This is a genomic window from Pseudomonas ogarae (assembly GCF_014268695.2).
Taxonomy (GTDB): Bacteria; Pseudomonadota; Gammaproteobacteria; order Pseudomonadales; family Pseudomonadaceae; genus Aquipseudomonas; species Aquipseudomonas kilonensis.
Window position 1 is genome coordinate 4,155,787 of the sequence record NZ_CP077086.1, and the last position, 227,448, is coordinate 4,383,234.

Sequence of the window (227,448 nt, forward strand, 5' to 3'; positions counted from 1 at the left end):
GTTTACCTGTCGAATCGGGGTGGCTGACTTGGGACTGCTTCGCAGTCCAGCGGGAGCAAGCTCCCTCGCCACAAAAGCCCTGTACATCAAGCACGGGCACTGCGCCACGCCTCGATCAATTCCACAAACCTGCCCTGCACCTGCCGGATCAGCGTTTCATCATCGATTTCCCCGGCCAGCCAGGCCCGGCTCGGTTCCTGGAAGATCGTGCGGCCCACGGCGAACCCTCGGCAGGTGGTGCTCTGGCTGGCCTGGCGGAAGCCTTCGGCCAGGGCGGCGGCCGGGGCGTTGAGGCCCAGCAGGACCACGCCGCGGCAATACGGGTCGCGTTGCTGGATCAGCTCATCGAGCTGTTTCCACTCCTCCGCGCTCTGGGCTTCGATCTTCCACCACGCCGGGAAAATACCCAGGTTGTAGAGGCGCTTGAGGGCGCGATAGAGCACGTCCGGGTGGGGTGACGGATGATCCTTGGGCGGAATGACTTCCAGCAGCAATTCATGGCCACTGACCTGGGACGCCTTGTACAAGCCCATCAGTTGCGCTTCCTGCTCCAGGCGCAGCAGTGGCTCATCATCAGGGTGAAATTGCACCAGGCACTTGATGATCTGTTCCTGCGGCCAGGCGATCAGGTTGCTGCCAATGGAGCGCCCATGCTCGAACGCCAGCGGCCGCGAATTCTGTACCTCCACTGGCCGCGCCACCCACCAGCCACGTCCGGTGGCAGCGTTCAGCGAGTCCTGGCCGAAGCGTTGGTCGGCCAGCAGACCGACGTCGGCCTCGATGCCTTGGCGTTGCAGGTCGGCTTCGACCCGCTCCACCGCCTGGATGAACAATTGCTTGAGTTCGCTGATGCTGCTCAGGTCGCGGCCGCCTTTCTGGGCCAGCTCCACCAGTTGCCAGCGATGGTCGAACGCAAAGATGAACAGCTGTTTCCAGGCCTTGCGGGGCACGCTGACCTGATGCAGTCGTTGCAGCACGGCATCCTGGTCCGGACGGGTAATCGGCACCGGGCTCTTGAATAAATAGTCGAGCTCGGCCCGGGTTGGCATCGCCGGGGCACAAGCATGGCGCGACACCACCAGGCCGCCGCAGGCATTGGCCAACTGACAGCAGCGCTCATCGCTGGCGTCCTCCAGCCAACCGGCGAGGAAGCCCGACATGAATGCATCACCGGCGCCCAGTACATTCAAGACCTCGACCCGAACACCTGGGTAGAGGGCGCCGTCTTCAAGGCGGGCCGGAATGGCGCCATGAATCACCGTGCAACCTTGCGGGCCAAGCTTGACCACCAGGGTCGCCGCCGTCAGCGAGCGCACGGTGCGTAGCGCGGTCAGCAGGTCTTCGCTGCCGCCCGCGATGAGGAATTCTTCTTCGGTGCCAACGATCAGGTCGAAACGCGGCAGGATGCCTTGCACATGCTGGCTGACCTTCTGGTCGGCCACAAAACGGGTTTCCCCATCGGCCTTGCCCGCCAGGCCCCAGAGCACTGGTCGATAATCGATGTCCAACACGCATTTGACGTTGTGCTTCTCAGCGTAATCCAGGGCCTGGGTACTGGCCTTGTAGACGCCATCGGTAGAGAAATGCGTGCCGGTGATCAGCAGCGCCTTGCTGGAGGCAATGAAGGCTTCGTCGATGTCTTCGGCGCGCAACGCCATGTCGGCGCAGTTTTCCCGGTAGAACACCAGGGGAAAGGTTTCCCGGTCCTTGATCCCCAGCAGGACCATGGCCGTCAGGCGTTCGGAATCGACCTTGATGCCACTGACATCGCAGCCTTCACGTGCCAGGGACTCCACCAGGAAGCGGCCCATGTGGTCGTCCCCTACCCGGCTCAGCATCGCCGACCGGAGCCCCAGGCGTGCCGTGCCGAAAGCGATGTTGGCCGACGAACCGCCCAGGTACTTGGCGAAGCTTGCGACATCTTCCAGGCGCGCGCCGACTTGCTGCGCGTAAAGGTCGACGCCCAGGCGTCCCAGGCAGATCACATCCAATTGACGCCCACTGGCAAAACGAGTCTGGCCCATGCTGGCTCCTGTTATTTTTATCAGCCTGCGCTTGTCGCCGAAACCGGCGCCAACGCTGTTGGTGAATGCAGACTAAAACGAGCGGCGCGCAATAATCAATAATTATTCTATAAATTTTTTACGTGGAATATTTTTTCCAATACACTATGAGCGAAGCGAGCCAACCGCAGTGCATCGTTTCAGCCACTACTGCAACATTTGTCCGCCCATGATTTTCCCTGCGCCTACGCTGTAGACTGCGACCAGCCAACCTATTGTCGAGGGCCGGCCTTTTTTCGGGCCGCCCAATAAGAACAAGCCAGAAGGATTTTCTATGACCCGCCCCGATGATCTGCCGGCGCCGTCCGAGAGCGCGTCCGAACCCGCGCTCTCGAGCCCACCGATCAATGCCGAGCGCCTGCTGCAACTGATCACCGATGAATACGAAAGCCTGCCGCGCCAGCTCAAACGCATCGCCAGCTACATGAGCCAGCAGAGCGACCGGATCATGGTCGACCGCATCAGCGACATCGCCCGGGAATGCGAAGTGCACCCCTCGGCCATCGTCAGGTTTTCCCAGCGTTTCGGTTTCAGCGGGTTCAGCGAAATGCAGGCACTGTTCCGTGAGGCCTACACCCACAAGACCACCCCGGTGCAGAACTACCAGCAGCGCATCCGCAGCATGATCGCCAACAAGTCGCAGAAGGCCAGCGGCGGCGACCTGGCCCGCGAGTGCGTCAACGCCACCCTGTCGGGCATCGAGCGCCTGGGGTTGGAGCTGGACGACCAGGCGTTCGAAAAGGCCGTGGACCTGGTGGTCAACGCCGACAACATCTACGTGGTGGGTGTACGCCGCTCGTTCGCGGTCGCCGATTACCTGGTCTACAACCTGCAACACACCAATAAACGCATTCACCTGGTGTCCGGTCTGGGGGGCAGTTACCGCGAGCAGATGCGCAGCGTGCGCGCCAACGACCTGGTCATCGCCATCAGCTTCACGCCCTATGGCAAGGAAACCCAGCACTGCCTGCGCATTGCCCAGCACCACCAGGCCAAGACCCTGATCATCACCGACAGCAACCTCTCGCCCCTGGCCAAACGGGCCAACGCGGTGCTGCTGGTCAACGAAGGCAGTTCCTTCGCCTTCCGTTCCTTGAGTGCCACGTTGTGCCTGTGCCAGGCGTTGTTCATCGCCGTGGCTTACCGACTGGAACTCAAGGTCGATGAAATCCATGAACAGGTCGGGTTCGAGGATTAACGCCCGCAAAGGATTACTCAAGGAGAAGTCATGAAACTGATCGGCATGCTGGACTCGCCCTATGTAAGACGCGTCGCCATTTCCGCCAAGTGCCTGGGGGTTGCCCTGGAGCACGAGTCCGTTTCGGTGTTCAGGCATTTCGAACAGTTCCAGCGCATCAACCCGGTGGTCAAGGCCCCGACCCTGGTACTGGACGACGGCGACGTGCTGATGGATTCCACGTTGATCATCGATTACCTGGAGGCCTTGGCCGCCCCGGGGAAAAGCTTGATGCCGGCCGACATTGGCCGACGGCTGCGCGCACTGCGCCTGATTGGCTTGGCCCTGGCGGCGTGCGAGAAGTCGGTGCAGATCTACTACGAACGCAACCTGCGACCGACAGAGATCCAGCACGCCCCCTGGGTTGAACGCGTAGAAGGCCAACTGGCTGCGGCTTATGGAATGCTGGAGCACGAACTGGAGAAGCAGCCGCTGGGCACTGATGGCAAACTCGATCAGGCCGGCATTACCGTGGCAGTGGCCTGGAGCTTCACCAACCTGGTGGTGCCGGACCAGGTGCAAGGCAAGGCTTTCCCGTTGATCAGCGCGTTCACCGCCTATGCCGAAGGGTTGGAGGCGTTTGTCAGTACGCCGATGGAATAATCGGCCGTGAACAAAAAAACCTGGGGGTAACCAGAGTACCTGTGGGAGCAAAGCTTGCTCGCGATAGCGCTGGATCATCCAGCAACAATGTTGACTGGCATACCGCTATCGCGAGCAAGCTTTGCTCCCACAGGCTCGCACAGTTTGTTTTCGGGTGACTGTGGGATATGTGTTCCCCACAGAGTTTCTTCAGGCCAGTTCCATTTCCTGGGGCTTTACTGTCGACGCCACCTCGAAGCGATCTTCCAGGAACGGGGTGATGTCCAGCGGCAACGGTTCGTTGTTCACCAGCTTGTCCAGCAGTACCCCGGTGATGGCCGAGGTCAGGATGCCGGTGCGAAAATGCCCGCAGGCATTGAGATAACCCTCCACCCCGCGCATCGGCCCCAGGATTGGCAGTTCATCAGGTGACCCCGGGCGCAGGCCGGCCCAGGTCCGTTTCAGGTTGATGTCGGCCAGTTGTGGAATACAGCGCACCGCGCCTTGCACCAACCCTTCAATCTCTGGATAGGTCGTGGTCACGTCGAAGCCTTTGTCTTCGGTGGTGCTGCCAATGAGGATTTCACCGTTGTCTTTCTGCGCCACGTAGCAGTCGCTGGTGGTCAGGCAGCCGTTGAGGATTTTCGGCATGCGCTCGGTCAACAGGATCTGCCCCTTGACCGGTTTGACCGGAATCCGCACGCCAGTGGCCTGCTCACTCAGGTCCGCCGCCCAGGCACCGGCCGCGTTGATCAGGGTCCGGCAGTTGAACGTCCCCGCCTCCGCGGTTTTCACGCCTGTCACCCGCGTGCCGCTGCGCAGCACCTCGGTCACGCTGGTGTTGAAGAACAGGTCGACGCCGTTCTGCCGGGCGCCTTCGGTGTAGGCGTCGGCCAGACGGAACGGGCTGACCTGGTGATCGCAGAGAAACTCCAGCGCCCCCAGGGCTTCATGGCTGACATTCGGCTCTGCCTCACGCAGGGCAACCTGGTCAAGCCAGCGCACCTGGTCTGCCAGGTGGGGAATGCAGGCGACGATGTGCTCGGCGTACAAACGGTCTTCGTCGTCGTAGATCACGAACTTGAGCCCGGTCTCCTCGAACTTGAAATCCATGCCGTGGTTGTCGATCAACTCGCGGTGCAGCTGCGGATACATCGCGTTGGACTGCAAGGCGAAATCAAAGAACGACTCGGGCAGGATGTGCGGCGTGCTGGCATCTACCGCCACCGCCGCACCCTGGGTCTGGCGCTTGCGGTTGGCCGACATCATGCGAAAGAAAATCACCCCGCAGCCCAGGCCCACCGACTCGCCAATGGCCCACAGGCCACCGGCCGACGCACGAGTCGCGTTGCCGGGGCGCTTGGCGTCGATCAGGGCGACTTTCAGGTGTTTGCGCTTGGACAGTTGATAGGCACAGGAGGCCCCGATCACACCGCCACCGGCGATGACCACGTCATAATCCTTAATCATGGGAAACGGCCTCCATGCCGACGTTCTGGAACGCTGAAAAGGGAATCGGATCGATGGGGAAACGCGGCCGCAGCCAGCCCACGTCGGCACGCCCGGTGGCCTCGCGCAAGCGGTCGCTGCAGTAGCCGACGCACATCCGCCCCTGGCAGTCGCCCATGCTCACGCGGGTGCGCATCTTCAGGCTGGCCATGTCTTGCACGCCTTGCTCCAGCGCCCGGTCGATGTCGGCGCGGGTGGCGTGCTCGCAGCGGCAGATCACCGTATCGGCGGCCGGCAATGCGGTTTGCCCGGCGCCACGTTGGGTGTAGCGATCCACGGCGGCGCGAAAGCGAATGATCCGCTCCAGTTGCGCCTGGTAGCGTTCGCGGTGCGCCAGGGCCGTGGATGGATCGAGCACGTTACGTTGCATCAGGATCGACAGCGCCGCGATGCGTCCGCTCAGCATGGCGGCTTCACCGCCGCGAATCCCGCCCATGTCGCCCGCCAGGTGAATGTGCGCTTCGCTGCTTTGTTGCCAGGCATCGGACACGGCCCGCAAATAGCCGTCGTCGCTGAAACCGTGCTCCAGGCCCATCTGCTGGCTCAATTGAGTCCGCGGGATAAACCCGTAGCCGACCGCCAGCGTCTGGGCCGGTACCTGTTCAGCACGCTTGAGGTCGGGTTCCCAGGTCGTGGAGTAAGGCGCGACGGTAACGACGCTCAACTCACCCTCGCCGTCAGCCTGCACCACGCCCCAGCCATAGCGCACGGGAATGCGATTGAGCTTGAGGTAGGCCAGCATGCTCAGGCCGTCGAGGAACAGTTGCGGCTTGTTCAGCAACGCCAGGCTTTCCTTGGCGATCCGGCCGAACGCACAGGCCTCATACACCCCCGCCACCGCCACGCCCGATGCGTGCAGTTGGCAAGCCACCAGTGGCAACAACGGGCCAGTGCCAGCGATCACCACCGGGCTCGGCGGCTTGACCACACCGCTCTTGATCTGCAATTGCAGGCCGCCAAGCATCATCACGCCCGGCAGGGTCCAGCCAGGAAACGGCACGCTGCGTTCGTGACAACCGGCCGCCAGGACCAGATGGGAATAGGCGACCTCGCCCAGGCGCTCGTCGGCATCGAGCAGCATCAGCGCCCGGAAGCCTTCGGCACCGATGACCCGGCTGCTCAATCGCACGTCGATCAGGCCGGCGTGTTGCTGGAATTCACCGTGGAGTTTCTCCAGGGCTTCGCTGTAGCGCGGGCCCAGGTAGTCCAGACTGACACCGTCGCGCAGCGGCCCACGGTAGACGACGCCACCCAGGCGCGGCGCCTCTTCGAGCAAGGTGCAACGCACCCCGTGCGTGGCCAGCTCGATGGCGGCGGCCATGCCCGCCGGCCCACCGCCGACAATCACCGGATCGAGGCTCATGGTGCCTCCGTTTCGGCGATGCGGTTGACCCGGGTTTCAATCTGCATGCCGGGGCGTACCAGGGTCTGGCAGGCGCGGCGCTTGTGGCGACCGTCGATCCTGACCAGGCAGCATTGGCACACGCCCATGCCGCAGTAGGCGCCGCTGATCTGGTCGTGGTCATTGCGGGCCACCTGGCGTTGCCCCAAGGACTGGATGACGGTGAGGACGGTTTCACCGTGGGCAGCACTGACAGCCTGCCCGTCCAGGCGCACTGTCATGTCGGCCTGTACCAGCGGCTGGATATCGAATTTTCGGCGTAGAAGGTCTGAAGGTTGCATCATACTGCTCTTCCTTGAAGATTCTGTGGGGGCGCGGCTCCTTGCGGCACACCATCACCGGTTCGCATCAGTGCCCGGCAGCGGCAATGCGCCAAAGCAGGGCGACAGACGCCACATGATAGTGCGCGCGAAATTTATGTTAGGGATTATTTGTGACCAAGTGTTGATCCAGGCCAGCGAATCGGCTCGTCGGCTCATGAACTTTTTTTCAGAAAGCCGACAGGTATTCTTTGGCAGAATGCTGCGCAATAGCACCAACTTCCCAACACGGTACCGCCCATGAACCGCATCCTGACCATCGAAGACGACGCCGTGACCGCCCGTGAAATCGTTGCCGAGCTGACCCGCAACGGCCTGGACGTCGATTGGGTCGACAACGGCCGCGAAGGCCTGGAACGGGCGGTAAGCGGCGACTACGACCTGATCACTCTTGACCGCATGCTGCCCGAGCTCGACGGCCTGGTGATCGTCACCACGCTGCGCACCATGGGCGTGGCCACGCCGATCCTGATGATCAGCGCCCTCTCCGACGTGGATGAACGGGTCCGTGGCCTGCGGGCCGGCGGCGACGACTACCTGACCAAGCCGTTCGCCACCGACGAAATGGCCGCCCGGGTTGAAGTGCTGCTGCGGCGCAACAATGGCGCCCGCGAGCCGGAAACCGTGCTGCGGGTGGCCGACCTGGAGCTGAACCTGATCAGCCGCGAAGCCAGCCGCAACGGGCAACTGCTCAGCCTGCTGCCCACCGAGTACAAGCTGCTGGAATTCCTGATGCGCAACAGTGGGCAGATCCTCTCGCGCATGATGATTTTCGAAGAAGTCTGGGGCTATCACTTCGACCCAGGCACCAACCTGATCGATGTCCACATCGGCCGCCTGCGCAAGAAAATCGACCCGCCGGGCCTGGAACCGCTGATTCGCACGGTACGGGGCTCCGGCTATGTCATTGCTGAACCCCGCTAAGGGCTGGCGCTCCTCCAGCAGCCGTCTGCTGGCGCTGTACAGTTCGCTGTTCGTGATTTGGAGCGCGATTCTGATGGGGGTCATGTATTACGAAGTGTTTGGCTACCTCGACAGCCTGGCCAAGCACTCCTTGATGCAGCGCCAGCACCTGTTCGCCCGCATCCATGGCGATCAACTGGAAGACGCGCTCATGGCCAGCCTGACGCTGGACGAGCGCGGCGTCGATGCCTACGGCCTGTTCGATCCGCAATTGCGCCATTTGAGCGGGCCGATCCAGCGCGTTCCTGCCGACCTGCCGCTGGACGGCAAGATCCACATGCTCGGCGGCTGCGTCGATTCCGATGAACCGGGCGTGCCTTCCGACAGCTGCGACGCGGTGGCGACCCGAACCCAGGACGGCCGCTGGTTGGTCCTGGCCCGGGACAACGGCTCGCTGTTCGCCGTGACGCGGATCATCTTGCACGCGCTGTTCTGGGGAGTATCGCTGACGATCCTGCCGGGCATCGCTGGCTGGCATCTGCTGCGCCGGCGACCGTTGCGGCGGATTCGCAAACTGCAGGCCAGTGCCGAAGCCATCGTTGCCGGCGACCTGACCCATCGCCTGCCGCTGTCGAGCCGGCGTGATGAATTGGACATGCTGGCGGCGATCGTCAATGCCATGCTCGACCGCATCGAACGCTTGATGAATGAGGTCAAGGGCGTGTGCGATAACATAGCCCATGACCTGCGCACCCCATTGACGCGCCTGCGTGCCCAACTTTATCGCATCCAGCAGCAAGCGCCGGACGGCTCGCCCGAGGCCTTGCAAATGGACCAGGTGATCGCCGAGACCGACACCCTGATGGCGCGCTTTCGTGGCTTGTTGCGGATTTCCGAGCTGGAAGACCAGCAGCGGCGCTCAGGCTTCGTGCGCCTCGACCCGTTGCAGTTACTGCAGGAGCTGCATGACTTTTACCTGCCGCTGGCCGAGGAAGGCGAGCTGACCTTCATCCTGGAGGCGCCCGACGCCCTGCCGCTGCTCAACGGCGACCGGGCATTATTGTTCGAGGCCGTGTCGAACCTGCTGAGCAACTCCATCAAGTTCACCCCACCGGGAGGCACAGTGATCCTGCGTGGGGTCGATCAGGGCGACAGCACGCGCATCGAAGTGCTCGATTCGGGCCCGGGCATTCCCGAGGCGGAGCGCAAGGCCGTGTTTCGCCGCTTCTACCGTGCCGAGGGCAGCAGCCAGCACGGCGGATTCGGCCTGGGCCTGTCGATCGTCGCGGCGATCGTCAATCTGCATGGGTTCACGCTGGAGGTGGCCAGCAGCGAACACGGCGGCGCGCGGCTGGTGCTCGATTGCCGGGGGACGTTGTTGTAGCCATAGGGCGGGAGCAGCACCTGTGGCGAGGGAGCTTGCTCCCGCTCGGCTGCGAAGCAGTCGTAAACCGGCAGATACGGTTTGGCAGGTTTTTTGGGGGGTCGCTGCGCGCCCCAGCGGGAGCAAGCTCCCTCGCCACAAGGTGTGCGGTGCCCGATCTCTGGTGATCAGGCTGTCCTGATCATTTATACCGGGTCACTGCGATGCAGCGGGATGTTTTCCAGCTCATAGCGCAGTTCGTCGATCAACTTGGCGATGCTCTCTTCCGAGCGGACGCTGTCGACACTCATGCCGCTCACCACCAGGTCCACCTCACCGCTTTCACGGTGATACAGACGTACGGTGAGGGTGCCGTCGCCATTGAGGCTGCATTCGCAGGCCAGCGGCGTAAAGCTTTCTTCCAGGCGGGTGCGCAAGGGGGCCAGATGGGTCATGCGATGCACCTCAGCCCCGGGGGCGCAAATGAACGATAGACAGCTCCAACCTCCGGGTCCGCGTAGACATCCTGTCGCTCTCATACTGGTTTCGTTCGCTGCACATTGTGGCGTATTCCTTGACTGTTTCGTGGGGACGCGACATCACAGACGATGTCGCACACTGACAGCCTAAGGAACCGAACCCCCATGCAAAACCTGAATTTGCACCAGCATGCCCGGTGCATTTGCACTGGCTATCATGGTGCCTTCATTCGCCATTCATTGGCGAATAAACCCCGCTCCCGCGCCCAGACAATCGCCTCGCTGCGGCTATGGACATCCAGTTTCGAATACAGCGTCGCCACGTGATTGCGCACGGTGTTGGGCGCCAGCTTCAGGCGCGCGGCGATTTCCTTGTCTGCCAGGCCTTCGCAAATCAGCCCCAGCACGTCGCGCTCCCGGGCCGTCAGCTCGGTGAATGACACACTGGGCACCTGGGCGTTGATACTCTTCACGTTAGCCAATTTTTCAATCAGGGTCCGACTGAACCAGGACGCGTCTTTCATCACCTCCTCGATCGCCGCCACCAGCTCCAGCTCCGAGCGTTTGCGCTCGGTGATGTTCATCAGCACCAGCAGATAGCAAGGCTTGTCCTGGATCAGCACCGTATCGGCGGCCACCTCACAGTCGATGAGTTCGCCGCCCTTCTTGTGCACCTTGACGTCGATACTTGAAACAGCGGCAGCCTTTTCCAACCGGGCAAACAGCGCGGCGCTGGCGTCCTTGGCGAGAAAGCCGATTTCCTCCACGGTTTTGCCCAACAGTTCTTCGCTGGCGTAACCTGTGGTCTGCAGAAACGCCTCGTTGATTTCCAGCAACTGCTGTTCGGCGCTGCACACCAGGGTCGGTACGGGCGACAGGCGGAACGACTTGGCAAAGCGTTCCTCACTCTGGCGCAGCGCCGTTTCTGCCTTGCGTCGCGGCTCCATGTCCATGAAGGAAAACAGCATGCAGTCTTCGTCGTGCAAGTCCAGCGGCTGGCCGGCAACAATCACCTGCTTGCTGGTGCCGTCGGGCAATTTCAACTCGGCCTGCATTTGCGGAATGGTCGCGCCCTGCCCCAGGCGTTCGATGGCCAGGTCGCGCCTTTCGGCGGCTTCAAGCACATCAAGCTCATACACCGAACGCCCGATCACCTGCTCGCGGCTGTAGCCGGTCATCTCCAGGAACCCCGGATTGACCTTGATGTACCGCAGGTCACTGAGGCGGCAGATCACCGCCGGTGCCGGGTTGGCCCCAAAGGTTTTCTCGAAGCGCTGCTCGGCGCTGGCCCATTCGGTGGCATCGCTGAGGATCAGCACGAGCAGTTCCGGCTCGCCGTTGCGGTCGGCCAGCACCATGCTGCGGATGCGATGGACCCAGGTGCGATCCGGGTCGGCCTGGGGCGTGACTTCCACCAGTACATCGCTGAACTCATCGCCACGGGCAACCCGGGCGATGGGGTAGTTGTCGTCGGACAGTGGGTGGTTGTTGCGATAACGCAGATTGAAACGCCGGGCGTATTGCCTCCCCGTGGTGCCCAGCTCACTGAGGTCCTCGACCCCGTGCATCGCCAAGGCCGCCGCGTTGGCCCAGGCAATGGTCTGGTCGACCTCGATCAACATCACCCCGTCGGACAGCCCGGCAATGATCTGCAGCAATTGACGACGGTTGGTATCGGTGGTCGGGACTTGCTGATTCATTGGGTCTCCATGTGGTCAGTAGGTTTCAAGCATGGATGCGTTGAAGGTTACGACCACATGGGTTTGCAATAGTGCATCGATTCCTTCAAGCCGCCATGCGCCCCTCGGCAATCGCCTGGGAGGCGGCCAGCATCGCTCGCAGCAGCACCGCGCAGCCGGCGGCGAGGTCGTCCGGGGCGGCGTTTTCGATTTCGTTGTGGCTGATGCCGCCTTCGCAGGGCACGAAGATCATCCCGGCCGGGCCTAGTTCGGCGAGGAAAATCGCGTCATGGCCGGCCCCGCTGACGATGTCCAGGTGGGACAGGCCCAGCCCTTGGGCAGCGCCGCGTACGGCGTCGACGCAGCCCTTGTCGAAATACAGCGGCGGGAAGTCGGCCGTGGGTTTCAAATCGAAGCTCAGGCCGTGTTGCTGGCAGGTGTCTTCGATCACCTGCTTGACCTCGGCGATCATCGAATCCAGCCGCGCCGGTTCCAGGTGACGAAAGTCCAGGGTCATGCGCACTTCACCAGGGATGACATTGCGCGATCCCGGATAGGCTTGCAGGCAACCGACCGTGCCGCAGGCATGGGGTTGATGACCCAAGGCGGCGCGGTTGACGGCGCCGACGATGATCGAGGCGCCCACCAGGGCGTCCTTGCGTAGGTGCATCGGGGTCGGGCCGGCGTGGGCTTCAACGCCGCGCAAGGTCAGGTCGAACCACTTCTGCCCCAGGGCGCCCATTACTACACCAATGGTCGTGCCCTCGTCTTCGAGGATCGGCCCCTGTTCGATGTGCGCCTCGAAATACGCCCCCACCGGATGCCCACTGACCGGGCGCGAACCCGCATAACCGATGGCATTGAGCGCCTGGCCCACGGTGATGCCTTCGGCGTCGACCTTGGCGAGGGTTTCTTCGAGGGTGAATTTTTCCGCGAACACCCCGGAGCCCATCATGCACGGAGCGAAACGCGAGCCTTCTTCGTTGGTCCACACCACCACTTCCAGCGGTGCTTCGGTTTCGATGTCCAGGTCATTGAGGGTGCGCAGCACTTCCAGCCCGGACAGTACGCCAAAGCAGCCGTCGAACTTGCCACCGGTGGGCTGGGTGTCGATGTGGCTGCCGGTCATTACCGGCGGCAGGTTTGGATTGCGCCCCGGGCGACGGGCGAAGATATTGCCCACCGCATCGATGCTGACGGTGCAGCCCGCCGCCTGGGTCCATTGCACGAACAGGTCGCGGGCCTGGCGGTCGAGGTCGGTCAGGGCCAGCCGGCACACTCCGCCCTTGACCGTGGCACCGAGCTGGGCCAGGTCCATGAGCGATTGCCACAGGCGATCGCGGTTGATGTGCTGATGGGTGGATTGCAGAACGTCGATGGCTGCGTTCATAGGAATCTCCTTCGGGCAGTTCTCTCAATGTCAACGCGGTCCAGTGTGGGAGCGGGCTTGCTCGCGAAGGCGGTGTATCAGCCAGCAATGATGTTGATTGACCCACCGCATTCGCGAGCAAGCCCGCTCCCACAGGAACCGCATTCATCTGTTATTGCAGCGGTGACTTGGCGACAGCCGGGCTGGCCCCCTGCATACTGCACAACCCGTAATAAATCACCCCGCCCAGCGCCGAGCCGGTGAACCAGCCGTAGCTGTAGAACCAGCTGAACGCATCGCTGCCCAGGGACAGCAGCGTCAGCACCACCGGCACGCCAAAGGCGATGAAGCCATTCCAGTTCCACGCCGGGTAAACGTCGTCACGGTACAGCCCGGCCAGGTCCAGTTGCTGTTTCTTGATCAGGAAATAATCCACCACCATGATCCCGGCAATCGGCCCCAACAGGCTCGAATAACCCAGCAGCCAATTGGAATAGACCGACTCCAGGCTGACCTCGGACACGATCAGGCCGAGTTTCTTCAGCAGTTCGTGGGCCATCAGCGCCAACCCCACCAGCCCGGTGAACATCACCGCCTTGGTGCGGCCGATCAGTTTCGGCGCCAGGTTCTGGAAGTCGTTGGTGGGCGAGACGATGTTGGCGGCGGTGTTGGTCGAGAGCGTGGCGACAATGATCAGCACCATCGCCAGCGCCACCCACACTGGGCTCTGGATGTGCCCGATCAAGGTCACCGGGTCGGAGACGGTCACCCCCACCAGTTTTTCCGAGGCCGCGGTCATGACCACGCCGAGGGAAGCGAACAGGAACATGGTCAATGGCAGGCCGATGATCTGCCCCACGATCTGGTCTTTCTGGCTCTTGGCGTAACGGCTGAAGTCCGGAATGTTCAACGACAGTGTGGCCCAGAAACCGACCATCGCCGTCAGGCCGGCAAGGAAGTAGCTGGTCACCCCGGCGCCTTCTGGTCGTTTGGCCGGGACCGCCATCAGTTCAGTCAACGAGACATTGGGTAACGCCCACACCAACAGCCCGGCCCCCACCAGCACCAGTAGCGGTGCAGACAAGGTTTCCAGCCACTTGATCGACTCGGCACCGCGCAGCACCACCCACAGGTTGATGACCCAGAACACCATGAAGCCGATCACTTCGCCGGTGCCACCCAGGCTCTTCCAGCCGTCGAACACCGAGCCGAGAAACAGGTGGATCGCCAGCCCGCCGAACATGGTCTGGATGCCGAACCAGCCACACGCCACCAGCGCGCGAATCAGGCACGGCACGTTGGAGCCAATCACGCCGAAGGACGAGCGCAACAGCACCGGAAACGGAATGCCGTACTTGGTCCCGGCAAAGGCGTTCAGGGTCAGGGGGATCAGCACGATGATGTTGGCAAACAGAATCGCCAGCAGCGCCTCGCCCACCGTCAGGCCGAAATAGGCGGTGAGCACGCCGCCGAGGGTGTAGGTCGGCACGCAGATCGCCATGCCCACCCACAATGCGGTGATGTGCCATTTGTTCCAGGTTCGCTCGTGCACCTTGGTCGGCGCGATATCGTGGTTATAACGGGGGCTGTCGAGGACGTCGCTGCCGGCTTCAAGCTCGAACAACCCGTCGCGCTCAGTCACTGTTGATCTGGTCATGTCCGCTCCACTGTTTTCATTATTTTTGCTCATCGACTGGCGATGGCCGGAGTACTTGCACGCGTGCTACCGACCACCCCGCCAGCCCACGATGGTACTCAATAACCGTGCCGAATAACGCGCCGAGCTGACCGGGTGATCGATATAACCTTCTCAAACATTTGATATCTAAAGATTTAAAGCCAATTAACCGCCCTGCTTCACTTCGTGCTCATCGACTTGAGGCTAGATGACCTGTACGTCCTGTCGAGTTCGAGATTCAAAGTGGTGCACCCCGAATCAAGGCGAGGTGTCTGGACCGCACTTCAAGCGCTTTCAAGCCGCTGATTTACCATGATAAATCTCGCTCAAATAACGATCCTGTCAAGTGCGTCAAAATGGTGAGCACGCTCACCAATTTGGTGATTTTATAATTTAATCCTTTAATTTCAATTACTTAACAATTGAATAAGCTTATAAAAAATAATCTTGCTCATTTCAATAACTCCAGCTAGCGTCTAATCCTGACAGTCGTGACAAGAATGAAAATCTGCACGACGTCGTCACTCAATAACCGTGATCGATAAACATAAAGAACCGGCAACAGTCGGTCATGCCTGCGAGGAACTCGGAATGTCTCTGTTGATCCGTGGTGCCACCGTTATTACCCATGATGAAAGTTATCGCGCCGATGTGTTGTGTGCCGACGGCGTGATCAAGGCCATTGGTGAAAACCTGGATGTTCCAGCCGGCGTCGAAGTGCTCGATGGCAGCGGCCAATACCTGATGCCCGGCGGCATCGACCCTCATACGCACATGCAGTTGCCGTTCATGGGCACGGTCGCCAGTGAAGACTTCTTCAGCGGCACGGCGGCAGGCCTCGCCGGCGGCACCACCTCGATCATCGACTTCGTGATTCCCAACCCCCAGCAATCGCTGATGGAAGCCTTTCATCAATGGCGTGGCTGGGCCGAGAAAAGCGCCAGCGACTACGGTTTTCACGTGGCAATCACCTGGTGGAGCGAGCAGGTTCGTGAAGAAATGGCCGAACTGGTCAGCCATCACGGCGTGAACAGCTTCAAGCATTTCATGGCTTACAAGAATGCGATCATGGCCGCCGACGACACCTTGGTGGCGAGCTTCGAGCGCTGCCTGGAATTGGGCGCTGTGCCCACCGTGCACGCCGAGAACGGTGAACTGGTCTATCACCTGCAACGCAAGCTGCTGGCCCAGGGCATCACCGGTCCCGAAGCCCATCCGCTGTCGCGGCCCTCGCAAGTGGAAGGCGAAGCCGCGAGCCGCGCCATCCGCATCGCCGAAACCTTGGGCACGCCGCTGTACCTGGTGCACGTGTCCACCAAGGAAGCACTGGACGAAATCACCTACGCCCGCAGCAAGGGCCAACCGGTCTACGGTGAAGTACTCGCCGGGCACCTGTTGCTGGACGACAGCGTCTATCGCGACCCGGACTGGCAGACCGCCGCCGGCTATGTGATGAGCCCGCCCTTCCGTCCGCGCGGGCATCAAGAGGCACTCTGGCACGGCTTGCAGTCCGGCAACCTGCACACCACCGCCACCGACCACTGCTGCTTCTGTGCCGAACAGAAAGCCGCCGGCCGTGACGACTTCAGCAAGATCCCCAACGGCACCGCCGGTATCGAAGACCGCATGGCGGTGCTCTGGGACGAAGGGGTCAACAGCGGCAAATTGTCGATGCAGGACTTCGTCGCCCTCACCTCCACCAACACCGCGAAGATCTTCAACCTCTACCCACGCAAAGGGGCGATCCGCGTCGGCGCCGATGCCGACCTGGTGCTCTGGGACCCGCAAGGCAGTCGCACGATTTCCGCCAAGACCCACCATCAGCAAGTGGACTTCAACATCTTCGAAGGCAAGACCGTACGCGGCGTGCCCAGCCACACCATCAGCCAGGGTCGGCTGGTCTGGGCCGATGGCGACCTGCGGGCCGAACGCGGCGCCGGGCGCTACATCGAACGGCCGGCGTATCCGGCGGTGTTCGATTTGCTGAGCAAGCGGGCGGAGTTGAATAAGCCAACCGCCGTGAAACGCTGAAATCGAGGCCTTCGGCCTTCGCGAGCAAGCCCGCTCCCACACTGAATCTCGGGCAGGCACAGAATCTGTGTACACAACAGATTCCATGTGGGAGCGGGCTTGCTCGCGAAGGCGTCAGTCCAGACAACGAAAAAAACCACTGCCCACCAGAGGCAGCACCTCAAACACCGTGAGGCCCATTCCATGATCCAGCCCTTGAGTCACCTCCCCCATTCCCAGGAAGACCCGGCCACCCTCGCCGCTCGCTTCAGCGACCTGGCTCCGCCACTCAACGCGCGCCAGGCCCACCTGGAAGCGTCCCGGTGCCTGTACTGCTACGACGCGCCGTGTGTGAATGCTTGCCCAAGCGAGATCGACATTCCCTCGTTCATCCGCAACATCCACCAGGACAACGTCCAAGGCGCGGCGCAGAAGATTCTGTCGGCCAACATCCTCGGCGGCAGTTGCGCCCGGGTCTGCCCCACCGAGGTCCTGTGCCAGCAAGCCTGCGTGCGCAACAACGCCCATGAATGCGCGCCGGTGTTGATCGGCTCGCTACAACGCTACGCGGTGGACAACGCCCACTTCAGCGAACACCCGTTCCAGCGAGCCGCCGCCACCGGCAAGCGCATCGCCGTGGTCGGGGCTGGGCCGGCGGGGTTGTCGTGTGCGCATCGCAGCGCAATGCACGGCCATGAGGTGGTGATGTTCGAAGCCCGGGACAAAGCCGGTGGCCTCAACGAATACGGGATCGCCAAGTACAAACTGGTGGACGATTACGCCCAACGTGAACTGGACTTCCTGCTGGAGATCGGCGGCATCGAAATCCGCCACGGTCAGAAACTCGGCGAGAACCTGAGCCTGAGCGACCTGCACCAACAGTTCGACGCAGTGTTCCTCGGCCTCGGCCTGGCCGCCAGCAAACAACTGGGCCTGAGCGATGAACAGGCTCCGGGGCTGCTGGCCGCCACCGAGTACATCCGCGAACTGCGCCAGGCCGACGACCTCAGCCAGTTGCCCCTGGCCGACCGTTGCATCGTCCTCGGCGCCGGTAACACCGCCATCGACATGGCCGTGCAAATGGCTCGGCTCGGCGCCCGGGACGTCAACCTGGTCTACCGTCGCGGCCTTGAAGACATGGGCGCCACCTTGCACGAGCAAGACATCGCCAAGGCCAATCAGGTACGCCTGCTGACCTGGGCCCAACCGCAACAGGTGTTGCTCGACGACACCGGGCATGTGTGCGGCATGCGCTTCTCTCGCACGCATCTGGAGAACGGTCGGCTGGTCATCGGCACCGACACCTTCGACCTGCCCGCCGACGCCATTTTCAAAGCCATCGGCCAAGCCTTCGACGACAACGCGCTGGTGGATCCGCTGGCCCGGGAACTCAAGCGCCAGGACGGGCGGATTTTGGTGGACGAACACCTGCGCACCAGCATTCCCGGTGTCTACGCCGGCGGCGACTGCACCAGCCTGGATCAAGACCTCACCGTGCAGGCCGTGCAGCACGGCAAGCTCGCCGCCGAGGCGATCAACGCTCAATTGATGCTCAACGTGGAGGCTGCGTAAATGGCCGATCTATCGATTGTCTTCGCCGGCATCAAAGCCCCCAATCCGTTCTGGCTGGCCTCCGCGCCCCCCACCGACAAGGCCTACAACGTCGTGCGTGCCTTCGAGGCCGGCTGGGGTGGAGTGGTCTGGAAAACCCTCGGGGAGGATCCGGCAGCGGTGAACGTGTCCTCGCGCTATTCGGCCCACTACGGTGCCAATCGCGAGGTATTGGGCATCAATAACATCGAGCTGATCACCGACCGTTCGCTGGAGATCAACCTGCGGGAAATCACCCAGGTGAAGAAGGACTGGCCGGACCGGGCGTTGATCGTGTCGCTGATGGTGCCCTGCGTCGAAGAGTCCTGGAAACGCATCCTGCCTTTGGTGGAAGCCACCGGCGCCGACGGCATCGAGCTGAACTTCGGTTGCCCCCACGGCATGCCGGAACGGGGCATGGGCGCGGCGGTCGGCCAGGTGCCGGAATACGTCGAGCAGGTGACCCGCTGGTGCAAGACCTATTGTTCGCTGCCGGTGATCGTCAAGCTCACGCCGAACATCACCGACATCCGCGTCGCCGCCCGCGCGGCCCATCGCGGCGGTGCGGATGCGGTGTCATTGATCAACACCATCAACTCCATCACCAGCGTCGATTTGGACCGCATGGTCGCCCTGCCCAGCGTCGGCAGCCAGAGCACCCATGGCGGTTATTGCGGTTCGGCGGTCAAGCCGATCGCGCTGAACATGGTCGCCGAAATCGCCCGTGACCCACAGACCCAAGGTTTGCCGATTTGCGGCATCGGCGGCATCGGCAGTTGGCGCGACGCCGCCGAATTCATCGCCCTGGGCAGCGGCGCGGTGCAGGTTTGCACGGCGGCGATGCTGCATGGTTTTCGCATCGTCGAAGAGATGAAGGACGGCCTGTCGCGCTGGATGGACGATCACGGGCACGCCAACCTCCAGGCGTTTTCCGGTCGCGCGGTGGGCAACACCACCGATTGGAAGTACTTGGACATCAACTACCAGGTCATCGCCAAGATCGATCAACAAGCCTGCATCGGATGCGGCCGCTGCCACATCGCCTGCGAGGACACCTCACACCAGGCCATCGCCAGTCTCAAGCAGGCTGACGGCACCCATAAATATGAAGTGATCGATGACGAATGCGTGGGCTGCAACCTGTGCCAAATCACCTGCCCGGTGCAGGACTGCATCGAGATGGTGACGGTGGACACCGGCAAGCCGTTCCTGGATTGGAATCATGATCCGCGTAATCCCTATCATGTCACCGCTTGAAATTTGAGGTGCCTGGGCTGGCCTCTTCGCGAGCAAGCCCGCTCCCACAGTGGATTGCGGTCGTTCACAAATATTGTGCTCACTGCAGATCAAGTGTGGGAGCGGGCTTGCTCGCGAAAGGGCCATCAGCCACACCACAAATCTCAAGGCGCCCCCCTCTTGACTAACAGTTCTGCTAGTAGACGCCACTGAAAAATTCCCTGAGCCTGACACTGCCGAATCCATCCGCAAGAGCCAAGCCCATGTCGACGTCATCGATGAAGATACTGTGCCGCTACCAATACGACCCACTGGACCGCCTGACCGGCTTGAGGCCTGCGGAGCACGTGGGCACGCAACGTTTTTATCAAACCGATGATTTGGTCAATGAGATCGAGGGCCAGATACAACTCACGATCCTTCGCCATGAAGCCCAGCCGCTGGCGCAAAGACTGAACATCGCCAACGTCGCCGAGACGACGCTGTTGGCAACGGATCAACAACGTTCGGTGCTGCAAACCCTGACGGCCACAGACACCCGACACCTGGTCTATACCGCATACGGGCACCAGCCTGCTGAAAGTGGCTTGAGCAGCTTGCTCGGGTTCAACGGTGAACGGCCTGATCCAATAACCGGACACTATTTGCTGGGACAGGGTAATCGGGCTTTTAATCCGGTGTTGATGCGGTTTAATAGCCCGGATGAGTTGAGTCCGTTTGGGGATGGGGGGATTAATCCGTATGCTTATTGTGGAGGGGATCCGGTTAATCGGTATGATCCGAGTGGGAATATTTTTCATGTAATAAACCCACGGAGCCTCCCACCAAGAACTCCAACATTAATGCAGACATTCCCAAACCGAATACTGAGACCTACTGCCCAGACGATCCAAAAAACAAGAGCAGCCCCGAAAAAAATATGGCTCGATCAGTACTCCCAAACCCAGTCAGCTACTATTTCCGAGGAACCATCTGCACTGCCTGCCGAGCTACCGTTTACGCCACTTACACCTATGAATGCCCCAGAAACCCCACCCCACACAAGAAACATGATAAACCGACTAGCCCATGAAGGAAGAGAGTACGACAAAGCGATAGAAACACACCCAGCCATGCGTACATGGACAGATACTCCAACGCGAAATGAATACAATTTAGCCAAAGAACGCCTCAGAAGACTTATCGCTGAACGTGCATCAGAGAAAAAAATTAAACTAGCAGAAGCGGAGCTTACGCTCGCTCAATGGAAGGCAAAAAGCAGTGACCTTTATAAATTTCTGAAAACTCACAACTCGGAAATTCGCAGGCGATAAAGGCGAAGGCAACTCATTTTCAACTTTATACACTGCCGCGCACCAACTTGATGAGTTAGTTATGGCTCCAACCCAATCCCCCGCAAAATCACACTGGTCACCGTCTGCACCGCCCGTTCGAATTGCATGTCCGACAGCGGCTGATGATCATTGAGGATGTTGATCTGGTGGTCGAAGTCGGCGTAGTGCTGGGTCGAGGCCCAGATCATGTAGAGCAGGCTTGAAGGCTCCACCGGGAGGATGCGTTTGTCCTCCACCCATTGGCGGATTTTCGCTTCCTTCATCTTCGCCCAGTCATAGAGGCTGGCGTCCAGCGCCTGGCCCAGCGTCGGGGCGCCGTGGATGATTTCGTTGGCCCAGACCTTGGAGCCGTAGGGTCGGCTGCGGGAGTGGTTCATCTTGGCGCGGATGTAGCTGCTGAGCACCACCCGGGGGTCGTCGAACATTTCGAAACACAAGGCGTCCTGCTTCCAGACTTCCAGCAGATCGAACAGCACGGCGCTGTACAGCTCGCTCTTGGTGCTGAAGTAGTAATGCAGGTTGGAACGGGGCAATTGCACTTCGGCGGCGATGTCGGCCATGGCGGTACTGCCGAAGCCTTTCTCGGCAAAGACCTTCTCGGCGGCCAACAGGATTTTCTCGACGTTACTGCGACGAATCTCGATCTTGTGATTGCCCATGAGGGCTCCCTGGCAACAGCGTTGGTCAAGACTAGCATTCACCCAACTTTGAAAACACTGGGGATCCCTGTGGGGCAGCTTTTGTGGCGAGGGAGCTTGCTCCCGCTCGGCTGCGCAGCAGTCGTAAACCGGCTGGCGCGGTGTTCCTGGAAAACCGCGCCAGTCCATTTTGGGGCTGCTGCGCAGCCCAGCGGGAGCAAGCTCCCTCGCCACTAAAGCGGGTTTTGCGCTATGTCGACGGGCGCGCTTCGACGTTATCCAGCGCACGATTCGCCAGCATTGCGCTCAGTTCAATCAGTTGCTGGATGCCCAGGGCAATGTGGCGCCTGGGCCCTTCCAGGTCGAAGGCCAGGTCACTGACCATGGCGTTGGCCGAGGCCAGGTTTTCGCTGAGGTTGGCGAGCAGGGTTTCGGTGTCGACACCTTTGACGACGGTGAAGAGCTGGCCGGCCGCAGCATCGGCTTCGGGTTTGTCCGGTTTGGGGTTCAGGTAATAGTCGAGGGCGCGCTCGGCGGCTTCGTCGAGTTTTTGGGTATTGGTTTTTTTGCGCGGTGAAGTCGGATCGGTGTCCGGTGGGTTGGGGGTTGCTTTGAACATAAATGGAATCTCATGTGGAATTGGAGGAACCATCACCCTCGCTACCAAACGAAGGGTGGCGGCCATACGAAGGTTGGTAGACCGGTCCACATGAACACCGGCGCGCTCGAGAGCGCCCTACGCATGGCCACCATTGATACAAATGCTGAGATGCACCTGTAAAAAGTGAAGCTGTGCGTCATGTAGAGAGTCCGGGCTACCAAACCCGATCGCTGATTCAATCAGCGACCCGGAAACGATAAAGCCCTGCCCCCAGGGCGCACAAGCCGGCGGATTCTGGCGCAGTTGTAGGCAACGGCGCAAGACAACGTAGCCCGATCCCGAACGATCCTACATCTGGATAAACACGCCCCCCTGTTGCACTGGAAGCCTGGGTTAACAAAACACCTGTGGCGAGGGAGCTTGCTCCCGCTGGGTGGCGAAGCCGCCCCAAAAAACTCTGCGTTGACAAAAAAACTGGGGCCTGCTGCGCAGTCCAGCGGGAGCAAGCTCCCTCGCCACAAGAGCCCGCTTAAGCCTTCCGATCACCAACATTCGACTAATGTCTTAGACCAGTCATCGCACAACCAAGCACCCTCCCCGCTATTCTCAAACCTCGAATTTGCCCCGGCACCACGGCCTGCGATCTTGAACTCGATCGGTGACAACCACTGAAATGCCTCATTTTGAAGCACCCTCAAGTTGGATATTTCCGATAATGGCCAGTTGACAACGAGGAGCGGCTTCCAAATAATCCTCGTCATGTTGTACGACGACGTATGACAAATAAAAACAACAAAAAAGTAGGGAGCGTCATAGTGAGCACACGTGTCCGTTTTTCGCCCGACAACCGTCCAAACCGCCGTACCCTTCTCAACGCCAGCCCCACGCTGCTACTACTCGGCTGCAGCAGCCTTGCCGCGTTTCTGCCCACCACCGCCAACGCCGAAGGCTTCGTCGATGATGCCAAGGCCACGCTGAACTTGCGCAACGCCTATTTCAACCGCAACTTCGTCAACGACAATGCCGCTCAAGGCAAAGCCGAGGAATGGACTCAGAGTTTTATCCTCGACGCCAAGTCCGGCTTCACCCAGGGCACGGTCGGTTTCGGCGTGGATGTGCTGGGCATGTACTCGGTCAAGCTCGACGGCGGCCGTGGCACGGCCGGTACGCAATTGCTGCCTGTGCATGATGATGGTCGCCCCGCCGACGACTTCGGTCGCCTGGGCGTGGCCCTCAAGGGCAAGGTGTCGAAGACCGAACTGAAGGTCGGTGAATGGATGCCGGTGCTGCCGATCCTGCGTTCCGACGATGGCCGCTCCCTGCCGCAAACCTTCCGCGGCGGCCAGGTGACCTCCACCGAAATCAACGGCCTGAGTCTCTACGGCGGCCAGTTCCGCGCCAACAGCCCGCGCAACGACGCGAGCATGGAAGACATGTCGATGAACGGCCGCGGCGCGTTCACCTCCGACCGTTTCAACTTCGGCGGCGGTGAGTACGCCTTCAACGAAAAACGCACCCAGGTCGGCGTCTGGTACTCGGAACTGTCCGACATCTACCAGCAAAAATATTTCAACCTGACCCACAGCCAGCCTATCGGCGACTGGACCCTGGGCGCCAACCTCGGCTACTTCATCGGCAAGGAAGACGGCAGCGCCCTGGCCGGCGACCTGGACAACAAAACCGCGTTCGCCATGCTCTCGGCCAAATACGGTGGCAACACCTTCTACGTCGGTCTGCAAAAACTCAGCGGCGATGACGCCTGGATGCGCGTCAACGGCACCAGCGGCGGCACCCTGGCCAACGACAGCTACAACTCCAGCTACGACAACGCCCAGGAAAAATCCTGGCAAGTGCGCCACGACTTCAACTTCGCCGCCGTCGGCGTGCCGGGCCTGACCCTGATGAACCGCTACATCAGCGGCGACAACGTGCACACCGCCACGGTCGACGATGGCAAGGAATGGGGCCGTGAAACCGAACTGGCCTACACCGTGCAGAGCGGCGCGCTCAAGAGCCTCAATGTGAAATGGCGTAACGCATCGATTCGTCGCGACTTCAGCACCAACGAATTCGACGAGAACCGTATCTTCATCAGCTACCCGCTTTCGCTCCTGTAATACCAGGACCCATTGCCATGAGCACATCCCATGGCAACCTGCGGCAAGGACGCCGATCCAGAGCGGTTCGTCGATCAAACGTTGACAAGGTAGCGGAAGGATAAGGATATTCCCTCTCGGTCGTACGACAACTTATAACAACTGTACCTCTCATTGTTTGCTCAGGTAATGCCATGACCACGACACAGATTCGCCACCCCTTCAATCGCCTCCTATTGACCGGTGCCGCTGGCGGCCTTGGCAAAGTCTTGCGCGAACGCCTCAAGCCTTACGCCCGCCAGATTCGCCTGTCGGACATCGCCAACATGGCCCCGGCCATCGACGAAAGCGAAGAAGTGGTGCCGTGCGACCTGTCGGACAAGCAGGCCGTGCACCAACTGGTCGAAGGCGTCGACGCCATCCTGCACTTCGGTGGTGTTTCGGTGGAGCGTCCGTTCGAAGAGATCCTCGGCGCCAACATCAGCGGCGTGTTCCACATTTATGAAGCCGCCCGCAAACACGGCGTCAAGCGGGTGATTTTCGCCAGCTCCAACCACGTCATCGGCTTCTACAAACAAGACCAGACCATCGACGCCCTCTGCCCTCGACGCCCGGATGGCTACTACGGCCTGTCCAAGTCCTACGGCGAAGACGTCGCCAACTTCTACTTCGATCGCTACGGCATCGAGACCGTCAGCATCCGCATCGGTTCGTCGTTCCCCGAACCGCAGAACCGCCGGATGATGAGCACTTGGCTGAGCTTCGACGACCTCACCCAACTGATCGAATGCTCGCTCTACACGCCGAAAGTCGGTCACACCGTGGTCTACGGCATGTCCGCCAACCGCGACGTCTGGTGGGACAACAGCCACGCCGCGCACTTGGGCTACCAGCCCAAGGACACCTCGGAAATCTTCCGCGCCAAGGTCGAAGCGCAGCCGATGCCGGCCGCCGATGACCCAGCCATGGTTTACCAGGGTGGCGCCTTTGTGGCGGCCGGCCCATTCGACAACTGATTCGCTGTTTTTCATGGGATACGCACGCACAAAGGAATCACCATGCAAGCCGAACTGATTGTCGATGCACGCAACGCCGTCGGGGAGAGCCCGGTGTGGGTCCCCGAGGAAAACGCCCTGTATTGGGTGGACATCCCCAGCGGTGGCCTGCAACGCTGGAGTGCCAGCAGCGGAAAAATCCAGGGCTGGGAAACCCCTGAAATGCTCGCCTGCATTGCCCGTCACCAGGACGGCGGTTGGGTAGCGGGCATGGAGAGCGGCTTCTTTCGCCTGCACCCCCATGATGACGGCAGCCTGGACAGCGAACTGTGCGCAAGCGTGGAACACAGCCGCGCCGACATGCGCCTCAACGATGGCCGTTGCGACCGCCAGGGCCGCTTCTGGGCCGGCAGCATGGTGTTGAACATGGGCGCCAACGCGGACGCAGGCCAGATGTATCGCTACGAGGCAGGCCAGCGCAGCCCGGTCGAGGCGCAACTGAGCGGTTTCATAGTGCCCAATGGCCTGGGCTTCAGCCCGGACGGACGCACGATGTACCTCTCCGATTCACACCCGCTGGTTCAGCAGATCTGGGCTTTCGACTACGACATTGACAGCGGCACGCCGTCCAACCGGCGGCTGTTCGTCGACATGATGCCGTTGGCCGGGCGCCCGGATGGCGCGGCGGTGGATGCCGACGGTTGCTATTGGATCTGCGCCAACGATGCCGGGCTGATTCACCGTTTCACCCCGGACGGACGCCTAGACCGTTCACTGGAGGTGCCGGTGAAGAAGCCGACCATGTGCGCCTTTGGCGGCAGTCGCCTGGACACCCTCTTCGTCACCTCGATCCGCCCGGGTGACGACACCGACCCGCAATCGCTGGCCGGCGGCGTGTTCGCCCTTAACCCAGGGATCAAGGGCCTGGCTGAACCCGCTTTCGGAGGACGGAAACACTCCGCGAACTGATCTGCTTTGCTGCTTCACATCGATAGACATAAAAACAACAACACTGGAGATTGACCATGAATTTCAAACGCACGCTTCTGATCGCAGCCCTGCCCCTGGCCTTCCTGGCCCAGGCGGCACACGCCCTGGACATCAAGATCGCCGACATCCACCCCAAGGGCTACCCGACCGTGGTCGCCGAGGAATCCATGGGTAAAACCCTGGAAAAGGAGAGCAACGGCGAGCTGAAATTCAAGTATTTCCCAGGCGGCGTGCTGGGCTCTGAAAAAGAAGTCATCGAGCAGATGCAAGCCGGCGCGATCCAGATGTCCCGGGTGAGCCTGGGCATCGTTGGCCCTGTGGTGCCGGACGTGAACGTCTTCAACATGCCGTTCATCTTCCGCGACCAGGCCCACATGCGCGCCGTCATCGACGGTGACGTTGGCGATGCGATTCTCGACCGGATCACCAATTCCGAGTTCGGCCTGGTGGCCCTGGCCTGGATGGACGGCGGCACCCGCAACGTCTACAGCAAGAAACCGGTGCGCACGCTCGAAGACATGAAAGGCATGAAACTTCGCGTAATGGGCAACCCGATGTTCATCGAGACCTTCAACGCCATGGGCGCCAACGGCATCGCCATGGACACCGGCGAAATCTTCAGTGCCTTGCAGACCGGCGTGATCGACGGCGCGGAAAACAACCCACCGACCATGCTCGAACACAACCACTACCAGAACGCCAAGTACTACAGCCTGACCGGTCACCTGATCCTGCCCGAGCCGATCGTGATGTCGAAAATCACCTGGGAAAAACTGACTCCTGATCAACAGGTGATGGTCAAGAAAGCCGCCAAGGCTGCCCAGGCAGAAGAGCGCGAGCTGTGGGACAAGAAGTCCGCCGCCAGTGAAGAAAAACTCAAGGCCGCCGGCGTCGAGTTCATCACCGTGGACAAAAAACCTTTCTACGACGCCACCGCACCGATCCGGGCCAAATACGGCGCGCCGTATGCCGACCTGATCAAGCGTATCGAAGCCGTCCAGTAAAGCCTCTCAATCTGTACTCATGAATAGGCTGGGCGCGCCTGCGGTTAAACGGCTAAACGGCGCGCCCGGTTACGGTGGAACCCGATGAAGAATTTGCTGCTGCGTATCAACGATAAGATCTACATGACTTGCATCTGGGTGGCCGGCCTCTCTGTCCTCGCCGTTGCGCTGATGATTCCCTGGGGTGTATTCGCCCGTTATGTGCTGGGCTCAGGTTCCAGTTGGCCAGAGCCCACCGCCATCTTGCTGATGATCGTGTTCACCTTCATTGGCGCCGCCGCCAGTTACCGCTCCGGCTCACACATGGCCGTGGACATGGTCACCAGCCGCCTGCCCTCACCATGGCGAAACGCAGCGTCGATTTTCACTCAGTTACTAATGGCCGCGGTCTGCATTTTCATGACTATCTGGGGCACCAAGCTGTGCATGACCACCTGGAATCAATTCATGAGCGCCATCCCTACCCTGCGCGTTGGCATCACCTACATGCCGATCCCGGTGGGTGGCTTCCTGACGTTGATTTTTGTCCTGGAAAAACTCTTGCTGGGTGATCAAAGCCAGCGTCGGGTCGTGCAGTTCGACTTGGTTGAAGAAAGCGAAGGTGCCGCTTAATGGACGCTCTGATTCTGCTGGGCAGTTTTTTGCTGTTGATCCTGATCGGTATGCCGGTCGCCTATGCGCTGGGCGCCGCCGCCCTGATCGGGGCGTGGTGGATCGATATTCCGTTCCAGGCCATGATGATCCAGGTCGCGGGAGGGGTGAACAAATTCTCGTTGCTGGCCATTCCGTTCTTCGTGTTGGCCGGTGCGATCATGGCCGAGGGCGGCATGTCCCGCCGACTGGTGGCCTTCGCCAGTGTGCTGGTAGGCTTCGTGCGCGGTGGCCTGTCCTTGGTCAACCTCGTGGCTTCGAGTTTCTTTGGCGCGATCTCCGGTTCCTCGGTGGCCGATACGGCCTCGGTCGGCTCGGTGCTGATCCCGGAAATGACACGCCGGGGCTATCCGCGTGATTACGCCACGGCCGTCACCGTCAGTGGTTCGGTGCAAGCGTTGCTGACACCGCCGAGCCACAACGCGGTGCTGTATTCGCTCGCCGCTGGCGGCACCGTCTCCATCGGTTCGCTGTTCATGGCCGGCATCGTCCCCGGCATCATGATGAACCTGTGCCTGATGGCGCTGTGCCTGGTCTTCGCGAAAAAGCGCAATTACCCCAAGGGCGAAGTAATTCCCCTCAAGCAAGCGTTGAAGATCTGCCGGGAAGCCATGTGGGGCATGATGACCTTGTTCATCATCCTTGGCGGCATTCTCTCGGGTGTTTTCACCGCCACCGAATCGGCCGCCATTGCCGTGGTGTGGGCATTCTTCGTCACCATGTGCATCTATCGCGACTACAAGTGGAGCGAGTTGCCGAAACTGATGCACCGCACGGTACGCACCATCTCCATCGTGATGATCCTGATCGGCTTCGCCGCCAGCTTCGGCTACATCATGACGCTGATGGAAATTCCGGCGAAGATCACCACCGCATTCCTGACACTGTCGGACAACCGTTACGTGATCCTGATGTGCATCAACGTGATGTTGCTGCTGTTGGGCACCGTGATGGACATGGCGCCACTGATCCTGATCCTGACGCCAATCCTGATGCCGGTGATCGTGGGCATCGGCGTGGACCCGGTACAGTTCGGCATGATCATGCTGGTGAACCTGGGTATCGGGCTGATCACGCCACCGGTGGGCGCGGTGTTGTTTGTCGGTTCCGCCATCGGCAAGGTCAGCATCGAGAGCACCGTCAAGGCGCTGCTGCCGTTCTACGCCATGCTGTTCTTCGTACTGCTGCTCGTGACCTACATCCCCGCCATTTCGCTGTGGTTGCCGAACCTGGTGTTGTAACGAACAAACGACAACATCCCCTTGTGGGAGCAAGGCTTGCCCGCGATGAAGATGATGCAGTCTCCCTGGGAACCGAGGAGTCTGCATCGCGAGCAAGCTTTGCTCCCACAGTGCGGTGCGACGTTTCTCTATATCCCCTCGCCACAACAGGGTTCGCACACAAGAATCCGGCGTTTCCCACATCAGTTTTTTCAACCTTGCAGAACAAGGCCAACATGACGCCGCCTCTTCTCCAACTCGAAGACGAACTCACCCGCCTCACCCTCGCCCCGCACCTGGGCGCCAGCCTCGTCGATTGGACCCTGCGCGGCAGCGGTGCGCCCTTGTTGCGCCCGCCTGCTGCGCAAGCCGTGGAAAACGGCCTGCCGGGCAAACTCGGCTGCTTCCCGTTGATTCCGTGGTCGAACCGGATCGCCCAGGGCGGTTTCGATTGCCCCGGCGGCTGGCTGGCCCTGGAAGCCAACAGCCCCAACGACCCGTTCCCGATCCATGGCAGTGCCTGGCAACAGCCGTGGCAGGTGGTCGAACAGAGTGCCCAGCAAGCCTTGCTGCAACTCGACAGCCAATATCCGTTCGCCTATTGCGCCAGCCTGCGGATCCGCTTGAGCGGTGGTCAGCTACAAATCGCCATCCACGTCACCCACATGGCCGAACAGGCCGCGTGGCACGGGCTGGGTTTGCATCCGTATTTTCCGCGCACCGCCAGTACTCGCTTGCAAACCCGCGCCAGCGAAGTCTGGCTGTGCGATGCATCGAAACTGCCAACGGAACTGAGGGACATCCCCGCAGAGTGGGATTTCCAGCACGCCCGTTTACTGCCAGACACGCTGGTCGACAACGGCTTCGGTGGTTGGGACGGGCACTGTCTGGTCCAGCAACCGGACCTGGGTTATGAGCTGGAATGCCGCGCCAGTGGCAGCGACTATTTCCTGCTGTACTGCCCCGTGGGCCTGGATTTCTTCTGCATCGAACCGGTCAGCCACCCGGTCAACGCCCATCACCTGCCGGGGCGGCCAGGGTTGCGTTTGCTGGAGCAAGGGCAGTCGGTGGCGCTGGGGTTTTCGATGCAGTGCCGACTCCTGTAATCCATCCAAACAGGTTCCTGTGGCGAGGGAGCTTGCTCCCGCTCGGCTGCGCAGCAGACGCCCTGCGTCATAAAGGATGGGCCTGCTGCGCAGTCCAGCGGGAGCAAGCTCCCTCGCCACAGTGTCCGGTGTTAACCCTGAGCCTCAGGTGCCCAGGGTCAACCCATTGGCCGGCAACGGTAGCGCGGTCTTGTAGCGCACTTGCTTGAGGGCAAAGCTGGAGCGGATGTTCGCCACGCCCGGGACCTTGGTCAGAAAGTCCATCATGAACCGCTCCAGCGACTGGATGGTCGGCACCAGCACGCGGATCAGGTAATCCGGATCGCCGGCCATCAGGTAGCACTCCATCACCTCCGGCCGATCGGAGATCGCCTCCTCGAAGTGCTGCAGCGCCTCTTCCACCTGCTTCTCCAGGCTGACATGGATGAACACGTTGACGTGCAGCCCCAGCAGGTCGGCATCCAACAGCGTGACCTGCTCGCGGATCACTCCCAGCTCCTCCATGGCCCGGACACGGTTGAAACACGGGGTCGGCGACAGGTTGACCGAACGGGCGAGATCGGCGTTGGTGATGCGGGCGTTTTCCTGAAGGCTGTTCAGAATGCCGATGTCGGTGCGATCCAATTTACGCATGAGACAAATAATCCTGTTTTTTATCGTTGTGCAGATTTTTTATCTGCAAATGATCTGAACAGCAAGCCAACAGAGAAAAATATTCTTCTTCGTCGAGCCTATGATTGTTGTAGGACAATTTCCCGTACCCGGGGAAATTCGTCAGCTAGCGCGCCCACTACAAGAAATTCACAAGATCGAGCGTAGAAAGCCATGAACCCAGCGTATGAACCACTGCGCCTGCACGTTCCCGAACCCTCGGGCCGTCCCGGCTGCAAGACCGACTTCTCCTACCTGCATCTGTCCGATGCCGGCACGGTGCGCAAACCTTCCATCGACGTCGAACCGTCCGACACCGCCGACCTGGCTCGGAGCCTGATCCGCGTGCTTGATGACCAGGGCAATGCCCACGGTCCATGGGCCGAAGACGTTCCGCTCGAGATCCTGCGCAAAGGCATGCGCGCCATGCTCAAGACGCGCATCTACGACAACCGCATGGTCGTCGCCCAGCGGCAGAAAAAAATGTCGTTCTACATGCAAAGCCTCGGCGAAGAAGCCATCGGCAGCGGCCAGGCCCTGGCGTTGAACATCGACGACATGTGCTTCCCCACCTATCGCCAGCAAAGCATCCTGATGGCCCGCGACGTGCCGTTGGTGGGCATGATCTGCCAATTGCTGTCCAACGAGCGCGATCCGCTCAAAGGCCGCCAGTTGCCGATCATGTACTCGGTCAAGGACGCTGGTTTCTTCACCATTTCCGGCAACCTCGCCACGCAGTTCGTCCAGGGCGTGGGCTGGGGCATGGCCTCGGCGATCAAGGGCGATACCAAGATCGCCTCGGCCTGGATCGGTGACGGCGCCACCGCCGAATCGGACTTCCACACTGCCCTCACCTTTGCCCACGTCTACCGGGCGCCGGTGATCCTCAACGTGGTCAACAACCAGTGGGCAATCTCCACCTTCCAGGCCATTGCCGGCGGTGAGGCCACGACCTTCGCCGGACGCGGCGTCGGTTGCGGCATCGCCTCCCTGCGCGTGGATGGCAACGATTTCATGGCGGTCTACGCCGCCTCGCGCTGGGCCGCCGAACGTGCCCGCCGCAACCTCGGCCCGGCGCTGATCGAATGGGTCACCTACCGCGCCGGCCCGCACTCCACTTCCGACGACCCTTCGAAATACCGTCCCGCCGACGACTGGAGCCACTTCCCGCTGGGCGATCCGATTGCGCGCCTCAAGCAGCACATGGTGAAGATCGGCCAGTGGTCCGAAGAGGAACATGCGGCAGTTACCGCCGAACTCGAAGCCGAGGTGATCGCCGCGCAGAAGGAAGCCGAGCAGTACGGCACCCTCGCCGGCGGGCAGATTCCGAGCGCCGCGACAATGTTCGAAGACGTCTACAAAGAGATGCCGGAGCACTTGAAGCGCCAGCGTCAGCAGTTGGGGATCTGACATGAACGATCACAACAACAATATTGCGTTGGACACCGCCATGACCACTACCACCATGACCATGATCCAGGCCCTGCGCTCGGCCATGGACGTGATGCTCGAGCGCGACGACAACGTCGTGGTGTTCGGCCAGGACGTGGGTTACTTCGGCGGCGTGTTCCGCTGCACCGAAGGCCTGCAGAACAAGTACGGCACCTCGCGAGTGTTCGACGCACCGATTTCCGAAAGCGGCATCGTTGGCGTGGCAGTGGGCATGGGCGCCTACGGCCTGCGGCCGGTGGCCGAGATCCAGTTCGCCGACTACGTCTACCCGGCGTCGGACCAGATCATTTCCGAAGCCGCGCGCCTGCGCTATCGCTCGGCCGGCGAGTTCACCGCACCGATGACCCTGCGCATGCCCTGCGGCGGTGGTATCTATGGCGGCCAGACCCACAGCCAGAGCATCGAAGCGATGTTCACCCAGGTCTGCGGCCTGCGCACCGTCATGCCATCCAACCCCTACGACGCCAAGGGCTTGCTGATCGCCTCCATCGAAAACGATGACCCGGTGATCTTCCTCGAACCCAAGCGCCTGTATAACGGCCCGTTCGACGGCCACCACGACCGCCCGGTAACGCCGTGGTCGAAACACCCCTCGGCGCAGGTGCCGGACGGTTACTACACCGTGCCGCTGGACGTCGCCGCCATTACCCGTCCGGGCAAGGACGTGACCGTTCTCACCTACGGCACCACGGTCTATGTCTCCCAAGTGGCTGCCGAAGAGACCGGTGTCGACGCCGAAGTCATCGACCTGCGCAGCCTCTGGCCGCTGGACCTTGAGACCATCGTCAAATCCGTGAAGAAGACCGGCCGCTGTGTGGTCGTCCACGAAGCCACCCGCACCTGCGGTTTCGGCGCCGAGCTGGTGGCGTTGGTGCAAGAACACTGCTTCCACCACCTGGAAGCGCCCATCGAGCGTGTCACCGGTTGGGACACCCCCTACCCGCACGCGCAGGAGTGGGCGTATTTCCCAGGGCCGTCCCGTGTGGGCGCGGCGTTGAAACGGGTCATGGAGGTCTGAATGGGCACGCACGTTATCAAGATGCCGGACATCGGCGAAGGCATCGCGGAAGTTGAACTGTCGGTGTGGCACGTCAAGGTCGGCGACATGGTGGTCGAAGACCAGGTGCTGGCCGATGTCATGACCGACAAGGCCATGGTCGACATCCCCTCGCCAGTGCATGGCCGGGTCATCGCCCTGGGTGGCGAGCCCGGTGAAGTCATGGCAGTAGGCAGCGAACTGATCCGCATTGAAGTCGAAGGTGCGGGTAACCTGAAAGAATCGGCCCAACAGGCGCCAACGCCAGCGCCGGCTGCGCAAGCGCCGAAGCCGGCACCCGTGGCAACACCTGAGCCGATGCCGGAAAAAACCGCCGCGCCACGCTGCGCCCCGCAAGCGCCTGTGGCCCGCGACCCCGACGAGCGTCCACTGGCGTCGCCGGCCGTGCGCAAACACGCACTGGACCTGGGCATTCAATTGCGCCTGGTCCAGGGCAGCGGCCCCGCCGGACGGGTCCTGCACGAAGACCTTGAGGCTTATCTGGCCCAAGGTCCGTCGACCCAGGCCAAGGGCGGTTCGGGTTATGCCGAACGCCACGACGAGCAACAGATCCCGGTGATCGGCATGCGTCGCAAGATCGCCCAGCGCATGCAGGAAGCGACCCAACGCGCCGCCCACTTCAGCTACGTCGAGGAAATCGACGTCACCGCCCTGGAGGAGCTGCGGGTTCACTTGAATGAAAAACACGGCGCCAGCCGCGGCAAGCTGACTTTGCTGCCGTTCCTGGTCCGCGCGTTGGTCGTGGCCCTGCGCGATTTCCCGCAGATGAACGCGCGCTACGACGACGAAGCCCAGGTCATTCACCGCTCAGGTGCGGTGCATGTGGGCGTCGCCACCCAGAGCGATGTTGGCCTGACGGTGCCGGTGGTGCGTCACGCCGAAGCCCGTAGCCTGTGGGACAGCGCGACGGAAATCTCCCGCTTGGCCACGGCAGCCCGCACGGGCAAGGCCAGTCGCGATGAGCTGTCCGGTTCGACTATCACCCTGACCAGCCTCGGTGCCCTTGGCGGCATCGTCAGCACGCCAGTGCTGAACCTGCCGGAAGTGGCGATTGTCGGCGTGAACAAAATCGTCGAGCGGCCGGTGGTGATCAAGGGCCAGATCGTGATCCGCAAGATGATGAACCTCTCCAGCTCCTTCGATCACCGGGTGGTCGACGGCATGGACGCGGCGCAATTCATCCAGGCACTGCGTGGCTTGCTCGAACAACCCGCCACCTTGTTTGTGGACTAATCATCAGTGGAGCAGGCAATGCAAACTCTGAATACCAAGCTGCTGATCATTGGCGGCGGCCCTGGCGGCTACGTGGCAGCGATTCGCGCCGGCCAACTGGGCATTGAAACGATCCTGGTGGAAGGCCAGGCGCTGGGCGGTACCTGCCTGAACATCGGTTGTATCCCGTCCAAGGCGTTGATCCATGTGGCCGAGCAGTTCCACCAGACCCGGCATCACAGCCAGGGTTCGGCCTTGGGCATCACGGTAGCGGCGCCAACGCTGGACATCGGCAAGAGCGTGGAATGGAAGGACGGCATCGTCGATCGCCTGACCACCGGCGTCGCGGCATTGCTGAAAAAGCACAAGGTCCAGGTCATTCACGGCTGGGCCAAGGTGATCGATGGCAAGACGGTCGAGGTCGGTGACACGCGCATCCAGTGCGAACACCTGCTGCTGGCCACCGGCTCGAAAAGCGTCGACCTGCCTATGCTGCCGATTGGCGGGCCGATCATTTCCTCCACCGAAGCCCTCGCCCCCACCTCGGTGCCCAAGCACCTGGTGGTGGTCGGCGGTGGCTACATCGGCCTGGAGCTGGGCATTGCCTACCGCAAGCTCGGCGCCGAGGTCAGCGTGGTCGAGGCCCAGGAACGGATCCTGCCAGCCTACGACGGCGAGCTGACCCAACCAGTGCACGAGGCGCTCAAGCAGTTGGGCGTGAAGCTGTACCTCAAGCACAGCGTCGAAGGTTTCGATGCCCAGGCCAGCACCTTGCAAGTGCGTGATCCCAATGGCGAGACGCTGAACCTGGACACCGACCGGGTGCTGGTGGCCGTTGGGCGCAAACCCAACACCCAGGGCTGGAACCTCGAAGCGCTGGACTTGGCGATGAACGGTTCGGCGCTGAAAATCGACAGCCGTTGCCAGACCAGCATGCGCAACGTCTGGGCCATCGGCGACCTGAGCGGTGAACCGATGCTCGCGCACCGGGCCATGGCCCAGGGTGAAATGGTCGCCGAGCTGATCGCCGGCCAGCATCGCGAGTTCAACCCAACCGCCATCGCCGCGGTGTGCTTCACCGACCCGGAACTGGTGGTGGTCGGCAAGACGCCGGACGAGGCCAAGGCGGCCGGGCTCGATTGCATGGTGTCGAGCTTCCCGTTCGCCGCCAACGGCCGGGCCATGACCCTGGAATCGAAAAGCGGTTTCGTCCGGGTCGTGGCGCGACGGGACAATCACCTGATCGTCGGTTGGCAAGCGGTTGGCGTGGGCGTGTCGGAGCTGTCCACCGCGTTCGGCCAATCCCTGGAAATGGGCGCGCGCCTGGAGGACATCGCCGGCACCATCCACGCTCACCCGACGCTGGGCGAGGCCGTGCAGGAAGCGGCGTTGCGGGCGTTGGGGCATGCGTTGCATCTGTAAACGTGTAGCGCCTCTGTAGGCATGAGTTTCACCTGTGGCGAGGGAGCTTGCTCCCGCTGGGCTGCGAAGCGGCCCCAATTCAGGCACCAGGCTCATTCAGTCACACCGCGTTGACCGGGTTACGACTGCTTCGCAGCCGAGCGGGAGCAAGCTCCCTCGCCACGGGGACGGCAGAAAATCTGCCAGTCGCCTATCGAGCAGGCTGCGAAACAGCCCCGGAATGAAGTATTGTTGTCCCCATCCAAAAAACGTCAGAAGCCTTGAACCGTTTCGACGGTTGTTAAGAAATAGAGGGTGTCATGGGTAACGAGAGCATCAATTGGGACAAACTGGGCTTTGACTACATCAAGACCGACAAGCGCTACCTGTCGCACTGGCGCGATGGCGCCTGGGACGCGGGCACCCTGACCGAAGACAATGTGCTGCACATCAGCGAGGGCTCCACCGCCCTGCACTACGGTCAGCAGTGCTTCGAAGGCCTGAAGGCCTATCGCTGCAAGGACGGCTCCATCAACCTGTTCCGCCCGGACCAGAACGCCGCCCGCATGCAGCGCAGTTGCGCCCGCCTGCTGATGCCGCACGTCGAGACCGAGCAGTTCGTCGAAGCCTGCAAGCAAGTGGTCCGCGCCAACGAGCGCTTCATCCCGCCTTACGGCACCGGCGGCGCGCTGTACCTGCGCCCGTTCGTGATCGGCGTGGGTGACAACATCGGTGTGCGCACCGCACCCGAGTTCATCTTCTCGATTTTCTGCATCCCGGTCGGCGCCTACTTCAAGGGCGGCCTGACCCCGCACAACTTCCTGATCTCCAGCTTCGACCGCGCCGCCCCACAAGGCACCGGCGCGGCAAAGGTCGGTGGCAACTACGCCGCCAGCCTGATGCCCGGTTCCCAGGCCAAGAAGGCCAGTTTCGCCGACTGCATCTACCTGGACCCGATGACCCACTCGAAAATCGAGGAAGTCGGCTCGGCCAACTTCTTCGGCATCACCCACGACAACAAATTCGTCACCCCGAAATCCCCTTCGGTCCTGCCGGGCATCACTCGCCTGTCGCTGATCGAACTGGCCAAATCGCGCCTGGGCCTGGAAGTGATCGAAGGCGACGTGTTCATCGACAAGCTATCGGACTTCAAGGAAGCCGGCGCCTGCGGTACTGCGGCGGTGATCACCCCGATTGGCGGCATCAGCTACAAGGACAAGCTGCACGTGTTCCACAGCGAAACCGAAGTCGGCCCGATCACCCAGAAGCTCTACAAAGAGCTGACCGGCGTGCAGACCGGCGACGTGGAAGCGCCAGCGGGTTGGATCGTCAAGGTTTGATCCAAGCCCACCGGTAGCACTAAGGGTCTTTTGTGGCGAGGGAGCAAGCTCCCTCGCCACATGGATCTGCCCCCACTACTCTCGACGCAAAACCGGCCACCGCCCCCAACGCTGGCGAAACCATCCGTAACCGCTGACCAGCAGGATCCCGCCCAGCACCAGAACCGCGCCAACGATGAAGTTCGGCTCCAGCGGCTCATCCAGCAACCAGACGCCAAAACCGATGCCAAACAGCGGCGTCATGAACGACAGCACCCCCAGTTGCGAAGCGAGGTAGTGGCGCAGCAGGGAGAACCAGATCAGGAAGCTGGCAAAAGACACCAGCAACACCTGGAACGCCATGCTGGCAATGAGTTGTGGCGTGGGGTTGATCGTCGTTTGCCCCAGCGCTATCGACATTCCGATCAGCAGCACCCCGGCGCCAACCAGTTGATAAAGCAGCGTCTGGCTGGCCGGCAGATTCGTCAACCGCGAACAGCGTACCGTCACCGTGGTTGCGCCCCACAGCGCACCGGCCAGCAAGCCCATGCCGTCACCGAGCAACGAACTGCCGTTCGCCGCGCCCGAGCCCCCGCTGAAAGCCACCACGATCCCGCCGAATGCAACGGCGATGCCCAGCCATTGCGCCGGCTTGAGGCGTTCGCTCGGCAGTTTCCAGTGCAAGCCAAGGGCGGCGAACATCGGCGCGGTGTAGAGGAAAATCACCATGTGCGAAGCCGTCGTATGCCGCAGGCCTTCGCCCACCATCACGAACTCCAAGGCAAACAACAACCCCACCAGCAGGCCCGGGCGCCAACTGCCATCGGCCAGGGACAGGCGTTCACCGCGCACCAGCACCAACAACCAGACCAGTACCGCAGCGATGGCCGAGCGCACGCCCAGTTGCAGCATCGGCGCCATGTCGGCGGCGCCGGCCTTGATCGCGACTTGCTGGAAACCCCAAATGGCACAGAGGCCGGTCATCAGGGCGCAGACCTGGCCATCCAGGGCGCGGCGGGTGGTCATGGGAACGGTCCTTGGGCAGAAAGAGATGAAAGGATTGTCTGCCTGACACCTTTGCTGGATATAGTGATTACCCGACAAGCCATCCCGGTAATCCGCCATTGCGGTCGATATGCAGCCTCCAGCCCAACATCTGAAGATTCCTCCGTTCGAAGCGGCCCTGCCCTCGCCGATTTTCTTTCGCAGCGCCTGCATGCCGGCCCATGCCACTTACCCCCGGCACCGGCATGCCTGGGGTGAGTTCGTCTACTCCTACAGTGGCGTGATGGAAATCGAGATCGCCCAGCACCATTACCTGGCGCCACCGCAGTACGGCATCTGGCTGCCACCAGACATGGAACACGTTGGCTTCAATCGCCATGAGGCCTGCCATTGTTCGTTGTACCTGGCCGCCGAACTGTGTAGTGCGCTGCCAGCCGTACCCTGTGCGCTGACCTTGAGCCCGCTGATCCGCGCCCTGCTGGAAGAGCTGCGCAGCGACCCGCCGAGCCAACCGCAGACGCCCGAGCAGCAGCGCTTGCTGCAGGTGTTGGTGGACAAGCTGGCGCAGGCACCCCATGTCGGCAGCTACCTGCCCTCCTCGGATGATCCCCTGCTGGGCCCCGTGCTGCGGGCCTTGGAGGCAAACCCCAGCGACCCACGCTCCTTGCCGCAACTGGCCCGCGCCGCCAACACCACCGAGCGCACACTGATGCGCCGGGCCCAGCGGGACCTGGGCATGTCATTGGTGGAATGGCGCCAGCGCCTGAAAGTCATCGAGGCCCTGGCCCTGCTCGAACGCGGCCAGAGCGTGGAAACCATCGGCCTGGACCTGGGCTACAGCAGCGCCTCGGCATTCATCAGCATGTTTCGCAAAATGATGGGCACCACGCCGGATGAGTATCGGCGCAGGCACATGGCTGGATGATGAGGCGATGCTGGAATCGTCATCGCGAGCAGGCTCGCTCCCACAGGAGGTCGTGGTATTCATCAATCTCGTGTTCAACGCAGGGCCCATTGTGGGAGCGGGCTTGCTCGCGAAGGCGGTGGGTCAGCTTGCATGGATGCTGGATGTGAAGGCCCCTTCGCGAGCAACCCCGCTCCCACAGGTGATCTGGGGTGTTCTGGGTTTTGTGTTCAGCGCAGGCCCACTGTGGGAGCGAGCTTGCTCGCGATAGCGCCAACGGGTTTGACATCGATTTCGGCACTCACGCCAAACCGCGCCGCCATCTCCCTGCGGCCACTGGCCGTCACCCCCAGCGCCCGGCTGTCCAGGTCCTGGATCACCCATTTGCGCCTGATCGCCACTTGCAGCAACGCCGCGCCCAAGGCACCGCCCAGGTGGGGGCGGCGCATGCTCCAGTCCAGGCACGGACAGGCGAATCGGCGGCGTTGCGTGGCGAGTTGCTGGACGTCGATGCCCAATCCTTCGAACACCGCCGCGCCGGATTCACTCAGCCGATAGCCATCGCCCTCCCGCTCCACCAGCCACCCGGCCTCGATCATGCGGTCATGCAGGCGCACCGCCAGAGTGCCGGCCATGTGGTCGTAACAAGTGCGGGCAAATTGCAAGCGATCCGGTGTGCGCGGGGTGAAGGTCGGCGCGGCGCTCTGGCCGATCACCATCAGCGCCTCCAGTGCCTGCGCAACGCGCGGGTCGGCCAGGCTGTAATAACGATGACGGCCCTGGACATGCAGGCGCACCAGGGCCATTTGCTTGAGTTTCGCCAGATGGGCGCTGGCGGTCGAGGCGCTGACCTCGGCGATGCTCGCCAATTCGGTGCTGGTGCGGGCATGGCCGTCCATCAACGCGCACAGCATCCGGGTGCGCGCCGGTTCGGCAATGGCCGCGGCCACTTGGGACACGCCCAGGTCATGGTGCTCTGCGTTCATATTTCGCTCCCCGACGAATCAAGCCATGCATCGACTGGAGAGAGTAGCAACACTTTCTCCATCACGAACAAAGCAGCGCGTCAGGGATCCGATCACCGCCGCGATGTATTCCGCTGTTCAGCGAACACTCATGTGCCGGCACGCCATGAGCCGCTCCAGCCACATCAATCGTCCCGGGTCAGGACTTCCAGCAACTCGATTTCAAAGATCAGGTTGGCGTTGGGCTTGATGTGGGCACCCATGGACCGCTCACCGTAGGCCAGGTGGGCCGGCACCCACAACTTGCGCTTGCCACCGACTTGCATGCCCATCAAGCCCAGATCCCAGCCCTTGATGACGCGACCGGTGCCGATCACGCATTGAAAGGGTTTGCCGCGACTGTAGGACGAATCGAATTCGGTGCCGTCTTCGAGGGTGCCGCGGTATTGGGTGGTGATCAGCGCACCTTTGACTACGCTTTTGCCGTCGCCCTGTTCCAGGTCGATGATTTGCAGCTCTTCATTCATGGCGGTATCCCTCGTGTGATCCAGGCGCGGGGTTTTCGCAGAAATCCGGGCGTATGGCAAACGTTGTATGCCATGCGCCAGGGAACCGCGACGACCTCTTCGGTTCACATGGGTATCGACCCTGCATTTCAGATAAGGATTTTCTGATGTTCGACTCTCGTCCGCTCCACGGTTTCATTCCGCCGTACATCCTCAATCGCATCATTGCCCACGGCTCCGAACAGCAACGCTCCAGGGCCCTTGGCACCTTGACCCACGTGCGCAGCCTGCGACACAACCCCGGCCCGCCCGGCAACCTTCCCGCCGCCGCGAAGTTGCCCACGCCCGGCAAGGCCGGACAGCCGCAACGCAGCGTGCATGACGCCCAGAACACCATGGAACTGCCCGGCCAGCCGGTCCGCCTGGAAGGCCAGCGGGCCAGTGGCGACCCAGCCGTGGACGAAGCCTACGACGCCCTCGGCGCCACCTATGATTTTTTCTGGAAGGTCCTGGGGCGCGACTCCATCGACAACAAAGGCTTCGCCCTGGTGGGCAGCGTGCATTATGGCCAGGGCTATGAAAACGCCTTCTGGAACGGCGCGCAGATGGTGTTCGGCGACGGCGATGGCGAAATCTTCCAGCGCTTCACCCGCTCCCTGGACGTGGTGGCCCACGAGCTGGCCCATGGCGTCACCGAAAGCGAGGCTGGGTTGATCTACGCCAATCAATCCGGTGCGCTGAACGAGTCCATCTCTGATGTGTTCGGTGTACTGGTCAAGCAGTTCGTGCTCGAACAGACCGCCGACCAGGCCGACTGGCTGATCGGCGCCGACCTGCTCACCGACAAGATCAACGGCGACGGCCTGCGCAGCATGTCCAACCCCGGCAGCGCCTACGATGACCCGTTACTGGGCAAGGACCCGCAACCTTCGCACATGCGCGAATTCGTCATTACCCGTGAAGACAACGGCGGCGTGCACATCAACTCCGGCATCCCCAACCGGGCCTTTTATCTGGTGGCGACCACGCTGGGCGGATTTGCCTGGGAAAAGGCCGGCCGGATCTGGTATGAAACCTTGTGCGACCGACGATTGGCCAATGACGCGTCCTTCAGCGCCTTCGCCCGCCTGACCGTCGAGCACGCCCGCCAGCGCTTCGGCACGCGGGAAGTGCAAGCGGTGCAGAACGGCTGGGCCCAGGTCGGCGTCGACCTGACACAGGAGAGCTGATGAAAACCCTTCCAGACCTAGACGACAAAGCGGTGATACGGCTGTCGCGCCAGGGCGGCGTGGCCGCCATCCATGCGCTGACCCGACCACGGGAAATCGAATTCGCCCAGTGCGACCTCGACCAGCGCACGCGCATCAGTTCGGTCCTGGAGGGATGCCTGCCACTGACGTCCTCCACGCCCGGGCGCGGCGACCAGCGGTTTTTCCAGATCGAGGTGCACTATCGCGCCAACGACCAGGACGACGAGATGGTGCTGCAGGTGCCCGAGGACAAGGCACCCGGCGAGCTGGTTCACCTGTGGGACAAAGGCGAAGTGCTCTGACCTAACGCGTGGCCGGCACGATCTTGACGATGGCGCCGGACACGGTTTCGATCAGCAAGTACTTGTCGTCGATCTGCACCCATTGCTGCTCGTTTGTCGGTTGCTCGAGCTGCTTCTGTTTCCAGTCTTTCATGGCCCTGTCCGCGCGCTGGTAGTCCGCCGGTACCCGGTCGTTCTCCACCAGCCTGCGGCCATTGCTCGGAGAATGCTCCAAGGCGTCTCCGGTTTTCTCGACCGCTTGCGCAACAGGCCCAAGGGCGGCGAGGCCGGCGATCAGGACCAGGCTGGCGATCAGGGAGGGTTTGCGCATAGAAAAAAACTCCAGTTATTCGAGGGACTGAATCTGGGACTTCGCGGGCAGTGAATCATTCCCTTTACTGTAGCGACTGGAAGCTGGGAGCCCCCCATACCCCTGTGGCGAGGGAGCTTGCTCCCGCTGGGCTGCACAGCAGCCCCAATCCAGGCAACGCGGTAATCCAGTGATACGGCATTCACCGGGTTTACGACTGCTGCGCAGCCGAGCGGGAGCAAGCTCCCTCGCCACGGGTTGTGCCTGGCATGGCATAGTGGCAAGCCTTGGCCCAACACCCGCCGGACGGACCCATCATGAGCACCACCGCCTCTTCCCCTGCCCTCAAGGAAATCTTCAACAACGCCCGCCTGGAGCACATCGCCGGCGAAATGCGCGCGGTGTACCCGGCATTCGACGCCAAAGCGTTTTTGCACACGGCCAACGACGGGCTGGCCGAGTTGTCGGTGATGCAGCGCATGGCCCGGGTCAGTGAGTGCCTGCATGCGGTGCTGCCCCTCGATTACGAAGCGTCGCTGGAAGTGCTGCGGGCCCTGGCCCCGCGCCTGAACAGCATGTTCGTCAGCATGTTCCTGCCACACTACGTGGCGTCGTATGGCCGACATCGTTTCGACGTGTCGCTGGACGCGCTCAAGTATTTCACCCGGTTCGGCTCCTCGGAGTTCGCCGTGCGGCACTTCCTGCGCGATGACCTGGAACGCACCCTCAAGGTCATGCACGACTGGGCGCTGGACGCCAACGAGCACGTACGCCGCCTGGCCAGCGAAGGCAGCCGGCCGCGCTTGCCGTGGTCGTTTCACCTGGAGCCGATCCAGGCCAACCCCGACCTCGCCGCCGCGATCCTCGACACCCTCAAGGCCGACGATAGCCTGTATGTGCGCAAATCCGTGGCCAACCACCTCAACGACGTCACCAAGCAGCATCCCGACTGGGTGCTGGACCAGATCGAAGGTTGGCCGCTGCAAGACCGTCACACGGCGTGGATCGCCCGGCATGCGCTGCGTAGCCTGATCAAACAAGGCAACCCCAGGGCACTGGGCGTCATCGGGGTCGGCGGCAAGGCACAGGTCCAGGTGCTGGATTTGCAGGTGACGCCTGCGGTGATTCGCCTGGGGGAACAGGTCACCCTGTCTTTCACGGTGCAATCAACCCTGGAGCAGAGCCAACGCCTGGTGATCGACTATGCCGTCGACTACGTGAAAGCTTCGGGCGGCACCTCGGCCAAAGTCTTCAAGCTCAAGACCTTCGACCTGCCCGCCCAGGGTTGCGTCAACCTCAGCCGCTCCCAGCACATTCGCGAGTTGACCACCCGCAAACATTACGCGGGCCGGCATGCCGTGCACCTGCTGATCAACGGCGAGCGACTGGGTAGCACGGCGTTCGATATCGTTCCCTGAGGGCGTCTCAGACCACCGCCAGGCGTTTGGCCTGGCGAATCTGCTGCAGGAAACGCTCGGCCGGCAGCGGATGCCCCAGCAGATAGCCCTGCAGCGAATCGCAGCCCAACTGGGTCAGGAAGTCTTGTTGCACGTCGGTCTCCACGCCTTCGGCGACGATCCGCAGGCCCAGGGCCTGGCCGAGGGCGACGATGGCCGAGACGATCGCCGCATCATCGCTGTCGTGCTCCAGGTCACGCACGAAACCGCGATCGATCTTCAGCTCGTTGGCCGGCAGGCGCTTGAGGTACATCAGGCTCGAATAGCCGGTGCCAAAGTCGTCGATGGACAGGTCCACACCCATGTCCGAGAGCTGTTGCAGCACCGTCATGCTCGCGTCCGCATCGCTCATGGCGGTGGTTTCGGTGATTTCCAGGGTCAGGCTGTTGGCCGGCAGCTGATGCGTCTCCAAGGCCTTGGCCACGCTCTGCACCAAACCGGTATGGCAGAACTGCAAGGCCGACAGGTTCACCGCAATGCGCCAATCGGTGTAACCGAGCACGTACCATTCGCGCATCTGCCGACAGGCCTCGTTCAGCACCCATTCGCCGATGGGAATGATCAACCCGGTCTTTTCCGCCAGGTCGATGAAGGTGTCGGGCATCAACAGGCCCTGGGTCGGGTGGGTCCAGCGCAACAAGGCCTCGGCACCGACCGGACGGCCGTTGGCCGCGTCGAACTTGGGCTGGTAGTACAGGCTGAATTGCCGCTGTTCGACGGCGATGCGCAAGTCTTGCAGCAACTGCAATTGCTTGCGGGCGTTGCTGTTCATCGAGGCGTCGAAAAAGCTGTAGCCGTTCTTGCCGGCGCCCTTGGCGTGGTACATCGCCGCGTCGGCGTTCATCAATAGTTCGTCGGCGCTCTGGCCGTTGCCAGGGTAAACGGCGATGCCGACGCTGGCGGAGATCTGCAAGTCATGGTCTGCCACCCGGAACGTGCGGCCGATCAAACCGACCTGACGTGCCGCCAATCGCAAGGCGTCGTCGGGTTCGGCCAGTTGCACCAACAGCACGAACTCATCACCGCCGATCCGCGCCAGGGTGTCCTGGCTGCGCAGGTCTTCACGCAGGCGCAGGGCCACGTCCCGCAGCAACAAATCGCCCATGTGGTGACCGAAGGCGTCGTTGACCGGCTTGAAACCATCCAGGTCGATGAACATCAGGGCGAAGCAGCCACCCTGCTCTTGCACACGGTGCATGGCCTGGTCGATACGATCAGCCAGCAATACCCGGTTGGGCAGTCCGGTGAGGGGGTCGTGCAGGGCCAACTGGGTCAGTTCCCGGTTGGCCAGGGTCAGCGATTGCGCCAACTCGGCGGTGCGGGCTTCCAGGCGCGCATCGAGAATCGACGTCAGCAAGGCAATGGCCAGCACCGCCAGGGTGGTGATCAACACCAGATTGTCCAGGCCCTTGCCGCTCAAGCCGTCCAGGGAGCCACAAAAGCTGCCGTCGCTGAACCGCGCGCCGGCCATGCCGGTGTAGTGCATACCGACGATGGCGATGCCCATGACCACCGCGGCCCCTGCGCGAGCCAGACGCACATGGGGAGTGTTCTGGCGCAGGCGAAAGGCAATCCACAGCGCCGCCGCCGAAGCGCCGACGGCAATCACCAGCGAAGCCCCGAACAGCGTCGGATCATAGTCGATGCCCGGCTGCATTCGCAGCGCAGCCATGCCGGTGTAATGCATGGTGCTGATCCCGGCACCCATGATCAGCGCACCGAAGGCCAGTTGCCACGCCGGCAATCGTGGCTGGCTGACCAGCCACAGGGCAAAACCGCTGGATAGAATCGCGACCAGCAGCGACAGCGCGGTGATCGATATGTCGTAGCCAAGCTCCACCGGCAAGCTGAACGCGAGCATGCCGATGAAGTGCATGGACCAGATGCCCACCCCCATCGCCAGCGCGCCCCCGGTCATCCACAAATGCGCGGCGCGCCCCTGAGCGGTCGCGATCCGCCCGGCCAGGTCCAGGGCGGTGTAGGAAGCAAGCACAGCAACAAACAAGGAAATCGAAACAAGGGCGGGGGAATAACTGCCGATGAGCATGGTTTTTTCTCGTAACTGGAGACCGGACTGCTTCCATGCCCGGTTGAAGGCCGGCGATTGTACTTAATCGTGACAGGGACGCACGAACCAAATGTCAAAAAGCCATCAAAGCTGGGATATTTTCGACGAAAGACACCACCCCTCGCAGGGCGAATATTTTTTGTGGGAGCGAGCCTGCTCGCGATGCGGTGTGTCAGCTTGCCTGGGCATTGGATGTGCCCAAGCCATCGCGAGCAAGCTCGCTCCCACAGAGGGCCTCAGGGTTCATGGCTTTTGTGTTCACCGCAAGTCCATTGTGGGAGCGAGCTTGCTCGCGATGGCGGTGTGTCAGTCTACGCACCTGGCCCAAGCCATTCAGCTACTATCGAAGAACCACTTCAAGGAGGATTCATTCATGGGCGTTCCCGCCAACCGGGCTTTGACTACCGCGCTGGTAGTAATCGATGTACAGAACGACTTCATCCCCGGCGGCCAACTGGCGGTGCCGGGGGGCAATGAGATCGTGCCGCTGATCAACCAGCTCGGCCATTCATTCAGGCACGTCGTCCTTGCGCAGGACTGGCACCCGGCCGGGCACGCCTCGTTTGCGTCCAGCCACCCGGGCAAGCAACCTTTCGACACCATCCAATTGCCCTACGGCGAGCAGAAACTCTGGCCCGACCACTGCATACAGGGCAGCAACGGCGCCGCGCTGCACCCGGCACTTGGGCTTGAGCATGCCAAGCTGATCATTCGCAAGGGCTGCAACCCGGACATCGACAGTTACTCCGCCTTCATGGAAGCGGATCACCAGACCCCCACCGGTTTGACCGGCTACCTCAAGGAACGCGGCATCGATACGGTGTACCTGGTGGGGCTCGCCCTGGATTTTTGCGTGATGTTCTCGGCGCTGGATGCCCGGTTGGCCGGATTCAACGCGTTTGTGGTACTGGACGCCTGCCGGGGTATTGATAGCGAGGGTTCGATGGAAGCGGCGATCCGGCGGATGCAGGAAGCGGGCGTGCAATTGATCGAGTCCAGCGCGATAGACGGTCGCCCCTTCGCTTGATCGCTCATACTAGCCACCTCCCCCTCCGGACAGTGAGTCTCCATGCCCTTCCTCGCCCGCACCCACCCGCGTCTGTCCAGCGCCACGGTCCTTGGCCTGGCGGTGGGTATCCTGGTTCCCGTGGACTCGATCATCAGCAAAATCCTGATCGGCTGGAACGCCGGCGTCTGGACCTACCTGGTGCTGATGGCCTGGCTGACCGTGCGGGCCAAGGCGCCCGATGTGAGGCGCATCGCCGAAATCGAAGATGAAAATGCCGGGCTGGTCCTGCTGGTGGTCTGCATCGCGGCATTGGCCAGCCTGGCGACGATCACCCTCGAACTGGCCGGCAGCCGCGACCTGAATGCCGCCAGCAAGCTGTTGCATTACGGTTTCACGGCAATGACCGTGATCGGTTCATGGTTGCTGATCGGGGTGATCTTCAGCGTGCACTACGCGCGCTTGTATTACACCTGGGAAGGCAAGGAGCCGGCGTTGCGGTTTGCCGAAGGGCTGACCACGCCCAACTATTGGGATTTCCTGTATTTCTCTTTCACCATCGGCGTGGCGGTGCAGACCTCGGACGTGGGCGTCGCCACGCGGCAACTGCGCAAGATCGTCCTGGCGCAATCGTTGATCGGGTTTGTGTTCAACACGGCGATCCTGGGGTTTTCGATCAATATTGCGGCGGGGTTGTTTGGGTGAGGCGTATGGGGGCCGCTTCGCGGCCCAGCGGGAGCAAGCTCCCTCGCCACAGGGACGGTGTTAGCTATCAGGTGTTGGCAGCCACAGCCTGAAGCGCGCGCCACCCAGTGGCGAGGCTTCGACGGTCAGCGTGCCGCCCTGAGCTTCCAGGGCCCGGCGGCTGATGGCCAGGCCAAGACCGAAGCCGCCGGTGGCGCGGTCGCGGCTGCGATCCAGACGGTAGAACGGCTCGAACACGCGCTCGCGCTCACTGTCGGGAATGCCGATGCCGTCGTCGTCGACCCAGATCTCACAGCCTTGATCACCCACCAGCACACCGACCTGGATGCGCTTTTCGCAATAACGCATGGCATTGCGCAGCAGGTTCTGCAAGGCCCGGGCGGTCAGGCGTGGGTCCAGCACGAAACGCTCCAGCGCCCCATGCAACAGCACGTCGATCACCACGTCTGGCGCCGCCAGGTCTTCGTCGACGCTACCCAGGATACTGTCGATGAACTCGTCCAACGCCACTTCAACCCGATCGGGCAAGTGTTGCGGGTTCTGCAGACGGCTGTAGGACAGCAGTTCCAGCACCAACTCATCCAGCTCGCGAATGTGCGCCACCAACCCTTGCAGGCGTTCGCGACTGGCCGCCGGCAGGTCATCGGACAGCGCCAGGGCCAGGCCGAAGTCGAGCCGCGTCAGTGGCGTGCGCAGTTCGTGGGACACGGCGTTGAGCAGGTCCCGTTGTTGGTTGAGCAGGTTCTCGATGTCACCCGCCATCGTGTCGAACACGTGGGCCAGGCTGCCGATGTTCGAACTGGAGGCAATATGCGTACGCTCGCCCAGATGACCTTTGCCGAAGCGTTCGGCGGTGCGCCTGAGGCGTTCCAGGTCGCGCCAGTGAGGCCGCAACCAGAGCAACAGGCAGGCGAGCATGGTCGCGCCGATCAACACGTTGATGCTCCAGTACAACCAGCTGACGTCGGCCGGGTCCGGCGGCACGACCATCTTCACCGCCGTGCGCCCATCCAGCGGCGCCGCCGCCAAGGTGCGCCAGGCCCAGTCGCCAATACGCACCACGTTCTCGCCGCGCTTGAGACGCGCCTGCTCATCGGCACTGAAGCCGCCGTCATCGACCGCCGCCAGCTCGATGCGCAGCGGCTCGAACTCCTTGTCCATCTGCGCCGCCAGCGCCGGCCACTGCTCGCTGGGCACGGCGCGGAACTGCTTGACCATCAAGGTTTGCAGGCCACGGGAATAATCGAGGTTGTAGGTCATGAAACGGTCTTGGAACAGGCGGATCACCAGTTCCGGCATCAGGTAGATCGCCGCGCTGTAGGACACGATGGTGACCAGGTAAAGGCGAATCAGCAGCTTCCACATCGGCTCAGCATTCCCACTCGGAACGACTGAACAGATAACCCTTGCCCCACACGGTCTTGATCTTGCGGGCTTCGTCGGCGTTGTCGTCGAACTTGCGCCGCAACTTGGAAATCGCCACGTCCACCGAACGGTCGGTACCGTTGAACTCGATGCCGCGCAGGCGCTGCAGGATCTGGTCGCGGCTCAGCACTTCGCCGGAATGACGGGCCAGCACCACCAGCAGGTTGTATTCGCCGCTGGACAACTCCACCGCTTGTCCGCGCCAGGTTACGGTGCGCTCGGACAGGTCGATGCACAGGTTGCCCATGAGGATGCGGTCGTTGACCGTCTGCGGCTCGGTGAAGCTGCTGCGGCGCAACAAGGTACGCACCCGTGCCAGCAATACCCGGGGTTCGCAAGGTTTGGTGACGTAGTCATCAGCGCCCATCTCCAGGCCCAGGACCTGGTCGTGGCTGTCGTCCCGGGCGGTGAGCATCAGGATCGGCAAGGTCGCCGAATCGGCCCGCAGCAAGCGGCAGACCTGCAAGCCGTCCAGCCCCGGCAGCATCAAGTCGAGAATCACCAGGTCCGGCGGATCGACACGCGCCCGTTCACGCACATGATCGCCACGGCTGAGCACGCTGACCTGATAGCCGTTGCGCTCCAGGTAACTGGCGATCAGTTCGGAGAGTGCGGTGTCGTCTTCGACCAGGAGGATGTTGGGCATGGGTGTTTCCAGAAAGTGCTGTGGCGCCGGAAATGACGCTATCGCGAGCAGGCTCGCTCCCACAGGGGCCTGAGTCGCACTAAAGACTCAATGTGGGAGCGAGCCTGCTCGCGATGAGGGCCTGCCAGGCGCAGAAAATCTCAAGCTGCCAAGGATATACGCCCTCGCTCATCGACGAGCAAAACCCTTACACAATTTCACACAGCCACTACAAAACGTTACCGCTGGGCCCGCAGCAGCTGCGCCGCAAACGAGGCGATCCGTTGGCACGCATCCGCCAGCTTCACCTGATCGACCACCAGCCCGAGACGGATATGCCCTGCCGCACTGGGCCCGAACGCCTCGCCGGCCAACACTGACACGCCGTAGTCGTCCAGTAGTCGCTCGGCAAATGCCTGGGCATCGAGGCCGGTCCGGCGCACGTCGACCATCACGAACATGCCGCCATCGGGTCGCACCGGCTTGAGGCCTGGGCAGTCGTCGAGCATGGCGCAGACCAGGTCCCGGCGCTGGCGATACTCCTCGTGCATCTGCGCCACTTCCGGCAACTCCTGCTCCAGCGCAACCTGGGCGGCCCGTTGCACGAAATCCGGCAGGCCAAACAACATGCACAGGGACAGGTTTGCCAGATGGTCGGCCAGGGATTCAGGGCCGATGACCCAGCCGATGCGCCAGCCGGTCATGGCGTGGGATTTGGACAGGCTGTTGATCGTCGCGGTGCGCTCGGCCATGCCCGGCAGGCTGGCCGGGCTGATGTGTTCGCCGTCGTAGAGCAAGTCGCTGTAGACCTCATCACTGATCAGCCACAGGTCATGTTCGATGCACAACCGGGCCAATGCCTGCCAGGTGGACATCGGCAGGCTGGCGCCGGACGGGTTGTTCGGGCTGTTGAGCAGCATCGCCCGGGTACGCGGGGTCACAAGACGGGCAACGTCCGCCGGCTCGACCCGAAAACCGTTCTCCGGGCGGACCGCCGCCGGTACAACTTTCGCCCCGCAGGCGCCGAACACCGCCTCATAGGTGACATACATCGGCTCGGCGACGATGACTTCGTCGCCAGGGTTGAGCAGGCATTGCGCGACCGCATACACCGCGCACTGCGCCCCCGGCAGTACGACAACCTGTTCGGCCCCCACAGGCTGGCCGCAACGCTGGCGATGACGCAGGGCAATGCTGGTGCGCAAGGTGTGCAAGCCGCGGATGTCCGAATAATGGGTCTCACCGGCCCGCAGGCTGCCCACGGCGGCGTCGACAATGGCGCGCGGGGTGTCGAAGTCCGGATCGCCCACTGACAGCAACAACACATCCATGCCCTGTTCGCGCATGGCCAGCGCCCGGTCGTGAATCTGCCAGGCGGCGGCACCATCGCCGGTGATGCGTTGGGTCAAAGCTGAGAAGCGCATGTATCTCTCCTGATTGCGCGATATCCAGCCTCAACCCTATCTCAAATTCAATCCTGTGGGAGCAAAGCTTGCTCCCACAGGTGCTATCGGGCCGCCACCCGCCAAAGCCGTGCAATGTCCCGGGCGCGCTCGCTCAGCAGGCGCGGGGCGTCGGCGCAGGCTTGCTGCAAGGTCATCGGTCCGTTGGCCAGGGCGAAGGCGGCGTCGATGCCGTGCTCATACAACGCCTGGTAGCCCTCCCCCAGCGTGCCGGCAATGACCACCACCGGTACGCCATGCTGGCGGGCGATGCGGGCCACGCCGAAGGGGGTTTTGCCGCGCAGGGTCTGGGCATCGAAACGGCCTTCGCCGGTAATCACCAGGTCGGCGCCGCTGACCGCTTCGGCCAGCCCGGTCAACTGGGCGACGACGTCCACGCCGGTACGAAACTGCGCCCCCAGGAACGCCTTGGCCGCGAACCCCAGGCCACCGGCAGCGCCGCTGCCCGGCTCGTCGCGCACATCCTTGGTCAACGCCCGGGCGCAATGTTCGGCGAAATGCCCAAGGGCCCGGTCCAGCGCCTGCACTTGCTGGGCAGTGGCGCCCTTCTGCGGACCGAAAACCACGGACGCGCCATGGGGGCCGCACAGCGGGTTATCGACATCGGCAGCGATCTCGAAGCTGACCCGGGCCAGGCGCGGGTCGAGGTCGCGCAGGTCGATGCGCGACAGGTTCGCCAAGGCCAGGCCTCCGGGCGGAAGAGGCTGGCCCTGGTCATCCAGCAAAACCACGCCCAGGGCCTGCATCGCACCGGCACCGGCGTCGTTGGTGGCACTGCCGCCGATCGCCAGGATCACCCGCCCGGCGCCTTCATCAAGGGCGGCGCGAATCAGCTCGCCAGTGCCGTAGGTACTGCTGGAACAGGCATCGCGCTGCCCCGGTGGCACCAGTTGCAAGCCACTGGCCTCGGCCATTTCGATGATCGCGGTGCGGCTCTCGGCCAACCAACCCCAGCGCGCCTCGACGGCGACACCCAACGGACCGCGGACCCGGGTGCGGCGCCACTCACCGTGACAGGCCGCCAACACCGACTCCACCGTCCCCTCCCCGCCGTCCGCCATCGGACATTTGATCAACTGCGCATCCGGCCAGACCTCGGCCAGCCCCTGGGCGATGGCATCGGCGACGCCCTGGGCGCTGAGGCTGTCCTTGAACGAGTCGGGGGCGATGATTATTTTCATATTACTCTCCGGTTCCGACGCACAGCATGCTGCCAGTTGACCACAGCCGTGACGCCGGTCCACCGCACAAAAGACACTGGGCATTATTGTTCAAATTCACAAATATCGGTTTAGGAAACTGTTGTCGGCAGTGAGCGCCTCATCGCGAGCAAGCTCGCTCACACAGAGGTAGTTCCGCAGTTGATTTGGCGTGTTTGAGAATTCTGTTTGATCCGTGCGATGGTTCTGGGGTTTGATTGAGCCTTTCCCATGGATAAAAGGATCTTGTCATGAGCTACCGCACGCTAGGCCATTCCGGGTTGCAAGTCTCGACGCTGACCCTGGGCACCATGATGTTCGGCGAACAGACCAGCACCGAGGATTCGCTGCGGATCATCGACAAGGCCTGGGACCAGGGCATCAATTTCATCGACACCGCGGATGTCTACACCAACGGCCGTTCCGAAGAGATCGTCGGCGAGGCGATCGCCAGTCGTCGCCAGGAATGGGTGCTGGCCACCAAGGTCGGCTTCGGCCCTGCGGACGGCGTGCCCAACCGCAGCGGCCTGAGCCGCAAGCACCTGTTCAACGGTATCGAGGCCAGCCTGACGCGCCTGGGCACCGATTACCTGGACATCTATTACCTGCACCGTGAAGACCACAACACCCCGCTGCACGTTACTGTGTCGGCCATCGGTGATTTGATTCGCCAGGGCAAGATCCGCTACTGGGGCCTGTCGAACTACCGTGGCTGGCGCATCGCCGAGGTGATTCGCATCGCCGACAGCCTGGGCATCGACCGGCCAGTGATCAGCCAACCGCTGTACAACATCGTCAACCGCCAGGCGGAAACCGAGCAGATCACGGCCGCGCAGAACTACGGCCTCGGCGTGGTGCCGTTCAGCCCCCTGGCCCGAGGCGTGCTCAGCGGCAAGTACGCGCCAGACGTGGCGCCGGATGCCAACAGCCGTGCCGGACGCCAGGACAAACGCATCCTGGAAACCGAATGGCGGGTCGAGTCCCTGCGCATTGCCCAGCAGATCCTGCAATACACCCAGGGCCGCGGCGTGGGCATCGTCGAGTTCGCCATCGCCTGGGTGCTGAACAACAGCGCCGTGACCTCGGCCATCGTCGGGCCGCGCACCGAGGAGCAGTGGGATTCGTACACCAAGGCGCAATCGGTGAAGATCAGTGCGGAAGATGAAGCGTTCATCGATTCGCTGGTGACGCCGGGGCATGCTTCGACGCCGGGGTTCAATGATGTGGGGCATTTCGTGTCGGGGCGGGTGCCGCGTACGTCTTAACATTCACAAACATCGTGGCGAGGGAGCTTGCTCCCGCTGGGTCGCGCAGCGGCCCCCAGAAAGAGCGGCCGCTGCGCAGCCGAGCGGGAGCAAGCTCCCTCGCCACAGGTGTACAACTTTCCCGCACCTGTGTTGCAGTCCCAATCAATAAGAGGCCTCTGTGTCCAAAGGCATCGTTCTATCGGTCTCGGCCTCCGCGCTGTTCGCCGTCATGTACTACTACACCTCGTTGCTCTCACCGCTGACCGGCGTGGAGATCTTCGGTTGGCGCATGCTGCTGACGATGCCGTGCATGACCGCCTTCTTGCTGGTGACGCGGGACTGGCATCTGGTCACGGCGCTGATCCAACGCCTGATCGCCACGCCACGGCTGTTGATCGCGGCGATAGCCTCGTCGGCACTGATGGGCGCGCAACTGTGGCTGTTCATGTGGGCACCGCTCAATGGCTACAGCCTGGATGTGTCGCTGGGGTACTTCCTGTTGCCGCTGTCGATGGTCCTGACCGGGCGCATCGTCTATGGCGAACGCCTTTCCTACCTGCAGAAAGTCGCCGTGTTCTTCGCCACCCTTGGCGTGTTCAACGAGTTGTACCAGGTGGGTGGTTTTTCCTGGGCAACCTTGCTGGTGGTGATCGGCTACCCGATCTATTTCATCCTGCGCAAACGCATCAAGACCGACAACCTTGGCGGCCTCTGGCTGGACATGACCCTGATGCTCCCCGTTGCACTGTGGTTCGTGCAAAGCGGCGAACAGGGCCTCGACGTTTTCGATCAATACCCGTGGCTGTCGCTGCTGATCCCGGTGCTCGGGGTGATCAGCGCCAGCGCGCTGGTGTCCTACATCGTCGCCAGTCGATTGCTGCCGTTCAGCCTGTTCGGGCTGTTGAGTTACGTCGAACCGGTGTTGCTGCTGGGCGTTGCGCTGCTGTTGGGCGAAAGCATCAAGGCCGGTGAATGGCTGACCTACATCCCCATCTGGATGGCGGTGGCGGTGCTGGTGTTCGAAGGGTTCAAGCACTTGGTGCGGCAGCAGCGCCGGACTTGAGCCTACACCGCTCCCACAGGGGCTGTGTATTGGCAATAAAAAGCCCGCCCGGCATCACTGCCGGGCGGGCTTTTTCATGACTCAGGCCTTACTCGGTCGCCAGCACACCACGACGCACCTGGTCGCGTTCGATGGACTCGAACAGCGCCTTGAAGTTGCCTTCGCCGAAACCATCGTCGCCCTTGCGCTGGATGAATTCGAAGAACACCGGCCCCATCAGGGTTTCCGAGAAGATCTGCAGCAGCAGGCGCTTGTCGCCCTGCTCGGAAGCACCGTCCAGCAGAATGCCCCGCGATTGCAGTTCATCCACCGGTTCGCCGTGGTTCGGCAGGCGGCCTTCGAGCATTTCGTAGTAGGTGTCCGGCGGCGCGGTCATGAAGCGCATGCCGATACTTTTCAAGTGATCCCAGGTCTTGATCAGGTCATCGGTGAGGAAGGCCACGTGCTGGATGCCTTCGCCGTTGAACTGCATCAGGAACTCTTCGATCTGCCCGGCGCCCTTGGACGACTCTTCATTCAACGGGATACGGATCATGCCGTCCGGGGCGGTCATGGCCTTGGAGGTCAGGCCGGTGTATTCGCCCTTGATGTCGAAGTAACGGATCTCGCGGAAGTTGAACAGTTTCTCGTAGAAGCCGGCCCAGTAGGCCATGCGCCCGCGATAGACGTTGTGGGTCAGGTGGTCGATGATTTTCAGGCCCGCGCCCACCGGGTTGCGGTCAACGCCCTCGAGGAACACAAAGTCGATGTCATAGATCGAGCTGCCTTCGCCAAAACGGTCGATCAGGTACAGCGGCGCACCGCCGATGCCTTTGATCGCCGGCAGGTTCAGCTCCATCGGGCCGGTCTCGATGTGGATCGGCTGGGCACCGAGTTCCAGGGCACGCTTGTAGGCCTGTTGCGAATCCTTGACCCGGAACGCCATGCCGCACACCGACGGACCGTGCTCGGCGGCAAAGTACGATGCCACGCTGTGGGGTTCGTTGTTGAGGATCAGATTGATCGCACCCTGGCGATACAGGTGTACGTTTTTGGAGCGGTGGGTGGCCACTTTGGTGAAGCCCATGATCTCGAAGATCGGCTCCAGGGTGTTGGGGGTCGGGGATGCGAATTCGATGAATTCGAAGCCCATCAGGCCCATGGGGTTTTCGTATAGATCTGCCATGTCGGCGCCTCATCAGTCGGGTCAATTAACAAAAAACGTTAGTTGCTGGCGATGCTGAGGACACGGGGCGGCGCGCAGGAAATGCCACGAACGCTGCGGGCGAGAAAATCGCCATAGATCAGTTGAAACCCAAGTATCTTCATTGTCGACCCAAGGCTCTTGCGGGCGAGGCTTCTGCTGCCAGAAGACGTTATTCTTATATGCGTAACTCGATTCTACACAGCGTAACCTGGTTTGTCCGCCTTCTGTATCAAATCGCCTTTTCCTTCGACCGCGCAAGGGGTTTGTTGCACAGGAAAATGCCCACCAGGATCACGCCCCCGCCGACACACATCAAGGCCGTGAGCCGTTCGTCCAGCAGCAGCGCCCCCAGCAGTACCGCCGTCAGCGGGTTGAGCGCGATGAATACGCCGGAGCGGGTCGCGCCAATCCGACGAATACCGTCGTACCAGGCGATATAGGCCAGGGCCGAGCCCAGCACGCCGAGGTACAACAGGCTCAGCCATTGCTCCACTTCCAAGTCGCGCAGGGCTTCAACGCGGACTTCTCCCGCAGCCGCGCAGGCCAGCCACAACATCAGCGTGCCCAGCAGAATCGACCAGGTCACAGTCTGCAAGGGGCCGAGGCTGTCGTTGAGTTTTTTCGAAAACAGCGAATAGATGCCCCAGCCCAGTACGCAGCCAAAAATCAGCAGATCGCCGACCCAGCCCTGCGCTGCGCCTTGCAACAAGGACGGATCACGACTGACGATCACCAGCCCCGCCCCACCGATGCACAGCACGATGCCCGCCACTTTCAAGCGGCTCAGCCGCTCCTTGAACAACCACCAGGACGCCAGCCCGATCACCGCCGGGTTCAAGGCCACGATCAGCGAAGCCCGCGACGCATTGATGTACTGCAAGCCATAGAAGAAACACAGGTTGTAGAAAAAGATGCCGAAGAACCCCAGCGCCGCCAATTGCAGACCCTGCTTCACACTGGGCCTGACCAGCGGGATCCCGGCCAGGGCGAGAAACGCCAGCAGCGCGATACTGGCCAGCAGGAACCGCAGGCTGGCGGCAAACATCGGCGCCAGGGCATCGGCAAGGATCCGGCCGGCCACGAAGGTCCCGCCCCAGATCATGGTGACCATGGCGAGCTTCAAGTAGACCGGCAGGTCTGAAGGGGTTGGGAGGGTTTGTTCGAGGGTTTTCATGGTTCACCACCGCACGCTAATGAGAACAACACAAAACCTGTGGCGAGGGGGATTAATTGTGGGAGCAAAGCTTGCTCGCGATGAAGGCGGCGCGATTCAGCAGGCAAACCGAGTCATCGTTCATCGCGAGCAAGCTTTGCTCCCACAAGGTGCGACCTCGCCACAAGGTGTAGTGCTGCTTCCTGATTCAGGTCAGATACCTCATTATCTGGCTCATGCTTTGTCATCGTAAAATGAGCAATCCCTCATGACCCTCACCCAACTCGAAATCTTCTCCCTGGTCGCCGAGCTGCGGGGTTTCACCGCAGCGGCCACACGATTGGGCATCGGCCAGTCAGCGGTATCCCACGCCATCAAGTCCCTGGAACAAGAATTGGGCGTGGAATTGCTCAGGCGTCATCAGTCCCAGGTGGAACTCAGCGACATTGGTCAGCAATTGCTGCTGCGGGCCCGGGCCATGCTCGGGTTGGCCAATACCTTGCGCCAGGAAGCCGCCGATGCCCGGGGTATGCGCCGAGGCACCTTGCGCATCGGCTCGTTCGGGCCAACGTCATCGATGAAACTGTTGCCCGGTATCCTGCGGCGCTATCGAGCCTTGCATCCCGGGATCGAAGTGCACATCGACGAAGGGCCCGACAGGCAGGTCCTCCAGTGGCTGGACGAACGGCGGATCGACGTCGGCTTCGTGGTGCTGCCCGAGGACCGTTTCGATACGTTCATGCTGATGGAAGATCAGATGGTCGCCCTGCTGCCCACTCACCATCCCCTCGCCGCCCAGGCCAGCCTGAGCCTCAAGGACCTGTGCAACGACCCCTTCGTGCACACCGAGGCGGGATCGTCGGAGCTGGTTTCGCGCCTGTTCAATGCCGCCCGACTGACCCCGAATGTGCGTTTCCGTTGTTCGCAACTGCTCAGCACCCTGGATATCGTCAGGCGCGGTGAGGCGGTGAGCGTGGTGTCCGAAGGTTCGTTGCCGGAGGGCGAAAGCCTGGGCTTCGTCGCCCGCCCCTTGTCACCGCGGGTGCCGCGCCAGATTGGCCTGGCGGTGCTGGACAGCCGCCAAGCCTCACCCGCCACCCTGGCGTTTATCGAACTGGCCCGGCAGTCATGAGCCCGGCATCAAACCTGGGGGAGCCTGGCATTGAACCTGTGGGAGCAAAGCTTGCTCGCGATGAAGGCACCTCGGTTCTCCAGGTGGACCGCATGATCGTTCATCGCGGGCAAGCCTTGCTCCCACAGACCTCGCTCCCACAGTCACCCTGCGGTCAGCAAGCACCCGGCAAGCCATCTATCATGGTCGACATCCGACGATTCCCCCTCCCCCCCTTTTTTCTCAGGTTGTGCCGATGCCCTTGACCGCCACCCGCTCGCACACCCAGCCCCGTCGCTATCTCGTCACCCTGCTTTGCGGCCTGGTGCCGATGCTGTCAGGGCTGGTCATTTTGTACATGCAGGCCGAACGGACGCTGGCGCAACACACCCGACAGACCGCCGAAGAACTGGTCAGGCAGGTCGAGCTGATGCTCGACAACACCGCCTTGGCGGCCCGTGAACTATTACCCCTGGCCGGCCAGCCCTGCGAAGCGGTGAAGCTGGCCTTGCGCGATCAAGTGACGCGCCGGCCCTTTGTCCGTTCGACCAACCTTATCTGGGACGACAACCTGTACTGCAGCTCGCTGTTCGGTGCCTTCGAGGAACGCGTCAACCCGAGCGACTACCATCAAGGCAGCTTGTGGCTCATGAACGGCAACCCGGTCACGCCGGACACCGCGCTGCTGATTTACCGGCTCAACGAGGGCCATCAAGGCGCCTTGGCCACGCTTGACGGGTACCACCTGACGAACGTCTTGCGCTTGATCGGCCGCCAAACCCGGCTACGGCTGCAAGTCGGGCCGAACTGGCTGGCAGCGGACGGCAAGGTCCTGTCTGCGCCCTTGCCCGGGCTGCCGGTCGCCCAGCATGAGCTGGGGTCATCGCGCTACGCCTTCAATGTCGAAGCCGGCTTCGACGAGGGGGAAACCTGGCGCTACATGGCCAGGGAATACCCGCCGCTGTTCAGCCTGCTGATCTTCTTCGGCGTCGTGGCCGGGACCCTCGGGCACTGGCTGCAAAAACGCGCCTCCTCGCCCAGTCGTGAACTGCAACGGGCCCTGGAAGCCGGCGAGTTCGTGCCTTATCTGCAACCGGTCGTGCACAGCGACAGCAAACGCTGGGCCGGCGTCGAAGTGCTGATGCGCTGGAACCACCCCAAGGAAGGCCTCGTTCGCCCCGACCTGTTCATTCCATTCGCCGAACACAGCGGCCTGATCGTACCGATGACCCGGGCGCTGATGCAGCAAACCATGCACCTGCTGGCACCGCTTGCGCCTCACCTCGAAGCGCCGTTTCATGTCGGCATCAACATCACCGCCCGCCATTGCCAGGATCTGGCGCTGGTGGACGATTGTCGCGAATTTCTCGGCGCCTTCGCGCCGGGTACGATTGCCCTGGTACTGGAGTTGACCGAGCGCGAATTGATCGAACCTACGCCTGTTACCCGGCAATTGTTCGAGCAACTGCGGGAATTGGGCGTCAAGATCGCCCTCGACGATTTCGGCACGGGTCATTCCAGCCTGGCGTACTTGCGCCAGTTCAACGTGGACTTCTTGAAGATCGACCAGAGTTTTGTCGCGATGATCGGTGCCGATACGCTGTCACGGCACCTGCTCGACAGCATCATCGAACTGTCGGGCAAGCTGGGCCTGGACATGGTGGCCGAGGGCGTCGAAACCGTCGAGCAAAGCGACTACCTGAGCACCCATGGGGTGAACTTTCTACAGGGTTATCTATTTGGTCGACCGATTAGCGGGCAGGCGTTCATTGAGACCTTGACCGGCCTTAATGGCAGTTAACCGCCGCCGTTCTATTGACGACGATGCCCCAACAGATAAAAGCTTTTGCTGTTGTTACATAACGAAAAAGCTACGATTTACACTTTCCCGATTAACTACTACAATTTTTCTACCTGTGCCAGATAGCAGGAGAGTCATTAACACCAAGGCGCTTGGCTTATAGCTTTGTTTGCGGTTGGTATCAGCCAAATATTTTGATTGGAGTAACGATTTTGTCCAGACTCGCTGAATTTCGTGCAGCCGAAAAGGCCCTTCAAGAACAGCTCAAGCAGTTGGAATCGCTGAAGAACGATGCCGGGCTCAAGAAGGAAATCGAATTCGAGGAAAAGCTCCAGGGACTGATGAAAACCTACGGCAAGAGCCTGCGCGACATCGTCGCGATCCTCGACCCGAACCCGTCCAAGGCGAGCCTGCAATCGACCAAACCCATCAAGACCCGCCGTGCGCGAGTGGTAAAGGTTTACCAGAACCCGCACACCGGCGAGTTGATCGAGACCAAGGGCGGCAATCACCGCGGCCTCAAAGCCTGGAAAGAACAGTACGGTGCAGCAACCGTCGATTCCTGGTTGCGTGGTTGACAGTGCGTGGTTGACAGCCCCGATGATGCAAAAAAGCCCTGAATACACTCAGGGCTTTTTTATGGGCTAAACTTTTGGATTAAGCTCCGGGCGTATTACGCTGACGACGTTATAGTTTCAAACTGTTTCGCACCGACTGTATTTCATCCTGGCTTTCAACAAACACCTGCGCCTGCCCTGCATAGGACAGCACATAAGCCTTGCCCTCATTTAGTGCCGCGACGAGCGCCTGAGACAATACATGTCGTCCGTTTTGCGTGATCGTACAAGTGGTCTCCAATGCAGTTACGCCGCCCAACATGGAAGCATGAATCTTAGTGCACACACTTTGGTAACCACCCTGGAAAAAATCCTTCTGAATTGATTTGCGCATTTCCAGCAACACGCCTTGCAAGTTGACCTGGTGATCGGGCTCGACGGTGGTCGTGGTCAGTTCCATGACCATCACCGCATTGCCTGCCGAATCGCTCTTGGTCGCACGTTGTCGCAGGGGGGCCAACGCCGCCGGGGCCGATGCATCGGCGGGCAGCGATTCGACAACCCAGCCCTGGGGCCAGGCGATCTGCGGTTCGGCCGCCTGGACGCCGCCAACACTCGCAACCCAGGCAAACAGCAGGACAAACAGCGAAAGGAACGGTCGAATCATTGCGTTGGCACTCAAGGACGAATCGTAAAGTCTGAAGCCCGAAGCAGAACCAGGCAATAGCCACACGCGGTTTGGCGATGCCGCGCCCCTTGCGTATCATGGGCGCACCTGCAAGGAAGCCGTCTGACGCAAGCCCAGGAACCGTCGCGACCACGCTGCGACGCCGTTTGCCCCACTTATTTTCCGGAGGGCCCATGAGCCTGCACGAACTCAATACTTTCCCCGGCGTCACCGCACAACCTGATGCCGCCACGGCCCAGTTCGTCTTCAACCACACCATGCTGCGGGTCAAGGACATCACCCGGTCCCTGGACTTCTACACCCGCGTGCTGGGTTTCTCGCTGGTGGAGAAACGCGACTTCCCGGAAGCCGAGTTCAGCCTGTATTTCCTGGCCCTGGTGGACAAGAACCAGATCCCGGCGGACGCAGCGGCGCGGACCGAATGGATGAAGTCGATCCCTGGCATCCTGGAACTGACCCACAACCATGGCACCGAAAGCGATCCGGCCTTCGCCTACCATAACGGCAACACCGACCCACGCGGCTTCGGCCATATCTGCATCTCGGTACCGGACGTCGTCGCCGCCTGCGAGCGCTTCGAAGCACTGGGCTGCGATTTCCAGAAACGCCTGAGCGACGGCCGCATGAAAAGCCTGGCCTTCATCAAGGACCCGGATGGCTACTGGGTTGAAATCATCCAGCCTGCGCCGCTGTAAACCTCACCACCGCTCCCACATTTGATTGTCAGTGACGTGGATTTTTCGCCCCGCACAAATCCCCTGTGGGAGCGAGCCTGCTCGCGATGACGGCGGCACATTCAGCATTGATGCAGGCTGATCCACCACTATCGCGAGCAGGCTCGCTCCCACATTGGTTAGTGGTGAGTGCGTGAAATAGCCAATAAAAAACCCCATGAGCCAGGCTCATGGGGTTCTGTTTTTGCCGCTATCGCCAGCTTATGCCGGCGCAGAGGTACGGATCAGGTGGTCGAAGGCACTCAGCGAGGCCTTGGCGCCCTCGCCGACGGCAATCACGATCTGCTTGTACGGCACGGTGGTCACGTCACCGGCGGCGAACACCCCAGGGATCGAGGTTTCACCTCGGGCATCGACGATAATCTCACCCCGCGGCGACAGCTCGACGGTGCCTTTGAGCCAATCGGTGTTGGGCAACAGGCCGATCTGCACGAAGATCCCCTCCAACTCCACATCCCGCACGTCACCGCTCGGACGGTCCTTGTAGCGCAAGCCATTGACCTTCTGACCGTCTCCAGTCACTTCGGTGGTCTGGGCGTTGGTAATCACCGTCACGTTCGGCAGGCTGTGCAGTTTGCGCTGCAATACCGCGTCGGCACGCAATTGCACATCGAACTCCAGCAACGTGACGTGGGCGACGATACCGGCCAGGTCGATGGCCGCCTCGACGCCGGAGTTACCACCGCCGATCACCGCCACGCGCTTGCCTTTGAACAGCGGACCGTCGCAGTGCGGGCAGTACGCCACGCCCTTGTTGCGATACTGCTGCTCGCCCGGCACGTTCATCTCGCGCCAGCGGGCACCGGTCGCCAGGATCACGGTCTTGGCCTTGAGGCTCGCACCGCTGGCGAACTTGACTTCATGCAACCCGCCGTCATTGCCTGGCACCAGGCCGTCGGCACGTTGCAGGTTCATGATGTCCACGTCGTACTGCTTGACATGTTCTTCCAGGGCGACGGCCAGTTTCGGCCCTTCGGTTTCCTGGACCGAGATGAAGTTCTCGATGGCCATGGTGTCGAGCACCTGGCCGCCGAAACGTTCGGCCGCCACGCCCGTGCGGATGCCTTTACGGGCCGCGTAGATCGCCGCCGAAGCGCCAGCCGGGCCACCGCCGACCACCAGCACATCAAAGGCGTCCTTGGCGCTGATTTTCTCGGCCTGGCGTTCGATACCACTGGTGTCGATCTTGGCGAGAATCTCTTCCAGGCCCATGCGGCCCTGGCCGAAGTTCACACCGTTGAGGTACACACTCGGCACGGCCATGATCTGGCGTTCATCGACTTCGGCCTGGAACAGCGCACCGTCGATGGCGACGTGGCGAATGTTCGGGTTCAGCACCGCCATCAGGTTCAGCGCCTGGACCACGTCCGGGCAGTTCTGGCACGACAGCGAGAAATAGGTCTCGAAGTTGAACTCGCCCTTGAGGGCGCGGACCTGCTCGATGACATCGACACTGGCCTTCGAAGGGTGACCGCCAACTTGCAGCAAGGCCAACACCAGCGAAGTGAATTCGTGGCCCATGGGAATGCCGGCAAAACGCAGGCTGATATCGGCTCCCGGGCGATTCAACGAAAACGAAGGCTTGCGCGCATCGCTGCCGTTGTCGAGCAAAGTAATCTGGTGGGAAAGACTGGCAACGTCTTGGAGTAACGCGAGCATTTCCTGGGATTTCGCACCGTCGTCGAGGGAGGCGACGATCTCGATCGGCTGGGTGACCCGTTCCAGGTATGACTTCAACTGAGCTTTAAGATTGGCGTCCAACATACGGGCGATTTCCATTTTTTGAATTCAGAAAAAACAACGCCCGAGCGAATCTCGCCCGGGCGTTTTTTGGGGCGAAGCGGCTTACTTGATTAAGAGCGGATCGCCCTCGGATGACTCACAGACTTAGATCTTGCCGACCAGGTCCAGGGACGGAGCCAGGGTGGCCTCGCCTTCTTTCCACTTGGCTGGGCAGACTTCGCCCGGGTGAGCGGCAACGTACTGAGCGGCCTTGATCTTGCGCAGCAGCTCGGAAGCGTCACGGCCTACACCGCCGTCGTTGATTTCAACGATCTTGATCTGGCCTTGTGGGTTGATCACGAAAGTACCGCGGTCAGCCAGGCCGACTTCTTCGATCAGCACGTCGAAGTTGCGCGAGATGACGTGGGTCGGGTCGCCGATCATGGTGTATTGGATCTTGCCGATGGCTGGCGAAGTGTTGTGCCAGGCAGCATGGGCGAAGTGAGTGTCGGTGGAGACGCTGTAGATCTCGACGCCCAGCTTCTGGAACTCGGCGTAGTTGTCGGCCAGGTCTTCCAGCTCGGTTGGGCAAACGAAGGTGAAGTCAGCCGGGTAGAAGAACACGACGGACCATTTGCCTTTCAGGTTGGCGTCCGATACTTCGACGAATTCGCCGTTTTTGAAGGCGGTAGCGTTGAACGGTTTAACTTGGCTGTTGATGATAGGCATTGATGTTTCTCCGTCAGGGTTGAAAGTTGATGGAGAGGATCTTAACCACTCATCCCCAGGCTGGCTCATTGGCAAACCTGATGTGAATGATTGGTTTTGGCTATCAGCAGCTAAATAGATAGAAGAAAACTTAATATGGCGAGCAGGCCCGCTCGCCATATGTTCATCGGGTGATCAGGAGGCGACGGGCGTACGCATCGTCACGAACTCTTCGGCTGCCGTCGGGTGCACGCCGATGGTTTCGTCGAAGTCGCGCTTGGTGGCGCCGGCCTTGAGGGCAATGGCCAGCCCCTGGACGATTTCACCGGCATCCGGCCCGACCATGTGGCAACCCAGCACCTTGTCGGTCCGGGCATCCACCACCAGTTTCATCAGGGTGCGCTCCTGGCATTCGGTCAAGCTCAGTTTCATCGGCCGGAAGCGGCTTTCGAAAATCTCCACCTCATGCCCCTCCTCCCTGGCCTGCTCTTCGGTCAAGCCCACCGTGCCGATGTTCGGCAGGCTGAACACGGCGGTGGGAATCATCCGGTAATCCACCAGGCGATACTGCTCGGGCTTGAACAGACGTCGCGCCACCGCCATGCCTTCGGCCAGGGCAACGGGGGTGAGCTGGACACGACCGATCACGTCGCCAATGGCCAGGATCGACGGTTCAGCGGTCTCGTATTTTTCGTTGACCTGGACAAAGCCCTTCTCATCCAGCGTGACGCCGGTGGTTTCCAGGCCCAGGTTGTCGAGCATCGGCCGCCGACCGGTGGCGTAGAACACGCAATCGGTGAGCAACGTCTTGCCATCCTTGAGCTCGACCCTGAGGCTGCCATCGTCCAGTTTTTCGATGGACTTGATGTCAGCGTTGAATTGCAGGTCCAGGCCACGGCGGGTCAGTTCTTCTGCCAGGTGCTTGCGCACCGCACCGTCAAAGCCGCGCAGGAACAGCTCACCGCGATAGAGCAAGGACGTCTGCGCACCCATGCCGTGGAAGATCCCGGCGAACTCCACCGCAATATAGCCACCGCCCACCACGATGACGCGCTTGGGCAGTTCCTTGAGAAAGAACGCCTCGTTGGAGCTGATGGCGTGCTCGCGCCCCGGAATGTCCGGGATCACCGGCCAACCGCCCGTGGCGATCAGGATGTGCCTGGCGGTATAGCGCTGGCCGTTGATCTCGACCTCATTGGGCCCGGTCAGCCTGGCGTGACCTTCGTGCAACTCAACGCCGCTGTTGACCAGCAGGTTGCGGTAGATGCCGTTGAGGCGATTGATCTCCTGGTCCTTGTTGGCGATCAACGTGGCCCAGTCGAAACTCGCCTCGCCCGCCGTCCAGCCATAGGCCGACGCCTGCTCGAAGTCCTCGGCGTAATGCGCGCCGTAGACCAGCAGTTTTTTCGGCACGCAGCCCACGTTCACGCAGGTCCCGCCCAGGTAACGGCTTTCCGCCACGGCCACCTTGGCCCCGAAACCGGCGGCAAACCGCGCAGCCCGCACACCACCGGAACCGGCGCCAACCACATACAAGTCAAAATCGTAGGCCATTCTCTATCTCCTTCGGCAGGTCATCAGCATACCTGCTGTTTTCACCTGAGGCAGCGTTGCGATGGTTATGGGGGTGGAAAACGGAAAAGCCAGCTGGGCCGCTCAAGTTACGCCGATCCATGTGGGAGCGAGCTTGCTCGCGATGGCGGCGGCACATTCAACATGGGTGTAGGCTGGCCCACCGCTATCGCGAGCAAGCTCGCTCCCACAGTTGTTTTGGGGTGGTCTCAGGATTTTCATATCCCACAGGGTTGGCTTGTGTGATTGATGATTTGCGAGACCTTTCCCCGCGCAAAAAAAACGCCCCGAACCAGTCGGGGCGTTTTTCAAGGCGTGGCGCAGGCTATCAGTAAGCCTTGCCCGTCTTGTAGAAGTTCTCGAAGCAGAAGTTGGTCGCGTCGATGTAGCCTTCGGCGCCACCGCAGTCGAAACGCTTGCCCTTGAACTTGTAGGCCATGACGCAGCCGTTCTGGGCCTGTTTCATCAGGGCGTCGGTGATCTGGATTTCGCCGCCCTTGCCTGGCTCGGTCTGTTCGATCAGGTCGAAGATGTCCGGGGTCAGGATGTAGCGACCGATGATCGCCAGGTTCGACGGCGCGTCTTCAGGTTTTGGTTTTTCAACCATGCTGTGAACGCGGTAGATGTCGTCGCGGATCATTTCACCAGCAATCACGCCGTACTTGTTGGTTTCCTGCGGATCGACTTCCTGGATCGCCACGATGGAGCAGCGGAACTGCTTGTACAGCTTGACCATCTGGGTCAGGACGCCGTCGCCTTCGAGGTTGACGCACAAGTCGTCCGCCAGGACCACGGCGAACGGTTCGTCACCGATCAGTGGGCGACCGGTCAGGATCGCGTGGCCCAGGCCTTTCATTTCGGTCTGGCGGGTGTAGGAGAACGAGCACTCATCCAGCAGTTTGCGGATGCCGACCAGGTATTTTTCCTTGTCGGTGCCCTTGATCTGGTTTTCCAGCTCGTAGCTGATGTCGAAATGGTCTTCCAGCGCGCGTTTGCCACGGCCAGTCACGATGGAGATTTCAGTCAGGCCTGCATCGAGGGCTTCTTCAACGCCGTACTGGATCAGTGGCTTGTTCACCACCGGCAGCATTTCTTTGGGCATGGCTTTAGTCGCTGGCAGGAAGCGAGTACCGTAACCGGCTGCTGGGAACAAGCATTTCTTGATCATATAAGTCCTTGAAAAGGCGGTGTGTACGAGTTTCGGCGCAGTCTAATCAGGCGATGGGCACCTTACAATGCCCGCACTGGCCAACCGATGCCATCATAGAGAAATAAAAAACGGCGGATAGTTCAATCGCCTTTCGTTTCGATGGCTGCAGCGGACCCACTGTACGCCAGTAGGCGCTGTTTGCGAGCATTTGACGTATCATGGCGCCCTTGATCACGCCAATGAGGCAGCTAGATGTCGGCAACAAGAAACGCAAACGGTTATTCGGTCAGCCAGGGCAAGGACGGCCAGTGGTGGATTATCAACTACCACGGCGAGCAGGTCGCCGGTCCCTTGCCTAGCAAGGCCATGGCAGTGGAAGTGGCTGCGGTATTCCAGGACGAACGCGCAGCTCCGGCGGCGAAAGAACGCGACACCGCCCCCGCCCGCAGCCCCCGCCGCAAGAAATAAACCCCACGGGCCTCTAGTAAATGCCACCCGGGCATTGAACGAGGCTTGTTTAGCTGTACCGCAATGGCCATTCGCTATAACCTCGCCGTTGCCCTTCCCTTCTCGATGACGATCCCATGAAGACACTTCTGGCGCTGTTTACAGTCCTGGCCCTGGCGGGCTGTGCCTCGGCCGAAAAAACCTACCTGAACAACGGCGAGCAAGGCCTGGCCATCGACTGCTCGGGCGAGGCCAACTCCTGGGCGACGTGCTACGAAAAGGCTGACGCGTCCTGTGCCGGCACCGGCTACCGCATCGTCGGCACCGACGGCACGCCCCAGGCCAAGGAAAGCGAGAAGACCCTGGGCGTCGACGTCGGCAACTTCACCAGCCGCAGTGTCGTGGTGGTGTGCAAGTAGTCAAATGTGGATCTCGGCGAACTTGATGCCCAGCCCGCGCAAGGTTTCGATCAGTTCGTCGAGACGGGCGAAGGACTCGACTTCGTCCAGGTCATCCACCAGGAAAAAACTGCGCCCGGCGCTTTTCTTGAAGAAAACGATCCATTCGCCCGGGCTCGCCGGGTTCTGAATCACATGGGTGGCAGATATAAGACCTTCTGCATGGCGCTCGCGCACCTGCTCGCGTTTCATCAACTGACTCCATAAATGACAATGCCGCCAACGTGAACCGTGGCGGCATTTTTTGTCGAGGGGCGGCAGTTTATCCGATGCCCGGCCCGCTCGTCAGGCGCTGAGTGTGATCAACCGGAAATGCAGGCGTTGGCCGCATCCTGCACATCGCCCGGACGCACCGGTACGTTGGACAGGCTTTCGTGCAGCTTGATGCTGCTGCCACTGGAGCGCTCGTCAATGTCGAACACCGCCGCCGGCAGGGTCGACAGCTTGCCCGGGACGATCAGTCGTACGCCGTTCTTGTGCGGCTCCATTTGCAGCGAGCCACGGCTGCTGGCCAGCTTGTCGGAAACACACTTGGCATATTCGTGAGGCTTCTTTCCGGAGATGACGCTCATGGTGGGGGGCGTCTGGTTGATGTCCGATACCGATGCACATCCACTCATGGCCAATGCCAACACCCACACGCTGCGCTTCATATGATTCCTCCAATAAAGATCCTCCGACAGTGCAAACACCGTTTTGCTCCGATGCCGCACCGTTTTTTTTTCCCGCTTCCTGCGATAAATGAACAAAGCCTGGAGCGCGGGCCGGATATTAACACTCGGGGCTGATAAACTGCGCATCATTGCCCCTTGCTATCGTTTTGATTTTGTAGAAAAAGCCCTTCTGGAGGCGCCCATGAAATTCATTCACCAGCGCGAGCACCTGAACGAAGACGACATCGTCGTCATCGAATGCTCCCAAATGTGTAACATCCGTTTGATGAACGACGCCAACTTCCGCAGCTTCAAGAACGGCGGCCGGCACACGTATCACGGCGGCGCGTTCGACACCTTCCCGGCCCGGATCACTGCCCCTAGCACCGGTTTCTGGAACATCACCATCGACACCGTCAGCCACCGTGCAATCAGCGTCACGCGCAAGCCGACCCTGACCCACAAGATCAAAATCATCCGGCGCTCCAGCTCGAAACTGAGCTGAATCGCCCCTTATTCAAGACAGGCAAAACCGTGGCCCAGACGACCAAATACGTCATCAAGTACAAGCTCAACGACGAACGCCGCTTCGAATTCGCGCAACTGGAAACCGGCACAGAGGAAGAAGCCAGGGCCGCATTGCAAAAGCTGCACGGCGAAACCGACGACGTGATCAGCGACGTCAAGGTCAGCAAAGCGCTGTAACAGCTCATCAAACTGTTTTTGTGTGAGGGTCATCCCCATTGTGGGAGCAGATAATCCTCTCGCCACAGGGTGACGGGTGTGTCAGCTCAGGATAGGTGAGCGCTCGGCCGTTGACACACCGCAAGATCCGGAGTGCCAGCCGTCAAAGCACTCCCCAGACTGACCAGTCCTTTCTACCAAGGATTGTCATCATGTCCCTACCCTCGCTAATCCAATGCATACACGACCTGGACTGGCCCACCTTGGAGAACAGTCTCGACCAGGACGGCTGTGCAATCATTCGCAACCTGCTGCCGGCAACGCAATGCCGGCTGCTGAGTGGTCTGTACGCCGAGCCCGGGCTTTTTCGTTCGCGGGTGATCATGGCCCGCCATGGGTTCGGGCGCGGCGAGTATCAGTATTTTCGCTATCCGTTACCGGAGCTCATCCAACAGTTGCGTCAGTCGTTGTACCCAATGCTAGTGCCGCTGGCGAACCGCTGGAATGAATGCATGGGCCTGGAGGTACGCTACCCCCCCACACACGCCGATTTCATCCATCGCTGCCACGCCGCCGGGCAACAGCGGCCTACGCCGTTGTTGCTGCAATACGGTCCGCAGGACTACAACTGTCTGCACCAGGATCTGTATGGCGAGCAGGTGTTCCCGTTGCAGGTCGCCATCCTGCTGTCGGAGCCGGGCCGGGATTTTACCGGCGGCGAGTTTGTCCTCACCGAACAGCGCCCACGTATGCAATCGCGGCCCCAGGTCATCGATCTGAAACAGGGCGATGCCGTGGTGTTTGCCGTGCACCAGCGGCCCGTCAAAGGCGTTCGCGGGTATTATCGGGTGAACATGCGCCATGGCGTCAGCTGCGTGCACAGCGGCAGGCGGCACACCTTGGGAATCATTTTTCATGATGCGCAGTAATGACACACCGCTCACATTGGACCTGTTCGCCGACCAGGCGCCCACCCCGCCAGGCCAGGTCGAGCAGATCGGCGAGCAAGCGTACGTGCTGCGCGGGTTCGCCCTGCCCTGGCTCGAGCGCTTGCTACCGGCGCTGGACAGCGTCTTGCAGGCGGCGCCGTTCCGGCAGATGGTCACGCCCGGTGGTTTTACCATGTCGGTGGCCTTGAGCAGTTGCGGTGCGCTGGGCTGGACCACCGACCGCAGCGGCTATCGCTACACCGCCCATGACCCGCAGACCGGCCACCCCTGGCCCGACATGCCGGCGGTGTTTCGCGAACTGGCCCAGGCCGCCGCCCAACAGGCGCACTTCGAGCATTTCGAGCCCGACGCCTGCCTGATCAACCGCTATGTGTCCGGCGCGCGGATGTCGCTGCACCAGGACAAGAACGAGCGCTCCTTCGCCGCGCCCATCGTCTCGATGTCCTTGGGCCTGCCGGCGGTGTTCCAATTCGGCGGCTTCGAGCGCAGCGACAAAAGCCTGCGCATTCCGTTGTTCCATGGCGACATCGTGGTCTGGGGTGGCGTGGACCGCTTGCGTTACCACGGCGTATTGCCGCTCAAGGAAGGCCAGCACCCGCGCCTTGGCGCCCAGCGGATCAACCTGACGTTTCGCACCGCCGGATGAAGGTGCAGAATTCAACCGCAAGACCCGGAGTGTCGTCACCTCGCAGGCTCACTACTGTAGGCAAAACGGGCCAATGGAATAACGACCATGAACAGCACTTCGAACAATCTCGCCCCTGAACTGGATCCTCGCTGGGCCGCCGTGCTCGCCCGCGATCCACGCGCCGACGGCACCTTCGTCTATGGCGTGAAAACCACCGGCATCTATTGCCACCCCAGCAGCCTGTCGCGCTTGCCCAACCCGCGCAACGTCGAATTCTTCGACACGCCGGAACAGGCCCAGGCAGCCGGTTATCGGCCCAGCAAGCGCGTGGCCCGGGACCAGACCCAGATCGCCGCCCAACAAGCGGCACGGGTTGCCGCCGCCTGCCGGCAGATCGAAGCGGCCGAGGAACTGCCAGGCCTGAATGAGCTGGCAGAAAGCGCGGGCTTGAGCCCCTTCCATTTTCATCGGGTCTTCAAGGCGGTCACCGGCCTGACCCCCAAGGGTTATGCCGCCGCCCACCGCTCACGCAAGGTACGCGAACGCCTGGCCGATGGCGGCACGATCACCGAGGCGCTGTACGACGCCGGTTTCAACTCCAACAGCCGCTTTTATGAAGCTGCCGACAAGGTGTTGGGCATGAAACCCGCCGACTACCGCGCCGCCGGACAGAACACCGACATCCGTTTCGCCGTCGGCCAATGCTCCCTCGGGGCTATCCTGGTGGCGCAAAGCGAGCGTGGCGTGTGCGCGATCCTGCTGGGGGACGACCCGGAGGCGTTGGTGCGCGACCTGCAAGACAAATTCCGCCGGGCCAATCTCATTGGTGCTGACCGCGAGTTCGAACAGTTGATCGCCCAAGTGGTTGGCTTCATCGAAGCACCGGCCCTGGGTCTGGACCTGCCCCTGGACCTGCGCGGCACCGCCTTCCAGGAACGGGTCTGGCAAGCCCTGCGGGACATTCCCGCAGGCAGCACCGCCAGCTACGCCGAGATCGCCCAGCGCATCGGCATGCCCAAGGCCGTGCGCGCCGTGGCCCAGGCCTGCGGCGCCAACAGCCTGGCGGTGGCGATTCCTTGCCACCGGGTGGTACGCAGCGACGGCAACCTCTCGGGCTATCGCTGGGGCGTGGAGCGCAAGCGTCAGTTGCTGGCGCTGGAACGCTCGTCCGGGGATTGAACGCCGATGTAGATCGCTACGGAATCGGGGCTGCTGTAGACCTCGAAATCGGTGGTGAAACGGCGCACGGCTTGCGGGTTGTCGGCGAAGTAGGCCCAGATCAGGCCCCAAGTCTGGATCACGCAGTCGGGCATCGGCCCCTTGGCCGCAAACACCAGGTAATCCCCGCCCTCGATGTCCACGGCGGGATAGCCGGCGCTGGTCGCATCCACCTGTACGCCAGCGGTCACATCGAAGTGGCCGGTGGCGTCGGACTCGTAATTGGAATACACCCCGTAGACGAACGACTCCGACTGCCGGGCCGGAATCGTGTCGAACAGCCCTTCGTTGAAGAACTGCTGCCACATCGGGCCGATCCTCGCCGTGTCGGGCTGCTGCTCGTCGGTGTTACGGGTACGCACCTGCAAACCGGCCACGGTGAAGGGTTCGACGGTCTTGAGTTTCACGTCCATGGGTTGGGCTCCTTGATGTATGAAGCCCGCATGGTAACCCTCACGGCGTCGGGATCAAGCGGCGAGCGCGGGATTGAAAAACTCGACTGGCCCTCGCCGGCCCACACCTGCTAAAAACGCTGTTTCCTTCTGCCCTCGGAGACCCCGCACATGAGCCAGTGGCCAGACACCCGCATTCTTGACCTGCTCGGTATCGAGCTGCCCATCATCCAGGGGCCACTGGCCGGGGTGACCGGGCCGGCCATGGTGGTCGCGACGTGCAATGCCGGCGGGCTGGGTTCGATGCCGGCGGCGATGCTCGATGTCGAGCAACTGCGCCAGGCGCTGACGACCATCGGCGAACAGACCGACAAGCCATTCAATGTGAATTTTTTCTGTCACCAGCCACCGGCCTTCGACGAACAGCGGGCCGCGGCCTGGAAGCAACGGCTCAAGCCGTATTACCAGGAACTGGGCGTCGACTTCGACGCGCCAACCCCGGTGTCCAACCGCACGCCGTTCGATGATGCCGCCTGCCGGGTGCTGGAAGAGATGCGTCCGAAAGTGGTCAGCTTCCATTTCGGCCTGCCGGAAAAATCCTTGCTCGATCGAGTGAAGGCCACTGGCGCGAAAATCCTTTCCTCGGCCACCACCGTCGAGGAAGCCATCTGGCTGGAACAGCACGGGTGCGACGCGATCATTGCCATGGGCTATGAAGCCGGAGGTCATCGCGGGATGTTCCTCAGCGACGACCTCGACACCCAAGTCGGGCTGTTTGCCTTGCTGCCGCAGGTAGTGGATGCGGTGAAGGTGCCGGTGATCGCTGCTGGCGGCATTGGCGATGCGCGGGGGATCGTCGCGGCATTCGCCCTGGGTGCTTCGGCGGTGCAATTGGGCAGCGCCTACCTGTTCACGCCCGAGGCGAAGATCAGCGCTTCCCATCACCGCGCCTTGCGCACGGCCAAGGAAAGCCAGACCGCTGTCACCAACCTGTTCACCGGTCGCCCGGCCCGAGGCATCGTCAACCGGGTGATGCGCGAAGTGGGCCCGATGAGCCCGCTGGCCCCGGCATTTCCCCTGGCGGGCGGCGCGTTGATGCCATTGCGCGCCAAGGACGAAGCAGACTTCAGCAACCTCTGGGCCGGCCAGGCCTTCCCCCTGGGCCGCGAACTGTCAACGGCTGAACTGACGCGGGGCTTGGCTGAAGAGGCATTGGCTCGACTCCACAGGGCGAATGCCTGATCGAACGCCATCGCGAGCAAGCTTGGCTCCCACACCCTTGCACCTCACTCCCCAGGCAAAATGCCGCGTTCCGTTTGTCGGTCATTCGCTATATATTCTGGTATATAGCGAATCTGCCCCTACGGAATCTTACCTATGCGCCCCACCCGCTTCGCGCCGTTGCTGCTGACCACGCTCTTCACCGTTGGCGCCGTCCAGGCCGCGGAGGTGCAGGTGGCGGTCGCTTCCAATTTCACCGCGCCGATCCAGGCCATCGCCGCCGACTTCGAAAAAGACACCGGGCATAAACTGATAACGGCTTACGGCGCCACCGGGCAGTTCTATACGCAGATCAAGAACGGCGCGCCATTCGAAGTCTTCCTCGCCGCCGACGACACCACCCCGGCCCGGCTCGAAAGCGAAGGCGACACCGTCAAGGGCTCGCGCTTCACCTACGCGGTCGGCACCCTGGCGCTGTGGTCGGCCAAAGAGGGTTATGTCGATGGCACGGGGCAGGTCCTCAAGCGCAACGACTTCCGGCACCTGTCCATCGCCAACCCGAAAGCCGCGCCCTACGGCCTGGCTGCGACCCAGGTGCTGGACAAGCTCGGCTTGACCGCCCAGGTGAAAAGCAAGCTCGTCGAAGGCCAGAACATCACCCAGGCCTATCAATTCGTCTCCACCGGTAACGCCGAACTCGGCTTCGTCGCCTTGTCCCAGGTGTACAAGGACGGCAAAGTGACGGGCGGCTCGGCGTGGATCGTCCCGGCTGAACTGCACGACCCGATCAAACAGGACGCGGTGATCCTCAACAAGGGTCGGGACAACCCCGCTGCCGTGGCCCTGGTGGATTACCTCAAGGGCCCGAAAGCCGCCGCCATCATCCAAACCTACGGTTACCAACGCTAAATGCCACTGACCAGCGCCGACTATGCCGCCATCTGGCTGACCCTGAAACTGGCGTCATTGACCACGGTGATCCTGTTGCTCATCGGCACGCCCATCGCGTTGTGGCTGTCGCGCACCCGCTCCTGGCTGCGCGGGCCGGTGGGTGCGGTGGTCGCGTTGCCGTTGGTGCTGCCACCCACGGTGATCGGCTTCTACCTGTTGCTGGCGTTGGGGCCGAACGGCTGGATCGGCCAGTTCACCCAAGCCCTCGGGTTGGGCACCCTCACCTTCAGCTTCACCGGGCTGGTGATCGGCTCGGTGATCTATTCCATGCCGTTTGTGGTGCAGCCGTTGCAGAACGCCTTTGCCGCCATCGGCAGTCGACCGCTGGAAGTCGCCGCCACCCTGCGGGCCGGGCCCTGGGATACGTTTTTCAGCGTCATCCTGCCCCTGGCCCGCCCCGGTTTTATCACTGCGGCGATTCTCGGCTTTGCCCACACCGTCGGCGAATTCGGCGTGGTGCTGATGATCGGCGGCAACATTCCGGAGAAAACCCGGGTAGTGTCGGTGCAGATCTACGACCATGTCGAAGCCTTGGAATACGCCCAGGCCCATTGGCTGGCCGCGGCGATGCTGGTGTTTTCATTCCTGGTGTTGCTGGCGCTGTATTCCAGCCGCCGAACCCGTGCCGGTTGGAGCTGATCGATGATTCACGCGCGTTTTCAGCTCGACCACGGGGCTTTTTCCCTGGACCTGGATGTGCAATTGCCCGGCCGTGGCGTGACCGCCCTGTATGGGCCTTCCGGTTCCGGCAAAACCACCTGCCTGCGCTGCATTGCCGGGTTGGAGCGGCCGACCCGGGGTTTTATCGAGGTCAACGGCCAAGTCTGGCAAGACAGTGAGCACGGCGTGTTCGTGCCGCCCCATAAACGGTCGGTGGGGTATGTGTTCCAGGAGGCGAGCCTGTTCGCCCATCTGTCGGTACGGGCCAACCTGGCGTTCGGCCTCAAGCGCATTGCGCCGGCACAACGGCGAGTGGACATGGACCAGGCGACCGAGCTGCTGGGCATCGGGCACTTGCTCGATCGGCAGCCACACAACCTGTCTGGCGGCGAACGCCAACGGGTGGGCATCGCCCGCGCCTTGCTCACCAGCCCGCAACTGCTGCTGATGGATGAGCCGCTGGCGGCCCTCGATAGCCAACGCAAAAACGAAATCCTGCCATACCTGCAACGGCTCCACGATGAACTGGACATCCCGGTGCTGTATGTCAGCCATTCCCAGGACGAAGTGGCGCGCCTGGCCGACCACATCGTGCTGCTCGACAGCGGCCGCGCGCTGGCCAGTGGGCCGATCGGCGAGACCCTGGCCCGGCTCGACCTGCCCTTGGCCCTGGGGGATGACGCTGGAGTGGTGATCGAGGGCAAGGTCAGCGGTTATGACCCGGCTTATCAATTGCTGACCCTGAATCTGCCCGACAGCCAACTGAACGTACGCGTGGCCCACACCTCCCTGGCCCTCGGCCAGCCGCTGCGTTTCAAGGTCCAGGCCCGGGACGTCAGCCTCAGCCTGGCGAACGATGCCCAGACCAGCATCCTCAACCGCCTGCCAGTCACCGTGGTCAGCGAACAGGCCGCCGACAACGCCGCCCATGTGCTGATCCGCCTGGAAGCCGCCGGCACCCCGCTGCTGGCGCGCATCACCCGCTACTCCCGCGATCAGCTCAAGCTGCATCCGGGGCAGGTGTTGTGGGCGCAGATCAAGGCGGTGGCGGTGTTGGCGTAGGGTCCATACCAGCGGATCACACTGTGGGAGCTGTGGGAACAAACCTGTGGGAGCAAGGCTTGCCCGCGATGCAAGCACCTCGGTGTAGCTGATAGACCGAGGCGATGCTATCGCGGGCAAGCCTTGCTCCCACAGGTTTGCTTCTGCTGGTTTGCTTCTGCTGGTTTGCTCCCACAGGTTTTGCAGCAACATCAGAATCTTGGCACGACCCGAACAGCCTGCGGTCAATGAATTCACAGGCCACCGGATTCGTTGCCAAGGACTCTTCTCATGCCCGACACCCTGCCGCCGGATGCACTGCCGGCCGACCTGCATTATGTCGATGACACGGCCCCGGGCATCACCCGTAAAAAGCGGCGGGGCCAATTCTGTTATTTCGACCCGCAGGGCCAGCGCATCACCGACGCGGCCGAGATCCAGCGCATCAATGCCCTGGCGGTCCCGCCGGCCTACACCGATGTCTGGATCTGCACCGACCCGCGCGGCCATCTCCAGGCCACCGGGCGCGATGCCCGCGGGCGCAAGCAGTACCGCTACCATGCGCGCTGGCGTGAGGTTCGCGATGCGGACAAGTATTCGCGGATGCTGGAATTCGGACGGGCCCTGCCGCGCTTGCGCAAACGCCTGGAGGAAATCCTCGCCACGCCAGGGTTCAGCCGCGACAAAGTCATGGCCACCGTCATCACCCTGCTGGACGTGACCCTGATCCGCGTCGGCAACAGCCAATACGCCCGGGACAATCGCTCCTACGGCCTGACGACCCTGCGCGACAAACATGTCGAGGTCAACGGCAGCGCCATCGCCTTCCAGTTCCGCGGCAAGAGCGGCATCGAGCACCAGATCACCGTGAAAGACCGGCGCCTGGCGCGGATCATCAAGCGCTGCCAGGACATCCCCGGGCAGAACCTGTTCCAGTACCTGGACGAAGATGGCGAGCGCCACGCCATCAGCTCTTCGGACATCAACGCCTACCTCAAGACCCTCACCGGCGCCGACTTCACCGCCAAGGACTACCGCACCTGGGCCGGCAGCGCAGCCGCTCTGGCCGGGTTGCGGACGCTGCGTTGGGAAACCGAGACCGAAGCCAAAAGACACGTCGCCGAGATGGTCAGGCACGTCGCCCGCCAGCTGGGCAACACGCCCACCGTCTGTCGTAAATGCTACATCCACCCTGCGGTGGTGGAAGGCTTCCTGCTCGGGGCCCTGACCCAGTTGCCCAAACCCCGGGCACGCAAAGGCCTCAGCGAAGAAGAAGCCGGACTGACGCTATTCTTGCAGCGCATGACACAAGCCGCCGAGGCGTGCGAACAGGAGCAATCGGTTTAACGCGATTCACCCGCAGCGAGCCAGGAAGGCGGAACATCCGCAGAGCACCGGACTCCCAACTTTACGGCACGACCACTGCGCAGGTTTTCAAAAGGGTGAAATCGACAGGAGTTTCAGATGTCCGAACACATTGTCCATTTTCATTGCCAGATCGTTCAGGGCACCACGGAACGCTTTCGCGACAACTGCCTGGAAGCCATTGAGAAAGGCGCCGACTCGCTGATGCTCAATCTCTCCACCGTCGGTGGCAGTACCAACTTCGGTTTCACGCTCTACACCTTCATCAAGTCCCTTCCGGTACCGGTGCGTGCAGTGAACGCCGGCAACATCGAGTCCATGGGCATCGTCATGTACCTGGCCGCCAGCGACCGCACCACCACCCCGCATTCGCGTTTTCTGATCCACCCGATGAACTGGTACTTCGGCCAGAAATCCGTGGACCATTCACGCTTGCGCGAGTACCTGTCCAGCCTGGACAACGATGTGGCACGCTACGTGGAAATCTACGTCAAGGAAACTGCCGGCGCGGCCACCCAACTGGATATCTTCAAGTGCCTGTGCGCCGAAGAGCGAGTGATTCCAGCGGAAAACTCCCTGGCTTTCGGCATTGCCCATCGGGTCGAGCAAGTGGTTTTCCCAGCGGATGCCAAGCATTGGAAAGTCAGCGGTGGCGAGGATTAGAAGTGAGGACCCCGATCAACCCGCGCTATAGGCCTGCTTCACCGTCTCGATCCAGCTCGGCTCCAGGCGCGACTGTTCGGTGTCCAGGCCCAGCGCCTGCATCTTCTCCAGATGCTCGTCGGCTTCACGAACTAACGAGGCGTGGTCGCTGGAATTGGCATCGAGCAGGTGCATCTGGGTCAGGCCCAAGTGATAGAACCGCAACAATTTCATCGCAGCCGGGTCCTGGGCCTGCACACCGGCCTTCACCTGGTGCATCACGTTGGTGATTTTCATCAGGCTGCGCTTGAGCTGCCAGCCGTACACGGCGGCGGCCATCCACGGCTGCGACCAGAAGTACTGGCGCATCAGCACAGCCATCGCCAACACCGCGACAATCACCCCGCCGAGATTGAAACGAAAGTTATCGCCTCCAGGCGTCCCCAGCAGCATCACGGCCAGGCTGGACAGCAACATCGCCAGGGCCAGGAAAACCACCGCGATGATCAGGGTGCTGCGGCGGGTCTGCTTGCGGTAGGTGTCGCCATCCCACGGTTTGATCTCGAACATCGCGGCGCAATTTCCTTGTACGGCATCAAAAGAGTCACGCATTATCGCCTGCCCGGTCGAATTAGCTATGCTGGGGCTCATTTTGTAGCGCAACCGACTCGCCGGGTCCGGATCAAAGTCCATGGCGATAGCGCAAGGATCGTGCGATCTTTCTGCGTGGACGTTTTTTTTCAAGATGCCGTCGTTGTGTGCATGGCATCGTTTTCAAGGAAAGCTGAATGACTCAAAGACATGTAATCAACGCCTCGGTAAGCCCCAAGGGCAGCCTGGAGACCTTGTCCCAGCGCGAAGTCCAGCAACTGAGCGAAGCCGGTTCCGGCAGCATCTATACCCTCTTCCGCCAGTGCGCCCTGGCCATCCTCAACACCGGCGCCCATGTTGATAACGCCAAGACCATCCTGGAAGCCTACAAGGACTTCGAGATCCGTATTCACCAGCAGGACCGCGGCGTGCGCCTGGAGCTGCTGAACGCGCCGGCCGATGCCTTCGTCGACGGCGAAATGATCGCCAGCACCCGGGAAATGCTCTTCAGTGCCCTGCGCGACATCGTCTACACCGAGAACGAGCTGGACAGCCAGCGCATCGACCTCAGCTCGTCCCAGGGCATCAGCGACTACGTATTCCACCTGCTGCGCAACGCCCGCACCTTGCGCCCTGGCGTGGAGCCGAAAATCGTCGTGTGCTGGGGCGGTCACTCGATCAACACCGAAGAATACAAATACACCAAGAAAGTCGGCCACGAACTGGGCCTGCGCAGCCTGGACATCTGCACCGGTTGCGGCCCGGGCGTGATGAAAGGTCCGATGAAAGGCGCCACCATTGCCCATGCCAAGCAGCGCATCCATGGCGGTCGCTACCTGGGCCTGACAGAGCCGGGCATCATCGCCGCCGAGGCGCCGAACCCGATCGTCAATGAGCTGGTGATCCTGCCGGACATCGAGAAACGCCTGGAAGCCTTCGTGCGGGTCGGCCACGGCATCATCATCTTCCCGGGTGGTGCCGGTACGGCGGAAGAGTTCCTCTACCTGCTCGGCATCCTGATGCACCCGGCCAACCAGGACCTGCCGTTCCCGGTGGTCCTCACCGGGCCGAAAAGCGCCGCGCCGTACCTTGACCAGTTGCATGCGTTTGTCGGCGCAACCCTGGGCCCGGCGGCGCAGCAGCACTATCAGATCATCATCGACGACCCGGCCGAAGTGGCGCGGCAGATGACCCAGGGGCTCAAGGAGGTCAAGCAGTTCCGCCGCGAGCGCAACGACGCCTTCCACTTCAACTGGCTGCTGAAGATCGACGAGGGCTTCCAGCGCCCGTTCGACCCGACCCACGCCAACATGGCCAGCCTGGGCCTGAGCCGCGACCTGCCCGCCCACGAACTGGCCGCCAACCTGCGCCGGGCGTTCTCGGGGATCGTGGCCGGTAACGTCAAGGACAAGGGCATCCGCCTGATCGAGGAACACGGCCCGTACGAGATCCACGGCGACGCCGCCATCATGGAACCCCTCGACCGCCTGCTCCAGGCCTTCGTCGCCCAACACCGCATGAAACTGCCGGGCGGCGCGGCGTATGTGCCGTGCTATCGCGTGGTGACCTGACCTATCTGAGGACCACAAATCCAATGTGGGAGCGAGCTTGCTCGCGATGACAGCGGCACATTCAGCACAGATGCAAGCTGACCCACCGCTATCGCGAGCAAGCTCGCTCCCACAGGAGTTCTGCTGTGGTCACAGAGTCGGGGTCAGCCGCATCAGCCCGGCTTCATCCACTTCAATACCAAGCCCAAGGTAATCCTTGATCTGCGGATGAAGGGTGACCACCGGGTGCGTATGCGTCGCCGTTACCACCAGCACATCCGCCCCGGCGGCCTCGCCTGCCCGGATGCCCGCCTCGGCGTCTTCAAAGACCAGGCATTCCTGCGGCGTCACTTGCAGGCGCTCGGCGGCCAGGCGATAGCAGGTGGGGTTGGGCTTGCCATCGCTGACGTCTTCGGCGGTGACCATCACGCCTGGACGCGGGATCCCCGCCGCTTCCATACGACGCAAGGCCAATGCCATGGGCGCTGAGGTGACGATTGCCCAGCGTTCTGGCGGCAAGCTGTTCAGAAAGGCCTGCGCACCGGGCACCTGCACCACCCCTTCGACATCTTCGATTTCCTCGCGGGTAATCTGCTCGGCTTCGGCCTGGGCATCCACCCCTGGCAGGTGCTGGCGGGCGATGGTGTCGATGGCGCGCACGCCATGGATCGTCGGCAGGAACGTCGCCACGTCCACGCCGTGGCGCAGGGCCCAGCGCGTCCAGATCCGCTCGGCGGCGGCGATGGAATTGAGCAGAGTGCCGTCCATGTCGAACAGGAAGGCGCGATAGGCAATGGGGTTGGGGGGACTGGCAGGCATCGGATCCTCGGTGGCGGCGTGGCGGGTGATGGCCACTGTAACATCGCCAGGCTCCGATCCCCTGTGGGAGCAAAGCTTGCTCGCGATGCAGACACCTCGGTTTCTGAGAGACCGCATCAACTTTATCGCGGGCAAGCCTTGCTCCCACAGCAAGCTTTGCTCCCACAGGCGCGCACCCAGGAAATGGTGTTGTGTCACAAAGCGACAATCTAAACGAGGCGTTCGATCGGCTGATGCTGCCACACCCGCTTGTAGTACAGCGTCTGCAACAGCAGCATGCTCAAGTAGGCCACCGGGAACGCCATCCACACCCCTTGCAGCCCGAAATGTGCGTCCAGCAGATACGCCGCCGGCACTTGCACGGCGACGATGCAGAGGATCGAGATGGCAACCGGCACCAGCACCGTGCCGCTGGCGCGCATGATGCCGCCGACGATCGCCTGGAAGCCGAACACCAGCAGGCTCCAGAGCATGATGTGCAGCAGGTGTTCGGCCTGGACCCGCGCCGCCGAGTCGGTGATGAACAGCCCCAATAGCCAGTGGGACAGCAGATAGCCCAGGACCACCAGCCCACCGGTAAGCCAGAGGTTGATCAACAGCCCCGTGCGCAGGATCGGCCCCAGGCGCTCCAGGCGTCCGGCACCGATGGCCTGGGCACCGAGGATCGAGGCGGTGATAGCAATCGACAACGCCGGAAACTGCACGTAGTTGACGATCTGCGTCACCGCGCCGTAGGCCGCCGTGGCCTGGGAACCGTGGCTATTGACCAGCGTCAGGATGACCAACTCGGACAACGAGATCACCACCATCTGCAACCCGGTGGGCAAGCCGATGCGCAGCACTTTGCCGAGGATGTCCTTGTCCAGGCGCATCGCCGCGAACAATGCCCGGTCCGGCGCCAGGGCATGCTCGCGGCGGCTCAGGCGCCACGCCAGCATCAGCATCGCTGACGTCGTCCCCACCAGCCCCGCCCATGCCGCGCTCTGGATGCCCATCTGCGGCAACCCCAACCAGCCACGGATCAACGCGGGCGTGAGCAGCAGCCCGACACTGGTGGACACCAGCAGCGCCAACATCGGCGACACCGTATCGCTCACCCCGCGCAGCAGTTGGGTGAACAGCACAAATACCAGCAACATCGGCAGGATCCACATCATGACCCGGGCATAGGAAACGGCGTCCTCCAGCACATCGGCCGGCGTACCGAGCCCCTGCAACGCCTGGCGCGCAAAGACACTGCCGAGCACCGCCGCCGTCAGGCCGATGATCGCCCCCAGCAACAACGTCGAACCGGCAATCGCCTTCACCGTGCCGGTTTCTCCGGCGCCGTAGGCCTGTCCGATCAATACCCCCGCCCCCGCGCCGAGGCCGATCACCAATGCGATAAAGAAAAACACGATGGGAAACATCCCTGACACCGCCGCCAAGGCCTGAGTGCCGAGCATCTGGCCGATGTAGATGCTGTTGAGCGTGCCAGACATGGACTGCAGGAAATTGGACAGGACCATGGGGGCCAGGAACAGGAGATAGGTTTTCCAGAGAGGCTGGGTGGGCATGGGGGCTCTGATGGCAGGTTCGAAAATCCGGGTGCCGGTAATTTAGCGCAATCCAATCATCTGTTTCAGAAGAATCAGTGCAGGCTGCTCTTGTGGCTCTTTTGGCTCTTGTGGCTCTTGTGGCTCTTGTGGCGAGGGAGCTTGCTCCCGCTGGGCTGCACAGCAGCCCCAAAACCTAAACACGCAATATAACCGCGCCAGCCACGTTGGGGACCGCTTCGCGCTCCAGCGGGAGCAAGCTCCCTCGCCACAAAGGCCGATGCACCACCAGAAAGGCCCGTGCGCCATCACCTTCGCCATGTGGCTTCGACCTTCGTCGGGTGCATTCGACTTTTCACAGACTGCGTCTAATCTGAAGTAGCACAGTGCCACGCACCGTGTAGGCCAATGCCTACAGCATTACCGGTATCGGACAGCCGGTCTTAAAGTCCGAGTAGAGGTCGCAGATAACCAGTTATTCGCAAATAACCTGTTAGAAACTCTGTTCAAGGACCGAACCATGACGTCGTACCCACACGGTCATTCCTTCGCCCAACCACCGCGCATTCTCTGGAACACAGTGCTCGTCGCTTTCGTTGCAGCCATTGGCGTCGTACTGCTCAACGGTCCAAGTGTACAAAACATCATTCTGGGCATTGCCCTTTTGGCCGTTGGCGTCAGTGCTGGCGTATGGGGGGCGCGTTCGCAACGCCAACAGTTCGACAGCGCCCTCGCCGCCGCCATCGCCCGCCACGACCAGCAAGCCAGCGAGCATCCGGCCCATAACACCCGCGAGCAACTCAACGAAGTCATTCTCGGTGCCATGCCGATCTGGGCCAAGCAGGTCGAAAGCTCCCGGCAGCAGACCGAAACCGCAATCGTCTCGCTGACCAGCCGCTTCACCGGCATATCCTCACGGCTGGAAGACACCGTGCAAGCCTCGCAACTGGCCGCTGGTGAACTGGCCGGCAGCAGCAGTGGCGGCGCCGTGCAGGTGCTGGCCCAGAGCGAAGGTGAACTGGTCAAGGTCATCGATTCCCTGAAGGCCACCCAGGCCAGCCGCGACGAAACCCTGGCCCAGGTGCGTAACCTGACGGCTTATACCGGCGAGCTGCGGACCATGGCCGCCGACGTCGCGGCGATTGCCGCGCAGACCAACCTGCTGGCCCTCAACGCCGCCATCGAAGCCGCCCGTGCCGGCGAAGCCGGGCGTGGGTTTGCCGTGGTGGCCGACGCCGTGCGCAGTCTCTCGAGCAAGTCCAGCGAGACCGGCCAGCAGATGTCGGCCAAGGTCGACATCATCAACACCGCCATCACCCAACTGGTGCATGCCGCATCCAGCGGCGCGGACCAGGACACCCATTCGGTCACCGCCTCCGAGCAGAGCATCCAGCAGGTACTGGAGCGCTTCAAGAGCGTCACCGGCCGCTTGGCCGACTCGGCCGACATGCTGCAGCGGGAAAGCTTCGGCATCCGCGATGAGCTCACCGAGGTGCTGGTCAGCCTGCAATTCCAGGATCGGGTCAGCCAGATCCTCAGCCACGTGCGCGACAACATCGAGGACCTGCATGTGCACATGCAGCAGGCCGGTCAGTCGCCCGAACAGGCCGCTTCCATCGACGCCCGCCAATGGCTGGCGCGCATGGAAACCACTTACGCCACCGACGAGCAACGCCGCAATCACCACGGCGACTCGAGCGCGCAACAGACTTCACAGGAAATTACCTTCTTTTAGGAGAGCCGTTCATGGCTAAAAGTGTATTGGTTGTCGACGACTCCGCGAGCGTTCGGCAGGTGGTCGGCATCGCGCTGAAAAGTGCCGGCTATGACGTGATCGAAGCCAGCGATGGCAAGGACGCACTGGGCAAGCTCAATGGCCAGAAAGTGCACCTGATCATCAGTGACGTGAACATGCCCAACATGGACGGCATCACCTTCGTCAAGGAGGTCAAGAAGCTGGCCAGCTACAAATTCACGCCGATCATCATGCTCACCACCGAATCCCAGGAATCGAAGAAGCAGGAAGGCCAGGCCGCTGGGGCCAAAGCCTGGGTGGTCAAGCCGTTCCAGCCCGCGCAAATGCTGGCGGCGGTATCCAAGCTGATTCTTCCTTGATAGCCGGAGGCTCCCATGCCGTTGCAATACGAGACACACGATGACACCGCCCAGGTGCACATCGACGGCGAGCTGACGATCTACACCGCCGCCGAGCTGGCCGCGCAATGGTTGCCGCACCTGGGCGCAACACCGCGGATGGCTCTTGATCTGTCGCAGATCACCGAGATGGACGGCGCCGGCCTGCAACTGCTGCTGATGGTGCAGCGCGAGGCCGCCAAGGCCGGGACCCAACTGACACTGATCGGCCAAAGCAAGGCCGTCACGGAAACACTTGCCCTGTGCAATCTGGTTGCCTAGGGCTGCTGCAATACGTCGGACACGACAAAGGATATGAGCGTGAGCATCAATCTCGATCAGGCACAACAGACCTTCATCGTCGAGGCACGGGAACAGTTGCAGGCGATGGAAGAGTCGCTGCTGCAACTGGAAACCGACCCCGGCGACGATGACGCCATTGGCGCGATCTTCCGGGCGGCCCACACGATCAAGGGTTCGGCCGGGTTGTTCGGCCTGGAACCGATCGTCAGCTTCACCCACATCGTCGAAGACGTGCTCGACCGCCTGCGCAACGGCAGCGTCGAGGTGGACGCCGGCCTGATCGCGGTGCTGCTCAAGTCCAGCGATCACATGCTGGAACTGATCAACGTGGCCGCCAACCAGGGCGGAGCGCTGCCGCCACCCGCCCTGCAACGGGAAGTGGAACTGTGCCAGATCCTGCAGGAGTACCAGGCGCCCTCGCCCGCTGCGGCCCCGACGCCAGCCCCTGAAACCAACACCCGCGAACCCGGCGAAACGCGCCTCTGGCACATTTCCCTGCGCTTCGGCCAGGACGTGTTCCGCAACGGCATGGACCCGCTGTCGTTCCTGCGCTATCTGCAAACCCTGGGTGAAATCGTCGACCTCACCACCTTGACCGACGCCCTGCCCGCCGCCGATGCCTGGGACGCCGAATCCTGCTACCTGGGCTTCGACATCGAGTTTCGCTCGGCCGCCAGCCACGGGGCGATCAATGAAGTGTTCGATTTCGTCCGGGAAGACTGCGTGATCGAGATCGTGGCCCTGGATGACGACATCGCGCCCCAGGCCAACACCGGCCTGGTGACCACAGCACCGGAACCTGCCGAGGAAAGCACCGCGTTGGTCGCCACCGGCGAGTTGTTGTCCGACCAGCGCAAGACGCCGCGCATGCCCGCCCAGATCGCCACCGACAAACAAGCGGTGACCAGCGACAGCAAGGCCAAGGACGGCACCTATGTGCGAGTCAATGCCGACAAGCTCGACGAACTGATCAACCTGGTGGGCGAACTGGTCATCGCCAGCGCCGGCGCGAGCCTGCTGGCCCGCACCTGCAACAACGATCCATTGCAGGAATCCACCTCGACGGTGTCGTCACTGGTGGAGGAAATCCTCGACGGTGCCCTGCGCCTGCGCATGATCCCCATCGGCGAAACCTTCAACCGCTTCCGTCGGGTGGTGCGCGATGTCAGCCAGGAGTTGGGCAAGGACATCGACCTGATCATCAGCGGTGCGGAGACCGAGCTGGACAAGACCGTGGTGGAAAAAATCGGCGACCCGCTCATGCACCTGCTGCGCAACGCCATGGACCACGGCATTGAAACCGCCGAGGCACGGTTGGCGGCCGGCAAACCGGCCAAGGGGCACCTGCACCTCAACGCCTATCACGACTCGGGCAGCATCGTGCTGGAAATCGCCGACGACGGCGCCGGCCTGAACCGCGACCGGATCCTGGAAAAAGCCCAGGAACGTGGCCTGGTGCCCCCGGGTGCCAGCCCGACCGACCAGGAAATCTACAACCTGATCTTCGAACCCGGCTTCTCCACCGCCCAGGCCGTGACCAACCTTTCGGGGCGTGGCGTGGGCATGGACGTGGTCAAGCGCAACATCACCCTGCTGCGCGGCACCGTCGACCTGGACAGCCAGCCCGGCAAGGGCACCGTGGTGCGCATTCGCCTGCCGCTGACCCTGGCGATCATCAATGGATTCCTGGTGAGCATCGGCCAGTCGACCTATGTGATACCGCTGGACATGGTCCAGGAATGCATCGAGCTGAGCGAAGACGACGGGCTCGCCAGCCGCGAACAAGGCTACCTCGACCTGCGCGGCGAGGTGCTGCCACTGGTCTACCTGCGCGATCACTTCAGCCATGAAGGTCCGGCCGCGCGCCGGCAGAACGTGGTGGTGGTGCGCTACGCCGAACTCAAGGCCGGGCTGGTGGTGGATGACTTGCTGGGTGAATTCCAGACCGTGATCAAGCCGCTGGGCAAGCTGTTTGGTGCCCTTCGCGGCATCAGTGGCTCGACCATCCTGGGCAGTGGTGCCGTGGCGTTGATTCTCGACGTACCGGCGCTGCTCACCCAGATCGCCCAAGTGGAAAACCGCTACACACCGACTCAATTACAACAAGCCAACGCTCGCTGACGCTTTAGCAATTCCATGGAGAGGTACTTCCCAATGAAATGGTTCTACGATCTTAGAATCGCCACCAAACTGATCACTTCATTTCTTGTGGTGCTGGCGCTGACAGCCGTCATGGGGGTGTTCTCGATCATCCAACTGGGCCAGGTGAACCACACCGCCCTCGACATCCGTGAAAACTGGATGCCGTCCATGCGAGCAGCCTCGGGCATGCGCTTCTACGCGGCGAGCTATCGCCTTAAGGAAAATCGTCATATTGTCGCCGATTCCGATCAAGAGCGCGTCACCCTCGAGCAAGAGGCCGAGGAAGCCAAGAAGGCCTTCGAAACACGCCTGGACACTTACGAAAAACTGCTCTCCAGCGCTGAAGATCGTCAGGTATTCGACACCACCCGTAATGACTGGGCCGCCTATCTGGCGATCAGCAAAGACCTGCTCGCATTGTCCCGGCAGAACCTGACCGAGCAGGCCAATGCGATGCTCAAGGGCGAGTCCAAGCGTCGGTTCGACCTGGTGACCGGCGACCTGCAAAAACTGGTCGAGCTCAACGCGGCTGGCGCTGATGTCGCCAGTGCACACGGCACCCAGCTGTATGAAAACGCACGCCTGTCGATCATTGCCGTACTGGCTGCAGCCCTGCTGGTGGGCCTGGGCCTGGCGCTGTTCATCTCGCGCATCATCTCCCGCCCCTTGAAACAGGCCGCCGCCGTTGCCGAACAATTGGCCGAAGGCAACCTGAACGCGAAAATCGAAGGTGGCTCCAAGGATGAAACCGGCATGGTGCTCAACGCCATGCAGAACATGGTCGGCAAGCTCTCGCACATCATCGGTGAAGTGCGCAACGCGGCGGACAACCTGGCCAGCGCCTCCGAAGAAGTCAGCGCCACCGCGCAATCGATGAGCCAGGCCACCAGCGAACAGGCGGCCAGCGTCGAGGAAACCAGCGCCTCCATCGAGCAGATGAGCGCCAGCATCAACCAGAACACCGAGAACGCCAAGGTCACCGACGGCATGGCCAGCAAGGCCGCCAAGGAAGCCACCGACGGCGGCGAATCTGTGCAGCAGACCGTGGTGGCGATGAAGAAAATCGCCCAGCGCATCAGCATCATCGACGACATCGCCTACCAGACCAACCTGCTGGCGCTCAACGCTGCCATCGAAGCAGCCCGTGCCGGTGAACACGGCAAAGGTTTCGCGGTGGTCGCCGCCGAAGTGCGCAAGCTGGCCGAACGCAGCCAGGTGGCCGCCCAGGAAATCGGCGAACTGTCGTCCAGCAGCGTCGATATGGCCGAGAAGGCCGGGAACCTGCTCAACGAGATGGTCCCATCCATCAACAAGACCTCGGACCTGGTGCAGGAAATCAGCGCCGCCTCCGAAGAACAGGCCGCCGGTGTGGCGCAAATCAACACCGCCATGACCCAGCTCAACCAGGTGACCCAGCAAAACGCCTCCAGCAGCGAAGAACTGGCCGCCACCGCCGAGGAAATGAGCAGCCAGGCCGAACAGCTGCAACAGGCCATGAGCTTCTTCACCCTCGACTCGCCGCCCAAGTCTGCTGTGCAAATTGCCAGGGTTGATAACACCCCAGGTCCGTCCGGCCGCAAACCGGCCCGGACTCCGGCACCGGTCATGCCTAAAGCGTTTGCCTACAACATGGCCAGCGCCCCGGACGAATCGGAATTCACCCGGTTCTGATGGCCCGGTTCCACTGGCTTGCTTAAAGGAGAAAAAGCAATGGGCGCCATCGCGACCACACGTCAAACCGCCATCGCGGTCGAGGAAGAAGCGCAATACCTGACGTTCATGCTCGGCACGGAGATGTTTGCCATCGGCATCCTGTGCATCAAGGAAATCATCGAATACGGCAACCTGACCGTGGTGCCGATGATGCCGGCCTTCGTGCGCGGGGTGATCAACCTGCGTGGCGCGGTCGTGCCGGTGGTGGACCTGTCGGCCCGTTTCGGCCGGCCGAATTCGGCGATCAGCCGCCGCAGCTGCGTGGTGATCATCGAGGCGGCCAGCGCCGACGGCCAGGCCCAGGACATTGGCCTGCTGGTGGACACGGTGTCGGCGGTGCTGGAAATCCCGGCCTCGCAGATCGAGCCGCCACCGAGCTTCGGCGCGAAGATCCGTGCCGATTTCATCAGTGGCATGGCCAAGGTCGATGGCAAGTTCGTCATCGTGCTGGAGGTGGACCGCGTGCTGTCCATCGACGAGATGTCCTTACTCGCAGAAGCCAGCCCGAGCGCGCTGGAAGTAGATGCCCCGTGAACGCCGATACCTGCAAGGAACGCACGCTGAACGCCCAGGCGCTCACTGACCGAGAGTTCGGCCAGTTCCAGTCCTGGCTGTACCAGGCCGCCGGCATCAGCCTGTCCGAGGCCAAGAAAGCCCTGGTGGCCGGGCGTCTGTTCAAGCGCCTCAAGCACTATGGGCTGGACAGCTACGGCGAGTATTTCAAGCTGATCATGAACGGCCAGCGCACCGATGAGCTGCAGGTAGCGCTGGACCTGCTCACCACCAACGAGACCTATTTTTTCCGCGAGCCCAAGCATTTCGATTTCCTGCGCCAGCATGTGCTGCCCCACGCGACACCGGGCAAGACCTTTCGCTTGTGGAGCGCGGCCAGTTCATCGGGGGAAGAACCCTACAGCCTGGCCATGACCTTGGCCGAAGGACTGGGCACCACGCCCTGGGAAGTCATCGGTTCGGACATCAGCAGCCAGGTGCTGGCCAAGGCGCGCGCCGGGCATTACCCGATGGAACGTGCCCGCACCCTGCCCCAGCCACTGCTGGTGAAATATTGCCTCAAGGGCACCGGCAGCCAGCAAGGCACCTTCCTCATCGACCGGGCATTGCGCAACCGGGTCAACTTTATCCAGGTCAACCTCAACGACACCTTGCCGGAGCTGGGGGAGTTCGATGTGATCTTCCTGCGCAACGTCATGATCTATTTCGACCAACCCACCAAAAGCAAAGTGGTTGCCCGCTTGCTCCCCCGGCTCAAGCCCGGCGGGTATTTCATCATCAGCCACTCGGAAAGCCTCAACGGTGTGTCCGATGCGTTGAAACTGGTGGCGCCATCGATTTACCGCAAACCATGAGCGCCGCCATCAGGGAAGTGGCCGAGGTGTACCTGGCGCCCGGGGAGTTTCGCTTCGCCACCTGCCCGACCCGCCTGCGCACGATCCTCGGCTCTTGCGTGGCGATCACGCTGTGGCATCCGGAACGCAAGATCGGCGGCATGTGTCACTTCATGCTGCCCAGTCGGGTGCGCTGCTCCACCGCACTGAACGGCCTCTACGCCGACGAAGCCATCGAACTGTTCATCCTCCAGGCTCGAGCCCATCGCACCGAACCCGAGGACTACCAACTCAAGCTGTTCGGCGGCGGCGAGATGTTCCCCGAACTGCAACGCCACGTGCCCTACGGCGATGTGGCGCGGCTGAACGTCAATGCCGCGCTGGAAATGGCCGCCCTTTATCGCCTCGACCTGATCGCCCAGGACATGGGCAGCACTGGCCACCGCAGCATCATCTTCGACCTTTGCAGCGGCGATGTGTGGGTCAGGCACCAACCTATAAGGACCCGGCACTGACTATGTCAAAAAAGATCAATGTACTGCTGGTGGATGACTCTGCCGTGGTTCGCCAGGTGTTGCTGGCGATCCTCAGCGACACACCGGACATCCACGTCATGGGCGCGGCGTCCGACCCGATTTTCGCCATGGACAAACTGGCCAAGGAATGGCCCGACGTGATCGTGCTGGACGTGGAAATGCCGCGCATGGACGGCATCACCTTCCTGAAAAAAATCATGAGCGAGCGCCCCACGCCGGTGGTGATCTGCTCGTCCCTGACACCCCGGGGCGCGGAAACCACCTTGCAGGCAATGGCCGCTGGCGCGGTGGAAATCATCACCAAGCCCACCACCGGCCTGAAGAACTTTCTGTTGGAGTCGGCGCCGGAACTGGTGTCGGCGATCCGTGCCGCCGCCCAGGTCAACGTGCGCAACCTGGGCAAGCGCCCTGCCCCGATCGCGCTGACGCCCGCGACCAAACTCACCGCCGACGCCATGCTGCCCGCCGCCAACGGCCACGCCATGGCGCAGACCACCGAACGCATCGTCGCCCTGGGCACCTCCACAGGTGGCACCCAGGCCCTGGAAGCGGTGCTCACCGCCCTGCCGCGGGTGTGCCCGGGCATCGTCATCGTCCAGCACATGCCGGAAAAATTCACCGCCTCGTTCGCCGCCCGGCTCAACAGCCTGTGCCAGATCGAAGTGCGCGAAGCCCGCAACAACGACCGCATCCACCCGGGTCTGGCGCTCATCGCGCCAGGCGGCAAACACATGATGGTGACCCGCAGCGGCGCGTTCTATCACGTGCAGGTGGTGGACGGCCCACTGGTCAACCGCCACCGCCCTTCGGTGGATGTGTTGTTTCGCTCCGTGGCCAAATTCGCCGGCCGCAACGCCACCGGCATCATCATGACCGGCATGGGCGACGACGGCGCCCGCGGCCTGAAGGAAATGCTCGACGCCGGCAGCACCACCGTGGCCCAGGACGAAGCCAGCTGCGTGGTCTTCGGCATGCCCAAGGAAGCGATCAAACTCAATGCCGCACAACGGGTGATGGGGTTGCAGGAGATTGCGCAGGTGATTTTGCATCGGTAACAAAAACCGCCCGTGGCGAGGGAGCTTGCTCCCGCTGGGCTGCGCAGCAGCCCCAAATGCCAGACCGAGGTGCGGCCGTTAGGGCCGCTTCGCGCCCCAGCGGGAGCAAGCTCCCTCGCCACAAAAGCCCTCAAAACCACACCAGCCCCCATGTGGGAGCGAGCTTGCTCGCGAAGACGGCGGTACATTCAACATGGATGCAAGCTGAACCACCGCTATCGCGAGCAAGCTCGCTCCCACAAGGGGCTTGTCGCCACAGAGGCTTCAACAGCGTGTACCTATACCGGCGAAATCGTCGCCAGCACGCCAATCAAAATAGTCAGCGCCAAAAAACCACCCAAAAAAATCGCCATCTTCGCCATGAGCACTCCTGGAGCAAAAAATTGCAGTACACGGGCTGTCCGATAGGCAACCGCGTGGTCATTCTGGGGCCCGGCTTGGGTTCATGACAGCGGCACCTGACGCAGAAAAATACAGATCAGACGAAGACCTCAGGTCAGCACAGCCCTCATCACACCATTTTTTGTGAGCGATAAAAACCAAGGCGCACTGGTCCGTGTTGGGACATTGGCGGTGCTGATGAAAATGTCGGAAAAACTCAAAGAGGTAAATCGCTAACAGTCCTCGATCACGGCTATCATTGCCGCTCGCCCTTCTGACAGGCGATGTCGCAGGCCACCCTCAAGGATCCAGGTATGACTTTTCTGCCGTCACGCTCCACCCTCTTCGTCTCCAGCCTCCTGCTCAGCTCCCTGTGCTTTGCCGAAGGCGAGCCAACCGACGGCAGCCTCATCAAGGACTCGACCAAAGCGGCCGTCTCAACGTTCATCACCGCCGGCAAGAACCTGCTGGGCGGCGTCAGCGAGGGCGTACTCGATGGCCGCGAGTCGGCCCAAGGCACCGATGGCGCCGCGATCATTTCCTCCGGCGAACAAATGAAAGATCGCATCGCCGTTGAAGTGCTGAAGCTCGAACCCAGCGACGACAACGTCAGCATCACCCTCGGCTTCAAGAACAGCACCGACACCCAACTGCGCGTGGTCAACCTCGGCCAGACCGGCGTACTGCTGGCCATCGACCAGGCGGGCTACTCCAACCGCCTCACCGGCCTGGACAACCCGGACGAAGTCACCATTCCGCCAAAGACCGCCGTGCGGCAGAAGTTCGTGTTTGAAGGCATGAACGAAGCGGTCAGCACGGTACGGGTGTGGGGGCAGGATTATCCGGTCAAAAAATAATGCACCCGCTCGTTCGGATGATCGTTCCCACGCAGAGCGTGAGGAACGATCGTTCAAAGTTGTAGGCATAACGCAACCTGTGGCGAGGGGATTTATCCCCGCTGGGCTGCGCAGCAGCCCCAAAAACCGCGCAGCGGAACAAGGACTCATTGATAAACCCCCTGCTCAATCCGGGCCAGATAATCTTCTACTACCTGAGACTTTTGCCCCACTTCCCGGCTCAAACCTCAACGCCAGCACGCTCATCAACACAATCACCGCCCCAACAATAACCATCGCTGACGGGCGCTCGGCCAACCCCAAAGAAGCCATCAACATCGCCGTGGGCGGTATCAGGTAAAGCGCCATGGAAGCGCGGCTCACGTTGCTGTGCGCCAGCACGTAAGCCCAAGCAAGATACGCCAACGCGCTGGGAAAAATACCGAGAACCAATACAGCCAGATTCACCGAAGCCGAAGCCTGTAGCGCCGCACTCAACATCCCCGGTGCAAAAATGAACAACAGAATCGTGCCCGACCAGACGGTGTAGCAAACCACGGTCAAACCGTCATAACGATGGGCATGGCGCTTTTGCAAAACGAAATACAAACTCCAGGACAGCGCCGCCAACAGGATCAATAGCCCATGGGCGTCCATATCACCCAAGCCACGATCCCCCGCGACCACCACGCCTGCGCCAAGCAAGCCGCATAGCACACAACACCACTGCCACCCGCTGACTCTGTCCTTGAAGACAAAATGCGCCAGTAGCGTGCTGAACAACGGCGTGGACTGGGCCAGCACACTGGCCGCCCCGGCGCTGACGCCTCGCTGACCGTAATTGAGGGCGATGTGGTGCAAGCTGACGGCAAAGAAACCCAACACCGCCAGCAACGGCAAATCCCTGAGACGCGGCGAGGAAATACCCCTCACCATCGCCACAAGGGCCATGAACACTGACGCGATGAGAAACCGCACCAACGCCAACTGACCCGGCTCATAAGCCTGCAAGCCAATGCGAATACCAATCGGCGAATAGGCCCAGCAAACGATCACCAACAGCGTCGCCAGGATAACCTTCACACCGGTTTTGCCGGAGGAACCTTCAACCAGCGCAAAACGCGTTTCCATCTAAAGTTCCTGCACACTGGCCGATTTGCCTCGAAGTATCGAAACCACCCCACCTCAGCACAAGTGACTTAAACTCGACCAACCATTCACTTTTGGTGAGCTATGGAACTGTCCCAACTGCGCATGCTCAAGACGGTCTGCGACACCGGCAGCATCGCCCGCGCTGCCGAAGTGCTGCACTGCGTGCCGTCCAACATCACCGCACGCCTCAAGTCCCTGGAACGGGAACTCGGCACACCGTTGTTTTTCCGCGAAGGTCGCGGGCTGCAGGTCAGCCCGGCAGGCGAAGTGTTTCTGGAGTACGCGACAAAAATACTGAGCCTGACGGAAGAGGCCCGCCGCGCAGTCGCCCCCACCCGAGCACCGAGTGGCCCGCTGCGCATAGGCGCCATCGAGTCCAGCGCCACCGGGCGCCTGCCGCAGTTGCTCGCCAAATACCACGCGCAGTATCCGCAAGTGTCACTGGAACTGAGCACCGGCACCTGGGCGCAGTTGCTGGACGATATCCAGCATCACCGGCTCGATGGCGTGATCGTAGCGGTGGACATCGAACGGCCCGGACTCAAGCGAGCCGTGATGTACCGCGAAGACCTGGTGCTCATCGCCTCCGAGTCCCACGGCCCGCTGCGCAGCGCCGCCGATCTGCAAGGCAAGGCGATCTTCATGTGGCCCACGGGCTGTCCGTACCGCTTGGCGCTGGAGCAGTGGCTGCTGCGTCATGACCAAGTGCAACCGATCACCAGCATTGCCAGTTATGGCGCCATTGTTGGCTGCGTCAGCGCGGGTGCCGGCATCTCGCTGGTGCCTCGGGGGATCTATGAGCAATACCGCCAGGGGGCGGGTTGGACGGGGTATGAGTTTCCCGAGCTGACGGGGATCGATAACCTTTTTTACTGGCATGAAAACGCTGGGAAACATCCTGCCAGAGAGGCGTTTTTGACCATGCTGCAAACGGAGTTCGAAGGCTAGGTGTAGCACGCTCCCCTGTGGCGAGGGAGCTTGCTCCCGCTGGGCTGCGCAGCAGACCTGAAGCTGACACCTCGGTTTGTTGATGGTTTTGAATCAGTCGAGCCGGCCATGTCAGATCCCTCCCGCAAAAAACGATCGCAACTCCTACGAAGCTTTAGGAACCCATCACCTTCCCCACCCAATCCGACAAAACCTATAGTGATGCCCATCGCTCAATGGCGATCAGGTTTGGCGACCTGAGGATCGAGTGCGAAAGTACTGCGTTTTTTGCGGAGGCTTTGGCACACTTGCACGGCTGCCCGTTACGGCAGTTGTGCGTGGGAGGCCTTCGGGTCTGCCGGTTTTCGATCCCGGTTCGCCAACCTGCGTACAACTGCCACCCAATTGTTTGGCGACGATTGAGTGGCTAAAACCTCATTAGATCGGAGTTTTGAACATGGAAAGATATGTCCCCATCACCGGCATCGACTGCACCCCCGCCTCCCTACTCATCGATACCGAAGCCCCGCTGGATGTCCTACACGCGACAGCCGATTACCGCATCCGTGTGGTAACCCAGGTGCTGGAGAACATTGCGTTTCGCTCTGAAATAACCAGCGATACGGTTGTGCTTTCGGATTTCGCTCAGCTTTTGGTGATTCCGTTACGCGATGGCTGTGATTTGCTGGAGGTAATTGGTCGGCGGCTTCAGGCACAGGTTGAAAGCTGATGGAGCTTAGGGCGTATAAAAGCGCCCTTTTCCGTTGTCGACTCGGTCAGCAGAAGCGATAAAAACGATTAAAGCCAGGTATTAAGAGAGCCGCAACGATCCTAGACACCTGGAGAGGTGAATGACATGAACGATAAATTCAGCCCTGACGGTATGCCTATCCTCAATCTCAATACTACGAGTACCACTCGTTATGATGCTTCGCGCTTTCTCGATAGCCCGGACGCTATAGCAGCTTATTTGGCTGAAAGTATAAAAGCCGATGATACGGAAAGTCTTATTCATGCATTGGCCGAAGTTGAAAAAGCTTCAAATCGCCAAAGATGTCGGGGTTAATCGCGAAAGCCTCTATAAGGGACTGAAATTCTGACCGATAAGGGGATGGACTATTTTCAAGCAAATAAATCCGCCCTTTTTCCCCCTTGGTAGATGAGATCTGCAAGAACAGATCCCACGGCATCATTCGGTCTTACCTGTCATTTGTATCAGACTTGACCACGTATGACCGAACAAGAATGGCTATATAAAGACGTTCGACAAGGTCAGCTTTCGGCCATAAGCGGACGCTCGGAGCGGTCACTAACGGCCAGAAGCGGACCTTCTGCATAGCCTGTTTTCACTTGTTGTTAAGAACTTATGAGTCCTTGTTTACGGAATCGTGAGTTCATCTGGGACGACTTTATATGTTTTGTATGCAAGACGACTTTTATACGTAATAGCAGTAGGATAGCGTGAAGTTACGAGTTCTCTGACCGACTTAAGAGAGTGGGTGCACAGCGGACCCAGCACTACCTCTGTCAACTCCAAGCCCGGTCCAAACGGTAAAAAGTAAAGTCTCTCCTCCTTGAAAGCATCAGTCAAATGGACGAACCGACGATATTCATCCTCATATTTCCAGCCGCTGGATTTCGTTCGTAGCAATGCATCTTGGAGAGCGGGATCAATATTTGCGAGCTCTGGATTGTTTCCTAATTCCGCAAGGATTCGCTCATCCTCATATTGTATTTTTTGAAGGTACTCTGATGGGACATCGAATCCCAAGCAAATTCCCCTGTGCTTCGCAGCGTAGTGACTCCACAAAACAGGCTCAGCCCAGTCACCACTAAAGCATAAAAGGCCTGTATGTGCGTCGTAGGCATCTTTGAAGTCACGAACAATATTTCGAGCCATCTTTTCTCGAAAATTTAGGCCTATAAGTTCAAACGGATCATTGAGGTCTGAAAATCGTGAAACCTTCAGACGACCGAGTGCGATATTACTGACTGCGTATTCAGCAGAAGTCAGATGATAGACTCGACGCAGGCTTCTTTCTTTCGGAGGGCGAGATGCGATTGCGCTTCCCATATCCGATTTGTACCCCGCCGCAACCCACTCGCTTCTATATTCATGATGTGCTGGCACAGAACTTTCCCTTAGACATAACTTCTTAAGCGAGGCAATTTCAGTTACTTCGCCAAAATCAATAGCAGCCAACTAAATCCATCAGTTTTTCGACTAATTAATAAAAAGCCAAGGCTGCACCGGGCTATAGCTATGCTGTTTTTTGAACCCATTGGGCCACCAGCCTATCCAGTAGAACCGGGGGAGTTGCCAATAAATAACTTAAGCCAATGTGTACGTTCATCACTAGGTAATACTCTGGATGAGTTCAGTACGGCTCGACGCGCTCTACCACCAAGGTTGTAAACGGTAGCTTTATGACTTCGCACCCAGGCTACGTTCTTTGTGGTAATCGCCGCCAGCGCTTGGTTTTCAATGTTGAGACCATTAAATACAAATGCATGGAGCTTAGGAGACCTCATGAGTATGGGGCTTTGCGAAATATACCATTCCATCCAGAAACGGCATATCTGGCTATCAAGTGCCGGAGCTTTAATGACCTCCTCCATTAGAGATACATTTTTTCACGGGGCCAAATCCTGTTGCACGAAAAGGAAAGCTGGGCCTGCGCCAAGATACTCAGCCAAGCTCTATTGAGTCCATAAGCCCGCGAGTCGAGTCTTCTGCATTTCAGCGTTTAAGCAGCGACTCACGCCATCCTTCTCTCCGTAAAGACTATCTTGATCCTTCGACACAGTTATACTTTCTATTCTCGAACTTTTATCCGCAACAGCCTCTCCCACCTTATAAAGACGATCAACCGCCACATAAACGTAGTAGGGCTTAGACTTTATGATCTGGACAAAAGCCGCCTCATCATATGTCATGAATGTATGACAAAGAGGCATGGAATCACTCAGATTAATATATTCAGACACAGTAGACGCATCAAGCTCACGACTCCTATCAGAAAATTTCGTATTAGCCGTTAGAACCTTCTCGGAACGACCATTAAATAAATTCCTCAGAAACGACGTATCGTACTCGCTTAATGGCTCAACAATCTCATCCGCTAGGATTTTGAATGCCAATTGCTTAGTAGGCATCGGCAGAGGCTGCCCCAAGCAGTCTTCGACCATACCTATGGTCAAATACTTCCTATGATTGGTTAATAGATAGGACTCAAGAAGCCTCTGCAAATCAGCCTGGTTAAGACTATCCCTATATGCAGCCTCCAGAAGATCGCACTCTCTTGTAACTGTTGCCAACCCTCCCGCCTTAAACGCCCCTCCCTCAGTAGCTCTACGCGCGGTTAGCACCTCATTAGGTGACTTTTCACCGCTAATAGTCTTACTCAGTATTTGGCCATACGCAGAGGTCTCTAGGACAGAATCCTTGGTGATACGCTTAAAGGTGATTAGTGTTCTGGGGGTGGAGTCACCAATGATTCCTTTAAGCGTCGCCTTGCTTTCGTGGTTTTGAACCCCAGGAATATCAAAGTCAACCACATAATCAACACCTGACCTAGCTGCTTGCTCGTATGCATTGACTAGAAAGGGCAGCACAGTATCAGTAACAGGAGCACTGATAAGGTTAGACTGAGCACCAAGGATTGTTTTCGCCACATTAATCAAGTTATTTACTCCATCAATTTTCTCCTCTGACACATATATGAGACCAAGCTGGTGATCTGGCTTAGTTGAGCCAATTAGTAATTGCCCATTTAAGCTTTTTTCGCGATACTCATGTATGGCGCACTTACCAGTTTTGTCGTCATAGCTCATATTGAGCACGGGAATCTTATCCAAAGTAACCAAGAGTGACGCCTTGTTGCTCTTGCCGATCAAACTGCGTACTACCGAACCCTTGAAGCTATCAGCACAGAACGCAGGCATCGCATATGTGTTTATGGCTATAATTTGATACTGGTCATCTCTAGCCTGCACAGGTTCCGATAACTCAAAATATATAGAAACATCCTTCTTTCCCCACGCATGCGCGGGCACAATTACAATTAGAAGAATCAGACTAAAGCATGCTACTTTATAATTTTTCATAATGCCTCCTTGTTTCTTCCTTATCGCAGATCATGGCAAATGGCTATAAAGCTATAGACCATTCCTTTCCCTCATGCAAACCCAGGTTGAGGGATAGTCAGTCCGTATAGTTTTTCGCGATAAGTAAGCGTCAAATTAGCTATGTCAGCGAGGCTCTGGCCTAGCTAAATGAGGCGCGATGACTTAGTGTCCAATCGTTGGCCTGGATGGCCGCTCATCAGGGTGAGTCCTGAGTGGCTGCCATTGGCCCAGAGTGTGTAAAAACGTGGTCGATCAGCAGCAACGTATGCCTCTGGGGCAAACCCAGTTGCATGTAGATGCCAGACTAAACGGAAGCCATCAAAAAGAGGGGGCGTTTAGAACCAGTGCTCGTTCATTTTCGAAAGAAACTCCGGGTTAACCGGCACGTTGGATGCTGAACCGATGACTGAGTCAATCCCACACTTCGGACACAAGGCGGTGGTATCCAAGTCGACCCACTCTGTTATTTCTACGGGCAAAAACACACTTAAGCAGTAAAAACAGCCACAACGATCACTTGCTTCAATTTGTTTGCGGTGACTTTTACAAAATTGGTGTGCTGAAATTACATCCATGCGTAAGCCCTTCAATTCCAAATTCAGTAGCATATCGTGCTTACGTCAGAGTACGTGAAGACGCGGCTATCGTTGCTATGATTGCCCAAAGTGTTAACGCAGGATTGCCCATGAAACGTTTCATTCAGGGTGAGCATCGAGGCCAAAGCACCTTACTGCCCGAAAGCCTCGACGATTACGTCACGGATACCAATCCGGTGCGCGTAGTCGACGTCTTTGTCGACGAACTTGACCTGGTCAAGCTGGGTTTTGAAGGCGTCATTCCAGCTGATACTGGCCGGCCTGCTTACCACCCCGCGATCCTGCTGAAGATCTACATTTACGGCTATCTCAACCGCATTCAGTCGAGTCGACGGCTGGAGCGAGAAGCCCAGCGCAATGTCGAGTTGATGTGGCTGACCGGTCGCTTGATGCCCGATTTCAAAACCATTGCCAACTTCCGAAAAGACAACAGCAAGGCCATTCGAGGTGTCTGCCGCCAGTTCATTGTGCTGTGTCAGCAGTTGGGACTGTTCGGAGAGAATCTGGTCGCCATCGACGGCAGCAAGTTCAAGGCGGTCAACAATCGCGACCGCAATTTCACCAGCGCCAAACTGAAGCGGCGAATGGAAGAAATTGAATCGAGCATCAGCCGTTACCTGACCGCGCTCGATGCTGCCGATCGACAAGAACCCACATCCTCGGAGCCCAAGGCCGTGCGGCTGGAAGAGAAAATCGCCAAGCTGAAGACGCAAATGAAGGAGCTTCAAGCGATCGAAATCCAGCTCAACGACTCGCCGGACAAACAGGTTTCACTGACCGATCCAGACGCCCGCTCCATGATGACGCGCGGCACTGGAATCGTCGGCTACAACGTGCAGACAGCGGTCGATACTCAGCACCATTTGATCGTTGCGCATGAGGTGACTAACGTCGGTTCCGACCGCGATCAACTCAGCTCGATGGCCAAGCAGGCCCGCGAGGCGATGGCGTCAGATACGTTGTCGGTAGTGGCTGACCGAGGTTACTTCAAAAGCGAACAAATCCTGGCTTGTCACCATGCAGGCATCACCGCCTATGTGCCCAAGCCGATGACCTCTGGAGCCAAGGCTGACGGGCGTTTCAATAACGATGCCTTCATCTATGACGCGGCAAAAAACGAATACATTTGCCCAGCTGGAGAGGCGCTGATCTGGCACTATTCCTACGTTGAAAAAGGCCTGAAGTTGCATCGTTACTGGAGCTCGAAATGCCAGGGCTGCGCGTTGAAATTGCAGTGCACACCGAGCACGGAACGACGAGTTCGGCGATGGGAACATGAAGCCGTACTGGAGCAAATGCAGAATCGGCTGAGCAACGCGCCGGAGATGATGCGAGTCCGAAAACGGACAGTTGAGCATCCCTTCGGGACGCTCAAGCAATGGATGGGAGCGACGCACTTTCTGACCCGAAAGCTTAACGGGGTAAGCGCCGAGATGAGCTTGAATGTGCTTGCCTACAACCTGAAACGGGTCATGAAAATCATCGGCACCACTGGCTTGATGAAAGCGTTAACGGCGTAAAAACCGGTCTTTTTTGCCCCATCCAAAGGGCTTTAAGAGGTTGCTGAGCGGTTTTAACTGTTCCTGAAAACGTCACAACTCGATCTGTTTTCGAAACGTAAGCACGGTCTCCTAGCGTCGATATAGAAAACCCAATCTGAAGTTGTTACACACTCTGGGCCGATTCCTGCCCTCTGTGAAGGGCTGCTTTGGGTCGAGTGCCGCCGGTGGAGACGGCAGCAGTCGACCCAAAGCGCCCGGTCAGCATTGGCTGAAATGGGCCGATTGTGGCTGCTATGAAGCAGCTATCGGACCAAAATCAAAACGTTGTCAGCACAACAGCTTCTGGTAATAGAGTCGGGCATGTCCCGGTGGATAGTCTGCCAGGCGTCCGAATTCGGAGTAGCCAAGTTTTTGATAGAACCCGGGGGCCTGAAAGCTGAAGGTCTCCAGCCAAATACCGGTGCAGTGCTTTTTCTGCGCGACTTCTTCGGCCATGCGCATTAGCCGTTCACCAATACCCTGACCACGCATCGACTCGGGAACACTGACAAGATCGATGAGCAGCCATCGATAAGAGACCTTGCCGTACAGTCCGCCAATGACTTCGTTACTGTCAGGGTCTCGTAGCAACAGAGCAAATGTTTCATGGGCGTCGTCTCCACCGTTGGCCAGGTTATGGGCCAGCAACGGGGTCAAAATTCCTAGTCGTTCTGCTTCAGTCGCATTTTCCGAAAGCTGGATTTCTACAGGCAACCCATTCGAGATATCCATATGAAACCCAATCCGACAATCGATAACGTATTACGCGTCGCGTTGGTTACAGGATCCACTTCCGGTATCGGCGCAGCCATTGCACGTGTACTAAGCCGAGCAGGCTATGCGGTGGTGCTCCATTCGCGAAATTCTGCAGATACAGGACGCGCTATGGTTGCCGAAATGAAGCAGGCTATTTACGTGCAAGCTGATCTTGCTTTAGAAGCTGACAGGGTCAGGCTTATTAACGAGGCGATCGCCGCGTGGGGGCAGCTCGACGTATTGGTCAATAATGCCGGTATTAGCAGAGTCATTCCGCACAGCGACCTTGCCTCGGCCAACTCGACGGTGTGGCACGAACTTAACGAGGTTAATGTCGTGGCGCCGTTCCACCTGGTCGCATTGGCCGAGTCGGCATTGCGCGATGCCGCCCGTTACCGTCGAGCAGGTTGCGTCGTAAACATCAGTTCGCATGCCGGTATCCGTCCAAAGGGCGCATCGATTCCCTATGCGGTAAGCAAAGCTGCGCTTAATCACATGACCCGCTTGCTCGCGGTATCGCTGGGGCCAGAAATTCGCGTAAACGCTGTGGCGCCTGGCTTGGTCGACACGCCTCTGACCGCAGAGTGGACAGGTGCCCAAGAGTTGTGGCGAACTCGCGCACCTATGCGCAGGGCCGCGAGCCCAGACGACATCGCAAAAGCTGTTGTCATGCTGGTCGAGTCGGACTACTTGACCGGCGAGATACTCCTCTCAGACGGCGGGTTGAATCTGACCTAGGCTAGCGTGCTCCGGTGTAGCAGGTGAGAAGACGGGTCACTCTGTTTCGCCGGCTCGCCCAAAGGACAGGCACCATAGCTTCTCAGGACGGATGAGAGGACACCGCCGAACGGATACGATTTTTCGACAGGCAAGTCTACGTGCCCTGTAGCGGCGAGACTGAGACAACGTTTGGGTAATCTACAACCTAGCAGCGGTCCACCGCTTACATCCGATGATGCTCCACCAAAAAATCCACAAACAACCGCACCCGCGCCGGCATTGCCGAGCCCCCTACGAACACCGCATGAATCGGTTCCCGGTCGCCGGCGTTCCAGGCTTCCAGCAGCGGTATCAGGTCGCCGCGCTGCAGGTCCTCGCTCACGGTGAACTCGCCGATACGCGCAATGCCGGCACCTACTCGCGCAAGTTGTGCCAGCGCTTCACCACTGCTGCATTCGATGTTGCCGCTGACCTTCAGGGAGAACTCTCGTCCGTCGCGGATGAACGGCCAGTTGGGTTCGGCACGTCGGAAGTTGAAGCGTAGGCAGTTGTGCCGGAGCAGGTCTTCCGGTTCCTGGGGGGTGCCGTGGCGCTGCAGATAGTCGGGCGATGCCACCACTACCTGACCGGTGTCGCCGATCCAGCGCGCGGTCAGCGGGCTGTCGGGTAGATGACCAAAGCGTACCGCCACATCGGCCTGGCCGCCGAGGATGTCGACCACTTCGTCGCCGAGGGTGAGGTCGACGACGATGTTCGGGTAACGGGCGCTGAAGGCGGCCACCAAGGGAACGATGGCCAGCCGCCCATGGCCAAGGGCGGCGCTGACCCGCAAGCGGCCCCTGGGTACGCCCTGGTCGGCGATGGCTTCTTCGACCTCGGCCATGTCGGCCAGGATACGCCGGGCGCCGCGCAGGAACGCCTCGCCCTCGGCGGTGAAGGTGATCGCTCGGGTGGTGCGCAGCAACAGGCGGGTGCCAAGGCGTTGTTCGGTACGCGCGATGATCCGACTGACCGCCGAGGGTGTCAGCCCCAATGCACGCGCGGCGGCTGAAAGGCTGCCTTCTTGCGCCACGGTGGCGAACACGCTCATTTCACCGGACCTGCCGTTAAAGTCCATTTGTGCCCCTTACGCAAAGGTGATTGCCAAAAATGCTATCTACCGCCTGAAAAAGTTGGATCGTAGCATTGGCGGCATAGATAAGGAGCCTTCCATGCGTATCAATCCACCACTTGTCGCACTCGCCATTGGTGCCTTTGGCATCGGCGTTACCGAGTTCGCCCCCATGGGCATGTTGCCGGGCATCGCCGCGGATCTCGGCGTTTCCATTCCCGCTGCGGGTCTGTTGGTCAGTGCTTACGCCCTGGGCGTTCTGCTTGGCGCACCACTGATGACCCTGACCACCGGCAGGATTCCCCGGCGCTATCTGCTGATCGGGCTCATGGCGATTTTCACCCTGGGTAATCTGATGTCAGCCTTGGCTACCGATTACTACAGCCTCATGGTCGCCAGGGTGGTGACCTCACTGAACCACGGTGCGTTCTTTGGCGTTGGCTCGATCGTCGCCGCCAGCGTGGTCGCCCCAGAGAAGCGTGCCGGGGCGGTCGCGGCCATGTTCATGGGCCTGACCCTGGCGACCATCGGTGGTGTGCCGCTGGCCGCCTGGTTTGGCGAACTGTTCGGCTGGCGCACCGCTTTCTGGGGTATTACCGGCCTGGGCGTGGTGACCATGGCCGCGTTGTGGTTCGCCCTGCCCAACCTGCCGGCACCGCAAAGCGCCGGTGTACTGGCCGAAATTCGGGTACTGGGCCGTGGTCCGGTGCTGGGGGCGTTGGCCCTGACCGTCGTCGGCTCGGGTGCCATGTTTACCGTCTTCACCTACATCGCGCCGATCCTCAGCAGCGAGACCCATGCGTCCACCGCCTACATCACTGCCATGCTGGTGCTGTTCGGTGTGGGATTGACGCTGGGCAACATGTGGGGCGGCAAGGCCGCCGACCGCTCGATAGACCGCACCCTGATCGTTTCGCTGAGCGTGCTGATTCTCGTCTTGCTGGCGTTCACCGTACTGATGCGTTGGCCGCTGCCGGCCGCTGTTGCGATCCTGATATGGGGTATCGCCAGCTTCGCCCTGGTGCCGCCGCTGCAGATGCGCGTCATGGAAGCGGCCAAGGACGCGCCCAACCTGGCCTCGGCGGTGAACATCGGCGCCTTCAACCTCGGTAACGCGATTGGTGCGGCGCTCGGGGGGGCGGTGATAAATGCGGGGCTGGGGTATCCGGCGATTTCCCTGGCCGGGGCGGCAATGGCGGGGTTGGGGCTGCTGATGGTGTTGGCTTTTGCCTGGCGTTCCAGAGCGATTGCGGCTGCGATGGTGTGAGGGGGCTGTTTAGTCGGCATTGAGGAGGACAGTGAAAAGGTGACGGATCTATTCATAAATAAATCTGAGCGTCTTCTTTTTTCGGAGAACCACAGATATTCGCTGACCTATCAACGCACGAGCGCTGCCGATATCTTGGATAGCCTTGGTCAGGATCACGCCGTTACCCCATCTAATTCACGAAGCATTCGGCTGGCCTTGCAAGGCCAGCCGAATGCTTCCTTATTTCATCGGCGCACAAAGAAAAGTATCAGCACTTGAGCCATATTCCAAAATATCTGCACGACTAAGTTTGCTCCAACCAGCAAGTGGATAGCTCTCTATATTCAAGTCGCGCAACCTGACAATGATGCCGCCTTGATAGTCTCTTCTATCAAGAATGACAGGGAAAGCAAAGCTGGATATTTTAGAATGGAGCCACTCTATAGCAGCATTAGACATTGACACATCAGAAAGCGCTTCTAGATAGTCCTTATTACAGATATCGTCGCGGCTACCGCCATGAAGCCAGACTCTTGTCCGATCAAACGCATCTGCGCGGAATGGATCATATGGGCCGTTATCGGGCTTAAAAGGAACAAAGAAAAATTGCTCCGAAAGGGCTTCTTGGTAAGAGCTTTCCACGACCTCAGCCATCATCTCACACTTATCTTGAGTATATCCAAGCTCCATAAGCCTAGACATTGTGCGCGACTTGGAAAATAACGCGACCTTGGCTATGCCATGTTCACCTTTTGATAAATCGTCAAAATGAGCAGCGTGCGCAGCCAAGGTTTTAAAACCAAGCCCGCATGCTAATGATTCCTTGAGATGGTTCAAATTTACCGAATTCGCCTTTCGTGCATCCTGAACGGATGTATAAAAAGGGATTTCAGAAACGATGACAGAGTTAAACATATTCATCTCCACGCCGACTTAAAATGTGAGCAATTACAAAGTCAGCATTAATGAATATGCTGTTTTTTCTAAGACCGGATGCAAGCGCTCACGTACTTGATGGTTGGCTGCCGTGCATTGAAAATATTACCTGCCGGCTAAAAAATCAAGCAGCGCTTCGTTCAAACGACTCAGGGGGTCAGTCATAGGAAACTCTCGACAAAGCAGAGCCCTCGGCCCCACTGGGCATTGAAGCCCTACCCTCCACGCATCAGCGCCCCCAAGCCCAACAAGCTTTATCCCACAAACAAACCCTGCAATACTTAATGCGAATCACTCTCACAAGCATTAGTAATTCAGGACCTTCTCATGTCGACTCGCACCACCCCGCCGCGTCACTTCACTCCTGCCCGCAATCTTCTGGCCATGGCTATCTGCATGGCCACCCTCGCCCCCGCCTATGCCGATGACAACAGCAGCACCCCGACCAACGCCCCACCGACCATCCTGGAACTAGACGCAACCGAGGTCTCCGGCAGTGGTCAACTGGGGAGCACCACGGAAGGCACCGAGTCCTACACCACCGGCGCGATGTCGACCGCGACCAAACTCCCGCTGACGATGCGTGAAACCCCACAAGCCGTCACCGTCATTACGCGCCAGCGCATGGATGACCAGGCGATGACCGACATCAACGACGTGGTCAAGGCGACGCCCGGTTTGTTCCTGGACTTTTCCAATGGCCCTGGCCGGCAGACCTACAAGGCACGCGGTTTCGACATCGACAACCTGATGTATGACGGCATCCCGAGTAGCTACAACGGCGTTTCAGTCGGCTCCCAGCCTAACTTGGCGATGTTTGACCGAGTCGAGGTAGTGCGCGGTGCCACCGGCCTGGTGACGGGTGCGGGCAACCCTTCGGCCGCCATCAATCTGATCCGCAAGCGGCCATTGGCCGAGCAGCGAGTCACCCTGACCGGTGCCGCCGGCAGCTGGGACGACTACCGTGGCGAGGTCGATGCCTCCAGCCCCCTCAACGACAGTGGCACGCTGCGCGGCCGGGTCGTGACCTCTTACCAGGACGCCAACAGCTTCATCGACAATGTCGAGGAGGATCATGGTCTGTTCTATGTGGTCACCGAAGCGGACCTCAGCGAAGACACCACCCTGACCCTGGGGTTTTCCCATCAGAAGGACCAGACCAACTACTTCTGGGGCTCTGCGATGATCGGCCAGGACGGCCATCATCTGGATCTGCCACGCTCTTACAATCCGGGTACGGATTGGGAGAACAAGGATCAGGAGATCAACACCGTATTCGCCGAAGTCCGCCATCGCCTGGCCAACGACTGGAACCTTCAGGTCAACGCCAATTACTCCGAACAGAACGCGTTGTTCTCCGGCTCTTATCAATCGCGCTGGGTCAACAACACACTGGCCCGCACGGTTTACCAGGCTGACGTCGATGAAAACCAGGCCGGCGTGGATGCCTTTGCCAGCGGGCCCTTCGAGGCGTTCGGGCGTAGCCATGAACTGGTGGTGGGCGCCAGCAAGCGCATCTACGACAAGACCACCCACAACTACAGCCCGTACGACACCAACTGGCCGCTCAATGCCGGTAAACCGGACTTCGTCCACACCAACAACCAGCGCGAAGTGACCACTCAAGATGGCGTCTACGTCACCACACGCCTGAGCCTGGCCGATCCGCTGAAGTTGATCCTCGGCGGCCGCCTGGACTGGTACGACTACGATAACCGCGATGGCGAAGGCGACTACAAGGTCACCCGTAACCTCACCCGTTACGCCGGCTTGATCTACGACCTGGACGACCATCACTCGGTCTACGTCAGCTACAGCGACATCTTCACGCCGCAGAGCTCCGAGGATACGTCTGGCAGCCCAGTCAAGCCGATCGTCGGCAAGAACTACGAGGTCGGCATCAAGGGCGAATATTTTGATGGCGCGTTGAATGCGAGCGTGGCGCTGTTTCGCATCGACCAGGAAAACCGCGCCGTGCAACTGTTTACGGCAAACTGCCCACAGGCAACCTGTTATGAAGCCTCCGGCGAGATTCGCAGCCAGGGTATCGACTTCGAACTGCAAGGCGCTTTGACCGAAAACTGGCAAGTCGGCGGTGGCTACACCTACGCGCGAACACACACCATCAAGGATGCTGCCAATCCGCAAAAGGTAAACAAGCAGTTCGACACCGACATACCGGAACATCTGTTCAAGCTGACCACCAGCTACCACTTCCAGGGCCCGCTGGAAAAACTGCGCGTAGGCGGCAACGTCTCCTGGCAGAGCCGCCTGTACAACGACATCCCGCTGGCTGATGGCAGCAAATACCGCCTCGAACAGGGCAGCTACGCGATCACCGACCTGATGGCCGGCTACCGGGTCAGCCAGAACCTGGACTTGCAGGTCAACGCCAACAACATCTTTGACCGCCGGTACTACTCGACCATCGCCAACTCCGCGAGCTATGGCGGTGACGCCTATGGCAACCCGCGCAATATGATGCTGACCGCCAAGTACAGTTTCTAAAAAGAAGTAGAAACAAGGGGGGCGTAACTTGGAACGCCCCTCTTTCAGCCGAAAGCAATGCACTTGCGACCATCCTTATGGTCTACCGGAAGCCGCAAATGGCACCACCTGCATACATCTGCGCTAGAGAGACCATCACATGAAAATGGCTGCCATTTTTGTACTCACCTGGATTGGCTTCACCTCAGCGGGCGCATTTGCCGGTGATCGGAACCAGGACTATCGAGAGGCAAACAGGCGCCACTGGGAACACCAGCGCGAAAGGGATAGAGCAGAAGACAGGAAACACCGCGAGCGCCATGAAGAGAGAGAGCGGGAAGAACGCAAGCATTATGAAGAAATGGAGCGGGAAGAAGCCAGGCGTAGGGCGGAGTACTATCGAAAGCAGTAGAAAGCCCCCCTCAGGGTCAAACCACAATTTGATAACCATGGCCTGACCCTGATTTTGTGCCGATTTTGTGACCCCGATTTTGATTATCCGCCTGCCTCGCCCCCCGAAATCAGTCGATACGCCTTTTCCTCGCACAGCTATCACAATTCCTACAAAAGCGTGGGAATCCCTCACCTTGTACGCCAGCGTCGGTGAAACCTATAGTCGTTCCCGTCGCCCCAAATGGCGATCAGGTTTGACGACCTGCGGATCCGATCAGCCCATTAATCTGATCGGAGCAACCGCGATGGGGTGAGCGAAATGCGTGTTTTTATTGGACCGGGGTACAGAATTTACTTTGTGCGCTCGGGGATCGCAGAGGACTTGATGCTCAGTGGAAGCGATAAAACAGATCAAAAACGAGGTATTAAGAAAGCCAAAGCGATCCTTGATGCCCTGAGAGGTAAATGACATGAGCGAGAAATTCAACCCTGAGGATATGCCGGTCCTTAACCTAAACACTACGGGTACGACTCGTTATGAGGCTTCGCGCTTTCTCGGTAGCCCGGAGGCTATAGCGGCATATTTGGCTGAAAGTATGAAAGCTGATGATACGGAAAGTCTTATTCATGCTTTGGCCGAAGTCGCAAAAGCCAAAGGTGTCAATAAAGTCGCCAAGGATGCCGGGGTTAATCGCGAAAGCCTTTATAAAGTGCTGAAATCGGGTGCAAAAACGCGGTTTGAAACCATCAGGAAACTGATGACCGCGATCGGTGTAGAACTCACCGTACAACCGATTGCAACATTAGCAGAGGCTTCCAAAGCAACTGCTCCAAGGGCTGGCAAACCACCGGTAGCTGCGGCCAAACCTACCGCGAAATCCGCTGCAAAAAAACCAGTGGCAGAAGCGGCTAAACCAAGCGCAAAACCTGCTGCGAGAAAGGTAAAAGCCGCTGTGCAGCAGTAAGTCGCCGTTGGCTTCGTGGATTCCAGACAAACACGAATTGGCCAAGCCCCCCTGCCCCTGTGATCCCTTCCACGCTCGCGGTCAGCACAGAGAACCTGGAGCCTTTTCACATGAAACTACGCGCCCCACAGGCATATCACCTTGAACTCTTTGACGAAGGACCCTACCGGCTTTCTCTGGACGGGGTGAAATGCACCTTTTCTAAACCCGCAAGCACACATCAGCATCCAAAGCTGTACACACTATCAGCAGACGGTAAACTCCTTTACGTAGGCATAGCGTCACAACCTATGTCATCACGCCTGTCGTTTGGCTTCCGGGCGAAAGGTAAAGGCGGTTATCACGGGTACAAGTGGAAAAATCTGAGACACAGGTTGGCTCTGAGCATATGGACTGCCGAACATGAAGGAGCGCCCACGACTCTAAGAGATTTGGAGACAGTTGAGGCTGAAGTCGCATTTCTCTGCAGGCAGCAATCGGGTCAATGGCCGGAATTCCAGCACGAAATCCACTTCTACCCTTCGTTTTGCGTCCATAGGGAAGCAGCCCAGGAGATTTACGCCCATGCCATACTGCGAAGCTCCTGACGCGAACGTCCGTTGAGCCCTCGTGTCCCCCCTTAATAGCCGTGATCTGACCCGTTCTTCCCCACCCTGCCTCCCTCAATGGACTTACCGGAGACATCTGTGCAACGCCCTACTCTTCTCATCGCCTCAGTACTGCTAACCGCCTGCGCCAGCCAACAGCCACCAGCGGATAAGCAAGCCACCCTGCTCGCTCAGCCGTTGACGCCCAACAGTCTGATGCGCGAAGGCGACATCATCAACTTCCAGGTGTTCGCCCCCCGCGAACCGAACATCCCCTTCTGGCAAACGGTTCAGTTTTCGGCGGCCTGCTCCAGGCCTCAGGTCAACCTGGTTTACTCGTTCATGCTCCGCCGCTCCTACGCCAACAATAGCGGCCACTATGCCCCGCCAACAGCGTTGCCCGAGCGTTATCACGCCACGCTGATGAACAACCGGGAGTTCACCCAAGCGTGTAAAAATCTCCCCGCTCCGGATTGGCGCCAGGTGATGAAGGGGGACGCTGAACGGTGGCTGTTGCTGGATAACAGCAGCGTGCGCAAAAGCGGTAAACAGGTGCAATTCTGGATGGCGTACGACGAGCCGCAGACCCGCCTGAATCCGCTGAGTCGCTCTCCTTTCACGCAGACCCGCGAGCAGTACACGCTGGACTGCGCAGCGCGAAACGCCACGCTGTTGGCCCGTTATTACCTCAATGCCAATAACGAGGTCACTGACGGAAAAATCGAGATGTTTCCCGAGGCCAAGGCGATGACAGCGGCCGACCAGGATCAGTTGAAGGTGTTTGAACTCGTTTGCAACGCGCCGACGACCATTGCCACTCTGCCGACGTTCAAGTCACGTACCAAAGCACCGATCGCGGCGGATGCTCTGCCCGACATCAACCCAGGTGTGTTGAGGAGCATTGAGCAACTGCACATGCCGGCCCCGGTCAAGACGCTGACTTATATTGAGTTGGCAGGCACCGCCAGTCATTCCCAAGAGAGTTGGCCTGAGCGTACTGAGTACTTCCTGTCCACTGACCCTGTGACCGGGCAGCTACGCATTGTTCACAAAAGCGAAAACCTCAATGGCCGCCAGATCAACTGGCGCGGCCTGATCAGACTATCAGGCACAGAACAGGCCACACGCTCCGAGAACACTGAGGTGGTCAACAGCCTGAGTTTCCGTGGCGATTGGCAGCGTATGCCTGTGGGCAGTCAGTTGGGCTTTACCCGCCAGGGCAGCCTCACCAGCAATCTGATCGGCACCGTGGGCAAGGAACCGAAAACCTTCGACTGCACCGTCGACAGTGAAGGGCCCGCCAAACGACTGAGCCCAGCCTTGAGCGGTAACGCCAAGGCGTTGAGCTGCCGTGAACAGCGCCCAAGCTCAACAGTCGTGCCGCTGAAGCACTATTACTACTTGGTTGACTATGGTTTCTTCTATCACGCCAGTACTGACAAAAATGACTCGGTATCCATCGACATGCATGTGCAGAGCGTGAAGTGAGTGAAGGTCTGCGGGGCCGGCTTTCGCCGGTTCCGCGCGCTCACCGCCCAACCGCCCCCTCATACCGCCGCTGAATCCGCTCCAACTCCCCGGAACGACGCAACTGCTCCAGGGCACTGGCCCACGCCGCCACCACTTCATCGTCACTGTCAGGGCTGAAGGCGATGTACAGCGATGAGCGATACAGCTCGATAGGGATCCGTCGCAAGGTGCCCGGCGCGATGTTCAACTGACGGCTGTAATAGGCCACGCCCGCGTCGGTGTCGCCGACGATGATGTTGGTGCGTCCGGCGAGCAGCATGCGGTAGAGCAGCTTGCTCTCGGTGGCGCTTTTGTCCAGGTTGTTGAAGCCCAGCGACTGCAGCCTCTGGGGCACCAGGCCGGCGTGGCGCGTAGTGATCTGGGGGGCGTTCAGGAGTTGTTCCAAGGTGTCCAGTGGGGGCGTATTGGCCAGTTGATAGGGGTGGATGGACTCTTCCACGATCGGGCCAACCCATTTGTACAACGGCTCGCGCTCCGGCGTGCGAAACATGGAGTACATGATGGTCTTGGGCCGGTTCCTCAGTATCTGGCTCGCTCGCATACTCGGCTGCAACAGCAGCTCGAAGTCATCCCCGGTGAGCGCCATGATGGCCCGGACGATCTCGGTGGTCATGCCGGTGAGCTGGTTGTTTTCCTGGTAGTTGTACGGAGCCCACTCTTCGGTGACGACTTGATACTCTCCGGCCCCGGCATCAACCGTGCCAAGCAATAGGCAGAGCAGCGCTGCAGCCGGTGTCGAATGTCTCACATGTTCTCCCGGTGGATGGTTCGGCGTTTGTGCATGGACGGGCCTGATTCAAGGGGGCAAGGTAAGCATAGACCCAAACACATGCTCAACAGTTGATGCAGTCCACATTCCGCCCCTTAGCAGCCCCCAGGCCTTGGTGTACGATCAGCGCGAACCGGATATCGGCCAGCGTACGCGGCGCTTCCCTTTCGCCCTTCTCCCTGTGATCCAGCCCACATGAATCCAATCGACCCACTGTCGTTTCAACGCATCATCACCGCCCATGGCAACGTCGAAGGCGCGGCGTATTTTGACGCTGAGGAAAGCCTCGCCCACGAGGTGTTTGCTGACCGCATCGTGTTCCAGACCAACTACCTGGATTACCGCAGCTACGAGGTCGATCTCGCCGAGGGCTGCGTACGGGTGCGCAAGACGCGGCTGGATAACTACTCGCGCGGCCATAAGGCCCAGGTGATCGATGACGACATGGACGACGAGGATTGGGCCGAGCTGGGCAGTCTGTGGCAGCGTTTGAGCCACGACCTGGATACCCAGGGTCAAGGGCCGCAGCCGGATTTGGCCGATACCCTGGCCGATCTGTTTGATTGCCTGTTCGACGAGGCGCGCACGCAGGCGCTCATTCAAAACATGCCGGCGCCTACCGGGCAATGGGATTGGGCTTGGACGCAGGTCGAGTCAGCGCTCACCGAGGCCAATCAGTTGGCGGGGTTCGAATGGAAGGAGTGGTCGTCCTACGGGATCGATGCCGTCAATGCCCTCGCCCCGCTGCGGCAGTTGGGCATTGAAATCCCGGCGCCTGAGCGTAAAGCCGTCGATGCCATCAATCGCGCCAACGATTGGGAACGCGCACTGCTGCAGTATTTCAATGCACAGCTGGAGGCCCATGACTTGAAGTTGTTGGCCATCGGCACGCACTTCGATGAATACCAGGCCTTCGCCTGCCTGCCCATGAACGGTCTGGGCCTGGTCAACGCCCTGGAGATCATGGGCAGGCTGGGCATCGTCTACAAATATTAAGCGACCGACGCCACACACTTTCGGTCCGCTTTTACAAGCCCATAAAGGGCGCCCCCTCCTTTGAGCCTCGAAGTGACGACATGACAAACTGTGAGCAATGCGGGTCCCTCCTCCCTTACGACACCGCTGCTTGCCCGCGATGCGCCGGGGAATTTCGGCACACGGTAGAGGCACACGCGCCAAGGTCCCAGCCGTCGAAAGGGCAGAAAATCCTGAAATGGGTGCTGATCGGCATTGTGGTCGCAGTGCTGGCAGCGGTGGCGGCGGTCATGTGGATCCTGCACTCGCTGGGGCCGATGCCTTCTTTTGGTTGATGACTGGTTCACCGCAACCGAAGCGAAACGCAGCTATCCGATTTTCCCATAGTTGCTATCGATGCCAGCGCCGTTCTCGTCCTCGGCCTCTCTCTCTAATCTGCCCACCAACGCGATCGACGACGATCGCCGCAGATCAAACCGACCTTATGGAGAGAGAAACGATGAACACCTTCAACCGCACCCTCGCTGTCGCCACCCTGGCATTGGCCACCCTCAGCGCCGAGGCCGCGTCGCCGGTCCAGGCCCCTGCCAGTGCGTCTGCTGTCGGCAGCGTGGTCCAGTCTGCCAGCTACATCACCACCAAGGATGGCGTGCAGCTGTATTACAAGGACTGGGGCCCGCGCGATGGGCAGGTCGTGACCTTCAGCCACGGCTGGCCGCTGGACTCCGACAGCTGGGAAGGCCAGATGATGTTCCTCGCCTCGAAGGGTTATCGCGTGGTGGCTCATGACCGTCGCGGCCACGGTCGCTCCAGCCAGCCTTGGGAAGGCAACGACATGGATCACTACGCCGATGACCTGGCGGCGGTGATTGAAGCGCTGGACCTGAAGAATGTCACGCTGGTGGGCTTCTCGACAGGGGGCGGTGAAGTGGCTCGCTACATCGGCCGTCACGGCACCGCTCGAGTGAAGAAAGCCGTGCTGGTGTCCTCTGTTCCGCCGTTGATGCTCAAGACAGACACCAACCCCGGTGGCTTGCCTATCGAGGTGTTCGATGGCCTGCGCAAGGCATCCCTGGAGAACCGCTCGCAGCTGTACCTGGACATTGCCTCGGGCCCGTTCTACGGCTACAACCGCAAGGGCGCCAAGCCATCCCAAGGGCTGATCCAGTCGTTCTGGGTGCAGGGCATGCAAGGTGGCAGCAAGAATACCTATGACTCGATCGCGGCATTCTCGGCGACCGACTTCCGCGGCGATTTGAAGAAGTTCGATGTGCCGACACTGGTGATCCATGGCGATGACGACCAGATCGTGCCTATCGACGCTTCAGGCCGGGCCTCGGCGGCGCTGATCAAGGGCGCTCGACTGATCGTCTACCCTGGTGCGCCGCACGGCTTGACCGAGACGCACAAGGATCGCCTCAATCAGGATCTGCTGACCTTCCTCAAGGAATAAAAGCCCAGATCCCTTGTGGGAGCGAGCAAGCTCGCTCCCACAGTTGTTCTAGGATGGATCTCGGGTTCAATGCCGCAACAACTTACGCAATGGAATCTCGTCCTTGCGCACCGGTGACTTGATGACGATGTAGCTGAAGTACTTGGAGATGCCGATGTTCTTGTCCAGCAGGCTTTCCATCACGTCCTGATAGTCCTGGATGCTGCGGGTCATGAAGCGCACCAGGTAGTCGTAGCCGCCGCTGATCAGGTGGCATTCGAGTACTTCATCCACCAGGCGGATATTGGATTCGAACTTGGCGAAGTCCTCACGCTTGTGGTCGCTGAGGGTGACTTCGGTGAAGACCGTCACCGAGTCGGTAATCTTGGCCAGGTTCAGATGGGCCTTGTAGCTGGAAATGTACCCCAACGACTCCAGTCGTTTGACCCGTTGCAGGCATGGGCTGGCGGACAAGCCCACGGCATCGGCCAGGCTGACGTTGGTCATGCGGCCATCTTTTTGAAGCTCTACCAAAATGCTGATGTCGATCCGGTCCAGTTTCGCTAAACCTTCCATCGCATACCTCTTGCCTGCCATTTGTAAGACAATCTTCTAACAAAATCAGCGTCGTAAGGACAGCTGATGCTGAGCGACCAGATCAGCCATGCTGTTGATACAGTAGTCCGCCGCACAGGGCGCGGGAGACATATCGGCGTTACGGCAGATCAGGCAGACAGCCCCGACCGACCGTGGGCGGGCGCCGGGGCGGGTCACCTGGAGAATCGTCTCGGCGCTCAGGCCATTGGCCGCCAGCCAATCGTGATCCTGCAACGGGTCGCTCGCCAGCGAAATAAAATCATCAGGCTCGATGCCCAGGCGCTCGCACAACACGCCCCGGTCCTCGGCATCGCGATCCCCCTGCACCAACAACCGATAGAACTTGCGCAGGTAGAGCATCGCACCCGGCGCATCCTCGAACAGCGTCCAACCGGCAGCCGAACGGGCGAAGCTCATGCCCTCCTCCCAACTGACCTTGAGCTTCCAGCGCTCGGCCAATTGACGGTGGGCGAAACACAGCAAGCCGCTGAAGCCCAATTCGCCGAAACGCGGGTACAAGGTTTGCAGCACCTCGTCAAAATCGGCGAGCACCTGTGCTTTGTCCAACGGCTCGCCATGGTTTTCCAGCAGCGGCTGCAACGCCGCCCAGACGCCAGAGTCCCGATCCACCAGGACCTCATCGCAGTCGATCAACAACGCCCGATATTCAGTCAGCCTCATCTGTAAAGCCTCCGATGATGTCCCATCGATCAACGCTCCATTAATCGCCACTGACGCTTGCCCAGGCAAACGTCATGAACGCAGGCATCAGCCGAGGACGCGTGCCAAGGCGCCGTCGAGAATCTGCAACGCTTCGTCGATCTGCGCTTCACTGGTAACCAGCGGCGCCAGGAAGCGCAAGACGTTGCGGTACACCCCGCACTTGATCACCAGCAAACCACCGGCCCGGGCCTCGTCGATCAGGCGTTGGTTGAGGTCGGCGTCCGGGGTGCGTGCCTCGTCATGCTTGATCAGTTCGATCGCCAGCATGAAACCGCTGCCGCGCACGTCGCCGATCTGTGGGTAACGGGTTTGCAGATGCAGCAGGCCCTGGCGCAGGCGCTTACCCAGGACTTCACCACGGGCCAGCAGTTGTTCTTGCTCGTACGCCTCGATCACCGCCAGCGCCGCCGCGCACGACAGCGCATTACCGCCGTACGTACCGCCCAGGCCACCCGGCAGTGGAGCGTCCATGATCTCGGCCTTGCCGACCACACCCGACAACGGCAAGCCACCGGCGAGGCTCTTGGCGACCGTGACCAGGTCCGGCTGGATGCCGGCGTGCTGGAAACCGAACCATTTACCGGTGCGACCGAAACCGGTCTGGATTTCATCGAGAATCAACACAATGCCATGCTTTTGCGTCAATGCGCGCAGGCCCTGCAAAAACTCGGCGGGGGCCGACAGGAAACCGCCATCGCCCTGCACCGGCTCGATGATGATCGCCGCGACCCGCTCAGGGGCCACTTGGGTGGCCAGCAGCTCGTCCAGTGCCTGGAGCGCCATGGCGCTGGTGACGCCGCGATAGGCATTCGGATACGGCGTGTGGAAGACCTCCGGGGCGAACGGACCGAAGTTCTGCTTATACGGCTGGCTCATGCCAGTCAGCGTGGTGCCGAGCAAGGTCCGGCCATGGAACCCGCCGCGAAAGGCAATCACGGCCGAGCGGTTGGTGTGGGCCCGGGCGATCTTCACCGCGTTTTCCACCGCTTCGGCACCCGAGGTGAAAAATGCGGCTTTATAGGCATGCTGGCCGCCGATCATTTCGCACAGACGCTGGGCCAGTTCCAGGTAAGGCTTGTAGGCCACGACCTGGAAGCAGGCATGGGAGATTTTCTGCAACTGGGCCTGCACGGCCGCGACGACCTTGGGGTGATTGTGGCCGATGTTCAACACACCGATGCCGCCGACGAAGTCCAGGTAGCGCTTGCCGTCCACGTCCCATAATTCCGAGCCCTGGGCCCAATCGATCACCAGCGGGTGCGCGGTGACCAGGCCACGTGGCACGAATTGATCACGCTGACGGAGCAAACTTGGGGTTTCTTCGACTTTACTGTTCATTGGCATTTCCCATCGTGAGCCTCGCACCCAGGAAGCGGCTGCGGTGTGTTCACAGGTTAAGCGTTCGACGCGATTGTCTAAGCCGAACTTGGTCGTTGAGAAATTCGGATCGACTGTTTACACCCCGGCAAACAGCAGAATCCTCCAGAGGCATTCCAGCCCCATGGAATCTGCCGCTAAAGGCACCTTGCAACGCAGCGTGATGCTGCTAGGCCGGCCCTTTCGACAGATCCTGCTCTGGCGTTGAGGCATGCTAGGGACTCCTTGATTTCAGGCGAGAAGTGACCCATGGCCCTGCTCTATAAAGCTGACCCGGTACGCGGCGAACACTGGCGGCGCCTGTTCGCCGAACACGCGCCGGAGATTGAATGGCGTGCCTGGCCAGACATCGGCGACCCGCGGGATATCCAGTACCTGGCGGCCTGGCAGGCGCCGGACGACGTCGAAACGCTGTTGCCGAATCTGCAGGTGCTGTTCGCCTTGTCGGCCGGCGTGGATCAACTCGACCTTGGCCGCTTGCCAACGACACTGCCGGTGGTGCGCTTGCTCGACCCGGGCATCAGCCAGGGCATGTGCGAGTACGCCAGTTTCGCCGTGCTCAGCCTGCACCGGGACATGTTGCGCTATCGCCAGCAACAGGCCGAACGGTGCTGGCAAGCGCACCGGCTGGTGCCCGCCGGACAACGCCGGGTGGGCGTCATGGGCCTGGGTTTGCAGGCACGGCAGATACTCGCCAGCTTGAAGACCTTTGGTTTTGCCTTGTCGGGCTGGGCCCGCAGCGAGCATGACATCGAGGGGGTCGCGTGCTTTGCTGGCGACGAGCAACTGCCAGCGTTTCTCGGTCAATGCGACATTGTGCTGTGCGTCCTGCCGTTGACCGAGCAGACCCGAGGGATCCTCAACCGCCAGCTGTTCCAACACCTGCCCAAGGGCGCAGCGTTGGTCAACATGGGCCGAGGTGGGCACCTGGTGGAAGCGGACCTGCTTGAAGCCCTTGCCAACGGCCAGCTCAGCGCCGCGGTGCTGGACGTGCTGGAGCAGGAACCGGCGCCGATGGATCACCCCTTCTGGCACCATCCACAGATACTGTTGACGCCGCACATCGCGGCGATGACTCAGCCTGAAAGTGCCTTTGGCGTGTTGCTGGAGAACATCCGCCGGCATCAACGGGGGGAATCGATGCTGGGCCTGGTGGATCGTGAGCGCAGCTATTGAGTCCTCGATGGCCTCTGGTTTCGAGCCGAACGGCGAAAAACCGACCCGGTATTTACTGCTGGCCAAGCCTCTGATTTGAGCAAGAAATGTGGCCGGCAGAGCCGTTGCTTACGCAAGATACCGAATCGATGTGCCGCCCTTGCCAGGCCCGGTGGCAGGTGAGATACAAAGGCTTTCAGCGCACACATCCATCCGCTTTCGTCCCTTATTTTATGGTGATCTGCCATGTCCATTTCGCAACGCCCCACTTACTTCTATCGCGCCATGACCGCCACCGACGTGCCTGCGGCCCATGCCTTGTCCGTGCAGTTGAAATGGCCCCATCGCCTGGAAGACTGGGCGATGTTGCAACGCGTCGCCCAGGGGTTTGTCGTGGAAAACCAGGGCCGTTTGATTGGAACGGCGTTCACCTGCGCCCAGGGAAACTACGCCACCATTGGCCTGGTGATTGTCGACGATGAGTACCAGGGCCAGGGGATCGGTCGCAAGCTGATGGAACTGGCGATCGAGGCTTGCGGCTCGCGTACCGCCGTGCTCAATGCGACGCTGGCCGGTGCCCCGCTGTATGCCAGCCAGGGGTTCGTTGATTTTGGGCATATCCAGCAGCACCAAGGGCAAGCGCTGGTGCCGGCCCCACTGGAACTGGCCGCTGGCGAACGCTGCCGCGAGTTGAGCGAAGCCGATCATGCCGAGTTGATCGAACTGGCCAATGCCGGGAGCGGGCTGGAGCGGAGCGCCGTACTCAATGACCTGTTCGAGGTCGTTGAACATTCAGTAGGGATCGAACGCGACGGTCACTTGTGCGCCTTCGCCCTGCTGCGCCCCTTCGGCCGTGGCCGCTGCATCGGCCCGGTCATCGCCCAGAACCTGGAACAGGCCCAGCACTTGATCGCCGTGCTGCTGGCCCAAGTGCCGGACGCATTCGTTCGCATCGACATCCCTTCAAACAGCGGCCTGGCCCCTTGGCTGGAAGAGGCCGGGCTCAAGCAGGTCGACACCGTAGCCCAAATGGCACGGGGCACGCCCCCGCAGGCGACCGGCGCGGTTCGGCAATTTGCGCCAGTGACCCAGGCCATTGGCTGAAAAACCCACACTCCCCTCAACGCTTCCCTGGAGAATCATCTTCATGCTCGAACCCACTGCAGTGCTGTTGGCACACGCCGATGGCCGCCTTGCCTCAACCCCGTTCACACCGGGTTCACTGGGCGCCAAGGATCCGTTCGACCGCCTCATCGCCTATGCCGGGGAAGATGGCATGGCTGCCGGCGTGGTCCGGGCGAGCGGACTGTTCAGCGTCGATGAATACCCCTTCAGTGAGACGATCGTGGTGCATGCCGGCGCAGTGACGCTGCGTAGCCAGGGGCAGATGCTGCAGCTCAAGCCGGGTGAAAGCGCGGTGATCGGTCGGGGGACGGCGCTTGAGATCGAGGCGCAACCCGGCTCGCTCTGGGCCTTCTGTGCCGACACCCAGCGCATCGAAGCGCACCTTCCCGGGCTGACGGCACTCCCCGCCCACACCCTGCTCTCGCCTTCTGCTGCCCCGGATGACGAGATCCTGCTCAGCCCGCCGCCGCAATGTCGCTCGCACAATTTGTTTGTCGAGCAAGCGAGCAACCTGCGGATCGGTATCTGGGACTCGACGCCCTACACTCGCAAGTCACGACCGCACAAACTGCATGAGCTGATGCACCTGCTCGAAGGCAGCGTCACCTTGCAGGCAGCCGATGGCAGCGACTTGACGGTCAACACCGGCGATACCGTATTCGTCCCGCTGAATGCACCGTGTGCCTGGAAAAGCAGCGTTTATGTGCGCAAGGTGTACGTCGTCAAGTAATCCGGTGTATGGCAGCACTGGCGCTATCGCGAGCAAGCTTTGCTCCCACAAGGGGGTTTGGCGGGTAGCGTCGGATCAGCAAAAAAAAGCCCGCAGTGTGGGCGGGCAAAAGGTGTCGCAGGTTGGATCAAGCCTCAGAGCGCGGCGGCGATGGCCTGGCCAACATCCTGGGTCGAGCCTTGCCCACCCAGGTCGGGGGTGATGGGGCCTTCGGCGATGACTTGTTCGATAGCCTTGAGAATCCCATCATGGGCCGCGCGGTAGCGCTCATCACCGTTACCCAGGAAGTCGAGCATCAAGGCGCCGGACCAGATCATCGCGATCGGGTTGGCGATGTTCTGCCCATAGATATCGGGTGCCGAGCCATGTACCGGTTCGAACAGCGATGGGAAGCGGCGCTCCGGATCGAGGTTGGCCGACGGTGCGATGCCGATGGTGCCGGCGCAGGCCGGGCCCAGGTCGGAGAGGATGTCGCCGAACAGGTTCGACGCCACCACCACATCAAACCGGTCGGGCTGCAAAACAAAGCGAGCGCACAGGATGTCGATGTGTTGCTTGTCCCACTTCACGTCCGGGTACTGCTCGGCCATCAATGCCGTGCGCTCGTCCCAATACGGCATGCTGATGGAAATGCCGTTGGACTTGGTCGCCGCGGTCAGGCGTTTGCGCGGTCGGGTCTGGGCCAGGTCGAAGGCGAACTTCAGGATCCGGTCGACCCCACGCCGGGTGAACACCGACTCCTGCAGCACGAACTCATGCTCGGTGCCTTCGAACATCTTGCCGCCGATGGAAGAGTATTCGCCCTCGGTGTTCTCGCGGACCACCACGAAGTCGATGTCCCCCGCCTTGCGCCCGGCCAACGGACACGGCACCCCCGGAAACAGCCGCACCGGGCGGATGTTCACGTACTGGTCGAAGTCGCGGCGGAACTTGAGCAACGAGCCCCACAGGGAAATATGATCCGGCACCTTGTCCGGCCAACCCACGGCGCCGAAGTAGATCGCGTCGAAGCCCTTGAGTTGTTCGAACCAGTCGGCGGGCATCATCTGCCCGTGCTCCAGGTAGTAATCGCAATGGGCCCAATCGAGCACTTCGATGTCCAGCGACAACTGCCACTTTTTCGCGGCTTGCTCCAGTACCCGCAGCCCTTCGGGCAGGACTTCCTTGCCGATGCCATCGCCGGCAATGGCAGCGATTCGAAATGGTTTGCTCATCAATCATGGCTCCCGGGTGTTGGTTCAAATGACGGTTGCATCACAGTCCACCGATGTGGAAGGCTTTGACTTCAAGGTATTCGTCCAGGCCGTACTTGCTGCCTTCGCGCCCCAGGCCCGACTGTTTGATGCCGCCGAAGGGCGCGACTTCCATGGAGATAAGCCCGGTATTGAGCCCGACCATGCCGAACTCCAGCGCCTCGCCGAAACGCCATGAGCGGCGCAGGTCCTGGGTGAAGTAGTAAGCGCCCAGGCCATAAGGCGTGGCATTGGCCAGGGCCAGGGCCTGCTCTTCAGTAGTAAAGCGCATCAGCGGCGCCACCGGGCCGAAGGTTTCCTCGTTGGCCAGCAACATCCCGGCATGGGCCTCGCCCAGTACCGTTGGCTGGACGAACTGACTGTCGCCCTCGGGAACACCGCCACACAGCAGACGCGCGCCCTGGCTCAACGCATCGTCAATGTGCCGGGCGACTTTGTTCACCGCCGCGAGGTTGATCAGCGGGCCGATCATCACGTCAGCCTCCAGCCCATTGCCGACCTTGAGCTTGCCCACCTCTTCCACCAGCCGTGCGGCGAAGCGTTCGTAGATGCCGTCCTGCACCAGGATGCGGTTGGCGCAGACGCAGGTCTGGCCGGCGTTGCGAAACTTGCTGAGCATGATGCCGGCCACCGCCTGTTCCAGGTCCGCATCGTCAAACACGATGAACGGCGCATTGCCGCCCAGCTCCAGGCTCAAGCGCTTGATGTGCTCGGCGCTCTGGCGCATCAGCAAGCGCCCGACCGCCGTGGAACCGGTAAAGGAAATCTTGCGCACCGTCGGGTTGCCGGTCAGTTCTTCGCCGATACCGGCGGGCATACCCGTCACGACGTTGAACACCCCGGCCGGAATCCCGACCCGCTCGGCCAGCACCGCCAGGGCCAGGGCCGACAAGGGGGTCAGGTCCGAGGGTTTGACGATGACCGGGCAACCCGCCGCCAGGGCCGGGGCGCACTTGCGAGTGATCATCGCATTGGGGAAATTCCAGGGGGTGATCGCCGCACAGACACCCACCGGCTGCTTGAGCGTGAGCAGGCGTCGGTCGCCGCTGGGGGCCGGGATGGTCTCGCCATAGACCCGCCGGGCCTCTTCGGCAAACCATTTGGCGAAACCGGCCCCGTAGCGGATTTCGCCTTTGGCTTCGTTCAACGGCTTGCCCTGTTCACAGGTCATGATCAGCGCGAGGTCGTCGAGGTTGTCCATCATGGCTTGATACCAGCGCTCCAACAGCGCTGCCCGCTCCGCCGCCGGACGCGCGCGCCACGCCGGCCAGGCGCGCTCGGCGGCCTCGATGGCACGCCGGGTTTCCACGCCTTGCATCGCCGGTACACGGGCGAGCACCTGACCGGTGGCCGGGTCAATGACGTCAAGGGTGGCGGCGTTGTCGGCGCCGATCCACTGACCGTCGATGTAAGCGAGTTCTGCCAACAGGCTGGGGTCTTTCAATCGATTCTTGAGCATGGTCGCGTCCTGTTCCGAGGTGATTCCAGTCTAAGGAGATGCCACGGGGCAGGATGCTGAAAGCGGGGTTTGGGCAGTGTTGGATGCTGAAGTTTCGAGGTGGGACGGCAGGCTCTACCGAGGCCCCAGGCTAAGCACCGAACACTGAACACTGTGGGAGCAAAGCTTGCTCGCGATGGCGGTGGATCAGGCGACATCGATCAAGACCGTGTCATCGTTCATCGCGAGCAAGCTTTGCTCCTACAGGTGTGCTTCTACAGGTGTGCTCCTACGTTTCTTTCGGTGTATGGCTTAGATTTTCAGGGAGCCGAGCAACCCCTCCAGAAACCGCTCCCCCGCCTCCATCTGGCTGACTTCGATGAACTCATCAGGCTTGTGCGCCTGTTCGATGGAGCCTGGGCCGCAGACCACCACGGGCACATCCAGGCGCTGCTTGAACAGGCCGCCCTCGGTGCCGAAGGAGACCTTGGCGGTGCCGGTGTCCGGGGTGGCGAAGTTTTTCAGGAAACGCACGGCTTCGACGCTCGGATGGGTGTCGAGGCCCGGATAGACGTTGAGGGTTTCGATCTCGATGTCCGCGACGCTGGAGAGCTTTTTCGCCTCGCGCACGATCACCTCGGCGCGCTCACGCAGTTGCTCCAGGAACAGGTCCAGATCGTCGTCCGGCAAATTGCGCACTTCGAAATCCAGGGTGCACAGGTTTGGCACGATGTTCAGTGCCTTGCCGCCGACAATCTGCCCGACATGCACGGTGCTGTAGGGCACGTCGTAATCCGCGTCCTGGGCGCCTTGCTCCTGCAATTGCTGCTGGCTTTGGCGCAACGCCGCGATGAAATCGCAGGCCACGTGAATCGCATTGACCGAGCGCGGTGCCAGCGATGAGTGCGCTTCCAGGCCGCGACAGTAGGTGCGATAGGAACCCTTGCCCTTGTGGCCGAGCACGAATTGCATGTTGGTCGGCTCGCCGATCACGCACAGAAACGGTCGCACAGGTGCCAGGTGCAGCACGTCGAGCAAGCGCCGCACCCCCACGCAACCGATCTCTTCGTCGTGGGAAAGCGCCAGTTGCAATGGCCGGTTCAGCGAATGGTCGGCGGCATCGAGCATGGCGTCGATGGCCAGCGCAATGAAACCTTTCATGTCACAACTGCCACGCCCGTAGACCCGACCATCGCGCACGGTCGCCTGGAACGCCGGAACGGTCCAGGCCTGCCCTGCCGCCGGCACCACGTCGGTGTGGCCGGACAGCAGGACCCCGGGCAACTCACGCGGGCCGGTGCTGGCGAACAGGTTGGCCTTCTTGCCGCTCTCATCCTTGACGATCAGCGACTCGATGCCCTTGCTCAGCAACAGCTCGCGCACGTACTCGATCAGGGCCAGGTTCGATTCTGAAGAGACCGTTTCAAACGCCAGCAGGCGTTCGAAAATGGCTAGCACACGGGGTTTCATGAGGCCTTGCTCCGTTGCTCGGCACAAAGGGCGAACCGGCGGATGGAAAACGGCTCGATGAAGGTTCGAGTGCTGCCGGTGCTGATCAGTTCAGCCATGACATCGCCAACCCCCGGACCGAGCTGGAAGCCATGGCCGCTGAAGCCGAACGCATAGTACAAGCCATCGACGTTGCCACTGGGCCCCATCACCGGCAGGGAATCGGGCAGGTAGCCTTCGATGCCGCTCCACACGCGGATGATGTTGAGATTGCCGACACCCGGCAGCAGCCGACGCATCTGGTCCAGTTGGTTGAGGATGCTGCGCGGCTCGACATAGGCCCGGCGGTTGAGCATGTCCGGCTTGCTGCGATAGCCGCCGCCGATGATGATATTGCCCCGGGGAATCTGGCGGAAATAGATCACTTCTTCAGGAATCTTGGTGTACACGCCGATCACCGTCGGCAAGGCATACGGCACCGGTTCGGTGACGGCCATTTGCGGGCCATTGGTCTCCAGCGGCACCGGCTCGCCGAATTGCGCCGAGAGCTTCTGGCCCCAAGCGCCTGCGGTAATCAACAGCTGAGCAGCGCTGAACTGGCGACCATCGGTGGTGCTGATGCTGAACCCATCACCGACCTTCTGCACCTCCGCCACCTCGGTGCGTTCCTCGATGCGTGCCCCGACTCGCCGGGCCGCCCGGGCGAACGCCGGGGCTGCCAGACGCGGGTTGGCGTGACCGTCGTGAGGCGCATAGGAGCCGCCCTTGACGTCCTTGCCAAGAAACGGAAAACGCGCGTGCAGCTCGCTGCCGCGATAGATCTGCAAGTCCAGTTGCGCCGCTTCCGGTGCCGCTGCGTAAGCCTCAAGCTCGGGTATTTCATCCTCGCGATAACACACGCGCATGTGCCCGCTGGCGATGAACTCCAGGTCGTCGTCGATCAGCTCCGGCAGGCGTTTCCACAGCGCCCAGGACCGATTCGCCAGTTCCAGCTGCCCGAGAAAACGCCCCTGGCGCCGCACGTTGCCGAAGTTGACGCCGCTGGCGTACTGGCCGATCTGGTCACGCTCGAGCAGGATCACCGACTGCCCCCGCTGGCGCAGGAAAAACGCTGCCGCCGAGCCCATCAGGCCGCCGCCGACAATCACCACATCGGCTTTATTCAGCGTCATGGCGTCACCTCCCGAGTGAGCATCGAAAGTGGTTTCACGGGGGCCTGACCACGCTGGCGCCCCACCTCCTGCACCTGGACACCCGCCGCTGCTGCAATCACTTCGGCCCCGGCCTGGGAGCAATAGCGCCCCTGGCAGCGGCCCATGCCAACCCGGCTGAACGCCTTGGCCCGGTTGACTTCACAAGCACCCTTTTCACTGACGGTGCGGCGCAGTTCGCCGGCGCTGATCATCTCGCAGCGGCAGACGATGGCCTCGTCCGGCAAGGCCTTGGCTTGTGCCGCCGGCCAGGGAAACGCCTGGGCCAGGCCGAGGCGAAACGCGTCCATCACCTTGAGCGCCTGGCGCTGTTCGGCGACGAGTGCGGCGTCCACTGGCTGCTGCAGATCGCTCAACAACGCCAAGGCGACCAGGCGCCCGGCGTGCTCGGCGGCATCGGCGCCACGGATCTTCGAACCATCACCGGCGGCGTAGACACCGCTGACCGAGGTCCGTCCCTCTTCGTCCGTGTCCAGCAGCCATTGGCTGGACGCCTCGTCAAAGCGCAGGCGGCAGCCCGCCAGGTCAGCCAGTTGGGTTTCCGGGCGCAAGTGATAACCCAGCGCCACCGCGTCGCAGGCCACCGTCAAGGTTTCCCCACTGGCGGTACGAACTCGCACGCCACTGACACCGGTGGTCGCTTCTCCCAGAATCTGCAGCGGCGAAATACCCAGGTGCACGGCAATCTTCGCCCGATACAACTGCGCCAATAGTTTCATGCCGGTGAACAGCAAGCCCGGGCGCGCCATGAGCTTGGGCAAGGCTTTGATACGCTGGCCCAGCGGCGATGTGTCCAGCACCGCTGCGACATTGGCGCCGGCCTTGAGGTATTGACTGGCGACCAGATACAGCAACGGCCCGCTGCCCATGAACACCACCTGGTGGCCGATGGAAACCGCCTGGGCCTTCAAGGCGATCTGCGCGCCGCCGAGGCTGTAGGTACCGCCCAACTGCCAACCCTCGATGGGCATCAGGCGGTCGGTGGCGCCAGTGCAGAGGATCAGCGCGTCGTAATCCACCGTCGTGTGCTGGCCCTGGCTGACGCAGCACAATTGCCCGGGTGTCAGGTTCCACACCAGGGTGTCCGGACGGTAGTCGATCTGCGTGCGCAAACGGTCGAAGCTTTCGTGCAGGTCACGGGCCTTGTCCGCTTCGGTGCCGTACAGCGTGGCGTAGCTGCGGGTGAACCCTTCGGGCTGGCGCCGGTAGATCTGCCCGCCATCGCGACGGTTTTCGTCGAGCAGGATCGGCTTGAAGCCCGCTGCGACCAGGGTCTGCGCGCAACGGATACCCGCCGGTCCAGCGCCTACAATGACTATCCGCGCAGCGGCCATATCGCCTCCGGTTGTTGAGTAATGATGTCCAACCCTTCGCGTACTTCATTGGAGCAGGCCCGCAGGCGTTCGCCGCTGCGGGTCCAGACCCAGCAATCCTGGCAGGCGCCCATCAGGCAGAAACCGGCCCGGCTGCCCGGATCGAATTCCGACTGGCGCAACGCCGGGCCGTGGGTCAGCAATGCGACCATCAGCGTGTCGCCCTGCAACGCCTCGACAGGGACGCCATCCACTTTCAATTTGACGATGGGCCGGCCCTGTTCGGCCAACCTCACGAAACGCGCGTTCATGCGTAGGCTCCCACGATCATGCTGTTTGAATCCTGTTGGCGCTTGAGCAGCTCGGCACTGTCGTGATGACAGAGCACCTCGCTGCCGCCGTCGATGATCTGCCGGGGCGGCGCGGTGTGGTTGCACAGGCCGTCGACCCGCACCGGGCAGCGATTGAGGAAGGTGCACAGCTGCGGCACCTCGGCGCGCGCGCCCAACGCCGGCAGCGTGCCGCACGTCGTGGTGCCACAACTTTCCAGCCAGCCCTGGCGCAACTCCGGCACCGAATGGATCAACAGGTCGGTGTAGGGATGGAACGGCGCCTGGGCGAACGATTGCCGGCTGCCCTCTTGAACCTTATGGCCGCTGTACATCACCACGATGTCGTCGCACAGCGCCCGCACCGTGGAGATGTCATGGCTGATGAACAGGTAGGACACCCCCAGTTGCTGGCGCAGGTCGCGCAGCAGTTCAAGGATCGCCGCGCCGACCACCGTATCCAGCGCCGAGGTCACTTCATCGCACAGGATCAGGTCCGGCTTGGCCGCCAGCGCCCGGGCCAGGTTGACCCGCTGTTTCTGTCCGCCGGAGAGTTCGCTCGGGCGGCGCTCGGCCATGTCCCGTGGTAGACGCACGAGGTCGAGCAGCTCGCCGATACGCTCACGCAGTGCCGCCCCCTTGAGGCCGAAATACATCTTCAACGGCCGGCTCAGGATGGTGCTGATGCTGTGCATCGGGTTGAGTGCGGTGTCGGCGTTCTGGAACACCATCTGGATGCGTCGGAACTGTTCGTCCGTGCGTTCGGACAGGCTGCCACCCAGTGGCTGGCCGTCAAACGTCAGCCCGCCCAGGGCCGGGGTCAACAGCCCCGCCACCACCCGCGCCAGGGTCGATTTGCCCGAGCCCGACTCACCGATCACCCCGATGGCCTGGCCCCTGCGCACGGTCAGGTCGATGTCTTCGAGCACCCGGATCGCCGGCATGCCGTGCTGGTTCTTGTTGCCGTAGCCAGCGGTCAAGCCCTTGATGGTCAGCAGCGGCGTGTCTTCGGCCACACCACACGGCGGGCGAATCGTCGTGTCTGGCCGTGCCGCCGCCAACAGGCTGCGGGTGTAGGCGTGAGCCGGCCCCTTGAGCAGCGGCGCGGTGGCGCTCTGTTCGAAGATCTGCCCGCCGTTGAGCACCACGATCTGGTCGGCCATCTGCGCCACGACGGCCAGGTCGTGGGACACATAAACCGCCGTCGCGCCACGTTCGCGCACCACCCGCTTGAAGGCGCGCAGCACGTCGATCTGGGTGGTCACATCGAGGGCCGTGGTCGGCTCATCGAGCACCACCAGCAGTGGATCGCTGATCAGCGCCATGGCCGCCATCACCCGCTGCAGTTGCCCGCCGGATACTTGATGGGGATAGCGTTGACCGATGCATTCGGGGTTGGGCAGCGCCAGGTCGCGGAACAGTTCGATGGCCTTGGCTTCGAGCACGGCCCGGCTGCCCAGGCCATGGATCAACGCCCCTTCCACCACTTGGTCGATGAGTTTCTTGGCCGGGTTGAACGCCGCCGCGGCGCTTTGGGCAATGTACGACACCCGATTGCCGCGCAGGCCTTGCAGCTCGCGCTCACTCAAGGCGAGCATGTCGTGCTCGCCAATCTGCACCACGCCGCCGGCCAGGCGACAACCGCGCCGGGCATAACCGAGCAGTGCCAGGGCGATGGTGGTCTTGCCCGAACCGGACTCGCCGATCAGCGCCAGCACTTCACCTTTCTCCAGGGAGAAACTCACGCCCTTGACGATCTCCACCTCGCTGCGCTCGCCACAGGCGACCACGCGCAGGTTCTCGACTCGGATCAACTGGCTCATATCAATGGCCTCCCGTACGTCGGTTGCGCCGCGAAGACAAGCGGTCGATAAACAGATTGACGCCAATGGTCAGGGTGCCGATGGCCAGGGCTGGAATCACGATGGCCGGCGCGCCCTGGTTGAGGCCGCCGATGTTTTCCCGCACCAGCGAACCCAGGTCGGCATCCGGCGGCTGCACGCCCAGGCCGAGGAAGCTCATGCCGCTGAGCAGCAGGACGATGAAGCCGAAGCGCAAGCCCAGGTCGGTCAGCACCGGGTTGAGCATGTTCGGCAGGATTTCCACACAGGCGATGTACAGCCGGCGTTCACCACGGGTGCGGGCCACCTGCACGTATTCCAGGGCCTCGATGTTCACCGCCATGCTGCGGGCGATACGAAACGCACCCGGGGTGAAACTGAGCACCGCCGTACAAATCAACAGGGTCACCGACGAGCCGAACGCCGAAACCATGATCAGCGCGAGCATCTTGCTCGGGATCGAAATGAAGGCGTCCATCAGGCGGCTGATCAGTTCATCCAGCCACTTCGGCGAAACCACCGACAGCAGCGCGCAACCGGTGCCCAGCCCACTGGCCAGTACTGCCGCCACCAACGCCAGGCCCACCGTGAAGCGCGCGCCCACGAGAATGCGGCTGAGCATGTCGCGGCCCAAATAATCGGTGCCCAATGGATACGTGGCGCTGAAGTTGTCGAAGACGTTGTCGGAGACCACTTCCCCCACCGGGTGGGGTGCCAGCCATGGCCCGAAGATCGCCACCAGCAACCAGATCACGCACATCGCGGCGCCGATCAGGCCGAGCCAGGGGGTTTTGCGCGACACCTTGCCCAAGGCCTGTTCGGGCGCCGCAGGCGGGGATTTCACAATGAGATTGTTCATTGGTTTCTCAGCCTCGGATTGGACAGGATCGCGCACAGGTCAGCCACCAGCACCAACACCAGGTACGCCGTACAAAACAGCATGGTGCAGGCCTGGACCAACGCCATGTCGCGGTTGGTCACGGCATCGACCATCAGGCTGGCGATGCCGGGATAGTTGAAGATCGTCTCGACGATCACCACCCCGCCCAACAGGTAGGACAGGCTCAGGGCGATGGCATTGGCAATCGGCCCGATGGCATTGGGCAAGGCATGGCGCAGCACCACCCGCACCGGACTCACGCCTTTGAGGCGGGCCATTTCCACGTAGGGGCTGTCGAGTTGATCGATCACCGCCGCCCGGGTCATGCGCGCCATTTGCGCGACGATGACGCAGCACAGGGTCATCACCGGCAACGCATAGGTACGCATGAATTGCAGCGGCGAAGTGATCTCGCTGGAATAGGACAGCGCCGAAAGCCAGCCCAGGTTCACCGCGAAAATCAGCACGGCAAGGGTGGCGACCAGGAACTCTGGCACCGCCACCATCGTCAGGGTGAAGAAGCTCAGGAAGCCGTCGATGCGCCCCCCTCGCCCCATCGCCGAGCCGATGCCCAGGATCAACGCCACGGGCACCGACACCAGCGCCGTGGCCGCCGCCAGCATCAAGGTGTTGGGCACCCGGCCAGCCATCAACTCGCTGACCGGCGTGGCGTTGGAGATCGACACGCCCATGTCACCGCTGAGCAGGCTCATCAACCAGTGCAGGTAGCGCAACACACCCGGTTGGTCCAGGCCCATTTTCACCCGCAGCGCCGCCACTTGCTCAGGCGTGGCGAACTGTCCAAGGGACTGTTGCGCCGCGTCTCCCGGCAACACCGCCGTAATGGCGAACACCACCATCGATACGATCAACAGGGTCACGACCGCAGCGCCCAGGCGCCGGCCGATCAACCAAAGTGTGTTGCTATTCATCGCCCTACCCCTTGTGCCATGTCACGCCGCCAGACCACACGCATCAAGCGTCAAGCCAGACTTGCTCGGCGAACATATAGCCCATGAAACCGCCCAGCGGGTTGGTGCCATAACCTTTGACGCGCTGGTCGACGCCATCGATGTTGCTGATGAACACCGGGATGCCGATGCCGCTGTGGTTATGCACCAGGGTCTGCATATCCGCGTACATTTTGCCGCGCTTGGCTTCATCGGTTTCACCGCGAGCCTGGATCAGCAACTGGTCGAACTGCGGGTTTTTCCAGCCCGATTCGTTCCACGGCGCCGTGGACTGGAAGAACTGCGAGAACAACATGTCGGCGTTAGGCCGCGGGTTGATGTTGCCGAAGCTCAGCGGATGCTTGGCCCAGTGGTTGGACCAGTAGCCGTCGCTCGGCAGCCGATTGACGTTGAGCTTGAGCCCGGCCTCCTTGGCCGATTGCTGCAGCAGCACGGCCACGTCGACCGAACCGGTGGCGGCCGGTGAGCACATTACCGGCATGCTGATGCTTTCCATGCCGGCCTTCTTCAGCAGGAAACGAGCCTTCTCCGGATCGTAGGTCCGTTGCGGCAGATCGGCATTGTAGAAACGGGCGCCGGGGGCGATCGGGTGGTCGTTGCCGACCCTGGCGAAACCCCGGAAGATCGCCGACTTGACCTGTTCGCGGTCCAGCAGCAGTTTCATCGCCTCGGTGAACTCCGGGCTCTGGCCGGGCATCTGGTCCTGGCGAATGATCAGGTCGGTGTAGTTACCCGACGGCGAGTCCACCACGCGATGGGTGGTGCTGTCCTTGATGCGTGTGGTCGAGCGCGGGTTGACCTCGTTGATGATCTGCACGTCGCCCGACAGCAACGCGTTGACCCGTGACGGCTCGTCACCGATGCCGATGAATTCGATTTCGTCGAGGTACGGCAGGCCAGGCTTCCAGTAGTTGGTATTGCGCGCACCGATGGAACGCACCCCAGGCTTGAATTCCTTGACCTTGAACGGACCGGTGCCGATGCCCTGGTTGAAGTCACTGGTGCCCTCGGGGACGATCAACAGGTGGGAAATGGCAAGGATCGATGGCAGCTCGGCATTCGGGCCGCTCAGGCGTATCTGCACTTCATGGGTGCCAGTGGCCTTGACCTCGGCAAACTGCTCGGCCAGCGGCAAGACCTTGGAACCGGTGATCGGGTCCTTGTGACGCATCAGGGAAAACACCACGTCGGCGGCGGTGAGGCCCTTGCCGTTGTGGAAGGTCACTTCCTTGCGCAGGGTAATCACCCAGAGCGTGGCATCGGTGGTGTCAATACGTTCGGCCAGTTCCAGTTGCGGCACCATGTGGCTGTCGAAACGCGTCAGGCCGTTGTAGAACATGTAATGGCGCACGTAGTCCGTGGACGATGAGCCTTTGGCCGGGTCCAGGGTATCGGCGGTCGAGCTGGAGATACCGGCGACCCGGATACGCCCGCCGGGCTTGCCTTTGCCGGGGCTCGCCTGTTCATCGGCAAGCAGTTTGCCGGCGGCGCCGAACAGGCTGCCGGCACCCGCCGCGGCCACACCGGCCAGCCCGAGCATCTGCAATGCATGACGGCGTGACATGCCGCGGTTGAGCCCTTCGAAAACACGCAGACTTTCTGTACCGGTGATCAACTGGTCTTTGATGCCGTTTTTAGTGTCACTCATGTCAGTTCTACCTTTCGGAAAATGATAGGGCTCGATTACGTGCGTTAACGCAACGTGGTGGAAACGCCAAACAACGCGGTGAAACTCAGTGCAGGTAGTCCTGCAAGCGGTAATACGCGCCGACCAGCGGCAAAAACCAAGGCTTGCCGAAGTGCCCGGGGATGGCCGGCCAGTCCAGTTCGCGCCAAGGGTTGGCCTCGACCTTGCCGGCCATGACCTCGGCCATGACCTGCCCCATGTGCACCGACATCTGCACGCCGTGGCCGCTGTAGCCCATGGAGTGATAAACCCCGCCATGCTGGCCGGCCCGGGGCAGGCGATCGGAGGTCATATCCACCAGGCCGCCCCAGCAATAGTCGATCCGAGTGTTCGCCAACTGCGGGAACATCTGCACCATGGCGGCTTGCAACACCTTGCCGCTCTTGGCGTCGGACACGCTGTCGGACATGGCAAACCGCGCGCGGCCGCCAAACAGCAGGCGGTTGTCCGGGGTCAGGCGAAAGTAGTTACCGATCATGCGGCTGGTGACATAGGAACGCCGGGCCGGCAGCAAGCTGTCGATCAGCGCCTGGGGCAGGACCTCGGTGGCGATCACGAAGCTGCCCACCGGCACGATCCGCCGCCGATACCAGCCCAGGCCGCCCTGCTGACAGGTACCGGTCGCCAGCAGGATCTGCGAGGCTTGCAGCACCCCTTTGCTGGTGTTGACTCGATAACCGCCGGCACTGGCCTTCCAGTCCTGCACCGCCACGCCCTGGAAGATCAACGCACCGTGACGGGCGGCCGCTTCGGCCAGGCCGACGCCGAAACGCCCGACATGCATCTGCACACCATTGCGCTGCAACAGGCCGCCGTGAAACTGCGCCGAATTGACTTCCTCCCGCGTCTCTTGGGCCGACAGCAGCTCGACCTCGGCATCGACTTCCTTGCGGATCAATTCACAGGTGCGCGCCAACCCTTCGTAGTGCATCGGCTTGGCGGCCAGCTTGAGCTTGCCGTTGCGCTTGAGGTCGCAAGCAATCTGCTCTTGCTCCACCAGCGTCACGACGCTCTGCACGGCGCTTTCATAGGCTTGGTAATACGCCCGAGCCTTGTCGGCGCCGAGGCTGGCGGTAAGCGCCGCGTAATCCTGGGCCACGCCGGTACTGCAATGCCCGCCGTTGCGCCCTGACGCCTCGCCAATCACCCTGCCCGCTTCCAGCACCGCCACGCTGGCCCCTTTCAAGGCCAGGGCCCGCGCCGCCGCCAGACCGGTGAAGCCGCCACCGACGATGGCGACATCGACCTGCCCGGGCAATCCGCCGAGCTGAGCACCGGTGAACGCCGGTGCGGTGTCGAGCCAATAGGACTCACTGCCCATGTCTAACCCCTTTCGCCTTCAAGCGTGCGTCGAGACTCAGAGCCCGACCAGAGCGGGCAATCCGCCGATGTCCGGGATCTGGTGGTAGCCAAAGGCAGCGTTGGCCGGGTGTTCATGACCGCGGGCGACAAAGGCCTTGTGCTTGATCTTCATGTCGTGGGCCGACATCAGGTCGTAGCGGAAACTCGACGACACATGCAGCACGTCTTCCGGTCCGCAACCAAGGTTATCGAGCATGAATTCGAACGCGGCCAGGCGCGGCTTGTAGGCCTGGGCCTGCTGGGCCGTGAAGACTTTATGGAAAGGTGCGCCGAGCTTGTCGACGTTGGACATGATCTGCTCGTCCATCGCGTTGGAAAAAATCACCAGGGGGATCTTGTCGGCGATTTTCGACAAGCCCGCCGGTACGTCGGCGTGGGGGCCCCAGGTTGGCACGGCGTCGTAATAGAGCTGGCCTTCGCCACGATATTCGACGCCCCAACGCTTGCAGACCCGCATCAGGGAGGTCTTGATGATTTCATCATAGGGCCGCCAGTCACCCATCACCTGGTCCAGGCGATAAGCGGAGAAATCCTTGACGAACTGGTCCATCTGTCCGGCATCGACACGGTCGGCGAACAGCTCGCGGGTCATGGTGCCCATCTGGAAATTGGTCAACGTGCCATAGCAGTCGAAGGTGATGTACTTGGGTCGAAGAAAGCTCATGAGTGCGGTCCTGGATTGTTGTTGAAGGCTCGACGAGGCGAACGATGGCGCCTTTCGTGAGGCATCGGTGCAACGCTGCATCACGTTTTCATTACAACACCATGAGACCGTGGATAAATCGTTAAAAATACCAGCCGCTTGGTACAAACCACCGTTTTGCGGGGCTCGCTCAGCAGACTTTGCGGGATGCTCCAGGCGTGGGCGTTGTGCCCGTGTTTCTTCGGTTTGCGGGCAGTTATGGTGCGCCAAACGGCTCTGCAAAGAGTTGTTTTCGGCAGAATCTACGCTTGGCGCAGCAGCTTCGGCATCCGCGGTGAATGGGCTGCCGTCATCGCGAGCAAGCTCGCTCCCACAGGGGGATGGTGGTGGACACAGGTTCAAGGAACGACGCCGATCCATTGTGGTAGCGAGCTTGCTCGCGATGGCGGTGGGTCTGCTTGCAGGTGTGGTGAATGGGCTCGCGATCGCGGTGGTTCAGTAGGAACAGTGCCCTATTCAGACCTTCAGTTCGGCCTCCAGGAAGCTCACCAACGCCTGCACCCGCGCGCTGCGCAGTTTGCGCGAGGGCACCAGCAGGTTGATGGGGGCGCTGTCGAATTGCCAATCGGCGAGCACCCGTACCAGGCGCCCGTCGGCGATGGCTTTGCTGACGTCCCATTGCGAACGCAGCACCAGCCCCAGGCCCTGTTCGGCCCAGCGTCGGGCCACGCTGCCATCGTTGCTCAACAAGGCAGGCTTGATCCGCAGGGTCTTGCGCCCGTGCGCATTGCGCAGGTGCCACAGGGTTACATCTTCATCGTTTTCACGAATACAGATGCAGCGGTGCTCGGCGAGTTGCTCCGGCGCTAGCGGTGTGCCGTTCTGCTCCAGGTAAGCTGGGCTCGCGCACAGCCATCGGTCATTTTGCGTGAGGGGCCGGGCGACCCACTGGCTGTCGCTCAGGTGACCGATGTGAATCACCGCGTCGCTGTCATGACGGTCAGGCCAGGGCGTTTCCCGTAGATCCAGATGCAGGCATAGCTGCGGATGCAACCTGGCAAAACGGGCCAGCAGCGGCGCGAGGCGTTGGCGTCCATAGCCGAACGGTGCCGCCAGCCTGAGGGTGCCGGCCAGTTGATCGTCTTGTTGCCTGAACGATTCGGGAAGCGCCTCCAGCTGTTCCAGCAACAGCGCACTCTGGCGCGAGAAACGCTCACCGTCGGCGGTCAGGCTCAGCCGTCGGGCGTCGCGATTGGCCAAGGTCAGGCCCAGGAGCGTCTCCAGTTTGCGCAAGCGCATGGACAGCGCTGGCGGCGAGACATTGAGGGCCCTGGCAGCGGCGCTCAACGATTCGCAACGTGCCAGCGTCACGGCCATGCGCAGGTCTTCGAGGCTGATCATTCAGTTCAACTTAATGATTTATGACAGCACATTGAACCACGGCTTTACGATGACTGAGTAGAGTCGAGCCTGTCTTTTACCCGCGAGCCTCGTTCATGCCAGTCTCAATTGCTTCCCTCGATACCCCGGTCGCGCTCATCGACGTACCGCGAATGCAGCGCAATATCCAACGCATGCAACACCGCATGGACGCCTTGGGGGTGCGTTTGCGCCCGCACATCAAGACCAGCAAATGCCTGCCGGTGGTTCGGGCGCAGCTTGCAGCAGGCGCCAGCGCAATCACCGTGTCGACCCTTAAGGAAGCCGAGCATTGCTTCGCCGCCGGCATCCGCGACATCTTTTATGCCGTGTCCATGGCACCCGGCAAACTGGCCCAGGCACTGACACTGCGGCGCAAGGGCTGCCGCTTGAGCATCTTGACCGACAGCCTGGCGGCGACGCAGGCCATCGTCGATTTCGGCAAACAGCACGACGAACGTTTCGAGGTCTGGATCGAGATCGATTGCGATGGTCATCGGTCCGGCGTGCGCGTTGAAGACGATGCACTTGTCGACATCGCGCGGCTGCTCAGCGAAGGCGGCATGCAGTTGTGCGGCGTCATGACCCACGCTGGGTCCAGCTACGAGCTCGACACGCCCCAAGCGCTGCAAGCCTTGGCCGAGCAAGAACGCCACCTCTGCGTCAGCGCCGCTCAACGCATCCGCGCAGCCGGGCTGACCTGCCCCGAGGTCAGCATCGGCTCCACACCCACGGCACTTTCGGCGCAAAGCCTGGAAGGCGTCACTGAAGTGCGCGCCGGCGTCTATGTGTTCTTCGACCTGGTGATGCACAACATCGGTGTTTGCCAGGCGGATGAGCTGGCCTTGAGCGTGCTGACCACCGTGATCGGCCATCAGCCGGACAAGGGCTGGATCATCACCGATGCCGGCTGGATGGCCATGAGTCGTGATCGGGGTACGCAGCGCCAGCAACGGGACTTCGGTTACGGGCAGGTGTGCAACGAAGCCGGCGACTGGATCGAGGGCGCGCGGCTCACCAGCGCCAACCAGGAGCACGGCATCGTCACCCTTTCCAGCCCCGGGGACATCGATATTACCGAGCGGTTTCCCATCGGCTGTCGCCTGCGCATCCTGCCCAACCACGCCTGCGCGACCGGTGCACAATTCCCTGATTACCACGCCTGCGATGCCTCGGGCGTGGTGCACACCTGGAGTCGTCTACATGGCTGGTGAAATCGAGTTGATTCACACAACCCAGGCGGCCGCTGCGGGCGGACATTACGCCCAAGCGGTCTTGCACCAGGGCGTCTTGTACGTGTCCGGGCAACTGCCGGTACGCGCCGATGGCAGCCACAGCGTCGACCAACCGTTCCAAGTACAAGCCGCCATCGCCCTGGACAACCTGATGGCGATCCTCGGCGCGGCAGGCCGCAGCCCCAGCGACCTGCTGAAAGTGACGGTCTATGTCGCAGGCATCGAACACTGGCCGGCTTTCGACCGGATCTACGCCCGTTATCTCGGCGAACACCGGCCTGCGCGCGCGGTGGTGCCCGTCCCGGCCTTGCATCATGGGTACCTGATTGAAATCGAAGCGCTGGCCCGTGCGCGCCCCTTCCCGACGGCATAGATAAACCTGTGGCGAGGGAGCTTGCTCCCGCTTGAGTGCGAAGCGCTCACCGCTTTTTTGGGGCCGCTGCGCGCCCCAGCGGGAGCAAGCTCCCTCGCCACAGGGGGGCTGGGCCAGGTCTTGTATTGCTATTGAACCGCTGTCGAGGATTTTCGAGGGAACATCATGAAGGCACAAAAAAGCGACGTTCTGATTATCGGCGGCGGCATCATGGGGTCGGCGTCGGCGGCGGCAACCGCTGCAAACCGGACATGATCAACCGTCGCGCCTACTTCAAGCCCGAAAGCCTGCTCAACCAGATGCAGCAGCTGAGCCGCCTGCTGCCCGGGGTGGCGAACCTCAACATTATCCGGGTGTGGAGCGGCATCGAAAGCTATACGCCAGACTCGCTGCCGATCATGGGCCCAAGCGGCAAGGTCAAGGGGTTGTTCTATGCCTTTGGTTTCTGCGGGCATGGCTTCCAGCTCGGCCCGGGCGTCGGCGACGTCATGGCCGAGCTGATCAGCACCGGCAGCACTCGCACGCTGATCAGCCCTTTTGATATTCGCAGGTTTACCGAACCGACCGCCCTGACAACGCCTCAGATGAGCACGCCCGGCACTGGCAGACTCATTTGACGCAAGCGACTGGCCGCCCTTTTTGCCCTGGACGGATGCTGCCACTTTTTTCGCGAAGTTAACCCGACAGATACAGCAGATTCTTCTTTGCCAGGCTTGAGAACGGCATATCCCATCCGGGCCGCTTTGTTAGTTTATCGAGAAGGAAACGGCCTCAGGATCTGTCGCCGGCAGTGCTATCACCGCTCTATGGGAGCCCGTTGGATGACCACCCCATTTTTGAACACCCCGCCCACGTCCCAGCAGTTTTATATCAATGGTGACTGGCAGTCTCCGGCATACCCGGCCACGCTGCCCGTGGTCAATCCCGCTACCGAGCAAGTCATTGCCGAGGTCGCCCGAGGGTCCGGCGAAGACGTTGACCGCGCCGTAGCGGCGGCTCGCGCAGCATTTCCCGGCTGGTCTTCGACTCCGGTGGATACCCGCGTGGCAATCCTGGGAAAGATCCATGGGCTGATCCTTGAACGCAAAGAAGAACTGGCCCAGGCGCTCTCGCTGGAAATGGGCGCGGCCATCGGCTTCGCGCGGGCCATGCAAGTGCCGCTGGCCGCCGAACACGTTCGGGTGGCCCGCGATGTGCTGTCCACTTATACCTTCCAGAAGATTGAGCATGGCACGGCCATTCAACGCGAACCCATCGGCGTCTGCGGCCTCATTACGCCGTGGAACTGGCCGCTGTACCAAATCACCGCCAAAGTCGCCCCGGCGATTGCCGCCGGTTGCACAGTGGTGTTGAAACCCAGCGAACTGTCGCCCCTGAGCGCCCTTCTCTTCGCGCAATTGGTGCATGACGCAGGCCTGCCTGCCGGCGTCTTCAACCTGGTGAATGGCAGCGGTGCCGAGGTCGGTGCGGCCATGGCGGCGCATCCCGACATCGACCTGATCTCCATCACCGGCTCGAACCGCGCGGGCGCACTGGTGGCCCAGGCCGCCGCCCCTACGGTCAAGCGCGTTACCCAAGAGTTGGGCGGCAAGTCCCCGAACGTGCTGTTGCCCGACGCCGACTTCGCCAAGGCCGTGCCGCCGGGCGTGATGTCGGCATTTCGCAACGTCGGCCAATCGTGCAGCGCGCCCACCCGAATGATCGTGCCAAGGAATCGGCTGGCGGAAGTCGAGGCATTGGCTGCCGCCACCGCCAACGCGATCAGCGTGGGCGATCCACAATTGGAAGCGACCGTGCTCGGTCCCATCGCCAACGAGGCCCAGTTCAATCGCGTGCAAGCCATGATCGAAGTGGGCATGAATGAAGGTGCCAAGCTTGTCTGCGGTGGCCCAGGACGCCCGGAGGGTCTCGAACAAGGCTTCTACACCCGCCCCACGGTTTTCTCGCAGGTCGACAGCGCCATGCGCATCGCCCAGGAAGAAATCTTCGGCCCGGTGCTGTGCATCATTGCCTATGACACGGTGGATGAAGCCGTCGCCATTGCCAACGACACCGTCTATGGGCTGGGCGCGCATGTCCAGGGCCAGGACCTTGAGCTTGCGCGCGCCGTTGCGTCGCGTATCCGCGCAGGGCAAGTGCTGTTGAACTACCCGGCGTGGAACCCGATGGCACCGTTCGGTGGCTACAAGCGTTCGGGCAATGGCCGTGAGTATGGGGTTCACGGGTTCGAGGAGTATCTGGAGATCAAGGCGATTGTCGGCTTCGAATGACCGCCCTACTCCTCAGCCCGCCCCGTCCCCTCGCGATCATGTTCGTAGTGTCGGGTGAGCGGAAACGCCGGCAGCCAGGCCTCACGGCGCACGGTCCAGCTTTCGTAGGTGGGCATCAGTTGATCGGGGGCGTCCAGCGTCCCAAGGTGCACTTCTATTTCGTCACCCGAGCGGGCGAACAGAGACGAGCCGCAGCGGGGGCAGAAAAAGCGCCCGGCGTAATCCCGTGTTTCACCTTCGATCGTCACGGCATCCTGGGGGAACACGGCGGCCGCGTAGAACAACGCCCCGTGATGCTTGCGGCAGTCGAGGCAGTGGCAAAGGCCGACGCGATACGGGCGCCCCGAGGCCTCGATACGCACGTTGCCGCACAGGCAACCGCCGGTGAATCGATCCATGGTGGGTCTCCTCTACACATTGGGCAGTCGGGTTTCACGATACATGTCGATCAATGATAGGTGCATGTTGCGCCATCAGTTCCACGACCCAATCGATGAACACCCGCAACTTGGCGCTGATGTGCCGGTTAGGGGGATAGGCCACATATAGCGGCATCGGCTCCAGGTGCCAGTCTTCGAACAGCGGCACCAACCCGCCCTGCGCTTCATGAGGCCTGGACATGTACCTGGGCAACCAGAGCACACCCAGCCCAGCCAAACCGGCCGCGAGGTAGGCGTTGCCGTCGTCGATGGCCAGCGCGTAGCGTCCTTTGACGTGAAGCAGCTCACCGTCACGACGCATGGCGTAGGGCAAGGATTTGCCGGTGCGTGCCCACAGGAAGCCCACGGTGCGATGGTGCGAATCTTCCAGCTCTCGTGGATGCGCGGGCAGGCCAAACCGTGCCAGGTAACTCGGGGCGGCGAAGACGCCGAGGGCGAGGTCGCCGACGCGTCGGGCGACCAGCGACTGATCCCTCAACTCACCGCCGCGCACCACGCAATCGACGTTTTCATCGAGCATGTCGACGATGCGATCACTGACGCCCATGTCGATCTGGATGTCCGGGTATCGCGCGTAGAACGCCGGCAAGGCCGGTATCAGGATCATTGCCGCCAGCGGACTCGGCACGTCCACCCGCAGGCGCCCGCGAGGTAACGCCTGGGCGCCGGACACGCTGGTCTCGGCATCGTCCATGTCGGCCAGCAGCCGGATCACCCGCTCGTAATAAGCCGCGCCATCGGCGGTGACGTTGACCTTGCGCGTGGTGCGGTTGAGCAGTTTGACCCGCAACCGTGCTTCGAGCTGCTGCACCAGTTGGGTCACGGTGGTCTTGCTCATGTGCAGGGTTTCAGCCGCCTTGGTGAAGCTGCCCGCCTCCACGACTCGAACGAACGCTTGCATCGCATCAAAACGATCCATTTGTGCCTCGGGTATCGATCCGATTGTTTGGATTCTACAAACAGTGATCGCCAAGGTTGCTCGTTTATCGCCCAGGCACAAGCCCCTAGAGTGAGTTCATCGTTTGGAACCCACTCTTTGATGGAGGTATTGATGACACAGCGCGATGTGGTTTTCCCGCCTGGACGCCAGGCACTTTATGAGCGCAATCGCTATTCGCCGGCGATTCGTTCCAATGGTTTTCTGTTCGTTTCGGGACAGGTTGGTAGCACCGAAAACGGTTCGCCGGAGCCCGACCTGGAAGCTCAGGTTCGGCTGGCATTCAACAACCTGAAGGCGATACTCGCCGCGGCCGATTGCAGCTTTGACGATGTGGTGGACGTCACGGTCTTCATGGTCGACCCCGAATCGATCTTCGAACGGGTCTGGAGCGTCGTGCCCGAGTTCTGGGGCAGCGCGCCGCATCCGACACTGACGGCGGTGGGCGTGACGTGGCTGTATGGGTTTCAGTTCGAGATCAAGGTGATTGCCAGGTTGCCTGAAACCACCCTATAGGTCAGCTTGCATCAATGTTGACTGTGCCGCCGTCATCGCGAGCAAGCTCGCTCCCACAGGGGGGGCTGTGCAGGTAGAAAAATCGAAGTCACCACCGACCAATGTGGGAGCGAGCTTGCTCGCGATAGCGGTGGGTCAGTTTGCATCAACGTTGGCTGTGCCGCCGTCATCGCGAGCAGGCTCGCTCCCACAGGGGAATTAGGATGGTGGTGTTTCGCCGACTAGCCTTTCACCGCGGCTTCAATCGCGGCAATGTCGATCTTGGTCATCGTCATCATGGCCTCGAAGGCACGCTTGGCGGCGGCTTTGTCGGGACTGGCGATCGCTTCAAGCAACACACGAGGGCTGATCTGCCATGACAAGCCCCACTTGTCCTTGCACCAGCCGCAGGCGCTCGCCTGGCCGTCGTTGTCGATGATCGCGTTCCACAAGCGGTCCGTTTCGGCCTGGTCATCGGTTGCTATCTGAAATGAAAAGGCCTCGTTGTGCTTGAACACCGGCCCGCCGTTGAGGCCGACGCAAGGGATGCCGATCACCGTGAACTCCACAGTGATCACGTCGCCCTGCTTGCCGGAAGGATAATCACCCGGGGCATGATGGATGGCGTTCACCGCACTGTCGGGAAAGGTTTTTGCGTAGAATTCTGCCGCTTCCTGGGCGGAGCCGTCGTACCAGAGACAAATCCTGTTTTTATTGTTCATTCCGGTTCTCCGAAAGGGACTGGACGATAAAGTCTAGCAGCCTGCCCGGAAACTGGAAAAAACCTGCCAACCGGTCGAGCCGAAGCGTTTTTCCAGGGCCTTGCTCGCCACCGCACTACCTTGATCTATACTGCTGCGGCGCAGCATTCATGGAGCGGACGCCGTGGCCAAGTGCAAAATCCTGATCTGGAACACCCAGCACCTGAACAACCAGGCCGGCGGCAAGATGAGCGATGCCTACCAGGAAAAACTGGCCACGCTCAAACAGGTCCTGCAACAGGACAACCCCGACATCGTCGCCCTGTTTGAAGTGGGCAGCACCGGCAATCCCAATGATCGCCTGGTCAATGACCTGAGCCAGCAATACATCCTCAAGTCATCCCTCGACCAGGACGGTGGACTGCGCAAAAGCACCACGCTGGGTTCCATGGTGTTTGTGCGCACGGACAGGGCCAACGAGTTCAGGGAACGCTACATCTTGCCGCTGGGCCCGGAAGCCAGGCGCGCCACCTTGTTGCTGACCGACGATAACGGCAACACGTTCGCCTTCTGCCATGCCAATGCCTCCAGAAACGCCTGGCCGCAGATACTGGGGGACATGCAGGAACTCGGTTCTATCCATGAAGGCGACTTTCAACGCCTGGTATTTTTCGGCGGCGACCTCAACACCCCCTATAGCTCGGCCCCCAAGACAATCTCCGCTTACCGTGGCACAACCAGGATGAGCGCGGTGTTCCCCGAAGGCAGCGGCTTCACGCACGTCACCATCCGCTCCACCGAAACCCAGGCCAGAAAGGAATACAAGAAGCTGGACGAGGTGAGTCGCTTCTATACACCTATCGACCAATACGTCTCGAGCCTGCTGGGCAGTGACCTGGGCTACGGTAGTTTCGCCATCCCCTCACAGTTGGACTACGCCTACGTCCATGAAGGCGTCGTGGCGCGTGGATACTGCGAAGCCGCGGTGCAGATCAAGAAGTCCTTGCTGCATGATCGCCAGCTGATTCGCAATGCCGAAGGACTCAAGATGCAGGGGCACGATGAAGTGCTGCGTTTTTTTCGCGGACAGGTGTTGCGCAGCGATCATTACCCGGTGCTCTACGACCTGCAGTATTGAACGCGACTAGACACTCGCCTCCTCTGCATGATTGACCATCCAGCGAATCATGCTCGCCAGCGGCACCCGGTAATGCCGCGCCGTACACTCGCTGGTCTTCTCGTGGCAGTACAACTCGACGTAGCGACTGAGCAGCACATGACGGCCGTCCTCGGTCAACCGCAGTTCGACTTCACGGCAATGCAATGCATCCTGGCCGAGCTGTCTTATTCGCCGTTGCAAGACCAGCGCCTGGTTATTCATCGGCAGCGGCTCCATCCTGGCACTGCGGGTTGTCCTCCACCACCGCCCCCAACTTCCCTTGCGCGACAAAATCGGCACGCCGCTGCGCCGTGGCATCGCGAAGCGCCGCGTAGTAATCCGGTTCGGTCTGCAACTCGTCGGTCAGTGGCAATGCCTCGGCACGGCCATCGACAACGCCGCCGACGGTGTTGATCGTGCCCAGGGTGTCGACGGTGCTGCTGTTGTCGCCGAACGGGTCGACGGCAAAACTCAGCACTTTACCCGTCGCGTCCCGCAGGTTGGCGCTGCCCAGCAGCGGCAGTTCCACGATGGGCCCGGGGGCGAGGTTCCAGACGCCGAAGGTCTGGCCGAAATCGGCCTTGTGGCGCTCGATGCCCAGCTTGCCCGAGACGTCGATCAACCCGACGACGCCCGCGGTGGTGTTGATGACGAAACGGCCCAGGGTGTTGACCGAGCGTTGGGCGTTGCCTTGCAGCAGGTCGTTGATGAACACCTTGGGCTCGCCGAAGTTCGCCACGAAGTTGTGGACGCCGGCCTGGAACATCTCCGGCAGCTTGAGATAGCCACGGGCAACCGGCGCCAGCGCATAGTCATCCACGGTCCGGTTGAACGCGAAGATGCCGCGATTGACCGGTTCGGCGGGATCATAAACGCTATAGCTCGCGCTTTCACACGACCCCGGCGTTGCTGCCGGCGTGCTGGAGCAACCGCTGGCGAGTGCCGTCAATACAACCACAACGGTGGAACGAACAAACAACGGAGCGGGCTTGGTGATCGGCATACAGGGTGATCTCGGCGAGGGATAGGGTGTTGGCTGGCTGTTAACTGACTGACATCGAGGCCATCCTGCCGCTGTTTTTTTGCCCGAAGATTTCCAGAATATTGCCCGCCGGCAACTTTATTGCCGGATTGAAATATATGACGCAGGCCCTGGATTGACCCTAGTATTCCCCCTGTATTCATTACCCTGCGTGCCCACCGTGAGCCATTTACTACTGGTGGACGATGACCTCGAAGTCCTCGCCCTCTTGCGCAAGTTCCTCGAACAACATGGCTACAGCGTGGATGTGGCCGCCGACGGCAACGCGCTGTGGCAGGCGGTGGCGCGCCGGGTGCCGGACCTCATCATCCTCGACGTCATGCTGCCGGGCGACAACGGCCTGGTGCTCTGCCAACGACTGCGGGCCGAGCACACGGTCGGCATCATCATGCTCACCGCCATGGGCGAATTGAGCGACCGCGTCGTCGGCCTGGAGCTGGGGGCGGACGATTACCTGACCAAGCCGTTCGACGCCCGCGAGCTGTTGGCCCGGGTGCGTGCCGTGCTGCGGCGCACCGGTGAAGCCAGGGACACGCTGAAGGACTCATCCCGGCCGATCCTGGAGTTCGAAAACTGGCAGCTGGACGTCACCCGTCGCGAACTGCGCTCCCCGGACAAGGTCATGATCCCGCTGTCGGCCGGAGAGTTCGAATTGCTGCTGGTGTTTGCCGAACACCCGCGCCGGGTGCTGACCCGCCAGCAGTTGCTGGACCTGGCGCGCGGTGAAACCTTCGAGGCGTTTGACCGCAGCATCGATGTCCAGGTCAGCCGCCTGCGGCGCAAGTTGGAGACCGACATCACGGGTACGTCGATGATCCGTACCGTGCGCAACAGCGGCTACCTGTTCAGCCCCCACGTGGTGAAGCTATGAAGCCCTCGCGCTCGGGCAATCATCAACCACGGGACACAGTGGCGCGCTGGATCGCCCTGACCACCATGATCGCCATGCTGACCTTGTTGGCCCTCAATGAGCTGTTCAGCCTGCTGGCCGGTGCTTGGGCGCGCCCTCCCCTGATGGAAACCGGCCTGATGGAAAAAGCCGCCGCCATCACCCGCATCATCGACTCCGTCGCCCCCGGACAGCGACCCGCGATTGCCCAAGCCGCCAGCGACCAGGTGTTCAACGCGCAATGGTTGCAGCGGCATGAAGAGGCGCGGTTGCCAGTGATCGACGACCCGGAGTTCAGTGAGGGCTCGGCGTTTCTGCGCCAGCAACTGGGCCGACCAGACGCCAGGATCGAAGCCTACGAACCGGGCGACTGGCCGGCCAATCAACCCGACGCACGCTACGCGGTGATCATCGAATTGGCCGACCATTCATGGGTGATCTTCTCCGTGCCCTCGCGTAGTTGGGGGCTGGGGGAATGGGCGCGCAACGGGATCATCATCGCGCTGATCCTGCTGTCGACATTGATCGTCGCGCTGATCGCCACTCGACATCTGGCGGCCCCGCTGGAACGTTTTGCCGAAGGTGCCCGGCGCTTTGGCGTCGACCACCAGGCGCCACCGATTCCGGTCATCGGCCCCCATGAAATCCGCCAGGCGATCCTCGCCTTCAATGCCATGCAGGCCCAGCTCAAGCACTTTCTACAGGACCGCACGCAGATGCTCGCCGCCATCTCCCATGACTTGCGCGCGCCGTTGACCCGCATGCGCCTGCGCGGGGAGTTCATCGAGGATGCCGAGCAACAATCGCGCTTGTTCAGGGACGTGGACGAGATGCAGGCGATGGTCAATTCAGCCCTGGAATTCTTCCGCGACGATGCCCGGCTGGAACATGCCACCGCGTTCGACCTGGCCGAGTTGCTGCACACCATCGTCGATGACCTCAAGGACGCCGGCACCGAGGTCGCATTTGAAGGTGCCCAGCGCTTGGTTTATGTCGGCCGCCCCATCGGCATCAAACGCGCCTTGGTCAACCTGATCGACAACGCAATCAAATATGGCGGCGCACCGACTGTTCGACTCGAGGCCGACGTTCACCGTGTGGACATTTGCATTCTGGATCGCGGACCCGGCATCGCCGCCCAACACCTTGAGCAGGTCTTCACGCCGTTCTTTCGCATCGAAGGCTCGCGCAACAAGCACACCGGCGGCGTCGGGCTGGGCCTGTCGGCGGCCCGGGCGACGGTGCTGGAGCATGGCGGCACGCTGACCCTGAGGAATCGACGGGGTGGCGGGTTGGAGGCCAGGGTCTCGCTGCCGCTTGACTGAAGTGCCCGATGTATCGATCCGCTCTAAACAATCAGCGCCTTCCTCGGTAGGATGTCCGGCCTTTGCGACCTGGACCCTGCCCCCCGGAAGGCGCTCTTGTTTGTATCGCCCGGCTCCAAGCCACCGCTCGCGCTCACGACAGACAGGAATCGACGGAGCCAAACCAAGGAATTCACCGATGATTCTTATCATTTATGCGCACCCCTACCCCGACAAATCGCGGGTCAACCAGCAGATGCTCCAGCGAGTGTCGAACAACCCGGACGTAGTCGTACGTTCGCTCTATGAGCTTTACCCCAACTTCGATATCGACGTCGAGGCGGAACAGCGAGCGGTGGAGCAAGCAGAACTTGTCGTCCTCCAGCACCCGATGTACTGGTACAGCACACCGCCCCTGCTGAAACTGTGGATCGATAAGGTGTTCACCCACGGCTGGGCCTACGGTAAAGACGCCGTCGCTCTCAAAGGCAAGCGCATGCTGTGGGCCGTCACCACCGGTGGCGATCACGCGCATTTTGCAATCGGCGACTACCCCGTTTTTTCGGCGCTGGCCCAACCTCTCCACGCCACGGCCATTTACTGCGGCATGCGCTGGCTGGAACCGGTGGTCGTGCATGGCGCCTATGCCGCCGACCCTGAGGCCCAACACGCACAAATCGAACACTATGGCGCTCGCCTGGCCGCCTGGAAGGAAGATTGAAATGGAGACGCACAGCCTGATTGAAATGCTGATCTACCTGGCCTCGGCGACGCTGATCGTACCGATTGCCGTTCGGTTTGGCCTGGGTCCGGTATTGGGTTACCTGCTGGCCGGGTGCATCATCGGCCCATGGGGGCTGAAGCTGATTACCGATGTGAAGGCCATTCTGGAATTCGCTGAAATCGGCGTGGTGCTGATGCTGTTCATCATCGGCCTTGAGCTCGACCCCAAACGGCTCTGGGCCCTGCGCAAGATGGTGTTTGGTGGTGGCGCCCTGCAGATGCTCGCCTGTGGCGCTGCCATTGGCTTGTTCTGCACGGCCCTTGGCCTGAACTGGACGGCAGCGTTGCTGGTCGGCCTGACCCTGAGCCTGTCCTCCACGGCCATCGCCATGCAGGCCATGAGCGAACGCAACCTGACCGCCACCGCCGTCGGCCGCAGCAGCTTTGCCGTGCTGCTGTTCCAGGACATCGCGGCCATTCCGCTGGTGGCGATGATTCCGTTGTTGTCGGCCCACGGCGACACGCCTTCGGGCACGGCGCTGTTGCTATCGATTGGCAAAATCGTCGCCGCCATCGCCATCGTCGTGCTGTTGGGACGCTACGTGACGCGACCGCTGCTGCGCTTCGCGGCACGCTCAGGCTTGCGCGAGATCTTCAGTGCCGTCGCGTTGTTCCTGGTGTTCGGCTTCGGCTTTCTGCTGGAGGAAGCCGGGTTGTCGATGGCCATGGGCGCGTTCCTCGCCGGGGTCCTGCTGGCCAGCTCTGAATACCGCCATGCGCTGGAAAGCGACATTGAACCGTTCAAAGGCCTGCTGTTGGGTCTGTTCTTCATCGGTGTCGGCATGTCGATCGATTTCGGCACCCTGATCAACGCACCGCTGAAAGTCGTCACCCTGACCCTGGGTTTCATCCTGATCAAGCTGCTGGTGATCAAGTTGGCGGGCCGGTTTCTCAACGTCCCCGCCGGCCAGCGCTCCTGGCAGGCGGTGTTGCTGGGCCAAGGCAGCGAGTTCGCCTTCGTGGTGTTCGGTGCGGCGACCGTGGCCGGCATCTTGACCGATCAATGGGGCAAGAGCCTGACCCTGGCGGTGGCCTTGTCCATGTGCCTGACGCCCTTGCTGATCGTGTTGCTGGATCGGTTCGAGTCCGTTGCCAAGAAAAACAAACGCGAATCCGACCTCGTCGATCAGCAGAACCCACGGGTGATCATCGCCGGGTTCGGGCGTTTCGGGCAGATCGCCGGACGTCTGTTGATGTCTTGCGGTGTCGAGGTGGTGGTATTGGATCACGACCCTGACAACATCGAGACGCTGCGTAAATTCGGCGTGAAAGTCTTCTATGGCGATGCCACGCGCCTCGACTTGTTGCATGCAGCCGGCGCGGCCCAAGCGGTGGTGCTGATCAATGCGATCGACGATCGAGAAGACAACCTGACGCTGACCCGGCTGGCCCAGGAGCACTTCCCCGCGTTGCAGTTGATCGTGCGGGCGCGGGACATGGGACACCTCATCATCCTTCGACAGATGGGCGTGGAGGCGGCTGAGCGGGAAACCTTCGAGAGTGCGCTGTCATTGGGTCGCAGTGCGCTGGAGCACATGGGCGTGGGGGCTTACGAAGCGCGCGAGCGGGCAGACCAGTTCCGACGGCTGAATCTCAAGATGCTGGAGGAAATCGTCGCCCAGCCGGAAGATGACCTCAAGTTCCGCCACGATGCCTACCGGCGCGCCAATGCGCTGCTCACGGACATGTTCAACGAAGACCGTGCCCGCCCCGTCGACAACTGGCAGGAACATCATCGCAACGAAACGGAAAAGACGGCCGGTTGACCAGCGTCACACACGCCCGAATTTGCGCCGATACGCCACCGGCGTCAGCCCGGTCAGCGCCTTGAACATGCGCTGCAAGTTGGAGCTGCTGCTGAAACCCAGCTCGGCGCCGATGCTGGCGAGGGGCAGCGAGGTCAATGTCAGGCGTTCGCTGACCTGGTTCAACTTGATGCGCCGGGCGTAGGCCGCGACGGTCTGACCCGTTTCACGGCTGACCTTGCGCGCCAAGGTGCGCTCGGACACCGCCAACTGGCTGGCCAGTGCTTGCACAGTGACCCGCTCGGCCGGCATCTGTTCGATCAACCCACGCAACTGCCGCAACCATCCGCTGGGTTGCTCGATCAGGGCAGTGCCCTGGAACGCCGCATGGGGAATGGCCGGGCGCGGCAGCACCATGAGCCGCGTGATATCGCGCAGTACGTCGCTGCTGACGCTGCGTTCGATGAGCTTTTCGGCGATGGGCAGGTAGCCGTTTACCCCAGACGCGGTCGCCGTGCGCTCGTTGAACACGCAGTTCTGCTCGCTTTGCCAATGGACTTTTCGATACTGCTGCTGCATTGCCTGCGCCAGCCACCAAGTCACCGTCGCGCCCTGCCCGTCCAATCGGCCGGCGGCGGCCAGCAGGCAGACACCGGTGCAATAGGACCAGAGCTGAAGCGATCGGGCATGTTTCGACAGCGCACTCACGAGGGCTGTCTGTTCAGCCAGCAGCGCATTCATCTGCTCGGCCGACTCGGCCCAGAAACCGGGAACCAGGACAGCATCCAGCCCGGCGCTGCCCAACGCCGCTTCCGCCTGCAGGGTCACGCCATGGGCACACACCACCGGCCCGGCCTGCAACGCGATGTAGCGGGCCTCGAACAGCGCCCGCCCTCTTCTGCGGTTGGCGGCATGCAGCAGATCGGCGAACGCGAACAGGCCGGCGGGCATGCAGCCGGGAAATAGAAGCAAACCGATTCGAAGTTTGTTTGTCATGGCCTGAAACGAATCAAAGATGTCAGATCCGGCCATTATGCACACGAGACCGGATCGGCACCATGAAGCGCTCGCTCAACAGGAACGCCTCATGAACATCCAGCAGATCCGCAACGCCACGATCATTCTTGAATTCGGCCCGTATCGCGTGCTCGTCGACCCGATGCTGGCTGGCCAGGGCACGTTGCCGCCGCTTCGCCTGTTTGGCGCCACGCAACGCAATCCGCTGGTGGCGCTTCCGGCCTCGACAGCGCAGGCCCTCGAGACCGTCACCCATTGCTTGATCACCCACTGCCAGAAAGGCCATTTCGACCATCTGGACCGCGCGGCCAAGCGCTGGCTGAGGGAAAAACAGATCCCGGTCATCTGCACGCCCCATGACGCGCCCTATCTCAACAAGCGTGGCTTGAATGTCCAGGCGCTCGCCCAGGCCCATGACCAACCCACCCCATTCCTGGGCGGCACTATTCGCACCGTCCGGTGCACCCACGGGCTGGGCCTGGTGGGCAAGTTGATGGAGCATGGCGTCGGCTACCTGATCGAGCTGCCCGGCGAACCGAGTGTCTACCTCAGCGGCGACACCGTGCTCACCCCCACCGTGTGCGAATTCGTCTTGCGACACCAGCCACAGGTCAGCGTGGTTCCGGCAGGCGGGGCACGGTTCGATATCGGCGGCGACATCATCATGGGCATCGACGAGACGCTGGAATTCACCCGTTTGGCTCGCGGGACCGTGGTGGCCAATCACCTGGAAGCGATCAGCCACTGCCCGACGACACGCAACGCCCTTTCCGCCGCCGCCGCGATGGCCGGTGTCGCAGGCCGGTTGTTGATACCGGAAGATGGCGAGACGTTGGTCTTTCGGGCGGCCTAGGCCAATGCGTCCAACTCGGCCAGCATCGGCGCAGGGATCGTCAGTTCACTCGCCGTGAGATTTTCCCGCAGGTGCGCCAGGGACGATGTACCGGGAATCAGCAGGATATTCGGCGCTCGTTGCAGCAACCACGCCAGGGCCACGCACAACGGCGATGCCTGCAGGTGCGCCGCCACGCTGGAAAGGGTTCCCGATTGCAGCGGTGTGAAACCGCCCAGGGGGAAGAACGGCACATAGGCAATACCCTGCTGGCCCAGGTCAGCGATGAGTTGTTCGTCGTCGCGATGGGTCAGGTTGTAGTGGTTCTGCACACAGATCACCTGGGCAATACCCTGGGCCTGCTTGACCTGCGCGGCCGTGACGTTGCTCAGGCCCAGGTGACGGATAAGGCCCTGGCGCTGCAGCTCGGCCAGTGTCGTGAACGACTCTTCGATGGAGTCTTCGGTGGGCGAATGCAGGTCGCCCCACACCCGCAAGTTGACCACGTCCAGGACCTCCACGCCCAGATTGCGCAGATTGTCGTGGACCGCACGGGTCAACTCGGCTGGGCTGTGGGCGGGGTTCCAGGACGCGTCGGCGCCACGAACCGCGCCGACCTTGGTGACGATGACCAGGTCCTGGGCGTAAGGGTGCAGCGCTTCGCGGATCAGCTGGTTGGTGACATGGGGCCCGTAGAAATCGGCGGTGTCGATGTGGTTGACCCCGCTCGCCACTGCTTCGCGCAGCACAGCGATGGCGGTCGCCGGATCTTTCGGCGGCCCGAAGACCTGGGGCCCCGCCAACTGCATCGCGCCGTAGCCCATGCGATTGACCGTGTGCTCGCCCAGTAAGAAGCTGCCTGCCTTGCCTGCAATGTTCATCTCGTCGCCCTCGGATCAATGTGAGTGGGCCGACTATAGGCGTTGACCATTCTCTTGATAATCAGGTGCAATCAGCACGGGTTGTACGGCGGAGAGAACAATGGCGACGGATATTCAAGACTTGCTGGCCTTTGTGGCCGTGGTCAATGCGAAGGGCTTTCGTGAAGGCGCGCGGCTGAGCGGCAAGTCTGCCTCAAGCCTCAGCGATGCCGTACGCCGGATGGAAAGCCGGCTCGGTGTACGCCTGCTCAACCGTACCACCCGCAGCGTGGTCCCGACCGAGGCCGGTGCCCGGTTGATGGAACGCATCGTCCCGGCCCTGGGCGAGGTCGAGGCGGCGATGGACGTGGTCAACGACTTTCGCGACCGGCCTTCGGGCACCCTCAGGCTGAACGTGCCGGTCAGCGCCGCCCGGCTGGTGTTGCCGGCGATCATCACGCCGTTCCTGAAAAGCTACCCCGACATCCGCCTGGAAGTGGTCACCGAAGAAAGCTTCGTCGACATGCTCGCGGCCGGCTGTGACGCCGGCATTCGCTACGACGAGCGCCTGGAGCAGGACATGATCGCCATCCCTATCGGCCCACGGTTCCAGCGCTTTGCAACGGCCGCTTCACCGGCCTACCTCGACGCCAGGGGCCGGCCCGAACATCCACGGGACCTGCTTGGGCATGCCTGCCTGACGGGCAAGTTTCCCAGCGGCGCCCTGCCCCTGTGGGAATATGAACGTGACGGCGAAACGATGAGCGTCGACCCGAGCGGCCCGTTGATCGTGCGCATCGGCGGCGCGATGGACCTGGCAGTACAGGCTGCGGTGGATGGGCTGGGCATTGTCCATCTGTTCGAGGACTGGTTGCGGCCCTACCTCGACAGCGGCGCCCTCGAGCCGGTACTCGAACCCTGGTGGCAACGCTTTACCGGGCCATTCCTCTACTACCCCGGCCGCCGCTACCTGCCCTCGCCGCTGAGGGCTTTTGTGGATTTCATCAATGCACAACAGCGTGGGAGCGAGCCTGCTCGCGAAGGCCGCAGCACATTCTGCATTGATGCAAGCTGATCCACCGCTATCGCGAGCAAGCTCGCTCCCACAGGGGGTCGGCTGTGTACCCAAAAATCCTGACCTGCCACAAATCCATTGTGGAGGGTTGGTATGAGTCGCCAGCCCCCGCCTCGCCCTCCCAGGCACAACGGCTGGCCGCACGCCTGAACGGCGCGCAACCGCACCTTGAACCGACGATGACAACCCAACGTCCGGTCCAGGGTGGGCTTTGATTCAGGGAGATAAAACCATGTACGTGATCATGGGCGCTACAGGCCACGTTGGCTCGACTGCGGGCCGATCAAGGTACACCTGATCCCCAGGACCTATAGGAATGCAGGAACGACGCAGCAATGGACGGTAAACTGCGGCGGTCCTTTTTCTTTTCCAGCATGAGGCTTTGCATGAGCAACCCAGATATCACGTTTATTCCAGATCCGGATGAGGACTCCATTTCCTCCGACGTCGCCGGTTTCGGCGGCCTGCTGGTTTCCACGCAGATCCCCACCCGCGCCGATGGCAGCCTTGAACTGGGCGACATCAACCTGCAGAGCGAATGCACACTGCAAGCCCTCAAGACCGCCCTGGAAGGCGCCGGCAGTTCCATGGACCGGGTCCTGCACCTGACCATCTACCTGACCGACATGGCGGATCGTGCCGCTTTCAACGAAGTCTACAAACGCTTCTTCGCCAAACCCTGGCCGGTCCGTGCCGCCGTGGGCGTGGCGGCGCTGGCGGTTGAAGGGATGAAGGTGGAAGTGACGGCGATGGCAGCGAAGGGTTGAACTGACCCCGCTCCAACAGACACGACTCCTTTGTGGCGAGGGGATTGGCTGGTAATCGCTTACCAAATCCCCGCCTATACTTCTCTGCCAATCCCCCCCGGGGCCTGCACTTCCAACAATAAAAAGCAGAGGTGGAACATGGTCTGGCAACAAGTCTACGATCCCTTCGGTAATACGGTGCTGTCGACGCTCCTGGCGGCGGTTCCGGTGGTGGTGATGCTGGCGTCCCTCGCGTTCTTTCATGTCAAGGCGCATCTGGCGGCGTTGTATGCCCTGGCCTCGGCGTTGCTCATTGCGATTTTCGCCTTCGGCATGCCCGCCAGCATGGCCGGGTCTGCGGCGCTTTATGGCGCCGCCAACGGGTTGCTGCCCATTGGCTGGATTGTCCTCAACATCATTTTCCTGCACCGGCTGACCACCGAGAACGGCTCATTCAAGGTCCTGCAGGACTCCCTCGCACGCATCACCGATGACCGACGCCTGCAATTGCTGCTGATCGCCTTTTGCTTCGGTGCGTTCTTCGAAGGCGCGGCGGGCTTCGGCACGCCAGTGGCGGTGACCGGCGCGATTCTGATCGGGCTAGGCTTCTCGCCCCTGGCCGCCTCGGGCCTGGCGCTGATCGCCAACACCGCGCCCGTGGCGTTCGGTGCCCTGGGCACGCCCATCATCACCCTGGCCAAAGTCACCGGGCTGGATGAGATGGAGCTGTCGATGATGGTCGGGCGGCAGTTGCCGTTTTTTTCGGTGCTGGTGCCGTTCTGGTTGATCTGGGCCTTCGCCGGGTGGCGCAAGATGCTGGAAGTCTGGCCGGCGATCCTGGTGGCCGGTGTCAGTTTCGCCATCCCGCAGTTCCTGGTGTCGAACTACCATGGGCCAATGCTGGTGGACGTGATTGCCGCGCTGATTTCCATGGCTTGCCTCGCCGGGTTCCTCAAAGTCTGGAAGCCGGCCACGGTGCACACTTCGGCGGCGCTGTCGGGCCGGCACGATGACTCGAAAATCGAAGCGAGCGAGCAACAGCAACCGGTCGCAAGCGGCGCTTTCGCCAGCGACAACCGCCCCGCCGTGCTACGGGCCTGGATGCCATGGATCATCCTCACGGTATTCGTGTTCGCCTGGGGCACCCAAGGCTTCAAGAACATTTTCGACACCCGCCCGGCCATCGACCCGCAGACCCAATCGGCCAAGCTCGATCCCCAGGGCAAACCGATGCGCGAGGCCAACCCGATCTTCTCGCCCCTGGTGACCTTCGGCACCATCCATCAGCAGATCGAGAAGGTCCCGCCCGTGGTGCCCCAGCCTAAAACCGAAGAAGCGGTCTACAAGTTCAACTGGTTCACCGCCACCGGCAGCGGCATCTTCCTGGCGGCGATTCTCGGTGGCTTGCTGATGGGCTATTCCATCCCGCAACTGCTGCACCACTACCTGCGAACGCTCTGGGTGGTGCGCTACTCGCTGATCACCATCGTGGCGATGTTGGCCCTGGGGTTTCTCACGCGCTACTCAGGCCTGGACGCGACCATGGGCCTGGCCTTCGCCGCCACGGGCATTTTCTACCCCATGTTCGGCACCCTGCTGGGCTGGCTCGGCGTGGCACTGACCGGCTCGGACACTGCCTCCAACGTGCTGTTCGGCGGCTTGCAACGGGTGACAGCGGAGCAGCTGGGGCTCAGCCCTGTGCTGATGGCGGCGGCCAACAGTTCCGGCGGGGTCATGGGCAAGATGGTCGACGCCCAATCGATCGTGGTCGCCTCCACCGCGACCCGTTGGTACGGTCACGAAGGCGAGATCCTGCGCTACGTGTTTTTCCACTCGGTGGTGCTGGCGATTCTGGTGGGCGGGCTGGTGACGTTGCAGGCGTATGTGGCGCCGTTCACGCATATGGTCGTCGGCGGACATTGATAGATAGGGACGTGAGGATGTGCTTTTGTGGCGAGGGAGCTTGCTCCCGCTCGGTTGCGCAGCGACCGAAAAAAACGGGGCCGCTGCGCGCCCCAGCGGGAGCAAGCTCCCTCGCCACAGGTAAGCGCCTTTACAACCGGCGCTCACCTACTTTAAAGCAGGGTGTTACTGAACGTTTTTCAGCTTGACCACATCACCGGACACCGAGGTGGTGTAGCCGGTCAGGACCCAGGCCCAGAACCAGTTTTCCTGGACTTGGGTGTTGATCATGGCGTCGCCGCCCTTGGCCTTGATCGCTGCGGTCTGGGCACGCACGAAACGGTTGTTCTGGCGAATCGGGATCACGCCGAACAGCAGCAGGCCGGTGGCCTTGGCTTCGCTGTGGCCGACAACGGTGTATTGGCTGCTGTCGTATTGCTGGGTTTTCATCGCGGTACCGGTGCAACCCGCCAGGGCCAGGCCGAACAGTGCGCAGGCGACAACTTTGCTGATGTGGTTCATTGAATACTCCATGAGAAAACGCCCGGGATCCGTCTCTCGGGCGGCGCGTACTCTAACCGATCAGCAACAAATTGACACACGATAATCCGCCCAATTCAGCGCCTGGAAGGCTCATCGCAGAGCCATCCGTCAGTTGCATCTCCAGCGAAGCAGGCCCTCGTCGATAACATGAAAACTGCGCCACGGAAGGCAGTTCTTGCCTTGACGGCCGATAGGTAACGGCCGGTCCCGTTGGAGGGTTTTATCATGATTGACGTGACTGTCTGGAGCGTAACCCTGCCGGTGCAAACGCCGGCGCAGGTCGTGGCGACCAAAGCCATGCCGACCTTGAAGAACAAGTATTTCGACAATAACGGCCAGAGGATCATCTTCTGGGCGCCCGTCACCGGCTCCCATACCGGTAACAGCAAATACCCGCGTTCCGAACTGCGGGAAACCAGCAGGGACGGGAAACACCGCAACTGGCGCTACAACAGCGGCACCAACACCCTCAAGGGCGAGCTGTCGGTAAACCAGGTGCCTTCCGAAGGCCGCGTGGTAGTCGCGCAGATTCACGCCAAGGATGCGCCGACGCCGTTGTTGAAACTGGTGTACCGCTACGAAAAGGGCATCGGCAATATCGACGTGGAATACCGGATCAAACCCAAGGACAAGAAGAGCCCGGTGATCTATACCGTGACCAAGGTGCCATTGAACAAATCCTTCTCGTACACGCTGCAAATGGACAAGCAAGGCCAGCTCTCGGTGCTGATCGGCAAGAGCGGCAAACAGGTGAAGCTGGACAAGTCCTGGCAGGGCTACAACTTCTATTTCAAGGCCGGCGTCTACACCTTGGACAACAAAGGCTATTCCAATGAAGGCGGGAAAGTGACCTACACCAAGCTGAGCGTCAGTCACAAATGACTGACGCCCAGGGCTGTTTCAGGCCTTTGACGGCGCAACGAGCGCATGCTGGCCACGGAAGGTAAACAGAAAGCAGACCAGCACCAGCAGCGCGAAACCGGCCGGGAACAGCCAGATGCTCTGCCAGTCATGACCGCCAGCCACGACAAAGTAATCGGTCACCTGCCCCGCCACCCAGAAGCCGATCAGCATGCCCACACCATAGGTCGCCAGGGTAATCAGGCCCTGGGCCGAGCTGCGAAAGCGCTCCGGTGCCTTGGCGTCGGTGTAGATCTGCCCCGAGACAAAAAAGAAGTCGTAGCAGATACCGTGCAAGGCAATGCCGGTGAACAGCATGAACGCCAGGTCGCCGTTATTACCGTAGGCGAACAACACGTAGCGCAACGCCCACGCCAACATGCCCACCAACAGTGCCAGCTTGATGCCGAAACGCTGGATGAACAGCGGCAACAGCAGCATGAACAACACTTCGGACACCTGCCCGATGGCCATCTTCGCCGTGGGGTTGGTCATCCCGGTTTCGGCCAGGAACGGGTTGGCATTCTGGTAATAGAACGCCAAGGGAATGCAGATCAGGATCGAGGCGATGAAGAACACCAGGTAGCTGCGATCCTTCAACAGACCCAACGCGTCCAGCCCCAGCAGTTGCTTGACGCCACCAGCGCTGGCCTGTTCCTTGAGCGGCGCCGTGGCCGGCAGCGTAAAGCTGTAGAGTCCCAGGACCAGGGACGCGATGGCCGCCATCAGGAAGGTATTGCGCAAACCGCCTGCCGAGATCGCCTCGCGCGAATCCCAGGCGAACACAAAACTGATCACCACGCCGGCGACGATCCAGCCAATGGTGCCCCACACCCGGATGCGCGAGAACTCCAGCGCCGGGTCGAGCATTTGCCGGAACGCCACGGAATTGACCAGGGCCAGCGTCGGCATGTAGACCACCATGTATGCCAGCACGTACGGGTAGAACACGCTGAAATCCGCCGCCGAATACAGCTGATACAGCAACACCGCGCCGAGCAGGTGCAACACCGCCAGGATCCGTTCGGCATTGAAGTAGCGGTCGGCGATCAGGCCAACGACAAACGGCGCAATGATCGCCCCCCACGATTGCGTGGAAAACGCCATGCCGATCTGCCCGCCGCTGGCGCCCAGCGTGCTGGAGAGAAAAGTCCCCAGGGTGACGAACCAGCCACCCCAGATAAAGAATTGCAGGAACATCATCACGCTGAGGCGTGCGTTCATCGTGGTCATGACAGTCACCGTTTTATTGTTGTTCTTGTGAAAAAAAACTCACCGCTTTTGATACAAAAAGACCTCAACTGTGGGAGCAAGGCTTGCCCGCGATGAACGAAAACGCGGTTCAACGGTTGGACCGCGGCGCGACCATCGCGGGCAAGCCTTGCTCCCACAATGGATTTCCTTGCCATTGGGTTTTGGCCACAGGGTTTTGGGTGGGCGAGTTACCTCAACAGGCCCAACAGCCGCCGGTTGGAATCTTCATCCGCCGTGACACCAGCAAAATCGTCGAACGCCTTGCGAGTCTTGCTGATCATGTGCCGCTGGATGAACGCCGCCCCTTCTGCGGCGCCCTGTTGCGAATCCTTCAGGCAGCACTCCCATTCCAAAACCGCCCAACCGCTGAAATCGTATTGGGTCAATTTGCTGAAGATCGATTTGAAATCGATCTGGCCATCGCCCAACGAACGGAACCGCCCAGGCCGATCGACCCAGCCCTGGTAACCGCCGTATACCCCGGAACGGGCATCGGGGCGGAACTCGGCGTCCTTGACGTGGAACATGCGGATGCGTGCGTGGTAGCGATCGATGAAACCCAGGTAGTCCATCTGTTGCAGCAGCAGATGGCTGGGGTCGTAGAGGATCGCCGCCCGTGGGTGATGATCGACCGCATCGAGGAAGCGCTCGAACGAGGCCCCGTCGTGGAGGTCTTCGCCGGGGTGGATTTCGTAGCACAGGTCCACGCCGGCCGCATCGAAGCAGTCGAGAATCGGCAACCAGCGCCGGGCCAGCTCGGCGAAACCTTGCTCCACCAGGCCCGCCGGGCGCTGTGGCCATGGGTAGAGGTACGGCCACAGCAACGCGCCGGAAAACGTTGCATGAGCCTTGAGGCCCAACCGTTGACTGGCGCGGGCGGCCAGCTTGAGTTGCTCGATCGCCCATTCGGTCCGCGCCTGGGGCTGGCCGCGCAGATGCGCCGGGGCGAAGTCGTCGAACAGCGCGTCGAACGCCGGGTGTACCGCCACCAACTGGCCTTGCAGGTGCGTCGATAACTCGCTGATCTCGACACCGGCCTGGGCACAGGTGGCCTTGAGCTCGTCGCAATAATCCTGGCTCTCGGCGGCCCGGGCCAGGTCGATGTATTGGGTGCCCGACGTCGGCAGTTGAATGGCCTTGTAGCCTTGCGACGCCGCCCACTGGGCGATGTTCGCCAGGGTGTCGAACGGCGCTTCGGCGGACATGAACTGCGCCAGGAAAATGCCTGGGCCGCGCAGGCCGATCGGTGGTGTGTCGAGGGTATTCACAATAGGGATGCTCCGGTTTGCACGGCGGTCCACTTCGCGTCGCCACGGTGGTTGAGGATGGCGGCCTCGATGAATGCCATGCCCCGCAAACCGGTCTCGATGCCTGGCACGCCGGGGGCGTCAGGGCCTTCGACATGGTTGCGAATGGCGTGGGCGAAATCACCGTAGAGGTTGGCCATGGCCTCCAGGTAGCCCTCGGGATGCCCGGCCGGCAGGCGCATGCGCCGCGTGGCCGCCGCGCACAGCCACGGCTGGCCGACACCGCTGCGCAAGATGCGCAGGGGTTGGTCAAAGGCGCGATGGATCAGGCTCGCCGGCTCTTCCTGGCGCCACTCCAGGGCACCCTTGTCACCGTAGACGCGAATCTTCAGCGGGTTCTCTTCGCCGGTGCAGACCTGGCTTGCGATCAACGCGCCGCTGGCACCGCTCCCCATCTTGAACAGCATCGCGGCATCGTCATCCAATTGCCGGCCCGGGATGTGCGTACCCAAGGCGGCGCATAGCTGTTGGATAGGCTGGTCCGCGACGAACTCGGCCAGGGAAAACGCGTGGGTGCCAATGTCGCCGATGCAACCGCCCAGGCCGGACTGGCCGGGGTCGTCGCGCCACTCGGCCTGTTTATTACCCTGGGCGGCGACGTCCTGGCTGAGCCAGCCTTGGGGGTACTCGACCAGCACTTTGCGCACCTGACCGATCACGCCCGAGCGCACCATCTCCCGGGCCTGCCACACCATGGGATAACCCAGGTAGGTGTGGGCCAGGCCATAGAGGCAACGGCTGCCTTGCAGCACTTCCCTGAGGGCCAGCAATTCCTTGAGGTCCAGGGCAGCGGGTTTCTCGCTGAACACATGGAAACCAGCTTTCAAGGCCTGGCTGGCAATGGGTGCATGGAGGTGATTGGGCGTGACGATCACCAGCAGTTCCATGCGCTGATCAAGCGGCAGCAGCGCTTCGGTGTCGAGCATCTGCTGCCAGTCGTGGTAGCAACGCGACGCTGGCAGGCCCAGGGCCGCGCCGGTCTGCCGAGTGTTGTGCGGGTCGCGGCTGAAGGCGCCGCAGACCAGTTCGAAGCCGCCGTCCAGACCCGCGGCCTGACGATGGGCCTGGCCGATGAACGCGCCCTCTCCACCGCCGACGAAGCCCATTCTTATTTTCGGTGCTACAGGATTCATCGCGATTCTCTTCCTGTCAGGATGATGATGTAACCGGTTACATCATGGCGGAAATCTAGGCTCAGTTTTCCTGCGTGTCAAACCCGATGAGGCCATGCATGAACATTTGTGAGGCGCCCAACCTGCGGTAAGCTCCCCAACCGTAGCCCCTGTCCCTGAGGTGATTTTGTCCAACATTCGTGAAGTGGCCCGGCTGGCCGGTGTTTCGGTAGCCACGGTGTCCAGAACCCTGAAATCGCCCGAACGGGTGCTTCCCGAGACGCGGGACAAGGTCAACGCGGCGGTGGAACAGGCCGGCTATCGGCCCAACCTGATGGCGGTGCAATTTCGCTCCCGGCGCACCGGCAACCTGGTGATCCTGGTGCCGACCATCGCCAATACGTTTTTCGCCCGGGTGATCAGCGGCGCGCAGCAGGCCGCGCAGACGGCGGGCTATCGATTGCTGCTGTGCGACACCCAGGGCCGCGCGCAGATCGAGCGGGAATTCGCCGCCCTGGTCTACGCCCACCAGGCCGACGGGGTGATCCAGTTGCGCGCCAGCGATCCTTTTGAATCGATGCCCGCTGGCGCCGACAGCCTGCCGCTGGTCAACGCCTGCGAAGTGGTCAAGCACGCCCCCTACCCGACCATCAGCCTCGACAACCGCGCCGCCGCCCAGGCCATGACCGAGCATCTGATCAGCCTCGGCCATCGCCGCATCGGCATCATCAAGGGGCCACGCAGCAGCCCCTTGACCCTGGACCGCGTGGCCGGCTACCAGGATGCCCTGCGCCAGGCCGGTATCGACGTCGATCCAAGCCTGATCTGCCATGGCGACTTCACCTTGAAGGCCGGCGATGATGGCGCCGGCGCGATGCTGGAGCGAGCCGACCGGCCCAGTGCGCTGTTCTGTGAAAACGACGAGATGGCCATCGGCGCGCTCAGGCGCATCAAGCAGATGGGCCTGCGGGTGCCCGAGGATATTTCCCTGGTGGGTTTTGACGACATCCCGTTCGCCGCCTATTGCGACCCACCCCTGACCACCATTTCGCAGCCTGCCGAAGCGTTTGGGCAAAAAGCGGTGGAGATGCTGATTGCCTTGATCGAGAAAAAGCCGATTGCCGAACGGCATGTGGTGTTGCCGTTTGAGTTGACGGTGCGTGGCAGTACGGCGCCCCTTGCATAACCAGGAACCTGTGGCGAGGGGATTTATCCCCTCGCCACAAAACCTCCTGACCACGGCTTTACTCGCCATCACTCACGTTTGAACTACAGTGGAAGAACTCTGCATAGAGCCATAACAAGACGGAGAGGTCCCCCATGCGAGTCAACAAGCGCTTCACCCTCCTGGCCGCCGCGGCAGCCTTGGCGGTCACGACTGCGGCCCAGGCAGCCCCGGTGTATATCAACATCCTGACAGGAGGCACCAGCGGCGTTTATTACCCTATCGGGGTGGGGCTTTCACAGATCTACAGCAACGGTATCAAGGACGCCAAGACATCGGTGCAGGCCACCAAGGCCTCAGTGGAAAACCTGAATCTGCTGCAGGCCGGGCGCGGGGAGCTGGCCCTGGCCCTGGGCGATTCGGTGGCGGACGCCAAGAACGGCGTGGAAGACGCCGGTTTCAAGGCGCCGCTGACCAAACTTCGCGCCATTGCCGGCGCCTACCCCAATTACATCCAGATCGTCGCCAGCCAGGAGTCCGGCATCAAGACCCTGGCCGACCTCAAGGGCAAGACCGTTTCCGTCGGCGCGGCGAAATCCGGCACCGAACTCAATGCCCGGGCCATCTTCAAGGCCGCAGGGCTGACCTACCAGGACATGAAGGTCCAGTACCTGCCATTCGCCGAGTCGGTGGACTTGATCAAGAACCGCCAACTGGATGCCACGCTCCAGTCCTCCGGCCTGGGGATGGCGGCCATTCGTGACCTGGCCTCGACCATGGCGCTGAGCTATGTGTCGGTGCCCACCGATGTGGTGGAAAAAATCGCTAACCCGGCCTACCAGAGCGCAATGATTCCGGCCAATACCTACGACGGCCAGGCCGACGCCGTACCGACCGTGGCCATCACCAACATTCTGGTCACCCGCGAGGATGTCCCGGATGAGGTGGCGTACCAGATGACCAAGCTGCTCTTCGAAAACCTCACTCGCTTGGGTACTTCCCATTCGGCGGCCAAGGACATCACCCTGAAAAACGCTGCGAAAAACCTGCCGATCGCACTCCACCCCGGTGCCGAGCGCTACTACAAGGAAGTAGGCGCGCTGTAGCCCCCTGCGCGTCAACGGTGCTCAGTGCCGTTGACGCGTCATGGTTTCGCCCCTTGAATGTGAACAGAAGGCAGGCACCTCATGAGTGAAGACCAGCACGGCATCGCCACGGACCCGCGGGACTGGCCCAAGACACTGTTTTACGTGGCCTTGCTGTTTTCAGTGTTTCAGATCGTCACCGCCGCGTTTTCTCCGGTCTCCAGCATCGTGCTGCGGGCGGTGCATGTCGGCTTCCTGCTGTGGGTGGTGTTCCTCAGCTACCCGGCCTATGGCAGGCAGCGTCCCTGGCAACCCCTGGCCTGGGTCCTGAGCCTGGGGGGCGTGGCGACGGCCGTCTATCAGTGGGTGTTCGAGGCCGATCTGATCCAGCGTTCTGGCGACCTGACCACCGCCGATATGATCATCGGCGTGGTGCTGATCGTGCTGGTCTTCGAAGCCGCCCGGCGGGTAATGGGCATCGCCTTGCCGATCATTTGCGGCATATTCCTGGCCTATGGCCTGTTCGGCGAATATCTGCCGGGGGACTTGGCTCATCGTGGCTATGGTGTCGATCAAATCATCAACCAACTGTCGTTCGGCACCGAAGGGCTGTACGGCACGCCAACCTACGTGTCGGCCACGTATATCTTCCTGTTCATCCTGTTCGGCTCTTTCCTGGAAAAGGCCGGCATGATCAAGCTGTTCACCGATTTCGCCATGGGTTTATTCGGCCATAAGCTGGGCGGTCCCGCCAAGGTGTCAGTGGTGTCATCGGCGTTGATGGGCACCATCACCGGCTCGGGCATCGCCAACGTGGTCACCACCGGGCAATTCACCATCCCGTTGATGAAGCGCTTCGGCTACAAGGCCGCGTTTGCCGGCGGTGTGGAAGCGACTTCCAGCATGGGCAGCCAGATCATGCCGCCGGTAATGGGGGCAGTGGCCTTCATCATGGCCGAAACCATCAATGTGCCGTTCGTTGAAATCGCCAAGGCGGCGTTGATACCCGCGTGCTTGTACTTCGGCTCGGTGTTCTGGATGGTTCACCTGGAAGCCAAGCGCTCCGACCTCAAGGGCTTGCCCAAGGACCAGTGCCCCAGCGCCTGGGGTGCGGTCAAGGAAAGCTGGTACCTGCTGATCCCGCTCGGGGTGTTGGTCTACCTGCTGTTTTCCGGACGCACACCGCTGTTTTCCGGCATGGTGGGCCTGGCCTTGACGGCCATCGTGATTCTCGGGTCGGCGATCATCCTCAAAGTCTCGAACTATGCCTTGCGCTGTGCCTTCTGGATCGCGCTGGGGCTGCTGTGCGTCGGTTTTTTTCGACTGGGCATCGGTGTCGTGTTTGCGGTGATCGGCGTGTTGGTGGTGGCCTGCTGGTTCATGCAAGGCACGCGGGAAACCCTCGTCATCTGCCTGCATGCCCTGGTGGACGGCGCGCGTCACGCCGTTCCGGTGGGGATCGCCTGCGCCTTGGTGGGCAGCATCATCGCGGTGGTCTCGCTGACCGGCGTGGCCTCCACCTTCGCCGGTTACATCCTCGCCATCGGCAGGGACAACCTGTTGCTGTCACTGATCCTTACCATGCTCACCTGCCTGGTACTGGGCATGGGCATCCCGACCATTCCCAACTACATCATCACCAGCTCGATCGCCGCGCCCGCCCTGCTGGAACTGGGCGTGCCGCTGATCGTGTCGCACATGTTCGTGTTCTACTTCGGCATCCTGGCCGACCTGACGCCGCCGGTGGCGCTGGCCTGTTTCGCCGCTGCGCCCATTGCCCGGGAAAGTGGCCTGAAGATCAGCTTCTGGGCGGTACGCATCGCCCTCGCCGGCTTCGTCATTCCGTTCATGACGGTCTATAACCCGGCACTGATGCTCCAGGGCGACAACCTGTGGATGACGGCGTACATGCTGATCAAGACGTTGTTGGCCGTCGGGCTTTGGGGGATGGCATCCACCGGTTACCTGCAACAGAAAATGCCGATTTGGGAACGCCTGCTGTGCTTTGCCGCTGGCGCGTTGCTGGTGGTAGCCCTGCCATTGACCGACGAGATTGGCTTCGTACTGGGTGGGTTGCTGATTTTCCAGCACGTCTGGCGCTCGCGACGTGCCGGGCGGGCCTTGGCGTGATCGGTTTGTGCCTGGGCCTGTCCGGCGTGGTCTGGGCCCAGCTTCCCGTTGCCGACTTCACGCTGGCATGGAACCACACCATCGAAAAGATCCGCTGGGAGGAAGACTATCGCGTCAGCGAACAGGGCCTGGTGCTGGGTGAAGCCAGGGTCAGAGGCAATGGCGCGGGCATGGAGACTCCCGACAATGCCCGGCTGGAAAATGGCAGCTGGCGCTATCAACGCCAGGTGCCGCCCCTGCAACCGCTGAAACTGGGCCGCACGCCGCAGGCTGGCGACTACCAGTTGTGTTTCGATGGCCGTTGTCGGGCGATGAGCCATTGGCTGGGGCCACCTACGGCACGTCAACCGACGGTGGAGCTGTGGAGTTGCGGATAATCCCGGGGCTAGAACATTTGTGGCGAGGGAGCTTGCTCCCGCTGGGTCGCGAAGCGGCCCCGAATGAAGCTGACTGAATCAACCAGACACACCGCACTGCCTGGTTGAGGGGCTGCTGCGCAGCCCAGCGGGAGCAAGCTCCCTCGCCACAAAGTCCGTCAACGCCTAGGGTAAGTGTTTCACTCAGGCAAACGTCGCCCCCCGGGTATTCACGAACAGCGAATACAACGAGTGGCTGCCGGCCATGAACAACCGATTGCCTTCCCGGCCGCCGAAGCAAACGTTGGGGCAGCGCTCCGGCAGGGAGATGTGCCCGATGGCCTTGCCTTCAGGGTTGAACACCCGCACGCCGTCGAGTTTTTCCAGGTCGGCCTTGGGGTCGCCATTGCCACCCCAACCGCACCAGAGGTTGCCGCTTTCATCGCATTTGATCCCATCGATCGCCGCGTAATCCAGGCCTTCGATATGCTTGCGCCGCTCGCCCAGCGTGCCGTCGGCCTTGACAGTGATAGCCCAGATCAAGCGGTTGGGCTTGGCCCGGCCTTCGACCACGTAGAGAGTTTTCTCGTCCGGGGAAAAACACAGCCCGTTCGGCCCCGCCAGGTCATCGATCACCCGAGTGACCTTGCCGTTTTCACCGTCGATGCGATACACGGCGTGGGGCTGGACAGGCGTGACTTTGTGCCCCTCGTAGTTGTTGCCGGTCTGGAACGGTGGGTCGGTGAACCAGACCGAACCGTCCCGCTTGCAGACGATGTCATTGGGCGAGTTGAAAGGCTTGCCCTCGAAACTGTCCGCCAGCACGGTGAGGGTGCCGTTGTGCTCGGTGCGGGTGATGCGTCGGCCTTCGCTGGCGGTGGTGGAGCCTTCGCACACCAGCAACCGGCCTTGGCGATCGCGGCACATGCCGTTGGAGAAATTGGAATTTTCGCGGTACACCGACAGGCTGCCGGTGATTTCATCCCAGCGCACGATACGGTTGTTGGGAATGTCGCTGACCAGCAGGTAACGACCGTCACCGACCCACACCGGCCCTTCTGCCCAACGCAAACCGGTGGCGAGTTTCTCCACGCTGGCGTTGAAGATGCGCAAGTCCATGAAGCTGGGGTCAAGGATGTTGATCAGCGGGTCCGGGTAACGCTGGCTCAAGGGTTCGGCCTGGGCGAGCCCTGGCAGGTTGCCAAGGGCGGCGGCAGCGGCCGAGACCACCAGGGACTGTTTCAGGAATACCCGGCGGCCCTGATCGGCGGCGGTTGCAGATTGCGAAGCATCCATCGTGCGTCTCCGTTAATTATTATTGGACGGGACGACAGTTTTACTACGTGATAAGACATCGTACAAGTATGCAAATCTGCTCTTGCGGACAGTCGTTCAGGCCGTGGTCAGCGGTATACGAACGGTAAAGGTCGTGCCGACTTGCGCCTCCGAGTGGACTTTGATGGTGCCCTGATGGGCCGATACGATCGCCGAAGCGATGTGCAGGCCAAGTCCGAGCCCAGCCGTGGAACCGTACTGCATTTCACCGCTGCACAGACTTCGGACCATTGGGTTGAAGATATTGGCAATGGCCTCTTTCTCGATAGGCTTGCCCTGGTTGTTGATCGCGATCACGGCCATGTCCTTTTCCACGCTCAACGAAACAGTCACCGGCGTGCCTTCAGCACCATGCTGGACGGCGTTGCCGATCAGGTTGGCAAATACCTGCTCCATGCGGGCGGGATCAAACAGCGCCTCCAGGGCACCGGTCGTTTCAAAGCGGATTTCGCTTTCCGGGTGATAGGCCCGCGCCTCCTCCACCATGCCTTCGCAGGCGGCCACCAGATCGCCGTTGAAGCGCTGCACCGGAATGCCCGAGCCAAGTTGGGTGCGGGTGAAATCCAGCAGATCGCCCACGATCTTGTTGGCCCGCTTGACGCTGGTGTAGATGCGCGAAGTGATCTTGGTGGCCTTGGCGGGCAGGTCCCCCGCCCGCAGCAGCACTTCGGAACTCAGCAGGATCGCGCCCAAGGGACTGCGCAGGTCATGCCCCAGAATCCCGAGAAAGATGTTGCGCGACGCATCCACCGCCCCCGAGTAACTGACGACGGACTCGGCCAAGGCCTGGTCCACGGCCTCGTTGAATCGAATCAGATCGTCCATGACCTGCTTGTTATCCAACTGCGTGTGCGGCATCCAGAGCATGAGCACGCTAGTGCGCAGGGCCCGGTATTCGGAAACCATTTGCTCCACGGTAAAACCCGAGGACTGGCGGATGACCGCATGGGTTTCGGCGGCGGTTTCGGCATCAACCGGCGGGGCTTCACCATGGGACTTGGCAATTGCCTCCTTGCGCGTTTGCGAGGTGCGCAGGTCAGCGGCGATGGTGCGCAGCATCTGCTCAGCATGGTCGCGCAGGGCCACGGAGTCCATGCCAATGGACGCGGGGGTGATGGTTTTGGCGAAGTCTTCCCACGCCTGAAGAATCGGCTCGATATTGTCGAGGATGAAATCGGCCAGGCGCATGGGTTTTTTCCGCAAGAAGGGCGATGCTGTAGACGACACAGCGGCCAGGTTTGTTGTACAGCAAAGCACCGGATAATGTGCGTAATGCTGTTTAGTTTTATTTGGTGTGTATATCCGTTATTTCGGTAACGGCGACTGGCGGTTCCGCTCTTACAGCGGGTCACTTTTGGAAGAGCGCCAAAAGTAACCAAAAACGCTCTGCCCCACCACTCGGCACCTCGCCTAGGCTCGGTGTGCCCGAACGAAGGCATTGCTCCGTGGGCCGCCGCGAAGGGCCATCCATGGCCCAGCGCGGCTATCCCGGCATCCATGCCGGGATGCCCACTGCGCAATGCCTGCGTTCGGCCAGCGTGGTTTGACGGGGCGTCGAGATCAAAATCCAAAGCAAAGCAAAGCGAGAGCGCGACACGTCCAGCATCTGTGTAGCTGAACCACCGCCATCGCGAGCAAGCTCGCTCCCACAATGGCCTGCGGTGAACACAAGACTCATGGACACCCAGAATCACCTGTGGGAACGAGCTTGCTCGCGATGAGGTCGGCACATCCAACATCACCGCAAACTGACCCAACGCCTTCGCGAGCAAGCCCGCTCCCACAGGAGGAACGCGGTCTCCACCAAGAACCAGGTCGGCTATCAGGCCGCCTCGTGGTGGACGTTGATCTCAGGCGCCCCGTTAACCACGCTGGCTGAACGAAGGTATTGCGCAGTGGGCAACCCGGCATGGATGCCGGGTTAGCCGCGCTGGGCCATGGATGGCCCTTCGCGGCGGCCCACGGAGCAATGCCTTCGTTCAGGCACACCGAGCCTAGGCGAGGTGCCGAGTGGTGGGGCATGTAGCGTTTTGCTTACTTTTGCGCTTCTCAAAAGTGAGCCGCTGTAAGAGCGGAACCGCCAGCCGCCGTTACCGAAATAACGGATATACATACCCAAGCAAGTAAACACCGAAGCAACCGCACCCATGCACCAAAACCCACAGGTCTGCGCACCTTGTCCCTTGCACCCCACGAGGTAAAAACCTTACAGTCGTACGACAACCTATAACTAAAAACAGCCGATCCAGGGCCTTTTGCCTTGGCGGCCGCCTTAGAGACACCTGCCATGACCCGCCCCATCGCTGCACCTGACACCCCCACCCCCCTACCCCGCCACCTCGCGGTGCTCGTCCTGCTGTGCATGGGCTGTGCCTTCGCCGGCAACCACGTCGCCGCCCGGGCCGCGTTCGACGACGGTGCCGGTGTACTGCTGGCGATCCTGCTGCGCTCGGGCGGGACGTTGCTGGTGCTGGCCGCGATGGTGCTCTGGCAACGACAGAGCCTGCGCCTGCCGCCCGGTGCGTGGCGTTGGCAATTGACGCTGGGGCTGTTGATCGGCGCCCAGAGCCTTTGCCTGTACTCCGCCGTGGCCCGGGTGCCAGTGGCGTTGGCGCTGCTGGTGGGCAACGTGTTTCCGATCTTGCTGGCCTTGCTGACCTGGGCCCTGGGCGGACCACGCCCGACGGCGCGCACGGCTGCGTTGATGGGCATGATCCTGGTGGGCCTGGTGTTCGTGCTGGAAGTGCCGGCGCGGTTATCGTCTGGGCAAGGTGTCGGCCCGCAATGGCTGCTGGGGGTGGGTCTGGCCTTTTGCGCTGCTTGTGCCTTTGCCTGCGCACTGTGGATCACCGATCACAAGTTGTCCCAGGTGCGCGGCTCGGTCCGCAGCCTGCTGACGATCTTCATCGTCTTCAGCAGCGTCAACCTTGCCGGCCTGACCGGCGCCCTGCCCGGTGGTTTCGACTTGCCAGCCAGCAACACCGGCTGGTTCGCCCTGGCGACCCTGGTGGTGCTCTACGGCACCGGGTTTACCGTGCTGTTCATTTCCGTACCCCGCCTGGACATGCCGCGCAACGCCCCGGTGATGAACATCGAACCGCTGGCCACGCTGCTGATCGGCTGGCTGGTGCTGGACCAGATGCTCAACCCGGGCCAGGTGATGGGTGGCGCGATTGTAGTGACGGGCATCGTGCTGTTGACCTATCGCAAGGTTGAGCGGGTCAAGGTGCCCATGGCTGAAACGGTGAATTGAACTGACTGACCACTCTTGTGGCGTGCCAGTCCACAGATAGTCTTCGCCTTCTTGAAACTTGTTTCCAAACCCACAGTCCTACCCCAGCCGTGAAAACCCCGCCGATCTGCAGCGACGGGTTTTCCAGCTGATCGGCGCCAAGCCTGGCGCTATGGCAACTCCCCCCTCTTGAGCCGTTCGCCCCATGCGCCACCCTGTTCGCTCTTGCCGTTTCGTTTCGCTGTGCTTGCTTGCCCTGTTTCCTCTATTCGCCAGCCCCGCCCATGCCCGCGGCGAAAGGCAACTGGTGGAGGCCATCAACGATTTCCGTAGCCAGTCGCGCCGTTGTGAATGGCGCACGGTGCGTGCCACGCCGCCGCTGGTGCTGCGTTCAAGCCTGGGCTTGCCGATTGGCTTTCGCGGTGGCCTGCGGGAATCCTTGAAAGACGCCGGCTATCAAGCCCGGGCCGTGCGCAGCATTCGCTTGACCGATGCGCGGGACGCCGAAGAAGCCTTCGACATGTTGGCCGATGAACATTGCGCAGCGCTGCTGGACAACCAGTACGCCGACATCGGCGTCAATCGGGTCGGTGATGAATGGCGCGTGGTGCTGGCGCAGCCCATGGGTGGCACACGGATGAGCGACGCGGGTGCGGCGGACAAGTCGCTGCTGGCCCAGGTCAACGCCGCCAGGGCCAAGCCACGGATGTGCGGGCGCCAGCGCTTCGCGGCGGCCCGGCCGCTGAGCTGGAACGCCGCGCTGGGAACCGCCGCCCAAGGCCACAGCCGGTCGATGGCCCGCGAGAATTATTTCGCCCATCGCGACCCGGACGGTCGCTCCACCTCCGATCGGGCCAAGCGCGCCGGCTTTCGCGGACGTAAGCTGGGCGAGAACATCGCCGCCGGACAACGCTCGCCGAGTCAGGCCATGCACGATTGGCTTGCCAGCCCAGGGCACTGCGCCAACCTGATGAACCCGATGTTCACCCAGATGGGCGCAGCTTCCGCCAGCGATTCGCGCAGTGATGCGGGGGTGTACTGGACGATGGTGCTTGGCGCACCGTGAAACACCATTCCCAGCGCTGAGCCATCCGCTGTTGTGGCGAGGGAGCTTGCTCCCTCGCCACAAGGGCTACGGCGAATCCGCCAACGCTCACGCCGGCCGACGCACCGCCCTCACCTTGCCACTGCCTCCGCCACCACAGAAAAACCGGTCAGCCCCGTCGGACTCCAGCCCCGACACACCAACCCCAGGCGGCATCGTCACGCTTTCCAGCACTTGCGCCGTTTGCGGATCGATACGCCGCAGGTCACTCTCGTCGTTTTCCCAGGTGCCATGCCAAAGCTCTCCATCGACCCAGGTCACGCCCGTGACGAAGCGGTTGGACTCGATGGTGCGCAGGACCCTGCCGTCGGCGGGGTCGATCTGGAGGATCTTGCGCGCCTTGTACTGACCGACCCAGAGCGATCCTTCGGCCCACGCCAGGCCGGAATCATCACCGCTGTTGGGGGCCGGAATCGTCGCCAATACCTGACCGGTGCGTGGATCGATCTTGCGGATGCTGTCACCGGCGATCTGGAATAAGTGCTCACCGTCAAACGCCGTGCCCGCGTTCGCCGGGACATCGAGCGAATGCACGGTCTGGCCGCTGGCGGGATTGAGGGCATGCAACTTGTCGCCTGAAGCGAACCAGACACGCTCGCCGTCATGGCTCACGCCGTGTACGCAATCGACGCCGGGGAAAGGACCGTATTCACGCAGGATCTGTGCCTCTGAACGTTTCATCTCACTCGCCTCATCAGTGGGGTGTGACTGCAGCCTAATCCTCGGATGGCAGCGCGGTGAGTAACAATACCGTCGCGAATCCAGGCATCGGTGGCGCCATCCAGCGCCGGGCCCTGGCGCGCCCGAACGACTGCGCCTTACCGGCGGCGGCCAGCGTCTCCAAGGCCCGCTGCACGCTGCGCTGGCTGATGTCCAGGGCCAGCGCCAGGGCTGAGCTGGACCAGGCCTCACCGTCGGCCAGCAATGCCAGCACCGCGCCGTAGGGTTCCTCGACCACTCGCGCCAGCACCACAACCTCATCGGCATGTCGCTGTATCAGGGTAAAACCGCGCTGGGTTGCCCTCACGTCAGCCAACGGACGAAGCGTGGCACGCAACCGCCCCATCTCGACCCGCAGCCGGGCGCGATGGGATTCATCCGTCAGTTTCAAGCCGAAGGCCTGGGCCATCAGCGTTTCCCTCTGCACATCGCCAGGCCAGGCTTGCGCCAGTCCTCGCGCCAAGGCGAACAACACCGGGCGCCGGGCAAGGCTGACCTGAATGCCAGCGCCGCTGACCCCATATCGACACGCGTCCACCACCAACGCCGGCCCGGCCAACAGCGCTTGCACCTCTTCCAGCACGAGCAAGCGCTCTTCGCCTCGGGCGATCAGGCGCGCGGCGGGTGCGTGCAGTAGCCGCCAGGCGCTTTCAATTTCGGCGCTCAGCGCGCCGATTCCCGCTTGCCGTGCGGCTTGCCCAGCCCGTTCGAGGGCGGTGCGGGCGGTCTGTGTTTGCAAGCGCCGCATGGCGATTCCCGCGGCTACCAACTCGCAGGCCGCCCGTGATGCCGAGGGCAGGCAGGCAAGATCCAGCTCAACGAGCCTGCGTTCGGCCTCGTCGAGTCGACCGATCAACAGCAGGCGGCGGATTTCGATCGTGTGGGCATGCGCAACGTTCGCCCGATCGCCGTGGGTTTCGAGCACCTCCCGCGCGGCGTCGAGGCGCTTCATCGGCCAAGCCAGGTCACGGGACGCCAGGGCGATTTCGCCTTCGGCGACCACACAGCGCGCCCGTGCCACGGCCGCCTTGGGCCCGAAGGCCGCGCCCGCCCGACGCATCAGGGCCTTGGCCTTGGCCAGATCGCCCAGTTGCGCCATGGCAATGCCGCGAAGCGCGAGGGCCGGGGCATCGTTGCGCAAGGCAATGCGATTGAGCGCGGCGACGGGGTCCCCCGCTGCCAGCGCTCGCGCCGCTGCGGTGATCAAAGGGTCAGTTGTCATCGATCTTGGGGGTCAAAGGCGGATGTCGGCAGCCGGCACCACATCGATCCGCGACACCGCACTGCTCAACCGCCCCAATCGGTTGTTGTGGTTGGCAATGATCTGCTCGGCCGCCATGCTGCCGTTATCCACGGTGGAGTGAGCATCGGCCGCCAGGACCACGTCGTACCCCAAGGCATGGGCCTGGCGCACGGTGGCGTTGACGCAATAGTCGGTTTGCAGCCCGCAGATCACCAGGCGATCGATGCCGCGGGCCTGCAACAACGGTTGCAGGTCGGTCTGGTAGAAGGCATCGGGCGTGGTCTTGCGCACCCGCAAGTCATCCGCCGCGGTCAACAGGTCGTCGGCCAGTTGCCAGGCGGCAGAACCATAGGTCAGCGAGCCTTCCAACTCTTCGTGCTGGATCAGAATCACCGTCAAGCCGAGGGCCCGGGTTTTGGCCGCCAGGCCGTTGATGGTCTGGATGACGCGCTGGATGTCGAAGCATTCTTCTTCGCCGCTGCACAGTGCGTCCTGGACATCGATGATCAGCAATGCGGTGTTCATGACCTTACCTCTTCAAACGGTATCGGGGCCGCGCAACGAATCAATAACCCAGCGACAACCCGGTGTTGCGACGGGGGTCGTTGGCGCCATAGAAGCGGTTCTTGCCCACGGGCTTGCCACCCAATGACGGCGCGCCGACCAGGATCGCGGCGATGTGGTTGGGGTCCTGCGGACCGGCAAACTTGTGTCCCCAGCTCTCCAGCAGCTTCCGGGTATCCGGGCTGGCCGCAAAGGTCTCCAGGTTGGTTTCCTCCGGCATCCACTGCTGGTGGAAACGCGGCGCATCGACCGCCTCCTGGAGGTTCATGCCGTAGTCGATCACGTTGAGAATGGTCAGCAATGTCGCGGTGATGATCCGGCTGCCGCCCGGGGTGCCCACCACCATGACCGTCTTGCCGTCCTTGGTGACAATGGTCGGGCTCATGGATGACAACGGCGCCTTGCCCGGCGCGATGGCGTTGGCTTCGCCCTGCACCAGGCCATACATGTTGGGCACGCCGACCTTGGCGGTGAAGTCGTCCATTTCATCGTTGAGAATCACCCCGGTCTTGCTCGCCATGACACCGGCCCCGAACCAGTCGTTCAGGGTGTAGGTGACCGAAACGGCATTGCCCCACTTATCGACGATGGAGTAATGGGTGGTGTTGCTGCCCTCATGGGGCGCCACGCCGGGCTTGATCTTCTGCGAGTCGCCGGCCTTTTGCGGTTCGATCGCGGCCCGCAGCTTGGCGGCGTAGTTTTTATCCAGCAGATGGTCGATGGGGTTCTTCACGAAGTCCGGGTCACCCAGGTAGCTGTTGCGGTCCACGTAGGCGTGGCGCATGGCTTCGATCTGATAGTGCATGCCCTGGGCCGAATGGAACCCCAGGTCCTTCATCGGATAGCCGTCGAGGATATTCATGATCTGGCACAGCACCACTCCACCGGAACTGGGCGGCGGCGCCGAGATGATGTGATAGCCGCGGTAGTCGCACTCCACCGGAGCCAGTTCGCGGGTCTTGTACTTGTCCAGGTCGGCCTGGGTGATGATGCCTTTGTTGGCCTGGCTGGAGGTGACCAGGGCATCGGCGACCCAGCCTTTGTAGAAACCGTCGGCACCCTTGGCGGAGATTTCCCGCAGGGTCTTGGCGAGGTCTTTTTGCACCAGCTTCTGGCCGACCTGCATGGGCTCGCCGTTGTGCAGGAAGATCGCCCCGGAGTCACGCATGTCCTTCCTGAACACATCGGTGGCGGTTTCCAGCAGATCGACATCGCCCTGCTCCAGGGCAAAGCCTTCCTCGGCGAACTTGATGGCCGGGGTGATCAGTTCCGCCCGGGGTTTGCTGCCGTATTTGCTCAGCGCCAGTTCCATGCCGGACACGGTGCCAGGCACGCCTACCGCCAGGTGGCCGCGAGTGCTGAGTTCGGGCACGACGTTGCCGTCCTTATCCAGGTACATGTTGGCCGTGGCGGCCAGGGGGGCTTTTTCTCGGAAATCCAGGAACGTCTTGCGGCCATCGGCCAGTTGCAGGGTCATGAACCCACCCCCGCCCAGGTTACCCGCCGCCGGATACACCACCGCCAGGGCATACCCCACCGCCACCGCCGCATCCACGGCATTGCCGCCGCTCTTGAGCACATCGACACCCACGTGGGTCGCCAGGTGCTGGGCGGTAACCACCATGCCGTTCTCGGCAGCCACTGGCGCCTGGGAGGCGGCCTGGGCATACAAACAGCTGAGGGTCAGGGTGGTGGCAACGAGGGTCCGGGCAAAGGATTCGAACTTCATGAGTCGGCCTCTTCTTGTTTTGAAAAGTCGGGGATCGCATCAAGCAACTAGCTAGTATGGCCCGGTTTGCGTATTGCGCCTGTTTCCCCGCCGACTGGGTGACGCCACGGCAGCCTTTGGGATAGGCTCCTGCGGTTCATCTTGACTGAATAAGGACATCGCCGATGACGCTACGAATCGAACGCACGGATACACCCACCGACCAGGAACGCCAGGCCATCCTCGCGCCGCTACGCGCCTATAACACGGCCCAGACCGGTGGAAGTGCACCTGAACTGGTGGCCTGGCTGGTGCGGGACGAACAAGGCGACATTGTCGGTGGGCTGTATGGTCGAGTGTTTTTTCGCTGGCTGTATATCGAGCTGCTGGTGGTACCTGAACAGGCCCGGGGCCAGGGCACCGGCTCGACCCTGATGCAGATGGCCGAAGAACTGGCCCGGGAGAAAAACTGCGTGGGCATCTGGCTGGACACCTTCGACTTCCAGGCGCCGGAGTTCTACCGCAGGCAAGGCTTCACCGAGTGCGGCCAGATTGACGACTACCCCCCGGGCCACCAGCGCTTCTTCTTTCAGAAACGCCTGACGCCTACAGATTGAAACGCAAACCCTGTGGGAGCGAGCTTGCTCGCGATAACCATCTAGCAGTCAACATTTCTGTCGTCTGACCCACCGCCATCGCGAGCAAGCTCGCTCCCACAAGGGGGCCGGATTCACCGCCAATCCTCTGTGGGAGCGAGCCTGCTCGCGATCGGTCTATCTGCTTAAAGACACGTCGCCAACGCCGCCAACCGGCGCTTGGCCACGAAGTCGTCATGCTTGGCGTAATAACTCAACTCGGTGCCAGTCGCACCGGCATGCAAATCGACAAACGATTCGGCAGAGCGGGTGTAGACCGTCGAGCCACCCTTCTTGCCCGGTTGCAGGTAGGCGCCGGCATCGACACCGAACACCGCTTCGTCCTGCCAGGAGAACTGCACGCACTGGGCCACGATCTGTTCGGGTTTGTCCGAGGTCAGGGTCTTGTAAGGGGCCTGGGTCCGGGCCTCGTTCATCGCCGAACCCGCACAGCCGGCCAGCAAGGTTGCGGCCAGGGCCACCGTCAACATTCGCATTGCGTTCACTCATCGAGAAAAAAAACGGACTGTAGCACTGCGACCCGGGCCTTCGTGCTGCTTTACTGAAATTTACACGGGACATCGCCCTGCGATTCGCGCACCCTGTCGCGCCATTGCCACCAGCCACGCGGAACACCCCATGACCCCCAACGCCGAATTCTACAAACCCACCGCCGAATACGCCGACAAACTGATCAGCCAGATCGGCCAGACACCGTCCTGGATCGCCAAGCGCATCGGCGTCACCGACAAGCGGATTCGCTACATCCTCGACGGCGAACGTACCGTCAAGGGCGAAACCACGCCGATCCAGATGACCTACACCGAACAATTCGCCCTCGAATGCCTGGCGGCTGCGGCCAAGGCCAGCAAGAAGCAGTCTGCATCCCCCAAGGAGTGACCATGGCGGCAACCGAACAACAACACGAACGGGCCCTGGAAATATTTCTCGATGAGCGCCCCGAGCTGCGCATCGAGTTGGACCACCTCAACCCGCTGCTGGCCCAGGCCAAGGGCGAGACCGCCGCGCAGTACCGCGCCGAACGGTTGCATGAAGCCTTCGAAGCCGAGGCCGAGCGCCTGGGCCTGTTTGCCTGGGAACTGACCCTGCAACTGACCGCCGCCTCGCCTCAGGACTACCAGGCCCAGCGCCTGGAGGTGCACAAGGAAGTGGCGGAGATGGCGGGGATGGAATGGGCGGAGTATTGCGAGTTGAATGGCCTCAAACCCCAGGACTGAGCACATCCATGTGGCCTGTAGGAGCATCCTTTAAATGCCCCTGAACCAAACAGGTCTCGCCCCCCGTTCCTGGCAATCGCCCCACCGCCCATAAAGCTTTATCATGGCCGCAGTTTTGCTGATCGGATCTGTCATGAAGTTCGCCATCGCGCTGTTTTCCGCCGCCCATGCGCCCTCCTCGCGCCGTGCCTTGCTGTTTGCCCAGGCGGCGCTGGCGGGTGGGCATGAGATCGTGCGGCTGTTTTTCTATCAGGACGGCGTCTATAACGCCTGCGCCAGTGTCGTCACGCCTCAGGATGAACAAGACCTGCCCCAGCAGTGGCGAACCTTTGTCAGCGACAACCAGCTCGACGGCGTGGTCTGCATCGCGGCGGCGTTGCGCCGTGGGGTGTTGAACAAGGAAGAGGCCCAGCGCTACCAGCGTTCGGCGGCCAGTGTCGAGGCGCCCTGGGCCTTGTCCGGGCTGGGTCAGTTGCACGATGCGATCCAGGACGCCGACCGTTTGATCTGTTTTGGAGGCGCGTGATGGCCAAGTCTTTATTGCTCATCAGCCGCCAGGCCCCATGGTCGGGCCCCGGCGCCCGTGAAGCGCTGGACATCGTCCTGGCCGGCGGTGCGTTCGACCTGCCTATCGGCCTGCTGTTTCTCGATGACGGAGTGTTCCAGCTCACAGTTGGCCAAAACGCCAAGGCGGTCCAGCAAAAGGACCTGAGCGCCAACCTGCAGGCGTTGCCGATGTTCGGCGTCGAGGACCTGTTCCTCTGTGCCGACAGCGCCGTCGAACGGGGTATCGCCACTGATACCCTGGCGTTGGGCGACGTGAAAGCACTGACCGCGCCGCAAATCGCCGCGCTCATTGACCGTTACGACCAGGTGATCACCCTCTGATGTCGACTTTGCATGTGTTGTCTCATTCGCCCTTCGGCGATAACCGCCTCGCCAGTTGCCTGCGGATACTAGGCAATCAGGATGCGCTGCTGCTGTGCGGTGACGCGACGTACGCGTTGCAACCGGGCAGCCCACCGTTTGAAGTGCTGCAGGCCGCTGGCGTAAACCTGTTCGTGCTCGCCGAAGACCTCCAGGCCCGTGCCCTGGACACGCCAGACTGGGCCGAAGCCATCAACTACTCAGGTTTTGTCGAGCTGTCGATCGAGCACGCCAAGGTCAACACCTGGCTATGAAGACGCTGAACGTCGGCGACCGCGCCATCGCGCTGGACAAGGACGGCTACCTGGCCGACCTTGACGACTGGTCGGCCGAGGTCGCCACGGCCCTGGCAACCGCCGAAGACATCGAACTGAGCCCCGAACACTGGGAGATCCTCGAACTGCTGCGCGGCTTCTACAACGAATTCCAGCTCTCCCCCGCGACCCGGCCGCTGATCAAGTACACGGCACTGAAGCTGGGCGCGGACAAAGGCAACAGCCTGCACCTGAACCGATTGTTCAAAGGCACTCCCGCCAAACTCGCCGCCAAGCTGGCGGGCCTGCCCAAACCGACGAATTGCTTATGACCGACTTTCCATCGCTGACCCTTGAGACCCCGGCCGAACACCCGTTTGCCCAGTTCGTGCGCATCCTTGGCAAAGGCAAGCGCGGCGCCCGCAACCTGACTCGCGAGGAAGCCCGCGAAGCCATGGGCCTGGTGCTCGACGAAAAGGTCGAGGACACCCAGCTGGGCGCCTTCCTGATGCTGCTGCGACACAAGGAAGAAAGTGCCGAGGAAATGGCCGGTTTCACCGAAGCCCTGCGTGAACGCCTGGTGGTCCCGGCGTTGGCGGTGGACCTCGACTGGCCGACCTACGCCGGCAAGAAACGCCATTTGCCGTGGTACCTGCTGGCGGCCAAGTGCCTTGGGCAGAACGGCGTGCGGATTTTCATGCACGGCGGCGGCGCTCACACGGCAGGCCGGCTCTACACCGAACAATTGCTGGGCTTGCTGCAGATCCCACTGTGCCGGGATTGGCAGCAGGTCGGCAGCGCACTGGACAACGGCGGCCTGGCCTTCATGCCGCTGGTGGACTGGGCACCGCAGATGCAACGGATGATCGACCTGCGCAACACCCTGGGCCTGCGCTCGCCGATCCACTCCCTGGCACGCATCCTCAATCCACTGGCGGCCCGTTGCGGCTTGCAAAGCATTTTCCACCCGGGGTATCAGGCCGTGCACCGCGATGCCAGCGGTTTGCTCGGTGATACCGCCATCGTCATCAAGGGCGACGGCGGCGAGATCGAAATCAACCCGGACGCCGACAGCCACCTGTACGGCACCACCGGCGGCGCCAGTTGGGACGAAGAATGGCCGCGATTGGCCGAGCAGCGCCACGTCAAACCGGAAAACCTCGATCCCGAGCACTTGAAGGCGATCTGGCGTGGCGACGTCGAGGACAGCTACCCACAACTGGCGCTGATCGCCACCATGGCCCTGGCCTTGCGTGGCCTGGGCCTGGCGCGCGAAGAAGCGTTCGACAAAGCCCGGCAGTATTGGGATGCCCGGGATCGTTCGATTTAACCGATCATTAGCGCCCAACCTTTGCACTTTTACTTCAAACCTATCGGAATAGACTCGCCTCCAACGTTTATTGGCCGAGGAGATCGAGATGGGTTTGTTAGTCGAGGGCCGCTGGCAGGATCAGTGGTATGAAAGCAAGGACGGCACCTTCCAGCGCGAACAGGCGCAACGCCGTCACTGGGTGACTGCCGACGGCAGCGCCGGCCCTTCGGGTGAGAGCGGCTTTGCCGCCGAGGCTGGGCGCTACCATTTGTATGTCTCCCTGGCCTGCCCCTGGGCTCACCGCACGCTGATCTTTCGCAAGCTCAAGGGCCTGGAAAACTTGATCGATGTGTCGGTGCTCAGCTACCTGATGTTGGAAAACGGCTGGACCTTCGACAAGGCCCACGGCTCCACTGGCGACAAACTCGACAACCTGAGCTTCCTGCATCAGCGCTACACCGCCGACACGCCGGACTACACCGGCCGCGTCACCGTGCCGGTGCTGTGGGACAAACGCCAACAACGCATCGTCAACAATGAATCGGCGGAAATCATCCGCATGTTCAACAGTGCCTTCGACGGCTTGACCGGCAACGGCCTGGACCTGTATCCCGAACACCTGCGCCGCGATATCGACGCCTTGAACGAGCGGATCTACCCGGCGGTGAACAACGGTGTGTACCGGGCCGGATTCGCCACGACCCAAGCGGCCTATGAAGAAGCCTTCGACCGGCTATTTGCCGAACTGGATTGGCTGGAGGCGCTGCTGGGAACCCGCCGTTACCTGGCTGGCGAATACCTGACCGAGGCGGATATTCGCCTATTCACTACGATCATCCGCTTCGACGCGGTGTATTTCGGTCACTTCAAATGCAACCTGCGGCGCATCGCCGATTATCCGAACCTGTCGAACTGGCTGCGGGAGTTGTACCAGTGGCCAGGCATTGCCGAGACCGTGGATTTCACCCACATCCAGGGCCATTACTACGGCAGCCACAAGACCATCAACCCCAATGGGATCGTGCCCAAGGGGCCGAAGCAGGACTTTACGGTCGCCCATGATCGGGGAAGGTTGAGTGGGAAAGGGATTTGGCGTGGGGCTGGGGATTGATCCTGGGTTTTCGCTGTATTTGAGGGCCTCATCGCGAGCAAGCTCGCTCCCACATTGGATCGGCGTAGGCCTTATTCTTCGGCTGAACGCGATAAAATGTGGGAGCGGGCTTGCTCGCGAAGGGGGCGACGCGGTCTTCAGACCTGGCCTTGAGCCCCTTCAAACCACGCCAGCTTCTCGCGCAGTTGCACCACTTCCCCGACGATCACCAGGGTCGGCGCATGCACTTCGTGCTCGGCCACCAGCCGTGGCAAGTCCGCCAAAGTTCCGGTAAAGACCCGTTGGTTGGACGTCGTGCCCTGCTGGATCAACGCCGCTGGCGTATCCGCCGCACGGCCATGCTTGATCAGCTCGCTGCAGATCATCGGCAGGCCGACCAAGCCCATGTAGAACACCAGCGTCTGCGCCGGCGACACCAGGTCGGCCCATGGCAAGTCGCTGGTGCCGTCCTTGAGATGGCCGGTGATGAAACGCACCGATTGGGCGTAGTCGCGATGGGTCAGTGGGATCCCGGCGTAGGCCGCGCAACCACTGGCCGCGGTGATGCCCGGGACGACCTGGAACGGGATGCCATGGGCCGCCAGTTCTTCGATCTCTTCGCCGCCGCGCCCGAAGATGAACGGATCGCCGCCCTTCAACCGCACCACTCGCTTGCCTTGTCGGGCCAGGTCCACCAATTGCTGGTTGATCTGGTCCTGGGGCACGGCGTGTTCGGAGCGGCGCTTGCCAACGTAGATGCGCTCGGCGTCGCGCCGGCACAGTTCAAGGATCGCCGGCGCCACCAGGCGGTCGTACAGCACCACGTCTGCCTGCTGCATCAAGCGCAAGGCGCGGAAGGTCAACAGGTCCGGATCGCCGGGCCCGGCCCCCACCAGATAAACTTCGCCCGGCGCGTTCGGCGCCTGGCCATCGATCTTTTCCCGCAGCAGGCGCTCGGCTTCAGCGCCCTGCCCGGCCAGTTGCCGGTCAGCGATAGGGCCCTGGAACACTTCCTCCCAGAACGCCCGTCGTTGCTGCACATCGGGAAACAAGCCTTTGACCTGGCTGCGAAAACGCGCCGCCAGCCCAGCCAACTGCCCGTAGGTCGACGGAATCCAGGTTTCCAGCTTGGCCCGGATCAGCCGCGCCAGCACCGGCGCGTCGCCGCCGCTGGACACCGCGATCACCAAGGGTGAGCGGTCGACGATCGCCGGGAAGATCACGCTGCACAGGGCCGGCGCGTCCACCACGTTGACCGGCACGCAACGCTTATGAGCATTGGCCGAGACCTGGGCATTGAGCGGTTCGTCGTCGGTGGCGGCGATGACCAAACCGCAGCCGTCCAGGTCCGCCTCGACGTAACCACGCAGGATGCATTCACCGCCGCTGCCACTGACCAGTTCCCGCAACTGCGGTTCGATGTCGGGTGCGACCACCCGCAGCAACGCGCCGGCATCAGCCAGCAGGCGGGACTTGCGCAAGGCTATCTCCCCGCCGCCGACCACCAGCACGCGGCTGCCGCGCAGGTTGTGGAACAGTGGCAAATAGTCCATTTAGCCGATGACCTCGATGCCGCCCATGTAGGGCTTCAACACTTCAGGCACACAGATCGAACCGTCGGCCTGCTGGTAGTTTTCCAGCACGGCCACCAGGGTACGACCCACCGCCAGGCCGGAGCCATTGAGGGTATGGACCAGTTCCGGCTTACCGGTTTCCGGATTGCGGAAACGCGCCTGCATGCGGCGGGCCTGGAAGTCGCCGCAGTTGGAGCACGAGGAAATCTCGCGGTACTTGTCCTGGCTCGGGATCCAGACTTCCAGGTCGTAGGTCTTGACCGCACTGAAGCCCATGTCACCGGTGCACAGCGCCAGGGTGCGATACGGCAGCTCCAGCAGTTGCAGGACCTTCTCGGCGTTGGCGGTCAGGCTTTCCAGCGCTTCCATGGATTTCGACGGCTCGACAATCTGGACCATCTCGACCTTGTCGAACTGGTGCTGGCGGATCATGCCGCGGGTGTCACGACCCGACGCCCCGGCTTCACTGCGGAAGCACGGCGTGTGGGCGACGAACTTGATCGGCAGTTGCTTGGCGTCGACGATTTCGCCGGCCACGATGTTGGTCAGCGACACTTCGGCAGTCGGGATCAGGTACAGGTCAGCCTCGCCTTCGCGGCTGATCTTGAACAGGTCTTCCTCGAACTTCGGTAACTGACCGGTGCCTTGCAGCGCCGGCGCCTGGACCAGGTAAGGCGTGTAGGCCTCTTCGTAGCCATGCTCGGTGACGTGCAGGTTGATCATGAACTGCGCCAGGGCCCGGTGCAGACGGGCAATCGGCCCGCGCAGCAAGGCAAAACGAGCGCCCGACAGCTTGGCGGCGGTTTCGAAGTCCAGCCAGCCGAATTTCTCGCCCAGGGCCACGTGGTCCTGCACCGGGAAATCGAAGGCTTTCGGCGTGCCCCAACGGCGCACTTCGACGTTGCCCTCTTCGTCTTCACCGACCGGTACCGATTCGTGAGGCAGGTTCGGGATGCCCAGCAGGATCGAATCCAGCTCGGTCTGGATCGCGTCCAGCTCGACCTTGCCAGCGCTCAATTCGCCCGCCATGCGCTCGACATCGGCCATCAACGGCGCGATGTCTTCACCGCGCTGCTTGGCCTGGCCGATGGACTTGGAGCGCGCGTTACGTTCAGCCTGCAGGGCTTCGGTGCGAGTCTGGACGGTCTTGCGCTGTTCTTCCAGCGCTTCGATGCGCGCGACGTCCAGGGCAAAGCCACGGGAAGCCAGGCGGTCCGCTACGTCCTGAAGGTTGCTACGTAACAGTTTGGAATCGAGCATGTCGGTCTCTCGTTATCAAAGTTTGGTCAAGGACAGGCCAGCCCAGGTCGCGAGCAGCCCGCCGAATACGCTGATGGCCGCATAGCCCAGGGCCAGCGGCACCTGCCCGCTTTCCAGCAGGCGCACCGTATCCAGTGAAAAGGATGAAAAAGTCGTCAGGCCGCCGAGAAAGCCAACCATCAGCCCGGCACGCACCTCGATGGGCACTTCCGGGCGCATCAAAAACAGACCGTAAAGAACGCCGATCAGCAGACAGCCCACGATATTAACGGCCAGCGTCGCGGTATAGAAGTGCCGGGGCCAATTTGCATTGACCCAATTGCCGGTGGCGAAGCGCAACAACGTGCCGGCAACACCGCCGGCAGAGACTGCAAGAATCAAAGGGATCAAGGTTTTCTCCGCTGCCGTGGGCTCAGGCGATCCAGTTGCGCCAGGTGGTTGAGTTTCTCGCCGATCTTCAGCTCAAGGCCACGGGGGACCGGCTGGTAGAACCGCTGGGGTTCGAGCTCATCAGGAAAATAGTCTTCACCGGCGGCATAGGCGTCCGGCTCATCGTGGGCGTAACGGTATTCCTCGCCGTAGCCCAGTTGCTTCATGAGCTTGGTCGGCGCGTTGCGCAGGTGCAGCGGCACCTCGAGCGAGCCGTGCTCGGTAGCGCTGCGCATCGCCGCCTTGAAGCCCATGTACACGGCGTTGCTCTTCGGCGCGCACGCCAGGTAGGTGATCGCCTGGGCCACGGCAAGCTCACCTTCCGGGCTGCCGAGGCGCTCCTGCACGTCCCAGGCCGCCAGACACAGGCTCAGCGCCCGCGGGTCGGCATTGCCGATGTCTTCGCTGGCCATGCGCACCACCCGCCGCGCCAGGTACAGCGGATCGCAGCCGCCGTCGATCATGCGCGCAAACCAGTACAAGGCCGCGTCGGGGTTGGAACCGCGGATGGACTTGTGCAGTGCCGAAATCTGGTCGTAGAACGCCTCGCCACCCTTATCGAAGCGCCGACGGGTATCGCCCAGCAGGCTTTGCAGCAGCTCGACGCCAATCTCGCTGTCGTCTTCGGCCAGGTCCGAGGCGTTTTCCAGCAGGTTGAGCAGGCGCCGGCCGTCGCCATCGGCGGCTGAAAACAGTATCTGGAAGCCTTCATCGCTGAGGCTCAAATGCCGCTTGCCCAGGCCGCGCTCCTCGGTCAGCGCGCGATGCACCAGCTTGCGCATCGCCGGCTCGTCAAGGCTCTTGAGCACATAGACCCGCGCTCGCGACAGCAAGGCGTTGTTGAGTTCGAACGAGGGGTTTTCGGTGGTCGCGCCGATGAAAATCAGCGTACCGTCTTCGACGTAGGGCAGGAACGCGTCCTGTTGGGACTTGTTGAAACGGTGGACTTCGTCGACGAACAGGATCGTGCGCTTGCCGTATTGCCCGGCCTGCTGCTTGGCCACTTCCACCGCCTGGCGGATCTCCTTGACCCCGGCCAGCACCGCCGACACCGTTTCGAAATGCGCGTCCGAGACTTCCGCCAGCAGTCGCGCCAGGGTGGTCTTGCCCACGCCAGGCGGACCCCAGAAGATCATCGAGTGCAACGCACCCTGCTCCAAGGCCTCGCGCAGAGGCTTGCCACGGGCGAGCACATGTTCCTGGCCGACATACTCATCCAGATTGGTCGCGCGCAGGCGGGCGGCCAATGGCTGGGCAATCGGGGCGCTTCGAAACAGGTCCATGATTACTACAAAACCTCCGCAGGGTCCTGTTGCCGATCAGTTAAACAATTGAACACCACAATAATCCATTGTGGGAGCGAGCTTGCTCCCACAGGGGGTATTGGGTTTATTCCTGGATCACATCCGCACCCTTGGGGATGTCGAACTTGAACTTGGATGCCGCGATCGGCTCGTTGGCCTTGACCCCGGTGAACAGGATATTGGTGCGCTGGCCGACACTGTCGATCAGTTGCATGTCGTTGACCAGGCCGTTGCGGAACGACAGGCGCAGGCTGTCGAACAGGCTGTCCTTGGTCTTGGGCTTGAGGGTGAAGTCAATCACGCCACCGGCCTCCTTGGAGGTGATCTCGAAGCTCTGGCTGATCTCGGAAATGTCACCGGAGAGCAGCAGTGCCGGCGTCTGGGTCAGGCGCTGGTCGAGGGTCTTGATGGTGACCTGCTCCAGGTCCGGGTCCCACAGGGAAACTTTCTTGCCGTCGGAGACCATCAGTTGCTCGGCTGGCGCATCGGTGTGCCAGTAGAACAGGCCTGGACGCTGCAGGGCCATGTCGCCAGCGGTTTCCTGCAACTGGGTACCGCTGCCATCGAGGGTCAACTGGGAGAAACGTGCCGTCAGGGTCTGGGAGCTTCCCAGCAATTGGGTCAGGCGAGCCACATCCTTTTCGCCGGCGTGGGCCGACAAAGTAGACAAGGCCAGTACGGGCAACAGCAACATGCGAATCAGGCGCATGGGAGTCCTCATGAAGTCGTGGGGGTCGAGCGGCGTGTCAGCAGGCCGCCCGGGTCGTTAGTCGCGCATCGGGCCCGGCGCCAGCACTTCACGCGAGCCGTTGGTGTTCATGGCCGTCACCACCCCGGCCATTTCCATGGCTTCGATCATGCGGGCGGCGCGGTTGTAGCCAATCTTCAGCTTGCGCTGAACGGCAGAAATCGAGGCCCGGCGGCTCTCCAGGACGAACTGCACCGCTTCGTCATAGAGCGCATCGGTTTCAGCATCGTCGTCACCGCCGCCGCTGCTACCCTCGAAACCGCTGCCGGCTTCTTCGACACCGTTGAGAATGTCGTCGTTGTATTCAGGAGCGCCACGCAGTTTCCAGGCCTCCACCACGCGGTGCACTTCGTCGTCGGAGACGAACGCGCCATGCACTCGAATCGGCAGGCTGGTGCCCGGCGGCATGTAGAGCATGTCACCGTGGCCAAGCAGTTGCTCGGCGCCGCCCTGGTCGATGATGGTCCGCGAGTCGATCTTGCTCGACACCTGGAACGCCATGCGGGTCGGGATGTTGGCCTTGATCAGGCCGGTGATCACATCCACCGACGGCCGCTGTGTGGCGAGGATCAGGTGGATACCGGCCGCACGGGCCTTCTGGGCGATACGGGCGATCAGTTCTTCGACCTTCTTGCCGACGATCATCATCATGTCGGCGAATTCGTCCACCACCACCACGATCGTCGGCAGCTTGTGCAGCAGCGGCGCTTCGTCGTGAATGCTTTCGCGGTGATACAACGGGTCAGTCAACGGCGTACCGGCTTCTTCGGCTTCCTTGACCTTGGCGTTGAAGCCCGACAGGTTGCGCACGCCCATCTTCGCCATCAGCTTGTAGCGGCGCTCCATCTCGGCGACGCTCCAACGCAAGGCGTTGGCGGCGTCCTTCATGTCGGTGACCACCGGGCACAGCAGGTGCGGGATACCCTCGTAGATCGACAGCTCGAGCATTTTCGGGTCGATCATGATCAGCTTGGCGTCTTCCGGGCCGGACTTGAACAGAATCGACAGGATCATCGCGTTCACGCCCACCGATTTACCGGAACCGGTGGTACCGGCCACCAGCAGGTGAGGCATTTTCGCCAGGTCGGTGATGACCGGCTTGCCACCGATGTCGTGGCCCAGGGCCAGGGTGACCGGCGACTTGTGGTTGTCATACTCAGGCGTCGACAGCACTTCGGAGAAGCGCACGATCTGCCGGTCTTCGTTGGGAATCTCGATGCCCACGGTGGTCTTGCCGGGAATCACTTCCACCACCCGCACGCTGGTCACGGCCAGGGAACGCGCCAGGTCCTTCGCGAGGTTGGAGATGCGGCTGACCTTCACGCCGGCGGCCGGCTGGATTTCGTAGCGGGTGATCACCGGGCCCGGGTGAATCGAGTCCACCGAGACCTCGACACCGAACTCCTTGAGCTTGATCTCCAGCAGATGGCCGACGGCCGCCAGGGATTCGGGGGAATAGTTGAGCTGTTTCTTCTCGGCCGGGTCCAGGATCGAGATCGGCGGCAAGGTGCCTTCCACCGCACTGTCGACGAACAGCGGCGCCTGTTTCTCTTTCTGCACGCGCTTGCTCTGCTCCGGCGGCTTGGCCGGGGCCATGGTGATGACCGGCGGCACCTGCTTCTCGCGCTCGGACATGTGCTTGCTCAACGCCTGCTCACGCTCGATCAGGCGCTCCTTGACCTTGGCCTGCTCGCGCTTGTCCGGCGTCGTCGGGGCCACCACGTCGTGGACCCGGTCGTCGACTTCACGCAGTTGCGCCACCAGTTGCTTGCGCTCGGTACGCGCCGCCCACCAGCGGTTCATGGCGCCCTGGATCAGTTCGATCAGGTCGAGGGTGATCTTGCCGGTGACGTCCATGACCTTGAACCAGGACAGGTCGGTGAATACCGTCAGGCCGAACAGGAACAGGGCGATGAACAGCAGCGTGCTGCCCTGGATGTTCAGGGCGTTACGGGCCAGGTCGCCGAGGCTTTCCCCCAGCGCCCCGCCCGCCCCGGCCGGCAAGCCGGTGGGCACGTGGAAATGGATATGGGCCAGCGCGGCCCCCGACAACACCAGGAACACCAGGCCGATCAGGCGCCAGGAGAACAGCCAGCCACTCCACTGCCACGGCTCGTGGCGCTGGCGGAAGATCTGGTAGGCCTTGATCGCCAGCAGCAGCGGGAAGATGTAGGCGAAATAGCCCAGCACCATGAACAGGATGTCGGCGCTGTAGGAACCGGCCGGACCGCCGAAATTCTGCACGTCGTCGATCTTGCTGTTATGGCTCCAGCCCGGATCGTCCTTGCCGTAGGTCAGCAGGGCCATCATCAGGAACAGGCACAGGGCACCGATGGCGATCAACGCACCTTCCTTGAGCCGGTAGTGCAATTGCTGGCGCCAGAGCGGAACGACTGGTTTGGGTGCTGCGGTGGATTTCTTCAAAACGCTTCTTTTCCTGCGCCAACGGCGCGTCCATCTGTTGAATGACTATAAAAAACTGCCCATGACGAGCAGGTAAAAAAGTGAATGTGCACAACCGGTACTACTTTTACCACTGTGAGGTGCATCCAGAAAACCGCAGGTGTTGCCGAAGATTTTGATCTTTAGCCCATCCTGCGTTCAAAACTCAAGCATTGTACGGGTTTGTCCGCGCCAAGGCATTGCCTGACAGCATAGCCGGATACAGGGTGTACACGCGCCAATTGGACCATGCATTCTCTTTTGTGACAAAGGCTTATGAGGTGTTTTTTATGAGCGAAGTGAAGCATTCACGCCTGATCATTCTCGGTTCCGGCCCTGCGGGGTACAGCGCGGCCGTCTATGCTGCCCGCGCCAACCTCAAACCCGTTGTCATTACCGGCCTGCAGGCCGGTGGCCAGCTCACCACCACGGTGGAAGTCGACAACTGGCCCGGCGATGTCGAAGGCCTGACGGGCCCGGTACTGATGGAACGCATGCAACGGCACGCCGAGCGCTTCGACACGCAGATCGTCTACGACCATGTCCACACCGCCAAGTTGCAACAGCGCCCATTCGAATTGATCGGCGACAGCGGCACCTACACCTGTGATGCGCTGATCATTGCCACCGGTGCCTCGGCCCAATACCTGGGGCTGCCTTCGGAAGAAAGCTTCGCCGGCAAAGGGGTTTCGGCGTGTGCGACCTGCGATGGCTTTTTCTATCGCAACCAGGTGGTGGCCGTGGTCGGCGGCGGCAATACCGCAGTCGAGGAGGCCCTGTACCTGTCGAACATCGCCAGGGAAGTGCACCTGATCCACCGTCGCGACAAGCTGCGTTCAGAGAAGATCCTGCAGGACAAACTCTTCGAAAAGGCCGCCAGCGGCAATATCAAGCTGCACTGGAACCAGAACCTGGATGAAGTCCTGGGCGACGCCAGCGGCGTGACTGGCGCGCGCCTGCGCCACAGTGAGACCGGCGAAACCAGCACCCTGTCCCTGGCCGGCGTGTTCATTGCCATCGGCCATAAACCCAATACCGAACTGTTCCAGGGCCAGTTGAAGATGCGTGAGGGCTACCTGCTCGTGCGTGGCGGCAGCGAAGGCAACGCCACCGCGACCGATATCGAAGGCGTGTTCGCCGCCGGCGATGTGGCCGACCACGTCTATCGCCAGGCGATTACCTCCGCTGGCGCCGGATGCATGGCCGCACTCGACGCAGAGAAGTATCTCGATGACATCCCTGCCGTTTGACGGTTAACCTTCCAGGCGGGCGCTCGCCGATGGGCGAAGCCCGCCACCTGCCGCCCTCCCCTTCTACTAAACCGGATACCCATGCTGACCTGGTTACAACGCAACAGCTTCGAGTTCCCGCCACTGGCAAAAGCCATGCGCGACCCCAATGGGTTATTGGCCGCCGGTGGCGATCTATCCGCCGACAGGCTGATCCAGGCCTATCGCCATGGTTGCTTCCCATGGTTTTCCGAAGGGCAGCCGATCCTCTGGTGGTCGCCGGACCCGCGCACGGTGCTGTTTCCCGACGAACTGCACATATCCCGCAGCCTGGGCAAACTGCTGCGCAAGCAGCGCTATGAAGTCACGTTCGATCGGGATTTTGCGGCGGTCATCCAGGCCTGCGCCGCGCCGCGGGACTATGCCGAGGGCACCTGGATCACCGACGCCATGCAAACCGCTTATCTGGAACTGCACCGACGCGGTTTCGCCCATTCGGTGGAAGTGTGGGACCAAGGGGCGTTGGTGGGCGGCCTGTATGGCTTGGCCATGGGCCAGCTGTTTTTTGGCGAGTCCATGTTCAGCCGGGCCGACAATGCGTCGAAATTCGGCTTCGCGAGGCTGGTCCAACACCTCAAGGCCGCAGGTTTCGTGCTGATCGACTGCCAGATGCCCACCGAACACCTGCACAGCCTCGGCGCACGGTCGATCCCACGCAGTGAGTTTGCTGGTTATCTAAAGGCGCATCTGGACCAACCCAACCATGCGACATGGGTTTGCTGAGCGACATTCGCGCTCCTGGCTTACAATTAAATTCAAAGCTTATCCCGAGGGTCGATCATGACCGAGTTGGCGCGTTTGAAGTTCTATGCCACTCAGCCCCACTCTTGCAGTTACCTGCCGGAGGAGCAGGCCACGACGCTGTTCCTCGACCCTAGCCAGCCCATGGATGTGCATGTCTATGCAGACCTGTCGGAAATGGGCTTTCGTCGCAGCGGCGATCACCTCTACCGGCCCCATTGCCAGCATTGCAACGCCTGCGTCCCGGCGCGCATCCCCGTGGCGCAATTTTTGCCCAATCGCCAGCAGAAACGCATTTTCAAGCGCAACGCCGACCTGCAGGTCCGTCCGGCCAAGCCGCAGTTCACCGAAGAATATTTCGACCTGTATCAGCGCTACATCGAACAACGCCATGCCGATGGCGACATGTACCCGCCCAGTCGGGATCAGTTCTCGACCTTCCTGGTGCGTGACCTGCCGTTTTCTCGCTTCTACGAGTTCCGCCTGGACGGACGCCTGGTCGCCATCGCCGTCACGGACCTGCTGCCCAATGGGCTTTCGGCGGTGTACACCTTCTACGAGCCGGACGAAGAACGGCGCAGCCTGGGGCGCTTTGCCATCCTCTGGCAAATCAACGAAGCCCGGCGCCTGGGACTGGAAGCGGTGTACCTGGGCTACTGGATCAAGAACTGCAAGAAAATGAACTACAAGACCCAATATCGCCCCATTGAACTGCTGATTAACCAGCGGTGGGTTGTCCTGAGTTAGACCCCTTCGGCTTAAAAGCTAGAACCCCTTGGCTTGAACCCCCTTTTTCGGGCACAATGCACGCCGCTTTTGCCTGGCGCAGTTGCACCGGGCCATTCACTGGATACCGAGGGCTTTACTGCATGTCGAAAGAAGACAGCTTCGAAATGGAAGGCACTGTCGTCGACACCCTGCCCAACACCATGTTTCGTGTGGAGTTGGAAAATGGGCACGTCGTAACCGCGCATATCTCCGGCAAGATGCGCAAGAACTACATTCGTATTCTTACCGGTGACAAAGTGCGCGTCGAGCTGACGCCCTATGACTTGAGCAAAGGGCGCATCACTTACCGCGCTCGCTAACAAGTCAATACAAAACGCCCGGCTGATGCCGGGCGTTTTTGTTTGTGGGAGCCAAGCTTGCTCGCGATAGCGGTGGGTCAGTACGCATCGATGCCGAATGGGGCGACACCCTCGCGAGCAAGCTCGCTCCCACAGGGGATTGGCGGTGAAACATAATCTTGCCATGCCCACAACAGGGCATGGTGTGGGCATGGAATAGCGAAAAGGCGCCTTTCGGCGCCTTTTGCTGTGTTGCGACTAACGGTCAGGCCATTTCGGCCGTGGTTTCGAAGTCGAAGGTCAGTTCGCCGTCCTTGATGTCGATGTGCACCACACCGCCATGCTCGGCCAGTTCGCCAAAGAGGATTTCCTCGGCCAGCGGACGCTTGATCTTGTCCTGGATCAAGCGAGCCATCGGCCGCGCACCCATCGTCACATCGTAACCACCCTCTGCCAGCCAACTGCGGGCCGCATCGGTGACTTCCAGCAATACACGCTTGTCTTCGAGCTGCGCCTGAAGTTCGGTGAGGAACTTGTCCACCACGCTCTTGATGACTTCATGGCTGAGGCGACCAAACTGGATAATGGTGTCCAGGCGGTTGCGGAATTCAGGCGTGAAGCTCTTCTTGATCACTTCCATCGCATCGGACGAGTGGTCCTGATGGGTGAAACCGATCGAAGCGCGAGCCGCGGTTTCGGCACCGGCGTTCGTGGTCATGATGATGATCACGTTGCGGAAGTCCGCCTTGCGTCCGTTGTTATCGGTGAGCGTACCGTGATCCATGACCTGCAGGAGCAAGTTGAAGACTTCCGGATGCGCCTTCTCGATTTCGTCGAGCAACAAAACGCAGTGTGGCTGCTTGGTGATGGCTTCGGTCAGCAGGCCGCCCTGGTCGAAACCGACATAGCCTGGAGGCGCACCGATCAGACGCGACACGGTGTGGCGCTCCATGTACTCGGACATGTCGAAGCGAACCAGCTCGATGCCCATCGCCTTGGCCAACTGCCGTGCGGCCTCGGTCTTGCCGACACCGGTCGGACCGGCGAACAGGAACGAACCCACCGGTTTGTCCGGCGACTTGAGACCGGCGCGGGACAGCTTGATGGCGGTCGACAGCGAGTCGATGGCCGCATCCTGGCCGAACACCGTCAGCTTCAGGTCACGCTCCAGGTTACGCAGCAACTCCTTATCGGAACTGGTGACGTGTTTAGGCGGAATCCGCGCGATTTTCGCCACGATGTCCTCGACCTGAGGGACTTCGATGCGCTTGACGCGTTTCTCCACCGGTTGCAGGCGCTGGTAGGCACCCGCTTCGTCGATGACGTCGATGGCCTTGTCCGGCATGTGCCGGTCGTTGATGTAACGCGAGGCCAGCTCAGCCGCCGCGCGCAGGGCTTCATCGCTGTATTCGATGTTGTGGTGCAGCTCGAAACGCCCTTTCAGGCCGCGCAGGATACCAATGGTGTCTTCCACCGAAGGCTCCGACACATCGACCTTCTGGAAACGCCGGGCCAGGGCACGGTCTTTCTCGAAGATCCCGCGGAATTCCTGGAACGTGGTCGAGCCGATGCAACGGATATCACCCGACGACAGCAACGGCTTGAGCAGGTTCGACGCATCCATGACCCCACCCGACGCTGCACCAGCACCAATAATGGTGTGGATTTCGTCGATGAACAGGATCGCTTGCGGACGTTTTTTCAACTCGCCGAGCAACGCCTTGAAGCGCTTCTCGAAATCGCCGCGGTACTTGGTACCGGCCAGCAAGGCACCCAGGTCGAGGGAATACACCACGCTGTTGGCCAGCAGGTCCGGCACCTGGTTGTCGACGATGCGCTTGGCCAGGCCTTCGGCGATTGCGGTCTTGCCCACACCCGCCTCGCCCACCAGCAATGGGTTGTTCTTGCGACGCCGAGCCAGGATCTGGGCAACACGCTCGACTTCCGCTTCGCGCCCGACCAGTGGGTCAATGCGGCCCTGGCGTGCCAGTTCGTTCAGGTTGCTGGCATAGGCATCCAATGGGTTGCCTGAAGAAGAAGACTCACCGCCCTCGTCGTCCTGCATATCCTGCTCACCCTCGGAATGATCGCCATGCCCCGGCACCTTGGAGATGCCATGGGCGATGTAGTTGACGACATCGATACGCGCAACGCTCTGCTGCTTGAGCAGGAACACCGCCTGGCTTTCCTGCTCGCTGAAGATGGCAACCAGCACGTTGGCGCCGGTGACTTCACGTTTGCCCGAGCTCTGTACATGGAAGACAGCACGCTGCAGGACACGCTGGAAGCCCAGGGTTGGCTGGGTTTCGCGATCCTCGTCATGGACGGGGATCAGTGGCGTGGTGGAGTCGATGAACTCCTGCAGATCATGCTTGAGTTTGTCGAGGTTCGCGCCGCAGGCACGCAAAACGGTGGCGGCAGCCTCGTTATCCAATAGGGCCAGCAGCAGGTGTTCGACGGTCATGAATTCATGACGCTTCGAACGAGCCTCCTTGAAGGCAAGATTGAGGGTGACTTCGAGCTCGCGGTTTAACATAGCTTCACCTCATACCCAAGTGGTCGGCGTTAACCGTCCTTCTCGATTTCACAGAGTAGCGGATGCTGGCTTTCCCGGGCGTACTGGTTGACCTGCATGGCCTTAGTCTCGGCGATGTCGCGGGTAAACACTCCACATACTGCCCGTCCCTCTGTATGGACGGCCAGCATGACCTTGGTCGCCAGCTCCCGATTCAGGTTAAAAAACACCTCGAGCACTTCGACGACGAAATCCATCGGTGTGTAGTCATCGTTGAACAAAACCACCTTGTACATCGGTGGCGCCTGTAATGCAGGCTTTGCTTCCTGAACAGCAATGCCTGCGGAATCGTCGTCGTGTAGATCCGGGCGATCCTGATTGAATGTTAGTCGAATCTGGCTGACTGCATGCATGGAAAGAAAGGTTCGTTTAGTTGGCGAATACAGTGATGGGGGCGCTTGTGGGCGATTTCAACCACGACCACCCGGCCACCTTGACTATCGGCAAAACGGTGTTACAACCAATAGAGCCCATCGTGGGTTAAAAAGGTCCGTGGAATCTATCCTTACTTCAAGATTAGCCTGCGGATGGACTGGATGATACTCCAGTGATGGAGTGCGTTGCAGAGGGAAATGGCTTATGTCGGTCGTCAAGATGAATGGCAAGGTGAAATGGTTCAACAATGCCAAGGGCTACGGTTTCATTATCGCGGCCGGCAGGGACGATGAAGACCTTTTCGCCCATTACTCGGCCATCAACATGGAAGGCTATAAAACCCTGAAGGCCGGACAGCCTGTGACGTTCGACGTCATCCAGGGACCCAAGGGCCTGCACGCGGTCAACATCAGGCTTGTCACCGCCGAAGATGCGCCCGCTCCTGTCAACGCCAGGGTCACCGAGACCCACTGACCGGCCGTCGCCACCCCGGACACATGAAAATGCCCGACTCGATCACTCGAGCCGGGCATTTGCGCTGAGCGCCGATTCGCTTACATGTGCGAGATCAGGGCATCACCGAAGCCCGAGGACGACACCAGCTTGGCACCCTCCATCAGGCGTTCGAAGTCATAGGTCACGGTCTTGGCCGAAATCGCGCCGTTGGTGCCCTTGATGATCAGGTCGGCCGCTTCGGTCCAACCCATGTGACGCAGCATCATTTCCGCCGAGAGGATCAGCGAGCCCGGGTTGACCTGGTCCTTGCCGGCATACTTGGGCGCGGTACCGTGGGTGGCTTCGAACATTGCCACGGTGTCGGACAGGTTGGCGCCCGGCGCAATACCGATACCGCCCACTTCCGCCGCCAAGGCGTCGGACAGGTAGTCACCGTTCAGGTTCAGGGTGGCGATCACGTCATATTCAGCCGGACGCAGCAGGATCTGCTGCAACATCGCATCGGCGATGGCATCCTTGACGATGACGTTCTTGCCGGTCCTCGGGTTCTTGAACTGCATCCACGGCCCGCCGTCGAGCAGGGTCGCGCCGAACTCCTCGGCCGCCACTTCGTAGGCCCATTCCTTGAAGGCACCTTCGGTGAACTTCATGATGTTGCCTTTATGCACGATGGTCAGCGACTCGCGGTCGTTGTCGACAACATATTGCAAAGCCTTGCGAGCCAGGCGCTTGGTGCCCTGCTTGGAAACCGGCTTGACGCCGATGCCGCAGTCCTCGTCGAAACGGATCTTGGTCACACCCATTTCTTCTTTCAGGAACTTGATGACCTTGGTGGCTTCAGCCGAACCGGCTTTCCACTCGATGCCAGCGTAGATGTCCTCGGAGTTCTCGCGAAAGATCGTCATGTCCACGTCGCCAGGCTTCTTGACCGGGCTTGGCACGCCTTCGAACCAGCGCACCGGACGCAGGCACACGTACAGGTCGAGCTGCTGGCGCAGGGCCACGTTCAGCGAACGGATACCACCGCCCACCGGCGTGGTCAGCGGGCCCTTGATGGAAACCACGTAATCCTTGACCGCGTCCAGGGTTTCCTGGGGCAGCCAGGTGTCCTGGTCGTAGACTTGAGTCGCTTTCTCACCGGCATAGACTTCCATCCAGGAAATCTTGCGCTTGCCGCCATAGGCCTTCTGAACCGCAGCGTCCACAACCTTGATCATGACCGGACTGATATCGACGCCAATGCCGTCGCCTTCGATGAAGGGGATGATCGGGTTGTCGGGAACATTAAGAGAATGGTCTGCATTGACGGTGATTTTGTCACCGACGGCTGGAACCTGAATCTTTTGATACCCCATGCTGAACTCCATTGCTTGGATTGAACATCTGGCTGCGTTCGAGCGTACCCCAGTTGAATCGGCGCGCAAACCCTACGTTAGGCTCATCCGGGGTAAAGGGTTGCAGTTCGCGGTGTACAACCCTGAAAACCAAGGGAAAAGCGCCAAACATGAGCATAGTCCGCTCCTTGGGTACTGCGACGTTTAGACCAATGGACGTGTACGGAAGTCTATGAACCATCGGCAGATTGCCAGCTACCTATGTATAATGCCGCCGCTGACCACAGGGTCACGCTGGCTGAGCGCTCTATCACAGGACTTTCCGCCAGTTTAAAAGCCGGACCGTTACCGCGGCCCAACCGCTTGACGCTCGACTGATGCACCCAACATCACCGCGAAGAAACCTCGACATTCGGTTCACGGATGACTTTGAACGAACGCGCTTACCCGGCGCCCCTCGAGTTTCTGCGCATGCTTTAGCAAAGAAGAGAGTTAATCCGAATATGCCCACCCGCTCGAAGATCATCTATACCTTCACCGACGAAGCGCCCGCCCTCGCCACCTATTCGCTGCTGCCGATCGTCGAAGCCTTTACCGCTTCGGCCGATATCGCCGTGGAAACCCGCGATATCTCCCTCGCAGGGCGCATCCTGGCCAGCTTCCCCGAGCAACTGGGTGACAAAGCCGTAGCCGACCACCTCGCCGAACTGGGCGACCTGGCCGTTACGCCTGAAGCCAACATCATCAAGCTGCCGAACATCAGCGCCTCGGTGCCGCAACTGCAGGCCGCGATCAAGGAATTGCAGGCCCAGGGCTACGCACTGCCGGACTACCCGGAAACCGTGAGCAGCGACGCCGAGAAAGACGCCCGCGCCCGCTACGACAAGATCAAGGGCAGCGCCGTGAACCCGGTCCTGCGCGAAGGCAACTCCGATCGTCGCGCGCCGCTGTCGGTCAAGAACTACGCCCGCAAGCACCCGCACAAAATGGGAGCCTGGGCAGCCGACTCCAAGTCCCACGTGGCCCACATGAGCACCGGCGATTTCTACGGCAGCGAAAAAGCCGCCCTGATCGACGCCGCCGGCAGCGTGAAAATCGAGCTGATCGCCCAGGACGGCACTGCCACTGTCCTGAAGGAAAAAACCACCGTACAAGCCGGTGAGATCCTCGACTGCGCCGTGATGAGCAAAAACGCCCTGCGTGACTTCATCGCCGCTGAAATCGAAGACGCCAAGCAAAAAGGCGTCCTGCTGTCGGTTCACCTCAAGGCCACCATGATGAAGGTCTCCGACCCGATCATGTTCGGCCAGATCGTTGCCGAGTTCTATAAAGACGCCCTGGCCAAGCACGCACAAGTGCTGGAGCAGATCGGCTTCAACCTGAACAACGGCATCGGCGACCTGTACGCCCGCATCAAGGCCCTGCCGGCCGAGCAGCAGGCGCAGATCGAAGCCGACATCCAGGCGGTCTACGCGGCACGCCCATCCCTGGCGATGGTCAACTCCGACAAAGGCATCACCAACCTGCACGTGCCGAGCGACGTCATCGTCGACGCCTCGATGCCGGCCATGATCCGTGACTCCGGCAAGATGTGGGGCACCGACGGCCAGCTGCACGACACCAAGGCCGTGATCCCGGATCGCTGCTACGCCACCATCTACCAGGCGGTGATCGAAGACTGCAAGCAACACGGCGCCTTCGACCCAACCACCATGGGCAGCGTGCCGAACGTTGGCCTGATGGCCAAGAAAGCCGAAGAGTACGGCTCCCACGACAAGACCTTCCAGATCAAGGTCGACGGCGTGGTCCGTGTTTCGGACAGCAACGGCCGCCCCCTGCTGGAGCAGAGCGTCGAAGCTGGCGACATCTTCCGCATGTGCCAGACCAAAGACGCGCCGATCCAGGACTGGGTCAAACTGGCCGTCAACCGCGCCCGCGCCAGCAGCACCCCGGCGATCTTCTGGCTGGACCCGATGCGCGCCCATGACGGCGTCGTGATCGAGAAAGTCCAGACTTACCTGAAGGACTACGACACTGCCGGCCTGGACATCCGCATCATGTCGCCGGTCGACGCGATGAAGTTCACCCTGGCCCGCACCCGCGAAGGCAAGGACACCATCTCGGTGACCGGCAACGTACTGCGCGACTACCTGACCGACCTGTTCCCGATCATGGAACTGGGCACCAGCGCCAAGATGCTGTCGATCGTGCCGCTGATGAACGGCGGTGGCCTGTTCGAAACCGGCGCTGGCGGCTCGGCACCCAAGCACGTGCAGCAGTTGCTGGAAGAAAACTTCCTGCGCTGGGATTCCCTGGGCGAGTTCCTGGCCCTGGCCGCGTCCCTCGAGCACCTGGGCGTGACCTACAACAACCCGAAAGCACTGGTGCTGGCCAAGACCCTGGACCAGGCTACCGGTGAGTTCCTGGACCGCAACAAGTCGCCTTCGCGCAAGGTCGGCGGCATCGACAACCGCGGCAGCCACTTCTACCTGACCCTGTTCTGGGCCCAGGCACTGGCCGCCCAGGACGACGACGCTGCCCTCAAGGCTCAGTTCGCTTCCCTGGCCAAGACATTGACCGACAACGAAGAAAAAATCGTTGCCGAACTCAATGCCGTCCAAGGCAAGCCCGTGGACATCGGCGGTTACTACTTCGCCAACCCGGAACTGACCAGCAAGGCCATGCGCCCGAGCAACACCTTCAACGCGGCGATTGCTGCGCTGGTGTAAGGTTGTAAGGAAGCACCACGAACCCCGGCCTTGTGCCGGGGTTTGTGTTTCTGGCATCTAGAACCCACCCCTGTGGGAGCGAGCTTGCTCGCGATTGCAATTCATCATTCAATTCAAATATTGACTGACACACCGCTATCGCGAGCAAGCTTTGCTCCCACAGGTCCTGCTCAAACAGATCTGACGGGTGTACGACCGGGAGAACCAGGCCGGCTGTTAGGCCGCCTCGCTTTTGATCTTGATCTTGATCTCGGGCGCCCCGTTAACCACGATGGCCGAACGCAGGCATTGTGGAGTGGGCATCCCGGCATGGATGCCGGGATAGCCGCGCTGGGCCATGGATGGCCCTTCGCGGCGGCCCACGGAGCAATGCCGGAGTGAGGGCATGCCGAGCCCAAGCGAGGCGCCGAGTGGTGGGGCAAAAGCGCTTTGGTTACTTTCGCGCTTTTCGAAAGTGACCCGCCGTCAGGGCGGAACCCTAAGCGGCCGTTACTACAAAAACGGATATGTACTCGACCCCCCCCAATCTGAGCAATGAAGGAACCTTATGAACTGGCAACCCCACATCACCGTCGCCACCATCGTCGAAGACAACGGCCGCTTCCTGATGGTGGAAGAATCCAAGGCCGGACGCGCGGTACTCAACCAGCCCGCCGGCCACCTGGACCCCAACGAAACCCTGATCGAAGCCGCCGTACGCGAAACCCTGGAAGAAACCGGCTGGGACGTCGAACCCACCAGCGTCACCGGCATTTACCTGTACACCGCCCCCAGCAACGGCGTGACCTACCAGCGCGTCTGTTTCGCCGCCAAGGCCTTGAAACACCATCCCGAGTATCAACTGGACGACGGCATCCTCGGGGCCAAATGGCTGACCCGCGACGAACTGCTCGAGCAGCGCGAGCACTGGCGCAGCGAGCTGATCATCCGCTGCATCGACGATTATCTGGCCGGCCACCGCCACAGTCTGACGCTGATCCGTCCTTCTCTTTAGCCTTGCGCGCCCGGGCCTGATAGAATCGCGTCCTTTTTCAAGACACTCATTGAATTCCTATGCGTGATCCAGCTCCTTCTGACACATCCAAGCAGCGCGTCATTGTCGGCATGTCCGGCGGCGTGGACTCTTCCGTTTCCGCCCTACTGCTGATCGAGCAGGGTTATGAGGTGGAAGGCCTGTTCATGAAGAACTGGGAAGAAGACGACGGCACCGAATACTGCACCGCCATGGATGACCTGGCGGACGCCCAGGCCGTGTGCGACAAGATTGGCATCAAGCTGCACACTGCCAACTTCGCCGCCGAGTACTGGGACAACGTCTTCGAGCACTTCCTGGCCGAATACAAGGCCGGCCGCACGCCGAACCCGGACATCCTCTGCAACCGCGAAATCAAGTTCAAGGCGTTCCTCGACTACGCCATGATGCTCGGCGCCGACCTGATCGCCACCGGCCACTACGTGCGCCGCCGCGACATCGACGGCCGCACCGAACTGCTCAAGGGCCTGGACCCGAACAAGGACCAGAGCTACTTCCTGCATGCCGTCGGCGGCGAGCAGATCGCCAAGACCCTGTTCCCGGTAGGCGAACTGGAAAAGCCCGAAGTGCGTGCGATCGCCGAAAAACACCAGCTCGCCACCGCCAAGAAGAAAGACTCCACCGGGATCTGCTTTATTGGTGAGCGGCGTTTCAGCGACTTCCTCAAGCAATACCTGCCGGCCCAGCCGGGCGAGATCAAGACGACCGAAGGCGAAGTCATCGGCCGTCACCATGGCCTGATGTACCACACCATCGGCCAGCGCCAGGGCCTGGGCATCGGCGGGCTGAAAGACGCCGGGGAAGAGCCGTGGTACGTGCTGGTCAAGGACCTGGAGCACAACGAGCTGATCGTCGGCCAGGGCAACGACCATCCATGGTTGTTTTCCCGCGCCCTGCTCGCCTCCGACATCTACTGGGTCAACCCGATCGACCTCAGCGAACCGCGTCGCCTGACGGCCAAGGTTCGCTACCGCCAGAGCGACCAGCCCTGCACCCTGGAAAAAACCGCCACGGGCTACCGCGCCATCTTCGATGACCCGCAGCGGGCGGTCACGCCCGGCCAGTCCGTGGTGTTCTATGACGGCGAAATCTGCCTGGGCGGCGGCGTGATCGAAGTCGCAGAGCCTTGGAGCAGCAAGGCATGACCCCCATCCAGGAACAACTGACAGCATTGGGCGGCGTATTTCTCGCCGCCGTGCTGGTGGACAGGATCGCCAAGACCGGCCAGGCCAGCGAAGCGGGCGTGGCCTGCATGCTCGGCAGCCTGCTGGTTCGCGACCCCAAGGACACCCTCGAAGTCTACGGCGGCGATGACCTGAACCTGCGCGAAGGCTATCGTGCGCTGATCGGCGCCCTGGAGCGCGATCCCAGCGCCCTGCAACGCGAACCGCTGCGCTATGCCCTGTCGATGCTGGGCCTTGAGCGCCAGTTGGCCAAACGCGACGACCTGCTGGAGACCATCGGCAAACGCTTGCCGCAGATCCAGTCCCAGGTCGAGCACTTCGGCCCCTCCCACGAAAACGTCGTCGCGGCCTGCGGCGCGCTGTACCAGGACACCCTGAGCACCTTGCGCCAGCGCATCCAGGTGCATGGCGACATGCGCAACCTGCAGCAACCGAGCAATGCCTCGAAGATCCGCGCCCTGTTGCTGGCCGGAATTCGTTCGGCACGGCTGTGGCGGCAGTTGGGCGGCCATCGCTGGCAACTGGTGATCAGCCGGCGCAAATTGCTTAAAGAGCTTTACCCGTTGATGCGCAACGAATAAGTCGCCTCAACCCGCTTTTGTAGTTCGTTACGCGTAATACGCCGGTCAGTTGGCGACGGACCGGCGATTGTTTTCATGTATGATACGCGCCCCATTTCGTTGCCCGACTGTCCGAGAACACCCCATGCAGCTCTCTTCGCTCACTGCGGTTTCCCCTGTTGACGGCCGCTACGCCGGCAAAACCCAGGCCCTGCGCCCGATTTTCAGCGAGTACGGCCTGATCCGTGCCCGCGTCCTGGTTGAAGTGCGCTGGCTCCAGCGCCTGGCCGCCCACCCTGCCATCAGCGAAGTGCCGGCGTTTTCCGCCGAAGCCAACGCGGTGCTGAACGCCCTGGCAGAAAATTTTGTACTGGAGCACGCCGAGCGCGTCAAAGAGATCGAGCGCACCACCAACCACGACGTCAAGGCTATCGAGTACCTGCTCAAAGAGCAGGCGGCCAAGCTGCCGGAACTGGCCAATGTCAGCGAGTTCATCCACTTCGCCTGCACCAGCGAGGACATCAACAACCTGTCCCACGCCCTGATGCTGCGCGAAGGCCGCGATGAGGTGATGCTGCCACTGATGCGCCAGACCGCCCAGGCCATCCGCGAGCTGGCGATCCGCTTCGCCGACGTGCCGATGCTGTCGCGCACCCACGGTCAACCGGCTTCGCCGACCACCCTGGGCAAGGAGCTGGCGAACGTGGTCTACCGCCTGGAGCGCCAGATCGCCCAAGTGGCCGCCGTGCCGCTGCTGGGCAAGATCAACGGCGCCGTGGGCAACTACAACGCCCACCTGTCGGCCTACCCGGACATCGACTGGGAAGCCAACGCCCGCGCCTTTATCGAAGACGAGCTGGGCCTGAGCTTCAACCCCTACACCACCCAGATCGAACCGCATGACTACATCGCCGAGCTGTTCGATGCGATCGCGCGCTTCAACACCATCCTGATCGACTTCGACCGTGACATCTGGGGCTACATCTCCCTGGGTTACTTCAAACAGCGCACCATCGCCGGCGAAATCGGTTCCTCGACCATGCCGCACAAGGTCAACCCGATCGACTTCGAAAACTCCGAAGGCAACCTGGGCATCGCCAACGCGCTGTTCCAGCACCTGGCGAGCAAACTGCCGATCTCCCGCTGGCAGCGCGACCTGACCGACTCCACCGTGCTGCGCAATCTGGGCGTGGGTTTTGCCCACAGCGTCATTGCCTACGAAGCCAGCCTCAAGGGCATCAGCAAGCTGGAACTGAACGAGCAGAAGATCGCCGCTGACCTGGACGCCTGCTGGGAAGTCCTGGCCGAGCCGATCCAGACCGTGATGCGTCGCTATAACATCGAAAACCCGTATGAAAAGCTGAAAGAACTGACCCGTGGCAAGGGCATCAGCCCTGAAGCGTTGCAGACTTTCATCGATGGCCTGGACATGCCTGCCGAGGCCCGCGCCGAGCTGAAGAAGCTGACGCCGGCCAACTACATCGGCAACGCAGCGGCACAAGCCAAGCGCATCTGATACACGGCTGTACCTTTGAGACGCCCGGCCGCGCCGGGCGTTTTTATTCGCGTCTGAAAAGTATATTTTTTCAATAGGTTACACATGAATCCTGATATTCCTCTGCAACTCCTGGGCGGCATCACGGCACGGGAGTTCCTGCGCGACTACTGGCAGAAAAAACCCCTGCTGATCCGTCAGGCGATTCCTGACTTCCAGAACCCGATCGATGCCGACGAACTGGCCGGTCTGGCCTTGGAAGAAGAAGTCGAATCGCGCCTGGTGATCGAACACGGCGAGCGCCCTTGGGAATTGCGTCGCGGCCCGTTCGCCGAAGACGAATTCAGCAAGCTGCCAGAGCGCGAGTGGACCCTGCTGGTACAGGCGGTCGATCAGTTCGTACCGGAAGTCAGCGAGCTGCTGGAGAACTTCCGCTTCCTGCCGAGCTGGCGCATCGATGATGTGATGATCAGCTTCGCCGCCCCAGGTGGCAGCGTGGGTCCGCATTTCGATAACTACGACGTGTTCCTGCTGCAGGGCCATGGCCAGCGCAACTGGAAAATCGGCCAGATGTGCGACTCCGAAAGCCCGCTGCTGCAGCACGCCGACCTGCGCATTCTCGCTGAATTCGAAGCCACTGACGAGTGGACCCTGGAACCGGGCGACATGCTCTACCTGCCGCCGCGCCTGGCGCACTGTGGCGTGGCCGTGGACGACTGCATGACCTACTCGGTGGGTTTCCGTGCGCCGAGCGCCGCTGAAGTCCTGACCCACTTCACCGACTTCCTCGGCCAGTTCCTGCCGGACGAAGAGCGCTACACCGACGCCGACGCGCGCCCTGTAGCCGACCCGCACCAGATCCAGCAGGACGCCCTCGACCGCCTCAAGGGCTTGCTGGCCGAGCACATGAGCGACGAGCGCCTGCTGCTGACCTGGTTCGGCCAGTTCATGACCGAGCCGCGCTACCCGGAACTGGTGGTGGGCCCGGAACTGGAAGAAGACGACCTGCTGGCCAGCCTGGAACAAGGCGCCGTGATCATTCGCAACCCGAGCGCGCGCCTGGCCTGGTCGGAAGTCGATGACGACCTGCTGCTGTTCGCCAGCGGCCAGAGCCGTTACCTGCCGGGCAAGCTGCGCGAGTTGCTGAAAATGATCTGCGCCGCCGACGCCCTGCACATCGAGAACCTCGGTCCGTGGCTGGCCGACGAAGACGGTCGCGGCCTGGTCTGCGAACTGGTCAAGCAAGGCAGCCTGGGGTTCGCCGATGAATAAAATTCACGTTCGTGTCGCAGACTGGCAAAAGGATAACGCCGAGATCCGGCGCATTCGTGAGACCGTGTTCATTGCCGAGCAGTCCGTTCCACCTGAGCTGGAATGGGATGCCGACGACCAGAGCGCGGTGCATTTTCTGGCGTTTGAAGGCGACTTTCCCATCGGCACCGCCCGCCTGTTGACCGACGGCCATATCGGCCGCGTCTCGGTCCTCAGGGACTGGCGCGGCCTGAAGGTGGGCGATGCGCTGATGCATGCCGTGATCGCCGAAGCCGAGAAACGTGGGCTCCAGCAACAGATGCTCAGCGCCCAGGTGCATGCCACGCCGTTCTATGAGCGACTGGGGTTTGCGGTGGTCAGCGAGGAGTTCCTGGAAGCCGGGATTCCTCATGTGGACATGGTGCGGCGTTCAGCCTGAAACCCTGTGGCGAGGGAGCTTGCTCCCGCTGGGCTGCGCAGCGGCCCCTGCTTTTTTGGGTTCGCTTCGCGACCCAGCGGGAGCAAGCTCCCTCGCCACAAAAGCATCATGCAAGCTCAAAACGCCCCGCCATCCACCGATGCCGGGGCGTTTTGCCGTCTAACATTCAACTTGCCCCACCCGGGGCCGACAAACTGGCAATATCAGGCCTTTGTCTCACGGAGAAATGGACATGCTTCTACGCACCCTGCTGACCCTCCTGCTGCTTGGTAGCAGCCTGTCAGCCATGGCCGATACGCAAGTCGTGCCGCTGAACTACCGCACCAGCGCAGACCTGCTGCCGGTGGCGCAGAATTTCATCGGCAAGGACGGCCAGGTCAGCGCCTACGGCAACCAACTGATCGTCAACGCCGAGCCCGGCAAGATCGAAGAACTCCGGCAATTCCTGGCCCAGTTGGACACCGCGCCCAAGCGCCTGCTGATTACGGTCGATACCAACGAAAACAACCTGCAGGGCGACCAGGGTTACTCGATCAACGGTGCCGCGCCCAGCCAGACCCGCATCATCAACCGCAGCACCGCCAGCCATGACGGCGGCGTGCAGCAGGTGCAAGCCAGCGAAGGCCAGCCGGCGCTGATCCAGGTCGGCCAGAGCGTGCCCTTCACCAGCAGCCAGACCGACAACTACGGCCGCCTGCAAAGCCAGACCGAATACCGCAACGTCACCCAGGGTTTTTATGTCACGGCGAGCGTCACCGGTGAGACCGTTCATCTCAGTATCAGTACCAACCGTGACCGCATGAGCCAGGAACGTCCCGATGTAGTGAACGTTCAGAGTACCGACACAACCGTCAGCGGCCGCCTGGGCGAATGGATCACCCTGGCCGGCGTCAATCGCCAGACTCAAGCCGACAAGCAGGGCCTGACCCGCAGCTACTCTACCCAGGGCCGCGACGACATGATTCTGCGGGTCAAGGTCGATACCCTGAACTGAAGCACCAAAAACTGACTGATGAGTCGTATTAGACCAAAGATGTAGTGCCACAAAAAAAGCACTACAAAACGTTTGACGAGGCAAAAAACCGAAGGCATGATGGCCTCGCTCCCGCTAATCAGGGGCCCTGGCAAGGGCCTTCGGGTCGACGCTTGCAACTACCCTGCGAGCCGATTCGTGTCTGTACCGCCCACAAGGTGTGTTTGACGAGGTTGCGACTGGAACGAAGTTGTCCCGAGGGACGGAAGCGTAACTAGGTAACCCGGCATCACTCTGAGTTCGTATGGAGGCCCACGACGCCCGAATGCGCCCGCAGTTCGCCCCTACCTGCTCACTTTCCCCTCGAGCCCATCGTTCATCCCGTCGTCGCCCCGCCTGAACCGACTTGTACGCCAACCCCTGGTCGGCAGGAGCAGGAATTTTCCACCAAGACCTATGCGACGAGGTTTATCTCCATGGCACTGACACGCGAACAGCAAATTGCAGCCCTTGAAAAAGACTGGGCTGAAAACCCGCGCTGGAAAGGCGTGAAGCGCAATTATTCCGCTGCTGACGTCGTCCGTCTGCGTGGCTCGGTTCAACCTGAGCACACCTTTGCGAAGATGGGCGCCGAGAAGCTCTGGAACCTGGTGACCCAGGGCGCCAAGCCAGCCTTCCGTCCCGAGAAAGATTTCGTCAACTGCATGGGCGCCCTGACCGGCGGCCAGGCTGTGCAGCAAGTCAAGGCCGGCATCCAGGCGATCTACCTGTCGGGCTGGCAAGTAGCCGCGGACAACAACTCCGCCGAGTCGATGTACCCCGACCAGTCGCTGTACCCAGTAGATTCGGTTCCAACCGTGGTCAAGCGCATCAACAACTCTTTCCGTCGCGCCGACCAGATCCAGTGGAAAGCCGGCAAGAACCCGGGCGACGAAGGCTACATCGACTACTTCGCGCCGATCGTGGCTGACGCTGAAGCCGGTTTCGGTGGCGTCCTGAACGCCTACGAGCTGATGAAGAGCATGATCGAGGCAGGCGCCGCTGGCGTTCACTTCGAAGACCAACTGGCTTCGGTGAAGAAATGCGGCCACATGGGCGGCAAGGTACTGGTTCCAACCCAGGAAGCCGTGCAGAAGCTGACCGCTGCCCGCCTGGCTGCCGACGTTGCCGGTGTACCGACCATCATCCTGGCCCGTACCGACGCCAACGCCGCTGACCTGCTGACCTCCGACTGCGACCCGTACGACCAGCCGTTCGTGACAGGTACCCGCACCCAGGAAGGCTTCTACAAGGTGCGCGCCGGTCTCGACCAAGCCATCGCCCGTGGCCTGGCCTACGCGCCGTATGCCGACCTGATCTGGTGCGAAACCGCCAAGCCGGACCTGGACGAGGCTCGTCGCTTCGCCGAAGCGATCAAGAAGGAATACCCGGACCAACTGCTGTCGTACAACTGCTCGCCTTCCTTCAACTGGAAGAAAAACCTGGACGACGCGACCATCGCCAAGTTCCAGCGCGAACTGTCCGCCATGGGCTACAAGCACCAGTTCATCACCCTGGCCGGCATTCACAACATGTGGCACAGCATGTTCAACCTGGCGCACGACTACGCCCGCAACGACATGACCGCCTACGTGAAGCTACAAGAGCAAGAGTTCGCTGACGCCGCCAAGGGCTACACCTTCGTGGCTCACCAGCAGGAAGTGGGCACCGGCTACTTCGACGACATGACCACCGTGATCCAGGGCGGCACTTCGTCGGTGACCGCACTGACCGGCTCCACCGAAGAAGAACAGTTCCACTGATACACGCCGTAAACGGCCCTTGCGGACCGAGTAAAAGCTAACCGCAAAGCCGATGATCTGAAGCCCCGACTGGTTCGGGGCTTTTTTTTGCCGGTTTTTTCCGCTCCGTTTTTCACACCTTGAAATGACTGACCAACTGCTGCAACTGGTTACCCAGGCGCGCCAGTTCGATGCTGGAGGCTGCGGTTTCTTCGCTGGCGGAGGCGGTCTGTTCGGATACATCGCGCACGCTCAGGATACTCCGGCTGATTTCCTCGGCCACCGAGCTTTGTTGCACCGCGGCGGCGGCAATTTGTTGGTTCATGGCCTGAATGCCAGAAACCGCCTGAGTAATGTTGCCCAGGGAGGTGCCGGCTTTGCCTGCCAATTCCACGCTACTGTCGGTCAGTTCGCGGCTGTTTCGCATGATGCTCGATACCTGGCGCGTGCCGTTCTGCAAGCCCGCCACCAGGCTTTCAATCTCTTCGGTGGAATGCTGGGTACGCTGGGCCAGTCCACGGACTTCATCGGCGACCACGGCAAAACCGCGCCCGGCGTCACCCGCGCGAGCGGCCTCGATGGCAGCGTTAAGAGCCAACAAGTTGGTCTGTTCAGCCACCGCCCGGATCACGTCCATGATCTTGCCGATGCGCCCGCTTTCCTGTTCCAGCTCGTTCATGGCTTCGACTGAACGCCCGACCTCGCCGGCCAAGCGCTCAATCTGAACGATGGCTTGCGCGACCACCTGGTCGCCAATACGGGCTTGTGCATCGGCCTCTGATGCAGCTGCGCGAGCTTGTTCGGCATTACGCGCGACTTCATGCACGGTGACCGACATTTCGTGCATGGCGGTAGCCACCTGATCGGTCTCGGTCTTCTGACTATTGACCCCGGCACTGGTCTGCTCGGTGACAGCCGATAGCTCTTCGGCGGCACTGGCGATTTGGGTGACGCCATCGCGGATGCCACCGATCAGGTCGCGCAAGGTGGTGCCCATGCGCTCAATACCCTGCTGCAAGACACCCAGTTCGTCACGACGGGTCACGGTCATGTGTTGCGTAAGGTCGCCCGCTGCAATGCGATCGACCACAGCCAATGTGTCCTGTAACGGCCGTGTAATCTGGCGGGTGATGATCAGGGCGGCAAAAATCCCCAGCAACATCGCCAAGGCAGTACAGCTCAGTTGCAGGATGCGCGCCTGGGCGCTGTCTTCGTCACGGGAGACCAGTTGGTTGGCATACATTTCGTCAGACAGACGAGTGATGGTTTCACCCAAATCGACAGTGTCCTGCACCGCCTTGCCAATGGCCTGATTGCTGGCAGTGAAGTCCTGCACCGAACGGCGGTAGGCGATCAGCGCGGCTTCCAACTGCTTGATGGTGTCGGCATAGGTCGGACCGAAAGCGCCGTTGAGGGTTTCGATGCCCTTGAGCGCATTTTCGAGCTGGCGGGCGGCGGCGAGCTCGGTGGCACTGTTGGGGTTGCCGGTATAGCCACGCACTTCATAACGCACCAGTGCCAAGTCCTCTTTTGCCTTGAGGATGACCCTGTACTGCTCGAAACGGCGCTCATCCGAGGCAGGCATTGCTTCTACGTCATTGATGACCTTGGCAATCAGCGCGGCACCCTTGACCGCGTTGACGCCCATCTCCTTGCGCATGGCCGCGTCATTGCGATAAGCCTCGCGCATCGTATTCAGTGCCACTTGATACTGCGTGCTGGCCTGCTCGATCAGCGCAAGTTTCTTCAGGTTTTCAGGTTTTCTCAACTCGTTTGCGAGGCTTTTCTGCTTGGCGACAAACTGGTCCAGCGACGCCTGGATCAGTGCACCCTTTTGTTCATCTCCCCGGTCCAGCTGGTATTGCAAGCGAGCCCTGCGCAGGTGATCAAGACGGTTGCCGAGTTCGGTGATGCTGGTCATTCGATCAGTACGCTCGATCATTTTCCCCAGGCTGAACCAACCGGTCGCGGCGAGGATAGCGGTCAGAAGCAGCACAACGGCAAAGCCCAAAGCCAGCTTGAGCATAACGCTCATATTCGCGATCCAAGAGTTCATGGCATTCCTTGTGGTCATCAGCCGCGAACGATGAGACCTGGCGCGGCTATCTAAGAAGGGGGCGTTGGCCTAACCAAATATTGGTATAGATGATTAGATGAATGAGGCACAAAGATAGCTATTTGATATCACTTCTTCAAGAGAAGTCGACGACGGATAGATTGTGCGGGGGGCTAGCGAGCAAAAATCGGCACGAGTCTGGTTTTTTCACCCGTTTTTTTTGAAGCAACCTACGCTGTAAGAGCAAGCCTGCATCTGTGGGAGTCAGGCTCGCCTGCGATGAACGATTACGCTGTCTGCCTCGGGACCGCGTTACCGGCATGGCGAGCAAGCTTGGCTCCCACAGGAGCAGTCCCCCACGCAGATCCAACCCTCACCGAGCCCTTCCTCACAAAACTTCGGCGTACGGATAGAAAAATTGATCGAACGCAGTATTGGGCAGTCCGAAAAGGAGTAAAACGTGCGGCGCTGACAATTGCAGTAGCGGCGATGTAAGACAGTCTCTCGGGCACAATACTAAGTACACCATAGAAAGGCCGCCACAGATAATAATAATTATCATTTGTAAGCCATTATCATTGTTACATTCCGCACGAAATATTATTGCTGAACACACGGTCAACGCCCGCCGGGCCTGGGCCGCGGGCTCATGGAGGCGCGCTATGTCCTTATTCCAATAAATAATTTCGCTATAGGAATTTTACTTGCCCGGTGTTTAGCCATAAAATCACCGCGATTGATTGCTGCGACATATCGTCACTGCGTTATTTCATTCAAGCTCAGAGACCTTTGCTCTCTGTTAAGGATTTCCAGCATGTCCGAAGCGACAGGACTCATGGCCCACAATTGGGGCTTTGCCATTTTCCTTCTGGGCGTTGTTGGCCTGTGTGCTTTCATGCTCGGTGTGTCGAGCCTGCTTGGGTCAAAAGCCTGGGGCCGCAGCAAAAATGAACCGTTCGAGTCCGGCATGCTACCTACCGGTGGCGCCCGCTTGCGGCTCTCAGCCAAATTCTATCTGGTCGCGATGCTCTTCGTGATCTTCGATATCGAAGCCCTCTTTCTCTTTGCATGGTCTGTGTCCGTCCGCGAAAGCGGCTGGACCGGATTCGTCGAAGCTCTCGTTTTCATAGCAATTCTGTTGGCAGGTCTTGTCTACCTTTACCGAGTGGGGGCGCTTGATTGGGCTCCGGAAGCTCGGCGCAAGCGGCAAGCGAAGCTGAAACAATGAGGCTTTGGCAATGCAATACAATCTCACCAGGATCGACCCCGATGCTCCTAACGAGCAGTATCCGATTGGCGAACGGGAAACCGTCGCCGATCCGTTAGAAGATCAAGTCCACAAAAACATCTTCATGGGCAAGCTCGAAGACGTGCTGAACAGCACGGTCAACTGGGGTCGCAAGAACTCCCTGTGGCCGTACAACTTCGGCCTTTCGTGCTGCTACGTGGAAATGACCACCGCCTTCACGGCGCCCCACGACATCGCGCGCTTTGGTGCCGAGGTGATCCGGGCATCGCCACGCCAGGCGGATTTCATGGTTATCGCCGGTACCTGCTTCATCAAGATGGCGCCGATCATCCAGCGTCTCTACGAGCAAATGCTCGAGCCCAAGTGGGTCATCTCCATGGGTTCGTGCGCCAACTCCGGTGGCATGTACGACATCTACTCCGTCGTTCAAGGGGTGGACAAGTTCCTGCCCGTGGACGTCTACGTGCCCGGCTGCCCGCCTCGCCCTGAAGCTTTCCTGCAAGGCCTGATGCTGTTGCAGGAGTCGATTGGCCAGGAGCGTCGCCCACTGTCCTGGGTCGTTGGCGATCAAGGCGTCTATCGCGCCGACATGCCATCGCAAAAGGAACAGCGCCGCGAACAGCGTATCGCAGTCACCAACCTGCGCAGCCCCGACGAAGTCTGATCCAGCTCTGTTCCTCTACAAGAAACGAGAACCTGGCTTCATTCTTTACGTTGACCGAAAGCGATAAATAACCATGACTACAGGCAGTGCTCTGTACATCCCGCCTTACAAGGCAGACGACCAGGATGTGGTCGTCGAACTGAACAACCGTTTTGGCCCCGAGGCGTTCACCGCCCAGCCGACCCGCACCGGCATGCCGGTGCTTTGGGTTGCCCGCGCCAAACTCGTCGAAGTCCTGACCTTCCTGCGCAACCTGCCCAAGCCGTACGTCATGCTCTATGACCTGCACGGCGTGGACGAGCGCCTGCGCACCAAGCGTCAAGGGCTGCCCGACGGCGTCGACTTCACCGTGTTCTATCACTTGATGTCGATCGAGCGTAATAGTGACGTAATGATCAAGGTCGCCTTGTCCGAGAGCGACCTTAGCGTGCCGACCGTGACCGGCATCTGGCCGAACGCCAACTGGTACGAGCGTGAAGTGTGGGACATGTACGGGATCGACTTCCCCGGCCACCCGCACCTGACCCGCATCATGATGCCGCCGACCTGGGAAGGTCACCCGCTGCGCAAGGACTTCCCGGCCCGCGCCACCGAGTTCGACCCGTTCAGCCTGTCCCTGGCCAAGCAACAGCTCGAGGAAGAAGCCGCGCGCTTCAAGCCTGAAGACTGGGGCATGAAGCGTTCGGGCGCCAACGAGGACTACATGTTCCTCAACCTGGGCCCGAACCACCCTTCGGCCCACGGTGCGTTCCGCATCATCCTGCAACTGGACGGCGAAGAGATCGTCGACTGCGTGCCTGACATCGGCTACCACCACCGTGGCGCCGAGAAGATGGCCGAGCGCCAGTCCTGGCACAGCTTCATCCCGTACACCGACCGCATCGACTACCTCGGCGGTGTGATGAACAACCTGCCGTACGTGCTGTCGGTGGAGAAACTGGCCGGGATCAAGGTACCGGAGAAGGTCGACGTCATCCGCATCATGATGGCCGAGTTCTTCCGTATCACCAGCCACCTGCTGTTCCTGGGGACCTATATCCAGGACGTGGGTGCCATGACACCGGTGTTCTTCACCTTCACCGACCGCCAAAAGGCCTACACGGTGATCGAAGCCATCACCGGTTTCCGCCTGCACCCGGCCTGGTACCGCATCGGTGGCGTTGCCCACGATCTGCCACGCGGCTGGGAAAAGCTGGTCAAGGACTTCGTCGAGTGGATGCCCAAGCGCCTGGACGAATACACCAAGGCCGCCCTGCAGAACAGCATCCTCAAGGGTCGTACCATCGGGGTCGCCGCCTACAACACCAAGGAGGCCCTGGAATGGGGCGTCACCGGTGCCGGCCTGCGTTCCACCGGTTGCGACTTCGACCTGCGCAAGGCACGCCCCTACTCCGGCTACGAGAACTTCGAATTCGAAGTACCGCTGGCGGCCAATGGCGATGCCTACGACCGCTGCATGGTTCGCGTCGAGGAAATGCGCCAGAGCATCAAGATCATCGACCAATGCATGCGCAACATGCCGGAAGGCCCGTACAAGGCGGATCACCCGCTGACCACGCCGCCGCCCAAAGAGCGCACGCTGCAGCACATCGAGACCCTGATCACGCACTTCCTGCAGGTTTCGTGGGGCCCGGTCATGCCGGCCAACGAATCCTTCCAGATGATCGAAGCGACCAAGGGCATCAACAGTTATTACCTGACGAGCGACGGCGGCACCATGAGCTACCGCACCCGGATTCGCACCCCAAGCTTCCCACACCTGCAACAGATCCCTTCGGTGATCAAAGGCAGCATGGTCGCGGACATGATTGCGTACCTGGGTAGTATCGATTTCGTTATGGCCGACGTGGACCGCTAAGCATGAACAGCACGCTTATCCAGACTGACCGTTTCGCCCTGAGCGAAACCGAGCGCTCGGCCATCGAGCACGAGCTGCATCACTACGAAGACCCGCGCGCGGCGTCGATCGAAGCCCTGAAGATCGTCCAGAAGGAACGTGGCTGGGTGCCTGACGGCGCGCTCTACGCCATCGGCGAAATCCTCGGCATCCCGGCCAGCGACGTCGAAGGCGTGGCCACCTTCTACAGCCAGATTTTCCGCCAGCCAGTAGGCCGTCACATCATTCGTGTCTGCGACAGCATGGTCTGCTACATCGGCGGCCACGAATCGGTGGTCGGCGAAATCCAGAACAAGCTGGGCATCGGCCTGGGCCAGACCACCGCCGACGGTCGCTTCACCCTGCTGCCAGTGTGCTGCCTGGGTAACTGCGACAAGGCGCCAGCGCTGATGATCGACGACGACACCTTTGGTGACGTCCAGCCTGACGGCGTCGCCAAACTGCTGGAGGGCTACGTATGACCCTGACTTCCTTCGGGCCCGCCAACCGCATCCAGCGTTCGGCCGAAACCCATCCCCTGACCTGGCGCCTGCGTGACGACGGCGAAGCCGTATGGCTGGACGAGTACCAGGCCAAGAACGGCTACGCCGCTGCGCGCAAGGCGTTCAGCGACATGGCCCAGGACGACATCGTCCAGACCGTGAAAGACTCCGGCCTCAAGGGCCGTGGTGGCGCGGGCTTTCCCACGGGTGTGAAGTGGGGCCTGATGCCCAAGGACGAGTCCATCAACATCCGCTACCTGCTGTGCAACGCGGATGAAATGGAGCCCAACACCTGGAAGGACCGCATGCTGATGGAGCAACTGCCCCATCTGCTGATCGAAGGCATGCTGATCAGCGCCCGCGCGCTGAAAACCTACCGCGGCTATATCTTCCTGCGTGGCGAGTACACCACCGCCGCCAAGCACCTGAACCGTGCCGTGGAAGAAGCCAAGGCCGCCGGCCTCTTGGGCAAGAACATCCTGGGCAGCGGCTTCGATTTCGAGCTGTTCGTCCACACCGGTGCCGGGCGCTACATCTGCGGCGAAGAAACCGCACTGATCAACTCCCTGGAAGGCCGTCGCGCCAACCCACGTTCCAAGCCGCCCTTCCCTGCCGCCGTAGGCGTGTGGGGCAAGCCGACCTGCGTGAACAACGTCGAGACCCTGTGCAACGTGCCGGCGATCATCGCCGACGGCGTGGACTGGTACAAATCCCTGGCCCGTGACGGCAGCGAAGACATGGGCACCAAGCTCATGGGCTTCTCCGGCAAGGTCAAGAACCCTGGCCTGTGGGAACTGCCGTTCGGCGTCACCGGCCGCGAGCTGTTCGAAGACTACGCCGGCGGCATGCGCGACGGCTACAAGCTCAAGTGCTGGCAGCCTGGCGGCGCCGGTACCGGGTTCCTGTTGCCGGAACACCTGGACGCCCAAATGTATGCCGGCGGCATCGCCAAGGTCGGCACCCGCATGGGCACCGGCCTGGCGATGGCGGTGGACGACAGCGTCAACATGGTGTCGCTGCTGCGCAACATGGAAGAGTTCTTCTCCCGTGAGTCGTGCGGTTTCTGCACCCCTTGCCGCGATGGCCTGCCGTGGAGCGTCAAGCTGCTGCGGGCCCTTGAAAACGGCGAAGGCCAGGCCGGCGACATCGAGACCCTGCTGGGTCTGGTGGGTTTCCTCGGCCCAGGCAAGACCTTCTGTGCTCACGCACCGGGTGCCGTGGAGCCGTTGGGCAGCGCCATCAAATACTTCCGTCCAGAGTTCGAAGCCGGCATCGCGCCCACCAGCGCCGTCGTCCCGCCTCTGGCAAAGCCGATCGTAGTCGGCGCGTAAACGCTTAAAAAGGCGAAGGGTCCGTGCCCTTCGTCTTCTCGTGTGATGACGCCGTAAACGGCTGTGTTGATTCACGCGAATAACAAGATTCCATTAGCCACGCCCGCTGACACCGGGCCAACGAAGAACTTTGAACCATGGCCACTATCCACGTAGACGGCAAAGAGCTCGAAGTCGATGGCGCAGACAACCTGTTACAGGCATGTCTGTCGCTGGGCCTCGACATTCCTTATTTCTGCTGGCACCCCGCCCTTGGCAGCGTTGGCGCTTGTCGCCAGTGCGCAGTCAAGCAGTACACCGACGAAAACGACAAGCGTGGTCGGATCGTCATGTCCTGCATGACCCCTGCCACCGACGGCAGCTGGATCTCCATCGACGACGAAGAAGCGAAAGTGTTTCGCGCCAGCGTCGTCGAATGGCTGATGACCAACCACCCTCACGACTGCCCGGTCTGTGAGGAAGGCGGCCACTGCCACCTGCAAGACATGACCGTGATGACCGGCCACAACGAGCGCCGTTATCGCTTCACCAAGCGCACTCACCAGAACCAGGACCTCGGCCCGTTCATCTCCCACGAGATGAACCGCTGCATCGCCTGCTATCGCTGCGTGCGCTTCTACAAGGACTACGCCGGCGGCACCGACCTGGGCGTGTTCGGCGCCCACGACAACGTGTACTTCGGTCGCGTTGAAGACGGCACCCTGGAAAGCGAGTTCTCCGGCAACCTCACCGAGGTCTGCCCGACCGGTGTGTTCACCGACAAGACTCACTCCGAGCGTTACAACCGCAAGTGGGACATGCAGTTCTCGCCGAGCATCTGCCATGGCTGCTCCAGCGGTTGCAACATCTCCCCGGGCGAGCGCTACGGTGAACTGCGTCGCATCGAGAACCGCTTCAACGGTTCGGTGAACCAGTACTTCCTGTGTGACCGTGGTCGTTTCGGCTATGGCTACGTCAACCGCAAGGATCGTCCACGCCAGCCGCTGCTGGCAAACGGCGCCAAGCTGAGCCTGGACCAAGCCCTGGACAAGGCCGCCGAGCTGCTGCGCGGTCGCAACATCGTCGGCATCGGTTCGCCACGGGCCAGCCTGGAAAGCAACTACGCGCTGCGTGAGCTGGTCGGCGCCGAGCACTTCTACAGTGGCATCGAAGCCGGTGAGCTGGAACGCATCCGCCTGGTGCTGCAAGTGCTCAAGGACAGCCCGCTGCCCGTGCCGAACATGCGCGACATCGAAGACCACGACGCGGTGTTCGTCCTTGGCGAAGACCTGACCCAGACCGCCGCTCGCATGGCCCTGGCCCTGCGCCAGTCGGTCAAGGGCAAGGCCGAGGACATGGCCGACGCCATGCGCGTGCAGCCGTGGCTCGACGCCGCCGTGAAGAACATCGGCCAGCACGCGCTGAACCCGCTGTTCATCGCCAGCCTCGCTGAAACCAAGCTCGACGACGTGGCCGAAGAATGCGTCCACGCCGCTCCGGACGATCTGGCGCGCATCGGTTTCGCCGTGGCCCACGCCCTGGACGCCAGCGCCCCGGCCGTCGAAGGCCTGGACAGCGAAGCGGCCGCCCTGGCCCAACGCATCGCCGACGCCCTGCTGGCGGCCAAGCGCCCACTGATCATCGCCGGCACCTCGTTGGGTTCCAAGGCGCTGATCGAAGCTGCGGCCAACATCGCCAAGGCCTTGAAGCTGCGCGAGAAGAACGGTTCCATCAGCCTGATCGTGCCGGAAGCCAACAGCCTTGGCCTGGCCATGCTCGGTGGCGAATCGGTGGACGCCGCCCTGCAAGCGGTGATCGACGGCAGCGCCGACGCCATCGTGGTGCTGGAGAACGATCTGTTCACCCGCACTGACAAGGCCAAGGTCGATGCCGCGCTGAACGCAGCCAAGGTTGTGATCGTCGCCGACCATCAGAAAACCGCCACCACCGACCGCGCCCACCTGGTGCTGCCGGCGGCGAGCTTCGCCGAAGGCGACGGTACGCTGGTCAGCCAGGAAGGTCGCGCCCAACGCTTCTTCCAGGTCTTCGACCCGCAATACCTGGACGCCAGCATCCTGGTTCATGAAGGCTGGCGCTGGCTGCATGCCCTGCGCGCCACCCTGCTGGACCAGCCGATCGACTGGACGCAACTGGACCACGTTACCGCCGCCGTCGCTTCGAGCAGTCAGCAACTGGCCGCCATCGTCGACGCCGCACCGTCCGCCTCGTTCCGCATCAAAGGCCTGAAGCTGGCGCGCGAACCGCTGCGCTACTCCGGTCGCACCGCCATGCGCGCCGACATCAGCGTTCACGAACCGCGCACCTCCCAGGACAACGACACCGCGTTCTCGTTCTCCATGGAAGGCTACTCGGGCTCGACCGAACCGCGTTCCCAGGTGCCATTCGCCTGGTCGCCGGGCTGGAACTCGCCGCAAGCCTGGAACAAGTTCCAGGACGAAGTCGGTGGTCACCTGCGTGCAGGCGACCCGGGCACCCGCCTGATCGAAAGCCAAGGCGATGGCCTGAGCTGGTTCGCCAGCGTGCCGCGCGCCTTCAATCCGGCACCGGGCACCTGGCAGGTCGTACCGTTCCATCACCTGTTCGGCAGCGAAGAGAACTCTTCCAAGGCCGCACCGGTACAGGAACGCATCCCGGCCACCTACGTGTCGCTGGCCAAGTCCGAAGCCGACCGCCTGGGCGTCAACGACGGAGCCCTGCTGAGCCTGAACGTGGCCGGACAGACCTTGCGTCTGCCGCTGCGCATCAATGAAGAACTGGGCGCCGGCCTGGTGGCCCTGCCGGCCGGCCTGGCAGGCATCCCGCCAGCGATTTTCGGCAAAACCGTCGACGGTCTGCAGGAGGCAGCGCAATGAGCTGGTTCACCCCTGAAGTGATCGCTGTGATCCTGACGGTCCTCAAGGCCATCGTGATCCTGCTGGCCGTGGTGGTCGCAGGCGCACTGTTGAGCTTCGTCGAACGTCGCCTGCTGGGCTGGTGGCAGGACCGCTACGGTCCGAACCGCGTTGGCCCATACGGGATGTTCCAGATCGCCGCCGACATGATCAAGATGTTCTTCAAGGAAGACTGGACGCCACCGTTTGCCGACAAGGTGATCTTCACCCTGGCACCGGTGGTCGCCATGAGCGCCTTGCTGATCGCCTTCGCGATCATCCCGATCACCCCGACCTGGGGTGTGGCGGACCTGAACATCGGCCTGCTGTTCTTCTTCGCCATGGCCGGCCTGTCGGTGTACGCGGTGCTGTTCGCCGGCTGGTCGAGCAACAACAAGTTCGCCCTGCTGGGCAGCCTGCGGGCCTCGGCCCAGACCGTGTCCTACGAAGTGTTCATGGGCCTGGCGCTCATGGGCATCGTGATCCAGGCCGGCTCGTTCAACATGCGCGACATCGTCGAGTACCAGGCCCAGAACCTGTGGTTCATCATTCCGCAGTTCTTCGGTTTCTGTACCTTCTTCATCGCTGGCGTGGCCGTGACTCACCGTCACCCCTTCGACCAGCCGGAAGCGGAGCAGGAACTGGCCGACGGTTACCACATTGAATATGCCGGCATGAAATGGGGCATGTTCTTCGTCGGTGAATACATCGGCATCATCCTGATCTCGGCGCTGCTGGTAACGCTGTTCTTCGGTGGCTGGCACGGTCCGTTCGGCATCCTGCCGCAACTGTCCTTCGTCTGGTTCGCCCTGAAGACCGCGTTCTTCATCATGCTGTTCGTCCTGCTGCGCGCCTCGATCCCGCGCCCACGCTACGACCAGGTGATGGACTTCAGCTGGAAATTCTGCCTGCCGCTGACCCTGATCAACATGCTGGTGACCGCTGCGATCGTTTTGATGAACGCGCCTGCGGCCGCGGTTCAGTGAGGATTTGACCCATGTTCAAATATATTGGCGACATCGTTAAGGGTACTGGTACCCAACTGCGAAGCCTGGTCATGATCTTCGGCCATGGCTTTCGCAAGCGCGACACCCTGCAATACCCGGAAGAGCCGGTCTACCTGGCACCGCGCTATCGTGGCCGCATCGTCCTGACCCGCGACCCCGACGGCGAAGAGCGCTGCGTGGCCTGCAACCTGTGCGCCGTGGCGTGCCCGGTGGGTTGCATCTCGCTGCAGAAAGCTGAAACCGAAGACGGTCGCTGGTACCCGGACTTCTTCCGCATCAACTTCTCGCGCTGCATTTTCTGCGGCCTCTGCGAGGAAGCCTGCCCGACCACCGCGATCCAGCTCACGCCGGATTTCGAAATGGCCGAGTTCAAACGTCAGGACCTGGTGTACGAGAAAGAAGATCTGCTGATTTCCGGTCCCGGTAAAAACCCTGATTACAACTTCTATCGTGTTGCAGGTATGGCCATTGCCGGTAAGCCAAAAGGCGCCGCGCAGAACGAAGCCGAACCGATCAACGTGAAGAGCTTGCTGCCTTAAGGAAGAAAGATGGAATTCGCTTTCTATTTCGCATCGGGTATCGCGGTGGTGTCCACGCTTCGTGTGGTCACCAACACCAACCCCGTGCACGCCCTGCTCTACCTGATCATTTCGCTGATCGCCGTGGCCATGACCTTCTTCGCCCTCGGTGCACCGTTCGCCGGTGCCCTGGAAGTGATCGCCTACGCCGGCGCCATCATGGTGCTGTTCGTGTTCGTGGTGATGATGCTCAACCTCGGCCCGGCCGCGGTCCAGCAGGAACGCTCCTGGCTCAAACCCGGCATCTGGGCGGGACCGGTGATCCTGTCCGCCCTGCTGCTGGGTGAACTGCTGTATGTGCTGTTCGCTCACCAGAGCGGCCAGGCCATCGGCCACACCACCGTAGACGCCAAGGCCGTGGGCATCAGCCTGTTCGGTCCGTACCTGCTGGTGGTCGAACTCGCCTCGATGCTGCTGCTTGCCGCAGCCGTCACGGCGTTCCATTTGGGCCGTAACGAGGCGAAGGAGTAATCACATGCCTGCTATCCCTCTCGAGCATGGTCTGGCGGTTGCCGGCATCCTGTTCTGCCTCGGTCTGGTTGGCCTGATGGTCCGCCGCAACATTCTGTTCGTGCTGATGAGCCTGGAGGTCATGATGAATGCCTCCGCCCTGGCTTTCATCGTCGCGGGCGCTCGCTGGGCGCAGCCGGATGGACAGATCATGTTCATCCTGGTGATCAGCCTGGCAGCCGCCGAGGCCAGTATCGGCCTGGCGATCCTGTTGCAGCTGTATCGCCGCTTCCACACTCTCGATATCGACGCTGCCAGCGAGATGCGCGGATGAACCTACTCTTTCTGACTTTCGTATTCCCCCTCATTGGTTTCCTGCTGCTGTCGTTCTCCCGTGGACGCTGGTCGGAAAACCTTTCGGCACTGGTTGGCGTGGGTTCCATCGGCCTGTCTGCCATCGTCACGGCCTACGTGATCTGGCAATTCAACGTCGCCCCACCGGAAGGTGGCAGGTACGTGCAGGTACTGTGGCAGTGGATGGCCGTTGAAGGCTTCACGCCGAACTTCGCCCTCTACCTGGATGGCCTGTCGGTGACCATGCTCGGCGTGGTGGTCGGGGTGGGTTTCCTGATCCACCTGTTCGCCTCCTGGTACATGCGCGGTGAAGCCGGTTATTCGCGCTTCTTCGCCTACACCAACCTGTTCATCGCCAGCATGCTGTTCCTGGTGCTCGGCGATAACCTGTTGTTCCTGTACTTCGGCTGGGAAGGCGTGGGCCTGTGCTCGTACCTGTTGATCGGTTTCTACTACAGCAACCGCAACAACGGGAATGCCGCACTCAAGGCGTTCATCGTCACCCGCATCGGCGACGTGTTCATGGCCATCGGCCTGTTCATCCTGTTCCAGCAACTGGGTACGCTGAATATCCAGGAACTGCTGGTCAAGGCACCCGAGCACTTCAAGGTCGGTGACTTCTGGATCGTCCTGGCGACCCTGATGCTGCTGGGCGGCGCCGTCGGTAAATCCGCGCAACTGCCGCTGCAAACCTGGTTGGCGGACGCGATGGCCGGCCCTACCCCGGTCTCGGCACTGATCCACGCCGCAACCATGGTGACCGCCGGCGTCTACCTGATCGCCCGTACCCACGGCCTGTTCGCCCTGGCGCCGGATATCCTGCACCTGGTGGGCATCGTCGGCGGTGTGACCCTGGTGCTGGCCGGTTTCGCCGCGCTGGTACAGACCGACATCAAGCGCATCCTCGCCTACTCGACCATGAGCCAGATCGGCTACATGTTCCTGGCCTTGGGCGTCGGTGCCTGGGAAGGCGCGATCTTCCACCTGATGACCCACGCCTTCTTCAAGGCGCTGCTGTTCCTTGCTTCCGGTGCGGTGATCGTTGCCTGCCACCACGAGCAGAACATCTTCAAGATGGGCGGCCTGTGGAAGAAACTGCCGTTGGCCTATGCCAGCTTCATCGTTGGCGGCGCGGCCCTGGCGGCCCTGCCACTGGTCACCGCCGGCTTCTACTCCAAGGACGAGATCCTCTGGGAAGCGTTCGCCAGCGGTAACCAGGCACTGCTCTATGCCGGCCTGGTGGGTGCGTTCATGACCTCGCTGTACACCTTCCGCCTGATCTTCATCGCGTTCCATGGTGAAGCCAAGACCGAAGCCCATGCCGGCCACGGCATTGCTCACTGGCTGCCACTGTCGGTGCTGATCGTGCTGTCGACCTTCGTCGGCGCCATGATCACCCCACCGCTGGCCGATGTGCTGCCACAAAGCGTCGGCCATGCCGGCGGCGAAGCCAAGCACAGCCTGGAAATCGCCTCGGGCGCCATCGCCCTGGCGGGTATCCTGCTGGCCGCCCTGCTGTTCCTGGGCAAGCGTCGTTTCGTCACGGCGATCGCCAACAGCGGCATCGGGCGATTCCTTTCGGCCTGGTGGTTCGCCGCCTGGGGCTTCGACTGGATCTACGACAAACTGTTCGTCAAGCCATACCTTGCGATCAGCCACATTCTGCGCAAAGACCCGCTCGACCAGACCATTGGCCTGATCCCGCGCATGGCCAAGGGCGGCCACACTGCCCTGAGCCGTACCGAGACCGGTCAACTGCGTTGGTATGCGGCTTCCATGGCGGCTGGCGCCGTGCTGGTTATCGGCGCCATCGTGCTGGTAGCGGTCTGATATGAACCTTGCGAACTTGCGAAAGGAAACGAGCCCGTCATGATTCTGCCCTGGCTAATCCTGATCCCCTTCATCGGCGGCCTGCTGTGCTGGATCGCGGAGCGCTCCAGCTCCACGCTCCCGCGCTGGATTGCGCTGCTGACCATGTCCCTGGAACTCGCGCTCGGCCTCTGGCTGTGGGCGACCGGCGACTATTCATTTGCTCCGGCTCCTGGCGCCGATCCGACCTGGGCGCTTGAATTCAAGCACGTCTGGATCGCGCGCTTCGGCATCAGTGTGCACCTGGCCCTCGACGGCCTGTCGCTGCTGATGATCCTGCTGACCGGCCTGCTGGGTATCCTCTCGGTACTCTGCTCCTGGAAAGAGATCCAGCGTCACGTGGGCTTCTTCCACCTGAACCTGATGTGGATCCTGGGCGGCGTCATCGGCGTGTTCCTGGCGCTGGACCTGTTCATGTTCTTCTTCTTCTGGGAAATGATGCTGGTGCCGATGTACTTCCTCATCGCGCTCTGGGGTCACAGTTCTTCGGACGGCAAGAAAACCCGGATCTACGCGGCGACCAAGTTCTTCATCTTCACCCAGGCTTCCGGCCTGATCATGTTGGTGGCGATCCTTGGCCTGGTGCTGGTCAACTTCAACAACACCGGCGTGATTACCTTCAACTACGCCGACCTGTTGAAAGTGCAGATGTCCAAGACCACCGAGTACGTGCTGATGCTCGGCTTCTTCATCGCCTTCGCGGTGAAGCTGCCGGTGGTGCCGTTCCACTCCTGGCTGCCGGACGCCCACGCCCAGGCGCCGACCGCAGGTTCCGTGGACCTGGCCGGTATCTTGCTCAAGACGGCGGCCTACGGCCTGCTGCGCTTTGCCCTGCCGCTGTTCCCCAATGCGTCGGCCGAGTTCGCGCCGATCGCCATGACCCTGGGCCTGATCGGGATTTTCTACGGTGCGTTCCTGGCGTTCGCCCAGACCGACATCAAGCGCCTGATCGCGTTCTCCAGCGTTTCGCACATGGGCTTCGTGCTGATCGGGATCTACTCCGGCAGCCAGCTCGCCCTGCAAGGCGCGGTGATCCAGATGTTGGCTCACGGCCTGTCGGCGGCGGCGCTGTTTATCCTCAGCGGCCAGTTGTACGAGCGCCTGCACACCCGGGACATGCGTGAGATGGGCGGCATCTGGTCGCGCATCGCCTACCTGCCGGCCATCAGCCTGTTCTTCGCCGCCGCTTCCCTGGGCCTGCCAGGCACTGGCAACTTCGTCGGCGAGTTCCTGATCCTGATCGGCACGTTCGCCAGCGCTCCGTGGATCACCGCCATCGCCACTTCCGGCCTGGTGTTCGGTTCGGTCTACTCGCTGATCATGATCCACCGTGCCTACTTCGGCCCGACCAAGTCGGACGAAGTGCTGCGTGGCATGGACGGTCGCGAACTGATCATGGTGCTCGGCCTTGCGGTGCTGCTGGTTTACCTCGGCGTTTTCCCGCAACCGTTCCTCGACACCTCTGCCGCCACGATGCATGGCGTGCAGCAGTGGCTCGGCACCGCCTTCTCTCAACTCGCTTCGGCCCGGTAAGAGCGCTATGGAATTCACGATTCAACACTTTATCGCGCTTGCGCCGCTGTTGATCACCAGCGCCACGATCATCGTGGTGATGCTGGCGATCGCCTGGCGGCGCAATCACTCACAGACCTTCCTGCTGTCGGTGGCGGGGCTGAACCTGGCCCTGCTGTCGATCCTGCCGGCCCTGAAAGTCGCGCCCCTGGCGGTCACCCCGCTGATACAGATCGACAGCTTCGCCTGCCTCTACATGGCGTTGATCCTGGTCGCCACCCTGGCCTGCGTCACCCTCGCCCACGCCTACCTCGGCGATGGTGGTTCGGGTTACCCGGGCAACCGCGAAGAACTGTACCTGCTGATCCTGATGGCCGCCGCCGGTGGCCTGGTCCTGGTCAGCGCGCAGCACCTGGCCAGCCTGTTCATCGGCCTGGAACTGCTCTCGGTACCGGTCTACGGCCTGGTGGCCTACGCCTTCTTCAACAAGCGTTCCCTGGAAGCCGGCATCAAGTACATGGTGCTGTCGGCGGCAGGTTCCGCGTTCCTGTTGTTCGGCATGGCCCTGCTCTACGCCGAAGCCGGCACCCTGAGCTTCGTCGGCATCGGCCAGGCCCTGGCAGCCACCGGCCTGCCTAGCCCGATCGCGCAACTGGGCCTGGGCATGATGCTGATCGGCCTGGCGTTCAAGCTGTCGCTGGTACCGTTCCACCTCTGGACCCCGGACGTCTACGAAGGCGCCCCGGCGCCAGTGGCGGCGTTCCTGGCCACCGCTTCGAAAGTGGCGGTGTTCGCGGTCATGGTGCGTCTGTTCCAGATCTCGCCAGTGGCCAGCAGCGGTGTGCTGAGCAACGTACTGACCATCATCGCCATCGCGTCGATCCTGTTCGGCAACCTGCTGGCACTGACCCAAAGCAACCTCAAGCGTCTGCTGGGTTACTCGTCCATCGCCCACTTCGGCTACCTGCTGATCGCCCTGATCGCCAGCAAGGGCCTGGCCGTGGAAGCCATCGGCGTGTACCTGGTCACCTACGTGATCACCAGCCTCGGCGCCTTCGGTGTGATCACCCTGATGTCCTCGCCGTACAACGGCCGCGACGCCGACGCCCTGTACGAATACCGCGGCCTGTTCTGGCGCCGTCCGTACCTGACCGCCGTGCTGACCGTGATGATGCTGTCCCTGGCCGGCATCCCGCTGACCGCCGGCTTCATCGGCAAGTTCTACATCATCGCCACCGGCGTCGAGGCTCACCAATGGTGGCTGGTCGGCTCCCTGGTGCTGGGCAGTGCCATCGGCGTGTTCTACTACCTGCGCGTCATGGTCACCCTGTACCTGATGGAGCCGAACCTGCGTCGCCACGACGCCGAGTTGCACTGGGAACAGAAGGCAGGCGGCGTGATGCTGCTGGCCATCGCCGTACTGGCGTTCTTCCTCGGCGTGTACCCGCAGCCGTTGCTGACCCTGGTTCAGCAGGCTGGTTTGACGGGTTGATCGTGTAGCGGTAGCTCGTAGAAAACAGAAACGGCACCTTTGGGTGCCGTTTTTGCGTTTGGGGCATGATGGATTTTCAGAAACCCGTGATCGCAGCCTTTCTTGCTCCAGTTCTTATGCGATCAATCAAACCTTCCTATAAAAGCCTCTTCACCATGGGAACACATGCCAGTTGAAGCCCCGAAGGGGATTGGTAAATCGCAGGCGCCTCACCCACGAAACCGCAGCGTCGGTAAAAGTCAGCCGCATTCAAAGTCGCATCAAGCTTGACTTCCTCCAGGCCCAACTCTCGTGCCAGGCATTCGAGGTGATCCAGGACTCTCCTGCCAATACCACGCTGCATAAAGTCAGGATGCACAAAGATCGCGCCGATTTCGCTGTTATCCAGGTCAAGCATTCCTGTCGCCACCGGCTCTCCATCAATACAGCCCAGATAGAAGTGCTTCTCCACAACCTGTGCATGTTCCGACATGCTTTTGAGTATCCGGAGCTGTTACGAACGGAGTGCTTGACGCTACAACATTATTCAATATGATCATTCTTAATCATTTCGCCGAATAAAG

Annotated in this window: 214 protein-coding genes and 2 pseudogenes; 129 read left to right on the forward strand and 87 right to left on the reverse strand. The window is 61.3% G+C overall.

Annotation, left to right across the window (positions count from 1 at the left end; all coding sequences use genetic code 11):
• Nucleotides 1-86: 86 nt before the first annotated feature.
• Complete coding sequence (locus tag HU749_RS18020) at nt 87-2,024, reverse strand: bifunctional 5-dehydro-2-deoxygluconokinase/5-dehydro-2-deoxyphosphogluconate aldolase (RefSeq protein WP_079302339.1); 1,938 nt, start codon at nt 2,022-2,024, stop codon at nt 87-89.
• Between the two features lie 313 nt (nt 2,025-2,337).
• Here HU749_RS18020 and HU749_RS18025 point away from each other — a divergent pair, with 313 nt between their 5' ends.
• Nucleotides 2,338-3,261 (forward strand): MurR/RpiR family transcriptional regulator, encoded by a 924-nt coding sequence (locus tag HU749_RS18025; RefSeq protein WP_014337867.1) that lies wholly within the window; start codon nt 2,338-2,340, stop codon nt 3,259-3,261.
• Between the two features lie 30 nt (nt 3,262-3,291).
• Nucleotides 3,292-3,903 (forward strand): glutathione S-transferase, encoded by a 612-nt coding sequence (locus tag HU749_RS18030; protein WP_079302340.1) that lies wholly within the window; start codon nt 3,292-3,294, stop codon nt 3,901-3,903.
• Nucleotides 3,904-4,092: 189 nt separating this feature from the next.
• On the opposite strand, the gene hcnC is transcribed toward HU749_RS18030, so the two are convergent.
• From hcnC to hcnA, 3 genes are read right to left on the reverse strand one after another with little or no spacing between them, the layout of a single operon-like run.
• Entirely contained in the window at nt 4,093-5,352 is a 1,260-nt protein-coding gene (gene hcnC / locus HU749_RS18035; protein ID WP_079302341.1) for a cyanide-forming glycine dehydrogenase subunit HcnC, read from the reverse strand.
• Nucleotides 5,345-6,754: a cyanide-forming glycine dehydrogenase subunit HcnB gene (hcnB, locus tag HU749_RS18040; protein WP_095963244.1), complete on the reverse strand. Its 1,410-nt coding sequence runs from the start codon at nt 6,752-6,754 to the stop codon at nt 5,345-5,347. The genes hcnC and hcnB overlap by 8 nt, the downstream gene beginning before the upstream one ends.
• The gene (gene hcnA, locus HU749_RS18045; protein ID WP_014337863.1) at nt 6,751-7,077 is read right to left on the reverse strand and encodes a cyanide-forming glycine dehydrogenase subunit HcnA; all 327 of its coding nucleotides are present in this window, start codon (nt 7,075-7,077) and stop codon (nt 6,751-6,753) included. Before hcnA ends, hcnB begins: the two co-directional genes overlap by 4 nt.
• A gap of 276 nt (nt 7,078-7,353) precedes the next feature.
• On the opposite strand from hcnA, the gene HU749_RS18050 reads away from it, so the two are divergent.
• Entirely contained in the window at nt 7,354-8,037 is a 684-nt protein-coding gene (locus tag HU749_RS18050; RefSeq protein WP_039592999.1) for a response regulator transcription factor, read from the forward strand.
• Nucleotides 8,015-9,400, forward strand: a complete 1,386-nt coding sequence (locus HU749_RS18055) for a sensor histidine kinase (RefSeq protein WP_095963245.1) — start codon at nt 8,015-8,017, stop codon at nt 9,398-9,400. Before HU749_RS18050 ends, HU749_RS18055 begins: the two co-directional genes overlap by 23 nt.
• Before the next feature lie 185 nt (nt 9,401-9,585).
• Here the strand turns inward: HU749_RS18055 and HU749_RS18060 are convergent, their stop codons facing one another.
• The 4 genes from HU749_RS18060 to HU749_RS18075 form a co-directional block, all read right to left on the reverse strand.
• Complete coding sequence (locus HU749_RS18060; RefSeq protein ID WP_095963246.1) at nt 9,586-9,834, reverse strand: DUF1652 domain-containing protein; 249 nt, start codon at nt 9,832-9,834, stop codon at nt 9,586-9,588.
• Nucleotides 9,835-10,073: 239 nt separating this feature from the next.
• On the reverse strand, nt 10,074-11,558 hold the full coding sequence (locus tag HU749_RS18065; RefSeq protein ID WP_046064008.1) for a helix-turn-helix transcriptional regulator: 1,485 nt from the start codon (nt 11,556-11,558) through the stop codon (nt 10,074-10,076).
• An 85-nt stretch (nt 11,559-11,643) separates the two neighbouring features.
• The gene (locus HU749_RS18070; protein WP_079302343.1) at nt 11,644-12,927 is read right to left on the reverse strand and encodes a Zn-dependent hydrolase; all 1,284 of its coding nucleotides are present in this window, start codon (nt 12,925-12,927) and stop codon (nt 11,644-11,646) included.
• Between the two features lie 151 nt (nt 12,928-13,078).
• Entirely contained in the window at nt 13,079-14,563 is a 1,485-nt protein-coding gene (locus tag HU749_RS18075) for an NCS1 family nucleobase:cation symporter-1 (RefSeq protein WP_186651994.1), read from the reverse strand.
• A 612-nt stretch (nt 14,564-15,175) separates the two neighbouring features.
• On the opposite strand from HU749_RS18075, the gene hydA reads away from it, so the two are divergent.
• The 4 genes from hydA (at nt 15,176) to HU749_RS29280 (ending at nt 20,733) form a co-directional block, all read left to right on the forward strand.
• Nucleotides 15,176-16,615: a dihydropyrimidinase gene (gene hydA / locus HU749_RS18080; RefSeq protein WP_186651993.1), complete on the forward strand. Its 1,440-nt coding sequence runs from the start codon at nt 15,176-15,178 to the stop codon at nt 16,613-16,615.
• A 183-nt stretch (nt 16,616-16,798) separates the two neighbouring features.
• A complete protein-coding gene (locus HU749_RS18085; protein ID WP_186651991.1) occupies nt 16,799-18,166 on the forward strand; it encodes an NAD(P)-dependent oxidoreductase in 1,368 nt (455 codons plus the stop codon).
• Nucleotides 18,167-19,441 (forward strand): NAD-dependent dihydropyrimidine dehydrogenase subunit PreA, encoded by a 1,275-nt coding sequence (preA, locus tag HU749_RS18090; protein WP_014337854.1) that lies wholly within the window; start codon nt 18,167-18,169, stop codon nt 19,439-19,441.
• Nucleotides 19,442-19,683: 242 nt separating this feature from the next.
• Nucleotides 19,684-20,733, forward strand: a complete 1,050-nt coding sequence (locus HU749_RS29280; RefSeq protein WP_225919102.1) for an RHS repeat-associated core domain-containing protein — start codon at nt 19,684-19,686, stop codon at nt 20,731-20,733.
• A gap of 59 nt (nt 20,734-20,792) precedes the next feature.
• Here the strand turns inward: HU749_RS29280 and HU749_RS18100 are convergent, their stop codons facing one another.
• Both HU749_RS18100 and HU749_RS18105 read right to left on the reverse strand, forming a co-directional pair.
• Complete coding sequence (locus HU749_RS18100; protein ID WP_003202912.1) at nt 20,793-21,413, reverse strand: TetR/AcrR family transcriptional regulator; 621 nt, start codon at nt 21,411-21,413, stop codon at nt 20,793-20,795.
• A 229-nt stretch (nt 21,414-21,642) separates the two neighbouring features.
• Nucleotides 21,643-22,011, reverse strand: coding sequence for a DUF6124 family protein (locus HU749_RS18105; protein WP_095963249.1), 369 nt, complete (start codon nt 22,009-22,011; stop codon nt 21,643-21,645).
• A gap of 797 nt (nt 22,012-22,808) precedes the next feature.
• Between HU749_RS18105 and HU749_RS18110 the strand changes: the two genes are divergently transcribed.
• The 7 genes from HU749_RS18110 to HU749_RS18140 all read left to right on the forward strand — a co-directional run bounded on the left by HU749_RS18110 (nt 22,809) and on the right by HU749_RS18140 (nt 30,055).
• The gene (locus HU749_RS18110) at nt 22,809-24,110 is read left to right on the forward strand and encodes an OprD family porin (RefSeq protein WP_217870545.1); all 1,302 of its coding nucleotides are present in this window, start codon (nt 22,809-22,811) and stop codon (nt 24,108-24,110) included.
• 173 nt (nt 24,111-24,283) lie between these two features.
• On the forward strand, nt 24,284-25,105 hold the full coding sequence (locus HU749_RS18115; protein ID WP_079302350.1) for an NAD-dependent epimerase/dehydratase family protein: 822 nt from the start codon (nt 24,284-24,286) through the stop codon (nt 25,103-25,105).
• Between the two features lie 42 nt (nt 25,106-25,147).
• Nucleotides 25,148-26,053 carry an SMP-30/gluconolactonase/LRE family protein gene (locus tag HU749_RS18120; protein ID WP_186649949.1) on the forward strand — a complete coding sequence of 302 codons (906 nt, stop codon included), beginning with the start codon at nt 25,148-25,150 and terminating at the stop codon, nt 26,051-26,053.
• A 56-nt stretch (nt 26,054-26,109) separates the two neighbouring features.
• Nucleotides 26,110-27,078, forward strand: a complete 969-nt coding sequence (locus tag HU749_RS18125) for a TRAP transporter substrate-binding protein (protein ID WP_014337848.1) — start codon at nt 26,110-26,112, stop codon at nt 27,076-27,078.
• 84 nt (nt 27,079-27,162) lie between these two features.
• On the forward strand, nt 27,163-27,690 hold the full coding sequence (locus tag HU749_RS18130) for a TRAP transporter small permease (RefSeq protein ID WP_095974755.1): 528 nt from the start codon (nt 27,163-27,165) through the stop codon (nt 27,688-27,690).
• On the forward strand, nt 27,690-28,970 hold the full coding sequence (locus tag HU749_RS18135; protein ID WP_014337846.1) for a TRAP transporter large permease: 1,281 nt from the start codon (nt 27,690-27,692) through the stop codon (nt 28,968-28,970). Before HU749_RS18130 ends, HU749_RS18135 begins: the two co-directional genes overlap by 1 nt.
• A 215-nt stretch (nt 28,971-29,185) precedes the next feature.
• Complete coding sequence (locus HU749_RS18140) at nt 29,186-30,055, forward strand: aldose 1-epimerase (RefSeq protein WP_095974785.1); 870 nt, start codon at nt 29,186-29,188, stop codon at nt 30,053-30,055.
• A gap of 144 nt (nt 30,056-30,199) precedes the next feature.
• Here HU749_RS18140 and bkdR read toward each other — a convergent pair whose 3' ends face one another.
• Nucleotides 30,200-30,688 carry a Bkd operon transcriptional regulator BkdR gene (bkdR, locus tag HU749_RS18145; protein WP_003202929.1) on the reverse strand — a complete coding sequence of 163 codons (489 nt, stop codon included), beginning with the start codon at nt 30,686-30,688 and terminating at the stop codon, nt 30,200-30,202.
• A gap of 192 nt (nt 30,689-30,880) precedes the next feature.
• On the opposite strand from bkdR, the gene HU749_RS18150 reads away from it, so the two are divergent.
• The 5 genes from HU749_RS18150 to HU749_RS18170 all read left to right on the forward strand — a co-directional run bounded on the left by HU749_RS18150 (nt 30,881) and on the right by HU749_RS18170 (nt 37,168).
• On the forward strand, nt 30,881-32,116 hold the full coding sequence (locus HU749_RS18150) for a 3-methyl-2-oxobutanoate dehydrogenase (2-methylpropanoyl-transferring) subunit alpha (RefSeq protein ID WP_014337844.1): 1,236 nt from the start codon (nt 30,881-30,883) through the stop codon (nt 32,114-32,116).
• A gap of 1 nt (nt 32,117) precedes the next feature.
• Nucleotides 32,118-33,176, forward strand: a complete 1,059-nt coding sequence (locus tag HU749_RS18155) for an alpha-ketoacid dehydrogenase subunit beta (RefSeq protein WP_046064020.1) — start codon at nt 32,118-32,120, stop codon at nt 33,174-33,176.
• Nucleotides 33,177-34,448, forward strand: coding sequence for a dihydrolipoamide acetyltransferase family protein (locus tag HU749_RS18160; RefSeq protein ID WP_095974757.1), 1,272 nt, complete (start codon nt 33,177-33,179; stop codon nt 34,446-34,448). It abuts the gene before it with no gap.
• An 18-nt stretch (nt 34,449-34,466) separates the two neighbouring features.
• On the forward strand, nt 34,467-35,849 hold the full coding sequence (gene lpdA / locus HU749_RS18165) for a dihydrolipoyl dehydrogenase (protein ID WP_046064022.1): 1,383 nt from the start codon (nt 34,467-34,469) through the stop codon (nt 35,847-35,849).
• 299 nt (nt 35,850-36,148) lie between these two features.
• A complete protein-coding gene (locus tag HU749_RS18170; protein WP_003202935.1) occupies nt 36,149-37,168 on the forward strand; it encodes a branched-chain amino acid aminotransferase in 1,020 nt (339 codons plus the stop codon).
• A 75-nt stretch (nt 37,169-37,243) separates the two neighbouring features.
• Here HU749_RS18170 and HU749_RS18175 read toward each other — a convergent pair whose 3' ends face one another.
• Nucleotides 37,244-38,173, reverse strand: a complete 930-nt coding sequence (locus HU749_RS18175) for a DMT family transporter (protein WP_014337839.1) — start codon at nt 38,171-38,173, stop codon at nt 37,244-37,246.
• Nucleotides 38,174-38,282: 109 nt separating this feature from the next.
• On the opposite strand from HU749_RS18175, the gene HU749_RS18180 reads away from it, so the two are divergent.
• Nucleotides 38,283-39,077 carry an AraC family transcriptional regulator gene (locus HU749_RS18180; protein WP_018605876.1) on the forward strand — a complete coding sequence of 265 codons (795 nt, stop codon included), beginning with the start codon at nt 38,283-38,285 and terminating at the stop codon, nt 39,075-39,077.
• A gap of 209 nt (nt 39,078-39,286) precedes the next feature.
• On the opposite strand, the gene HU749_RS18185 is transcribed toward HU749_RS18180, so the two are convergent.
• Together HU749_RS18185 and HU749_RS18190 are read right to left on the reverse strand one after the other, a co-directional pair.
• Nucleotides 39,287-40,042, reverse strand: a complete 756-nt coding sequence (locus HU749_RS18185) for an ArsR/SmtB family transcription factor (RefSeq protein ID WP_095974760.1) — start codon at nt 40,040-40,042, stop codon at nt 39,287-39,289.
• 164 nt (nt 40,043-40,206) lie between these two features.
• Nucleotides 40,207-40,548 (reverse strand): FKBP-type peptidyl-prolyl cis-trans isomerase, encoded by a 342-nt coding sequence (locus tag HU749_RS18190; RefSeq protein WP_003202944.1) that lies wholly within the window; start codon nt 40,546-40,548, stop codon nt 40,207-40,209.
• A 146-nt stretch (nt 40,549-40,694) separates the two neighbouring features.
• Here HU749_RS18190 and HU749_RS18195 point away from each other — a divergent pair, with 146 nt between their 5' ends.
• Both HU749_RS18195 and HU749_RS18200 read left to right on the forward strand, forming a co-directional pair.
• Nucleotides 40,695-41,756 (forward strand): M4 family metallopeptidase, encoded by a 1,062-nt coding sequence (locus HU749_RS18195; RefSeq protein ID WP_079302358.1) that lies wholly within the window; start codon nt 40,695-40,697, stop codon nt 41,754-41,756.
• Complete coding sequence (locus HU749_RS18200) at nt 41,756-42,079, forward strand: protealysin inhibitor emfourin (protein WP_095963521.1); 324 nt, start codon at nt 41,756-41,758, stop codon at nt 42,077-42,079. Before HU749_RS18195 ends, HU749_RS18200 begins: the two co-directional genes overlap by 1 nt.
• A gap of 1 nt (nt 42,080) precedes the next feature.
• Here HU749_RS18200 and HU749_RS18205 read toward each other — a convergent pair whose 3' ends face one another.
• The gene (locus HU749_RS18205) at nt 42,081-42,389 is read right to left on the reverse strand and encodes an RcnB family protein (protein WP_079302359.1); all 309 of its coding nucleotides are present in this window, start codon (nt 42,387-42,389) and stop codon (nt 42,081-42,083) included.
• 296 nt (nt 42,390-42,685) lie between these two features.
• Here HU749_RS18205 and HU749_RS18210 point away from each other — a divergent pair, with 296 nt between their 5' ends.
• Nucleotides 42,686-43,786 carry a DNA alkylation repair protein gene (locus tag HU749_RS18210; RefSeq protein ID WP_095974761.1) on the forward strand — a complete coding sequence of 367 codons (1,101 nt, stop codon included), beginning with the start codon at nt 42,686-42,688 and terminating at the stop codon, nt 43,784-43,786.
• A 7-nt stretch (nt 43,787-43,793) separates the two neighbouring features.
• Here HU749_RS18210 and HU749_RS18215 read toward each other — a convergent pair whose 3' ends face one another.
• On the reverse strand, nt 43,794-45,872 hold the full coding sequence (locus tag HU749_RS18215; protein WP_095974762.1) for a putative bifunctional diguanylate cyclase/phosphodiesterase: 2,079 nt from the start codon (nt 45,870-45,872) through the stop codon (nt 43,794-43,796).
• Nucleotides 45,873-46,266: 394 nt separating this feature from the next.
• On the opposite strand from HU749_RS18215, the gene pncA reads away from it, so the two are divergent.
• Both pncA and HU749_RS18225 read left to right on the forward strand, forming a co-directional pair.
• Nucleotides 46,267-46,920 carry a bifunctional nicotinamidase/pyrazinamidase gene (gene pncA, locus HU749_RS18220; protein ID WP_186649947.1) on the forward strand — a complete coding sequence of 218 codons (654 nt, stop codon included), beginning with the start codon at nt 46,267-46,269 and terminating at the stop codon, nt 46,918-46,920.
• A 42-nt stretch (nt 46,921-46,962) separates the two neighbouring features.
• Nucleotides 46,963-47,604 (forward strand): DUF1345 domain-containing protein, encoded by a 642-nt coding sequence (locus tag HU749_RS18225; RefSeq protein ID WP_046064029.1) that lies wholly within the window; start codon nt 46,963-46,965, stop codon nt 47,602-47,604.
• 60 nt (nt 47,605-47,664) lie between these two features.
• Here HU749_RS18225 and HU749_RS18230 read toward each other — a convergent pair whose 3' ends face one another.
• The 4 genes from HU749_RS18230 to HU749_RS18245 all read right to left on the reverse strand — a co-directional run bounded on the left by HU749_RS18230 (nt 47,665) and on the right by HU749_RS18245 (nt 52,298).
• Complete coding sequence (locus tag HU749_RS18230; protein WP_079302362.1) at nt 47,665-48,969, reverse strand: ATP-binding protein; 1,305 nt, start codon at nt 48,967-48,969, stop codon at nt 47,665-47,667.
• Nucleotides 48,970-48,973: 4 nt separating this feature from the next.
• Complete coding sequence (locus tag HU749_RS18235; protein WP_186649945.1) at nt 48,974-49,675, reverse strand: response regulator; 702 nt, start codon at nt 49,673-49,675, stop codon at nt 48,974-48,976.
• A gap of 218 nt (nt 49,676-49,893) precedes the next feature.
• Complete coding sequence (locus HU749_RS18240; protein WP_095963480.1) at nt 49,894-51,078, reverse strand: pyridoxal phosphate-dependent aminotransferase; 1,185 nt, start codon at nt 51,076-51,078, stop codon at nt 49,894-49,896.
• An 83-nt stretch (nt 51,079-51,161) separates the two neighbouring features.
• A complete protein-coding gene (locus HU749_RS18245) occupies nt 51,162-52,298 on the reverse strand; it encodes a glycerate kinase (protein WP_095963481.1) in 1,137 nt (378 codons plus the stop codon).
• 269 nt (nt 52,299-52,567) lie between these two features.
• On the opposite strand from HU749_RS18245, the gene HU749_RS18250 reads away from it, so the two are divergent.
• Both HU749_RS18250 and rarD read left to right on the forward strand, forming a co-directional pair.
• Nucleotides 52,568-53,581: an aldo/keto reductase gene (locus tag HU749_RS18250; RefSeq protein ID WP_095963482.1), complete on the forward strand. Its 1,014-nt coding sequence runs from the start codon at nt 52,568-52,570 to the stop codon at nt 53,579-53,581.
• A gap of 160 nt (nt 53,582-53,741) precedes the next feature.
• Nucleotides 53,742-54,626: an EamA family transporter RarD gene (gene rarD / locus HU749_RS18255; protein WP_186649943.1), complete on the forward strand. Its 885-nt coding sequence runs from the start codon at nt 53,742-53,744 to the stop codon at nt 54,624-54,626.
• 88 nt (nt 54,627-54,714) lie between these two features.
• Here rarD and hppD read toward each other — a convergent pair whose 3' ends face one another.
• Nucleotides 54,715-55,791, reverse strand: a complete 1,077-nt coding sequence (hppD, locus tag HU749_RS18260) for a 4-hydroxyphenylpyruvate dioxygenase (protein WP_046064235.1) — start codon at nt 55,789-55,791, stop codon at nt 54,715-54,717.
• Nucleotides 55,792-56,041: 250 nt separating this feature from the next.
• A complete protein-coding gene (locus HU749_RS18265; protein ID WP_046064234.1) occupies nt 56,042-56,986 on the reverse strand; it encodes a DMT family transporter in 945 nt (314 codons plus the stop codon).
• 247 nt (nt 56,987-57,233) lie between these two features.
• Between HU749_RS18265 and HU749_RS18270 the strand changes: the two genes are divergently transcribed.
• The 3 genes from HU749_RS18270 to HU749_RS18280 all read left to right on the forward strand — a co-directional run bounded on the left by HU749_RS18270 (nt 57,234) and on the right by HU749_RS18280 (nt 60,455).
• Complete coding sequence (locus HU749_RS18270; protein WP_046064233.1) at nt 57,234-58,097, forward strand: LysR family transcriptional regulator; 864 nt, start codon at nt 57,234-57,236, stop codon at nt 58,095-58,097.
• Between the two features lie 235 nt (nt 58,098-58,332).
• The gene (locus HU749_RS18275; RefSeq protein ID WP_095963483.1) at nt 58,333-59,877 is read left to right on the forward strand and encodes an EAL domain-containing protein; all 1,545 of its coding nucleotides are present in this window, start codon (nt 58,333-58,335) and stop codon (nt 59,875-59,877) included.
• Nucleotides 59,878-60,089: 212 nt separating this feature from the next.
• Entirely contained in the window at nt 60,090-60,455 is a 366-nt protein-coding gene (locus tag HU749_RS18280; protein WP_003202992.1) for a histone-like nucleoid-structuring protein, MvaT/MvaU family, read from the forward strand.
• A 109-nt stretch (nt 60,456-60,564) separates the two neighbouring features.
• Here the strand turns inward: HU749_RS18280 and HU749_RS18285 are convergent, their stop codons facing one another.
• On the reverse strand, nt 60,565-61,101 hold the full coding sequence (locus tag HU749_RS18285) for a DUF4946 domain-containing protein (RefSeq protein WP_079302368.1): 537 nt from the start codon (nt 61,099-61,101) through the stop codon (nt 60,565-60,567).
• Nucleotides 61,102-61,295: 194 nt separating this feature from the next.
• On the opposite strand from HU749_RS18285, the gene gloA reads away from it, so the two are divergent.
• Nucleotides 61,296-61,817, forward strand: a complete 522-nt coding sequence (gene gloA / locus HU749_RS18290) for a lactoylglutathione lyase (protein WP_079302369.1) — start codon at nt 61,296-61,298, stop codon at nt 61,815-61,817.
• A 240-nt stretch (nt 61,818-62,057) separates the two neighbouring features.
• On the opposite strand, the gene ahpF is transcribed toward gloA, so the two are convergent.
• The 4 genes from ahpF to galU form a co-directional block, all read right to left on the reverse strand.
• Nucleotides 62,058-63,620, reverse strand: a complete 1,563-nt coding sequence (gene ahpF / locus HU749_RS18295; RefSeq protein ID WP_095963484.1) for an alkyl hydroperoxide reductase subunit F — start codon at nt 63,618-63,620, stop codon at nt 62,058-62,060.
• Nucleotides 63,621-63,743: 123 nt separating this feature from the next.
• A complete protein-coding gene (ahpC, locus tag HU749_RS18300; protein ID WP_014337814.1) occupies nt 63,744-64,307 on the reverse strand; it encodes an alkyl hydroperoxide reductase subunit C in 564 nt (187 codons plus the stop codon).
• Nucleotides 64,308-64,481: 174 nt separating this feature from the next.
• Nucleotides 64,482-65,840, reverse strand: coding sequence for a glutathione-disulfide reductase (gene gorA / locus HU749_RS18305; protein ID WP_079302371.1), 1,359 nt, complete (start codon nt 65,838-65,840; stop codon nt 64,482-64,484).
• 346 nt (nt 65,841-66,186) lie between these two features.
• Entirely contained in the window at nt 66,187-67,026 is an 840-nt protein-coding gene (galU, locus tag HU749_RS18310; protein ID WP_003182953.1) for a UTP--glucose-1-phosphate uridylyltransferase GalU, read from the reverse strand.
• Nucleotides 67,027-67,260: 234 nt separating this feature from the next.
• On the opposite strand from galU, the gene HU749_RS18315 reads away from it, so the two are divergent.
• A complete protein-coding gene (locus HU749_RS18315) occupies nt 67,261-67,476 on the forward strand; it encodes a hypothetical protein (protein WP_018605984.1) in 216 nt (71 codons plus the stop codon).
• 116 nt (nt 67,477-67,592) lie between these two features.
• Nucleotides 67,593-67,874, forward strand: coding sequence for a hypothetical protein (locus HU749_RS18320; protein WP_014337812.1), 282 nt, complete (start codon nt 67,593-67,595; stop codon nt 67,872-67,874).
• Here HU749_RS18320 and HU749_RS18325 read toward each other — a convergent pair whose 3' ends face one another.
• Nucleotides 67,875-68,105 (reverse strand): hypothetical protein, encoded by a 231-nt coding sequence (locus HU749_RS18325; RefSeq protein WP_079302372.1) that lies wholly within the window; start codon nt 68,103-68,105, stop codon nt 67,875-67,877.
• A 110-nt stretch (nt 68,106-68,215) separates the two neighbouring features.
• On the reverse strand, nt 68,216-68,566 hold the full coding sequence (locus tag HU749_RS18330) for a hypothetical protein (RefSeq protein WP_018605987.1): 351 nt from the start codon (nt 68,564-68,566) through the stop codon (nt 68,216-68,218).
• A gap of 202 nt (nt 68,567-68,768) precedes the next feature.
• Here HU749_RS18330 and HU749_RS18335 point away from each other — a divergent pair, with 202 nt between their 5' ends.
• The 5 genes from HU749_RS18335 to ada all read left to right on the forward strand — a co-directional run bounded on the left by HU749_RS18335 (nt 68,769) and on the right by ada (nt 72,007).
• Nucleotides 68,769-69,071: a DUF1883 domain-containing protein gene (locus HU749_RS18335; protein WP_014337810.1), complete on the forward strand. Its 303-nt coding sequence runs from the start codon at nt 68,769-68,771 to the stop codon at nt 69,069-69,071.
• A 29-nt stretch (nt 69,072-69,100) separates the two neighbouring features.
• Entirely contained in the window at nt 69,101-69,271 is a 171-nt protein-coding gene (locus HU749_RS18340; protein WP_014337809.1) for a hypothetical protein, read from the forward strand.
• A 191-nt stretch (nt 69,272-69,462) separates the two neighbouring features.
• Nucleotides 69,463-70,179 (forward strand): 2OG-Fe(II) oxygenase, encoded by a 717-nt coding sequence (locus HU749_RS18345; protein WP_186649941.1) that lies wholly within the window; start codon nt 69,463-69,465, stop codon nt 70,177-70,179.
• Nucleotides 70,166-70,846, forward strand: coding sequence for a DNA oxidative demethylase AlkB (gene alkB, locus HU749_RS18350; protein WP_095963548.1), 681 nt, complete (start codon nt 70,166-70,168; stop codon nt 70,844-70,846). Before HU749_RS18345 ends, alkB begins: the two co-directional genes overlap by 14 nt.
• 87 nt (nt 70,847-70,933) lie before the next feature.
• Nucleotides 70,934-72,007: a bifunctional DNA-binding transcriptional regulator/O6-methylguanine-DNA methyltransferase Ada gene (ada, locus tag HU749_RS18355; protein WP_095963547.1), complete on the forward strand. Its 1,074-nt coding sequence runs from the start codon at nt 70,934-70,936 to the stop codon at nt 72,005-72,007.
• Here ada and HU749_RS18360 read toward each other — a convergent pair.
• The gene (locus HU749_RS18360) at nt 71,971-72,459 is read right to left on the reverse strand and encodes a GyrI-like domain-containing protein (RefSeq protein ID WP_079302374.1); all 489 of its coding nucleotides are present in this window, start codon (nt 72,457-72,459) and stop codon (nt 71,971-71,973) included. The genes ada and HU749_RS18360 overlap by 37 nt on opposite strands.
• Before the next feature lie 150 nt (nt 72,460-72,609).
• Here HU749_RS18360 and HU749_RS18365 point away from each other — a divergent pair, with 150 nt between their 5' ends.
• The 6 genes from HU749_RS18365 to HU749_RS18390 all read left to right on the forward strand — a co-directional run bounded on the left by HU749_RS18365 (nt 72,610) and on the right by HU749_RS18390 (nt 78,339).
• On the forward strand, nt 72,610-73,680 hold the full coding sequence (locus HU749_RS18365; RefSeq protein ID WP_079302375.1) for an NAD(P)H-dependent flavin oxidoreductase: 1,071 nt from the start codon (nt 72,610-72,612) through the stop codon (nt 73,678-73,680).
• Between the two features lie 135 nt (nt 73,681-73,815).
• Nucleotides 73,816-74,568, forward strand: a complete 753-nt coding sequence (gene modA, locus HU749_RS18370; RefSeq protein WP_095963546.1) for a molybdate ABC transporter substrate-binding protein — start codon at nt 73,816-73,818, stop codon at nt 74,566-74,568.
• The gene (modB, locus tag HU749_RS18375; protein WP_014337803.1) at nt 74,569-75,249 is read left to right on the forward strand and encodes a molybdate ABC transporter permease subunit; all 681 of its coding nucleotides are present in this window, start codon (nt 74,569-74,571) and stop codon (nt 75,247-75,249) included. It begins immediately after the preceding gene.
• Between the two features lie 3 nt (nt 75,250-75,252).
• On the forward strand, nt 75,253-76,332 hold the full coding sequence (modC, locus tag HU749_RS18380) for a molybdenum ABC transporter ATP-binding protein (protein ID WP_095963545.1): 1,080 nt from the start codon (nt 75,253-75,255) through the stop codon (nt 76,330-76,332).
• A 270-nt stretch (nt 76,333-76,602) separates the two neighbouring features.
• A complete protein-coding gene (locus HU749_RS18385; RefSeq protein ID WP_095963544.1) occupies nt 76,603-77,658 on the forward strand; it encodes a DNA topoisomerase IB in 1,056 nt (351 codons plus the stop codon).
• Nucleotides 77,659-77,775: 117 nt separating this feature from the next.
• Nucleotides 77,776-78,339, forward strand: coding sequence for an ATP-dependent Clp protease proteolytic subunit (locus tag HU749_RS18390; protein ID WP_186649940.1), 564 nt, complete (start codon nt 77,776-77,778; stop codon nt 78,337-78,339).
• 15 nt (nt 78,340-78,354) lie between these two features.
• Here the strand turns inward: HU749_RS18390 and HU749_RS18395 are convergent, their stop codons facing one another.
• Complete coding sequence (locus HU749_RS18395; protein WP_079302380.1) at nt 78,355-78,888, reverse strand: DUF3087 family protein; 534 nt, start codon at nt 78,886-78,888, stop codon at nt 78,355-78,357.
• Nucleotides 78,889-79,106: 218 nt separating this feature from the next.
• On the opposite strand from HU749_RS18395, the gene ppnN reads away from it, so the two are divergent.
• Nucleotides 79,107-80,480 carry a nucleotide 5'-monophosphate nucleosidase PpnN gene (gene ppnN / locus HU749_RS18400; protein WP_018606010.1) on the forward strand — a complete coding sequence of 458 codons (1,374 nt, stop codon included), beginning with the start codon at nt 79,107-79,109 and terminating at the stop codon, nt 80,478-80,480.
• Nucleotides 80,481-80,609: 129 nt separating this feature from the next.
• Here ppnN and HU749_RS18405 read toward each other — a convergent pair whose 3' ends face one another.
• Together HU749_RS18405 and HU749_RS18410 are read right to left on the reverse strand one after the other, a co-directional pair.
• A complete protein-coding gene (locus HU749_RS18405) occupies nt 80,610-81,278 on the reverse strand; it encodes an HAD family hydrolase (protein WP_095963549.1) in 669 nt (222 codons plus the stop codon).
• Between the two features lie 209 nt (nt 81,279-81,487).
• Nucleotides 81,488-82,834, reverse strand: a complete 1,347-nt coding sequence (locus HU749_RS18410; protein WP_095963543.1) for an MATE family efflux transporter — start codon at nt 82,832-82,834, stop codon at nt 81,488-81,490.
• Between the two features lie 802 nt (nt 82,835-83,636).
• Here HU749_RS18410 and HU749_RS18415 point away from each other — a divergent pair.
• The 10 genes from HU749_RS18415 to HU749_RS18460 all read left to right on the forward strand — a co-directional run bounded on the left by HU749_RS18415 (nt 83,637) and on the right by HU749_RS18460 (nt 93,279).
• Nucleotides 83,637-84,548, forward strand: coding sequence for a methyl-accepting chemotaxis protein (locus tag HU749_RS18415; RefSeq protein ID WP_437127845.1), 912 nt, complete (start codon nt 83,637-83,639; stop codon nt 84,546-84,548).
• 11 nt (nt 84,549-84,559) lie between these two features.
• A complete protein-coding gene (locus tag HU749_RS18420; RefSeq protein ID WP_003203044.1) occupies nt 84,560-84,928 on the forward strand; it encodes a response regulator in 369 nt (122 codons plus the stop codon).
• A 15-nt stretch (nt 84,929-84,943) separates the two neighbouring features.
• A complete protein-coding gene (locus HU749_RS18425) occupies nt 84,944-85,228 on the forward strand; it encodes an STAS domain-containing protein (RefSeq protein WP_095963171.1) in 285 nt (94 codons plus the stop codon).
• Nucleotides 85,229-85,267: 39 nt separating this feature from the next.
• Nucleotides 85,268-87,370, forward strand: a complete 2,103-nt coding sequence (locus tag HU749_RS18430) for a chemotaxis protein CheA (protein ID WP_095963190.1) — start codon at nt 85,268-85,270, stop codon at nt 87,368-87,370.
• Between the two features lie 33 nt (nt 87,371-87,403).
• Entirely contained in the window at nt 87,404-89,062 is a 1,659-nt protein-coding gene (locus HU749_RS18435) for a methyl-accepting chemotaxis protein (protein ID WP_186649935.1), read from the forward strand.
• 39 nt (nt 89,063-89,101) lie between these two features.
• The gene (locus tag HU749_RS18440; RefSeq protein ID WP_003203051.1) at nt 89,102-89,638 is read left to right on the forward strand and encodes a chemotaxis protein CheW; all 537 of its coding nucleotides are present in this window, start codon (nt 89,102-89,104) and stop codon (nt 89,636-89,638) included.
• On the forward strand, nt 89,635-90,471 hold the full coding sequence (locus HU749_RS18445) for a CheR family methyltransferase (RefSeq protein ID WP_014337791.1): 837 nt from the start codon (nt 89,635-89,637) through the stop codon (nt 90,469-90,471). Before HU749_RS18440 ends, HU749_RS18445 begins: the two co-directional genes overlap by 4 nt.
• The gene (cheD, locus tag HU749_RS18450; RefSeq protein WP_014337790.1) at nt 90,468-90,965 is read left to right on the forward strand and encodes a chemoreceptor glutamine deamidase CheD; all 498 of its coding nucleotides are present in this window, start codon (nt 90,468-90,470) and stop codon (nt 90,963-90,965) included. Before HU749_RS18445 ends, cheD begins: the two co-directional genes overlap by 4 nt.
• 2 nt (nt 90,966-90,967) lie before the next feature.
• Nucleotides 90,968-92,041 (forward strand): protein-glutamate methylesterase/protein-glutamine glutaminase, encoded by a 1,074-nt coding sequence (locus HU749_RS18455; RefSeq protein WP_003203057.1) that lies wholly within the window; start codon nt 90,968-90,970, stop codon nt 92,039-92,041.
• A gap of 695 nt (nt 92,042-92,736) precedes the next feature.
• Nucleotides 92,737-93,279 (forward strand): hypothetical protein, encoded by a 543-nt coding sequence (locus HU749_RS18460; protein WP_095974780.1) that lies wholly within the window; start codon nt 92,737-92,739, stop codon nt 93,277-93,279.
• Nucleotides 93,280-93,444: 165 nt separating this feature from the next.
• Here HU749_RS18460 and HU749_RS18465 read toward each other — a convergent pair whose 3' ends face one another.
• The gene (locus HU749_RS18465) at nt 93,445-94,389 is read right to left on the reverse strand and encodes a DMT family transporter (protein ID WP_186649932.1); all 945 of its coding nucleotides are present in this window, start codon (nt 94,387-94,389) and stop codon (nt 93,445-93,447) included.
• 102 nt (nt 94,390-94,491) lie between these two features.
• Here HU749_RS18465 and HU749_RS18470 point away from each other — a divergent pair, with 102 nt between their 5' ends.
• From HU749_RS18470 to HU749_RS18480, 3 genes are all read left to right on the forward strand, one after another.
• Complete coding sequence (locus tag HU749_RS18470) at nt 94,492-95,358, forward strand: LysR family transcriptional regulator (protein WP_186649929.1); 867 nt, start codon at nt 94,492-94,494, stop codon at nt 95,356-95,358.
• A 436-nt stretch (nt 95,359-95,794) separates the two neighbouring features.
• Nucleotides 95,795-96,067, forward strand: a complete 273-nt coding sequence (locus tag HU749_RS18475; RefSeq protein ID WP_003203083.1) for a hypothetical protein — start codon at nt 95,795-95,797, stop codon at nt 96,065-96,067.
• 126 nt (nt 96,068-96,193) lie between these two features.
• Entirely contained in the window at nt 96,194-96,403 is a 210-nt protein-coding gene (locus tag HU749_RS18480; protein ID WP_367575853.1) for a hypothetical protein, read from the forward strand.
• 312 nt (nt 96,404-96,715) lie between these two features.
• Here HU749_RS18480 and HU749_RS18485 read toward each other — a convergent pair whose 3' ends face one another.
• Both HU749_RS18485 and HU749_RS18490 read right to left on the reverse strand, forming a co-directional pair.
• Complete coding sequence (locus tag HU749_RS18485; RefSeq protein ID WP_139353243.1) at nt 96,716-97,540, reverse strand: DUF2971 domain-containing protein; 825 nt, start codon at nt 97,538-97,540, stop codon at nt 96,716-96,718.
• Between the two features lie 497 nt (nt 97,541-98,037).
• A complete protein-coding gene (locus HU749_RS18490; RefSeq protein ID WP_077508735.1) occupies nt 98,038-99,444 on the reverse strand; it encodes a hypothetical protein in 1,407 nt (468 codons plus the stop codon).
• Between the two features lie 706 nt (nt 99,445-100,150).
• Here HU749_RS18490 and HU749_RS18495 point away from each other — a divergent pair.
• Nucleotides 100,151-101,581, forward strand: coding sequence for an IS1182 family transposase (locus HU749_RS18495; protein WP_186649927.1), 1,431 nt, complete (start codon nt 100,151-100,153; stop codon nt 101,579-101,581).
• A 309-nt stretch (nt 101,582-101,890) separates the two neighbouring features.
• On the opposite strand, the gene HU749_RS18500 is transcribed toward HU749_RS18495, so the two are convergent.
• Nucleotides 101,891-102,316 carry a GNAT family N-acetyltransferase gene (locus tag HU749_RS18500; protein WP_186649955.1) on the reverse strand — a complete coding sequence of 142 codons (426 nt, stop codon included), beginning with the start codon at nt 102,314-102,316 and terminating at the stop codon, nt 101,891-101,893.
• Nucleotides 102,317-102,334: 18 nt separating this feature from the next.
• Between HU749_RS18500 and HU749_RS18505 the strand changes: the two genes are divergently transcribed.
• The gene (locus HU749_RS18505; RefSeq protein WP_074849721.1) at nt 102,335-103,096 is read left to right on the forward strand and encodes an SDR family NAD(P)-dependent oxidoreductase; all 762 of its coding nucleotides are present in this window, start codon (nt 102,335-102,337) and stop codon (nt 103,094-103,096) included.
• Nucleotides 103,097-103,301: 205 nt separating this feature from the next.
• Here HU749_RS18505 and HU749_RS18510 read toward each other — a convergent pair whose 3' ends face one another.
• Nucleotides 103,302-104,195 (reverse strand): LysR family transcriptional regulator, encoded by an 894-nt coding sequence (locus HU749_RS18510; protein ID WP_186649924.1) that lies wholly within the window; start codon nt 104,193-104,195, stop codon nt 103,302-103,304.
• Nucleotides 104,196-104,289: 94 nt separating this feature from the next.
• Between HU749_RS18510 and HU749_RS18515 the strand changes: the two genes are divergently transcribed.
• Entirely contained in the window at nt 104,290-105,456 is a 1,167-nt protein-coding gene (locus HU749_RS18515) for an MFS transporter (RefSeq protein WP_186649922.1), read from the forward strand.
• Nucleotides 105,457-105,678: 222 nt separating this feature from the next.
• Here HU749_RS18515 and HU749_RS18520 read toward each other — a convergent pair whose 3' ends face one another.
• Nucleotides 105,679-106,353 carry a hypothetical protein gene (locus HU749_RS18520; RefSeq protein WP_186649920.1) on the reverse strand — a complete coding sequence of 225 codons (675 nt, stop codon included), beginning with the start codon at nt 106,351-106,353 and terminating at the stop codon, nt 105,679-105,681.
• A 348-nt stretch (nt 106,354-106,701) separates the two neighbouring features.
• Between HU749_RS18520 and HU749_RS18525 the strand changes: the two genes are divergently transcribed.
• The 5 genes and pseudogenes from HU749_RS18525 to HU749_RS18540 all read left to right on the forward strand — a co-directional run bounded on the left by HU749_RS18525 (nt 106,702) and on the right by HU749_RS18540 (nt 112,294).
• Nucleotides 106,702-108,882, forward strand: a complete 2,181-nt coding sequence (locus tag HU749_RS18525) for a TonB-dependent siderophore receptor (RefSeq protein WP_186649918.1) — start codon at nt 106,702-106,704, stop codon at nt 108,880-108,882.
• A gap of 139 nt (nt 108,883-109,021) precedes the next feature.
• On the forward strand, nt 109,022-109,273 hold the full coding sequence (locus tag HU749_RS18530; protein WP_186649916.1) for a hypothetical protein: 252 nt from the start codon (nt 109,022-109,024) through the stop codon (nt 109,271-109,273).
• Between the two features lie 285 nt (nt 109,274-109,558).
• A pseudogene (locus HU749_RS29285) lies at nt 109,559-109,723 on the forward strand (type II toxin-antitoxin system RelE/ParE family toxin); the annotation flags it as partial.
• 1 nt (nt 109,724) lies between these two features.
• Nucleotides 109,725-110,219 carry an addiction module antidote protein gene (locus HU749_RS18535; RefSeq protein ID WP_186649914.1) on the forward strand — a complete coding sequence of 165 codons (495 nt, stop codon included), beginning with the start codon at nt 109,725-109,727 and terminating at the stop codon, nt 110,217-110,219.
• Between the two features lie 686 nt (nt 110,220-110,905).
• Complete coding sequence (locus HU749_RS18540) at nt 110,906-112,294, forward strand: surface-adhesin E family protein (protein ID WP_186649913.1); 1,389 nt, start codon at nt 110,906-110,908, stop codon at nt 112,292-112,294.
• A 40-nt stretch (nt 112,295-112,334) separates the two neighbouring features.
• Here HU749_RS18540 and HU749_RS18545 read toward each other — a convergent pair whose 3' ends face one another.
• Complete coding sequence (locus tag HU749_RS18545; protein WP_079302405.1) at nt 112,335-113,084, reverse strand: substrate-binding periplasmic protein; 750 nt, start codon at nt 113,082-113,084, stop codon at nt 112,335-112,337.
• A gap of 216 nt (nt 113,085-113,300) precedes the next feature.
• Between HU749_RS18545 and HU749_RS18550 the strand changes: the two genes are divergently transcribed.
• Together HU749_RS18550 and HU749_RS18555 are read left to right on the forward strand one after the other, a co-directional pair.
• Nucleotides 113,301-114,101, forward strand: a complete 801-nt coding sequence (locus tag HU749_RS18550) for a DUF6630 family protein (protein WP_186649910.1) — start codon at nt 113,301-113,303, stop codon at nt 114,099-114,101.
• A 478-nt stretch (nt 114,102-114,579) separates the two neighbouring features.
• Nucleotides 114,580-115,533, forward strand: coding sequence for an alpha/beta fold hydrolase (locus tag HU749_RS18555; protein ID WP_079302407.1), 954 nt, complete (start codon nt 114,580-114,582; stop codon nt 115,531-115,533).
• A gap of 66 nt (nt 115,534-115,599) precedes the next feature.
• Here the strand turns inward: HU749_RS18555 and HU749_RS18560 are convergent, their stop codons facing one another.
• The 3 genes from HU749_RS18560 to gabT form a co-directional block, all read right to left on the reverse strand.
• Nucleotides 115,600-116,088 (reverse strand): Lrp/AsnC family transcriptional regulator, encoded by a 489-nt coding sequence (locus tag HU749_RS18560; protein ID WP_003203167.1) that lies wholly within the window; start codon nt 116,086-116,088, stop codon nt 115,600-115,602.
• A gap of 45 nt (nt 116,089-116,133) precedes the next feature.
• Entirely contained in the window at nt 116,134-116,790 is a 657-nt protein-coding gene (locus HU749_RS18565; protein ID WP_186649907.1) for an HAD family hydrolase, read from the reverse strand.
• Between the two features lie 87 nt (nt 116,791-116,877).
• The gene (gene gabT / locus HU749_RS18570) at nt 116,878-118,170 is read right to left on the reverse strand and encodes a 4-aminobutyrate--2-oxoglutarate transaminase (protein ID WP_186649904.1); all 1,293 of its coding nucleotides are present in this window, start codon (nt 118,168-118,170) and stop codon (nt 116,878-116,880) included.
• A gap of 288 nt (nt 118,171-118,458) precedes the next feature.
• Here gabT and HU749_RS18575 point away from each other — a divergent pair, with 288 nt between their 5' ends.
• From HU749_RS18575 to HU749_RS18585, 3 genes are all read left to right on the forward strand, one after another.
• Nucleotides 118,459-119,385 (forward strand): 2-hydroxyacid dehydrogenase, encoded by a 927-nt coding sequence (locus HU749_RS18575; protein WP_186649901.1) that lies wholly within the window; start codon nt 118,459-118,461, stop codon nt 119,383-119,385.
• Nucleotides 119,386-119,610: 225 nt separating this feature from the next.
• Nucleotides 119,611-120,468 carry a GNAT family N-acetyltransferase gene (locus HU749_RS18580; RefSeq protein ID WP_186649899.1) on the forward strand — a complete coding sequence of 286 codons (858 nt, stop codon included), beginning with the start codon at nt 119,611-119,613 and terminating at the stop codon, nt 120,466-120,468.
• A gap of 43 nt (nt 120,469-120,511) precedes the next feature.
• Nucleotides 120,512-121,219, forward strand: a complete 708-nt coding sequence (locus HU749_RS18585) for a cupin domain-containing protein (protein ID WP_186649896.1) — start codon at nt 120,512-120,514, stop codon at nt 121,217-121,219.
• 134 nt (nt 121,220-121,353) lie between these two features.
• Here the strand turns inward: HU749_RS18585 and HU749_RS18590 are convergent, their stop codons facing one another.
• The 13 genes from HU749_RS18590 to HU749_RS18650 form a co-directional block, all read right to left on the reverse strand.
• Nucleotides 121,354-122,433, reverse strand: coding sequence for a tartrate dehydrogenase (locus HU749_RS18590; protein WP_186649893.1), 1,080 nt, complete (start codon nt 122,431-122,433; stop codon nt 121,354-121,356).
• Between the two features lie 40 nt (nt 122,434-122,473).
• Nucleotides 122,474-123,931, reverse strand: a complete 1,458-nt coding sequence (locus tag HU749_RS18595) for an NAD-dependent succinate-semialdehyde dehydrogenase (RefSeq protein WP_003203184.1) — start codon at nt 123,929-123,931, stop codon at nt 122,474-122,476.
• Between the two features lie 291 nt (nt 123,932-124,222).
• A complete protein-coding gene (argE, locus tag HU749_RS18600; protein WP_186649890.1) occupies nt 124,223-125,380 on the reverse strand; it encodes an acetylornithine deacetylase in 1,158 nt (385 codons plus the stop codon).
• On the reverse strand, nt 125,377-126,531 hold the full coding sequence (locus HU749_RS18605; RefSeq protein WP_186649887.1) for an NAD(P)/FAD-dependent oxidoreductase: 1,155 nt from the start codon (nt 126,529-126,531) through the stop codon (nt 125,377-125,379). Before HU749_RS18605 ends, argE begins: the two co-directional genes overlap by 4 nt.
• On the reverse strand, nt 126,528-127,904 hold the full coding sequence (locus HU749_RS18610; RefSeq protein WP_186649884.1) for an FAD/NAD(P)-dependent oxidoreductase: 1,377 nt from the start codon (nt 127,902-127,904) through the stop codon (nt 126,528-126,530). The genes HU749_RS18605 and HU749_RS18610 overlap by 4 nt, the downstream gene beginning before the upstream one ends.
• On the reverse strand, nt 127,886-128,194 hold the full coding sequence (locus tag HU749_RS18615) for a (2Fe-2S)-binding protein (protein WP_046064176.1): 309 nt from the start codon (nt 128,192-128,194) through the stop codon (nt 127,886-127,888). Before HU749_RS18615 ends, HU749_RS18610 begins: the two co-directional genes overlap by 19 nt.
• Nucleotides 128,191-130,035 carry an ABC transporter ATP-binding protein gene (locus HU749_RS18620; RefSeq protein ID WP_079301318.1) on the reverse strand — a complete coding sequence of 615 codons (1,845 nt, stop codon included), beginning with the start codon at nt 130,033-130,035 and terminating at the stop codon, nt 128,191-128,193. The genes HU749_RS18615 and HU749_RS18620 overlap by 4 nt, the downstream gene beginning before the upstream one ends.
• A gap of 1 nt (nt 130,036) precedes the next feature.
• Nucleotides 130,037-130,912, reverse strand: a complete 876-nt coding sequence (locus tag HU749_RS18625; protein ID WP_079301320.1) for an ABC transporter permease — start codon at nt 130,910-130,912, stop codon at nt 130,037-130,039.
• Nucleotides 130,909-131,865, reverse strand: a complete 957-nt coding sequence (locus tag HU749_RS18630; RefSeq protein WP_003203201.1) for an ABC transporter permease — start codon at nt 131,863-131,865, stop codon at nt 130,909-130,911. The genes HU749_RS18625 and HU749_RS18630 overlap by 4 nt, the downstream gene beginning before the upstream one ends.
• A 43-nt stretch (nt 131,866-131,908) precedes the next feature.
• Nucleotides 131,909-133,552: an ABC transporter substrate-binding protein gene (locus tag HU749_RS18635; RefSeq protein ID WP_057449088.1), complete on the reverse strand. Its 1,644-nt coding sequence runs from the start codon at nt 133,550-133,552 to the stop codon at nt 131,909-131,911.
• An 85-nt stretch (nt 133,553-133,637) separates the two neighbouring features.
• Nucleotides 133,638-134,912 (reverse strand): NAD(P)/FAD-dependent oxidoreductase, encoded by a 1,275-nt coding sequence (locus HU749_RS18640; RefSeq protein ID WP_079301322.1) that lies wholly within the window; start codon nt 134,910-134,912, stop codon nt 133,638-133,640.
• Between the two features lie 36 nt (nt 134,913-134,948).
• Nucleotides 134,949-135,617, reverse strand: a complete 669-nt coding sequence (locus HU749_RS18645) for a haloacid dehalogenase type II (RefSeq protein WP_003203206.1) — start codon at nt 135,615-135,617, stop codon at nt 134,949-134,951.
• Nucleotides 135,618-136,112: 495 nt separating this feature from the next.
• Nucleotides 136,113-136,997, reverse strand: a complete 885-nt coding sequence (locus HU749_RS18650) for a LysR family transcriptional regulator (RefSeq protein WP_003203208.1) — start codon at nt 136,995-136,997, stop codon at nt 136,113-136,115.
• Nucleotides 136,998-137,092: 95 nt separating this feature from the next.
• Here HU749_RS18650 and HU749_RS18655 point away from each other — a divergent pair, with 95 nt between their 5' ends.
• The 4 genes from HU749_RS18655 to HU749_RS18670 all read left to right on the forward strand — a co-directional run bounded on the left by HU749_RS18655 (nt 137,093) and on the right by HU749_RS18670 (nt 140,893).
• The gene (locus HU749_RS18655) at nt 137,093-138,229 is read left to right on the forward strand and encodes a DSD1 family PLP-dependent enzyme (protein WP_186649881.1); all 1,137 of its coding nucleotides are present in this window, start codon (nt 137,093-137,095) and stop codon (nt 138,227-138,229) included.
• A complete protein-coding gene (locus HU749_RS18660; RefSeq protein WP_079301326.1) occupies nt 138,219-138,623 on the forward strand; it encodes a RidA family protein in 405 nt (134 codons plus the stop codon). The genes HU749_RS18655 and HU749_RS18660 overlap by 11 nt, the downstream gene beginning before the upstream one ends.
• 35 nt (nt 138,624-138,658) lie before the next feature.
• The gene (locus HU749_RS18665) at nt 138,659-139,240 is read left to right on the forward strand and encodes an NAD(P)/FAD-dependent oxidoreductase (RefSeq protein ID WP_437127820.1); all 582 of its coding nucleotides are present in this window, start codon (nt 138,659-138,661) and stop codon (nt 139,238-139,240) included.
• Between the two features lie 204 nt (nt 139,241-139,444).
• A complete protein-coding gene (locus HU749_RS18670) occupies nt 139,445-140,893 on the forward strand; it encodes an aldehyde dehydrogenase family protein (protein ID WP_186649878.1) in 1,449 nt (482 codons plus the stop codon).
• Nucleotides 140,894-140,898: 5 nt separating this feature from the next.
• Here the strand turns inward: HU749_RS18670 and HU749_RS18675 are convergent, their stop codons facing one another.
• Together HU749_RS18675 and HU749_RS18680 are read right to left on the reverse strand one after the other, a co-directional pair.
• The gene (locus HU749_RS18675; protein ID WP_186649876.1) at nt 140,899-141,291 is read right to left on the reverse strand and encodes a GFA family protein; all 393 of its coding nucleotides are present in this window, start codon (nt 141,289-141,291) and stop codon (nt 140,899-140,901) included.
• A 34-nt stretch (nt 141,292-141,325) separates the two neighbouring features.
• Complete coding sequence (locus HU749_RS18680; protein WP_186649871.1) at nt 141,326-142,252, reverse strand: LysR family transcriptional regulator; 927 nt, start codon at nt 142,250-142,252, stop codon at nt 141,326-141,328.
• Nucleotides 142,253-142,384: 132 nt separating this feature from the next.
• On the opposite strand from HU749_RS18680, the gene HU749_RS18685 reads away from it, so the two are divergent.
• A complete protein-coding gene (locus HU749_RS18685) occupies nt 142,385-142,786 on the forward strand; it encodes a RidA family protein (protein ID WP_014337736.1) in 402 nt (133 codons plus the stop codon).
• Between the two features lie 221 nt (nt 142,787-143,007).
• Here the strand turns inward: HU749_RS18685 and HU749_RS18690 are convergent, their stop codons facing one another.
• The gene (locus HU749_RS18690; RefSeq protein ID WP_046064165.1) at nt 143,008-143,487 is read right to left on the reverse strand and encodes a VOC family protein; all 480 of its coding nucleotides are present in this window, start codon (nt 143,485-143,487) and stop codon (nt 143,008-143,010) included.
• Between the two features lie 163 nt (nt 143,488-143,650).
• On the opposite strand from HU749_RS18690, the gene HU749_RS18695 reads away from it, so the two are divergent.
• Nucleotides 143,651-144,604 (forward strand): endonuclease/exonuclease/phosphatase family protein, encoded by a 954-nt coding sequence (locus tag HU749_RS18695; protein ID WP_186649868.1) that lies wholly within the window; start codon nt 143,651-143,653, stop codon nt 144,602-144,604.
• Nucleotides 144,605-144,610: 6 nt separating this feature from the next.
• Here the strand turns inward: HU749_RS18695 and HU749_RS18700 are convergent, their stop codons facing one another.
• Both HU749_RS18700 and HU749_RS18705 read right to left on the reverse strand, forming a co-directional pair.
• On the reverse strand, nt 144,611-144,847 hold the full coding sequence (locus HU749_RS18700) for a hypothetical protein (RefSeq protein WP_046064163.1): 237 nt from the start codon (nt 144,845-144,847) through the stop codon (nt 144,611-144,613).
• Nucleotides 144,840-145,628: an MlaA family lipoprotein gene (locus HU749_RS18705; RefSeq protein WP_046064162.1), complete on the reverse strand. Its 789-nt coding sequence runs from the start codon at nt 145,626-145,628 to the stop codon at nt 144,840-144,842. Before HU749_RS18705 ends, HU749_RS18700 begins: the two co-directional genes overlap by 8 nt.
• A gap of 199 nt (nt 145,629-145,827) precedes the next feature.
• Between HU749_RS18705 and HU749_RS18710 the strand changes: the two genes are divergently transcribed.
• The 4 genes from HU749_RS18710 (at nt 145,828) to kefC (ending at nt 150,409) form a co-directional block, all read left to right on the forward strand.
• Nucleotides 145,828-146,538 (forward strand): response regulator, encoded by a 711-nt coding sequence (locus tag HU749_RS18710; protein WP_186649865.1) that lies wholly within the window; start codon nt 145,828-145,830, stop codon nt 146,536-146,538.
• The gene (locus HU749_RS18715; RefSeq protein ID WP_186649863.1) at nt 146,535-147,881 is read left to right on the forward strand and encodes a sensor histidine kinase; all 1,347 of its coding nucleotides are present in this window, start codon (nt 146,535-146,537) and stop codon (nt 147,879-147,881) included. Before HU749_RS18710 ends, HU749_RS18715 begins: the two co-directional genes overlap by 4 nt.
• A gap of 178 nt (nt 147,882-148,059) precedes the next feature.
• A complete protein-coding gene (gene kefF, locus HU749_RS18720) occupies nt 148,060-148,581 on the forward strand; it encodes a glutathione-regulated potassium-efflux system oxidoreductase KefF (protein WP_186649860.1) in 522 nt (173 codons plus the stop codon).
• A 1-nt stretch (nt 148,582) separates the two neighbouring features.
• Nucleotides 148,583-150,409: a glutathione-regulated potassium-efflux system protein KefC gene (kefC, locus tag HU749_RS18725; RefSeq protein ID WP_186649858.1), complete on the forward strand. Its 1,827-nt coding sequence runs from the start codon at nt 148,583-148,585 to the stop codon at nt 150,407-150,409.
• A 6-nt stretch (nt 150,410-150,415) separates the two neighbouring features.
• Here the strand turns inward: kefC and HU749_RS18730 are convergent, their stop codons facing one another.
• A complete protein-coding gene (locus tag HU749_RS18730) occupies nt 150,416-151,384 on the reverse strand; it encodes a GlxA family transcriptional regulator (protein WP_186649855.1) in 969 nt (322 codons plus the stop codon).
• Nucleotides 151,385-151,475: 91 nt separating this feature from the next.
• On the opposite strand from HU749_RS18730, the gene HU749_RS18735 reads away from it, so the two are divergent.
• Nucleotides 151,476-152,258: an MBL fold metallo-hydrolase gene (locus HU749_RS18735; protein WP_186649852.1), complete on the forward strand. Its 783-nt coding sequence runs from the start codon at nt 151,476-151,478 to the stop codon at nt 152,256-152,258.
• Here the strand turns inward: HU749_RS18735 and HU749_RS18740 are convergent.
• Nucleotides 152,255-153,118 carry an aldo/keto reductase family oxidoreductase gene (locus tag HU749_RS18740; protein ID WP_186649849.1) on the reverse strand — a complete coding sequence of 288 codons (864 nt, stop codon included), beginning with the start codon at nt 153,116-153,118 and terminating at the stop codon, nt 152,255-152,257. The two genes, HU749_RS18735 and HU749_RS18740, sit on opposite strands and share 4 nt — an antisense overlap.
• A 100-nt stretch (nt 153,119-153,218) precedes the next feature.
• On the opposite strand from HU749_RS18740, the gene HU749_RS18745 reads away from it, so the two are divergent.
• From HU749_RS18745 to HU749_RS18755, 3 genes are all read left to right on the forward strand, one after another.
• Nucleotides 153,219-154,172, forward strand: a complete 954-nt coding sequence (locus HU749_RS18745) for a LysR family transcriptional regulator (RefSeq protein ID WP_186649846.1) — start codon at nt 153,219-153,221, stop codon at nt 154,170-154,172.
• Nucleotides 154,173-154,558: 386 nt separating this feature from the next.
• Nucleotides 154,559-154,939 (forward strand): RidA family protein, encoded by a 381-nt coding sequence (locus HU749_RS18750; protein ID WP_046064156.1) that lies wholly within the window; start codon nt 154,559-154,561, stop codon nt 154,937-154,939.
• A gap of 138 nt (nt 154,940-155,077) precedes the next feature.
• On the forward strand, nt 155,078-156,841 hold the full coding sequence (locus HU749_RS18755) for an L-lactate permease (RefSeq protein ID WP_079301344.1): 1,764 nt from the start codon (nt 155,078-155,080) through the stop codon (nt 156,839-156,841).
• A gap of 165 nt (nt 156,842-157,006) precedes the next feature.
• On the opposite strand, the gene HU749_RS18760 is transcribed toward HU749_RS18755, so the two are convergent.
• Complete coding sequence (locus tag HU749_RS18760) at nt 157,007-157,342, reverse strand: hypothetical protein (protein ID WP_024618534.1); 336 nt, start codon at nt 157,340-157,342, stop codon at nt 157,007-157,009.
• A 246-nt stretch (nt 157,343-157,588) separates the two neighbouring features.
• Between HU749_RS18760 and HU749_RS18765 the strand changes: the two genes are divergently transcribed.
• On the forward strand, nt 157,589-158,245 hold the full coding sequence (locus HU749_RS18765) for a polysaccharide lyase family 7 protein (RefSeq protein ID WP_046064153.1): 657 nt from the start codon (nt 157,589-157,591) through the stop codon (nt 158,243-158,245).
• 18 nt (nt 158,246-158,263) lie between these two features.
• Here HU749_RS18765 and HU749_RS18770 read toward each other — a convergent pair whose 3' ends face one another.
• From HU749_RS18770 to HU749_RS18780, 3 genes are all read right to left on the reverse strand, one after another.
• A complete protein-coding gene (locus HU749_RS18770) occupies nt 158,264-159,496 on the reverse strand; it encodes a nucleoside permease (protein ID WP_186649844.1) in 1,233 nt (410 codons plus the stop codon).
• Nucleotides 159,497-159,705: 209 nt separating this feature from the next.
• Nucleotides 159,706-160,785 carry a sugar phosphate isomerase/epimerase family protein gene (locus HU749_RS18775; protein ID WP_186649841.1) on the reverse strand — a complete coding sequence of 360 codons (1,080 nt, stop codon included), beginning with the start codon at nt 160,783-160,785 and terminating at the stop codon, nt 159,706-159,708.
• On the reverse strand, nt 160,782-161,957 hold the full coding sequence (locus HU749_RS18780; RefSeq protein ID WP_186649838.1) for a Gfo/Idh/MocA family protein: 1,176 nt from the start codon (nt 161,955-161,957) through the stop codon (nt 160,782-160,784). Before HU749_RS18780 ends, HU749_RS18775 begins: the two co-directional genes overlap by 4 nt.
• Before the next feature lie 166 nt (nt 161,958-162,123).
• Here HU749_RS18780 and HU749_RS18785 point away from each other — a divergent pair, with 166 nt between their 5' ends.
• The 4 genes from HU749_RS18785 (at nt 162,124) to HU749_RS18800 (ending at nt 166,693) form a co-directional block, all read left to right on the forward strand.
• Nucleotides 162,124-163,122, forward strand: coding sequence for a LacI family DNA-binding transcriptional regulator (locus HU749_RS18785; RefSeq protein ID WP_095963574.1), 999 nt, complete (start codon nt 162,124-162,126; stop codon nt 163,120-163,122).
• A gap of 134 nt (nt 163,123-163,256) precedes the next feature.
• On the forward strand, nt 163,257-164,207 hold the full coding sequence (locus HU749_RS18790; protein WP_186649836.1) for a TAXI family TRAP transporter solute-binding subunit: 951 nt from the start codon (nt 163,257-163,259) through the stop codon (nt 164,205-164,207).
• 81 nt (nt 164,208-164,288) lie between these two features.
• On the forward strand, nt 164,289-166,316 hold the full coding sequence (locus HU749_RS18795) for a TRAP transporter permease (protein WP_186649834.1): 2,028 nt from the start codon (nt 164,289-164,291) through the stop codon (nt 166,314-166,316).
• The gene (locus HU749_RS18800; RefSeq protein ID WP_186649832.1) at nt 166,313-166,693 is read left to right on the forward strand and encodes a DUF1850 domain-containing protein; all 381 of its coding nucleotides are present in this window, start codon (nt 166,313-166,315) and stop codon (nt 166,691-166,693) included. Before HU749_RS18795 ends, HU749_RS18800 begins: the two co-directional genes overlap by 4 nt.
• A gap of 183 nt (nt 166,694-166,876) precedes the next feature.
• Here the strand turns inward: HU749_RS18800 and HU749_RS18805 are convergent, their stop codons facing one another.
• Together HU749_RS18805 and HU749_RS18810 are read right to left on the reverse strand one after the other, a co-directional pair.
• Nucleotides 166,877-167,968, reverse strand: coding sequence for an SMP-30/gluconolactonase/LRE family protein (locus tag HU749_RS18805; protein ID WP_095963571.1), 1,092 nt, complete (start codon nt 167,966-167,968; stop codon nt 166,877-166,879).
• Between the two features lie 96 nt (nt 167,969-168,064).
• Nucleotides 168,065-169,195, reverse strand: coding sequence for a sensor histidine kinase (locus HU749_RS18810; RefSeq protein WP_186649830.1), 1,131 nt, complete (start codon nt 169,193-169,195; stop codon nt 168,065-168,067).
• A 1,099-nt stretch (nt 169,196-170,294) separates the two neighbouring features.
• On the opposite strand from HU749_RS18810, the gene HU749_RS18815 reads away from it, so the two are divergent.
• Both HU749_RS18815 and HU749_RS18820 read left to right on the forward strand, forming a co-directional pair.
• Nucleotides 170,295-171,260 carry an EamA family transporter gene (locus HU749_RS18815; RefSeq protein ID WP_186649828.1) on the forward strand — a complete coding sequence of 322 codons (966 nt, stop codon included), beginning with the start codon at nt 170,295-170,297 and terminating at the stop codon, nt 171,258-171,260.
• Between the two features lie 184 nt (nt 171,261-171,444).
• Nucleotides 171,445-172,305, forward strand: coding sequence for a CAP domain-containing protein (locus tag HU749_RS18820; RefSeq protein WP_186649826.1), 861 nt, complete (start codon nt 171,445-171,447; stop codon nt 172,303-172,305).
• A gap of 87 nt (nt 172,306-172,392) precedes the next feature.
• Here HU749_RS18820 and HU749_RS18825 read toward each other — a convergent pair whose 3' ends face one another.
• The 4 genes from HU749_RS18825 to ggt are packed head-to-tail and all read right to left on the reverse strand — an operon-like array spanning nt 172,393 to nt 176,600.
• Nucleotides 172,393-173,025 (reverse strand): Vgb family protein, encoded by a 633-nt coding sequence (locus HU749_RS18825; protein ID WP_186649824.1) that lies wholly within the window; start codon nt 173,023-173,025, stop codon nt 172,393-172,395.
• Nucleotides 173,026-173,059: 34 nt separating this feature from the next.
• Complete coding sequence (locus HU749_RS18830) at nt 173,060-174,286, reverse strand: helix-turn-helix domain-containing protein (RefSeq protein ID WP_186649821.1); 1,227 nt, start codon at nt 174,284-174,286, stop codon at nt 173,060-173,062.
• A 12-nt stretch (nt 174,287-174,298) separates the two neighbouring features.
• Nucleotides 174,299-174,832, reverse strand: coding sequence for a cysteine hydrolase family protein (locus HU749_RS18835; protein WP_186649818.1), 534 nt, complete (start codon nt 174,830-174,832; stop codon nt 174,299-174,301).
• Nucleotides 174,833-174,872: 40 nt separating this feature from the next.
• On the reverse strand, nt 174,873-176,600 hold the full coding sequence (ggt, locus tag HU749_RS18840) for a gamma-glutamyltransferase (protein ID WP_186649816.1): 1,728 nt from the start codon (nt 176,598-176,600) through the stop codon (nt 174,873-174,875).
• Between the two features lie 164 nt (nt 176,601-176,764).
• On the opposite strand from ggt, the gene HU749_RS18845 reads away from it, so the two are divergent.
• Nucleotides 176,765-177,196, forward strand: a complete 432-nt coding sequence (locus HU749_RS18845; RefSeq protein WP_095962339.1) for a GNAT family N-acetyltransferase — start codon at nt 176,765-176,767, stop codon at nt 177,194-177,196.
• A 164-nt stretch (nt 177,197-177,360) separates the two neighbouring features.
• On the opposite strand, the gene HU749_RS18850 is transcribed toward HU749_RS18845, so the two are convergent.
• Nucleotides 177,361-177,711 carry a hypothetical protein gene (locus HU749_RS18850; protein WP_014337703.1) on the reverse strand — a complete coding sequence of 117 codons (351 nt, stop codon included), beginning with the start codon at nt 177,709-177,711 and terminating at the stop codon, nt 177,361-177,363.
• A 142-nt stretch (nt 177,712-177,853) separates the two neighbouring features.
• Between HU749_RS18850 and HU749_RS18855 the strand changes: the two genes are divergently transcribed.
• From HU749_RS18855 to HU749_RS18890, 8 genes are all read left to right on the forward strand, one after another.
• Nucleotides 177,854-178,114: a hypothetical protein gene (locus tag HU749_RS18855; RefSeq protein WP_014337702.1), complete on the forward strand. Its 261-nt coding sequence runs from the start codon at nt 177,854-177,856 to the stop codon at nt 178,112-178,114.
• A 2-nt stretch (nt 178,115-178,116) separates the two neighbouring features.
• On the forward strand, nt 178,117-178,452 hold the full coding sequence (locus HU749_RS18860; RefSeq protein ID WP_186649813.1) for a DUF6388 family protein: 336 nt from the start codon (nt 178,117-178,119) through the stop codon (nt 178,450-178,452).
• Between the two features lie 133 nt (nt 178,453-178,585).
• Complete coding sequence (gene tusD, locus HU749_RS18865; RefSeq protein WP_095962338.1) at nt 178,586-178,978, forward strand: sulfurtransferase complex subunit TusD; 393 nt, start codon at nt 178,586-178,588, stop codon at nt 178,976-178,978.
• Nucleotides 178,978-179,340, forward strand: a complete 363-nt coding sequence (tusC, locus tag HU749_RS18870; protein WP_079302250.1) for a sulfurtransferase complex subunit TusC — start codon at nt 178,978-178,980, stop codon at nt 179,338-179,340. Before tusD ends, tusC begins: the two co-directional genes overlap by 1 nt.
• A complete protein-coding gene (gene tusB / locus HU749_RS18875; RefSeq protein WP_186649811.1) occupies nt 179,340-179,633 on the forward strand; it encodes a sulfurtransferase complex subunit TusB in 294 nt (97 codons plus the stop codon). Before tusC ends, tusB begins: the two co-directional genes overlap by 1 nt.
• Complete coding sequence (locus tag HU749_RS18880) at nt 179,630-179,965, forward strand: TusE/DsrC/DsvC family sulfur relay protein (protein WP_046064135.1); 336 nt, start codon at nt 179,630-179,632, stop codon at nt 179,963-179,965. Before tusB ends, HU749_RS18880 begins: the two co-directional genes overlap by 4 nt.
• Nucleotides 179,962-180,963: a glycosyl transferase family protein gene (locus HU749_RS18885; protein ID WP_186649809.1), complete on the forward strand. Its 1,002-nt coding sequence runs from the start codon at nt 179,962-179,964 to the stop codon at nt 180,961-180,963. The genes HU749_RS18880 and HU749_RS18885 overlap by 4 nt, the downstream gene beginning before the upstream one ends.
• Before the next feature lie 88 nt (nt 180,964-181,051).
• Nucleotides 181,052-182,056 (forward strand): glutathione S-transferase family protein, encoded by a 1,005-nt coding sequence (locus HU749_RS18890; RefSeq protein WP_186649807.1) that lies wholly within the window; start codon nt 181,052-181,054, stop codon nt 182,054-182,056.
• A 137-nt stretch (nt 182,057-182,193) separates the two neighbouring features.
• Here the strand turns inward: HU749_RS18890 and cysG are convergent, their stop codons facing one another.
• The 6 genes from cysG to HU749_RS18920 form a co-directional block, all read right to left on the reverse strand.
• Nucleotides 182,194-183,588 carry a siroheme synthase CysG gene (gene cysG, locus HU749_RS18895; protein WP_186649805.1) on the reverse strand — a complete coding sequence of 465 codons (1,395 nt, stop codon included), beginning with the start codon at nt 183,586-183,588 and terminating at the stop codon, nt 182,194-182,196.
• Complete coding sequence (gene serS, locus HU749_RS18900) at nt 183,589-184,869, reverse strand: serine--tRNA ligase (RefSeq protein ID WP_186649803.1); 1,281 nt, start codon at nt 184,867-184,869, stop codon at nt 183,589-183,591. It abuts the gene before it with no gap.
• Nucleotides 184,870-184,884: 15 nt separating this feature from the next.
• On the reverse strand, nt 184,885-185,259 hold the full coding sequence (gene crcB / locus HU749_RS18905; protein WP_095962337.1) for a fluoride efflux transporter CrcB: 375 nt from the start codon (nt 185,257-185,259) through the stop codon (nt 184,885-184,887).
• Nucleotides 185,256-186,581 (reverse strand): replication-associated recombination protein A, encoded by a 1,326-nt coding sequence (locus tag HU749_RS18910; protein WP_186649801.1) that lies wholly within the window; start codon nt 186,579-186,581, stop codon nt 185,256-185,258. The genes crcB and HU749_RS18910 overlap by 4 nt, the downstream gene beginning before the upstream one ends.
• A gap of 106 nt (nt 186,582-186,687) precedes the next feature.
• A complete protein-coding gene (gene lolA, locus HU749_RS18915) occupies nt 186,688-187,311 on the reverse strand; it encodes an outer membrane lipoprotein periplasmic chaperone LolA (protein ID WP_186649798.1) in 624 nt (207 codons plus the stop codon).
• Nucleotides 187,312-187,368: 57 nt separating this feature from the next.
• Entirely contained in the window at nt 187,369-189,774 is a 2,406-nt protein-coding gene (locus HU749_RS18920; RefSeq protein ID WP_095974705.1) for a DNA translocase FtsK, read from the reverse strand.
• A gap of 308 nt (nt 189,775-190,082) precedes the next feature.
• Between HU749_RS18920 and trxB the strand changes: the two genes are divergently transcribed.
• The 4 genes from trxB (at nt 190,083) to infA (ending at nt 192,910) form a co-directional block, all read left to right on the forward strand.
• Nucleotides 190,083-191,042, forward strand: coding sequence for a thioredoxin-disulfide reductase (gene trxB / locus HU749_RS18925; protein ID WP_095962335.1), 960 nt, complete (start codon nt 190,083-190,085; stop codon nt 191,040-191,042).
• Nucleotides 191,043-191,123: 81 nt separating this feature from the next.
• The gene (gene aat / locus HU749_RS18930; RefSeq protein ID WP_095962334.1) at nt 191,124-191,804 is read left to right on the forward strand and encodes a leucyl/phenylalanyl-tRNA--protein transferase; all 681 of its coding nucleotides are present in this window, start codon (nt 191,124-191,126) and stop codon (nt 191,802-191,804) included.
• A gap of 57 nt (nt 191,805-191,861) precedes the next feature.
• Nucleotides 191,862-192,569 carry an arginyltransferase gene (locus HU749_RS18935; RefSeq protein ID WP_014337689.1) on the forward strand — a complete coding sequence of 236 codons (708 nt, stop codon included), beginning with the start codon at nt 191,862-191,864 and terminating at the stop codon, nt 192,567-192,569.
• A gap of 122 nt (nt 192,570-192,691) precedes the next feature.
• Nucleotides 192,692-192,910, forward strand: a complete 219-nt coding sequence (infA, locus tag HU749_RS18940; RefSeq protein WP_002553999.1) for a translation initiation factor IF-1 — start codon at nt 192,692-192,694, stop codon at nt 192,908-192,910.
• 244 nt (nt 192,911-193,154) lie between these two features.
• Here infA and clpA read toward each other — a convergent pair whose 3' ends face one another.
• Complete coding sequence (clpA, locus tag HU749_RS18945; protein ID WP_003203340.1) at nt 193,155-195,425, reverse strand: ATP-dependent Clp protease ATP-binding subunit ClpA; 2,271 nt, start codon at nt 195,423-195,425, stop codon at nt 193,155-193,157.
• Between the two features lie 29 nt (nt 195,426-195,454).
• On the reverse strand, nt 195,455-195,817 hold the full coding sequence (gene clpS, locus HU749_RS18950; protein ID WP_003180089.1) for an ATP-dependent Clp protease adapter ClpS: 363 nt from the start codon (nt 195,815-195,817) through the stop codon (nt 195,455-195,457).
• A gap of 226 nt (nt 195,818-196,043) precedes the next feature.
• Here clpS and HU749_RS18955 point away from each other — a divergent pair, with 226 nt between their 5' ends.
• Complete coding sequence (locus HU749_RS18955; RefSeq protein ID WP_079302257.1) at nt 196,044-196,313, forward strand: cold shock domain-containing protein; 270 nt, start codon at nt 196,044-196,046, stop codon at nt 196,311-196,313.
• A gap of 80 nt (nt 196,314-196,393) precedes the next feature.
• Here the strand turns inward: HU749_RS18955 and icd are convergent, their stop codons facing one another.
• Entirely contained in the window at nt 196,394-197,650 is a 1,257-nt protein-coding gene (gene icd, locus HU749_RS18960) for an NADP-dependent isocitrate dehydrogenase (protein ID WP_046064959.1), read from the reverse strand.
• A gap of 482 nt (nt 197,651-198,132) precedes the next feature.
• Between icd and HU749_RS18965 the strand changes: the two genes are divergently transcribed.
• Nucleotides 198,133-200,358: an NADP-dependent isocitrate dehydrogenase gene (locus HU749_RS18965; protein WP_079302258.1), complete on the forward strand. Its 2,226-nt coding sequence runs from the start codon at nt 198,133-198,135 to the stop codon at nt 200,356-200,358.
• A 216-nt stretch (nt 200,359-200,574) separates the two neighbouring features.
• Here the strand turns inward: HU749_RS18965 and HU749_RS18970 are convergent, their stop codons facing one another.
• The gene (locus HU749_RS18970) at nt 200,575-200,745 is read right to left on the reverse strand and encodes a hypothetical protein (RefSeq protein WP_172898902.1); all 171 of its coding nucleotides are present in this window, start codon (nt 200,743-200,745) and stop codon (nt 200,575-200,577) included.
• A 160-nt stretch (nt 200,746-200,905) separates the two neighbouring features.
• Between HU749_RS18970 and HU749_RS18975 the strand changes: the two genes are divergently transcribed.
• The 8 genes from HU749_RS18975 to aceA all read left to right on the forward strand — a co-directional run bounded on the left by HU749_RS18975 (nt 200,906) and on the right by aceA (nt 209,095).
• Nucleotides 200,906-201,352, forward strand: a complete 447-nt coding sequence (locus HU749_RS18975; RefSeq protein WP_014337685.1) for an NUDIX hydrolase — start codon at nt 200,906-200,908, stop codon at nt 201,350-201,352.
• Nucleotides 201,353-201,411: 59 nt separating this feature from the next.
• On the forward strand, nt 201,412-202,536 hold the full coding sequence (gene mnmA, locus HU749_RS18980; RefSeq protein ID WP_186649796.1) for a tRNA 2-thiouridine(34) synthase MnmA: 1,125 nt from the start codon (nt 201,412-201,414) through the stop codon (nt 202,534-202,536).
• Nucleotides 202,533-203,156 (forward strand): high frequency lysogenization protein HflD, encoded by a 624-nt coding sequence (hflD, locus tag HU749_RS18985; protein ID WP_046064955.1) that lies wholly within the window; start codon nt 202,533-202,535, stop codon nt 203,154-203,156. The genes mnmA and hflD overlap by 4 nt, the downstream gene beginning before the upstream one ends.
• Nucleotides 203,157-203,280: 124 nt before the next feature.
• On the forward strand, nt 203,281-204,651 hold the full coding sequence (gene purB, locus HU749_RS18990; RefSeq protein WP_014337682.1) for an adenylosuccinate lyase: 1,371 nt from the start codon (nt 203,281-203,283) through the stop codon (nt 204,649-204,651).
• An 84-nt stretch (nt 204,652-204,735) separates the two neighbouring features.
• Nucleotides 204,736-205,902 carry a ribosomal protein uL16 3-hydroxylase gene (locus HU749_RS18995; protein WP_186649793.1) on the forward strand — a complete coding sequence of 389 codons (1,167 nt, stop codon included), beginning with the start codon at nt 204,736-204,738 and terminating at the stop codon, nt 205,900-205,902.
• Complete coding sequence (locus tag HU749_RS19000; protein WP_046064953.1) at nt 205,895-206,320, forward strand: GNAT family N-acetyltransferase; 426 nt, start codon at nt 205,895-205,897, stop codon at nt 206,318-206,320. Before HU749_RS18995 ends, HU749_RS19000 begins: the two co-directional genes overlap by 8 nt.
• A gap of 232 nt (nt 206,321-206,552) precedes the next feature.
• A complete protein-coding gene (locus HU749_RS19005; RefSeq protein ID WP_186649790.1) occupies nt 206,553-207,314 on the forward strand; it encodes a secretin N-terminal domain-containing protein in 762 nt (253 codons plus the stop codon).
• A gap of 455 nt (nt 207,315-207,769) precedes the next feature.
• Nucleotides 207,770-209,095: an isocitrate lyase gene (aceA, locus tag HU749_RS19010; RefSeq protein WP_014337679.1), complete on the forward strand. Its 1,326-nt coding sequence runs from the start codon at nt 207,770-207,772 to the stop codon at nt 209,093-209,095.
• Between the two features lie 112 nt (nt 209,096-209,207).
• On the opposite strand, the gene HU749_RS29675 is transcribed toward aceA, so the two are convergent.
• Nucleotides 209,208-210,125, reverse strand: coding sequence for a methyl-accepting chemotaxis protein (locus HU749_RS29675; protein WP_413037928.1), 918 nt, complete (start codon nt 210,123-210,125; stop codon nt 209,208-209,210).
• Nucleotides 210,111-211,148, reverse strand: a pseudogene (locus HU749_RS29680) (methyl-accepting chemotaxis protein); the annotation flags it as partial. The gene HU749_RS29675 and the pseudogene HU749_RS29680, both read right to left, overlap by 15 nt.
• Nucleotides 211,149-211,944: 796 nt before the next feature.
• On the opposite strand from HU749_RS29680, the gene HU749_RS19020 reads away from it, so the two are divergent.
• The 13 genes from HU749_RS19020 (at nt 211,945) to nuoN (ending at nt 226,885) form a co-directional block, all read left to right on the forward strand.
• Nucleotides 211,945-212,358, forward strand: coding sequence for an NADH-quinone oxidoreductase subunit A (locus tag HU749_RS19020; protein WP_003203367.1), 414 nt, complete (start codon nt 211,945-211,947; stop codon nt 212,356-212,358).
• Nucleotides 212,359-212,368: 10 nt separating this feature from the next.
• A complete protein-coding gene (locus HU749_RS19025; protein WP_013693708.1) occupies nt 212,369-213,043 on the forward strand; it encodes a NuoB/complex I 20 kDa subunit family protein in 675 nt (224 codons plus the stop codon).
• A gap of 73 nt (nt 213,044-213,116) precedes the next feature.
• Complete coding sequence (gene nuoC, locus HU749_RS19030) at nt 213,117-214,901, forward strand: NADH-quinone oxidoreductase subunit C/D (protein ID WP_018609203.1); 1,785 nt, start codon at nt 213,117-213,119, stop codon at nt 214,899-214,901.
• 2 nt (nt 214,902-214,903) lie between these two features.
• Nucleotides 214,904-215,401 (forward strand): NADH-quinone oxidoreductase subunit NuoE, encoded by a 498-nt coding sequence (gene nuoE, locus HU749_RS19035; protein ID WP_003203372.1) that lies wholly within the window; start codon nt 214,904-214,906, stop codon nt 215,399-215,401.
• Nucleotides 215,398-216,753 (forward strand): NADH-quinone oxidoreductase subunit NuoF, encoded by a 1,356-nt coding sequence (gene nuoF / locus HU749_RS19040; RefSeq protein ID WP_003203373.1) that lies wholly within the window; start codon nt 215,398-215,400, stop codon nt 216,751-216,753. Before nuoE ends, nuoF begins: the two co-directional genes overlap by 4 nt.
• Before the next feature lie 137 nt (nt 216,754-216,890).
• Nucleotides 216,891-219,605, forward strand: coding sequence for an NADH-quinone oxidoreductase subunit NuoG (gene nuoG, locus HU749_RS19045; RefSeq protein ID WP_186649784.1), 2,715 nt, complete (start codon nt 216,891-216,893; stop codon nt 219,603-219,605).
• On the forward strand, nt 219,602-220,609 hold the full coding sequence (nuoH, locus tag HU749_RS19050; RefSeq protein WP_014337673.1) for an NADH-quinone oxidoreductase subunit NuoH: 1,008 nt from the start codon (nt 219,602-219,604) through the stop codon (nt 220,607-220,609). Before nuoG ends, nuoH begins: the two co-directional genes overlap by 4 nt.
• 11 nt (nt 220,610-220,620) lie before the next feature.
• The gene (gene nuoI / locus HU749_RS19055) at nt 220,621-221,169 is read left to right on the forward strand and encodes an NADH-quinone oxidoreductase subunit NuoI (protein WP_003180051.1); all 549 of its coding nucleotides are present in this window, start codon (nt 220,621-220,623) and stop codon (nt 221,167-221,169) included.
• A gap of 9 nt (nt 221,170-221,178) precedes the next feature.
• Complete coding sequence (gene nuoJ, locus HU749_RS19060; RefSeq protein WP_003203382.1) at nt 221,179-221,679, forward strand: NADH-quinone oxidoreductase subunit J; 501 nt, start codon at nt 221,179-221,181, stop codon at nt 221,677-221,679.
• Between the two features lie 4 nt (nt 221,680-221,683).
• Nucleotides 221,684-221,992, forward strand: a complete 309-nt coding sequence (gene nuoK / locus HU749_RS19065; RefSeq protein WP_003180046.1) for an NADH-quinone oxidoreductase subunit NuoK — start codon at nt 221,684-221,686, stop codon at nt 221,990-221,992.
• The gene (gene nuoL / locus HU749_RS19070) at nt 221,989-223,842 is read left to right on the forward strand and encodes an NADH-quinone oxidoreductase subunit L (protein WP_014337672.1); all 1,854 of its coding nucleotides are present in this window, start codon (nt 221,989-221,991) and stop codon (nt 223,840-223,842) included. Before nuoK ends, nuoL begins: the two co-directional genes overlap by 4 nt.
• A gap of 39 nt (nt 223,843-223,881) precedes the next feature.
• On the forward strand, nt 223,882-225,414 hold the full coding sequence (gene nuoM, locus HU749_RS19075) for an NADH-quinone oxidoreductase subunit M (protein ID WP_014337671.1): 1,533 nt from the start codon (nt 223,882-223,884) through the stop codon (nt 225,412-225,414).
• A gap of 7 nt (nt 225,415-225,421) precedes the next feature.
• A complete protein-coding gene (gene nuoN / locus HU749_RS19080) occupies nt 225,422-226,885 on the forward strand; it encodes an NADH-quinone oxidoreductase subunit NuoN (protein WP_003203388.1) in 1,464 nt (487 codons plus the stop codon).
• A 136-nt stretch (nt 226,886-227,021) separates the two neighbouring features.
• On the opposite strand, the gene HU749_RS19085 is transcribed toward nuoN, so the two are convergent.
• Nucleotides 227,022-227,357: a GNAT family N-acetyltransferase gene (locus tag HU749_RS19085; RefSeq protein WP_186649782.1), complete on the reverse strand. Its 336-nt coding sequence runs from the start codon at nt 227,355-227,357 to the stop codon at nt 227,022-227,024.
• Nucleotides 227,358-227,448: the final 91 nt, after the last annotated feature.

Excerpts from the sequence above, each read along its gene's own strand:
- HU749_RS18020 (WP_079302339.1), bottom strand. The coding sequence starts at position 2,024 with ATGGGCCAGACTCGTTTTGCCAGTGGGCGTCAATTGGATGTGATCTGC.
- HU749_RS18025 (WP_014337867.1), top strand. The coding sequence starts at position 2,338 with ATGACCCGCCCCGATGATCTGCCGGCGCCGTCCGAGAGCGCGTCCGAA.
- HU749_RS18030 (WP_079302340.1), top strand. The coding sequence starts at position 3,292 with ATGAAACTGATCGGCATGCTGGACTCGCCCTATGTAAGACGCGTCGCC.
- hcnC (WP_079302341.1), bottom strand. The coding sequence starts at position 5,352 with ATGATTAAGGATTATGACGTGGTCATCGCCGGTGGCGGTGTGATCGGG.
- hcnB (WP_095963244.1), bottom strand. The coding sequence starts at position 6,754 with ATGAGCCTCGATCCGGTGATTGTCGGCGGTGGGCCGGCGGGCATGGCC.
- hcnA (WP_014337863.1), bottom strand. The coding sequence starts at position 7,077 with ATGATGCAACCTTCAGACCTTCTACGCCGAAAATTCGATATCCAGCCG.
- HU749_RS18050 (WP_039592999.1), top strand. The coding sequence starts at position 7,354 with ATGAACCGCATCCTGACCATCGAAGACGACGCCGTGACCGCCCGTGAA.
- HU749_RS18055 (WP_095963245.1), top strand. The coding sequence starts at position 8,015 with ATGTCATTGCTGAACCCCGCTAAGGGCTGGCGCTCCTCCAGCAGCCGT.
- HU749_RS18060 (WP_095963246.1), bottom strand. The coding sequence starts at position 9,834 with ATGACCCATCTGGCCCCCTTGCGCACCCGCCTGGAAGAAAGCTTTACG.
- HU749_RS18065 (WP_046064008.1), bottom strand. The coding sequence starts at position 11,558 with ATGAATCAGCAAGTCCCGACCACCGATACCAACCGTCGTCAATTGCTG.
- HU749_RS18070 (WP_079302343.1), bottom strand. The coding sequence starts at position 12,927 with ATGAACGCAGCCATCGACGTTCTGCAATCCACCCATCAGCACATCAAC.
- HU749_RS18075 (WP_186651994.1), bottom strand. The coding sequence starts at position 14,563 with ATGACCAGATCAACAGTGACTGAGCGCGACGGGTTGTTCGAGCTTGAA.
- hydA (WP_186651993.1), top strand. The coding sequence starts at position 15,176 with ATGTCTCTGTTGATCCGTGGTGCCACCGTTATTACCCATGATGAAAGT.
- HU749_RS18085 (WP_186651991.1), top strand. The coding sequence starts at position 16,799 with ATGATCCAGCCCTTGAGTCACCTCCCCCATTCCCAGGAAGACCCGGCC.
- preA (WP_014337854.1), top strand. The coding sequence starts at position 18,167 with ATGGCCGATCTATCGATTGTCTTCGCCGGCATCAAAGCCCCCAATCCG.
- HU749_RS29280 (WP_225919102.1), top strand. The coding sequence starts at position 19,684 with ATGTCGACGTCATCGATGAAGATACTGTGCCGCTACCAATACGACCCA.
- HU749_RS18100 (WP_003202912.1), bottom strand. The coding sequence starts at position 21,413 with ATGGGCAATCACAAGATCGAGATTCGTCGCAGTAACGTCGAGAAAATC.
- HU749_RS18105 (WP_095963249.1), bottom strand. The coding sequence starts at position 22,011 with ATGTTCAAAGCAACCCCCAACCCACCGGACACCGATCCGACTTCACCG.
- HU749_RS18115 (WP_079302350.1), top strand. The coding sequence starts at position 24,284 with ATGACCACGACACAGATTCGCCACCCCTTCAATCGCCTCCTATTGACC.
- HU749_RS18120 (WP_186649949.1), top strand. The coding sequence starts at position 25,148 with ATGCAAGCCGAACTGATTGTCGATGCACGCAACGCCGTCGGGGAGAGC.
- HU749_RS18125 (WP_014337848.1), top strand. The coding sequence starts at position 26,110 with ATGAATTTCAAACGCACGCTTCTGATCGCAGCCCTGCCCCTGGCCTTC.
- HU749_RS18130 (WP_095974755.1), top strand. The coding sequence starts at position 27,163 with ATGAAGAATTTGCTGCTGCGTATCAACGATAAGATCTACATGACTTGC.
- HU749_RS18135 (WP_014337846.1), top strand. The coding sequence starts at position 27,690 with ATGGACGCTCTGATTCTGCTGGGCAGTTTTTTGCTGTTGATCCTGATC.
- HU749_RS18140 (WP_095974785.1), top strand. The coding sequence starts at position 29,186 with ATGACGCCGCCTCTTCTCCAACTCGAAGACGAACTCACCCGCCTCACC.
- bkdR (WP_003202929.1), bottom strand. The coding sequence starts at position 30,688 with ATGCGTAAATTGGATCGCACCGACATCGGCATTCTGAACAGCCTTCAG.
- HU749_RS18150 (WP_014337844.1), top strand. The coding sequence starts at position 30,881 with ATGAACCCAGCGTATGAACCACTGCGCCTGCACGTTCCCGAACCCTCG.
- HU749_RS18155 (WP_046064020.1), top strand. The coding sequence starts at position 32,118 with ATGAACGATCACAACAACAATATTGCGTTGGACACCGCCATGACCACT.
- HU749_RS18160 (WP_095974757.1), top strand. The coding sequence starts at position 33,177 with ATGGGCACGCACGTTATCAAGATGCCGGACATCGGCGAAGGCATCGCG.
- lpdA (WP_046064022.1), top strand. The coding sequence starts at position 34,467 with ATGCAAACTCTGAATACCAAGCTGCTGATCATTGGCGGCGGCCCTGGC.
- HU749_RS18170 (WP_003202935.1), top strand. The coding sequence starts at position 36,149 with ATGGGTAACGAGAGCATCAATTGGGACAAACTGGGCTTTGACTACATC.
- HU749_RS18175 (WP_014337839.1), bottom strand. The coding sequence starts at position 38,173 with ATGACCACCCGCCGCGCCCTGGATGGCCAGGTCTGCGCCCTGATGACC.
- HU749_RS18180 (WP_018605876.1), top strand. The coding sequence starts at position 38,283 with ATGCAGCCTCCAGCCCAACATCTGAAGATTCCTCCGTTCGAAGCGGCC.
- HU749_RS18185 (WP_095974760.1), bottom strand. The coding sequence starts at position 40,042 with ATGAACGCAGAGCACCATGACCTGGGCGTGTCCCAAGTGGCCGCGGCC.
- HU749_RS18190 (WP_003202944.1), bottom strand. The coding sequence starts at position 40,548 with ATGAATGAAGAGCTGCAAATCATCGACCTGGAACAGGGCGACGGCAAA.
- HU749_RS18195 (WP_079302358.1), top strand. The coding sequence starts at position 40,695 with ATGTTCGACTCTCGTCCGCTCCACGGTTTCATTCCGCCGTACATCCTC.
- HU749_RS18200 (WP_095963521.1), top strand. The coding sequence starts at position 41,756 with ATGAAAACCCTTCCAGACCTAGACGACAAAGCGGTGATACGGCTGTCG.
- HU749_RS18205 (WP_079302359.1), bottom strand. The coding sequence starts at position 42,389 with ATGCGCAAACCCTCCCTGATCGCCAGCCTGGTCCTGATCGCCGGCCTC.
- HU749_RS18210 (WP_095974761.1), top strand. The coding sequence starts at position 42,686 with ATGAGCACCACCGCCTCTTCCCCTGCCCTCAAGGAAATCTTCAACAAC.
- HU749_RS18215 (WP_095974762.1), bottom strand. The coding sequence starts at position 45,872 with ATGCTCATCGGCAGTTATTCCCCCGCCCTTGTTTCGATTTCCTTGTTT.
- pncA (WP_186649947.1), top strand. The coding sequence starts at position 46,267 with ATGGGCGTTCCCGCCAACCGGGCTTTGACTACCGCGCTGGTAGTAATC.
- HU749_RS18225 (WP_046064029.1), top strand. The coding sequence starts at position 46,963 with ATGCCCTTCCTCGCCCGCACCCACCCGCGTCTGTCCAGCGCCACGGTC.
- HU749_RS18230 (WP_079302362.1), bottom strand. The coding sequence starts at position 48,969 with ATGTGGAAGCTGCTGATTCGCCTTTACCTGGTCACCATCGTGTCCTAC.
- HU749_RS18235 (WP_186649945.1), bottom strand. The coding sequence starts at position 49,675 with ATGCCCAACATCCTCCTGGTCGAAGACGACACCGCACTCTCCGAACTG.
- HU749_RS18240 (WP_095963480.1), bottom strand. The coding sequence starts at position 51,078 with ATGCGCTTCTCAGCTTTGACCCAACGCATCACCGGCGATGGTGCCGCC.
- HU749_RS18245 (WP_095963481.1), bottom strand. The coding sequence starts at position 52,298 with ATGAAAATAATCATCGCCCCCGACTCGTTCAAGGACAGCCTCAGCGCC.
- HU749_RS18250 (WP_095963482.1), top strand. The coding sequence starts at position 52,568 with ATGAGCTACCGCACGCTAGGCCATTCCGGGTTGCAAGTCTCGACGCTG.
- hppD (WP_046064235.1), bottom strand. The coding sequence starts at position 55,791 with ATGGCAGATCTATACGAAAACCCCATGGGCCTGATGGGCTTCGAATTC.
- HU749_RS18265 (WP_046064234.1), bottom strand. The coding sequence starts at position 56,986 with ATGAAAACCCTCGAACAAACCCTCCCAACCCCTTCAGACCTGCCGGTC.
- HU749_RS18270 (WP_046064233.1), top strand. The coding sequence starts at position 57,234 with ATGACCCTCACCCAACTCGAAATCTTCTCCCTGGTCGCCGAGCTGCGG.
- HU749_RS18275 (WP_095963483.1), top strand. The coding sequence starts at position 58,333 with ATGCCCTTGACCGCCACCCGCTCGCACACCCAGCCCCGTCGCTATCTC.
- HU749_RS18285 (WP_079302368.1), bottom strand. The coding sequence starts at position 61,101 with ATGATTCGACCGTTCCTTTCGCTGTTTGTCCTGCTGTTTGCCTGGGTT.
- gloA (WP_079302369.1), top strand. The coding sequence starts at position 61,296 with ATGAGCCTGCACGAACTCAATACTTTCCCCGGCGTCACCGCACAACCT.
- ahpF (WP_095963484.1), bottom strand. The coding sequence starts at position 63,620 with ATGTTGGACGCCAATCTTAAAGCTCAGTTGAAGTCATACCTGGAACGG.
- ahpC (WP_014337814.1), bottom strand. The coding sequence starts at position 64,307 with ATGCCTATCATCAACAGCCAAGTTAAACCGTTCAACGCTACCGCCTTC.
- gorA (WP_079302371.1), bottom strand. The coding sequence starts at position 65,840 with ATGGCCTACGATTTTGACTTGTATGTGGTTGGCGCCGGTTCCGGTGGT.
- galU (WP_003182953.1), bottom strand. The coding sequence starts at position 67,026 with ATGATCAAGAAATGCTTGTTCCCAGCAGCCGGTTACGGTACTCGCTTC.
- HU749_RS18315 (WP_018605984.1), top strand. The coding sequence starts at position 67,261 with ATGTCGGCAACAAGAAACGCAAACGGTTATTCGGTCAGCCAGGGCAAG.
- HU749_RS18320 (WP_014337812.1), top strand. The coding sequence starts at position 67,593 with ATGAAGACACTTCTGGCGCTGTTTACAGTCCTGGCCCTGGCGGGCTGT.
- HU749_RS18325 (WP_079302372.1), bottom strand. The coding sequence starts at position 68,105 with ATGAAACGCGAGCAGGTGCGCGAGCGCCATGCAGAAGGTCTTATATCT.
- HU749_RS18330 (WP_018605987.1), bottom strand. The coding sequence starts at position 68,566 with ATGAAGCGCAGCGTGTGGGTGTTGGCATTGGCCATGAGTGGATGTGCA.
- HU749_RS18335 (WP_014337810.1), top strand. The coding sequence starts at position 68,769 with ATGAAATTCATTCACCAGCGCGAGCACCTGAACGAAGACGACATCGTC.
- HU749_RS18345 (WP_186649941.1), top strand. The coding sequence starts at position 69,463 with ATGTCCCTACCCTCGCTAATCCAATGCATACACGACCTGGACTGGCCC.
- alkB (WP_095963548.1), top strand. The coding sequence starts at position 70,166 with ATGATGCGCAGTAATGACACACCGCTCACATTGGACCTGTTCGCCGAC.
- ada (WP_095963547.1), top strand. The coding sequence starts at position 70,934 with ATGAACAGCACTTCGAACAATCTCGCCCCTGAACTGGATCCTCGCTGG.
- HU749_RS18360 (WP_079302374.1), bottom strand. The coding sequence starts at position 72,459 with ATGGACGTGAAACTCAAGACCGTCGAACCCTTCACCGTGGCCGGTTTG.
- HU749_RS18365 (WP_079302375.1), top strand. The coding sequence starts at position 72,610 with ATGAGCCAGTGGCCAGACACCCGCATTCTTGACCTGCTCGGTATCGAG.
- modA (WP_095963546.1), top strand. The coding sequence starts at position 73,816 with ATGCGCCCCACCCGCTTCGCGCCGTTGCTGCTGACCACGCTCTTCACC.
- modB (WP_014337803.1), top strand. The coding sequence starts at position 74,569 with ATGCCACTGACCAGCGCCGACTATGCCGCCATCTGGCTGACCCTGAAA.
- modC (WP_095963545.1), top strand. The coding sequence starts at position 75,253 with ATGATTCACGCGCGTTTTCAGCTCGACCACGGGGCTTTTTCCCTGGAC.
- HU749_RS18385 (WP_095963544.1), top strand. The coding sequence starts at position 76,603 with ATGCCCGACACCCTGCCGCCGGATGCACTGCCGGCCGACCTGCATTAT.
- HU749_RS18390 (WP_186649940.1), top strand. The coding sequence starts at position 77,776 with ATGTCCGAACACATTGTCCATTTTCATTGCCAGATCGTTCAGGGCACC.
- HU749_RS18395 (WP_079302380.1), bottom strand. The coding sequence starts at position 78,888 with ATGTTCGAGATCAAACCGTGGGATGGCGACACCTACCGCAAGCAGACC.
- ppnN (WP_018606010.1), top strand. The coding sequence starts at position 79,107 with ATGACTCAAAGACATGTAATCAACGCCTCGGTAAGCCCCAAGGGCAGC.
- HU749_RS18405 (WP_095963549.1), bottom strand. The coding sequence starts at position 81,278 with ATGCCTGCCAGTCCCCCCAACCCCATTGCCTATCGCGCCTTCCTGTTC.
- HU749_RS18410 (WP_095963543.1), bottom strand. The coding sequence starts at position 82,834 with ATGCCCACCCAGCCTCTCTGGAAAACCTATCTCCTGTTCCTGGCCCCC.
- HU749_RS18415 (WP_437127845.1), top strand. The coding sequence starts at position 83,637 with ATGCCGATCTGGGCCAAGCAGGTCGAAAGCTCCCGGCAGCAGACCGAA.
- HU749_RS18420 (WP_003203044.1), top strand. The coding sequence starts at position 84,560 with ATGGCTAAAAGTGTATTGGTTGTCGACGACTCCGCGAGCGTTCGGCAG.
- HU749_RS18425 (WP_095963171.1), top strand. The coding sequence starts at position 84,944 with ATGCCGTTGCAATACGAGACACACGATGACACCGCCCAGGTGCACATC.
- HU749_RS18435 (WP_186649935.1), top strand. The coding sequence starts at position 87,404 with ATGAAATGGTTCTACGATCTTAGAATCGCCACCAAACTGATCACTTCA.
- HU749_RS18440 (WP_003203051.1), top strand. The coding sequence starts at position 89,102 with ATGGGCGCCATCGCGACCACACGTCAAACCGCCATCGCGGTCGAGGAA.
- cheD (WP_014337790.1), top strand. The coding sequence starts at position 90,468 with ATGAGCGCCGCCATCAGGGAAGTGGCCGAGGTGTACCTGGCGCCCGGG.
- HU749_RS18455 (WP_003203057.1), top strand. The coding sequence starts at position 90,968 with ATGTCAAAAAAGATCAATGTACTGCTGGTGGATGACTCTGCCGTGGTT.
- HU749_RS18460 (WP_095974780.1), top strand. The coding sequence starts at position 92,737 with ATGACTTTTCTGCCGTCACGCTCCACCCTCTTCGTCTCCAGCCTCCTG.
- HU749_RS18465 (WP_186649932.1), bottom strand. The coding sequence starts at position 94,389 with ATGGAAACGCGTTTTGCGCTGGTTGAAGGTTCCTCCGGCAAAACCGGT.
- HU749_RS18470 (WP_186649929.1), top strand. The coding sequence starts at position 94,492 with ATGGAACTGTCCCAACTGCGCATGCTCAAGACGGTCTGCGACACCGGC.
- HU749_RS18475 (WP_003203083.1), top strand. The coding sequence starts at position 95,795 with ATGGAAAGATATGTCCCCATCACCGGCATCGACTGCACCCCCGCCTCC.
- HU749_RS18480 (WP_367575853.1), top strand. The coding sequence starts at position 96,194 with ATGAACGATAAATTCAGCCCTGACGGTATGCCTATCCTCAATCTCAAT.
- HU749_RS18490 (WP_077508735.1), bottom strand. The coding sequence starts at position 99,444 with ATGAAAAATTATAAAGTAGCATGCTTTAGTCTGATTCTTCTAATTGTA.
- HU749_RS18495 (WP_186649927.1), top strand. The coding sequence starts at position 100,151 with ATGAAACGTTTCATTCAGGGTGAGCATCGAGGCCAAAGCACCTTACTG.
- HU749_RS18505 (WP_074849721.1), top strand. The coding sequence starts at position 102,335 with ATGAAACCCAATCCGACAATCGATAACGTATTACGCGTCGCGTTGGTT.
- HU749_RS18510 (WP_186649924.1), bottom strand. The coding sequence starts at position 104,195 with ATGGACTTTAACGGCAGGTCCGGTGAAATGAGCGTGTTCGCCACCGTG.
- HU749_RS18515 (WP_186649922.1), top strand. The coding sequence starts at position 104,290 with ATGCGTATCAATCCACCACTTGTCGCACTCGCCATTGGTGCCTTTGGC.
- HU749_RS18520 (WP_186649920.1), bottom strand. The coding sequence starts at position 106,353 with ATGTTTAACTCTGTCATCGTTTCTGAAATCCCTTTTTATACATCCGTT.
- HU749_RS18525 (WP_186649918.1), top strand. The coding sequence starts at position 106,702 with ATGTCGACTCGCACCACCCCGCCGCGTCACTTCACTCCTGCCCGCAAT.
- HU749_RS18530 (WP_186649916.1), top strand. The coding sequence starts at position 109,022 with ATGAAAATGGCTGCCATTTTTGTACTCACCTGGATTGGCTTCACCTCA.
- HU749_RS18535 (WP_186649914.1), top strand. The coding sequence starts at position 109,725 with ATGAGCGAGAAATTCAACCCTGAGGATATGCCGGTCCTTAACCTAAAC.
- HU749_RS18550 (WP_186649910.1), top strand. The coding sequence starts at position 113,301 with ATGAATCCAATCGACCCACTGTCGTTTCAACGCATCATCACCGCCCAT.
- HU749_RS18555 (WP_079302407.1), top strand. The coding sequence starts at position 114,580 with ATGAACACCTTCAACCGCACCCTCGCTGTCGCCACCCTGGCATTGGCC.
- HU749_RS18560 (WP_003203167.1), bottom strand. The coding sequence starts at position 116,088 with ATGGAAGGTTTAGCGAAACTGGACCGGATCGACATCAGCATTTTGGTA.
- HU749_RS18565 (WP_186649907.1), bottom strand. The coding sequence starts at position 116,790 with ATGAGGCTGACTGAATATCGGGCGTTGTTGATCGACTGCGATGAGGTC.
- gabT (WP_186649904.1), bottom strand. The coding sequence starts at position 118,170 with ATGAACAGTAAAGTCGAAGAAACCCCAAGTTTGCTCCGTCAGCGTGAT.
- HU749_RS18575 (WP_186649901.1), top strand. The coding sequence starts at position 118,459 with ATGGCCCTGCTCTATAAAGCTGACCCGGTACGCGGCGAACACTGGCGG.
- HU749_RS18580 (WP_186649899.1), top strand. The coding sequence starts at position 119,611 with ATGTCCATTTCGCAACGCCCCACTTACTTCTATCGCGCCATGACCGCC.
- HU749_RS18585 (WP_186649896.1), top strand. The coding sequence starts at position 120,512 with ATGCTCGAACCCACTGCAGTGCTGTTGGCACACGCCGATGGCCGCCTT.
- HU749_RS18590 (WP_186649893.1), bottom strand. The coding sequence starts at position 122,433 with ATGAGCAAACCATTTCGAATCGCTGCCATTGCCGGCGATGGCATCGGC.
- HU749_RS18595 (WP_003203184.1), bottom strand. The coding sequence starts at position 123,931 with ATGCTCAAGAATCGATTGAAAGACCCCAGCCTGTTGGCAGAACTCGCT.
- argE (WP_186649890.1), bottom strand. The coding sequence starts at position 125,380 with ATGAAACCCCGTGTGCTAGCCATTTTCGAACGCCTGCTGGCGTTTGAA.
- HU749_RS18605 (WP_186649887.1), bottom strand. The coding sequence starts at position 126,531 with ATGACGCTGAATAAAGCCGATGTGGTGATTGTCGGCGGCGGCCTGATG.
- HU749_RS18610 (WP_186649884.1), bottom strand. The coding sequence starts at position 127,904 with ATGGCCGCTGCGCGGATAGTCATTGTAGGCGCTGGACCGGCGGGTATC.
- HU749_RS18615 (WP_046064176.1), bottom strand. The coding sequence starts at position 128,194 with ATGAACGCGCGTTTCGTGAGGTTGGCCGAACAGGGCCGGCCCATCGTC.
- HU749_RS18620 (WP_079301318.1), bottom strand. The coding sequence starts at position 130,035 with ATGAGCCAGTTGATCCGAGTCGAGAACCTGCGCGTGGTCGCCTGTGGC.
- HU749_RS18625 (WP_079301320.1), bottom strand. The coding sequence starts at position 130,912 with ATGAACAATCTCATTGTGAAATCCCCGCCTGCGGCGCCCGAACAGGCC.
- HU749_RS18630 (WP_003203201.1), bottom strand. The coding sequence starts at position 131,865 with ATGAATAGCAACACACTTTGGTTGATCGGCCGGCGCCTGGGCGCTGCG.
- HU749_RS18635 (WP_057449088.1), bottom strand. The coding sequence starts at position 133,552 with ATGAGTGACACTAAAAACGGCATCAAAGACCAGTTGATCACCGGTACA.
- HU749_RS18640 (WP_079301322.1), bottom strand. The coding sequence starts at position 134,912 with ATGGGCAGTGAGTCCTATTGGCTCGACACCGCACCGGCGTTCACCGGT.
- HU749_RS18645 (WP_003203206.1), bottom strand. The coding sequence starts at position 135,617 with ATGAGCTTTCTTCGACCCAAGTACATCACCTTCGACTGCTATGGCACG.
- HU749_RS18650 (WP_003203208.1), bottom strand. The coding sequence starts at position 136,997 with ATGATCAGCCTCGAAGACCTGCGCATGGCCGTGACGCTGGCACGTTGC.
- HU749_RS18655 (WP_186649881.1), top strand. The coding sequence starts at position 137,093 with ATGCCAGTCTCAATTGCTTCCCTCGATACCCCGGTCGCGCTCATCGAC.
- HU749_RS18660 (WP_079301326.1), top strand. The coding sequence starts at position 138,219 with ATGGCTGGTGAAATCGAGTTGATTCACACAACCCAGGCGGCCGCTGCG.
- HU749_RS18670 (WP_186649878.1), top strand. The coding sequence starts at position 139,445 with ATGACCACCCCATTTTTGAACACCCCGCCCACGTCCCAGCAGTTTTAT.
- HU749_RS18675 (WP_186649876.1), bottom strand. The coding sequence starts at position 141,291 with ATGGATCGATTCACCGGCGGTTGCCTGTGCGGCAACGTGCGTATCGAG.
- HU749_RS18680 (WP_186649871.1), bottom strand. The coding sequence starts at position 142,252 with ATGGATCGTTTTGATGCGATGCAAGCGTTCGTTCGAGTCGTGGAGGCG.
- HU749_RS18685 (WP_014337736.1), top strand. The coding sequence starts at position 142,385 with ATGACACAGCGCGATGTGGTTTTCCCGCCTGGACGCCAGGCACTTTAT.
- HU749_RS18690 (WP_046064165.1), bottom strand. The coding sequence starts at position 143,487 with ATGAACAATAAAAACAGGATTTGTCTCTGGTACGACGGCTCCGCCCAG.
- HU749_RS18700 (WP_046064163.1), bottom strand. The coding sequence starts at position 144,847 with ATGAATAACCAGGCGCTGGTCTTGCAACGGCGAATAAGACAGCTCGGC.
- HU749_RS18705 (WP_046064162.1), bottom strand. The coding sequence starts at position 145,628 with ATGCCGATCACCAAGCCCGCTCCGTTGTTTGTTCGTTCCACCGTTGTG.
- HU749_RS18715 (WP_186649863.1), top strand. The coding sequence starts at position 146,535 with ATGAAGCCCTCGCGCTCGGGCAATCATCAACCACGGGACACAGTGGCG.
- kefF (WP_186649860.1), top strand. The coding sequence starts at position 148,060 with ATGATTCTTATCATTTATGCGCACCCCTACCCCGACAAATCGCGGGTC.
- kefC (WP_186649858.1), top strand. The coding sequence starts at position 148,583 with ATGGAGACGCACAGCCTGATTGAAATGCTGATCTACCTGGCCTCGGCG.
- HU749_RS18730 (WP_186649855.1), bottom strand. The coding sequence starts at position 151,384 with ATGACAAACAAACTTCGAATCGGTTTGCTTCTATTTCCCGGCTGCATG.
- HU749_RS18735 (WP_186649852.1), top strand. The coding sequence starts at position 151,476 with ATGAACATCCAGCAGATCCGCAACGCCACGATCATTCTTGAATTCGGC.
- HU749_RS18740 (WP_186649849.1), bottom strand. The coding sequence starts at position 153,118 with ATGAACATTGCAGGCAAGGCAGGCAGCTTCTTACTGGGCGAGCACACG.
- HU749_RS18745 (WP_186649846.1), top strand. The coding sequence starts at position 153,219 with ATGGCGACGGATATTCAAGACTTGCTGGCCTTTGTGGCCGTGGTCAAT.
- HU749_RS18750 (WP_046064156.1), top strand. The coding sequence starts at position 154,559 with ATGAGCAACCCAGATATCACGTTTATTCCAGATCCGGATGAGGACTCC.
- HU749_RS18755 (WP_079301344.1), top strand. The coding sequence starts at position 155,078 with ATGGTCTGGCAACAAGTCTACGATCCCTTCGGTAATACGGTGCTGTCG.
- HU749_RS18760 (WP_024618534.1), bottom strand. The coding sequence starts at position 157,342 with ATGAACCACATCAGCAAAGTTGTCGCCTGCGCACTGTTCGGCCTGGCC.
- HU749_RS18765 (WP_046064153.1), top strand. The coding sequence starts at position 157,589 with ATGATTGACGTGACTGTCTGGAGCGTAACCCTGCCGGTGCAAACGCCG.
- HU749_RS18770 (WP_186649844.1), bottom strand. The coding sequence starts at position 159,496 with ATGACCACGATGAACGCACGCCTCAGCGTGATGATGTTCCTGCAATTC.
- HU749_RS18780 (WP_186649838.1), bottom strand. The coding sequence starts at position 161,957 with ATGAATCCTGTAGCACCGAAAATAAGAATGGGCTTCGTCGGCGGTGGA.
- HU749_RS18790 (WP_186649836.1), top strand. The coding sequence starts at position 163,257 with ATGCGAGTCAACAAGCGCTTCACCCTCCTGGCCGCCGCGGCAGCCTTG.
- HU749_RS18795 (WP_186649834.1), top strand. The coding sequence starts at position 164,289 with ATGAGTGAAGACCAGCACGGCATCGCCACGGACCCGCGGGACTGGCCC.
- HU749_RS18805 (WP_095963571.1), bottom strand. The coding sequence starts at position 167,968 with ATGGATGCTTCGCAATCTGCAACCGCCGCCGATCAGGGCCGCCGGGTA.
- HU749_RS18810 (WP_186649830.1), bottom strand. The coding sequence starts at position 169,195 with ATGCGCCTGGCCGATTTCATCCTCGACAATATCGAGCCGATTCTTCAG.
- HU749_RS18815 (WP_186649828.1), top strand. The coding sequence starts at position 170,295 with ATGACCCGCCCCATCGCTGCACCTGACACCCCCACCCCCCTACCCCGC.
- HU749_RS18820 (WP_186649826.1), top strand. The coding sequence starts at position 171,445 with ATGCGCCACCCTGTTCGCTCTTGCCGTTTCGTTTCGCTGTGCTTGCTT.
- HU749_RS18825 (WP_186649824.1), bottom strand. The coding sequence starts at position 173,025 with ATGAAACGTTCAGAGGCACAGATCCTGCGTGAATACGGTCCTTTCCCC.
- HU749_RS18830 (WP_186649821.1), bottom strand. The coding sequence starts at position 174,286 with ATGACAACTGACCCTTTGATCACCGCAGCGGCGCGAGCGCTGGCAGCG.
- HU749_RS18835 (WP_186649818.1), bottom strand. The coding sequence starts at position 174,832 with ATGAACACCGCATTGCTGATCATCGATGTCCAGGACGCACTGTGCAGC.
- ggt (WP_186649816.1), bottom strand. The coding sequence starts at position 176,600 with ATGAAGTTCGAATCCTTTGCCCGGACCCTCGTTGCCACCACCCTGACC.
- HU749_RS18845 (WP_095962339.1), top strand. The coding sequence starts at position 176,765 with ATGACGCTACGAATCGAACGCACGGATACACCCACCGACCAGGAACGC.
- HU749_RS18850 (WP_014337703.1), bottom strand. The coding sequence starts at position 177,711 with ATGCGAATGTTGACGGTGGCCCTGGCCGCAACCTTGCTGGCCGGCTGT.
- HU749_RS18855 (WP_014337702.1), top strand. The coding sequence starts at position 177,854 with ATGACCCCCAACGCCGAATTCTACAAACCCACCGCCGAATACGCCGAC.
- HU749_RS18860 (WP_186649813.1), top strand. The coding sequence starts at position 178,117 with ATGGCGGCAACCGAACAACAACACGAACGGGCCCTGGAAATATTTCTC.
- tusD (WP_095962338.1), top strand. The coding sequence starts at position 178,586 with ATGAAGTTCGCCATCGCGCTGTTTTCCGCCGCCCATGCGCCCTCCTCG.
- tusC (WP_079302250.1), top strand. The coding sequence starts at position 178,978 with ATGGCCAAGTCTTTATTGCTCATCAGCCGCCAGGCCCCATGGTCGGGC.
- tusB (WP_186649811.1), top strand. The coding sequence starts at position 179,340 with ATGTCGACTTTGCATGTGTTGTCTCATTCGCCCTTCGGCGATAACCGC.
- HU749_RS18880 (WP_046064135.1), top strand. The coding sequence starts at position 179,630 with ATGAAGACGCTGAACGTCGGCGACCGCGCCATCGCGCTGGACAAGGAC.
- HU749_RS18885 (WP_186649809.1), top strand. The coding sequence starts at position 179,962 with ATGACCGACTTTCCATCGCTGACCCTTGAGACCCCGGCCGAACACCCG.
- HU749_RS18890 (WP_186649807.1), top strand. The coding sequence starts at position 181,052 with ATGGGTTTGTTAGTCGAGGGCCGCTGGCAGGATCAGTGGTATGAAAGC.
- cysG (WP_186649805.1), bottom strand. The coding sequence starts at position 183,588 with ATGGACTATTTGCCACTGTTCCACAACCTGCGCGGCAGCCGCGTGCTG.
- serS (WP_186649803.1), bottom strand. The coding sequence starts at position 184,869 with ATGCTCGATTCCAAACTGTTACGTAGCAACCTTCAGGACGTAGCGGAC.
- HU749_RS18910 (WP_186649801.1), bottom strand. The coding sequence starts at position 186,581 with ATGGACCTGTTTCGAAGCGCCCCGATTGCCCAGCCATTGGCCGCCCGC.
- lolA (WP_186649798.1), bottom strand. The coding sequence starts at position 187,311 with ATGCGCCTGATTCGCATGTTGCTGTTGCCCGTACTGGCCTTGTCTACT.
- trxB (WP_095962335.1), top strand. The coding sequence starts at position 190,083 with ATGAGCGAAGTGAAGCATTCACGCCTGATCATTCTCGGTTCCGGCCCT.
- aat (WP_095962334.1), top strand. The coding sequence starts at position 191,124 with ATGCTGACCTGGTTACAACGCAACAGCTTCGAGTTCCCGCCACTGGCA.
- HU749_RS18935 (WP_014337689.1), top strand. The coding sequence starts at position 191,862 with ATGACCGAGTTGGCGCGTTTGAAGTTCTATGCCACTCAGCCCCACTCT.
- infA (WP_002553999.1), top strand. The coding sequence starts at position 192,692 with ATGTCGAAAGAAGACAGCTTCGAAATGGAAGGCACTGTCGTCGACACC.
- clpA (WP_003203340.1), bottom strand. The coding sequence starts at position 195,425 with ATGTTAAACCGCGAGCTCGAAGTCACCCTCAATCTTGCCTTCAAGGAG.
- clpS (WP_003180089.1), bottom strand. The coding sequence starts at position 195,817 with ATGCATGCAGTCAGCCAGATTCGACTAACATTCAATCAGGATCGCCCG.
- HU749_RS18955 (WP_079302257.1), top strand. The coding sequence starts at position 196,044 with ATGTCGGTCGTCAAGATGAATGGCAAGGTGAAATGGTTCAACAATGCC.
- icd (WP_046064959.1), bottom strand. The coding sequence starts at position 197,650 with ATGGGGTATCAAAAGATTCAGGTTCCAGCCGTCGGTGACAAAATCACC.
- HU749_RS18965 (WP_079302258.1), top strand. The coding sequence starts at position 198,133 with ATGCCCACCCGCTCGAAGATCATCTATACCTTCACCGACGAAGCGCCC.
- HU749_RS18970 (WP_172898902.1), bottom strand. The coding sequence starts at position 200,745 with ATGCCCTCACTCCGGCATTGCTCCGTGGGCCGCCGCGAAGGGCCATCC.
- HU749_RS18975 (WP_014337685.1), top strand. The coding sequence starts at position 200,906 with ATGAACTGGCAACCCCACATCACCGTCGCCACCATCGTCGAAGACAAC.
- mnmA (WP_186649796.1), top strand. The coding sequence starts at position 201,412 with ATGCGTGATCCAGCTCCTTCTGACACATCCAAGCAGCGCGTCATTGTC.
- hflD (WP_046064955.1), top strand. The coding sequence starts at position 202,533 with ATGACCCCCATCCAGGAACAACTGACAGCATTGGGCGGCGTATTTCTC.
- purB (WP_014337682.1), top strand. The coding sequence starts at position 203,281 with ATGCAGCTCTCTTCGCTCACTGCGGTTTCCCCTGTTGACGGCCGCTAC.
- HU749_RS18995 (WP_186649793.1), top strand. The coding sequence starts at position 204,736 with ATGAATCCTGATATTCCTCTGCAACTCCTGGGCGGCATCACGGCACGG.
- HU749_RS19000 (WP_046064953.1), top strand. The coding sequence starts at position 205,895 with ATGAATAAAATTCACGTTCGTGTCGCAGACTGGCAAAAGGATAACGCC.
- HU749_RS19005 (WP_186649790.1), top strand. The coding sequence starts at position 206,553 with ATGCTTCTACGCACCCTGCTGACCCTCCTGCTGCTTGGTAGCAGCCTG.
- aceA (WP_014337679.1), top strand. The coding sequence starts at position 207,770 with ATGGCACTGACACGCGAACAGCAAATTGCAGCCCTTGAAAAAGACTGG.
- HU749_RS29675 (WP_413037928.1), bottom strand. The coding sequence starts at position 210,125 with ATGACCGTGACCCGTCGTGACGAACTGGGTGTCTTGCAGCAGGGTATT.
- HU749_RS19020 (WP_003203367.1), top strand. The coding sequence starts at position 211,945 with ATGTCCGAAGCGACAGGACTCATGGCCCACAATTGGGGCTTTGCCATT.
- HU749_RS19025 (WP_013693708.1), top strand. The coding sequence starts at position 212,369 with ATGCAATACAATCTCACCAGGATCGACCCCGATGCTCCTAACGAGCAG.
- nuoC (WP_018609203.1), top strand. The coding sequence starts at position 213,117 with ATGACTACAGGCAGTGCTCTGTACATCCCGCCTTACAAGGCAGACGAC.
- nuoE (WP_003203372.1), top strand. The coding sequence starts at position 214,904 with ATGAACAGCACGCTTATCCAGACTGACCGTTTCGCCCTGAGCGAAACC.
- nuoF (WP_003203373.1), top strand. The coding sequence starts at position 215,398 with ATGACCCTGACTTCCTTCGGGCCCGCCAACCGCATCCAGCGTTCGGCC.
- nuoG (WP_186649784.1), top strand. The coding sequence starts at position 216,891 with ATGGCCACTATCCACGTAGACGGCAAAGAGCTCGAAGTCGATGGCGCA.
- nuoH (WP_014337673.1), top strand. The coding sequence starts at position 219,602 with ATGAGCTGGTTCACCCCTGAAGTGATCGCTGTGATCCTGACGGTCCTC.
- nuoI (WP_003180051.1), top strand. The coding sequence starts at position 220,621 with ATGTTCAAATATATTGGCGACATCGTTAAGGGTACTGGTACCCAACTG.
- nuoJ (WP_003203382.1), top strand. The coding sequence starts at position 221,179 with ATGGAATTCGCTTTCTATTTCGCATCGGGTATCGCGGTGGTGTCCACG.
- nuoK (WP_003180046.1), top strand. The coding sequence starts at position 221,684 with ATGCCTGCTATCCCTCTCGAGCATGGTCTGGCGGTTGCCGGCATCCTG.
- nuoL (WP_014337672.1), top strand. The coding sequence starts at position 221,989 with ATGAACCTACTCTTTCTGACTTTCGTATTCCCCCTCATTGGTTTCCTG.
- nuoM (WP_014337671.1), top strand. The coding sequence starts at position 223,882 with ATGATTCTGCCCTGGCTAATCCTGATCCCCTTCATCGGCGGCCTGCTG.
- nuoN (WP_003203388.1), top strand. The coding sequence starts at position 225,422 with ATGGAATTCACGATTCAACACTTTATCGCGCTTGCGCCGCTGTTGATC.
- HU749_RS19085 (WP_186649782.1), bottom strand. The coding sequence starts at position 227,357 with ATGTCGGAACATGCACAGGTTGTGGAGAAGCACTTCTATCTGGGCTGT.